This is a genomic window from Hymenobacter tenuis (assembly GCF_054780495.1).
On record NZ_BAAGWF010000001.1, the window covers coordinates 797338 to 1028023 of the forward strand.

The following is a 230686-nucleotide window of genomic DNA, read 5'->3' on the forward strand; positions in this document are numbered from 1 at the left end:
CATGATATGTGCAAAGCTGAATGTTAATGAAGAAAACTAGGACTATGAATATATAATTATATAATAATAAGTCTTTTACGAAAAAAAATAAAGCACTTAATCACGGAAAGTGCAACTTTGTATTACGGACTTTGCTTTGGTAACCCCGGAATTCGTACCAATCAGAAAAAACAGCAGCTACAAATCGTTCAGGAGAAAAGAGGGAGTGGTTGGCTAGGAGCGCAATATATTATACGATCTAGCTTGCCCCCAAACTTAAGCTTGGCATGACTTATGTTAAAAGTTCCCAAATTTAATCCGTTACGTTTTGTGTAAAAAGTACTCTTGTATATAAGAAAAATTATAGTCTGAAAAGTAAGGCTTACGTATAGGTACCGGTATTGCTGATCAGGCTATAACATTTAAAAAGACTTCATTCCGCACACTTCTTCTTTCCATAATAGCATATGAAAAACAAATACTTGCCTAGCCATGGGCGTGGCCAGTTGAGTCGTCAATGGCTCTTTGCACTGATTGCCCTATTGCTGCTGCCTTTCTTAGGAGCAGCGCAGACTCTAAGTGTTACTTCATCTGATCCTGCTAACCCGCAACGATTCGGTGATGTTGCTACTGGTACTACATCAGCAGCGAAGTCTTACCGTGTAGAAGCGAACAATCTGAATCGTGATGTTACTGTCGCAATTCCAAACGGTTTTCAAGGGAGCCTTAACGAGACTGACTACAGTGCTGACGGAGTTGATCTAACTATCTCAAGAAACGGAAACCGTGTATCAACCACAATTTATGTTCGTTTTGCTCCAACCCAGCAACGTACATATGATGAAGATCTAACCTTCACTTCAAGCGGTACTATTGCGGGATTTATCGTGTTGGGTACCGGCATCGCGGGAAGTCCAAAGATTGAGGTTAGTCCTGTTGCTCTTGGTTTCCAGTCGCAGGTTATTAACACAAGTTCAACTCCGCAAAGTGTCGTAGTAACAGGAAGCTCGCTTACTAATCCCATTGTAGTAACTGCACCAGCAGGTTTCTTAGTTAGCTATAATGGCACCACTCCAAGCTCTACTGTTTCTCTACCAGTTTCTGGTGGAACGGTAAACGTTACTTTCCGCCCGACAGTAGTAAAGGCGTATATTGCTAATATCACGTTTAGCAGCGAGGGAGAAAGCGGTTCACCGAGTGCTGAGACCAAAAATGTTCAGGTCTCTGGTGAAGGGCTTGCTGTTCCTGCTTCTGTAACTGTTAGTGGGTATAACAGCCCCTTGTCTTTTCCAGATACGCAGGAAGGCACAGCTTCAGCCTCGCAGACGTTTACTGTTAATGCTAGCGGATTAGGCAATACTCCGCTTACGGTTACTGCTCCTACAAACTTTCAGGTTCGTATTGGAACTAATCCCTTCAGCTCAACTGCGACGATTGTACCCGTTAATGGCTCAGTTGCGAACGTTGTAGTGGATGTTCGCTTTACGCCTAGCTCTACTGGTAACAAGACAGATAACGTAACTATTACTTCGCCTAACTCTCCAACCCGGACCGTAGCAGTTGAGGGAAGAGGTACAAGTGCTCCAAATGGCGCTAACATCAATGTAACCCCAACAACTCTTGCCTTTGGTAATGTAACCCAGAGTGGTTCTTCAACTGTTCTTCAACTAACAGTTAGTGGCACCAATTTAGGGTCCAATCCAATCACACTAACGCCTTCGGTATCTAATATTCAGATTCGGAATGCATCAGCTGGTAATACTGCTTTTTCAAGCGAACCGCTTGTAATTCCATCAGTAAGCGGAACTGTTACTCCGGTTACCATAGAAGTGAAATTGGTTGCTTCTATCAATACTGGCGCGTTCAACCAGAATATTGTGGTTTCTAGCCCACAGGCTGCTAATGCTGTACAGGTTACTGTAACTGCCAATTCAAATGGTAACGTATCGGATATTTCGATTACGAATCCCGCGAACAACACCTTCACGTTTGCCACTCGCCCAACAACTGTTTCAAAGTCGCAGTCGTTTTTAGTATCAGGAACCAACTTGTTGCAAGATTTGACTATTGCGCCAGTTGAAGGAACAAGCACTACTTACTTCCAGGTTTCGAAGGATAATGTAAACTTCTCTTCGTCGGTTACATTCCAGCGTGACGCAAACAACAACGTAATCCAGGCACCGGTGTATGTACGTTTCGTGCCTGGCAATGATGCCATCACGATTAATGCTCTGATAAGAGCTACTAGTGCTCCGGCTCCTCAGCGCGACGTATCTGTAACTGGTATCAGCCAACCTACCGTTCGTTTGCTCCAGCCAATTGGCTACTTTGGAGATGATATTGTAAAAAATACTACTTCAGCTTCGAAAAAGGTACGATTGGAAGCTTTCCTGCTGACGGGACCACTGAATCTAAATTTCCCCCCTGACTTGGAGGATCCAGGACGTAACAGCGCTGGTACTCCTCAGTATGAGTTCTCGACCGATGGTGGCCTGACGTATGTAAAGGCTGACACGTTACTCAACAACAATGAAGGCAACCGTATCCTAGACCTGCTTGTGCGCTATGCACCTACTCGTGTTGGTGCATCTACGCAGTCTTTGACGTTCCAGAATGCTGCTATCAGCAACGGTGCACCTACTGTGCTAACGAGCGGTAACGGAACAGCTAACGGCTTTGCAATTGCAGAAGTGCCAGGTGCTCAGTCAACGGCTAGCATCGTGCGTGGAGCAAATTCTACCACGGCTGTAATCACTTTCAATCTGTCCAACCCTCCGGCCGGCCAGAGCTACGGGCAGAACCGACTGATTATCGCTTCTTCTAAGTATAGCCAGTTGCCTATTTCTTTGTTTCCGCAGTTGAAGCAGAATTTCACTCCTGGTACTACTGTTAATGGTAACTACCAGTTTGGTTCAGGCTCTGTTATCGAGGCTGGTAATACCTACGTAGTGTTCAGTGGTGCTACCTCATCCTTCACGGTTGGTAACCTAGATCCTGCTACTAAGTATTATTTCTATGCTTTCGAGTTCAATGATGATGGCTTGCTGAATGCCGAGAACTACAAGGTTCCGAACAACCAGCCTCAAATACCTCTGCCCGTTACGTTGGTGTCCTTTGATGCTAAAGTGCGTGGTAAGCAAGTAGCACTTACTTGGGTAACAGCTACTGAACTCAACAACAAAGGGTTTGAAGTACAGCGCAGCCAGGATGGTAAGTCATTTGAAACCATTTTGACGCGTGCTGGCAAAGGCAACACCGCAACTGGTTCTACTTACGCTGGTGTTGATGAAAAGCCTCTGGCTGGACTTTCTTACTACCGCTTAAAGCAAACTGACTTGGATGGTACCATCAACTTCAGTGCGCCAGTTGTAGTAACGTTCCTCAGCTCGGGTGAAATCTCTATGTATCCGAACCCAGTTACTGACGTTCTGAATATTGAGGTTCCTGGTTCTGCTGCAGGCTTGCGTGCAACCATCACTGATATCAGCGGCCGCGTAATTCGCTCGCAGGTATTGGGTGCTGATAGCAAGCTTCAGATGAGCGACTTGCAATCGGGTACTTACCTAGTAACCGTTGGCGAAGGCACTACTAAAGTGACCCGCCGGATTGTTAGAAAGTAGCACTCCACTTGACCTACTAGCCCATTAAGAACAAAAAAGCCACTCCCAAATTTGGGAGTGGCTTTTTTGTTCTTAACACTGAGTTGCATTGCAGGAAGTACCAAATACTAAGGAAAGAAGCTCAAGTTTTGTAGCCAGCTTCTCTGAAAAAGAACGCTCAGTCTGCATAGTAGCCCTACTCTTACAGCAAGAGTTGCTGTAAGAGTAGGGCTACTATGCTTTTTTCTGGTCATTTATTCAGCCAATTTTCTATTAAAAGAGTATAAGTCCCATTGTTACCATTCTCCTAAGAAACTCCTATGAAAACCTCCTTCAAAACCCTCGCTATTCTGGCAGCTTTCACTGCCTTCGCTACTACCTCTTGTTCCGAAAAAACGCAGGACAACGCGGAAGCAACTGCTGAAAGCGCTGCCAATGATGTAGGCAACGCTACCGATGAGGCTGCCAACGCTACTAGCAACGCTGCCAATAATGTGGAGGCTGATATGGCTCCTGAAGCCGGTGATACCGCCGTAGTTCAGAATAAGGAAGCTGATAAGCTTGTAGAAGAGGTGCCCCAAAAGCAGTAAACACTGCCAAAGTATCGCCTAACTACCCAAAAGCACAAGGGCTGCCGGATACAATCCGGCAGCCCTTGTGCTTTATCTACCCCATTTATTAAGGGCAGTACTTATCAAACTGTGTCTATACTGAGAAGCTCTCGCCACAACCACAGGTGCGGGAGGCATTGGGGTTGTCGAAGTAGAAGCCTTTGCCATTCAAACCATCGGAGAAGTCAAGCTCAGTGCCGGCCAGGTAAAGGAAGCTCTTCATGTCAACTACCACGCGTACACCTTTGTCTTCGAACTCCTGATCCATAGGTTTTACCTCATTGTCGAAGTCGAGCTTGTAGCTTAAGCCCGAACATCCGCCGCCAGCCACAGAAGCACGCAGACGGTAAGTCGCATCCAACTCTGCATCGCGCATCAGATGCTCGATTTTTGCTTTGGCTTTATCAGAAACGGTAATCATGAGAATAAGGCTTGAGGTTGAGTGCCAGCAACATCCAATACTAAGCTGCTAGCAAGTAATACAACACGAATTACCGCATTTGTGTTCAGCACGTGCCTACCGAACTACAGCCGTCAGGCTGCAGTTGGCACTTGGGAGTTTAGCTTAAGCCAACTCCGACGCGGGGTAACCGGTTTGAAAGAATCTGGAGGGTAGTGCCACGCGGAGGTTGACACCTAAATTAATAATGCTAACAGCAAAGTGCCCGGGCCCAACATCAGATAGACTTCTATCGATGGCTGAATCCGGGCACCTTCTGTAAACTACCTCAACATATATTTTGTCAAGGATTGTCAGTTAGTACAGTTAAAGAGCAACACACGAAAGGTGCCGGCTTAAACTGTCAGTTGACTAGTGGTGCGACTTGGCCATTTCCAACTCAGGCAGGCCATTCTTCACGCGGTAGTCGTTGATGGCCGATTTAATGGCATCTTCAGCTAGTACCGAGCAGTGAATTTTAACGGGTGGCAAGGCCAATTCCTCCACAATCTCCATGTTGTCGATAGCCAGAGCTTCGTCAACGGTTTTGCCTTTCAGCCATTCTGTAGCCAACGATGACGAGGCAATAGCCGAGCCGCAGCCGAAGGTTTTGAATTTAGCATCGGTGATGGTGTTGGTGGTTTCATCAACCTCAATCTGCAGACGCATTACGTCGCCGCACTCAGGAGCGCCTACCAGGCCGGTACCAACGTTCTTTTTGCTTTTATCCAGCGTGCCCACGTTGCGGGGGTTGCTGTAATGGTCGATTACTTTATCGGAATAAGCCATGGCTTGTTTGAGAAGTTTAATATGAGAGTGTAAACCTTGATACGAGAACCTAACCTATTCAAGTACAGGTTGCTCGCACTAAGTTCAACAATTCTTAGTGTTCAGCCCACTCAATAGAGTTGAGGTCGATGCCTTCCTTGAACATCTCCCATAGCGGCGACATTTCACGAAGCTTGGTAACAGCTTCTTTCACGTGGTTGATGGCATAGTCGATCTGCTCATCGGTAGTGAAGCGCGACAGGCCAAAACGCAGGGAGCTGTGAGCTAGGTCGTCGCTGAGGCCTAGGGCTTTCAGCACGTACGAGGGCTCCAACGAAGCAGAAGTACAGGCCGAACCCGAAGAAACAGCGAGGTCTTTCACACCCATCATCAGGCCTTCACCTTCTACATATTTGAAGGAGATGTTAGCCACGTGGGGGAGACGGTGCTCACGCGAACCGTTCACATAGCTTTCTTCCAGCGTCAGCAGCTCGCGCTCCAGACGGTCGCGCATTTTGCTGAGGCGCTCGGTGTCGGCGGCCATTTCAAGGCGGGCCAGCTCACAAGCTTTGCCCAAGCCCACAATGCCAGGAACGTTGAGGGTGCCAGAGCGCATGCCCCGCTCGTGTCCGCCACCGTCCATCTGGGCGGTAACCTTTACGCGTGGGTTTTTGCGACGCACATACAGCGCACCCACCCCTTTAGGACCATACATTTTGTGGGCCGTGAACGCCATCAGGTCAATGCCATCAGCAATGACGTCCACTGGAATTTTGCCAACTGCCTGGGTGCCATCCGTCATGAACAAAGCGCCGTGCTTGTGTGCAATAGCAGCAATTTCGCGGATGGGTTGGATGGTACCGGTTTCGTTGTTGCCGTACATGATGGTCACCAGAATGGTTTCTGGGGTCATGGCAGCTTCCAGCTCTTCCAGGCTAATCAAACCTTCAGCGTTAACGGGCAGGTAGGTTACGCGGCCACCTAGCTTTTCAATGTGCTTGCAGGTGTCAAGCACGGCTTTGTGCTCGGTGGTAGCGGTGATGATGTGGTTGCCTTTCTGCGAGTACATCTCAAAAACACCCTTGATGCCAAGGTTGTCGGACTCGGTAGCACCCGAGGTGAAGATGATTTCTTTGGGGTCGCAGTGAATCAGGCTGGCAATCTGCTCCCGGGCGTAGTCCACGGCTTCTTCGGCGGCCCAGCCGAAGGGGTGGTTACGGGAGGCAGCGTTGCCGAAAACCTCGGTCAGGTACGGCATCATGGCCTCTAGTACCCGAGGGTCTAGGGGCGTGGTAGCGTTGTTATCGAGGTAAATAGGTAGCTTGAGCATGGCTCGGGGGTTCTGGTTTCAGCGGAGAATCATTCGCAGGTAGAACACGAAAACCGGCGAACTGGTTTTACTTTGTCTCCACAAAAGTAGAACAAATCCAAAGAAGCCGCGCTATACGGCTACCCCGCATTTTCGACCAACCTATGCTCACCAACCTCGAACACCTAGGACTTGCCGTTAAAGACCTGGAAGCAGCCACCGCACTCTACACCACACTGCTTGGTCAGGAGCCTTATAAGCGGGAGCATGTGGCCTCGGAGGCCGTTGATACGGTGTTTTTTCAGGTGGGCGGCTCCAAGATTGAGCTGCTAGCCGGCACCTCGCCGGAGAGTGCCATCACGCGTTACCTCGATAAGAAGCCTGAAGGTATTCATCACGTTGCGTTTGAAGTAGATGACATCCGGGCCGAGATGGCGCGGCTGCGGGAAGCTGGCTTCACGTTACTAAATGAGGAACCCAAGCCCGGCGCCGATAACAAGCTGGTGTGCTTTGTGCATCCGAAGTCGGCGAATGGCGTGCTGGTAGAGCTGTGCCAGACCATCCGCTAGGTACCCTTCCTCAGTAAACCTCAAGTCAATATGAACCCGAAGTTCTTTCGCGAAGAAGTAGAAGCTGCCGTTGATGCGCTACTGTTGCAGCAAGTAATTCTGTACCCAACTGATACTGTGTGGGGGCTGGGCTGTGATGCCGAGGTGCCACCGGCAGTGGATAAAGTATACCAGCTCAAGCAGCGCCCAGCCGAAAAGGCCTGCATTGTGCTTGTGGCCGATGCCGAAATGTTTGCCCGCTACGCCGAGGTAGTGCCTCCTAATCTGGCAGAGCTACTAGCTAGCCAAACGCGCCCAACCACCTATGTCGTACCGGGTAGCCGCCACCTGGCCGCCAACCTGCTTGCTCCCGATGGAACCATTGGGCTGCGCGTGGTGCAGGATGATGAGTTTTGCCAGAAGGTAGTGCGGCGCCTAGGGCATGGCTTGGTATCAACCTCAGCCAACCTGAGCGGGCAGCCCACGCCGGCTATTTATAAAGACATAGCGCCAGAACTGGTGCGCGGAGCCGACTACGTAGTGCGCTGGCGCCAGGAGGATGACGCGCCAGCCATGCCCTCCCGGGTGGTACGCGTGCTGCCCGATGGAGGCCTGGAAGTGGTGCGCGACTAGAAACGAGCAGGCCGCACTTCGCTCCCAAAGCCAGAGCCCGTACCTTTGCGGCTCAACGTACTGCGCATGAAGACCCCCCAACTGCCCGATTTGCCCCTGTTTCAAACCATTGCCAGCGCCGCCGGCGAGCTAGGTTACCCCGCCTACATAATTGGTGGCTTTGTGCGAGATTTGGCGCTAGAGCGGCCTAGTAAGGACGTGGACGTGGTATGCGTAGGTGATGGAATTAAGCTGGCGCAGGAAGTTGGCCGCAAGCTCCCGGGGCGCCCTCGGGTCACGGTGTTCAAGAACTTCGGGACGGCGATGCTGCCTACCCCCGAAATTGAGGTAGAGTTTGTAGGCGCTCGCAAAGAGAGTTACCGCGCTGAAAGCCGCAAGCCAGAAGTGGAAGCCGGTACACTAGAAGAAGACCTCGCCCGCCGCGACTTTACCATCAACGCCCTGGGCCTGAGTTTGAACCCCGAAGATTTTGGCGCCTTAGTAGATCGGTTTGATGGCATGGGCGACCTAGGTCGCCGCATCATCCGGACGCCGCTGGACCCCGATATCACCTTCTCTGATGACCCATTGCGCATGATGCGCGCCATCCGGTTTGCCACGCAGCTGAACTTCGATATTGAGCCCGAGACCTACGATGCCATTGCGCGCAACAAGGACCGGATCAAGATTGTGTCGCAGGAGCGCATTACCGTTGAGCTGAACAAGATTATCATGGCCCCGAAGCCTAGCTACGGCTTTAAGCTCTTGTTTCAGTGCGGGTTGCTGCACCTCATCTTCCCGAAAATGGCCCAACTGTATGGGGTAGAGAAGGTTGGTCAGCACGCGCACAAGGATAATTTCTACCACACGCTGCAAGTGCTCGACAACGTGGTGGCAACTGGCGGCGACTTGTGGTTGCGCTGGGCGGCCATTCTGCACGACATTGCCAAACCTGCCACTAAGCGCTACGACAAGCGGGTGGGCTGGACCTTTCACGGCCACGAAGACAAAGGCGCGCGCTGGGTACCCAACATCTTTACCGATCTGAAGCTGCCGCTAGGCGAAGAAATGCGCCAAGTACAAAAGCTCGTGCGCCTGCACCTCCGGCCCATTGCCTTGGTCAAGGAAATCGTGACGGACTCGGCGGTGCGGCGCTTGCTGTTTGAAGCCGGCGACGATATCGACCGCCTAATGCTGCTGTGCCGAGCCGATATTACCAGCAAAGACCACCAGCGCGTGGCCCGCTACCTGCGCAACTTCGATGTAGTGGAGCAAAAGCTCAAGGAAGTGGAGGAGAAGGACCACCTGCGCAACTTCAAGCCCGTGATTACCGGCGAAATCATCATGGAAACCTTCGGTCTGAAGCCTTCCCGCGAAGTGGGCGAGCTGAAAGAAGCCGTGCTGGAAGCCATCCTAGATGGCAAAGTGCGCAACGAGTACGACGAGGCCTTTCCGCTGCTGCTGGAGTTGGGCCGCCACAAAGGGCTAGTAGTGCCAGTAAAAGAGTAGGGAGCGTCGTTGGGGAGGGGCCTAAAAATAGTGAAGGAAGCTCGGGCCTTCCTGTTGCAGCAGGAGGGTAGGCCAAAGCTTCCTTCGGGTCTCACCTTTTCACTCACTAGCTTGACCCACTATCGGTATCCGAAGTCGGAAGAATGATGCGATGGAAATAGAGACGGTTACCTAAAATGAGCTAGGAATATAGCACTATTTGCTTTGTCTAGTATACAACGGCGGAAGAATCAGATTGTTGCAACTGCCACCTTGAATGTTGAGCTACTAAAAGCGAGGTTGCCCGCAGGTGTTGAGCTAGTATCCAAAGCTCAACCGTTAAGCCCTTTCTTGGGCCGACAGTACTCATCCCGCAAAGCGAAGCCCAGTAGAATCCGGGCTTCGCTTTGTTAAATGACCTAGTCCACGGAGCGTACCACGGCCGCCCCGATGGCCTCGCGGCGCACCGTTTTGGGGCTGCCGCTGTACTCAATTTCGCTGGCCCCAATGGCATCAGCTTCCAGTTCTTCCGTTACGCGCACCCGCACTTTGCTGGCCCCGATGGCATTGATATCGGCGCGGCGGGCGGTGAAGTTGGCGGCGGCTACCTCGCAGGCACCGGCGCCTTCAATGCGCAGGCGGTCTGCGCTGCCTTTTAAGCTAGTCTGGCAGCCACCGGCCAGCTCCAGCCTCAGATCATTCAGGTTACCCTGAAACCGCAGCTGGCTACCGCCGGCCTGCTTTATTTGCAACGAGCCGGAGTTAAAACCGTCCACATCAGCGCGGGTGCCGCCCACCAACTCCAGCTCATTCAATTCGGGCGTTTCAATGGTGAGCAGAATCCGGTCGGAAGAGTCGTTGCGCGAGTCGAACAGGTCGCGGTTGCGGGGACGGATGGTGAGTTCATTGCCATTGCGCTCAACTTTGATGTCGCGCAGGGCCCGGCCATTGCCAGCCGCCTGCACACTATGGCTGCCGCCTTGGCGCACAATCACCCGGAACGGGCCCACGATGCTCACGTGGTCGAAGCCATCTTCATCGAAGCGCTGGCGATCGGGGCCATACGAGTTTTCGTCGGTGCTGAACGACTCGATGCTGCCAAAGTTCAGGTCAACATCTGAATCCTCGCGGCCGGCCTCATAATCCTCGTTCTCCTCGTTGTCGGCATTAGGGCCGCCCTGTAGGTCCTCTTCCGTACAGCCGATGCACTCTACGCGGCTACCGCGCATCCGGTAAGTGCGCCGCTCGGGGTGGATGGGGGCGCGGCTATCTACGTAGTCTTCATCACTGAGCCAGTTAGCAAACTCCTCGCTCATCCGGAAAGTCCGGTCACGGGGCATCAGCAGGCGCAGGCTTACTTCCTGGTCGCGGAAGCGGGCTCCGGACTTGATGGTGAAGTGGTCATCAATGCTGAGCGTAGAGTCGTTGGGCGTCCGGATGGCGTGAACCACGGAGGTGCTGGCCGTCTGGCGGGCTTGCTCATCAGTAGCACCGCGGGCCGAGATGATACGCTCCAGACGGGGAGTTTGGGTGCTGTCTATGCCAATCAGGTCTAGGTCCAGCCACTCGCCATCGTTTTGCTGGCGGCGCTCCAGCACCAGGCTGGGTTTGGTAAGAGGAGTCAGGCTAACCGTCTGGGTAATTTCCTCTTCCCGCTGGAACTCCCGAGCCAGCCGGGTGCCGGCAATGCTGCTGCCGATGATACCTAGCAGCCACAAGCCTAGCAGGGTGAGCGAGGCAGTGCGGTGCAGTACCGTGCGGCGTAGCAGCAACCCAATACCAGCTAGCAGCAAGGCCAGGGCCGGAATGGCCGTCAGCAGGAAGAAGCTTAAGATAGCTAGGGGCGAAATATCATTGAAGAGAATGAAGGGTTGCAGGGGCCCAAGTTCAATGTTGTCAGAGGCCGGAATCATGCCCAGGCCCACGCCCAGCAGAATGGTGCAGGCCAGCAGCAGCGAGAAACCCAGCAGCACCAGCAAGCCGCCAGCAAATATCCGAATAGCCGAGCCCAGCAGATCAATCAGCGGGCGGATGTTCTGGAAGAAATTCTCCAGGAACGTACCCACCGGCCGGTTGTTTACGGGGGTGCCGTCATCCTGCAACTCATTGTTTCGTAGGTTGCTATCTAGCGCCGATAAGGTTACCGCGTCGCCGCGCATGCGGAGTTTGTCGGAGGCGGTTTTCGCCTCCGGCAGAACTATCCACAGGATGATATAGAGCGGAATGGCAAAGCCTCCGGCAAAGAACCCGATGATGAACAGAATCCGAATCAGGACAACGTCAACCTTAAAGTAGGCAGCCAGCCCGGACGATACACCCCCTACTTTGCCGGTATCCGTGTCGCGGTACAGCTTGCGGAATACGGGGTCCTCGTCGGAGGGGGGCGTGTCGTAGCGCTTGGGCAGCGCAATCCAGAGCACCACATAGGTGATGAGCGTGACAGAGGCCAGCTTCTCGCTGAACTCATCCAGCCAGGCGTTGTCGAGCAGGATGGGCAGCAGGATAAAGCAGGCCAGGAAGCCCAGCCGGATCCAGAGCGGGTTGGTGCCGAAGTAGCGGGCAATACCGGCGGCCACGCCCGCAATCTTGCGGTTGTTCATGTCGCGGTACAGGCGCTTGGTGCCGTCCTCGGGGGTAGCAGTGTACTCAGTGCCTGCGCTGGTGTAGCCAGTGTAGGCGCCCTGGGCGGTGCCATTGGCCACGGCCGAAGCGAGGATATCCTCGTCGTCCTCGGCCTCATCGGCCGACTGGAAGTCACTGACCCGACCCATTTTGGCGGTCATGGCCTGCACGTCTTCCAGCGTAATCACCTGTTTGAGAGGGGATAGGCGGGCAGCGAACAGCTCGGCAATACGGCCTTCGATATCCGCCACAATTTCCTCGTGGCCCCGGTACCCGCTGAAGTGGTTCTTCACTTCCGCCAGGTAGCGGCTGAGCACGTCGTAGCCATCTTCCTCAATATGGAAGATCATGCCCTGAAGGTTGATGCTGATGTTCTTTTTCATCTCGGTGCTGCAACAATTCAACAATAACTAGAAGCGGGCGGGCGCCTAAAGCAGCGGTTCCGCTGGGGCGCTGCCATTGGCGTGGGGCTTCTGGCGGATGATGCGGATGGAATCCTGGACCTCTTCCCACGTGAGCCGAAGCTGGTGTAGGAACTCTTGGCCTTCGGCCGTGAGGGTGTAGTACTTGCGGGGAGGGCCACTGGTAGATTCCTTCCAGGTGTAGTCCAGCAGGCCCGCGTTTTTGAGGCGTGTCAGGAGCGGGTAAAGCGTACCCTCGACCACAATCATGCGGGCTGCGGTAAGCTCTTCGAGCATGTCTGACGCATACACCTCTCCGCGGGCAATGATTTCCAGAATGCAGAACTCCAGGATGCCCTTCCGCATCTGCACTTGGGTGTTCTCGACTTTCATGGGCTGAGGCAGATATCGGTGAAGAATGAGTCAAAGATAATCAAAGGTACTATGTAACGCAAGGTACTAGTGAAAATATTTTTTTAGCGCATTCCGGCTGCTCTGAAATCTTTTCAGTTGCGGCCTCTTCCAGGCCTTCTATCAGAACTGGATATGCTTATATTGGAGGGGTTGCTACCCGCTTAGGTGCTTTGCGCCACACACGAGGGTAGGCGGTGTGTTTGGACCTGGTTATTTACCCGCTGATATTCAGCGTTTACCGAGAACCTGAATCCAAACCGCACTATAAATAAGTATCTTGCGTTGCTGCCGCGTTAATCTTTCTTTCCTGATTATCTGGTTCTACACTTCTATGCCTCACTTTTCCCGTTGTGCTGCCTTCGTGTTGGGCGTGGGCCTGAGCCTGGGCGCGTTTAGCTCCGCCCTGGCCCAGACCAAAACGCCTAAATACAGCAATGAATTTTTGAATATCGGGGTAGGAGGGCGCGCGCTTGGCATGGGCAAAGTGCAAGTTGCACTGGCCGATGACGCTACCGCTGGCTATTGGAACCCGGCCGGTCTGGTCAACCAGAAAACCAAGTACGATGCCGTGCTGATGCACAACGAGCTGTTCTCGGGTATCGTGAAAAACGACTACGCGGCCTTCTCTATGCCGCTTGATGACAAAAGCGCCCTAGGAGCCAGCATTATCCGGCTAGGCGTAGATGACATTGCCGATACCCGCGACCTAGTAAATGAGTACGGCTACATTGATTACACCCGCATCCGCTACTTCTCTGTAGCCGACTATGCGCTGTTGCTATCCTACGCCCGCAAAATAGAAAGCGTAGAGGGGCTTCAGGTGGGAGCCAATGCCAAAGTGATTTACCGCAATGTGGGCTCTTTTGCCAATGCCTGGGGCTTTGGTATTGATGCCGGCGTGCAGTACAACCGCAACAACTGGCGCCTGGGCCTGATGGCGCGCGACATTACCACTACCTACAATGCGTGGTCCATCAACAGCGACGAATTCAAGTTTACTAGCTCCCCGGAGGGCACCGACCCTATTCCTAAGAACAGCACTGAAATCACGCTTCCTCTCTTTGTGTTAGGCGTGGGCCGGCTGGTGCAGTTGCCCGGCGAGTTTACCGCCCTAGGTGCCTTCGACCTCGAAATCTCCACCGATGGGCAGCGTAACACGCTCGTATCGTCCAGCGCCGTTAGCCTTGATCCGCGGGCGGGCCTAGAACTAGGCTATAAGCAGTTGGTGTATTTGCGCGGCGGTATCGGGAATCTGCAGCAGGTGCAGTCCTTTACTGGCTCCGAGGAGTGGAAAGCGCAGCCCAGCTTAGGCGTTGGGGTGGCATTAAGCGGCTTGCGGCTGGATATGGCACTTTCCCGACTGGCCGTAGAAAAGCTAGGCCAACGCTCTCAGCCAACCTCTATTATAGTATCACTAGGCTACGGTTTCAAGTAAACCCTGCCCTGTACCAATAGCTGCAGCTCTCTGCAGCCTTTACCTTCCTCATCGGAACCCTAACGCACTACTATATGAAACAGGCTTACCCGAAGTTACGGTGGCTGGCGTTTCTGCTCTGGATTTTCAGTATTTCGGTTGCGCAGGCCCAGTCTGGGCCGTTTGGCAACGAATGGATTGTGCCAGGGCAGCAATATTACAAAGTACAGGTAGCCCAGAATGGCATCTATCGGCTCGACTATCAGTACCTGCAGCAAGCGGGCATCAGCGGCGTAAGCCCCGACCGCCTGCAGCTGTGGCGCCGCGGTAAGGAAGTGGCCATTTATGTGGGCGGCAACCAAACCGCTCTCGATGCCACTACCTACATCGAGTTCTTTGGCCAGAAGAATGATGCGGCCTTGGACCGGGGTATGTACCGGTTGGCCGCCGACCAGCCGCAGCCGTTGTACAGCATGTTCACCGACACAGCCGCGTATTTCCTGACGTGGTCGAACGCCGCTACTGGAAAGCGTATGGCGCAGTCGAATCCGGCGGCCTCGGCTCCGCACCCACACCGCCTGAACCGCGCCTATCAAGCCTACACCAATGCCTTCAACGTTATCAGCGACGAAGACAATATTTACCATCCGTGGGCAGAGGAGGGTGAGGGCTTTCTGAGTGCAGATCAAGCACTGTTTTTCACCCAGAATGGCAGTTCTACTCCTACGGTTATCAAGCTGAACGTGCGGGCTGATTCTGTGTGGTCGGTATCTACGGATGCTACTCGCATGCTGCTGGATATTCAGTTGGTAGGTTCCAGCATGGGGCAGCACATATCGGAGGTATCGGTGGTGGCCCCCGGTGGTACACGCGTGCTCGGAACCATCAACTTCTCCAACTTTGGGTCGGGCCGTGGCATGTTTCCGCTGCTACCCTCTGACCGCACGGGTAGCCGTATTCAATTGAGCATCACGCAAAAAGGCTCGGGCCTGCGTGCCGCTTGGGGCGACCGGTGTCGGGTGGCCTTCACGCGCATCATACATCCGCAAACCAACCGCTGGCTGTCCAAGCGCCGGCAGGTGTACTTCTCCAACGACTCTTCCCTAACCGGCCCGGCGTACTTCCAGCTCGATTCTATTCCGGCTACCGTCCGCGGTTTTGATATTACCGATGCCTATAATGTGCAGCGGGTTGAAGGCAATGAAGGACCTAGTGCTAGCCAGCGCGGATTTGGCTTTGCCTCTGCTACTGATGGGCGCACGCGCAATCTTCTGCTCTTCGATATCAGCCAGCCTCTGCAGCCCCGGCCCGCCAAACGGGTCCGTTTCCGGTCGATTTCGCCCGGCGCCCATAACTTCCTAATCGTGTCGCACCCCGTGCTGATGAAGCCGGTAGGCAGCGTAGCTAATCCGGTGCGGGCGTATGCTGATTATCGGGCCTCCAGCCAGGGCGGCCGCTGGGATACCCTGGTGGTTACCTCCCAGCAGCTCTACGACCAGTTTCACTACGGCGAGATGTCGGCGCTGGCGGTGCGGCAGTTTGCTCAGTTTATGCTCACCGGCTCCAACCGGCCCCAGTCGTTGCTGTTGCTAGGCAAGGGCATTGGCGTAAGCGAAAACAACTGTGGCTTTATCCGAACCAGTCCTAATACATTCGGCTGTAACAGCGCTAACCCGGTGCGTAACCTGGTGCCCGCCAGCACCCGAGGCATTTCCGATGCCTTCTTCACGGCAAACTGGCAGACCAACGATTTTGTGGCCCGCATGAACACCGGCCGCCTTTCTACCCAGACGCCTACGCAGGTGCTCAACTACCTGAACAAGCTAAAGGAACATGAAGCGCTGGGCTACGAGCCGTGGCGCCGGAATGTATTGCATATGTCGGGCGGCCGAGGTGCCGAAGAAGATGGTGTGTTTACGAGCTACGTAAACACCTATGCAGCGTACGTGCAGAAACCGCCCTTCTCAGGAAAAGTGGTAAAAACCTACCGCCGCTCCGATTACCCCGGCACTGCTCCCGGCGATACGCCTCCGCTGAACCTAGCCGCCGACTTCAATGCCGGTTTGTCGTTCATCTCCTATTTTGGTCATGGTGGTCCGCATAACCTGATGTGGAACATTGCTAACATCAACGATGCTACCACTGGGTTTGCCAACAAAGGCAAGTATCCGGTGTGGTACATCAGCGGCTGCTCGGCGGGCAACTCGTTCCGCGGGCCCACTTCATTTGGCGGCGAGGATTACCTGCTGGCTGATTCCAAAGGCCTTATTGGGTTCCTGAGCGATTCGGACCTAGGCTTTGAGACTGACTTGCACGTGATGCACACTGAAATGGCCAAACTGCTGTTTTCGGACGCTATGTGGTATGGCCGGCCGGTGGCCGAGGTGCAGCGCGAGGTAACTCGGCGTCTGCAGGGCAACAGCCCCCGCCCAACGGCCCGCACCGCTATGTTGATGAACACCATCTGGCAGGGTGACCCGGAGCTGAAATTGTTCTCGCCGGACAAGCCAGACTTCCAGACGGCTGACAACCAGTTGCAGGTTTCACCCTCACTAGTGCCCATCACGGCCCGCACGTTTGAGTTGAAAGTGGGCGTTAGTAACCCCGGCCGCAGCACGAAAGGCACGCTGGAAATTCGGGTGACGCGCACCTATACCAGCCGGCCGAACGAGATACTGCTGTTCTCGGTGCCTCAGGCCCGCCGCGATACTACGTACACTCTCACCATCACGAACCCAACTACAGGGAGCAGCATTGCGGGCCTGAATACGTTCACGGTGGAACTGGACCCAGCTAATAAGATCGACGAGCTAGATGAAACCAACAACCGCGCAACCCTGGAGTATTCGTTCCTGACGGGCGGCGTTACAGCGCTTAGCCCGCCGGAGTTTGGCATCATAGGCACCACCGTGGTGCGCTTGGTTGGCCAAAGCAACGTCATCACGACTACTGCCCGGGAATATGACATGGAAGTGGATACCGTTCAGACGTTCAACAGCCCCCTGATTCAGAAAACCAAGCTCTCGGCCGTGATGGTGCCGGAGTGGCAGGTAACGCTGCCTACGGTAGGCCGCGACAGTGTGGTGTGGTATTGGCGCTTGCGTCTGCATGCTGCCCAGGGCGATGAAAGTCCCGAGTGGGCCACTAGCTCCTTCCGAGTGATAAATGGCCGCTCGGGCGGATGGTCGCAGAGCCACCCCGGCCAGTTCCGCCGCGACGAGCTGAGCGGCATACAGGTGGCCGTGCCCGGTGGGCAATGGTCTTTCAATAATAATGGGCAGGAAGCTACTATCACCTCTACCCGCATTGGGCCGGCCCGCGAGTGGCAGTCCCTCTTCCATACCATCCGGACAACTACCTCAAACAGCTACACGCTCCGTCTTATTGGCATTGATGAATCGGGAAATGAGGTAGTACTGAATCCGAATATCACCAACCGGACCGAGTCGTTGAGCAGCGTTTCCGCCGAAAAGTATCCGTATCTGCAGTTGCAGGCTGTATTGCGCACGAATGGTGGAGGCGCTACTCCGCAGCTGGAGCAGTGGCTAGTTACTTACCAGGGTGTGCCGGAAGGGGTTGTGCGCCGCGATGTGGTGTTAGCCACTTCACCTACTGCATACGATGCCGCTACCTTCGCCCAGCAGGCCCAAACGGGTACCATCACGGTACCGGTAAGCTTCCAGAACGTATCGGACTTCGACTTTACGGATCCGCTGGTGGCTTCCATTCTCATCCGCGACAATGCCAACCGCACCGTGGAGAAGAAGGTGGAGTTTAAGGGCAATCCGCTGCTAGCGCACACCCAGCGCACCTATGAGGTGAAGTTGAACATCATTGGGCTGGGTGGAACCCTGACCGGACAAGTAGTGATGAACCCACGGGTGCAGCCCGAGTTGTACTACTTCAACAACGAGCTGGCACTGCCGCCGTTTGAGCTGAACAGCCGTGATACGCCACCCACGCTTGATGTGGCATTCGATGGCCGGCACTTACTCAACGGCGACATCGTATCGCCGACGCCTATTATTACCTTGCAGCTGCGCGATGTTGATAAGCTGCGGCCCATGCGCGATGCCTCGTCGTTTATCGTGGCCATCACACGACCGCTCAGTACCACCTCCGAACCCGTTGACCTAAATGCGGCGGGTATTACGTTCGTGGCCGACTCTGCCCAGGGAACTGCCCGACTGGAGTATCAGCCTGGCAAGAGCACGCCGCTGCCGGATGGGGTATATACCTTGGAAGTGCAGGGCCGTGACGGCTCGGGTAACCTAGCAGGCTCCGAGCCTTACCGCATCACGTTTGAGGTAATCAGCAATTCTACCATCACCAACGTATTCCCGTATCCAAACCCCGTCACGAGCAAAACCAAGTTCGTGTTCACGCTCACGGGCTCCACGTTGCCGCGCGACATGAAAATCCAGATTGTGACGCTAACCGGGCGGGTGGTGAAGGAAATCATGATGGCGGATCTGGGCCCGTTGCGCATCGGTAACAACATGACCGAGTACGCCTGGGACGGCACCGATACCTACGGCGACCGGCTGGCCAACGGCACCTATCTGTACCGGGTAATTCTCGACGACCCAGAAGGCAAATTCAAGCAGCGTACCACCGCTGGCGATAAAGCCTTCAAAAAGGATTGGGGCAAGCTGGTATTGCTCCGCTAAGCCAACCCATCTGACAAAAAGAGGCTACCGGATTCGGTAGCCTCTTTTTTATTGCATACAAGTCAGTCAGAAAGCCAGCTAGTGTGTCGTGTCTGCAGATAGTGCTGCTTTCAATCGGTTTGGGCTCTGGCAAGAGCTAGTAAAACCAGGATGCTTACCGGCGCCGCAGCGTTACGAAGCTGAACGGATAGGCGTGCTTTTCGTCGGGTTCGTGTCGCTCCCGGCTTTCCTCACGCCACTCCGTAGAGGTGAGTTCTGGGAAGGTGATGTCGCCGTCGAAGGAGTGATGCACCTCGGTTAGGTACACAGTATCGGCAGCGGGCAAGGCCTGGCGGTAAACTTCGCCGCCCCCAATGATGAAGACATTCTCATCGAGCGTGAGGGCATGTTCTAAAGCCTGCAGCACTGAGTGCGCCGTAGTGCAGCCCTCGGTCTGCCAGTCTTGCTGCTTGGTGATGACAATGTTGGTTCGGTTAGGCAACGGCCGACCGATACTCTCATAGGTGCGTCGCCCCATAACCACAGGGTGGCCCTGCGTGAGCTGCTTGAAATGTTTTAAATCCAGAGGCAAGTGCCAGAGCAGGCGGTTGTCGCCCCCAATTACACCGTTCTCGGCCACGGCTACTACTAGGGCAGTCATAGGGTTGAAGGGCTGATGCGTGATAAATTATGAATGAGTAAGCACAGTTGCTACCCCTGCGCGGCGCTCTAACCGGCAAACCGCTTGGGTAGGGTTTAGTTAGCCGGCAAGGCTAGTAGCATTGAACCCGCGCAGAAACTCCTGGACCGGCATGCGCTTTTTGCCTTCCAACTGCACATCAAGCAGGTCGAGTAGGCCATTGGCCGTTTGCACGCGCAAGTAGGTGCGGCCATCCGTAAACCACTTGCCGGGCTGGTTCGCATCGGGGCCGCTGGCTTCCTCGTCATCGAGGGGTAGTGCCTTGAATACTTTCAGGGTGCGGCCATCGGGTAGCTGCGTGAAAGCGGTAGGAACCGGCGACAGGCCCCGTACCAAGTTGGCCAGTGCCGGCGCCGACTGCTGAAAATCAAGGCGGCCGGTTTCCTTCTGGAGCTTAGGCGCCGGGCGCAGCTCAACTATTTCTGGCTGCGGAATGCTGGGTGCCGTGCCAGCGGCAATGGCCTGCACGGAGCGCAATGCTAGCGCAGCACCGGCTGCTTTCAGCTTTTCGTAGAGCGAGCCAAAGTCATCTTCCGGGGCAATGGCCACGGCATCCTGATAGATGAGGTTCCCCGTGTCAATTTCGTGGCGCAGGAAAAAGCTGGTTACGCCCGTCTGCGTATCGCCATGAATCAGGGCCCAGTTGATAGGAGCGGCCCCACGGTATTGCGGTAGCAGGGAAGCATGGACGTTAATGGAGCCTAGCCGCGGCATATTCCAGACGGCTTCGGGCAGCATCCGGAAGGCCACTACTACCTGCAAATCGGCGGACAAGGCGCGTAGCTCCTGCTGAAACTCCGGATCCTTGAGGTTGGTGGGCTGGAGCACGGGCAGCCCGTGATGCAAGGCCGCCTGCTTCACGGCAGACCCCTGTAGCTGCCGTCCGCGGCCGGCGGGCTTATCGGGCGCCGTAATGACGGCCACCACCGCAGCCCCAGACCACGAGAGCAAGGCTTCCAGGGTGGGCACGGCAAATTCCGGCGTACCCATGAAAATGATGCGAAGAGTAGATGTATCAGCCATGCAAAGAAAACAACACGCCCCGACCGGCGGGGCGTGTTACTAGGGTAGAGGTTAGTTGAAATCGGGGTAGAGCAGGTATTTCTTCCGCAGCGCTTTGTACTGGCCCAGCGCCGGCTCCCAGGATTTCCGGATTTCCTGCTCTGTTTTGCCTGCAATAATCTGCTGGCGCAATGCTGCAGTACCCACCAAGCGCTCAAATCCTTTGTTAAAGAAGTTGGCCTTGTCGGTGCTTTGCTGGTAGAAATCGAGCAGGTAGCGTAGTGTGAAGCCTACGTCGTCGCCGGTTTGGCGCAGGTCTTGGCCGTAGCAGAGCTTGCCGTTCTGTGGAGGGGTAGGGGAACCGGGGTTCGGCGTTGGGGTGAAGCTGAACGGCCGGGTTTTGGGCTGGGTGGGCGCTCCAATTACCTCAAACGGCATGGCAGTACCCCGGCCCACACTTACGTCGGTACCTTCAAACAAACACAGGCTAGCATACAGCGAGACGGAGTGCGCAGTAGGCAGGTTAGGCGAAGGCCGGTCGGGAAGATTATACCGGGTAGTGTGGGTGTAGCCCGCCACCGGAATAACCGTCAGGCGGCATTGGCGGCCACCGGCCAGCCACTTTTCGCCGTTTATCATCTGAGCCAGTTCGCCCACCGTTAGGCCGTGCACCACCGGAATGGGGTGCATGCCCACGAAGGTCTTGAACTGCGGCTCCAGCACAGGGCCATCTACATACCAGCCGTTGGGGTTGGGACGGTCGAGGATAATAACCTCCTTATTCTGCTCGGCTGCGGCCTCCATCACGTAGTGCATGGTGCTGATAAAGGTATAGAAGCGGGCTCCTACGTCCTGAATATCAAACACCAGTACGTCCACATCCTTCAGCATTTCGGGCGTAGGCTTTTTGGTGGCTCCGTACAGGCTAAGGGCGGGCAACCCACTGCGGGCATCTTTGCCGTCTTTGATGGTTGCGCCATCGGCGGCTTCGCCCCGGAAGCCATGCTCGGGCCCAAAAATAACTTTCACGCCTACCCCTTTAGCCAGCAATGTATCTACTAGGAAAGCCCGGCCTACCCGAGCGGTTTGGTTGACCACCAGGCCCACGCGCTTGCCTTTCAGCAATGGCAGATACGTGTCAAACTGCTCGGCCCCCATGCGCAACTCCGCGGCCGGCAGCACTACCTGGGGTGGCGAGGTGACCGTCTGGCGCAAAGGCGCTGGGTCAGAAGGAGGGGGAGTAGCCTGCCCAGAAGCGGTTTGGGGTGGCCGGGTGCAGTCAGCGAGGAGAAGGGCGAGGCTCAGGAGGCCCGAAGAAAGGAAAGACGGCATGGAGGAAGCGAAGGACTGGAAAACTAACAGGATTCGTCTAGCTTTACGCCAGTGAACGTCTCAAAGTACATATCTAACAAGATTGACAGCGCCGACGCAGGTTCGTTTACCTCGTCGGTGACAAAGATAGCCATCATCAGCATTGCCATGGGTTTGGCCGTGATGGTGGTGTCGTTTGCTATACTGGAGGGCTTTCGCAACGAAATTCAGAACAAGATTTTCTCGTTTGGCTCTCACCTGCAAATCAGCAAGTACGATACCAACAATTCAGTGGAGGTAGAGCCCATTAGCTCTCCTAGGCTTGTGCAGGAACTGCGCCGTAACCCGCAGGTGCAAGGCATTCAGTCGTTTGCCCGTAAAACCGCCATCATCAAAACCAAGGATGAAGTGCTGGGCGTGGTGCTAAAAGGAATTGACGAAAAGGCCGGCCGCTCCACGATGCGCCAGAATATGGTGGCCGGGCAGTTTATCACCTTCGCCGATTCGGCCGCCAGCAACGATATTCTGGTGTCGCGCAAAATTGCAGATAAGCTGAACCTGAAACCCGGCGACAAAGCGCTGTTCTATTTTATTCAGAATCCGCCGCGGGTGCGGCAGTTCACCATCAAAGGCATATACCAAACCGGCCTCGATGAGTTTGATGAAGCCTACGTTATCGGCGACATTGCCCAGATCAGGGACCTGAACGCCTGGCCCGACTCGTTGGTGGGCGGCATGGAGGTGACGCTCAAAGACTTCACTAAGCTAGACCCCATTGCCGATAATCTCTACGAAAACCTGCGCTACGACCTGAAGCTGGACAAAATCACAGACCAGTACGCGCAGCTCTTCGACTGGCTGCAGCTGCTGAACCGCAACGTGGTTATCTTTCTGATTCTGATCATTTTCGTGGCAACCTTTAATATGGTAGCGACGATTTTCATCATGATTCTTGAGCGCACCAACATGATTGGCGTACTCAAGGCTATTGGCGCGACCGATAACCAGATTCGCAGCATGTTCTTTTTCCGGGGCCTGAGCCTCACGGTACGCGGCATGCTCTATGGCAACCTCATCGGATTGGGTTTCTGTGCCATCCAGTACTTTTTTCACCCGATTCCGCTGGACCCCGAGAACTACTACATGGACCGCGTGCCAATCCATTGGGACCCTTTTATTATAGTGGTGCTGAACGCCGCCACCTTTGCTACCTCGCTGCTCGCGGTCCTGATTCCAACCTATCTAATTTCCCGCATCAAGCCAGTAGTAGCCATCAAGTTCGACTAATTGGGTTTGGGTTAGAAGCCTGGCTTTTACAAAAAATACTAGCCCTTCCAGAAGCAGAAAGCCCCGCACTAGCAGTAGTGCAGGGCTTTCTGCTTCTGGAAGGGCTAGTAGCTATGAACTCAGCCAGCGGCTCTGCAGAATAAGGTTTGGGTCGGGGCAGAGGGCGGCCCATTTCTCGCGTTCTGCTGGCAAGGCTACGCCGGGGAAGTCGCCTTCCAAGCCCAGCGTATCTGAGAGCACCTGGAAATGAAGGTGTGGGGGCCAGTCGCCGTTTTCAGGGGCAGGGCCAACTTCCGTGAAGGTTTCGCCTTTGGCGATGGACATGCCGGGACGCAGCAGCAGGGTTTCGCGGCGGCTGAGGTGGCCGTACAGCGTATAGAAAACCGTGTCTTCGAGCTGATGCTGCAGAATCACAGTGGGGCCGTAGTCGCCGAAGTTGTCGTTATCCTGAACGCTGTGCACTACGGCTTCCAGCGGGGCGAGTACGGGGGTGCCGGCGCGCAGCCACACATCCACCCCCAGGTGCAACGAGCGAGAGGGCAGGGCTTCATCACCAAAAAGCGGGCTGCGGCGGTAGATTACACGGTTTTCGAGGTAACCGCCTACTCCGATATGGGCGTCTTGGGCAGCTAGCAGCCGCCCCACCAATTCCTCAAACGCCGCGGTATCGCGCAGGTCGGCATTGGCAAGCAACGGGTTGGCGCTGGTAAAATCAAGCCGGGCCACGTCGGGCGCATTCAGGTCAACGGGTAATACGGGGCCGAATTCGTGTTGGTGTCGTTCGAGAAGTTGGGCAAGCATGCAGGAAGATAGGTTGGGTTGCAGGAGAGGGGTAGGGCCGAACAGAGGACAGTGCCCAGCGGTTACTAGGCCAGCCAAACAGGTAAGCCGGTGCGCGGTCAATATTTTATACGTGACTTCAACGAGATGCAAGCTACGGCGTACGCCACATTATCCTGTATTTTTGCCCCTTGCCTGCTGCCACTCAGCAGTTCTTCCTGATTCCAAGTTTCGCCTCCATGAGCAGCCCGTACCTTACGCTTAACGTTGTTGAGCTCACCCAAGAAACACCTGATGCCGTTACTATTCATTTTGAACGCCCTGACCGTCAGGTTATAACCAGCCAACCTGGTCAGTTCCTGACCCTGATTCTGCCCTGCGGAGCCGGGGGCAAGAAGGAGCGCCGCGCCTATTCTCTGAGCAGCACGCCCAGCGAAGCGCCCCGGCTGGCCGTAACGGTAAAGCGGGTGGCTGGTGGCCTCGTAAGCAATTATCTGCTGGATACCGTGCGGGTAGGGCAGCAAGTGGAAGTGATGGCGCCGCTCGGCAATTTTGTTCTTTCGCCGCAGCCAAACTCAGCGCGCTCCATTGTGCTGGTAGGTGCCGGCTCGGGCATTACGCCCCTGATGAGCATGCTGAAAGCGGTGCTGCGCGAAGAGCCCCAGAGCCACGTGCTGTTGGTATACGGCAACCGCAACGAGGAATCAGTAATTTTTGCTAAGCAGCTGCAGCAGCTGGAGCAGCAGTACGCCGGCCGTTTTCAGGTAGAGCACGTGTTTAGCCAACCGCTGAACCCCACTGCCGGCCACCGGCACACCGGCCGCCTCAACCGCACTATGCTGCTCCGTATTCTGGAGCAGCGCCACCAATTCCCAGCCCCACAGGCCGAATACTACCTCTGTGGGCCCGATGGCATGATGCTGGAGGCGCAGGCAGCACTAGAGCTACTAGGGGTGCCAAGTGCCCGAATCCGCCGGGAAAGCTTTGTGGCCGCAGCCGATGCTACGGAAACTGCCGCAGCGCAGCCCAACGGGCACGGCGACGTATCAGTGGCCGACGACGACAGCCAAACCCAGGCCCGCACCGTTACCATCAACTACGAAGGCTCGGAGTACCAAATTGCGGTGGCGCCGGAAGAAACCATTCTGGAAGCCGCACTAAATCAGGATATCGACCTGCCGTATTCCTGCCAAGCCGGCTTATGCACTGCTTGCCGCGGCAAGTGCCTTTCCGGAAAAGTGCATCTTGATGAGCGCGAGGGCCTTTCCGATGCTGAACTGAAACAAGGCTACGTACTGATTTGCGTTGGGCATCCGCTCACCAACGACGTCGTTATTGAAATAGACTAGGAACCACTTTCTGAGGCAAGAGGGAAGTAGCCGTACCGGAAAGCGTATCATGCAAGTGGAACTACCGCAGGCAGGAAGCTGCTTTGCTGCCCCAACTGAACAGTTGGCGAAACCTTGTACCTTGTGTGTTACTACATAATTCTAACCCACGGAGCCTGTTTGTAGTACTAGTCTTTTTGGGCCGAAGCGTGCGCGGCCTCCCTTTTTGTTGATCTGATTATGACTTACTCTGCCCCTGCCGCCGAGCTGGCAACTGAAACGCAGCGCCCGCCCCGGTACTACCTACCTGAAACCTTTACAGTTACTGACTGGTCGGCCATTGAGCCGCACTTTATTGAGCTCCGTGACCGGCCCATTCGCTCTGCCGAAGAGCTGGAGCAATGGCTGCTGAATCGGTCGGAGCTGGAGGCAGTGCTAAGCGAAGATTTGGCCTGGCGCTACATCCGCATGACGTGCGACACGCAGGATACCGCCCGCGCCGATGCTTTTCAGTATTTCGTTAGCGAGATTGAGCCCAACGTAGCTCCCTACGACCATGCGCTCAATGAGAAAATGATTGGCTCGGAATTTCTCAGCGAGCTAGATCCGGCCCGTTACCGCGTATTCACGCGCTCCGTGCGGCAGGCCCTGGAAATTTATCGGGCCGAGAATATTCCGCTCAAAACCGAAATCAGCACCAAGCAGCAGCAGTACGCCGCCATTGCCGGCGCCATGACGGTTACCCTTGATGGGGAGGAAATGACGTTGCCGCGCGCTGCCGACCGCCTAAAAAGCCCCGATCGTACCGTGCGGGAAACCGCGTGGCACGCCATTCAGGAGCGTCGTTTGCAAGATGCGAAGCCCCTGGATGCCTTGTTTACTGAACTCATTGGGCTGCGTCACCAAGTAGCGTTGAATGCTGGCTTCGCTAATTTCCGCGACTATATGTTCGCGGCGCTAGGTCGCTTCGATTACACCCCCCAGGACACCTTTGATTTTCATCGCGCCATCCGCGAAACGGTGGTGCCGCTCATCGATGACCTGGACTTGGAGCGCCGCCAGGACCTAGCCCTGCCCGAGCTGCGTCCCTGGGACCTTGATGTAGATGTATCAGGGAAGGCTCCGTTGCGCCCGTTCGAAACCGGCGAGGAGCTGCTGGAAAAGACCGTAACGGTCTTTGACCGCCTCGACCCCTTCCTGGGTCAGTGCCTGCGCACTATGCGCGAAATGGGCAACCTCGATCTGGAGTCGCGTAAAGGCAAGGCGCCGGGCGGTTATAACTACCCACTGGATGAAACGGGGGTTCCGTTCATTTTTATGAACGCCACCAGCTCCCTGCGCGATGTGGTGACCATGCTGCACGAAGGCGGCCATGCCGTGCACAGCTTCCTGACGCGCCGCTTGCCCCTCAGCGCCGATAAGCACCCGCCATCAGAAGTAGCTGAGCTGGCTTCCATGAGCATGGAGCTAATCAGCCTCGACCATTGGAATGTGTTTTTTACGGACGAGGATGAATTGCGGCGGGCCAAGAAAACCCACCTGGAAAGCGTGCTGGAAACCTTCCCGTGGGTGGCCACCATCGATAAATTCCAGCACTGGGTATATGAAAACCCAGAGCACACGGAGCAGGAGCGCCATGATTGCTGGACTCAGATTTTTGATGATTTCAACCAGCGTACCGTTAGCTGGAAAGGGCTAGAGCACATTAAGCCCTATATGTGGCAGAAGCAGTTGCACTTGTATGAAGTGCCCTTCTATTACATTGAGTACGCTATGGCGCAGCTGGGGGCCATTGCCGTATGGCGCAACTATCGCCAGAACCCCAAGGCCGCTCTGCAGGGCTATCAGCGGGCATTGGCGCTGGGCTATACGGCCCCAATTGGCGAAATCTATGCTGCTGCCGGTATCCGCTTCGATTTCAGCACGGAGTATCTGCGTACCCTCGCAGATTTTGTGCGGGATGAAATGGCCAAGCTGTAAACGCACGTTGCTCCTGAGCAAAAAATAGAAGAGGCGTCCGGAGTTATCCGGACGCCTCTTCTCATATCATAACCTAGGCGTATAAAAACCGCTGACGAAAAATGAGTTGGAAGGAATAGGCAAATAAGGTGGCGGTAACACCCACATGATCAGAACAGGGCTGCTAAGGTTGCGTCAGTAGACAATAAATAGGCAACTATCTGATTTTGAGTAGGAAAATTTTCAGATTTGGTGAACTCAAGCAAAAAAGGCTAGGCCACAACATCGGGCCTAGCCTTTTCTAAGTAGGAGCCAGTTTGGCTAGTTTTGAAGCGTGAAGAGGGGTAGGGGCTTGAGTTTGCGGTACTTGCTGCCCAACTGCTCTAGCTCAGCCGTATGGAGCTGCAAGTAGTTGTTGAAGCGGTTGGCCGCCTGATCGTAGCGCACGCGAAAATTGACCAACTCGGCATCCGCCGTCTGAATCCGGTCGGTGAGAAGTTTGACTGGAGCAAGCGGCTCACGATCAGGGGGTAATGCCACGGCATATACAGCGCGCAGCAACGAGTCCTGGGCCGCATCATAGGCATCAATCAGATTTGATGCTGCCATCGTCTGCTGATCGTAGCGGCGGCGGGGCAGCCGGTCGTTGGCATACTGAAGCTGCGCCAGCTGGGTACGGTCGGTGCCAGGTTGGGTTGTCAGTTCCCGCAGTAGGTCCCGGGTATCGCGCATTTTAGCATCATCTGAGGCCTGCATTTCGCTCCAGCGGGCTTCCACGGTATCGCGCAGAATATCCAGCTGCACCTTCACGGCCTGCGCCGAAGCCGGATCAATAGCTTTGGGTGTTCGGTTGCAGCTCACTACGGTGGCCAGCATAACTAGTAGTAGAAAATAAGAGGCAATGCGCTTCATGCAACTAAGTAGGTAAAAGGAAGTGTAGGTACGCCAACGCATTTTCTTTAAAAAACGCTCAACATCCAAGCCCCGAAACGGCCAAAGTACTGCCACTTTCGGCCGCTAGGCATCCGAGAAACACAAAGGGCCGCTAAGGCAACTTTGTTTACATGGCGGGTTTACTAGGGTGGGCTGTGCCTCAAACCTGCCTGAATACGTAATGAATTCAGCTTGCTAACCGGTTTTGAGTTGAAAAGAGCCTAGCAGCTGTACTTTCCGCTGGCCCCTTACCTTTGTAAGCTGATTGGGCGGGCGCAGCGTAACGGCACTGCCTGCTAATTAGGATACCCCCACAACTTTTTGTGATACCATGACGCCTCTCGATAAAGTAGGTGAGTTTGGACTAATCCGCCGGATTCAGGACACAGTACAGCTCCGCCAACCCAGCACTATTCTCGGCATCGGCGATGATGCCGCTATTCTGGCCCCTGAGGCCGGGCAGGAGCTGGTCATCAGCACCGATTTGCTGGTAGAAGGCGTGCATTTCGACCTCACCTTTTGCCCCCTGAAGCACCTAGGCTACAAAGCTGTGGCCGTAAACGTGTCGGACATTGCGGCCATGAACGCTTTGCCCACGCAACTAGTGGTAGCGTTGAGTATTCCGGCCCGCTTCACGGTAGAGGCTGTTGAGGAGCTATACGAAGGCATGCGCTTGGCTTGTGAAGCGTACAACGTGGATCTGGTAGGCGGCGACACGACCAACAGCCGGAGCGGCCTGACCATCGGCATCACGGCGCTGGGGCAAGTAGCGGCTGGCAAGGCCGTACGCCGCAGCGGTGCTGGCCCCAACGACCTGTTGTGCGTTACCGGCGACCTAGGCGGTGCCTTCCTCGGCCTGCAAATACTGGAGCGCGAAAAGCAAGCCTGGCAGGCCGACCCCGAAACTCAGCCTGAGTTAGGCAAATACCCTTATGTGCTCCAGCGCCAGTTGCGCCCCGAAGCCCGCATGGACGTAATTCATGAGCTGCGCGACCTGGGCGTAGTGCCCACCAGCATGATTGATATTTCCGATGGCCTAGCCTCTGAGGTGCTGCACTTGTGCCAGGCCAGCGGCACCGGCGCGCGCATTTTCTCCGAGAATCTGCCCATAGCCAACCCCACGCTGGAGGTAGCCGAAGAGTTTAACCTCGACCCCATCATGTGCATGCTCAACGGCGGCGAAGACTACGAGCTGTTGTTCACTGTGCCACTGACCGACCACGCCAAACTCAAAAACCACCCCGATATCACCATCATCGGTCACATGGTAGAGAAAAGCGAAGGCGCCAACCTCATTTCCAAATCAGGCCAGCCTATTCCGCTGCGCGCCCAGGGCTTCAACCACTTTGGGTAAATAGTAGCCCTAGTACTGCCATACGCGCCAAGCTATTCGCGGAGAAGGTGCAAAAAAGGTAAGCCCTTGCTGCTCATGGAGGCGGTAAGGGCTTACCTGATTTTAGGGGCTAGTAAAGTAAGAGGATGTTTCCAGCGCAACTTGTTACTATGGGTTTAAGCTAATCCTCGGGGTAGGGGATGTACACGAAGTTGGTGAACTCCTCATCCAGTACAAACAGGCAGCAATACTCATCGGCATCGCGGTAGGTGCTCTGAAAGGCTTCGATGCCATCCTGCCCCACAATACCCTGCTGCACAAACAGCTCCAGGTAGCTGGCAAACACGTGCCACTCCAGGTTCAACTCGTCGGCATTGATCAGCAGGCCACCCAGCGGCACCTCCTGGCGGGCAAACACGAAAATGGGGTACTTTGAAATATCCCGCTTACGGATCTGGGAGGAAGCCTCGCTTAGCGTATCAGAAACGGTAGCAAAGTCCTTGGTGATGGTGCCAAGGTATTTGCCGTTCAGTTCGGGGTCGTTGGTGTAGTCCATATATGATGAGATGAGTCTGATTATTCGTCCTGTCATTCTGAGCGCAACGAAGGATCTTATTATGTTGCAGTGCTATAGTGTAGTGCCTTATCGCTCTGTCATGATAAGGTCCTTCGTTGCGCTCAGGATGACAGAAGAGTTATTTTAACTCCAACAACACCACATTCTCTACGTGGTGCGTGTGCGGGAACATATCCACGGGCTGGACTTTCACGACCTTATACGCTTCATCCAGCAGTTCCAGATCGCGGGCCTGTGTGCCGGGGTTGCAACTGACGTACACGATGCGCGGGGCGCGCATTTCAAGCAGGCGGGACACTACATCAGGATGCATGCCAGCGCGGGGTGGGTCGGTGATGACCACGTCGGGGCGGCCGTGCTTGGCAATGAACTCGGCGTTGAGCACATCCTTCATGTCGCCGGCGTAGAACTCGGTGTTGGTGGTGCCGTTGATTTCAGAGTTGATGTACGCATCCTTCACCGCCGACTCCACATACTCTACGCCCACTACGTGCTTGGCCTGCCGGGCCACAAAATTGGCAATGGTGCCGGCCCCGGTGTAGAGGTCGTACACCAGTTCTGTGCCGGTTAGCTGAGCGAAGTCGCGGGTGATTTTATAGAGGTTGTAGGCGCCTTCGGAGTTCGTCTGGTAGAACGATTTCGGCCCAACGCGGAAGCGCAAGCCTTCCATTTCCTCGTGAATGTGCGGCTCGCCTTTATAGCACACCACCTCCAGGTCGTGGAAGGTTTCGTTGCCCTTATCGTTGAGCACGTAATTCAGGGACGTGATTTGCGGGAAGCGCTCACTGATGAAGTCCAGGAGCGGGAACAGCGCGTCGTGGGCGTAGTAGCACTGCAAAATCACCATCAGGTCGCCGGAGTTGGCCGTCCGGATGATGAGGTTGCGCAGGAAGCCCTCCTGGGTTACGAGGTTGTTGAAGGGCAGATCGTGCTCGTGCGCATAGTCGCGGATGGCCAGCCGAATCTGATTGCTCGGGTCTGGCTGCAGCCAGCAGTGGTTTACATCCAGAATTTTATCGAAGCGGCCGGGCGTATGGAAGCCCAGCACACGGCGCTCGTAATCGTGGCCACTGTTGATCTGCTCGTTCGTCAGCCAGCCGTTGTGGCTGAAGGTGTACTCCAGCTTGTTGCGGTAGTAGGTCTGGTCGGGCGAGGCCTGAATGGGCAGGATTTCAGGCAGTGCTACCTTGCCAATGCGCTGCAACGTATCGGCCACTTGCTGGTGCTTGAACTGCAGCTGGGTTTCGTAGCCCAGATGCTGCCATTTGCAGCCGCCACAGGTGCCAAAATGCTCACAGAACGGAGTTACGCGCAGGTCGGAATACTTATGGAAGCGCGTGGGCACGGCCTCCAGAAAGTTCTTCTTGGCTTTGGTCACGCGTAGGTCAACCACGTCGCCGGGAGCTACCTGCGTCACGAAGATTACTAGGTTCTCGCGGCGCACCAAGCACTTGCCCTCGGCCACCATGTCGGTGATTTCGACTTCGCGGAGCAGCTCCGCCGGAATGTTTTTTACTGATTTCCTCACAAGCGCAAAGGTAATCACGGATTCAGACGGATTTCTCGGATTTCACGGATTTGCTAGGGCAAGGCGGCGGATAAAGCCCGGACTGCATACTAAGGGTCTGGTGGCCCTGTGCAGATGATGTGTTGAGGGCTTTTTCACACAGCTGAGGCTACTGCATGGGTGAGTAAAGTCTGGCTGAAATACCTGTAGTTTTGTGGGCTGCCGGCTGCGGCAGGATGGTAGTTAATCTTCTCTCATGAAAAATAAAGTAGTACTTATTACGGGTGGTACTTCTGGCATTGGCCGGGCAACGGCCCTAGCGTTTGGACAGGCGGGTGCCCGCGTGGCCATCACGGGCCGCGACGAGGCTCGCCTACAGGAAACCGGTCAGGAACTGGCCCGGCTAGGAGTGCAGTACCTGACTATTCGGGCTGATGTGGGGGTAGAGGTCGATTCGGAGCGGGCCGTGCAGGAAACAGTGGCGGCTTTTGGCGGCCTCGATGTGCTCATCAACAACGCGGGCATTAGTATGCGCGCCTTATTTCGGGATGCTGACCTGGAGGTAATCCGGCGCCTGATGCAAACCAACTTTTTTGGTACGGTGTACGCCACCAAGTTTGCGCTACCCTACATTACGAAGGCCAAAGGCTCCATTGTAGGCATCAGCAGTATTGCCGGCTACCGCGGCTTGCCCGGCCGCACGGGCTACTCAGCCTCTAAGTTTGCGATGCACGGCTTCCTGGAGGCCTTGCGCACCGAACTCTTGCCGCAGGGCGTACACGTACTGCTGGCCTGCCCGGGCTTTACGGCTTCCAATATTCGGAATGTGGCCCTAGCTGCCGATGGATCTGCCCAAGGCGAGTCGCCGCGTAATGAGCAGAAAATGATGAGCAGCGAAGAGGTAGCTCAACACCTACTCAGCGCTATCCGGGAGCGCCGCCGCGACCTGGTACTAACCAGCCAAGGGAAATTGACGGTTTTCCTGAATAAGCTGCTGCCCAGCCTGGCCGATAAGCTGGTGCTGAATCATTTCCGGAAAGAGGAGCCTGATTTCAAGCTCTAATAGGCAATAGCCCAAGTGGAAACTAAAAGAGCGGTTCCTACCTAGGAGCCGCTCTTTTGGGTTAAGGAGAATTGAGTGCCTAGTCAACCAGCATTAGATCCGGGCGGCGGATATAGGCGTCGCGGCCTTGCCACTGCACTCGATACCAAATGTCCTGCTTGCCCCGGATTTCAAACCGGTCGCCGGCCGCAGCAGTAGTCAGCCAGGTTGCGCCCGCGCTCGGTCCGGCCATCAAGGGGGCCCGTGGCCTGGCCACCAATCCCACCTTGCTAGGGCCCAGTAGGTTGACGAAAGCGGCTACACTTACCAAATAAATCCCATAGGCCGTCCACCAGGCGCGGTCGGCGGTGCGGCGGCGCACTAATAACAAGGTGCCTGCCGCTACTGCGGCTGCCAACATACCCTGCAACAACCGATAATAGTACCGTTGCGCCGTAATGGCCAGGTGTTGCCGCCACGTATCAGGGTAGCCTGTAAGCCGGTGCTCCTGAGCTAATACCACCATTTTACGCCACGTATCCTGGCGTGGCTGCCACGCGTGGGCTACACTCAGGTAGTAAAGCGCCGCTGGGTAATGCCCTAGTCCTTCCTGTATGTAGGCCATGCGCAAGAGCTGTTGCACCGATTGAATTCCGGCCCTTTCGCGCACCTGGCGGTACAACGGGTAGGCTTCCTCTACCTGTCCGGCGACAAACAAGGAATCGGCTTTCGCAAGCTGTGGAGTAACTTTTTGGGCCTGAATGGGTTGGCCGACAACCAGCAGAAGCAGAAAAAAAAGGTGGGCTTTTTTTAACAAAACAGTTGCACGGTTAGATTTGGGCCTCTACTTTTGTGCCACAATCAGCGAAAAAAGTTCGCCGTTGCAAAGAAAACGATTCTGTAGCTCAGCTGGTAGAGCAATACACTTTTAATGTATGGGTCCTGGGTTCGAATCCCAGCGGGATCACCAAAAGCCTCGCCTCACCGGCGGGGCTTTTTTGTTGCCCTACAGGCAGATACGTCATCTGGTTAACTCAACACTTTTCTGCGGAAAGTAACCTGGCGCTAGCTTACTGGAGTATTGGGCACCAAGTTTAGTCCGAGACGGCTTATGATGCTAAAGAAGCTAGTAACTGTAAAAATATTGTCTTTGAAAGTGAGCGAGTTACCGTAAATAGATGAGCCAAACCGGGTAAAACCGTTGAGGTGAGTTGCAATTATAGACTTCGCCTTCTACTTTTGCACTCCCTTCTGAAAAGCATCACGCTTCTGGTCGGGACCTGATTCTGTAGCTCAGCTGGTAGAGCAATACACTTTTAATGTATGGGTCCTGGGTTCGAATCCCAGCGGGATCACCAAAAGCCTCGCCTCACCGGCGGGGCTTTTTTGTTGCCCTACAAGCTAGGAGCGAGGGTAAGTAGCCGAATAGCGAGGGGGTAGGAGTAGATAGCAAGCAATGCTTTTGTAACCAAAGGGAGGGTTTACCAGTCTAGAAAGGCAGCGTCTTGTCCATTATACTTCCTGCTTCTATGGCTAACTCCCCAACTACTTCCCAACGTCTGTTAAACCAAATTGCCCTTATCACGGGTGGTAGCTCCGGTATTGGGGCCGGCGTAGCGAAAGCCATGGCGGCAGAAGGCGCTACGGTGGTAGTCAATTATGCTAGCAGCGCTGATGAAGCAGAAGCAGTAGTTGCCGAAATCAAGCAGGCCGGAGGGAAAGCCATCCATATTCAGGCTGATGTAAGCAAGGAGCAGGATGTACTGCGCATGTTCGACCAGATTCGCCAGGAGTTCGGGACGTTACATATCCTAGTCAATAACTCTGGCATTCAGCAGGACGCGGAATTCCTGGATATGACATTAGAGCAGTGGCAGCGGGTGATTGACGTTAACCTGACCGGGCAGTTTCTCTGCGCCCGGGAGGCCGCGCGCGAGTTTGTGCGGCGCGGCCCACAGCCGGAAATTTCAAAGGCTACGGGTAAAATACTGTGCATGAGTTCTGTGCACGAAGTAATTCCGTGGGCTGGGCACGTTAATTATGCCACGAGCAAGGGCGGCATCATGCAGCTAATGAAGAGTATGGCTCAGGAACTGGCCCCGCATAAAATCCGAGTGAACAGCATCGGGCCAGGGGCCATCAAAACGCCCATTAACGAGGAAGCCTGGGCTACGCCAGACGCCGCCAAGAAGCTCCTGACATTGATTCCGTACAACCGCATCGGCGAGCCGTCGGATATTGGGCAGGTGGCCGTGTGGCTGGCCTCCGATGAAGCCGATTATGTAACAGGTACCACCATTTTCGCTGATGGCGGCATGACCCTGTATCCGGGTTTTGCTGATAATGGTTAGGTTGAAAGCGGCTGACAACCTCATTTGTCCGGTATCGAAGCCAACTAGTGGCACTTCTTACCGGTTTAGCCACTGATGCTACCTAGTAACTGCAAATCTCAGAAGGCTGCAGGATTGTCGAGCGGAAGAATATGAGATGACCTGGGATTACCAGCAAAAACCGAACAGGGGCCTGCCAGTCAGCGGTAAGCCGGGCTGCCGGTGCTGCCTTTTTGCTAGCTATTGCCTTCCAGCGAAACCGTGGGGTAGGAGCATTCTGTAAAAATGCGTATACTCCCTCATTCAAACTTCTGCTTTGTATTTTCCGGAGCTTTTTACCAAGCTCCGCTGTTCTTTCTTTGTGACTGATTCCATTGCTACTGCCCCGCGTCCTGATCTGCTGCGCATCGCGTACGACGATTACCGCGCCCTGCCCGCTATTGCCAATTCCGACCTTTCTCGCCTGCGCGATGCCTTGAATGGCCGCCCTCCGCGGCCGCATAACAGCATAGGTGGCGCCTTAGGTTTAGGCACTGCCTTCCATACTGCCTTGCTGGAGCCTGACCTCTACGAAGCCGGCCAGCCCGGCATCAACGACACCCTGATCTGGTGGATGGTGGATGGTGTGAAGCTTAACCCGGAGGTAAACGCGCTGCTGGAGCAGGGCACTCCGGAGCCTAGTTGTGTTTTCACGGAGCCTATTACCAATACGCTGTGCAAGCTGCGCGCCGATCTGGTCATTGATCAGCCTGGGCAACCTTATACCATTGTGGATTTCAAGACCACTATGGCCCGCGACCATAACCACTTTGTGGAGCAGTGCACCCAGTATGATTACGACCGCCAAGCTGCCTTTTATGCCGATGCGCTGCACGCCGACCGTTTCCTGCTGATTGGGGTACAGAAGACAGAGCCCTTCAAGGTGTTCGTGTATGAGGTGCCGCCGTTTATGCGCAATGAGGGCCGCGCCAAATATCTGCGCCTGCTCAAGCTGCTACAGCCAGAGTCGGCCGTGCCGCACTCCGTATTGCAAGCCGTGCGTGAAGTGCGTGAGGCATTAAATGGCAGTGAAGAATAAAATCAGCCCCAGCGCCCCAATACTGCCGATTGATAAATTAATTACCGATTTTAATTGGATAACTAATTATCGTCGTTTATACTTGCATAAATCTGACGCACATCTGACTTCGCAAATGCGTATTTTTCGCAATAATCTTCTGAATAATAACTCGAATAATAATCTTATTCGAGGCAGGAAGGCTATTGCTCCTTAGGAGAAACGGAAAATCACTACTTGATATTCCTTTTGAAAGCCTTCCGTAGTTCGGAAGGCTTTTTTTGTGCCTACACAGCTGGGTTGCCCACTTCGAAACCCTAGCGACTTTGTAATTCTCACGACACAAATTGATTTCCTAAAATTCAAAAACTCCCGACGGGGAGAGGGGAATTTGTGTGCCTTTTTGAAAATAAAATCTTTCTACAAACAGTAAATACTAATTGCCATGAGCGCGCAGGAATTATTAAAAACAGAGGAAGCAATCAGTTTTGTAAAAGAGGTTTTTACGAAAGAACTGACCATGGAATTGCACCTCAGCAAAGTCTCGTCGCCGATTGCCGTGCTAGATGGCACGGGTATCAACGACGACCTGAACGGCATTGAGCGTCCGGTTGCTTTTCCAATTAAATCCCTGGATGAGCGCCGGGCCGTGGTGGTGCACTCCCTGGCCAAATGGAAGCGGGTGCGCCTACAGGAGCTGGGCATTGAGGCCGGCCGCGGGCTGCTGACGGACATGCGCGCCCTGCGCCCCGATGAGGACTATTCACCCATTCACTCCATTTATGTAGATCAGTGGGATTGGGAAAAGCACATCAGTGCCGAACAGCGTACCACCGAGTTTCTGAAGGCCACCGTTGAGCGCATTTATGATGCTTTGCGCACCACAGAAGCCCGCGTAGTGGCGGAGTACCCGGAAATCACGCCGGTTTTGCCGGGTAAAATCACGTTTCTGCACGCTGAGGATTTGCTCCGACAATATCCCACGCTTACCGCCAAGGAGCGGGAGCACGAGGCTGTTAAGACCTATGGTGCCGTATTCCTGATCGGGATTGGGGGAGAGCTGAGCCATGGGGAGCCGCACGATGGCCGCGCCCCTGACTACGACGACTGGAGCACCGAAACGGCCCAGGGCTACCGCGGCCTCAACGGCGACATTCTGTTGTGGCATCCGGTGCTGCAAACTTCATTCGAGGTGTCTTCAATGGGTATTCGGGTAGATAAGCACGCACTGGTACGCCAGCTTGCCTTGCGGGGCTGCGAGGACCGGCAGGAGCTTTCATTTCATGCACGGTTGCTGAAAGATGAACTGCCCCAGAGCATTGGCGGTGGCATTGGGCAAAGCCGGGTGTGCATGTTTATGCTGCGCAAAGGGCATATTGGCGAGGTGCAGGTAAGCATCTGGCCCGATGCAGTGCGCACAGAATTGGCTGAAAGTGGCGTAGCGTTGCTGTAAGCACTCAATTTGCTGCTGCAAACAGCACGGGCGGGGGAGCAGGTTTGGCGGCCGTAGCTTCTCCGCCTGCATTTTTGGTGGCCCACTGGGAAACAGTGCCGCACATCAACCGGAACTACCACAAGCTGGCCTAGGTCCTCAGTAGGCACCAACCCTGGCATCGTAGTAGGTGCTGGGGTTGGTGCCTACTGAGGACCTAGGAAGAGGAAGTTAATGCTAGAAGTTGCCGGGCTACGTCGGCGCCGCTGGCCAGTGCTGCTTCTACGGTACCGGTATAGGGGCCGTCGTACACGCCTTCGCCCGCAATAAACAGGGTGTCGGCCACGGAAGTAGCCAAGGCCGCGCGGGCTCCAGCAGCCCCAACGGTTGAGTAGGCATAGGCACCTAGCGCCAGCGGATCGGCGGCCCAGTTCACGATGCGCTGTCCCCGCAAATGCTGTCTTAAATAAGCTGAGGTTGAACCCAATACGTAAGCTAGGGAAGCCAGCGCTTCCGTGAGTAGTTCATCGTCAGAAGCGTGCTGGCGTTGCTGCGCATCGGGGCCGGCCAACCAGCCCGTCAGTACCGGCCGGCCGTCAGGCAGCTGACTCCACCAAGTAGGTATCGGCGCATCGGAAAACAGAAATGCCAGCTCCGGCAGGGGCTGGGCTACCTCTGCTGCTGCCTGCTCCCAAACGGGCGCATCAAATTCCAGCAACACCTTCAGCACAGGCCCGAACCCTAGGGCGCGCGCCGCAGCGCGGTGGGCCGGAAGCTCGGGCACCAGATGTAGGTAGCCGGGTTGGTTGGGTTGGGCTTGCCAGATGCCTAGCGGCACGGTGAGCACCACGTGCGCCGCCTGATACGTGCTGCCATCGGTAGTGTGCACCGTAACCAGTCCTGGCTGCCACCGGATTTCGCGCACCACCGTGCCTAACTGAATGTCACCTCCAGCCGCCTGGGTTTCCTGGGCCAGGCGCTCCATGAGGAGCCCGTAGCCGCCCTCAGGCCGCGGCGAGTCTTCGGCGCCACCCGCGCTCCACTCGTCGCGCAGGGCAAATGCGCTCACTCGGTCTGAATCGGCGGCATCATAGCCTTCCGCTAAGCGGCGCACTTGCTCTCGTAAGGCCTGGTGTTGGTCGCCGGGTAGGTGCTGAGCTAAGAACTCCGTAAGTGGCTGGTCGTGCTCGAGGGCGTACAGCTTCTCGAGTAACAGGGGCATATCATCCAGGAAGCTTTCCGAAATACGCGCTTGGCCGCGGCTAACCTCATAGTTGGTGCCCGTGGTGTCTTGCAGCTCGGTGTTGGCCTCCCGGAGCAGTTGCCGGGTCAGGGGCACTTCGCCATGCAGAAACTCAGCCCCACTTTCCACAGGCTTTGAAAAGCCTCCCTCTGATGAAGTATGAATGCGGCCGCCAACACGGTTGCGGCCTTCCAGCACGCGTACGCGGCGCCCGGCGCGGGCTAGGGTGCGGGCTGCCAGTAACCCGGCGGCACCCGCGCCTATAATAAGAATGTCTGATTCGGGCATAAAAAAATTACTACCCCCGACTAACGCCTCAACCAGTAAAATGTTAGGCAAGCGGGCACCAGCAGAACCGATTTACCGGCTCTACTAGCGCCTAGGCATGAAACTGATTTAAACCGCCAGCGCTTAATTTTTGCTTACCAAGTTTGCATTAAACCAGTTGCCCGTGGTGAGGAGCGGACGGCTTTTGTTCTGAGCGTCATCTGCAAACACGACTGCTTTTACCTCGGGGTATTGCTGGGTAAGCAGCTCCTTTTTTTGTGCGTTTGTACAACGGCTATCGGCTCCCAGCAGCATGACGGGCTTGTCGTGCAATGCTAAGTTCAGGGCAAACTCATGCCGGTACAGCTGGTAAGCAGCCAGAAAGTTAGGGGCCAAAGGCGACGCCTTTTCATAGTCTACAGCTACCCAATCGGTATAGTCTTTACCGGGGTAATGAGTCTGCACGGCATCGGGGCGAGGCGGAGTCCACACCCACACCACTTTAGTGATTTTGGCGGCCCGAAACTGTTTTACCAACCCGTGCCACGCCCTGCGGTATGCTTCTGCGGGCATGTCGGGCAGAAGTGGGCGCAATAGAATAGGGCGGTTTAGAGCACGAAGGGCTTGCGCTGTTTGCTGCCAGGCCAGCTTAGAGGCCGGAGTTACAGTCCAGTTGAGCAACGGCGTAATTTCCTGCTGTTGTAATGCGACTATCTCTCTGGTCGGGAGTTGATCCGTCATAGTAAGCCCCACAACATCTGGGGCGGTTTCTGAAGCGGACGACCCTAGTAAACGCTCCACTGAAAACGACGAAACCTGAACCGGGAATGCGTTCTGTTCAACGCCAGTATGCAATTTGTCGCCGCCATGCAGAACCCAAGCCGCCGACCCCAGGCTATTTGCCCGCTGGTCAGCATAATGTGCGGCGTCGATGCCGCTTACCAATACCAGGCTACTTGCCGCCAAGGAAACACCTAGCGTTTGGGTGCGCTGCGTCAGGGTATGCGTGATGCGGTGGCCTAGCTGCACCAACCAGTTCAAGGGCTTGTTTTTGAAGTCGTCTAGCACGGTTTGTACCCAGGTATGCTGGCCCATGCCAACCGCGGCCAGCAGAATGCCAGCATTGCAGGTAGCCAAGAAGGCCATCAGGCGGGAGTAGGGGCTCCAGTCAACCCGCCCAGCATATTTAACTGCCACAGCGCACAGCACAATGGCCAGAATATTAGGCAAGGAAATACGCAGTTCATTGCGCGTGTTGCCTTCTTTGGGCGTTGGGATGTAGGGCACGCGTACCCGCAGAAAGGTGTATACCAGCCCCAGCAGATACACCCACCAGGTGCCTACGCGCAGAATGCCGCCGGCCAAGTGCAGACCGGCTTCCTGTGGCTCGCGCAACCAGCGTTGTGCTTTGTAGCGAATCAGCAGGCTAATTACTAGCAGTGGAGCCAGATGCAGGGCAAAAGCATCGAGGGCTATGTGCCAAGGATATACTGAGAAAGCCAACGAAGCAATCGGAACACCTAGGTCAATAAGCGTAACCAAGCCCGATAGAAAGTACAGCGGGAGCGTGGCGTAATGTAGCCGCTGACGCCAGGAAAATCGGCCTATTAAGCGCGGGTACACCGTAAACAGCAGCTCAAAAGCACCACGTGCCCATTTCAGTTGCTGAGCATAAAACGCCCCCAACGTAGAGGGTACTAAGCCCCGGCTCAGCACCCGCGGCACGTACACCGATTGCCAGCCCTCAGCATGCAGCAGCATAGCCGTGTGCATATCTTCGGTCAGGCCGGCGGCGTGACCCCCAATGCTATCAAGGGCAGCCCGGCGGAAGGTACAGTTTGCCCCAATGGCCTGGGTGGTGTTATAGCTGTTCATCCCCATCATCAGGGGACCATAGAAATGGTAAGTCTGCTCGGCCGCACCCAACGCAACCAGGCTTTCGTCCTGATTACCGTAGGCTTGTACTACCTGCACGTAGCCCACTTTCGAGTTCGTGAAATAGGGTACCACATGATCCAGGAAATCTGGCGCCGGTACGTGGTCGGGGTCGAGGACCACGCACAACTCTCCGGTTGCCTGCTGCAAGGCATTATTGATATTACCGGCTTTGGCTTTGACCTTGTGCTGCCGTGTAACGTGTACCACGCCCAAGCGCTGGCAGACGGCCCGCAAATACGGGTCGTCGGCCTCGTCGCAGAGGTAACTGGTGTGCGGATAAGTAATGGCCTGCATGGCCTCCAGGGTCTCCACTATCATGGCATGAGGCTCCCCGGCGCAAAACGTAGTAAGCACATCTACCGAAAAAACAGGTAGTGGTCCGGCTGGCACTACGGGCTCCGTTACGTTCACATAGTGATACCATTCGTGCAACGTGCGCAGCAGCTTGAATCCCAACGAAACGGCCAGCAGCCAAAACAAAGGAGCATACCCAATGGGGTTTGAGGTAGCGAACCACACCACAAAATACAGCAGGCTTGCCAGCCCTAGGCCTACCAAAACCCGCATCTGCCGTACACCCACAGCATCACGTACTACAACACCTGCTGCCGTACTCCGATTAGCTTCTTGTGTCAAATGAAGTTTCTTTTCATAAGGCAAGCAGTGCTCGTTGCTCTCCAAAACATTTCTCCGCATACAACTTCAACTTGGCTTCTTGCCTAACGGGGACTATAAGGGTTTGCGTACGCTCAAAGTTCTAAGTTTTAATAATTTCTATTAAAACTTATATTTTTAACTACTGCATACTCCAATGCAAAAACCAACACTGCTTTTGTCAGGCATTTGCAAACGCCTAATACGGAATGCCTTACTTTCAGTTCTGACTATTTATCTGGCAGTAGGTTGCAACCCAAGAGAAGAACCTGAAAGCCAGTCGCCACCTGAAGGAGTTGTGCCTGTAAAACTGGTGCATACACCCCAAGGGTACCAACTCCTACGTGGAGGAAAGCCTTACTTTATTAAGGGAGGTGCCGGGTTGCAACGCTATGAACAGCTAAAAGCGGCCGGCGGAAACTCTGTCCGGTTATGGTCTGCTGACTATGCCGACGACCGAATGGCAGAAGCGCACCACCAAGGTTTAACTGTTATGCTGGGACTCTGGATGGAGCACGAGTCGAAGCATTTCGATTACTATAACAAAGAGCAAGTAGCCCAGCAGAAGGAGAAACTACGGCAGCAGGTGCTCAAATATCGGTACCACCCTGCGTTGCTTGCCTGGGATGTGGGCAATGAGATTAACCTGGAGTCCGCTAATCCTCATCTATATAAGGCAATAAATGATGTTGCCAGGATGCTCCATGAGCTAGACCCTTATCATCCTGTAACTACATCTCTTACTAGTACACTTGAAAATCTTGAGCGGGTAAAGCGCCTGTGTCCTGACCTAGATTTTGTGAGCATCAATGCCTTTGGAAACCTGACTGGCCTGCAACAAAGGCTACAGGCAAAGGCCTGGACCGGACCATATGCAGTAACGGAATTCGGGGCCAGAGGCTACTGGGAGTCGCGCAAAACGGGCTGGAAGGCGGCGTTCGAACAAAGCAGTACGGAAAAAGCATCGTTCACTCGTGAGCGGTATACTCAGGCCGTGCTGGGTAACCCAGCGACGTGTTTAGGTGCGTATGTCTTCTTCTGGGGCAATAAATATGAGTACACTTCAACCTGGTTTAGTTTGTTTGCCCCTACTGGCGAAAAAACAGAAACTGTGGATGTGATGCAGGAACTGTGGTCTGGGAAGGCACCGGGTAACTTGGCTCCTCGGATATCGGGTTTGTTGTTTGCGGAAGCTAGTGTGCGCAATGGCCGGCGTCTGGTACGTAATTCAGAGCATGAGGCTATGGTTTTGGTTTCTGACCCCGAAAATGACTCGCTCACAGTAGTTTGGGAAGTGTTTCCTGATATGAGGCAGAATACGGCTCCCGATGCGGTTGAGAACTGTGTGCAGGCTAGTGGTGTACAGGCCGTTATTAAGGCACCTCAGCAGCCAGGACCGTACCGGTTGGCAGTAACTGTATCAGATGGGAAGGGAAGTATAGCTACTGCCAACGTACCTTTTTACGTGCAATAGGCCTAGCCGCCCAAGGGCGGCCTATGTGCCCATGTGCGGCTGGCAAGCATACAAGCCGAGACGTTATTGCCAGATTAACTAATTAAGTGCCGTAACAGCATCTACCTTTATGTTAAATACAGTGTCTGAGGCAAAAATCATCACTCTTGTTAAAAGCATACTTCCTTTCTACCGTCGTGTTATGTAGGAAGTGTAACTTTTCTGATGATTAAATATTAAAAATAGATACTTAATCTCTTGGTTATATTGTAATTACTTATTTGGATAATTTGACTCTAGTAAGCCTTAATTGCGTTATAAATCTTTGAAAAACATTCATATTTTTATACTTCATCTCTTTTCATAGTATTGCAACTGTGTTCCAGACAGCTTCGTGATGCGTATGAGAATTGTACTTTTACTACTAGTATTTGTTTCTTGTTTAGTTAGTTCGTCCGTGGCACTGGCTACGACATATTACATTAGTCCGGTCGGAAATGATGCTGCCTCGGGAGTATCAGCTGCCACTGCCTGGCAAACAATTAGCCGAGTGAATGCAGCTCAGTTTCAGCCCGGCGACCGGATATTGTTTCAAGGGGGCGAAACCTTCACCGGGTCCCTTTGGCTCCAAAGCGGTGGTAGTGAAACAGCTCCCATCATCATTGGGTCATATGGTACCGGCTCGGCTACCATCAGCAGTGGCAACAGCCATGGCTTCTATGCTCCAGAAGTAGGTGGCATTGAGTTGCGTAGGTTGAAGTTTGTAGGATCCGGCCGCCTGACAAATGGTAACTCTGGGGTGATCTTTACTACTGACATAGCCGACAAGCGGTTGCGGCACATTGTGCTGGATAGCCTAGATGTGAGCGGCTACCTTCGGTCAGGCATTATTCTAGGCAGCTCTAAAGCCACCAGCGGCTACGATGAAGTGCTGATTACCAATTGCCAAGCCCATGCAAACGGGGAGGCTGGCATTTCCTCTTACAGCGCCTACCCCAAAATGAGCCACAAAGGCTGGTATGTGGGCAATTGCAAAGCCTATGACAATTCTGGCCGCAAAGACGTCACGAACACCCATACGGGAAGTGGAATTTTGCTGGCAGGTATCGATGGCGTATTGGTTGAGCAGTGTGAGGCATATAACAACGGCTGGCTCAACAGCAACCCAAGCGGTGGTCCAGTGGGTATCTGGGGCTGGCTGTGCAACAACCTTGTGATTCAGGACTGCGAATCGCACCACAACCGGTCGGGGCTGGCGCATGATGGCGGCGGATTTGACCTGGACGGTGGCTGCACCAACTCGGTGATGCAATACAACTACTCCCACGACAACGATGGCGCTGGGTATCTGTTGGCGCAATTCGGCGGGGCTCCGGCCATGCACGACCTTACCATCCGCTACAATATCAGCGAGAACGATGCCCGCCGCTATGGCCAAGGAGCCATTATGCTATGGTCATCGGGGGCAAACGGCGGTATCCAGCGGGCGTCCATTCACAACAACACGGTGTACCTGACGCCCGCCACCGATAACACGAAAGCCAAAGCGTTTTACCTTTCCAGCGGCGGCGTAAGTAACATTACTGTTCGCAACAACATTTTTCAAACCACCGGCGGTATTCCGCAGGTGCAAGCGTTGTCTACCAGCAACATTCAGTTCCAGGGTAATTGCTACTGGGGTACAGAGACGCCTTTAAACATTGAATGGGGCGGAACCATGTTTACTAGCCTCAGCGCTTGGCAAAGCGCTACCAGCCAGGAAAAAGTAGGCACGCGGGCAGTAGGAGTAAACCAAGATCCCGGCTTCATTAGCCCTGGTAGTGGCGGCACGCTCAGCGGTGCGCAAAACCGCTCCTTGCAAACCTCCTGGGATGCGTATAAGCTGCAGTCGGGCTCCACGGTTATTGGCAAGGGGCTAAACCTGCAGAGTGAGTTCAATACCTCGCCCGGCCCGCGTGACTTCTTTGGGACTGCTACGCCGGCTTCGGGGGTACTAGGGAATATTGGGGCGGTAGAACTGAGCTCGAGCACGGCGCCGCTGCCTGTTGGGCTACTTAGCTTTACCGCTGCTAGTCAGCAGAACGGTATTCTGCTGCGGTGGGCAACGGCCACTGAGTTTCAGAATGCCTACTTCGAGGTGCAGGTGAGCACTGACGGGCGCACGTTTCGGGCAGTGGGCAAGGTAGCCGGCCAGGGTAATGCAAATCAGCGCACTACCTACTCCTGGCTCGATAACCAGTCTGACTTTTCGGGCAACCTACTATACTACCGCCTAAAGCAGGCAGACGCGGATGAAACGGCCCACTATTCCTCCGTGCTAGCCGTGAACACCACCGGAACAGCAGCAAAGCTAGCCGTGCAGGCGTGGCCCAATCCGTTTCTGGAGGAAGTAAATCTGCAAATCAATTCTCAGGAAGGCGGTGCCGCCATCATCACCTGCACCAATGGCCTGGGGCGGATTGTACTGAACCGCTCAGTACAGGTGGAAAAAGGCGTTTCGGTTGTCTCGCTGCCGGAAGTAAGCCAGCTGCCGCTCGGGGTGTATGGCCTTTCGGTGCAGCAGGGTACGCAGCGCACCACCACCAAGCTAACTCGTCAGTAGAAAGTAGCAAGCCACCTAACTAATAACGGCCCCATTGCCGGCAACTACTAGGTAGCTGCTGTTAGCAATGGGGCCGTTGTCTGTTAGGTCGGGGAACCTAGTGAACTTACGGGCGAGGTATGCAGGGTTAATGCAAGGTTACCCAATTCGGGCCAGCCGGCAGTCCCATCGGATGAGCCTGCACAACCCGAGATGAAATCGTGGACAGGTCCTGGCAGTTGCGGAAGCGCACCATGTACTCTGGGGCCGCATCCGTTGGGAGCCGTTCCTGATCCAGGAACGGGCTACGGGCATCCTGCGCCACGCATTCCCAGCCCTGACACTGGCAACGACGGTAAATGGAAGCGGAACAACCCGGAACCAGCGCAAAATCCAAGCGACGGCCAGTAGGTACTAGAAGTAGGTGTAAAGGAGAAGTAGCCAGTGTTAGCATAGCAGGTGGTACAGGAGCGAGAGAAAAATTAGTTGCTGGTAGCTAACTAACTGGTGCTTAAACGCAAAGCCCGTTTCTTAGGATCCGGTATTTCTACTGATTTATGGCCCAGCTTCTACTGATTTACCTTATTATTTCTGGCTATTTATACTGAGTTGATTGTGTAATGCACTGTTAGATAAGGAGCTAACAGGTTCACGCTGAGGTAGTATAAAATCGCGCACTGCTCTTCGCCAACCCAGGATAATGAAGAGGATAAAGCAATAGGCCATAGCTCCTGCAGCTTCGCCTGTTCTGCTGACCTGGGTGCTGGCCATCTGGCGTGAGTACTAAGCCTTGGCTATGTTCTAAGTGCCAGAACAGTAGTTGCCCTACTTCAATTTTTTGCCTCCAGGCCAGCCAGTTGCCGAAACTATGGAACGTGGCCAGTAGCTTTCATCCAGCAGCACAACACCTGCAGCCACTAGGCCTCAGAAAGGCGCAAACCCACCTGATGGCCCGAATTGGGTACCGGTGGGTTTGCGCTTTTCTGAGGCCTAGTGGCTATGCTTTTTCTGCTACCGGAAATGTGAGCAGAATAGCGGTGCCTTTACCGGGGCGCGACGTAACCTCAATGGTGCCGCCCAGCAGATGCACGCGCGTGCGGATGCCGGCCAGCCCAATGCCGTGTCCCTGACTTTGGCGGTTGGTGGTATCGGGGTCAAACCCAATTCCATCGTCCTTTACCTGCACCTTCAGCGTGTCATCGGAGCGGGTTATCCTGATGTTAACTTTGTGGGCTTTAGCGTGCTTCATCACGTTGTTGAGCAGCTCCTGCACGGCCCGGTATACCACCGTTTCCATGGCCGGACTAAGACGCTCGCGCAGGCCCGGCATGCTCAGGGTAGTAGCCAAAACCTGCGGCGGTATCCGTTTTACCAGCTCCTGTAGCGCCGAGCTCAAGCCAAAGTCTTCCAGGATGCTGGGCGTCAGCTCAAAGGAGATTTTCCGGGTGGCCTGAATAGCTTCCTTGAGCAACTTTTTGCTGGTTTTTGCTTCCTCGGAAGGGGGCAGGCTGTCGAGGTGGAGGCTGGTGGCGTACAGCAGCTGCCCAACGCCGTTGTGCAACCCTTCCGCAATGCGGCGGCGCTCTTCTTCCTGCGTAGTCAAAATAGCTGAAAGTACTTCTTGCTGCCGCCGCAGCTTCAGGCTGGTGGCCTGGGCTTGCAGGGCATTGCGCTCTGTTACGTCCCGGGCCATCAGCAACACACCGCTCAGGGCGCCTTGCGTGTACAGGGGCACAAAGTTCAGGTCCATGATCATGGGCCGGTGGCGGCCGGGCCAGTTGGGGTACTCCGTGGCCTGCCCCTGCAGGGCCAGCTGCAACAGCTCCATGGCCTTGGGGTCGTCGGCTATGCCGGGCAGTACTTCCGCAAACGGACGGCCGAGGGCGTCGGCTTCGGTGCGGCTAAGGATATCGGCTACGGTAGTGTTCCAGGCGGTCGTCCGGAGGTTGGTGTCTAAGGCCGCTACGGCATCAATGGTGCTGTTGAGCAGGCTTTTCGTGAATTCCTTTTCTACCTCCAGCTGGGCCCGGCGCTGCTCAGCTTCCGTTACGTCAATCGAGAAGATAACGCCCTGCTGGCGCTGCGTGTCAAAGAACCCGTATTTCTGGAACGATACCCGTTCTCCGTTGTACACCTGCTCATCCAGAAAGGAAATTTGCTGGCCGGAGAGCAGATGCCGAATGGGCTCCGCAATGGTAGGGAATACCTCAAAAATGTTTTTCCCTACCACAGCATTATCAGGCAGGCCAATACGGCGCAGGCCCTTGCCGGCCATTTCCAGGTACTTGCCTTGGGTAGTGAAACGCGAAAGAATAACGGGCAGGTTGGCCAGAATGTGCTCCAGCAATCGGTTTTTGTAGTGTAGCTCTTCTTCATCCTTCCGGCGGGCCGTGATGTCGCGCATCAGCCCCACAAAACGCTGCGCTTCCCCGCCCGGGCCGGTCTCTACCTTGCCAAACGCCGAGATGTAGCGCACCGAGCCATCGGGCCACAGAATGCGGTACTTCAGGTCGAGGGGCAGGTGGTCGTCAGCTGACTGCTGCAGGGCCATGGTAATGTCGGCGGCGTCATCGGGGTGATAGGCGGCCTGCAATAGCTCATACGGCGCCGGATTGGGCCCCTCTGGGTGGCCAAAAATAGTTCGACTGCGAGCATCCCAGTACACCGTACTCGTGGCGTATTCTATCGTCCAGACGCCGGTTTCAGAAGCTGCTAAGGCCATTTGGAGCCGTTCTTCGCTTTCCTGAATGCGCCTAGCCGCTTCCTTTTCCTTGGTGATGTCGCGCCAGGCGGCGTGCACCAAAAAACCATCAGTTTCTGGAATGGCGGTCAGCAGCACGTCTTCCCAGAACTGCTCCCCGGAGCTCCGGTTGCGGCACCACTCAAAGCGGCAATGCCCGTTCCGGATGGCCTCATCCCAGTACTGCTGAGCCTGGGTAAAGGAAAGCCGGCCATTGGGCTGCCGCTCTGGCGAAAACGCCGATGCGTGCTGACCGAGCAGCTGGCTGCGGTCATAAATGCCCAGCATCCGCAGCACTGCGCCATTGCAATCTACAAACCGGTTGTCGCGCATGAGCAGCATGCCATCCTGGTTTTGGTTGAACAGCAACCGGAAGCGCCGCTCACTCATTTCCAGCTCCCGGCGTGCCTGGTACTGCTCCGTTATATCAATAAGGGCAAGGTTGCATACCTGCTGGCCCTCCCGGTTGGTGGCAGCGCTACCTTCCAGCCGGGCGTAAAACGACGTGCCGTCCTCGCGGTGCATTTCGGTGGCCAGCATCTGGCGCTCTTGCCGCTCCAGAATGGTGGCCAGAAAATCAGCAAAGGCGTTGCGCTTGTTTGGGGCCACAAACACGGCCAGACGGCGGCCTAGCAGCTGTTGGCGGACCATCCCGAACAACTGACTGGTGCGCAGGTTGAGCTGCAGAAGGGTGCCATCGGGGCCAATGGTGCAGTACCCTACCGGTGCAAAGTCGTAGAGCTCCATGTACTGGGTACTGGCGGCTTGAGCTTCCGACTGGGCTAGCAGCAGCTCCTCATACTGCATTTCCAGCTCAATCTGATGCACCTGCAAGTCCTGCACTAGCCGCTGAATATCCGGCGAGGCATCGGGTGGCAGGCTATGGGTAACCAACTGGCGTCGCTCGGCCCGGTTTCGTAGGTCGCGCAAGGCGGCCTGCAAGTCCAGGGGCTGATGCTGGTGGTATAACCCGGGTTCGAGTTCAGACATAGCGGTGGAAGGTGGAGAAGGAGTAAGGGCTAGGCTAGTACGTAAGGATGCTACGCTAGCGTAGGTACGGCGTTACACATCAATCGGTCAGCTTCGGCTACTAGGGCAGAAAGTGAGCGTAATGCCGGCCAGGCTAGGGGAGGGTTTCCACCGATTCGATGCCTAGTAGCACCCGGTCGGTTTGGTGGCCGCCGCGCAGAATGGCGCGCCCGTACAGCAGCACCCGCCGGCGCCCCAGGTGTGGGAAGTTGGCCTCTATGGTCAGCTTCTCAATACGGGTGGTTTCGGAGGCTGGGTTGAGCAGGTCGGTTAGCTGCTGCCGTAGCGCTGGCGTATCCCAGGCGCCGTTGCAAAGCGAGGTAAAGGGCTGGCCCTGCACTTTCTCTGGCACTACCTGAAAAGTATCGGCAAAGGCCTTGCTAACGGTGAGCACGCGCAGCTCCCGATCAAGGGCGAGCAGGGGCTCGCGTACGGTTTCCACTATGCTTTCCGCCGAGCGAGCCGCTTCCTGCAATTGCTCTTCTAGCTTCTTAAGCCCTGTTACATCCGTAAACGTAATGACGGCGCCACTGATGTAGTTATCGAGGGTGCGGTAGGGCAGAATGCGCATGGTGTACCACTCGCCGCTCGTCGTCTGGATATTGGTAGAAATGCTCGTGAGGCGGTCCAGCACCTGGCGTACGTCGCGCAGCAAATGCTCGTAGCGCAGGTTGGAGGCAAAGTGCAGCAAGGGGCGGCCCACATCGGTGGGCATGAGGTGAATAATGCGCTCTACGGGCGGCGTAAACCGCTTAATGGCCATGTCATTGTCGAGGAAAATGATGGCAATTTCGGTGGCGTCCAACAGGTTTTTCATGTCGTTGGCCGTTTCTGAGAGCTCCTCCGTTTTGGAGAGGTACTGCATGTTCATGGTCATCAGCTCCTCATTAAGGCTCTGCATTTCCTCCTTGTTGGTCATGGCCTCCTCATTGGTGCTTTGCAGCTCCTCGTTGGCCGATTGCAGCTCCTCGTTGATACTTTTCATTTCCTCCAGAGAGCTTTCCATTTCTTCCAGGGAGGTTTGCAGGCGGTACTTAGTGTAGTGCAGCTCTTTCTCCAGGGCCGCTACCACCTCGTCGCGGCTCAGGTCGGGGGTGTAGCGGCTGCCTGCGGCCTTGCGCAGCCGGCGAGGGGTAGGCTGGTCCTCGAACACCACCATCAGGAGGCTGGAAAGGGCATTGGGCTCATCTAGAAACTTTACAGAAAGGCGTACCAGCTGCTGGCCGCTTTCCGTTTTCAGCCGCACGTTCTCCACCATCACATCCTGGCGGGTTTCAGTGGCGCGGTGCACGGCTTCGCCCAGCTCAAAGGTGAGCTCTTCGCGGGCCATATCGAAGAGGTTCATGCCGCTGAGGCCAGGCGCCGGCTCCAGGTACTTGCCCGTACGCCCATTTACGTACAGTATTTCGCCTTTGCTGTTGATAACCACGGCCGGTGGGGCATACGCGCGCAACAACGTCTTCTGCACTAACGCGGCGAATGCACCGCCCTCGGGGCGGCTTGATACGGATGATGACATAAGCGCACTAGGGGCCGAGGGCAAGCTGGGGTGCCGGGCCAGAGAAGATGGAAAATTGGCCAGCCTGGGCAAAGGCGTAGCGGAGTCAGAGCGGCGCGAAATCTTCCACTTCAGGTCCAGGGGCTGAAACAAGTCCTGGAAGCCGGTTATGTTTTCGCTGGGGCCTAGGAACAAGATGCCGCCGGGGTTAAGGGCATAGTGAAATACCGGCAGTAAGTTGCGCTGCAGCTCAGCACTCAGGTAAATAAGCAGGTTGCGGCAGGTGAGTAAGTCCAGCTTCGTGAAAGGCGCATCCTTATGAATGTTGTGCAGGGCAAACACCACCATGTCGCGCACATCCTTCCGAATTTGGTAGCGCCCTTCCTGCTTCGTGAAAAAGCGTTGCAGCCGTTCGGGGCTTACATCGGCCGCAATGTTTTCGGGGTAGGAGCCTTGGCGGGCAAACTCAACTCCTTCGGGCGAGATGTCGGAGGCAAACAGCTGAATTTTCAGGTAGCGGTTGGCTGCCAGCTCATCCAGGCACTCTTGCAAGGTCATGACCAAGGAATAGGCTTCTTCGCCGGTAGAGCAGCCGGGCGCCCACACCCGAATGGTGCTGCCGGTTTCCTTTTCGCGTAGCATGGGCAGCAGGTGGCGCTTCAGGCTGTCGAAGGCTTCCGGGTCGCGGAAAAACTTGGTTACGCCAATCAGCAGCTCCTTAAACAGGTGCTCTACCTCCTGGGGGCTTTCCTGCAGAAAGCGCACGTAGTGCGAAAACTCCTTGATTTGGTGCGATGCCATGCGGCGCTCAATGCGCCGAAACATGGTGTTGCGCTTGTAAAAACTGAAGTCGTGGCCGGTTTGCGCCCGAATGAGCAGAAATATCTTTTGAAGGGCCTGAGCGGGCATGGTGCCGTCTGCTAGGTTGCGGGCAGGGCGCAGGTGCAGCGGGCTCTCGGCGTACTCCAGCAGCTTAGCTGGCATCAGTTCAGGAGGCAGTACAAAGTCTACAAACTCCGTGGCCATGGCCGAGCGCGGCATGGAGTCGAAGGCCGCCGTTTCGGGATCCTGCACCATCACCATGCCGTAGTTTTCCATGATGAGCTTCAGGCCTAGGGTGCCATCAGAGCCCAACCCCGAGAAGATGATGCAGATGGCCCGGTCGCGGACATCTTTGGCCAGCGTTTGCAGAAAGAAGTCGATGGGCAAGTGGTGCCCTTGCGGCATCGTGGGAGTCAGCAGCACAAACCGGCCCTGGAGCAGGCTCAGGTCGTAGTTCGGCGGAATGACGTACACATGGTTGGGCACCGGGCGGGTTCCTTCCTGTACCTCCTCCACGGGCATAGCAGTAAAGCGCTGCAGTACCTCCGGCAAGTGGCCGTTGGCCGTTGGCAGCAGATGCATCACTACCACAAAAGCCATTCCGTTGGTAGCCGGCAGATGTTTGAAAAACCGCTCAAGCGCCTCAATGCCACCCGCCGAGCCACCCAGCGCTACAATCGGAAATTTATCAATGGCAAGCGGTACCGCTTTGGGTTTGGCTAAAGCGCCGGCAGGTGCCAGGTTCGCCTCCTCAACGGAGCTAGTAGCAAGCAGCCCGTCTTCAGCCGGGCTCTGGGGAGCATCTGAGTTCATGTGCAAAGAAATTCGGCCCGACGAGCATGCTTCGGGTAGCTGGCCAAAGAAGGGGGGCAGCCTTAGGTCAAAGCTATCTATTTACTAGTCGGACTTTGGTAAGTAGGCATTTTTTCCGTGGAAATAGAAGCTCAACCAAAGCCTCAGTGATCGAATACACGTAGTATATGGCTGACTTCCAGACTCCGGCTTCAGCGTAGTTTTTCATTCTCTCTAGCTCTGTTTTTTGTGTCCGGCACTCCTTCTTTCCTAATTGTCATTGGAACCTCGGCGGGCGGCATGCCAGCCCTGACGCGGTTAGTAGCTCAGCTTGATGCCTCCTTGCCCGCAGCGGTGTTGGTTGTACAGCACCTCTCGCCCGATTCTACCGGCGAACCGCTGGTGAACCGGCTTAATTTTCATACCTCTATGCCGTGCCAACTGGCTCGGCACCACGTGCACATTAAGGCCGGGCACCTGTACTTAGCCCCTCCTGACCGGCACTTGCTCATCAAAGACAACCATCTGCTGGTTACGAAAGGTCCGCGTGAGAACAATTATCGCCCGGCCGCCGACGCCTTGTTTCGGTCCGCCGCCGTTGCCTACGGCCCCAACGCCATAGGAGTAGTCCTGACGGGCATGCTGCACGATGGCACCGCCGGGCTTGAGTTTATTAAGCGCTGCGGTGGTACGGCCGTGGTGCAAGACCCTGCCGATGCCGAGTTCCCGAGCATGCCGGAAACTGCGCTGCGCGGAGTAGCCGTTGACTTCGTAGAGCCCCTGGACTCAATGGGCAGTTTGCTGGCTGAGTTAGTGACAAGGCCGATAGCTGAGCCAGGTGCCGTATCGATACCGCAGGATTTGATAATTGAAGCCTCAATTGCCGAGCGTGTTATGGGAACTACGGAGGAAGTAACCAAAATCGGGCACCAGATTCCGCTTACCTGCCCTGATTGCGGCGGGGCGCTCTGGGAGCTGAACCAAGGCAAAATGCTACGCTACCGCTGCCATACCGGCCACTCCTTTACGGCGGATAGCCTGCTGAAAGAGTCGCAGCAGTCATTGGAGGAAACCTTGTGGGTGGCGCTGCGCATGATGGAAGAGCGCAAAATCCTGCTAACCAGCATGGCAGTGCGCGGCGAAGGCTACTGGAGCGTGCAGCAGGAAGAAAAGCTAGAAGAAGTAAAGAAGCACATCAACCGTCTGCGCGAGTTCTTGGTGAACGGCCAGAAATACGAGAACCTGAACCGGACTGATGGTATGCGCGGGACAGTATCCTGAAGACTAGGTGGGTTGCTGGCGCCAACCGCCCAATTGGCAGGATGGTGCAACTAGCCAAAGCGGCTTGGCAAGCAACCGTGCAGGGAAGGTTACCGTTGAGAAGCAAATGGCGCCCTTGTGGCGCGCTGCCTTTTCCTAGCCCTTACCTTTCCGCCAATGGCAACCAAACGCACCGCTTCCGATGACATCTACGCCGACTTCAAGCGCGATGTTAATATGACTACTGCTGAGCTGGAAAAGTGGCTGAAAACTCCCGATTCTAAGGCAGTGGGGCAGGACAGCGGCGACGGTACCAGCATTGGGCATCATTCGGGCGAGGAGATTGTGCGGATTCTGCGCAAAAAGAAAGCCGATTTCACGGAGGCCGACGAGCAGCACATGCACAAAGTACACAGCTACATCAGCCGCCACCTAGCCCAAGGTCCGCACGACAAGTCTGACGTGGAAACGTCGCGCTGGCGCTATTCACTTATGAACTGGGGCCACGACCCCATGAAAGACCGGTAGGTACTAGGCTGTTGCAGAGCCGAAACCGGTTTGCCACAGCCAGGACCCTAGTACCTTAGCCGGGCAGCAAGGCAGCCGGCAAATGAATCCGGAAAGTGGTGCCGCTGCCCAGGGTGCTGCTCACCTCAATGTGGCCGCCGGCCTGCTGCACAATGCGGTTTACGAGGTAGAGGCCAAGTCCTGAACCGGGCACATGGTCGTGGAAGCGCCGGAACATCTGGAACAGGTCAGGCCCGAATCGGCTTAAATCAAGGCCTAGGCCATTATCCTGCACCAGCAGCAAGGGGCTGCCAGCCGCAGTGAGGCGGGTGGTTACGCTCACTACCGGCGGCCGATCGGGGTGGCAATACTTCAGGGCATTGCTGATTAGGTTGTACAGAATGCTTTGCAGATTGAGACGGGCAAACAACAAGGCGGGTACTACCTTAAAGTCAAGCTTAAACTCAGCTTTTCGCTCCGTAGCCTGGGTGCCGATGCTCTGAATAATGCTTTCGGTGAGCTTTTGTAAATCAACGGCTTCAATGGGGAATTCCTGATTCTGGCGTTCGGCCTGCACTACCTGCGCCAGCCCCTGAATGGTGCCCTGAATCTGGTGCAACGCCTCCTCAAACATGGTCATCAACCGCTCCGCATCGGGGTCGTGGAAGGTAGCAGTGCGCTTGAGCTCCTCGAACACGCCGGCCATATTGTGCACCGGTTGCTGCAAATCATGCGAGGCGGTGTACACAAAATTGTCCAGGTCTTGGTTGATGCGCGTCAGGTGCTCGTTGGTAAGGCCCAACTGGGCATTGGCGGCTTGGGCTTTGTCGTTGGCTAGGCGTAGCTCCTTGTTAGAGGTGGCCAGCTTCTGGCTTGCTAGCTGCAAGGCCTCCGTCAACTCTTTCTGCTGATGAATATCGGTGTTGGTGCCAAACCACTTCAGCGGGGTGCCTTGCTCATCGCGCAGGGGTAGGGCCCGTACCAGAAACCAGCGGTACCGGCCATCGGTGCGGCGTAGGCGGGCTTCTACCTGGTAAGGCTGCCCGGTTTGCAGAGACACGTTCCAGAGCCGACGCATAGTGGGCAAATCCTGCGGATGAAAGAAGTCCATCCAGCCCGTGCCAATGCCTTGTTCTGGTTGGCTGCCCGTGAACGAGATCCACTGCTCGTTATGGTACTCTACCTCACCGGTAGAGCTGGCCGTCCAGACCTGGTTGGAAATGGCATTGGTGAGCGTGCGGAACTCCATTTCGCGTTGCTCCACCTGCCGGCGCGCCAGCACCAAGTCGGTTACCTCGTAGGCAAACACCAGCACCCCATCAATCCGCTCCTGCTCATCATAGCGGGCCTGAATGATGTAGTTGAAATACAGCTCTTCAATAGGGCCCTCTTCGTAGCGGGCTACCGGCACAAGTAGAGCTTGATCTTCGTGGGTTTCGCCCGTTTCGTACACGTGGCGCAGGTTCCGGTATATGGCCTGGTCTTTCAGCTCGGGCAGTGCCTCCAAGGTAGGCAACCCCGCTAGCCGCCGCCCCGGAAACAGCTGCTGGTAGCCCGGGTTTACCAGCTCAAACACGAAGTTCGGACCATCGAGCACGCAAATGGCCGCCGGCGCCTGCATGAAAAACCGCTCTAGCCGGGCCCGTTGCCGCTCGGCCTCGGCGTGGGCCGCCAGGCTTTCCTTGGTGCGGGCTGCTACCCGGTTTTCAAGCTCAACGTTGTTATTCAGAATTTCGGAGTTGGCCGATAGTAGCTCCTCATTGGCAGCCGCCAGCTCCTCGTTGGTAGCGGCCAGCTGCTGCTCACTTTCCTCTACGCGGCGCCGGGACAATACCTGCACAGTTACCTCGTAGGCAAATACCAGAATGCCGTCAATGGCACCTTCCAGATTGCGCGTTGCCTGGTAAATAAAGTTGTAGTACCGCTTTTCCAGCTCCTGCACCCCGGAGTTGTTGTGGTCGAGCTGAACCAGCATCTCGGTAGCGAAGTACGTTTCGCCGGTGCGGTACACCTCATCCAGCAGCTCAAATATAGGCTGGCCGGCCAGCTCGGGCATGGCTTCCCGAATGGGCTTGCCTAGCAACGGCCGGGTGCCTACCAGCTGCTGATACAGCGGATTAACAAGCGTGAAAACGTGCTCCGGGCCCTCGAAAATGGTAATCATGGCCGGGGCCTGCATAAACAGGTGGTGCAGACGGTTGCGCTGCGCTTCGGCTTCGGCACGGGCCGCTTTTTCGCGGCGCTGACTTTCGCGCAGGGCCAGCTCCACGGAGGTGCGCGTCTGCTCGGCCGTATCGGTAAAGCTCACTACCAGCCCTTCGCCCACGCGCCGCGCGGCCAAATGGAAGTAGTTATCTAGGTTGTCGCCTTGGTAGTTAATCTGATAATACTCCGGCTTGCCCGAGCGGAACGCTTGGCAGTGAAACTCGAAAACGCCGGTAGGCTGGGTGTGCGGAAACAGCTCCAGATACGTTTGGGCCGGCTGGGCCGGCAACTGCAGCATCTGCTGAGCTTTCGGGTTGAGGTGCACAATCCGGAAGTCCACAATCTCGCCGGTACCAGCCGCCGCATACAGCGGATGATAGAGGGCTATTCCGGTGAGGGAAATATCCAGAATGCCTTGTAACAGGTCGTTCGCCGCGAAAATATCCTCTGCATCCGGGATACTAAAGGCAGAAGCAGGAGTAGGTTCAGGCACAATAACACGCAGCAAAAAGCCAGAAGATCAACTCACTAAAGGTGGCTCTGAGCACAACTTAAGTACCAAATACTGCTCTTGTACTTTAAATGTTGTGTTGTAGCCTGCCTGGGCCCTGCCAGCACGAGGCTGGAGGGGCGCTTACGTAATGCGGCGAGGCTAGTAACCTAGGCGCCTAGCTGCTTTCGGCGGTGATATCCGCCACGGTAAATCCGGCGGCGGTAAGTGCCTTAACAATAGCTTCTTTGCCGGGGTCGATGGCTGCCACGGCTACTTCCGCCTCGCCAGCTTCCAGCAGGTCAACCACCAGGCCCAGGCCAGTGAGTACCTGCCGAGCCTGGCCAATGTTTTCCTGGCTGGATAAGGGCGAAATCTGTAACCGGTACCGGATCAGTTGGGTAGGGTTCGAATCGGGAGGGGTGCTGTGCATGGCGTGAGTAATGATAGGGGTGGAAAGCGAAACCAGGGCCAAGCCCACTTCTATGTACTCTAATGGGCGAGCGAAGTTATGTTGAGTCGGCTCTAAGGCGGTTGCCATGCAATCCTGTAGCTTCGTGCTTTCCGGCGCAACCGGCCTTGGCTTTGCGCGTCAGTAGCCCATCCTCACTTTTCATGCTTTCCTCCCGAATGACTTCTTTTTTCCGCCCGGCCGCTGTGGCCGCGCTTCTGGCCCTGGCGGCCCCGGTACTGGCCAAGGCCCCGCGTGAACTGACCTACACCGTGAGCATGGACCCGGCCACCAACAGCAACGCCTTTCAGGTGAAGCTGCAACTGCCCAAGCTCAAGAAAAACCAGGCCGTGTATCAGTTTGCAGCCACCGCGCCCGGCACCTACCAGGTAATGGACATGGGCCGCTTCGTGAGCAACTTCCAAGCCTTCGACGACAAAGGCAAACCGCTGGAAGCCAAGCAAATTTCCACGAACCAGTGGCAGCTGAGCAAGCCCGAGAAAACCCGCGAAATCCGGTACACTATTGCCGAAACCTGGGATACGGAAGTAAAGGAGCACAACATCTACCGCATGTGCGGCTCTTCGCTGGAAACCGACCATGCCTTGCTCAACGGGCAAACCTTGTTGGGCTACCCCCAGGGCATGCAGGATAAGCCCCTGCGCCTGAAGCTGGAATACCCCAGCGGCTGGAAAGCGGGCTCGGTGCTGGTAACCGATAAAGATGGCTACTACAACCTCCAGAACTACGACCACGCCGTTGACTCGCCGATTTTACTAGGCCGTCTGACGGAGGCAAGCACCAAGCTAGGCAACGCCGATGTGGCCCTGTACTGCTACTCCGCTACCGACAAGGTGCAGGCCGAGCCGCTGCTGGGCTACATGCAAAAAATGCTGAGCGCCGCCCAAAGCTTTTTTGGGGGCCAGCTGCCCGTGCAGCGCTATGCTTTCCTGTACCACTTCGCCGACCGCTCGGCAGGAGCTTGGGAACATTCCTATAGCTCTGAGTATGTGCTGCGCGAAACGCCGCTCACGCCGGAGTCGGCGCAGGGGGTAGTGGATATTGCCGCCCACGAGTTTTTTCACGTGATGACGCCGCTCAACATCCACTCTGAGGTAATTGAGCGCTTCAATTTTGTGGAGCCCACGGGCTCGGAGCACCTCTGGCTGTATGAAGGCACCACGGAGTGGGCCTCGCACATGATGCAGCTGCGCGGCGGCTTGGTGCCTCTGGATGACTACCTGAGCATGCTGCACGACAAAGTGCAGTACGACCGAACCCGCACCGATACCACCTACAGCCTGAGCCGCCTGGGCCTGAACTCTTTCAGCGACGAAGGCCAGCAGCAGTACGGCAACATCTACCAGCGGGGCGCCCTCACGGCCGGCCTCCTAGATTTGCGCCTCCTGGAGCTAAGCGGTGGCAAGCGCGGCCTGCGCGACGTACTGGTAGAGCTTGCCAAGCAATATGGCCCTAGCAAACCCATCAGTGAGAAGAATTTCTTCCAGGATTTCACCAAAATGACCTACCCCGAAATCGGGGACTTCTTTAAGCGCTACATCCAGAACGCGGAGCCGCTGCCCTTACAGGAGTACTACGCCAAAGTGGGCATTCGTTACGAGCCCATTCAGCACACGGGTAAGCAGGTGGCCACGCTAGGGCCACTAGGCCTCGCGCCCCGCGAAACCAGCGTGTACTTCACTAAAGTAGGCGGGCCAACGCAAGCGGCCGGCATTCAGGTTGGCGACCAGCTAGTGGCTGTGGATGGCGTGCGCAACGACTTTACGGCCCTGCGCCGCGTTTCTAGCCGTCAGCCGGGCTCTGAGCTGCCTATCACCATCAGCCGTAACGGGCAAGAGCAAACCGTGCGCGTAAAGCTGGGCAGCACTGAGGAGGTGAAGCGCTACGTGTTTACGCAGGACGCTGCCGCTACGCCAGCCCAACTGGCTCTGCGGGAGGTATGGCTTAAAAACCTGTAAGCTGCTGCCTAGGTAGCGCTAGGGCTTAAACCGCCTGAAATCAAAAAGCCCCGGCAAGAGTTGCCGGGGCTTTTTGCGTAGGGGCCTAGGGGCACAGAAGCTAGGTCAGTGCGGAGCGGCCAGGCACTTCAGAAAAGGCGGCTGAGGCAATGCGGGTAGCCGCCTTAATGTCGCCGGCGGCATCACAGTAGCAGACGACGTATTCGGGGATGGTGTACGATGGCAGGGGAGTGCGGTCGATGTGGGGACTGCAGGCGTTGCGGGCAATGCATTGCCAGGGTTGCTGGCCATAACGCCGATAGAGGTAGGCAAACAAGCCGCGCGGCGTATCAAAATCCAGGCGCCGGCCGGCCGGAACCTCGTGGAGCTGCAACGCTACCGAAGGACGAATTGTGGACTGGGTACGCATTGGGGTTGATTGTTAGGAGAAAAATGCCGCCCAAGCCTGCTTACATCGTGGCGGCTTCATAACAATCAAGTTAGCATAATAAAGTTGTTAACTGCTAGGTAGTTAGCGGCGAAATAAAACTGATTTTGGGTGCGTGAAATACGGAAGCTGAACCGAGCGCACGGGGACAATGCCGCAACCCACTAGGTAGTGCCACCCATACCCCTAGGTACTTCAGAGAGCCCAACCCCGGCTACTGCTCAGCGGCCACCACATACAGCGGGTCTTCCACAATATTAACTTCAATGAGGGCGTCGGCATTGCGTAGCAGCTGGCGGCAATCGGGGCTGAGGTGGCGCAGGTGCAGCGTTTTGCCGGCCTTGTGGTAGCGCTCCGTGAGTTTGTGTAGGGCCTCGATGCCTGACATATCGGCCACCCGGCTTTCGCGAAAGTCAATTACTACCTCAGCCGGATCGGTGGCAACCTCGAACTTATCGGTGAAGGCCTGCACCGAGCCAAAGAAAAGCGGGCCGTAGATTTCATAGTATTTCACGCCGGCCTCATCCAGGTACTTGCGGGCCCGAATGCGTTTGGCGTTTTCCCAGGCAAAAGCCAGCGCCGAAATCACTACCCCCAGCAATACGGCCAAGGCCAGGTTCTGGGAAACGGCCGTCACGAGGGTAACCAGCACCATCACAAGCACATCGGTGAGCGGCATGCGGCGCAGAATCCGGAGGCTGGCCCACTCGAAGGTGCCAATCACCACCATAAACATGACGCCCACCAGCGCCGCCAGCGGCAGCCGCTCAATTAGCGAAGAGCCCACCACCACAAACAACGCCAGCGCCACGGCCGCCACTACCCCCGAGAGTCGCCCACGGCCTCTGGACTCCAGGTTTACCATGGTTTGCCCAATCATGGCGCAGCCGCCCATGCCGCCGCAAAAGCCCGATACGATATTGGCCACGCCTTGCGCCACGCAATCTTGGTTGCCGCGGCCGCGGGTGTCGGTTATTTCATCCACCACCGTTAGCGTCAGCAGGCTTTCCGTAAGTCCCACCAGCGCCATGATGATGGAGTAAGGAAAAATGATGCGCAGCGTTTCCCAGGTTAGAGGCACCAGGGGCAGATGAAACTGGGGCAAGCCGCCCGCAATGGACGCAATATCACCCACTGACTTGGTTTCCAGCCCGCCCAAAAGTACGAGAGCCGACACCACAATAATGGCCGTGAGGGAGGCCGGCACAGCCTTCGTGAGCTTGGGCAGAAAATACACAATAGCCATGGTAAGGGCTACTAGGCCCATCATGAGCAGCAACGGGGTGCCCGTAAGCCAGTGCTCGGTGCCGGCGGCATCTTGGGTTTTAAACTGCTCTAGCTGAGCCATGAAAATGATTATGGCCAGCCCGTTCACAAAGCCAAACACCACCGGCTGCGGCACTAGCCTGATAAACTTGCCAAACCGCAGCACGCCCACGCCAATCTGAATCAGGCCCATCAGGGCTACGGCGGCAAACAGGTACTCTGCGCCGTGCTCCGCTACTAGGCTCACAATCACTACCGCCACTGAGCCGGCGGCTCCGGAAATCATGCCCGGCCGTCCGCCCAGCAAGCTGGTAAGCAGGCAAATGATAAAGGCCGAGCCAATGCCCACCAACGGGCTAATATGCGCCAGCAAGGCAAACGCTACTACCTCGGGTACTAGGGCTAACGCCGTTGTGAGGCCGGCCAGGATTTCGTTTTTAGGATTGACTTTATATTGTGCCAGATAAGGCAGGAACGTGGGCATACGGAAGGCAAGACAAGACAAAAGAAAAGCCGCACGCTCCCGGCTAGGAAGCGGCGGCGCAGAGCAAGTCAGCCAGCGCTCAGGGTGGTGTGAGCGGCAAGAAAAGCAAAGAATAAGCTGACATGCGCAGCCGCAAAGATAGATGGCGGCGAGCGTAGGGGGGAACTACTAGGGTGGTATCGACTTAAAACTGGTTCATAAAAAAGCCCCACCTAGTACCTGTTCGGCAGAGGGGAGAGGCTCCTGCCGTTAGGTACCAAGTGAGGCAAGCGGTTTTAGCAGGCCTAGTGGGCGTGGAAGGTAAGTACCGGCTGCGCCGCGTTCAGGGCTACACTTTCCGAAACACTACCCTGCAACAAGTGGCTAAGCCCCGTGCGGCCATGCGTCAGCATCACCACTAGGTCGGCGTGGGCCTGCTCCGCAAAGCGAGGAATGCCAGTGGTGGCGCGGGGCGCATCAAATACATCGGGTTCGTAGCGCTTGAGCTGGTGCCGCTGCGCAAAGGAGTGTATGCTTTCCAGGGCGGCTTCGTGGCGGTCGGCAGAGGGCACCACGTCCAGTAGGTGCAGCAGGGCGTCGGGGAATATCTCCTGCAGCTGCCGCAGGCTAGGAATGGCGCTATCGGCTTCAGGCGAGAAATCTGAGGCAAACACAATGTGCCGAACCTCGAAATGCGGCGCCGGATGTTTTACCGTGAGCACGGGGCAGGGTGCGCGTCGCACAATATGCTCGGTATCAGTGCCCAGGAAATACTCCTGCCAGGAATTGTGCTTCTGAGCGCCCATCACCACCAAATCGATATCCAGCTCCTGAATCGTGTCCAGTACCGCCGACTCGAACTCCGTAGTATGCGTGGTGTGCACCAACTCCTGCACTTTTACCCCGGGGGCCAGGTGGTGCGCTTCATCTATCAGCTCGTGCATGCGGTGCTTTACTACCTGCAGCATTTTCAGGGTAAATACATTGTTGAGGCCGCCGCCGCCCGCTAGCCCCCCGGTGGAGGCAAACCGGGCGGTTTCGGGCAGTTCCACTACGTGCAGGAGCGTAACCCGCCCGGCCGTCCGGTGCGCCAGCTGCATGGCTACTTCGAAGGCGTTGTGCGCTTCGGCAGAAAAATCGGTGGGGACCAGGATATTTTTCATGGGAGTAGCGGAAGGGTAGGGAGAACAGGAGTGCAGGCCAGGTACAGACGAGTTGTATATACTGCATAATTTAAATATAATTTTGTCTGGTGTCAAGGAAAGAGCCAGCTATATTTTACGGTGTCAAGGATATATTTATGCAGGTAGCCAGAGAGTTATGAAGGAGTTTAGACGTTTATCTGAGGTTGGCTGCTGTACAAGAGCTAGTACAGCAAGCTTGGGCTAAACCCACCAATGCCCGGACCCAAAGCATAACATCACTTCGGGCCCGGGCATTGGTGGGGAACTGCTCACAAAGTCTTTTTCAGAGCAGCCTACCTGAAAAGCAGCTATTCGCCGCCGTAGCGGCTTTTACCTCCGCCGCCGGCATCCATGCGCACGATGCGGGGCAGGAAGGAGCCTAGTACATCTACTAGGTCCTGCTGGTGCGCCATAACTTGATGAATGTCTTTGTAGGCCATCGGGGCCTCGTCTAGTCCGCCCCCGATGAGCTCAATACCATGGTCGCGGAGGTGGCGGCGTACGTCGCCTTCGGAAAGGTTTTTCTTGGCCTCCGTGCGCGACATGCGGCGGCCCGCGCCGTGCGAGGCCGATTGGATGGAGTCTCGCTCGCCGCGGCCCCGTACAATAAAGCCGGGCGCCGTCATGGAGCCCGGAATGACGCCCAGTACCCCTTTGCCAGCGGGCGTTGCGCCCTTGCGGTGCACTATAGCTTCGCGGCCATCGGGCAGGGTTTCTTTCCAGGCAAAGTTGTGGTGGTTTTCCACTTTTGCCAGCGGCTTCTCACCCAGGGCCTGGCTAAGGCGGCGGTGAATGTCGCGGTGGCAGGCCGAGGCGTAGTCGCCGGCCAGGTTCATGGCGCGCCAGTACTCCTGGCCTTCCTGGGTGTCGAGGTCGAGCCAGGCGAGGTAGCGCGCCTCGGGCGGCAGCGGGCACTTGCTCATGGCCACCTTGGTGTAGTGCTGCGCAATGGCGGCGCCCAGCCCCCGCGAGCCGCTATGCGACAACAACCCCAGGTACTGCCCCACGGGCACGTCCAGCTCATTATCAGGGCTAGTAATATCTACAATGCCCCACTCCACAAAGTGGTTGCCGGAGCCGGAAGACCCGAGCTGGTTGATAGCAGCTTCACGCTTGCCCCGCACCACGGCAATTTCCTTGAACTCCGGCCGGTCCAGAATCGGGTCGTCGGTCGGGTTCTTAAACACTTCTTTGCCCCCAAAACGGGTATGGTTGTGCAGCAGCTTCTTGAGTTCCTGGGTGCGCTGCTCCAAGTAGTGCGGGGGCAAGGGGAATACCGACAGCGCCATGCGGCAGCCAATATCCATGCCCACGCCGTACGGAATCACGGCATTATCCACGGCCAGCACCCCGCCAATAGGCAGGCCGTAGCCTTGGTGGGCATCGGGCATCAGGGCCCCATCAAGCGTAACGGGCAATTTCATAGCTGTGTCCATCTGCTTGCGGGCGCCATCCTCAATAAAGGCTTCGCCGTAGCGGCGGTAGTCCTTTATCTCAGGGTTGAGGCCTACGTCGCGCTTAGGGTCGGGCACGAATTCCTTGGCCAGTTCCCGCCACAACGAGTCGCGGAGGTAGGCGTAGGGGTCTTCCTTGATTTTCTGCAACAACGCCAGGGCGCTGCCTTTATCCATTTTTTTTAGCTGCCGGTCTTCCAGAATATCAAGCGCCAGCGTGGTGGCGCGGCCTTCGGGGTAGCCTATTTTGCGCAGATCGTTGCCGCGCAGTTTGTTGGTTGCCATAGGGTAGGAGAGAAGGGTGGTACTAGGTTGTAGCGGGCAGATGGCGTACTAGGTTATGGTTGAGCTTGAACCAAGAGCCGCCTTCCTGCTAGCCCGCCGTTAGGGCTCAACCCATGCTAGCTCGTCCGAAACATGGCCCGTGGTTTCGCGTTGGCGAACTTGCAGGCCACGTGGCTCTCACTGGGGAACTACTCCGCGCGTTGTTGCTTTATACCTCTCTGGGAAGAAAATTTCCTAGCCTTCTTATGTCCATGAACCCACTCGAACTAGATAAAGCCACGTTTCAGAACTCCTTTGTGGAAGAGCTGCGCGGCGAAGACTCCGGCGACAATCGCCCCCGGCAGGTGCCCGGCTACACCTACTCCCGCGTAACGCCCACTCCCGTGCAGGACCCGCGGTTGCTGGCCTGGTCCGAGGACTTGGCGGCTTACCTTGGCCTAGTGCGCCCATCCGAGCGTGGCCAGGCCGTAGATGCGCTGGCGGGCAACCTCGTGACCTCCAGCATGAAGCCCTTTGCGGCCCGCTACGGCGGCCACCAGTTTGGTAACTGGGCCGGGCAGCTCGGCGACGGCCGCGCCATTTCGCTGGGTGAGCTGACAGCTACTGATAATACCATCTGGGAAGTGCAGCTGAAAGGCGCCGGCCCCACGCCCTACTCTCGCCGCGCCGATGGCCGGGCGGTGCTGCGCTCCTCGGTGCGGGAGTTTCTGTGCTCCGAGGCCATGTACTACCTCGGCGTGCCCACCACCCGCGCGCTCAGCCTGGTAGCCACCGGCGACCAGGTAGTGCGCGACATGTTTTACAATGGCAACGCCCGCCCCGAGCCCGGTGCTATTGTGGCCCGCGTGGCGCCTACCTTCATTCGGTTCGGCAACTTCCAGATTATGCTGGCCCACGGCGAGATGGACAACCTGCGCGCCCTCGCCGACTACGTGATCCGGCGCCACTACCCCGAATTGGGGGAGCCCTCGCCGGCGGTGTATGTGCGCTGGTTTGAGGAAGTGTGCCGCCGCACCGCCGTCATGATTGCGCACTGGATGTCGGTGGGCTTTGTGCACGGCGTAATGAACACCGACAACATGTCCATCCTGGGCCTCACCATCGACTACGGCCCCTACGGCTGGCTGGAGCCCTACGACCCCGACTGGACGCCCAACACCACCGACTTTGGCGGGCGGCGCTACGCCTTCGGGCAGCAGCCGCGGGTAGCACTCTGGAACCTGATGCAGCTGGGGCAGGCCATTTCGCCGCTGGTAGAGGACGTGCAGCAGTTAAATCCGGCCCTTGATGTGTACATCCAAACCCTGGAAAACACGCGCCACGACATGATGCTGCGCAAGCTGGGCCTTACCTCCCTAGCCCGCACCGAGGACCAAACCCTCTTCGATGACTTGCACGAAGTATTAGCCGCTTCGGAAGTGGATATGACGCGCTTCTTCCGCCAGTTGTCTCACACGGCCCCAGCTGTACTGACGGCCCCGGAAACCGAGGAGGCTGCCTTGCGCCTACTGCTACAAGATGCGGCGTACTCCATGGCTCCCGCCGAAGAGCAAGCCTTGCTGGCGTGGCTGCAACGCTACCTGCAACGCCTGCGGCAAGAGCAAGCTAGCCCGGAAGCCATTCGGGAAAGCATGCTGCAAGCCAACCCCAAGTATGTGCTGCGCAACTACCTGGCCCAGCAAGCCATTGAAGCCGCCGAAACTGGCGACCTGTCGTTGCTCAACCGCCTGATGGAAGTGCTTAAAACTCCGTTCGCGGAGCAGCCCGAGCACGATGACCTGGCCGCCAAGCGCCCCGATTGGGCCCGCGAAAAACCAGGTTCCGCCACGCTCTCTTGCAGCTCCTAAGCCCAGCTTTAATTAAGTAAACCCAGAAAGCCTTGGCAGTTGCCGGGGCTTTCTGGGTTTACAGGGGCTAGCAGTTACATATCCAGCACCAATACCAGGGCATTTTCACTGAGGGCTTCCAGTTCTATTTCGCTCGTTTTCCACAGCGCCAGGCCGTCTTTTTCGTGTAGCAACCGGCCTGCTACCTCGAAGGCCCCGGCCAATACAAATACAAAAAGCTGCCGGTTGGAGCCTCTAAGCGTATGAATGGCCTCGTGCCGGCCGGCAAACCGGCCTAGGCTTAGTGAGAAGGGCAAGGCCGCTCCCACCTCGGCAGCCACCACTTCCGTGAGTGTGTTGGCTATTTCCGGCGCCTCGAAGGTGTATATGTGGTCGGAGAAGGAAGCTGCAGGTTCGGCGGTTAGCCAGAGGTGCAGAAAGCTGATCAGCTCTGTATCATAAGGGTTGGTGAACTGTACGGTGCTTTGGGCCGGCAGCGTCAGGAGTTGGATTTCCTCCACGTGCACCAGAGCCGCGTAGCCGGGCGAGGCCGCCACTTTCACGCCACCGGTGATGGGGATAACCAGCAGATGAGAAGCCTGCTCGGCCACCAATTCCAGGCTGTGCGAGGCGGCCAGTGTTTCTTCATTCAGCCCAAAAAGGCCACCGAATGCGCCCTTGTGCTCATGCTGGAAGCTGCCGAAGCTAAAGGTGCTGTAGCGCCGGTGCTGTGCCGATTCTGCTTGCCCCCGTTGCTCGGCCAAGTACATCTTTCCGGGTGTGTGCCGCATCATGGTACTAGGCAGGTTGCAAGGAGTGGATAGATAGGTAAGGCTGCAGCTGAATCAGGTGCGTCAGGGTTTCAGCGCTAGGCTCTTGCGGCGCCGAAACCAACAGGTACGTCCCGATGGTGTCGTGCCACATGAGCGGCTCCGAGTAGAAGTTGATGGCTACCTGGTGCCGGGCTTTATCGAGCAGGTCGGAATTGATGATTTCAAATTGAAACTGGCTGAACGGCAGGAAGTGCCGGCCTAGGTTGTTGAGCACTTCCGGCACTAGGCCGCCCAACTGCTGCAAGTACCCGCGCACGGCCGCACTCACCAGAAAATGTAGCTGCCCGGCGCCGGGCGCGTGCTGAACTAGCTCCCCAAACGTCCGAAACCGCCGCTCCTGATTGAAATACTGTGCCTGCAGCCGAAACTCCGCGTACGTATCCTCGAACACTAGCTTATCCCAGGGCTGAGCGGAGCTGGCATCCATAATTTTTCGGTAGCACAATGTGATGCGGCGGTCGGCCATAATGCAAAAGGAAATTTAGGCGGGAGGTTGGGGAGCAAAAGAGGGCTAGGCGGCCACGGCAAAGGCAATGGAAAGCTCAAAACCGGCCGTAGTGCTGCCCGTTACGGTAGCCAGCTGCTGCGAAACTCCGTCGCTGAACACGTTGTCGTTGGCATTGGAAGTGTAGCCGCTCATGCCTTTGGTGTAGCCGTTCACAGCCGCCACCGCCGAGCCGGTACCTTCCGGAAATGCAATCTGGGTTACTTTAAGCGAGGTGCCACTTGCAGAATAGATATGCACATGAATGTGGGTGGCGCGGCCCGAATACCAGCCCGGAAAAATGGTCGTGAACGTGACCTGCCCGTTGGCGTTGGTGGTTTGGCGGCCGCGCAGAAAATGCACCGCCTGGTAATTAGTTGACTGCATGCCTGAGCCGCCGTACTCTGAGTAGTTGCCTTGCGCATCGCAGTGCCAGATATCGACTAGGGCGCCAGCCAACGCTGCGCACCCCGCGTTGCTGTTGGTTACCGTAATGGTGGCCGTCAGTTGGTAGCCCGAACGGCCATCCGTGATGTCGCTGCGCACATAAGAGGCCGGCACTTTGGTTGGGAAGGGCCCTTGGGTTTCGGTGGGCGCCACGGCACAATTGCTGGTGCTGCCCGTGCCGCCAGTTGCCCCGCCGGTGCTGGTGTCGGGCACAACGGTTTCGGCGTCTTTGCTGCAAGCGGCCAGCAGGGCGGGCGTCGAGATGGCGCCTACCAACAGGCTTTTAAGGAAGTGCTTTCTTTCCATGGGGTAGTGAGAATGATAGGTGAGGTAGTGCAGCGGATTTATGTCTCGAAGGTGGGCACCTGAGCCGCACTAGGTCGCCTGCAATCGACAACCCCGCCGGTATTCCCGACGAACTCCGACTTTCTTTCGCGTGGTAACTGCCTTGTTTTCTGCGGCCAAAGCAGAAGGCCGCGGCTTGGCTGGTGCGCATCAGGCCCTCGTTCCCGACCTTTGCCCGCATGCACACCCTAGCACAGCTGCGCGCCGGAGAGCTGGCCGGCACCCACCGCCTAGACCTATCAGCCGGCCTCACCGAGTTTCCGCGCGAAATCTTTGACCTGACCGACACGCTGGAGATCCTGAACCTCTCGGGCAACCAGCTCTCCTCACTGCCCGATGACCTGGGCCGGCTGCGGAAGCTGCGCATCCTGTTCTGCTCTGATAATCTGTTCACGGAAGTGCCCGCTGTACTTGGGCAGCTGCCGGCGCTAAGCATGGTGGGCTTCAAGGCCAATCAGATTCAGACGCTGCCCGCAGCAGCCCTCTCACCCAACTTGCGCTGGCTGATTCTCACCGATAACCAACTCCGGGAGCTTCCCCCAGAAATTGGAAACTGCACGCGGTTGCAGAAGCTGATGCTGGCCGGCAACCAGCTGCGGGAGCTGCCCACTACCCTGGCCGCCTGCACCAACCTGGAGCTGCTGCGCATTGCCGCCAACCGCCTCACGGAGTTGCCCGCGTGGTTGCTTACCCTGCCGCGCCTCACGTGGCTGGCCTACGCCGGCAACCCATTCAGCGAGGCGCCCGAAGCCGCGGCCTTGGCTAAGCATCCTATTCAAGCAATTCACTGGCAGGAGTTAACGGTGCAGCAGCAGCTAGGCGAAGGTGCTTCGGGCAACATCTACCGCGCTCAGTGGATTGCCCCGGCCGCTGTGCCGCAGGACGTAGCCGTGAAAGTATTTAAAGGCGCCGTAACCAGCGACGGACTGCCGCACAGCGAAATGGTGGCCTGCATTAGTGCCGGCGCGCACCCACACCTGACCACAGTAGAAGGCAAGCTCATCGGGCATCCAACCGGCGCCGAAGGCCTCGTGCTTAAGCTCATTGACCCAGGGTTTCGAATTCTGGCCGGGCCGCCTAGCTGGGCTTCCTGTACGCGCGATGTATACGGGCCGGAGGCTCAGTTCAGCCCTGCAACGGCCCTGCGCATTGCCCGCGGCATTGCCAGCGCCGCCCAGCACCTGCACGCCCAGGGCATTCTGCACGGCGACCTATATGCCCACAACATCCTCACCGATGCCCACGGCCACGCCCTGCTTAGCGACTTTGGCGCCGCTTGTTTTTTTAATCCTGCTGATGCCGAAACGGCCCAGGCCTTGCAGCGCTTAGAGGTGCGTGCCTTTGGCTGTTTGCTAGAGGAGTTGCTGGACCGATGTCACTTCTTGCCCACGGACTTGGGAGCCCATCAAAGCCTAGCAGAATTACAGCGCCGCTGCCTGTTGCCGGCGGCAGCAGAGCGTCCCTTACTGGCCGAGGTGGTGCAGGCACTTGCCGAGGTTGAGCTGGCGGAAGAGCCTAGCCGCTAGATCTGCCTGGCAAGCCACGTGTAGGCTGAAGCTACGTCATCAAACAGCACCACCATGGGGCGGGTTACAAACTGCATGGCCGTATCCATAGACTTGCGTGCCGACCAGTGCGGCGGGTACACCCAGGCCACAAAGCACATGCCCTGCTCCGCTAATTGGCTGTAGTAGCTGCCGCCCACCCAGCGGGCGCCGTCTTCCCAGTCGCTGGTTACCTGGCTGTTGTCGTTGAGCATTTTGCGGCATGGGCGCTGCGCCAGCAGCTGTAGTATCAGCTCGCCGCCGGTCCTAGCCGATTCGGCATTGTGCGTGCCTTTCCATTCCACGTACAACCAGCGGTTGTTGAGGTCATAGCAGATAGAAAGGGAAGGGGTATCGTAGAGTTGCTCCATACGTACGGCCAGCGAAAAGACGGAAGCATCCAAGTCAGGTTCTGGAAGATAAGCGTTTCATTTCAACCTCGAGAGTAAAATATCAATGCTGCGTTGGATTGACATCCTGACCTTCGCCAAATACAGCAACCCCGAGCCGCCCCATCGGGTGCAATGGCCGGAGGCGGTATGGCAAACCAAGCTCACGCCCGCGCAATTTCAGGTGCTGCGCCTGAAAGCCACTGAGCCACCCTACCGCAACGCTTTCTGTCGCTCGTATGAGCCGGGCCTGTACGCCTGTGCCGGCTGCGGCAACCTGCTTTTCAACTCCGTGACTAAGTACCACGCCATTTCCGGCTGGCCGAGTTTTACGCAGCCGGCAGCCAAAAACGCCATCCGCTATGCCTTTGATGACAGCCACGGGATGCAGCGAATAGAAGCGCTGTGCAACGTGTGCGGCGGGCACCTCGGGCACGTGTTTCCCGATGGGCCAGCGCCAGCAGGAGTGCGCTACTGCATTAATTCGGAAAGCCTGGTGCGGTTGGAGCCCAATGAAGACCTAGCAAAACCCTGATCTGAAACATTCAGTATTGTCATTCCACCTGTGCGGCGCCTCTACCGGCCAGCAGGAATCCTTCTAACTGCCGATAGTTTTTATGCCCAAGTCACCCGATCCGGCTTCCAGCCCTGCTTTTACTGGTTTCGTGCACGTGCGCGGCGCCCGAGAACACAACCTCAAAAACGTCGATCTGGAAATTCCGCGCGATGCCTTGGTGGTATTTACGGGTGTGTCGGGTTCCGGCAAATCGAGCTTGGCATTCGGGACCCTGTACGCCGAGGCCCAGCGGCGCTACCTGGAGTCGGTGTCGCCGTATGCGCGGCGCCTGTTCCACCAAATGGCCGTACCGGAGGTTGATGCCATTGAAGGGCTGCCGCCTGCGGTGGCCTTGCAGCAGCAGCGCGGCACGCCCACCACGCGCTCCTCGGTGGGCAGCGTTACTACGCTTTCCAATCTGGTGCGCATGCTCTACTCCCGGGCCGGCGACTATCCCGCCGGGCAGCCTATTGTGTACGCCGAGGGCTTTTCGCCGAATACGCCCGAAGGCGCTTGCCCCACCTGCCATGGACTAGGTCGCGTGTATGAGGTAACCGAACAAAGCATGGTGCCTGACCCCTCGTTGACCATACGGGAGCGGGCTATTGCGGCTTGGCCCCAGGCCTGGGGCGGTCAAAACCAGCGCGACATTCTGGTAACCATGGGCTTTGATGTAGACCGGCCCTGGCGCGAACTGCCCCAGAAGGACCGGGACTGGATTCTGTTCACGGAAGAGCAGCCCGTGGTGCCGGTGTACCCCGGCTACTCGCCCCAGGAAACCCAGCGGGCGCTGCGGCGCAAGGAGCCACCCAACTATATGGGCACCTTCACGAGCGCCAAGCGGCATGTGCTGCACACCTTCGCCACCACGCACAGCCCCCTCATGAAACGGCGGGCCCTGCAGTACATGCTCAGCACCGAGTGCCCGCTCTGCCACGGCAAGCGCCTGCGGCCCGAGTCATTAGCCGTAACATTTGCCGGGCTGGATATTGCTGAGCTGTCAGGGTTGCCGCTAAAGCGCGTGGCCAACTTGCTGCGGCCCTTTGCCGATGGCACGGCGCACGGTCGCAAAAAGCACGATGCCGCCCACCCCGAGCAGGTAATTGTGGCCCAACGCATTGCTGCCGACTTGGTGGCCCGGTTGGCCGTGCTACTGGACCTAGGGCTGGGCTACCTTTCGTTGGAGCGCAGTACACCCACATTGTCGCCGGGGGAGCTGCAGCGGTTGCGGCTGGCTACTCAGTTGTATTCCAATCTGTTTGGGGTAGTGTATGTGCTTGATGAACCGTCGGCCGGACTGCATCCTTCTGATACCGAAGCTCTGCTCAACGCCCTGGCCGGCCTGAAAAGCGCGGGCAATTCGCTGTTCGTGGTCGAGCACAACCTCGACGTTATCCGGAAGGCGGATTGGCTGGTAGATGTCGGCCCAGCAGCCGGCGAGCAGGGGGGCGAGGTGCTCTACAGCGGTCCGCCCGCGGGGCTGGAACACGTACCTGCCTCTCAAACCCGGCGCTACCTCTTCGGGGAAGGCAAACCAGCCAGCCAGCCGCCGCGCACACCCTCGGGTTGGCTGAAGCTGGCCGGCGTGCGACGCAACAACCTAGTAGGGCTGGAGGTGGCGTTTCCGCTAGGAGTATTTACCACCGTAACCGGCGTGTCAGGCTCGGGCAAATCCAGTTTGGTTAGCCAGGTGCTGGTAGAGCTGGTAGCTGCACATCTGGGCCATGAGCTAGCCCCCGAGGAAGAGGAAACCGACCCGTTGGAGCGCACCACCCCGCTTGAAACGGGCGGCCATATCGTGAGTGGCATGGAGCACATCAAGCGCTTGGTGCGCGTCGATCAGAAGCCTATTGGCCGTACGCCGCGCTCCAACATGGCTACCTACACGGGCCTCTTCGACCACGTGCGCAAGCTGTTTGCTGCCACACCCGCTGCCCGCAAGCGCCGCTACGATGCCGGCCGGTTTTCCTTTAACGTAGCTAAAGGCCGCTGCGAAAATTGCCAGGGCGAAGGCTTCGTGATGGTTGAGCTCTTGTTCTTGCCTAGTGTGTACGCGCCCTGCCCGGTATGCCACGGCGCCCGTTACAACGCCAAAACCCTGGAAATCACCTACCGCGACAAGAACATTGCCGAGGTATTGGGCCTGACCGTGGATGCTGCCTGGGAGTTTTTCTCAGAAGAGCCCGCAGTGCAGCGCGCCCTCACGGTATTGCGCGAAGTAGGGCTGGGCTATCTGCGCTTGGGCCAACCGGCCACCGAGCTTTCGGGCGGTGAGGCCCAGCGCATCAAGCTGGCTACGGAGCTGCAGCGCGCCCAGCGCGGCAACTCGCTATACATCCTCGATGAACCAACCACCGGCCTGCACCCCTCAGACGTAGAAAAGCTGCTGGCCCAACTGAACGGCCTCGTGGAGGCTGGCAATACGGTACTAGTAGTAGAGCACGACATGCGCGTAGTAGCCAGCAGCGACTGGGTGCTGGACATTGGGCCCGGCGCCGGCGACGAAGGCGGCCGCGTGGTGGTGGCCGGTACGCCGGCGGAGGTGGCCCGCGCCAAGGAGAGCCGAACGGCGCCGTATCTGGCTCGTTTTCAGAAGTAATCAGTTCACTTTTACGCAGTAGGGTATGTCTTCTTTCCTGGAGGAATTTCTGCGCAATCCGGCGGTAGTAGGCTCCATGGTGCCTAGTTCGCGCGAACTCACCGATAAGGTGATGGAGCCCATTGACTTCGCCAGCGCCACGTGCATAGTAGAGTACGGGCCCGGAACCGGTGTTTTTACCGATGTGCTGCTGCAACGGCGGCGGGCCGAAACCGTACTTGTACTGGTAGAGGTAAACCGCCGGTTTTGCAAGTTGCTGCAGGAGCGATACGCGGGCCAGCCCAACGTGCACGTGGTGCACGGCTCCGCCGATAAAACCAGCCAGTATCTGCAGCGCTTTGGCGTTGAGCAGGTTGATTATGTAGTGTGCGGGTTGCCGTTTTCCTCGTTGCCCCGGCGCCTGGGCTGGCGCATTCTGGAGCACACACGCAGTATTCTGCTGCCCAATGGCAAGCTGGTGTTGTTTCAATACTCCTTGCGCAATGAGCGGCTGTTTGGCAAATTCTTCCGCCAGATCAACCAGGAGCATGTGCTCCTAAATCTGCCCCCTGCCTACGTCCTAACGTATATTCCGGAGCCCGCTACAGCAGAGCGCACGCCTGCGTCGGCTACTAGGCAGCAAGCACCTGCAACAGTGCCGGGAGCGGCGCACCCGTAGCAGCAAGGCCCCAGGGCGTACCTTCGTGCATCAGCGGAAGCAGGAGCGCAAACTCCAGGCGGTACGCCCGGGCATTGGCTTCCAGGAGGAGGCCCGTTTTCTTTATTTGTTTTGGCTGGTATGAGTTTGTTACGCGTTGCGGGAATTGGGTTGCAGGAGAGGGAGAACCTAGTGTTGCACGACATCACATTTACGCAACAAGAGTTTCAGAAAGTAGCTATTGCGGGCGAAACCGGTTCCGGGAAAAGCACCTTGCTGCAAATCATAGCCGGCCTAGTACAACCTACCATCGGCGACGTGTGGGTGGATGGCACGCGCGTAAAAGGCCCGCTCGATAGGCTGGTGCCCGGCACGCCCGGTGTGGCGTACCTTTCGCAGCAATTTGAGCTGCCCAAGTTTTTGCGCGTAGAGCAGGTGCTGCGCTACGCCAACAAGCTCTCGGTCCCGGCCCTGGATAATCTGTATGATGTGTGCCGCATCCGGCACCTGGCCCAGCGCCGTACCGATCAGCTTTCGGGCGGCGAGCGGCAACGCATTGCCCTGGCCCGGCTGCTGCTTTCCTCGCCTCGCCTGCTGCTGCTCGATGAGCCCTTCTCCAACCTCGACCTGGGGCACAAGCAGATTCTGAAAGCCGTGATTCAGGATATTGGCGAGCAGCTGCATATTACGTGCACGCTCATTTCCCACGACCCCCTCGATACCCTTTCCTGGGCCGATGAGCTGCTGGTAATGCAACGCGGCCAGATTATTCAGCGCGGTACGCCCCGCCACATCTACACGCAGCCCGTGAGCCCCTACGCTGCCGCCCTGTTCGGCGACTATAACCTGGTAGAGCCTGGTCCGCTGCTAGGTGCCCTTACGGCCCAAGCCGGCCTGAAGCCCAAGCGTGGCAAGCGCCTACTCATCCGGCCCGAAATGCTAACACTAGCCCCCGCCGGAGCCGGAACCCTGACCGGTACGGTGGAGCGCATCCGGTTTTTCGGAAGCTACACTGAGGTGGAGGTGAACCTAGCCGGCGGGAAACTGAAGCTACGAACCACTGCTGCTGGCCTGCACCCGGGGGGCGATGTTTCCCTAGCCGTGCCTGCCAACGGTATATGGTATGTGTAGCCATCAGTAAGAGAGTAGACTAGGGTGCTACTTGCCGCCAACCCCACGGCGCAAAAAAATAAACAACAGCTTAAACCAGCCACGCAGATTTTGTCGTACGGGGTAGTCTATCTATACCTATAAGCTGTTTTTATGAACGATGACGTTCGCTTACTGGAAGGTGACCGGCGTTTTAGGGCCCTGTTCGAGCACAACCCCGATTTCGTGCTGTTCCAGAATGATGCGGGAATTATTCTAGATGCCAATCCGGCATTTCTGGCGCTGGTGCATCAGGAGAAGGAGGCTGTGCTGAACCGCCCATTTGCCGATTTTTTGCCGCCCGAGGCGCGCCCCTTGTTTCATGAGAAGCTGATGGAAGCTTTCCAGGGCCATCCGGTGCAGTTTGAAACGGGTGTGCAGCTGCTCGGAGCTGAATTCAAAGTGCTGAATGTGACGAAAGTGCCGCTCTGGATGGGAGGCAAAATTGTGGGCGTGCACGTGGTCAGCAAAGACATTACGTCTGCCGCCATTGCCCAGCAAGTCATTCAGGACCAAGCAAAGAAGCTCAACACCATCTTCGAGAGCATTACCGACGCTTTCTTTCTGCTCGACACGCAGGGTACGTTCACCTACGTGAACGGGGAAGTAGAGCGCCTGTTGGGCATTGCGCGTGGGCAGCTGCTAGGCAAACGAATCAAAGAAACCTTCTCCGGCGACTTCATGATTCCGTTTTACAAGCACTTTGATCAGGCCATTGACACAGGCACTGCCGTGCACTTCGAGGAGTTTTTCGAGCCCCGGCAGCTGTGGCTAGAAGTGAAGGCGTTTCCCTCTGAGGAAGGCCTGTCGGTGTACTTTTCCAATGCCACGGAAAAGATAAAGGCGCACCAGCAGCTATACCGCCACAACCAAGACCTACAGCAGTTTGCCTACATCGTATCGCACAACCTGCGCGCGCCGCTTACTAACATGCTGGGGTTAGTTGATTTGCTGATTGACTTGGCCAAAGACGCGCCCGAATACGATAACCTGCTGGCGCACTTGCGCTCCAGCACCGAGCAGCTCGATACAGTGCTGCGCGATATGAACACCATTCTGACCATCCGCGACAAGCAAGAAACTACGGAGCCGGAGTTGGTGCCTTTGAAGGAGGTAGTAGAGCAAGCCACGCAAAGTCTGCACGATGCCCTACAGGAGGCCGGGGCCGAAGTGCACTGCACCATTCCGGATACCGTGAGGGTACGCGGTAACCGCGCTTACCTCTACAGTATCTTCTTCAATTTGCTTTCCAACTCCCTGAAGTACCGCATTAAAACGCGGCCGTTGCGCATTAATATTTCGGCGGCCGACGCTCATACGGAGCCCGGCGTGCAGGTAATTGTGGCAGATAACGGGTCTGGTTTTGATATGCAGCGCGCTGGAAATGAAGTGTTTAAGCTCTATAAGCGGTTCCATGATCATCCGTCTGGCCGGGGTATGGGTCTCTATCTGGTAAAAAACCACGTAGAAGCTATGGGAGGCCATATTGAGGTGTACAGCGAAGTAAACCACGGCACCCGTTTCACAGTACAACTAGCCTGATTTTACGATATGCGCATTGTTCTCATCGACGACGACTCCACCAGCATTTTTCTGATGCGCATGTTGCTGCAACTGGAAGAGCTTGCTGATAGCGTTACCTCGTTTCAGTCGGGACAGGAGGCGCTGGAGTATTTGCGCCAAAGCCCACCGGAGCAGCGCCCCGAAATTATCCTGCTCGATTTGAACATGCCCGTTATGAGTGGCTGGGATTTTCTGGAGGCCGTTTCAGCCGAAGCTTCGGACCTGCTAAGCGGCTGCCGCATCTATATTTTAACGTCCTCACTGGCCCAAACCGATTCCTTGCGGGCGGCAGATAACCCCTTGGTTACGCGCCTGATACATAAACCCCTAGATAAGGCCGAGCTAAAGCTTATTAAGGCAGAAGTGGGCGTAAACAGCCACTAGCTTAGGTAAAAGCGTGAAGTGGCTAAGCCACAGCGCAGTATTGAATACCGAAGAATAAACCAGAACTTGCCTACTGCAGCCAGCAGGCGCTAGCCGCCTTAGCTCAACAATGCGGTACGTTTGTTGTTAGGCTTATATGAACTTAACCTGGCTGCCCGCTCTTTACTGAAGCAGTGGCCGGAAGGAGTAGCCCGATCGAAAACGGTTCGGGCCTCCGCTGCACCTAGTAGCCTACCGCATAGCCAGCTGGTTGCGCGTCCCTTTTAGGGTTTCCCTTTCTATGTCTGCTACTTATCAGCCCTCTGCCGAGCTTCTGCAGACATTTGGCTTTTCCCGCCACAACGCTCCGCCTGGGCAGGTCCGCTTTAGCCGGCCTACCGACTGTGGCCAGGAAACCATTGTGCTGTATCCTGATGATGAGCTAACCCTGCTCGAGGCTATAAATGGCCAGATGCTGTACAGCTTCCAGGGTAGAGTGGCCTCCGAAGCCGAATTTCGGGTATTGCTGCGCCAGGTAAACTGGTCGGCCGAGTTGCCATCTTCCTCCTGATTTTTTTCTGCTGTATACATGACCGATACGTACCTGCAAAGCCTGGGCTTTAGCGCCACCGACCAAACTCAGAATGCCAACCGTCCGGCCTTCAGCCACGCCTGGCGCTACCAACACGAGTGTCCAGCTCAGGATGGGGCTACTCTTTTCATTGAGCATCCGCTCGGGATTGATAGCTGCCGCTTAAGCACACTGGCTGCCCCGCTGGCTGCCCAGGATGTGTTTGCCACTGTGGCGCTTCATGACCTGCCTGGCCTGGAAACTGCCATTAGTGCCTTTTATGCTGCCCATGGCGGCAAGGGCCCGGTAGCGTCCCGCTTTACGCCCCACGTGTACCTGCCGTATCGCCGGTCGCGCTAACTTCAAACCCCGACTCTTTTTTATATTTTCCGTGGATCAAGATCTTCAACTTAGCCTGGCCAACAACGCCAAAGAATGGCTGGCCCTCTCGCTTACCATCTCCTCCGCTGAGAAGGTAGCCTTCAGCAAAATCCACGACGGTTTCTTTACTACCTACGGTGCCGATTTTATGGCCCATGTGTACCGGACAACCTTCGAGCACGTGCTGCAAAACATGCCCGACACCGAGCGTAGCAAGCTTATGGTAGCCTTCCAGCACGCCATGGATCAAGCCATCGACGAGCACTACTCCTCACGGCAGTCCTAGCGCACTTGGGTTGCGCCTGTAGCCTTGCTAGGGTGCATGCTGTCCGCCCGAAAACGAAGACGCCGCTGTTGCCATATGCAACAGCGGCGTCTTCGTTTTCGGGCGGACAGCACGTACTAGGGTGCCGGTATTCTCAAACCTGCTTTGCTGTACTGCGGCGGTTAGGTTGTCCGCTTAGCCTAGTCCAGAATCTGATACCCGATGGGCTTGAAGGAGTAGTTATTCGACATTTCGGCGGAGCAGGCCGTCATGCCAATCAGCAAGTCGGTTTTGGCTTCCAGTATCACGTAGTCGCCGGCTTTGCTTTTGGGCGGCAGCACGTCTACTTTGCCGGTGGTGCCGTCCACCGTTACGTGCATAAAAATGTTGAAGCAAATAGGAATAGCATCGGGGCTGATACCGTACTGCTCCAGCGCTTCGCAGAGGTTGCCAAAGCAGCCCCGGTGCGGATGCTGATGCCCATAGATAATCCGGAACGTATCGGCGCTGCACGGCGTCAGCAGGAAATCGTGGCGGCCTACGGTGTCCTCCACCAGCTCAAACATGATGTTGCTGCGGTTCGAGTAGAAGGGGTGGCCTTTCGTGAGGAAGATAGTTTCGGCGTAGTCGATGGTACGGCCCGAGGAAAGGTATTCAGCCCGGTCCTCGAGGTTGTAGCATATAAAATCCGAAACCTGCTCCCCCTCGATATCGACTACTTTGAGCTTTTGGCCTTTGCGCAAAACAAAGGCAGTACCGCTACGCGGCGGAATGATGGTTAGCTGCGTCATGTTGACTTAAAAAAGGACATTTCCAGGCCTGGTCGTAGGCTTTGCCGCTGTACTGATACGCTTCGGAGGCTTCGCCGAAATCCTGCAGCATAGGGTTAATGGAACCTGCATAGGCTACGTCGCGGGTACGGATGGTGTTGCGGAGCTTGTCGTAGCTACCGTTGCTACGGATCTGCTCAAACTGGGCGTGGGCATTAAACACCAGGGTAGGGTAGGCAAAGCGCCGGGCCGGCCGCGAGCTGCCAGGGTGCAGTCCAATCACGAAAAAAGCTTCTTCCTTGAGGCTAAAGCTAAAGTCCGGCGATGTAGGGTCCGAGACCACACGCCGGTCGTAGCCGTAGCGCTGAGCGTCGAGGTTGGAAAGGGCCTGCAGGCGCTGCCAAAACAGCTCCTCAAACAACGCTTCATTCGGCGTTTCAGGCCCTTTAAAGATGACGGCCGCGCTGTGGTACAACTTATCTGACTGGCGGTACGTGTCCACAAAATCGTAGATAAACTCCAGAATGGCCGCATCATCTTTCGGGCAAGCCAAATGGTCGACTACATGGCAATGGAGCTGCTGCCAGGTTAGCGCAGTCTTGGCAGCTACACAAGGGAATTCTTTCTTATTTATAAAAGAAAGATATTCATTAGTATATATATTGTGTTGTGAGTCAAGCATGTGTACTGTATAGTTTTGTCAGGAAAACTGGAATAGTCAAATTCCTCCTGTAAAACTTTACGCAACAAGTAGCTCCTATGTTGATACAGAAAAATAATGGCACTTATCAGTAAGCTGAACCATAATCCAATTCCTACGCTTCAGCTTGGCGCTACTAAGCTCATCAGCAAAAAAAGCCAACCGCTTAGCTGAGCGGTATTTACTCCGAAGCTGGACTCTAGCACACTTCCTATCTGAAGTGGTACTAGGTAAACAAGGCTGAGCTGTTTTGGGTGACAATTAGCTTAAAATCATGTACGAAATAAATGGATGCACCTTGGGCCTAGGTACCCAAAAGGCCCCAACTACTGCTGGGGCCTAAGGAAGATTTCATACTGAAAACCGTTGCTTGCCGGCGCGGTGTCAGGGCTAGCTGCGGTTTATGCCGCTTTGTGAGGTAGGCTTTTCACGAAGCTACGTACGGCTTTGCGGAAGGCTTCGGGTTCTTCCACGAAGGGTACATGGCCGGTTTGCAGCTGAACTACCCGCTGGTTGGGAAAGCGAAACAGCTTGTAGTGTTCCGGGCCCACGCAATAATCCGTTTTGCCGGTTATTACGAGCACGGGCGCCTTGATCTGGGGCGTGAGCAGGGTGAAGTCTTTGCGGTAGTCGGGTAGGCGGAAGCCGTAGCCGCCAAACTCGCCGGTGCCGGGGTTGCCCTGGTCGGCGGCGGTTACTTTCTGGTGGCCCGCTTCGGTGGTGTATTGCAGCTTAAACCAAGCGTTCTGGGCGCTGAGCTCGGGCATCAGCAGTTGAAAGCGCTCATCCAAGGGCTTGCTCTCATCCAGGAACGGGGCTTTATCGGGCACGTTCACGAAGTTGAGGCCGTGGTGCAGGGTGCTTTTCATAGCTTCTGTTATGCTGAGTGTGCAGTTGAGCAGCACCAGGCCCCGCACGCGTTGGGGGTAGCGCGCGGCGTACTCCGTGGCGATGGTGCCCCCAAACGAGTGCGCCATCACTACCCACGTTTCGAGGCCCAACTGCTGGCGTAGTTCCTCCAGATCTTGCACCATGCGCGCCAACGAGTAGTCGTGGTTGGGGTCGTTCTGGGACCGGCCGCTTCCCCGCTGGTCGTACCAAATCATCTGCAGCTTGTCTTCCAGGCTGGGGCCGGCCAATGCCTCCGGCATGCCGCTCCAAGCGCCGGGCCCGCCGTGCACAAACACGCAAGGCAGTCCCTGCCCAGAAATTTTGGTGAAAAGCGTTACTCCATCAGAGGTGGTAATGCGCGGGGTGCCGTTAGAAAGCGGCTTGCGCCCGGGAGAAGCAACCAGAAGCGAGGGCAATAGCAACCCCAACAGCAGCGCGAGGGAAAAGCTGAGGCGAAGAAAGCGGAACATGATGAGGCAAATAGGGTGGAAGAACAGTAGCGTGGTTACTCTTCTCCAGACACCTGGCCAGCCTAGTTCCGTTGCCTGAACTCAAGCATTTGTTGCCGTTTTTACTAGGTGGTTCGGTGCCTTAAACCCCACCGGTTGCCTGTGTAAGGGTCTATTTTGCTGAATTACAGAACTGTGTGGAGCTTGTGGCCGCTGCTGGCGCTATTCCCAGTCGTGCAGCAACCGCCTGACCAAAATAATCTGGCCGGTGTGGTACGCGGTGTGGTCGGCAATAAGTAGGGCCTCTCGCAGCAGGGTTTGGCCAGTGCCATGGGGTAGGGGCCTGAGCAAATCACGGGTGGGGTCTTCGAGCAACTCCAGAAACCGGTTGCGGTCGTGCTCAATTTGCGCAAGCGTGGCCTGCCAGCGGGCGGTATCTGCCTTGGCGGCGGGCGCAGGCCAGTACCCCTCGGGCCACGGCGGCGACACATGCTCGGCGCTAAGGCAGAACTCCACAATATCCCACTGCGCAATCCGGATATGCTCGGCCAGTTGCCACACCGTGTAGGGCAAGCCGGGCGCCGACTGGTTCAGCAGCGTTTCGGAAACATCGGCACAGGCCGCTTCCAGCGTAACGTGGGCATTGCCTTGGGTCAGCAGCTCAGTTAGCTCTTGCACAAGGTCGTGGCGGGTGGTGGGGTCCATAGGATACTCGTATAGATGAGAAGCGTAACCGGTTTAAGAACAATGAAGGGCTAGTGATTAAGGCCCCAACGGGCTGCATGGCTATCCGCGTTGGTAAGGTAAGCGAAAGGCTAAGGCTTCGGAAGGTAGTTAGTAGCCAACGTGTTTCGATAAAGCGCTCTGGTATTCCCGCAACAAGTCCAGACGAGGAGCCGGCAAGCTACACGACACCCAGAGCCTGCTGCATATGGCCCCGCTCTGGCCGCACCGCCTCAACATACTAGCCCCGGAAACAGGTCGAACCCTTACGCGCTTCGCCAGTAAATGCAGCTGCCCGATAAAGCAAACCTGAACGTCTTCGGTTGGGCGGCGTACAGCAGTACGTAAGGCCTGCGGGCATTGCCGTATTGCTTCTTGCCCAACTACCTCTCCATACTACCCTCTATGAAAAAGCAAACCACCACTGCCGCCTGGCTGGGCGGACTGGCTGCCGCTGCGGCCGCTGTTTTCTTCTGGAAGAAGAAAGACAAATCGGCTTCCCAAGGCCGTAAGCAGCCAAAGCTAAAACTGCGCACCCCCCGGCCCGAGCTATTCCCTATTTACAAGCCTTCTCCCAACGCTGGCTCCACCACACCCACACCCGAAAACGGCCATGTTCGGGAGGTGCCCGCCACCAACCCACCCGCCGATGATGCCGGCAGCAACTTCAGCCTGCAGGGCGATGTGCACCAGCCCAGCACTACCACCAACAACCGCTAGCCCCCGCCACGCCTCAAACTGGCAGGGTTAGAGAATAAAATAAATGGCGTCATGCGTTTACTGCTAAACGATGCCTGGCGCTGAGTGAAATAAACCACCCTTTTCTCCGCGGGCTTCCCTGTAAAGGGTAGCCTGCCCGAAAAAGCCTCGCGCAATATTTAGTGCCTGCTCATGCAACCGCCGCACTACTTCCCGACTCTTCCAACCGGGGCCGCGTTCCACTACGCGGCCCCGGTTTGGTTACATCACAGCTGGTATTATCTAAAACTATTACCTACGCCATGAAACTCTCACAAGCAGTACTCGGAGCCGTTCTGGTTGGGCTAACTGTGCAAACCACGAGCTGTGTCAAAAAGGGCGACCCCACCCCCAAGGAGGAAAGCAAAACCGGCTCGAAAACGCCCAAAGTGCCCGATAACTGCCCGGCTTGCGGCATGGGCTAAGCCATAGTATGCCTGCTGCTCTTTCCCTCGAAGTCGTGCCGCCCGGCCCCTTTTCCGCTGTAGCCTGTAACCTCGATGCCGATATCCTGTCGGCGGCATTTCCGTTGCTGGCCGAAGGGCGGGTGGAGGCGCTGGAGTGGTCGTTCGATACGCTGTTCTGGGCCGAGCAAATACCGGAGTGGTTTACCGAATTACTGCAGGCTTATGCTTCCCAAAACCGGCTAGTAGGGCACGGCGTGTATTTTTCCTTGCTCTCGGGCCGCTGGACGCCGGAGCAGCAGCAGTGGCTGCAGCACCTACAGGAGCTATCCAAGCAGTTTACCTTCGACCACATTACCGAGCACTTTGGCTTTTTCACGGGCCAGAATTTTCATTCCGGCGCTCCGCTCCCCATTCCCTACACTAGCACCGCCCTCCGCCTAGGCCAAGACCGCCTGCGCCGCCTGCAAGAGGCTTGCGCGTGCCCGGTGGGGCTAGAGAACTTGGCCTTCGCCTACTCCCTAGAGGAAGTAAAGCGCCACGGCGAGTTTCTGGAAAAGCTGGTGGAGCCCGTGAATGGCTTCCTGATTCTGGATTTGCACAACCTATACTGTCAGCTCCACAACTTCTCTGTTCCCTACGAAGACCTCATTGCCCTCTACCCTCTGGAACGGGTGCGGGAAATCCACATTTCGGGTGGCAGCTGGGAATCCTCGGGGCTGATGCCGGGTCGGCAAATTCGGCGCGACACGCACGATGATTCCGTGCCGGAAGAAGTGTTCCGGTTGCTAGAAATGACCTTGCCTCGGTGCCCAAACCTAAAATATGTGGTGCTGGAGCAACTAGGCAATGCGCTTAAAACTGAGCCCAGTCGCGCCCAATTCCGCAACGACTTTGGCCGCATGGAAACCCTAGTAACTCGCTTCCGCCGCCAAGGGAATAGGCAGGCCAGTACGTCGTTTTTGCCTTTGCAGTCTGGGGTGGCTAGTCAGGTAGTAGAAGATGAGCAGCTCCACGCGCAACAGCAGCAGCTTTCCCGCATTCTGGAAACAGCTCCTTCCTATGAGGATGCTCGGCTCCAGCTCCATGCCTCATCCCTGGCCCATACCGACTGGCAGATAGAGGTGTGGGAGCCACACATGCTGGAAACGGCCCTCAGCATTGCTCAGAAGTGGAAGTAGGTGGCCTACGGTAGGCCATCCGCTTAGCTCTCAATAGGTAAACAGGGCAAAATTGCTAAGCTAAAGGGGCGGCCAGGAGGAGAAACAGAAGGCTCAACGGTAATGCAATGTGGAGCGACGAGGCGCTGAGTGCGATTGGCTACATTTCCGCTAGCTACGTTAAACTTCCTTTTCGGTCTTCTATTCCGTTGTTATGGACCTTAGTGCGGCCCCGCCTCAGCACTTGCAGGCCTTGGAAACAGTGCCCGATTCTTACTTGGTTGTGTCGCCGGAGTTGTTCATTCTTACGGCCAGCAATGCCTATCTGGTCAATACCCTCACGCGCCGCGAGCAACTGGTAGGCCGGTACATCTTCGATGCCTTTCCCGACAACCCCGCCGTGCCCGAGGCGAATGCCGTGCGCAACCTGCGGGCCTCTTTGGAGCAGGTTCTGGCTACGGGCCAGCCGCATCAGATGCCCCTGCAGCACTACGATGTGCCCGACCGCGAGCAGCCTGGCCGCTTTGTAGAACGCTACTGGCAAGTGCTGAATACGCCCGTATTTACTGCCGATAACCGCCTACAGTACATCATCCATAGCATTGTTAACGTGACGGAGGCGGTGCACACGCGCAAGGCCCTTCACCTAAGCCAACATCGGGAACACGATGCGCTGGCCGAAGCCGAGCGGGAGCGGCAGCGTCTAAGCCACTTGGTGCTGCAGGCCCCAGCCGCCATCTGCATTCTGCAGGGTCCCGACATGGTTTTTGAGCTGGTAAACCCGGGGTATCAGCAGCTATTTCCCGACCGGAAGTTGCTAGGCAAGCCTCTGCTAGAAGCCGTGCCTGAGTTTCGGGATACGCGTGTGTGGGAGCAGCTGCAGGAGGTTTTCCGCACGGGCCAGACCCATGAGGAGCAAGGCCTGTGCATCCCGTTGGTGCGTACGGCCAAGGCGGGGCTGGAAGACTCGTATTTCAACTATACGTTTCAGGCCCGCTACAACGACTCCCGGCAGGTAGATGCCGTGTATGTATTTGCCTTCGAGGTGACGGAGCAAGTGCGCGACCGGCAGCAGGTGCTGGCGCTCAACCGGGAGCTAGACCAGGCCAACCAGCAGCTTACCCGCGTCAATGCTGACCTGGATAGCTTCGTGTACATGGCCGCCCACGATCTGAAAGGACCCATTAACAACCTGGAGGGCCTAGTAGAAGCCTTGCGCGACACGCTGCCAGGCCAGCAGCTCGCCGAAACAGGAACGCTGCTGAACATGATGGAAGATGCCGTAAAGCGCTTTCAGCGGACGCTAGTCCAGCTCAATGATGTGCTGCAGCTACACCATGCCTACGACCCCACTGCTCCGCCAGTAGAACTGGCTACTATAGTAGATGACCTCCGCCAGGATCTGCTTCCGGCCCTGCAGCAAACCGGCGGCACCTTGGAGGTAGATGCTGCTGCCTGCCCCTTGGTAGCAATGCCAGCCAAAAGCCTGCGCTCCTTGCTGTACAATCTGCTCAGCAACGCCATCAAGTACCGCCACCCCGACCGGCCTCCCCATGTGCGCCTCAACTGCCACACCCAAGATGGGTTTTGGCACCTCACCGTGCAAGACAATGGCCTAGGCCTAACTGCCAGCCAACAGGCCTCCTTGTTTGCGTTGTTTCGCCGCTTCCACAACCACGGGGAGGGCTCTGGCCTAGGCCTCTATACCGTCAAGAAAATAGTGGAAAACCTGGGTGGCCGAGTGGAGGTGCAAAGTGAGCTGGGAGTAGGCTCCACGTTCTCAGTATACGTTCCGAGCTAAAATCATTCTCTAAAAGGCAGTAGGGCCTACTCCTAGGGCTAGGGGCAAGTTGTTACAAGAGGGTTCAGGAGAAATAGACGTACGTCCCACCTATTAAGAAACCAGCTCCTCCTACCAGGAAAATATACGGTATAAGCCACTGCTGGAAGGTGTTCAAAACGAAGTCCTCAGGGTCGGCTGGGTTGTAGTATAAACTAACCTGTTCGCCTATTTTATTGAACTGACGGTAAGCACTGATTGGCGGCTTTACGATAACCGTAGTAGTATCCCGGGTTGTGTATTCCACAATAGGCCCATAGTCATGTCCCACTACCACGCCGGTGGTCAGCAACCCCGTTTTCTCCAGCCGCCGCCGTTGGCGCCACAGGTGCTGGCCCCACCAGAACAGCGCCACCCCTCCGACAAGCGTAATCAGGTATTCAACCGGTGATTTCATGGTAGAGTAATGTACCAATTACACCTTGTTTTTTACTCGTAGCAGGAAAACAAAGTGCCCTGGAAGCTGACAGGGTGGGTTATTTTATCTGAAATGAGCAAGGGAGTGGCCGCTAGCCATATACCGCAGCCGATTACCTTAGGGCAGGTTTTACCCTATCAACTATTGAAATATGCGCAGTAAAAGCATCCTTGTTCTGCTAGTAGCTACAGCAGCCAGCCTGAATGCCTGCTCGTCGGGCGAGAGCCGCTCCGAGGTATCTGATACCGTTCCGCCTAGCACCGGAAACGCTTCACAGCCTATCAACACTGCTGCAGAAACCAACCATGCTACCACTGCGCCGTCCGCCGAGGATGTGGTCATGAACGGCAGCAGCCTGGTGCAAACTCAGGCCCTACGTGGCCAGAATGTTGAGGTAACCGGCGACGGTAATACGGCCACGTTCACGGGCCACAGCCAGGAGTTCAGCATCACAGGCAGCGACAATGTAGTCGTGCTGGAAAACGTGAAAGCCATTGAAGTAACTGGCGACAACAACAGCGTAACCTGGCGCGGCAGCACACCTACGGTTACCAACCTGGGTCAGCATAACGTAATCGAGCGGGCCAAATGAGTAGGGCGCTTTGTAGCCTGGGTTAGCACTGGCCTAGCGTAGAGTAGCGCCGACACTTTCGTGGCTGTTTGCGTAAGCTGGTTTGCTGAAGTTGCTTTTCATCCCTGCTTCCCCGCCATGGTTATCACCCGCATCTGGCACGGCATCACGACCGCCCACCAAGCCGATACGTATTTGCAGTACCTGCAGGAATCGGGTATTGCCGACTATAAAAATACGCCGGGTAATCTGGGCGTGCAGGTGTTGCGGCGGGTAGAGGGCGAGTTCTGCCACTTCTGGACGGTAACGCGCTGGGACAGCTACGAGAGCATCAAGCGCTTTGCCGGCGAGCAGTACGAGCAGGCTCGCTACTACCCCGAGGATGCGCACTACCTAGTAGAGTTCGAGCCCACCGTGCTGCACTGCGAAACCTTCGAGTTCTAGGCCAGGGATGAACCCCTTAGCGCCTTGCTTCACCGGGTTTCCGCCGAGGCGCACAGAGGTGGCCTAGCCTAGATACCGGTGGGCTTGCCGTCGATGCTGCGGGCGTTGCGGTTGTGCCAGTACTGCTCCACCTGGTCGGGACCGCGCTGTTCCATGTAATCGTTTAGCTCGTCGCGCTCGGCCCGGTAGTCGAAAAAGGGCACGGCCATACTACAGGAGGTTTGCACCAGATCTACATCAACCACCACTATCTGCCGGGAGCCGGGCAACGGTGGGAACAGCGGCAGCAGTTCGGCCCACTCCGCGTCGCGGGGGTGGTACACGGTAGCGGTGCCGTAGAGGCGCAGGATGTTGGGCTTGCCCTCGAAGGCGCACCACATCAGGGTAATGCGGTTTACCTCCAGTAGGTGGGCAGCAGTTTCGTTGCCGCTGCCGGTCAGGTTCAACCAGGCAACGCGGTTGGCATCGAGCACGCGCAGGGTATCCTGGCCCTTGGGCGAGATATTGACGCGCCCATCCGCGGCGGCCGTACCCACGAAGAACACATGCTGCTGCTCGATAAAGGCCTGGATGTCGACGCTGATGGCGGGGTATTGCTTGCCCATGTGGAAAGTGGAATTTAGCAGGTGAGCAAGGTAGACGTTACCTTAATGGAAAGTCCTCGCCTTCATTGACCCACCCATTCATGTTTACACGCAGGCGGTATTTACCAGTATAGCCAAACCAACCTAATAGCACCAGTTCTAAATGCCATAGGCCTAACTGCGATACTTCATACATGACTAGCGCGTTGCTCAATAATGCCTTCTCCGCAGAATCATTAGTGCTATGCGCAATCTTGTTACGCACGCTCACCAATACAGAGGGGCCATCAACTACTCCACTAGGCCCCTTATTCCAATTTGTAAAAGGTGGTTCAGTTAGCAGCGCAGTTAACCGAGCTAGTTCTGCTGGTACCGCTGAGCTAACGGTTGGAACCGTCAATGCCAGCAAATTTCGTACACGATGTTCTGCTTTACCCTTGACTTTGTGCCCTAGCAAGGGAGGCAATGCGCCTCCTAATAGTTCTAGTGCTACCTGAGTAAGAACAATGCGGCTATCCGATACGAGCTTATCTGACAAGGCTTCAACATACCAAGAAATTGATAATCTTAATAAGTCAGGTGCCGTGCTGTAACGCGCAATAAACAGAGGAAAAAGTAAGCTAATATGGTCGGCACTCTTACGGCCTTTGGGGTTAGCCCAAGAATGCACCTGCGTCCAGCTATCCAAACGACTGTGGGTAGGAGTCAACATCTGTGGCTGATCACCCTCACTTCCTAGAACCCACCATAGTATTGGCTGACTCCAGCGTCCAGCAACAAATGTTAAGAAAAAGCTGAGGCGTTCCATGAAGGCTTGCGCTTCCTCAAGACTGAAAACCTCGCCAGAAGTCCGACAGAGCCGACCAACATGTGTTATAGCGTACCCTCCAACTGCATCAAGTTTCTTAATCATTGCAGTTGTTTCTGGCAAGCTGTCTAACGTGACCTGCCACCCATCAGCAACCATTTCCATGCGGCCAGAATACCAACCATCCTGACTTGGGCGAGCAATAACGCTTCCATGATAATCAGGGAAATTTGGGACGTGGAAATAAAGCTCCTTTAATTGGCACAAGAATGAGGGGCGAAACATGCCGCTTGTGCGTCCTTCAATAATTACCCTGTTGTCAGTTTTAAAACCTGTTGGTAGAAAATTTATAGGCTCAAATTCTTGAATTTGTAGACGTATATCTGATGACAAGAACGCGTCGTGCGCATCATGAAAATTAGTCAGTTGTACTTCCGCGAAAACAACAGGCGAGATTCGCCAACGCCACTGAACAATTCCTTGTCCAATCATTGGCTCCTTGTCAGCTTGGGTTATTTTCATATCCCCTTGGTATAATGTAATTGGGGAGTTAGGTTCTGGCGTCCGGAATAATGGTTGCAGTCCTATCGGAGCCGAGGCGGGAGCCATGAGTTGTGGTTTAGGTGCGCGTAGAATGGTAATATCTTACCGATAGAAGGAATTCATGAGGTCAGTTAAGAAGAACGTTTCAACACCTCCCGAATCCCACTTAAGCCACCGGCAATGTTTTCCAGCTTGTCCAGCATCTGCAGGAGCTGGCCGGCGCCGGAGTTGCGGAGGTTGTCAAGGTAGGTTTGCTTGATTTGCTGCCAGCGGGCGGCTTGCTCGGGCGTGAGCCAGTCGAGCAGTTCGCGCAGCTTGAGCAGGTTGGCTTCGGTGGCGCTGGTCAGGGTTTGGGCTTCGCTTTCGTAGTGGGCGGCCAGGAGCTGCTCTATTTCCTGGTCGTTCATCACGGGGCGCACTTTCTCGGCCAGCTTGTTCATGTTGCGGTAGGAGCCCTGCAGCTTGAACGGCGGCTCGGTGCGGTAGGCGTCGGCCTGGGCGGCGCTGGCAATGTAGGCCGCATTCACGCGGGCCACCACGTCGCGCAGGCGCAGCAGCTTTTGCAGCACGGCCACGTACTCGTTCAGCTCCTCGGGCGTGTGGTTGCCTTCGAAGCTGAGGCCGTCCTGCTGCCCGGTTTCGGCGAGGCGGATGAGGGCGGGCACGTCCTGGGGGCTTTGGGTGGCGAGGCGGCCTAGGGCCGAGTTGCTGGTGAGGGCGTTTTCGAGGTAGGAAAGGCGGAAGGCTTCCTCGGAGCCGGCCGTGAGAATGTCGCCGAGGTTGTAGATGTCGGCGCGGTTGGCCAGCATGTCGGGCAGCTGGAACACGTCGCCGCTTTCGGTGTAGGGGTTGCCGGCCATCACCACCGCCACCTTGCGGCCGCGGAAGTCGTAGGTGCGGGCGCGGCCCTCGTACACGCCCTCAATCTTGCGCTGGGCGTCGCAGAGCGAGATAAACTTCTGCAGAAACTCGGGGTTGCAGTGCTGGATGTCGTCCACGTAAATCATCACGTTGTCGCCCATCTCGAAGGCCAGGTTCAGCTTCTCCAGCTCCTGCCGCGCCCCGGCGTTGGGGGCCTGGGCGGGGTCGACGCTGGTGACGGCGTGCCCGATGGCCGGCCCGTTGATCTTCATGAAGATGAGGCCCAGTCGGTTGGCCACGTACTCCATGAGCGTGGTTTTGCCGTAGCCGGGCGGCGAGATGAGCAGGAGCAGACCCATCAGGTCGGTGCGCTTGCCCTCGCCCGCCGTCCCGATCTGCTTGGCCAGGTTGGCCCCGATGATGGGCAAATACACCTGGTCGATGAGGCGGTTTCGCACGAAGGACGTGAGTACGCGGGGGCGGAAATCTTCCAGGCGCATATCCTCGGCGGCCCGGGCCAGCAGCTGCTTCTTTACCTCCTGAAACGCCTCGTACTGGGCCACCGTGGCGCGGTCGTAGTGCAGCAGGCGGCGGCGGAAGTCGGGGAAATTGAGCTGGTAGGTACGGTCGTCGGCTAAGCGCGAGTGAGTGCCCTGGAAGTCGGCCAGCGTTTCGCGCAAAGGCGTGTGCACCACGCGCGCCGAATCGTAGGAGCCAGTGAGCAGGAGCACAGCGCACTCGTTGCAGAAATCGGAGAGGGTAGCCGCGGCTGGCGATTGGCGCAGGTAGGCCTGCAGCCACTGCCGAATCAGGGGGAGCTGGGCGGCGGGCTGGTCCTGTAGGCCAGTCACCGACTGCTGAAACAATTCCGTGGCCTGGCGCTCCTGCAGCTGCTTCTGGAACTGCTGGTACAGCTCGGCGGCTTCGGCAGCAATGATGAAGGTGCCGGTGTGGGTTAGCTCGTGGAAGAGATATTCGCCGGCTTCCGCTACCTGGCCTAGGGTGAACAAGCCGGTCTGCTCGGCGAAGTGGTTTACGGCCGTTTGCAGCTCGGTTTTGAGCTTGTCGAACTCCTGCGAATCGGGGAAGACCTGGAGCAGCACCCCGATGCCCAGCAGCTGCCGCTCCCAGTGAGCGCGCTGGTCGGGGTCGGCGAAGCGCATCCAGTAAAGGGCCGCGGCGGCGCGGGTATCGGCGGGGTAGCGAAGCAGGTCGGCGGTGCGGGTGAGGCGCACCAGGGCCGTGAGCAGCAAGGCCGCGTCGTGGTCGTGCACGCCTTTGAGGTAGCCTTCCTGGTAGCGCGCCGCCATAAACTGCTGCACGTAGGCCAGTAGCTCGGCAGAGCTGAAGTGGCCTAGCTCGGTTACCGACAGCACGGCTGCGCGGCCAGCTTCGGGGTTGGCCGGCGCGGGGTGCTGAGCCGCCTGCAGAATGCGCCAGGCCAGAAATTCGGCCCGGTACACGTCCTGGTTTTCCGACAGCACGGTCTGCTCCCAGACTGGCCTAGAAGCCAGCAGGGCGGGGTCAGTTATCTTCTGGAAGAAGTTGGTGCCGGTGAGGTGGTAGTGCAGGTCACTGTCGCGCAGCACCACGGTCAGCTCCAGGGGCTGGGTGTTGACGGTGAAAGCATGGGGGCCGAACTTGAGGGTCTGGCCGCCATCAGCGAAGAGGTCGGCCCTGTCGCGGAGCTGTCGCACGGCGTCTTCGCGCAGAGTTTTCAGCCGGCTCTGCACATCATCTGATTTCACCGAGTCGCCGAGGTTGAGCAGCTCCTGGGCCGTCTGGCGCACCTTCTCTACCATCACGTCGGCGGCAAAGTACCCGTTGATATCGGCCACCGATTCTAGGCGGGTGAGGCGGCTTTGCACCGCTTTCAGCAGCCGCTCGGCGCTTTGTAGCAGGGCCGTGGCGCGCTGGTTGCGGGCGGCTACCAGGGCTACTTTCTTGGCCTCGAAGGCTTCCACCACCTGCTCGCGGCGGCTGGTGAGCTGCTCGATAAACTGGTCGAAGTCGGGAAACTTGCCTTCCAGCTCTTCGAGCTGCACCATGAGCTTGGTCAGGTACTCGTCGCACTTGGCGGGGGTGTCGGCCAGATCGAGGTAGTTGGTGAGAGCCTGTTCCAGCAGCTTGAGCTGGGCGGTAAATTCGGCCTGGGCCTCAGTGCCGGCCAGGGCCTGCCGCCGCCGCTTCAGGGCCGCCCGAATCTGGTTGAAGCGGGCGTACACCGTCGAGATGTTGTCGATGATGGCCGTGGTCTGGGTGGGGTCGGGGATGGGCAGGTTGCTCACTACCTCAATCAGTAGCTCCAGCTCCTGAGCTACGGCGGTGGCTTCCTGCTCGCGCTGGTCGGCCTCCACGGTTTTCTGCACCAGCTCTACGCCGTCGGCAATGGCCTGCACGCGCTGGGAGTAGGGCGCCAGGGCATCGGGCCGGAGCAGGAAGTCCACGGTTTGCAGGGCCACTTCCTTGCTCAGCTCCTCTAGTCCAGTGGCATACTGCTCCACCGCTGGCAGCTCCACGTAGCGCAGCTCATTCAGCGAAATGACCTCGCCCCGCACCCCGCGCAACTCACCCAGCAGCTGGACAAACTCCGTAACGGTATCGGGGGCCGAGCGGCGGATGCGGCCGGTCAGCTCGTCGGCTTTCTGGAACACGGCTGCCGTTTGCTGGGCGGTATTCTTGCGGATGCTCTGCACCTTCTCAAATTCCTCCACGGCCGCCGTGGCCGTCTGCCGGATTTCGCCCAGGGGCTCGGCTAGGGTCTGAGCAGCCGGCTCGCGTAGCCAGTGATAAGCGTCGGTGAGGGCGGTGGTCTGGCGGATCAGGTCGAGGTAGAGGCCGGCGTAGGAGTCGTCCTTGCTGGTCAGCGTCAGGACTTCCTGCACCTCGCTCATGGCCCGCACAATCTCCTTGTTGCCCAGCTTGTAGAGGTAGGAATCGGAGGTGACAGGTAGCTGGAAATCGGGCGCAGTGTAGGGCGTCTGCCAGATCTGCACGGCGTGGTGCTTCTTGGGCTCGTCGTCGGCCCGGAAGTAGCACAGCTCCCCGTTGGTAAATAGGGCGTAGCCGTGGCACACAATAGGGTTGTCGACGCGCTGGGCAATGCGGTTGTAGCTCAGCAGCAGGTAGGTGCCGTGGTCCTTGTTGAAGAACACATACAGAAAATCCTCCCCGTTCGGCGACACCACGCGCTTTTCAAACAGCATCTCGCGCAGGCCGTTATCGAAGAGCTTGTTGTCGCCGGTTTGCAGGTAGAAGCCGTGTGGAAAAATCAGACCTTGCCCGTCGGGTAGCAGCACGCAGGCATCGGCCAGAGCATCGAGGCGCTGGGCAGTTTTGAGCTTGTGGTTGAAGATGAAGTAGCGGTAGGTTTGTTCCTGGTAGGGCCTGATCTTGAGCAGAATCAGGTTGCCGACCATCGCGTAATAGATTTCCGAGTCGTCCAGGGTCTGGTCCTTGTCGTCGACCGGCTCGCTCAGAATGCCCTGCCCGGTGCTAGTGTTGTCCTCAACTTTGATGGTCAGATCCCCGCCCACCGTTTCCACGAACACCTTGTCCTCGATGCTGATGTGGGGGTGCTTGCCGCCGCGCTGCATGTCGCGGGTGGCGCGCTTCCACTGGAACTCGTGCTGGGGCGGGAAGGTGTACTCATGGTCGGAGCGGTTGTCAATGTAGGCCAGTGCTTCGCCTTGGATGAGCCACTTAAACGTCTTCACATCCGAAGCACTCTTGCCCACCCGAAACACCATAAACAAGTGGTGCCCAATAACGGCGAACTTCACGAACTGAGTGTTCTTATAGTAGCGGTACAAGTTGCGGAACTCCTCCAGAAACTGCGGGCGCTCCAGCAGCTCCAGCCCCAACGGCCGGAAGTCATGCTCAGCGTACTCGTACACCCCAAACACGTCGGCCAAATCCGGCTCCGCCTTGAGCCCCAGTACCACGTTGTATCCAAAAATAAACCGCTGCCCCACCGGCACCATGTCCCAGGGCACGCAGTTGTTTTCGGTGGTAATGCGGCCAGTGCCCAGCAAGCGGGTATCCACGGCCCCAAACACCTGCTTACGCTCAGTATTCAGCTTGTCGAGGCGCTGGCGCAAGTCAGTGCTGCTCTTGAGCAGGCGGTTGCGCAGGATTTCGTAGGTGCCGGTTTCGAGTTGGGTAATTTGCTCCATAAGAGTAGCGCTTGCCAGAGCTAGCGCTAAGGCTAGAAACTAGTTTCCCTCCTCAGATGAGGAGGGGCTAGGGGTGGTTGATGATGATAGAACGGTACTCTGAAAAGCAGCTTCAATAGCAGCTAATACACTCTCTATATGTTGCACAACTAACTTATTCTCAAACCGCAGCACTTTCAGACCTAGACCACCTACGTAAGCATCCCGCTCCACATCCTGCGCCTCACCGCTAGCCGTGAAGTGCCCGGCTCCATCTAGTTCTACCACCAGCTTTTCAGCCGAGCAGTAGAAATCCACGATGTATGGGCCAATGCCATGCTGGCGGCGAAACTTGCGGCCGGCTAGCTGGCTACGCTGGAGGGCTTTCCAGAGGAGAGCTTCGGCAGGCGTGAGGTTGCTGCGTAAAGTGCGGCGAATAGGTTTCTGATAGCCTAGATTATGGATATGCTTAGTATCGGGCATAGATATAGGGTCATAAGTCTAGTTCCCCTCCTCAGATGAGGAGGGGCTAGGGGTGGTTGACTAATCGTTGAACAGGTAGTAGAACCTAGTTCTAATAGTTGTTCTGGTGTTTCAACCACCCCCAACCCCTCCTCATCTGAGGAGTGGAGCTAGTATTTAACTCTATCTAGGGAGACTTACCTTACTTCAGCTCTAGCATCTTCGCCGGCTTATCCCCGATACCCAGGGCTGTGGCCGTGCTGGCCAGCTCCGTGATGGTGTTGCGGGTGGTTTCGTCGCCTGCTTTGTGCATCATCTTCAGCAGCAGGGCCGAGACGCTGAGGTTTTTCACTTCTTCAGCTGAGAAACCGAACTGGTCCACGAAGCGGCGCAGGTTGGTTTTGAAGTCGCCACCGCCATTGCCGTCTATAGAGAAGAAGGCGTCTTTCACGGTGCCTAGCACTTCGCTGTTGTGCACGGTGCGGTCTACCATTTTGCCTTTGGTGATAGAGCCAATGATCTGGTCGAAGAACATCGTTTCGCCGCCCACGATGTCGATTTTGGCGGCTTTGAGGGCCTCGCCGATAACCTCGGCCTGCGAGGCGGCAATATCCTTCTGGATGTTGATCTGAGCCAGCTCCACCGACTTGTCCTTGTCGAGGCGCAGCTTGAACTCCTCATGGTCTTTACCTACGCCGTCGAGCTTCTTCATGGCGTCGGCCTTGGCTTCGATGCCCTTGGCTTCTACCGCAAACTTCTGCTCCGATACGGCGGCTTCGGATAGGCCTTTCTTCTGGTCGGCGTCGGCGCGGGCCTCGATAATGGAGGCATCGGCGAGGCCTTTTTCGCGGCTGATTTTGGCAGCTACTAGGCCTAGCTTCTCGTCGGCTTCGGCTTGGGCGCCGGCTTTCGACTGGATGGCCTGGGCCTCGGCGGCGGCAGTGAGCTGGAGCACGTTGGCCTCGGTTTCGCCTTCTTTCTGGCGGGCAGTGGCTTTGGCCTGCATCACTTGTGCTTCGGCCAGGCCTACTGCGGTGGCTTTGCTGGCTTCGGCTTCGGCCAGAATTCGGATAGCCTGACCTTTGAACTCGGCGCTGGCTTTTTCAGCTTCGGCATCAATGAGGGCTTGCTTGGCGCGGTATTCAGCCCCTTGTTTCTCCATTTCGGCGGTGCCCACGAAGTTGATTGTGGCTGTGTCGTTTTGCTGCTGAGCGGCCGTTACGGCTACTAGCTTTTCACGGTCGGCTTGGGCTTGGGCGCGGGTGTCCTTGATTTTTTCTTCTTCCTGAACGGTGGCTTTTTCGACCACAATTCGCTCGCGGATGATGGTCTGGATGTTCTTCTTCTCTTCTTCCAGGGCCTTTTCCTTCTCAATCTGGGCTAGCGCCACAATCCGCTCCCGCTCGTTGGCTTCCAGGGCTTTGGCCTGGGCCACGCGCTCGGTCTCCACGGCGTCGGTACGCTGCTTGTTGCGCTCGGCAACTAGTACCTGCCGGTCGCGGTTCTGCTCGGCAATGCCAACTTCTTCCTCGGTAGTAATGCGGGCTTTTTCGCCTTTCAGACGCTCTTCCTGCAATACCTTCTCGGTTTCAGCTTGCTCGCGGGCTTTGATGTTGGCGATTTCGCGCTTCTGCTTTTCCTGGTTTTCGATGAGCTGCTTATCGAGCTGCAGAATAGTTTCCTGAGCTTCCACGTCCTGCTTCTTGATGGTTTTCTGCATCTCGCGGGCAATGGAGTTGGCCTGAATCTTCTGCTCCGAGGTCAGGGCCACAATCTTCTTGATGCCCTCGGCGTCGAGGATATTATCCTGGTTGAGTGAGGTAAGCGGAGTTTGCTCGAGGTAGTCAATGGCGCAGTCATCGAGGACGTAGCCGTTGAGGTCGGTGCCGATGATGCGCAGAATTTCCTGCTTGAACTGCTCGCGGGAGTTGTAGAGCTCAATGAAATCAAACTGCTTGCCTACGGTTTTCAGGGCTTCCGAGAACTTAGCGTCGAAGAGGTTTTCGAGAGCCGTAGGGTCGGAGGCACGGCGGCAGCCGATGCTCTGGGCTACCTGCACCACGTCGTCGTGGGTTTTATTGACGCGCACAAAGAAGTTCACCTTCACATCGGCGCGCAGGTTGTCTTTGCAGACCAAGCCCTCGGAGCCAGCCCGCGAAATCACCATGTTTTTAAGGGTGATGTCCATGACCTCCAGCTTGTGCAGCACAGGCACCACAAAAATACCGCTGAACGACACCTTCGTGTCGCCGAGGCCGGTGCGCACGAGGGCTTCGCCTTGCACGGCTTTCTGGTACATTCTGACCACTATGGCAATAAAGCCCAGCAGCAGCACGGCAATGACGATAATCACCGCCAAGGAAAGTTGTTCCAACATGGAAGTAGGGAGTAGGAGTAGGGAAATAGTTTCAGGAGTAGGGCGCCCATTTGGGCGCCGGTTGATGCAATAGGGTATGCCGGGGCCTGTCTGCGCCGGGTTTCAGCCACGGGCAGGGGTAGTAAGAGGGTAGCGAGTTAGAAAGTGTAAGCAGGCCGCGGGCAGATTGCTCACGGAAACAGCCATTCGGCCAGCCAGGCGAAAAAGTCAGCCAGCAGGCCATCCATCAGTAGGCTGCCTAACCAGTGCCAGAAGGTTTTGAGGGTACCCAGCAAATCAATCATGACGAATAACAGGATTAAGCTGTAGCAGCGCGGCCAGGAACCCCGCTTTGTCGGCGGGCGAAACCAATACAGAATCAGAGTTGCCGTAGCGAATTTCCAGTCGGTCGAGCGACAGGGCCGGGGAACTGAGGGGGTTGTGGGTTGGATAGATGCTAGTGATATGGTGCACTGGCAGGCGCTTGCGTAGCGGGCCAGATGTAATCAGCAATTCATCGGCGGTAATAGTATAAGCGGTAGTCACCAGTAGATAGATGATAAAGCAGGCTGTCAGGAGCACCACTAGGCTTGCCGTCCAGCGCTGCTGAACCAAAGATAGAAGTAAAAAGAACCCGATGGTACCTAAAACTGGTCCAAACATCCACCAGCTGATTTTCGACTTAAATACCTGATTCATAACGGTAGGCTTGAGCGTAATAGTGGGGCTAGGACGCGTCGTAAGGTTCAATTAAATAACAGCGGCGTTGCTCATCGTAATCAATCACGAGGGCCGAATCGCCTTTGCGCAGCTGCGTGGCAGCGGAGGCAGCCCGTACATTCAGGACCAGCGGCGAACCACTACGCATGGGCACGCTGGCCTGGCCGAGGCGGTCTTGGGTGGTGGGCAAGAGCACGGTGCACACTTTGCCAACTGGTCGGCCGCCGGCATCGTGGTTTTTCTCCATGGCGGCAAACAGGTGCAGGAAGGGAGTGGTCAGGAGCTTGGCCAGCAGCAGGCTTGCCAGCAGCAGCGGGGCTAGTAACCCCAGGCCCAACAAAAAGCTTGCGTTGCCGAGGTAGTAGTTGAGCAGGATACTGGCCACCCAGAGGGGTAGTACTACCAGACTCAGGAACACCATCAGGGGCACGCGTCCCAGGTTGAAAAACGCCAGGGCATGGTTAAGCCAGCTTACGTTGAAGGCACTGGGCTCAGAGGCGAGGTGCCCGCCGTGGTGCACGTCGGCGGGGTGGCTGGTGTCCAGATCAAGCGACTTAAAATCGAGGAGCCCAACAATTACGGTGAGCCAGTACAGCAGCACAAATACCAGCAGAGCCGTGGGCAGCAGATTGGGCGGCAGCAGCGCCGCGTGCAGCAATTCGGACATAGTGGTAATGGCAGGCAGAGCTTTGCTCCGGAAAGTTGAGAAAAAGTCAGGTAAGCTGCACTATAGTCTTAGGCATGAGGTACCAAAATTTGCTCCCGAAGTGCTTTGTTTTCAGCTTTCAGCCGCTGAGTGTAGCGGCTCAGGGCCACGGCATAAAAAGTGATGCCGGTGGTCATCATCCGAATCACGGAGGGCGCTTCCATCTGCTCGAAAGAGTGTAGCAGGATAGCCGTGATAAGCAGGGCCACGCCGCCCCAATGGAATAGTTTTTCAATGGTATTCATAGTTGGGCTTGTAACCAGGGGTAGGAAATAGACTAAACGGCCGGCGTAGTTGGCGTTGCTAACAAGGCCTCCAACTCCTCGTTGCGAAGCTGTAGGCGCTTGGCGTATTGCTGGTAAGCGCGAACAATAATTACCCACGCGAACATGCTAATAGAACTCATATCCTTCAACTCAATGTAGTGCAGAACGCGTGCAATAAGCAGAACAATAAGAGCTGTAAAGCCTAGGTATAGGAGTGCTTTTTCGCTTGTATTCATCGTTAATCGATTCGACTTGTAGTGTAGCGGTTACAGCCCTAGCTTGGCCTTGAGGGCTTGTAGATCAGAGGAGGCTTGGCTGCTGCCATCTTTGCCCAAGGCCTTCTCAATTTCCTGATCCACGGACCTGCTCTCGTGCGCAATTTGGCCGTACGATTCGGCTAGGGCTTCTTCGGTGGCAATCTTCTCCTTCATGCGCTCCAGCAGCGCCACCGTACCCGACGAGTCGAGCTGGGCCATTTGCTGGTTGATGGTTTTGGTAGCCGTGCTCACCGTAACGCGGGCCTTGAGCGTGCGCAACTCGTTGTCCCACTGTGAAATGGTTTGCTTGAGCTGCTGCACATTCTGGCTGAGCTGCTGCGCCGAGGCCTCAAACTTTTCCTGCTCCTGAGCGGCGCGGGCGGCGTGGGCTTCGTGCTGGGTTTTTTTGGTTAGGGCTTCGGTGGCAAGGCGGTCGGCTTCGGTGGTATCCAGCTCCTGGCGGCTGGCTTTCTGAAGCAAAAGCACGGCTTTGTTTTCGTAGTCGAGGGCGCGGCTGCGTTCCGTTTCGCTGTCGTTGCGGCTCCGGATGGCCAGGGCTTTCACTTCAGCCAGGGCGTGCAGGGCTTTATCTAGGTCCAGGCGCAGGTCGCGTAGGCCCTGCTCCGTCATCTTAATAGGGTCTTCGAACTGATTGACGGCCGAATGGGCTTCGGCCTGTCCGATTTTGAAAATGCGGTTGAAGAGGTTCATGGGTTCGAGGAGGCTAGGGGGCTAGTGGATAAATGGCCTTGAATACAAACGGGCGCTGAATATGAAGCTGCCGACGCATCAGCTATGCCCCGGATTTTGCTAGCTCCGGAGCCTTTGAAAACTCAATTAGCTCGTCGCTGAACTCGCTGAGCAGCAGCGCCAGGGAGTTAAACACGGCCTCTAGGTGGGCGCGCGTAAGGTTTTCAAGCTGGAGCGTATCGCGAAAGATGACTTTGCGGCCCGACTCATCGAGCACGAACGCGCCGTGGATAATGTCCCGGTTCTTTTGCAGCAGCTGCTGATATACCTCGCAGCTGGGAGCAGGCAAATCCAGTAGGTATTGCTCCAGAATCAGGAGCGGGTCGCAGCAGCCCATCACTAGGTTGTCAATGCCCAGCTCCGGCTTACTGACTACCAGCAGGCTATTGGCCTGGTCCTGATGCTTGAGCTCGAAGCCCAGCTCCAGCAGGTAGGTTTGCACTAACGGAAAGTAATGATTGGCCATAGAAGGTAGTTGGAGGTGAGCAGGAGGGTAGTAAGGTAAGGTTGAGCTTTGAGAGTTTGCCTAGCCCTGAAAAGTAGCCATGCTCAAAAAAATAGAATGACGGGAGAGGTGGTTCAGATGTTTGTGGTAAGTTTACGATGCAATCATACTCAAAGTTTTAGATGTGCTCAAACTTTGAGCTAAATATATTTTTGCTGCATGTCACAGGTAGGAAAGAACATTCGCAAAATAAGAACCGTTAAAAAGCTGAGTCAGGCGGCATTTGCTGAGCTTTTTGGCTTGGCAAGACCTAGTGTTGGTGCGTACGAAGAGGGGAGGTCGGAGCCAAAAATGGAGACACTGATTCAGATTGCTCAGCATTTTGGCTTATCCGTTGACCTGCTACTTACGAAAGAGCTTACGGTAAATGAGCTTTACAATTTTGATATTTTTCAGCAGCAGGCTCAATCAGATCCGGCTCCCGATCTGCAGGCAGCGGCTGATCAGCAAAACGACCTGACGCCGTACGTACCCACGGCGCGGCTGCTGGAGTACATTGTGCAGCACCACGATATCAGCTTCATCGATAGTCTGCAAACGCTCACGTTTCCGCATAGCCTGGGGCCGTCTACGCGTGCCTTCGAAATTAACGGGGCCGACATGCAGCCAACCCTGCGCCACCAGGATATTGTGCTGTGCTGCCGCATTGATAAAGCAGCTCCGCGCCTGTACCCCGGCCGGGTGTATGCCCTGCTCACGCAAAGCCGCCTGCTGGTGCGCCGCCTCAGCGAGCAGCTGCCCAACAAAATGCTCAAGCTCCGAGCCGACAACCCCGACTATCCGCCGCAGGAGTTTTACTACCCCGATGCCCTGGAGCTGTGGGAGGTGCATGGCAGCTTCAGCACTCACTTGCGCCCACCCGCTTTAGTAGAAGAGCGCCTGGCGCGCCTAGAGCAACAGGTAGAGGAATTACTAGGCCGGCAAGGGTAAGGAAGGCATGCGGGTGTCTACACGTGTTGCCGCAGGAATAGGCTTCGGGCTGATGGTAGTGGCTTTTGCCTTTGCCAGCAGGCAGCCTTTCCGGTCACCGCAGCCCCAGGAAGTACGCCTCCGGCTCAACTACCTGGAGCGGGTACTACGGGAGGGTGGAGGGCCTGACACAGAGCTGGGGAAGCTGACTGCCCAAAACCCCGAGTGGGGCCTGTTTACCCTGGCCTTCACTGGTTACGCCCTTCAAAACCTGGCCCAGCAGGATAGTAGCTGGCGAGAGGAAGCAGCCCACTACACGGAGCTGGCTATTGAGCAGGCACTAAGCCTGCCCATTCGGGGAACCTTTGAAAACGGAGAGTTCTCGGCCCAAGCAATTGATACTACTGGGTCGGTATTGTACTTGGGCCACCTGAATCTGCTGCTGGGTTGCCACCGACAATTACGGCCGGCTTCTGCTTACATACCGCTGCACAACTCCATTTCCAGAGCCCTGGCCCGGCGGTATGCCCAGGACCCCAGCGGTTGTTTGGAGTCGTACACCGGTATGCGTTGGGTTCCAGACAATACGGTGGCCATTGCCTCACTGGCGCTGCACAGTCGCCTGACGGGCAGCAGCTATAAGCAGGTAGTGCAACGCTGGGTTGCCCGGGCCAGGCGCCAGTACGTACTAGCCCCTACTCAGCTGTTAGCCTCCAGAGTTGATTCGTTGGGCAACCCCGAAGAGGCCCCCCGAGGCTCAATGGTGGGTTGGAGCATCTGGTTTCTAACCCAAACCGACAGTACGTTTGCTAGCCAGCAGTATGAGCGCTACCGGGACGCGCACAGCACCAACCTGGGGCTGATGCAGCCATTTCGGGAACAGGCCGGCCGCTGGGAAACCAGCATAGGGGATGTAGATAGTGGCCCATTAGTACTAGGCTATGGCATACCCGCAACTACGTTTGCGTTGGCTGATGCCGTGGCGATGCGCGACTGGCGCACTGCCCGCCGAATACAGCGAATAATTGGGCTGGGCAGCCGCGAAGTAACAAGCACTAGCGAAACCCGCTACGGTGTGCGGTTAGTAGAGCTTGACGTAAGCCCGTTGGCAGAGGCACTTTTGCTGTGGGCCGAAACCGCTCAGCCATAGCAACAGCCGGTTTGCGGCGTTTTCGGGCCTAGTATCTACGACATAAAAATAGCGCTCAACATAACGTCGGCGCTATTACAACAACTCAGGAAAACGCCATCCGGATGGCAGCAACAGGACTGGGTTACTAGCTGTTGTTGGAAGGCGAAACCCGCTGGAAGAAAGAGGAAATTTCTTCGGAAAGGGACAGCTGCGGAAGCGTACGCTGCCGGTTAACAGCACCTAGCACAAGCAGCAAAAACAAAACTAGAAAACGGAAGAGGGTAGAAAAACGGTTCATAACAAAAGACTGTGTGCATACTGTCAATTCGGGACAGCGAGGGTACATACGGGAAAAGTTTCCGCTAGTCTATCAATCCCGGATTATTATTAGATGAACACCCCTTGTTGACAGGTCGAACACGAATATTTATATAATATTCGCTTTGATAAATATAGTTAAGTTAATTCTCGGGTCAAAGGAATATGCTACTGATTGTCAATATTTTGTAAATGATGAAAATATATCCCACTATAAGCTTAACCTTAGTAATAAAGCATTTAACTCGAGGGTAGATAATTAAAAGTTTATTGAAAAATACAAGATTCAAGTAAGGGTACAACTTGATTTAGTGTGCCATGTACTAGGGCGGTTTTCTGCTTAAACCACCTCTAATAGTGAAAGGGGCTAGTAGCCACATCAGCTAGTCTGGATAGCCTAATAATTACCTCCAGAGAAGTCGAGTGTGAAGCTGTTAGAGCAAAAAAAGCTCCTCAACTAGTGAGGAGCTTTTGCCTTATCAGCACACGCCAGGGGTTACTGCCCGGTGGTAGTGCCTGTAGTGGTGGTGCCTGCCGTAGTGCCCGTGGTAGTAGCCCCCGATGTAGTGCTACCCGTGGTGGAAGCACCGGTAGTACCCGCCGTGGTGCCGGTGGTGCCCGTGCCGGCGGTGGTGCCCGTGCCGCTGGTCATGGAGCCGTCCGTAGATGCTCCACCGGAAGTGGTGGTGGAGCCGGTAGTAGAAGCGGCGCCAGCGCCCGTATCCGTGATGGTGGAGTCAGTGGTAATGGTCGTCGTTTCGGAAGTGCTTGATTGGGTGCTGGTGCCTTCGCTACCCGAGCCGCCACACGAAGCCAACGAGAGGGAAGCGGCCGACAAGGCTAAAAACAGAACTTTTTTCATGGTGATGGTTGGTTAGAGTGATAAATAACTAGTTGAAAGACAAACAGCTGCGGCGTATAGCCCTGCATCTGAAGGTTAATACCACTGCCGGACGGAGGTAACCTTATCAGGCTAAAAAATCATGATTTTATTATAGCGCATCACATGGTCAGCCTCACTACCCATTTACTAGGTTAGCGTAGCGCTGAAACTGCTGCCTTCTGCTTATAAAACTTGGTGCCTAACAACAAAAAAAAGCTCCTCAACCAGTGAGGAGCTTTTTGAGAGTTGGCTGAGTTGGATTAACGACCCGTGGTGGAACCGCTGCCGCCCGTGGTAGTAGAGCCGCCGGCGGTGCTGCCACCAGTAGTGGAGCCAGTTGCGCCCGTGGTGCTGCCACTGGTAGTGCCGCTAGTGGTACCGCCCGTGCCGCTGGTAGAGCCGCCAGCCGTAGAGCCACCGCCTGTGGTTGTGCCACCCGTGGAGGTACCACTGGTAGTAGAGCCCGCGCTTTGGTCGCCGTTGCTGGTAGTGCCACCACCACCCGAGCCAGTGCCCATGGCGCTGGTGTCGCTGCCCATACCCGCTTCACTGTTCATGCCAGCATCCGTAGAGGCATCGCCGGAGCCAGTGCTTCCGTCGCCGCTGCCTGTCGATTCAGTACCAGTGCCACCGGCACCGCCTTCGTTACCGGATCCACCGCATGAGGCAAAGGAAAGTGAGGCTGCAGCCAGGGCTAAAAAAAGGACCTTCTTCATAAAAACTAGATGTTTGGTGATGGTATAATAGATTTCGACTACTGCTTGAATACTAGCGGGTAGTAGTCTTTATACTCTCAGGGAAAAATTAGTAACCCACTTACTATGAAAAAATTATGACCAATTTGTGTTAAGCTCATCTTTAGCCATGTTTAATATAGTTTTTTAAATATTTAATTCAATGTCATAAAACCTGCGCAGAAGCATCAAAACATGCATTTTGCTGCCAGAAATGAAGCCAAAACAGTCAGAGGTTTTAGTGACGTTTTGCTACCACATGGTAGGGCGCTTACTACCTCGTCCCGCGCCGAAAACCTATATTCGCCCTTCTGCCTCCCACTCAACTTCTGCCATCCGCTATGTCCCGCTCTGCCCTCGATACCCCTGAGCTTAACCTTGAAGCTACTAGCCAGTCTAGCAGTCAGTTACCGGCTTCTGTCACTGCTTCTTCTGAAGGAGCAGGCCAGGCTCGCCCTATGTACTACGAGTTCAAGCCCACCGAAACGGTAAAAGCCCAGCACGGCACCACGTTGCGCTGCAAAACCTGGGAAGCCGAAGCGGCCCTGCGCATGCTCGAAAACAACCTGGACCCCGCCGTGAGCCTAGTATATGATGAGCTGATTGTGTACGGCGGCGCCGGCCGCGCTGCCCGCAACTGGAAAGAGTACCAGACCATTGTGCGCACGCTCAAAAACCTGGAACCCGACGAAACCATGCTCGTGCAGTCAGGCAAAGCAGTGGGTGTAATCCGGACCTGGGCCCACGCGCCGCGGGTGCTTATTGCTAATAGCAACCTAGTACCTGCCTGGAGCACCCAAGAGTACTTTGATGAGCTGGATAAACTAGGGCTGATGATGTACGGGCAGATGACGGCCGGCTCCTGGATTTATATCGCCACGCAGGGAATCTTGCAGGGCACCTACGAGACCTTTGCGGCAGTAGGGGATAAGCATTTCTCAGGTACACTGGCTGGCACCGTTACCGTTACGGCGGGCCTGGGCGGCATGAGCGGCGCCCAACCCTTGGCCGTAACCATGAACGACGGCGTGTGCCTCGTCATTGAGCCCATTGATGCCCGCGTGAAGCAGAAGGTGCAGGAGGGCTACCTCGATGAGCAGGCCCGCGACCTAAATCACGCCCTGGAGCTGTGCGAGCAGTATAAAGCGGCCCGCAAAGGCTGGAGCATTGGCCTCACCGGCAACGCTGCCACCGTGCTGCCCGAGTTGCTGCAACGCGGCTACCCCGTCGACATCGTGACAGACCAGACCTCGGCCCACGACCTGATGGACTACATTCCGGAAGGCGACATTGATGCCGTATTGCAGCTGCGCAAAGACCAGCCCGAAGAGTTCAAGCGCCAGGCGCTGCAATCCATTGTGAAGCACTGCCAAGCCATCATCGACATGCAGGCCGCTGGGGCTGTGGCTCTCGACTACGGCAACAACCTGCGCGGGCAGGCCGAGAAAGGCGGCTTGAAAGTGCGCGATGAAAACGGCCAGTTTCTCTACCCTGGCTTCGTGCCCGGCTATATTAGGCCCTTGTTCTGTGAGGGCAAAGGCCCGTTCCGCTGGGCGGCCCTTTCCGGCGACCCGCAGGACATCCTGCGCATCGACCGCGCCCTGCTCGAAACCTTCCCCGAGAACAAGATGCTGGCCCGTTGGATTGAAAAGGCCCAGGCCAAAGTGCCCTTCATTGGGTTGCCGGCCCGCGTGTGCTGGCTGGGCTATGGCGAGCGGGAGAAGTTCGGCCTGGTCATCAACGACCTCGTGGCCCGCGGCGAAGTATCGGCCCCCATCGTCATCGGCCGCGACCACCTCGACTGCGGCTCCGTGGCCTCGCCCAACCGCGAAACCGAAGGCATGAAGGACGGCTCCGACGCCGTAGCCGACTGGCCCCTACTCAACGCCCTGGCCAATACAGCCTCCGGCGCCGACTGGGTATCCATCCATAACGGCGGCGGCGTGGGCATCGGGAACAGCACCCACGCCGGTATGGTGATAGTAGCCACTGGTACCCCCGAAAAAGCCGAGCGCCTGCGCCGCGTGCTCACCACCGACCCTAGCATGGGCGTCTTCCGCCACGCTGATGCCGGCTACGAGCTAGCTCAGCAGGTAGCCGAGGAGCGCGGCGTGAAAATTCCGGGGCAGGAGTAAGGTTCAGAGGCGGCAACCTGGCCTTTCTGGCTGGTTGCCGCCCTAGTGTATCAAATAGTAGTGGTAGTTAGCCATGCAATAGTTCTAAGTCCCGCCCCCTCACCTGGAGTCGGGTTGACAGCGTTTAGTTGCTGCCAAGCCCAGGCTAGCGCTTTTGCAACAATTGTTGCCTAGCCTGGGGTGGAGAGGGTCGCCAGATTAGCCAGCGTTTACACTGGTTGCAGCAAGCGTGATATAGGACATGGTCTAAGTCAGCTATGCCGCAGAATTTCGTTGCGTGTCCTGTTGCGGTTGAAAGGTTCTCGCGTCAGCGGGTGCACAATTCTTGACTTTTGTTTTGTTTATTATCTACTATAAAATGTAAATTAGGCAAGACATAAAACAGGAATTCTATGAATGCACGTGCCAAAATTCTGGAAGCGGAAGCAGGTGTTCAGCTGGTTGTAATCGGGGACCATCAACGCATTCTGCTCACTGGTAAGGACACCAACCAGCAGTTTACGCTGGTTGAGCAACTGAATCAGCCTGGCACGGGCGTCCCGCGGCATGTGCACTCGCGGGAAGACGAGGTATTTCATGTGCAGGAGGGGGAGGTGGAATTTGAAGTGGACGGCAACGTGCAAGTGTTGCAGGCCGGCGAACTGGCGTATGTGCCCAGAGGCGTGCCGCATAGCTTTAAAGTAGTGGGGCATGCCCCGGCCCGGGTGCTGCTCTCCATTTTTCCTGCCGGAATCGAGGACATGTTTCAAGAGTTGGCCCAGCTGCCGCCCGGCCCGCCGGAATTTGCCCAGGTAGCTGAAATTTGCGCCCGGTACGGCATTCATTTTCTGTAAAATCACGAGCCTGACGTTTTGAAAGGCATCCTGCCAACACCAACCGCTCCCGCTATACTACGCCCTCCTTCGTAGTTCCTACTATCGATACGCTGCAGGACTTTACCCACACGCCGGACGGGCCAAACGCAGAACTGGCTCCGGCGTAGGCAATTGAGTTCGCCGCCGCGCTTCAGTTATTTGGAGGATATGCCAGCCGCCGCGCCGGACCATAAACGGGTTTTCCGCACTCACCAACGCCGCTCGAGCCCAGCTCCGGCGGCGTTGATCATTCTAACGCTCGTTTTAAGAAAAAAAGCAAAACGCCTGCCTCCGTTGTTTACCTCCCTGCGGCAGCACTTCGCCACCGCGCAAACCTGCAAACTCTCTCAACTATGAACATTGGAATTATTGGCGCCGGTCACATCGGTAGCGCTCTTGCCGTGCGGCTCACCAGCCTCGGCCATACGGTGTACATTGCCAACTCCCGCGGACCCGAAACGCTGAAGGACGTGGCCCAGAAAACCGGCGCTACCCCCGTTACGGCTGAGGAAGCGGCCCTGCGCGGCACCGACCTCATCGTAGTGACTATCCCGCTGAAAAACATTCCGGACCTGCCCAAGGATCTGCTGGCGGGCGTACCGGCTGAGGTGCCTATCATCGACACGAGCAATTACTACCCCATGCTACGCGATGGCAAGATGCCTGAGCTGGAAACCGGCGACCTAACCGAGAGCGAGTGGGTGCAGCAGCACCTGGGCCGCCCGGTAGTGAAGGTGTTCAATAACATCTATGCTCACCACATTGTGGAGAAGGGGCAGCCTGCTGGCACGCCAGGCCGCATTGCCCTGCCCGTAGCCTCTGATGATGCCGTGGCCAAGCAGAAGGTTATGGCCTTGGTAGAAGAGCTGGGCTTCGACGCCGTGGACGACGGCACCCTGCATGAGTCATGGCGGCAGCAGCCGGGTACGCCCTCGTACGGCGCTGATATGCCAGCCGACAAGCTGCGCGAGCACCTAGCAAGCCTCGGCACCAAGCGCACTGAAGCGCAACACGCCGAGTTCCTGGCCAACCATGCCAAGCAGGAGCAGGCTATGGCTGCGCAAGGCATCAAGCTATAATAGCCACCACCACTGCGCGTCCTGGGCGCCCAGCACACGGGCTAATTTCAACGGCCCCTACCGTATGTACTACCATCAAACAGCGCCGCTCCAGGAAACTGGGGCGGCGCTGTTTATTTGAGCTGGAGGAACTGCCATATGCAAACGAACTGCCCTAAGCTTCCCTAGCCTAAGCTTGCTACGCAGCCCGGTTCAACCCTAATGAGACGCGTGGCGTAGGTTGGGGCATGCATTCGATTGTGCCTTGGTTACCTGTGTTATTTATTCCGGTGTTCGTGGCCTTTTTTGGCCTCATCAGTTTTCTGGTGGCCCAGATGGGTTGGAGCCGCCTGGCCAGGGTGTATGCCGTGGCCGAGGTGCCGGCCACCGTGGAGCGGACGTTGCTGACGTACCTGCGCATTGGGATGGCCAACTACAAAAACTCCGTGCGGGCCGGTAGTACTCCGGAGGGCGTGTGGCTTACTACCTGGAAAATCTTTTACCTGGGCCACCCGCCGCTGTTTATTCCGTGGTCGGCGTTTGGGCCGGTGCAGGAGCAAAAGTTTCTCTGGGCCACTAGCTATGTTACGGTCGTCAACTGTGGCCAGGACTCTGTGAAGCTCACTTTCAGCAGCGAGCAGCTGCGGCAGGCACTATCGGCTAATAGGCCAGTGCACTAACCGAACGGGGTAGGGGAGCCCCAGCGGGTAAGGTTGCGCCACTACACTTGCTTCGGAAAACTGCCCTAGCCGGCTGTAGCTTCAGTAAGCAGCCAAGAATGCTTTGTGGGTACTCCTGACGTGCGCTTTGCCTATCATTGCGCTGCTTACACGGCAATTTTTCCTCCCCTCATGAAACGGTTGCTGACCGAACGCTTCGCCGCCCGGGCCTTGCTCTGCATAATCGCGCTGACGTTGGGCTTCCACGCGCTTGTTATGAGCGGGGTAATTCCCTACACAATTGTGTGGGGAGGCCGATTGCAAAACCAGAGCCAGATGATGGCTTTCGAGCTGGTATCCATAGCTATCAATCTGCTGATGCTGGGCGTAGTGGCCGCGCGTGCCGGCCTGCTGAAAGCCGTGCCCGTGCCCCCGGTCGTGCTAACGGAATGCTCTGGTTGATGGCCGCCCTGTTTCTGCTGAATACCCTAGGCAATCTGGCATCGGAAAGCACGGTTGAGAGAGTGGTTTTTACTCCCGTTACGCTAGTATTGGCCGTTTGTAGCCTGCGTTTGGCCCTCGGCAAGAGCTGCGCGCCCCATCAAACCCGCGTATAATTTACCCCATTGATATGAAGCAATTTTTACCCCTAGTACTTGGGCTATGCGGCCTGGCAGCCTGCCAACACAGCCCTTCTGCCCCCAAGACCGAGCCCGCCGCACCTGAGCTCGTACAGCAGCAGCAACCTGCCGTCGTGCCCGCTAAGCAAGAGTTTGTTGAGGACGCTATGCTCACAGTGAACGGGAAGCCACACCAGGAGCTTTCGACTACGGTGTTGCAGAAGCAGTTGGGTCGCCCCGACAGCATTGCCAAAGGAGCTATAGAGTGCGGCGGCGTGCTGGAAAGCCTGAGCCAACCCGATAGCCCGAACGGCGACTGGTGGTACTATGGCAAATCGATGTATGAAGTAGATGGCAGCCAGGCCATTCTGCACAGCTTCGACGTGACGACGGGCAAGTTTCAGGGCAAAATAGGTGGGCTTGTACTCAACCAGCATACTACCCTCGAGGACGTGCGCCGCATCTACCCGGCAGCGGTTAAGGCCGCTGGCGCACCTAGCACCGTCACCCAGGAGCAGACGATGAGCTTACCCTTTTTCTATGAAGGCACGCCGACAGATGCTTCTTTGAGCTTGAAATTCAAAGAAGGACGCCTGCAGGAAGTGGAGTTTTTCTTTCCGTGCTAGCCCATTTTTAAGTTGAAACCTCCCTTCCCAAAACGCAAAACCGGATGTGTCCGGAAAGCTTTCGGGAAGGGAGGTTTTGCGTAAGCTACAGCTAAAATAGCACCTTTGGAGCTGCCAGATACGAAGGCCAGGGCAGATGTTAGAGCTTTTTTGCTGCCACGCCTTCGTTGGTGATTTTCACCGGTTGAATGCGACCCTGGCTATCAAAGTACATCCGCTCGATGCATGTGACGCGGTGATTCTGGTCGGTTTCGGTGAGGGGGCGGCGGTGGTACACAATGTACCACTCATCAGTGCCCGGCACCTGTAACACGGAGTGGTGGCCGGCGCCGGTAGCCACGGTAGGGTCTTGCTGCAGAATTTTGCCTACCCGCTGGAAAGGGCCAAGCGGCGAATCGGCCACGGCGTACGCCACGGAGTAGTCGGGCCCGGTCCATCCGCCCTCCGACCACATAAAGTAGTATTTGCCGGCCCGCCGGAACATAATCGGCCCTTCTACATAGCTCTGAGGCGTGATTTCCTTGTAAATGGAGCCATCGGGGAAGGGCAGAAAGCCGGTGAAATCGGGCTTGAGGCGCGTGATGTTGCAGTGCGACCAGCCGCCGTAAATCATGTAGTACTGCCCGTCCTGGTCCTGAAACACAAACTGGTCGATGGGTTGGGCGCCGTTGTGAATGTTGCCGACCAGGGGTTTGCCCAGGTAATCTTTAAACGGGCCTTCCGGCCGGTCGGCCACGGCTACCCCAATGCCGCCTATTTCGCCCTCGTGCACATCATTCGCCCCGAAAAAAAGGAAATACTTGCCGTCCTTCTGCACCACGGCAGGCGCCCACATGGCCCGCCGTGCCCACTTTACGCTGGTAGTGTCAATGATGCGCGGGTGCTTGATCCAGTGCACCAAGTCAGATGACGAAAACGCATCCAGGAACACCTGCTGATTATAGGGCGCCGAGTAGGTAGGATATACCCAGTATTGCTTACCGAAAATGGTGGCTTCGGGGTCGGCGTACCAACCTGGGAACACGGGGTTTCCGCCTCGTACGGGGGTAGTAGCCGGCTTGGCCGCGCGGGCCGCAGGCGCGGTCGATTGAGAAAACGCAGCTGAGGAGAGGAGCAGGCTGAGCCCCGCGCCCAGCAAGAGTTGTTTTTTCATGGGGGCATAATACATTTAATATTCAGGAATGCCGCACGCAAGCGGTTGACGGGCGTGGCAGGGGTAGTGCCAGCAGGCTATTGTTGGCTTTGAGCTTGCTAGCCAAGCGTTTATCTTCGCCCATGCTCGCTACCCCCGCCACCGCCCCAAACCCCTCCATGCCCGAGTCTGGCCTTATCCGCACGCCACGGGTGCAGGCAGTGGATATAGTGCGCGGCCTAGTGATGGTGATTATGGCCCTCGACCACGTGCGAGAGCTCTGGAGCCCCACGGCCATCCGGCCCGAAGATATGGCGCACACCACCGCGCTCTTGTTCTTTTCGCGCTGGATTACGCATTTCTGCGCGCCCACTTTTGTGTTTCTTTCCGGCGTAAGCATTTGGCTGCAACAGCAGAAAAAGGCGAGCAAAGGTGCTGCCAGTCGGTTTTTACTTACGCGTGGGCTATGGTTGCTGCTGATGGAAGTAGGACTCATTACCTGGCTGTTGCAGTGGAGCTATGACCTGATTCTGCTACAGGTGATCTGGGTAATTGGGGGTGGAATGGTGGTGTTGGCCGGGTTGCTCTGGCTGCCTCGTTCTGTGCTGATAGGGCTGGCCGCGCTTATTCTGCTGGGCCACGATGCGCTGCCATTTACGCAGCCCGTAACCACGGCAAATGCCGGTTGGGCCATGGTGTACAACAGCCCGTTTGTGCTGACGCTGGAGGCTTTGCCGCCACTATTGGTGGCCTATTCCATAGGGCCTTGGCTAGGAGTACTGTTGGCCGGATACGCCCTAGGGCCGTGGTTTGCGCAACCGCTGTCCGAACGAAGGAAACTGCTACGTAGGGCTGGCGCGGGCCTACTGGGGCTATTTGTGGTATTGCGCTTCACTAATTGGTACGGCGACCCCTCGCCCTGGAGCGTGCAGTCTCGGGGCTGGGGTTACACAGTGCTGTCGTTTCTGAATGTGAGCAAGTACCCGCCATCCTTGCTGTTTGTGTCATTGATGCTGGGCGTATCGTTGCTACTGCTGAGCCAACTGGAAACAGCAGACAACCGCGTGGCCCGCTGGCTCCGAACCTTTGGGCAAGTGCCGTTTTTCTACTACCTGCTGCATCTAGTGCTCATCAGTGGCGGAGCCTGGCTCTGGACGCGCTGGGCGTTTGGGCACCCTATCAACCTAGGGTTTACGCCATCGGCTTCCTGGCCCAAGGAGTACGAGCCCAGCTTGCTGCGCGCCTACGTGGTGTGGGCGGTAGTGGTGGCCTTGTTGTATGGGCCCTGCAGCTGGTATCGGCGCTTCAAGCAGCGGCACACGTATTGGTGGCTTTCTTACCTGTAAGCAAGGTTTGCGGCCAAACAGGGGCTAGTGTATAACGTATATTTTTTAATTGCACTCTGAATCAGAGCTTCTCGCCGCAGCGCCAGCAAAACTCGGCATCGGGACGGTGGTTTTGGGCCTGACAGACGTGGCACACTACCTGTTTGAAAGCGGGCGGTTCGGTGGGCCGGCCACCAACGGGTTGCGCCATCTGGGCCGAGACGATGCCAGTGGGCACGGCAATGATGGCGTAGCCCATAATCATCAGCACCGAGGCCAGGCTTTGGCCCAGCACAGTGGCAGGCGAAATATCGCCGTAGCCCACGGTAGTCATCGTCACGATGGCCCAGTAAATGCTTTTTGGGATGCTGGTGAAGCCGTTTTGGCCGCCTTCCACCACATACATAAGCGTGCCTACCACCACCGCCAGAGTTACTACGGAGCTCAGAAATACCAGAATCTTGAAGCGGCTGGCCCGCAGCGCCGACAGGATAAACTCGCCCTCGCCAATAAATTGCCCTAGCTTAAAAATGCGGAACACCCGAAGCAGCCGTAGCGTCCGGATCACGAGCAGGTAGCGGCTGCCTGTCATGATCAGTGCCGCCAGCGCAGGAACGGTGGAAAGAAAGTCGATGATGCCCAGTACACTAAAGGCGTACGCCAGAGGCCGCCGCACTACTACCAGCCGCATTATATACTCTATCAGAAACAGGCCCGTAAATACCCATTCCACCATCCGCAGCAGCGTCCCATACCGGGCATTAATGCTTTGGACACTTTCCAGCATCACGGCCAGCACGCTCAGTACAATGGCCACCAGCAGCACAATATCAAAGAGCTGTCCCGCCCGGGTGTCCGACTCGAAAATGATGCTGTAAGCCCTTTGTTTCCAGTGAGAAGCAGTGGCGCGAGGGCGTATATCCATAGAGAGGGAGGTGATAGTTGTATATGTCGGGCTTACGCAAATAGGCCCTGACAAGATGAATTCGGAGTGTATACTGCCTTAATTGAGCCACAGCACTGCCGTACTGAACCTAGCCAGCGGCTGCTGGCCAATATTTTAGTCAGGGGCGTTCCGCTACACTTCTTTTTTCTGAGTAGGGGTAGCACGTCTTGTTATATGATGTGCCATCATTCTGCCCCTATATTGCTGTAGCAATTGTATATACATGTTCTTTTATATCAGCCATAATCATGCATAAAATCATTGTCCTGTGGGGGATTCTATTGGGTGGGCTTTTGCACCCGGCCGTGGCGCAAAAGCCGTTGGAAGTGGTTATCGTAGGCACCTCCCACTACAACGGTGACCCAGATGCCAGCTACCGTCCTATTATCAATAAGCTAAAAGCTTACCGTCCGGAACTGGTTTTTGGCGAATATCTTGCCCCCAGCGATGCCCGGCAGCTACCGGCCAACCAGTACGAGGCCACGCCCTACCAGCGGCGTTTGCTGTATCTGAAGCGACGCGAACTGCAGACGCCGCCTCTAAGTGACAAGGCTGCTACAGCTGTGCGCCGCCAGTTGCGCAAGAATCCGCAGTTACACCAGCAGCGCGTAAATCTGGCCCGTTACTACGCCTATACCTACGACCGGGGCAATACAGAATATCAGCTTTATCAGCTGGAGCAAGCCTCTAAAAGCAGCTTTAGCCCCGCCGATAAGGCCTATTACACCCAGGCTTTCGGGTCCGCTGACTCCTTGTATAAAGCGGCCAAACTGGTGCGCCCGCTCACGGAGTATCACCGAATCTTCTTCCCGCTGCTGCAGGAGTTGGGCCAGGACCAGATTTATGCCATGGACTGCCAGCGGTACGGCGGGGCTTTTGATGAGGCTTCTGGGGAAGCCTATGGCCAATACTTAGCTCTTCAAACCGCCTTCAAGGCCGATTCAACGACGCCGCAGGCGGCCACTTTTCGGCAGATAGCCAAAGCCAAGCCCGCCTTTTTTGCCTACCTGAACGCGCCCACAACCACGGAGGGAGTGTACAAGGTCATGAACGACCCCGCCTTTGGTAAATTCAACGATGATCTGAACTTCTTCGGCGATGAACCGCTGTATGGGGCTCCGGGCTTCCCAACGGAAGCCGTGAAAAAGATGAAAGCCCAGTGGGCACTCCGCAACCAAGGTATGTGCGAGAACATCGTGCGCCAGGCCCGGGAGCAGGGAGCCCGCCGAGTAATGGTGGCTGTTGGCTCGGCTCATGGCCTAGTGATGCAGCGCATGCTTGAAGCCATGCCCAACGTGCGGGTGCTAACCTATAATGACCTTCCTTAATCTGAGGCAGTTACCTACTCTAGAAACGCTCCCCCCAACAGCAGCGCAGGCCGCCCAGAATATTTTGGGCGGCCTGCGCTGTTGTTGGGGGGAGCAAGGGTACTACTTACTGACGGCTAGCACTTCCCGCACGCTCGTCCATCGGATGTCGGGGTAGCGGGCATTATCCAGCGGGTCTAGCTTGGGTAGGCCGCTGAACATGTTGTGCAGGTACTGCATACCCTGCCACGGCGGAAATACGTCATTGGAGGCTGGCATCAGGGCTTTCGTGACCTTGATGACGGTAGCAAAGGCGCCTAGGCTCCCAACCCGAAACAACTTAAACGGCTGCCCGGTAGCGGCCGTTGCGGCTGCCTGCAGCCCGCGGATGCTGGCCACTTCGCCGGCTATGCGCAGGTAGCGGGGAGTAGTGGCATCGAGGGCGGCGGCGGCCGTGAATTCAGCGGTGTTAACCATTGTGGTGAAATCGAGCGGCTGATCGGCATCGCCCCAGTACACTACCCGTCGTGGGCCCTGCAACACTACTGGCGCCTGCCCGGTCAGCAAATCTGTGAACATTCCATTGAGGATGGAGGTAGCCTGAATGGGAGCCTGGTCGAGGTGGCGCTGAAACTCCCGGCGCAAATCCAGGTTGCGGTTTGAGCCCTCAGGCAGCCTAGTAAAATCGATGGAGAAATCGGAAGGGATGAAGCGGGGCACACCCGCTGCTACAGCCGCGGCCAGTAGGCGCGTTTGCAGGTCTACAATCACCTCGCGCAGCCCCGATACGGCCGAAACCACGCAGCTTGCGCCGGTGCAGGCCGTGGTGAGCGCCGCGACATCGGAGTAGTTTACTTCCACTACCGTTACTCCCTGCAGCCGCAACGAGGTAGCCTCGGCTTTGGTGCTGGCGCCAGGCCGCACCAAAGCCCGCACCGTGGCGCCGCGCTGGCGCAGGTGGTGGGCAATAAGCAACCCGAGGGCTCCGGTAGCGCCCGCCAGGACAACGGTGGCTGGCTCGCTAGGGGTGTTGGGGGAGGAAACAGGCGTATGTGCTGCCATCATCAGGAGTGGGTTGTAGGGCATCAATATGTAACTGGCCGGGCAACTTGGCGGCGCAACCGGCCCTAGGGGCTTGGCCAAGCTCAACCAAGAGTTGGTAATACCGTGGGCCTAGCCGGAAGGTTGTGAAGGTAGCGCTGGCCGGAAGGCTAGCGGGTGTAGTAAAACTGCCGGATAAGCGAATCCTGTAGGGCTATGCCGCTGCGCTGCGCCGTACGTAGCATCAGGGTATGATCGGTAAGCTCTTCTATAGTCTCAATTCGGCTGTTTAGGGTACCAGCGGCAATAAATAGCTTTTTGCCTTGGCGCGTGTACGGCTGATTGAGCGGCCCCGAGAGCCGGGGGCTGCGATACGCAATGTCTTGGGCTGAAATATCAATGAAGTTATCAGGCTCCGATTGATAGGAGGTGGGTTGTGTAGGGCCGAGATACGAGGTTTGCAGGATAGTATAGGATTTCTGGGTCCAGCGGCCTTCCAGCTGCGCCGGCTCATCCTTCTGACAGCCAAGGCAAAAAGCCGATAGCACCACTACTGTTGCAACGAAAGCCTGTTTCATATGCGAAAGGTAGGCTATTTGGCAGGTGGAAAGTGTCTGGTTTTCTGTTGCTGTAAACTTTATTCGCTGGCCTCGCAAGTCGCTAGGGTAGCTGCGAAGCCGAACCGTTGGTACGGCCATATGGAGGAGCTTGATAGTTCGCTGCTGAATCGTTAGCTTACTTAAGAAGATGTATTCTTAGCGCCGCTGCTTGTTAAGTTGGGGCATGCATATCCGGATATATCGTGTTGGCTGTGCACCATATTGTCTACCAGAGCAATGCCGTGGGCCTGCCCACCCCTGCAGAACTGAAGTTTCTGTTGCAACAGTCACGCGCTAACAACAGCCGGCTGGGCATTTCAGGTGTACTGCTGTACGGCAACGGCGACTTCTTGCAGGTGCTGGAAGGGGAGAAGGAAGTGGTGCACGAGATGTACGCCACTATTCAGGCCGATTACCGACATACCAACGTCCTGACCCTTTCAGACGGGCCCATCACAAAGCGGGTTTTTCAGGAGTGGTCCATGGGGTTTCAGGTGTTGACGGAAGATGATTTCAGTCGGCTCAAGGGCTATTTCAACCCGTACCGGTCCAACTTTCTGAATGCCCTGCTACCCGATATTGGGGAAGGAATGCTGATTCTGCTCAAGTCGTTTGTGGTCAATGCTGAGTCGCAGTACTAGGTATTAGCGCTGCCCAAACGGCGCGCATCGGCCGTATGCCCTAGCAGGTCACGGAGCCTGAGAGTGGGCTTATCATTGTGGGGCTGGGCGGAATTTTGAGGCTTGGTGGGTGTAGGGAAGCGCCACAGTAAGCTACCCGGGGCCTGAACCTACGTACGCCAAGGAAAGTAACCGCTGCTACCCAACCCCACGTGCCCATGAGCCAGCTTCCCTTCGCTGCAGACCACACCTTCGGGTTTGGCTACCTCTCTTCAAAGGCCAAACCTACTGCCCGCACACTGGTACACGTCCTTCTGCTGGGGGCCGCGCTGCTGACTTCCTGCTCCGATGAGAAAGCCAGCCGCAGCTCCGAGCTTCGGACCGATACAGCCACTACCCCTCGGGAAGACCAGAACGCTACTACTGCTAACACCCCAGATCCCGATGATAGAGCCGATGTCGGCCAACCGATGCGTGCGGAAAACCGCTACCGCGTGGTAGTGGAAACGGCCTACTTCTACGACTCGCCGAAGCATACCAAGCCCAACGGCAGATACCTACTCCGGGGCGACGTGCTGTATGGCGAGGAGCAGCAAGATGGTTTCGTCAGGACGCGATTCAAAACGCCGAACGGCGCTACGGTTACGGGGTGGCTGAAGGCTGCTGAGCTTGGACGCCTGGCCGCCAGCCCCAGCACCATGGAAGCGCAAAACCGCACCCGCCCAGCTGCCCGAAAGCCCGCTGCAAGCACTGAGCCCACTGAGTTCAGCTATGAAATGGAACCGCCCAAAGAAGCAGCGCCTGCTCCGGCCCCCAGAGCTAGCATGGCCAATGCCAAAACAGCGGTAGTGCAGGCGGCCAAGTCATACTTCTACAATTCCGCTGACCTAAGTCAGCCCCGCAAAGCCCATTGCGTGCGCGGCGATAAAGTAAGGCTGGGAGAGGAGCGTGGCGAGGCGGTATACGTGACGTTCACGAACTGGGAGAACGTGACCAGCACCGGCTGGATGCGCAAAGACGCCCTGCGCCCGGTTCGGTAAGTGCGCAGGGGTAGCAATGGTGCCCGCCCGCTACTTTGGGTCGGCCTGGGCCAGCCGCGCCACCCAGTCTGCTTCCGTGGCCGGCTTGGCTCCCTTCAGGGCAGGGGCCAGTGCGGGGGCAGCGGCCGTAAGGCTTTTCATGTTCAGCTTCACCGGAACCACCTCGGCATTGGGCCGGCGCACATAGTACACCGATACGTCCTCTACCTGCGCCGACTGGACATCAACGCCGTAGCCGGAACGTACGGGAGCCTTGCGCACGGCCTTCAGGTGTTGCTTAAGCAGTACGTACTTGCCCTCGTGCAGCACTTCCACAAACTGGGTGCGGTGCTGCTGCACGGGGGCCTCAGTAAAGCGCCGAAACACCCGGCTGCGCGCTGGGCTGGTAGCCGTAGCGGGTTCCTGCAGCACAAAGCTGAGCAGCAGCCTATCATCCAGTTGAATGGAGTCAGTAGAAGTGCCCTGCTTGCGCATGATGAGGCGCTGATTCAGTACATCGTACTTAAGTGGTACCGGCGCCAGTGGCACCTGGCTGCTCATCGTCAGGTTGGCCTGGAGCCAGCGCTTATCTGCGTACGGCGAGCCCTCAACACCATCGGTACGCCCCATATAGATAGGGGCTGCCGCACCAGTACCCAATGCGTTAAGGTTCGATTGCCCTGCAGCGCCTACCTGCTCAATATTAGCCTGTTGTGCCTGCGCAAGTGCGCTCGATAAAACCAAAGGAAGTAGGATAAACCACCGCATAGTACTTGATAAAAAAGGCGCGTTTCAATAGAGTGCTCAGCTAATTTAGCACTATTTGCGCACTGTAGAACTGCTTTTTACTAGGCCACCGGCACACCTGAACCCTAATCAATATGTCTTCACTCTCCAGTTGATAGGTTTAAGGCAACCCCTTGGCTAGTAGACCGGGAATTGATAGGGTGAGAGCAGGCCGGGTAAATTACTTGCTACGTTACGTCAATTGTAATGCAAGGGCGGTGAACTGATTGATAATGAAGTAAATGGAATGCGGTTGGTGCCTATTTGGCCACGTGCTTACACTAGTGGAAGCAGTGGGGTAGAGCGGCTATACTGAGAGTAGGGGAGGGCGTTTGAAAAATAAAGCCTATCTTTACATCGTTAAAGGCAAATCGCCTCGTGTCACTATCATTAATTCGCGTATTGAATTAACAATAGGGTTTCGCTGCTGGTTGCTTCATCATCATTCACTCCTAGCATCATGCAGACAGGAACCGTAAAATTTTTCAATGAAACCAAAGGCTTTGGTTTCATCAACAACGCCGCAACTGGCGAAGACATTTTTGTACACGTAACCGGCCTCGTTGACGAAATTCGCGACAACGACAAGGTTGAGTTCGAAGTAGAGCAAGGCCGTAAAGGGCTGAACGCTGTTAAAGTGCGTCGCGCTTAACTGACCTTCTCCTTCGTAGAAGATAAGAAGCATGCCTTAGGGCATGCTTCTTTTTTTATGCCAATATCTGGTGCGCGAAGCAGCCTATGGGCCTTTCACTAGGCCTAAACTAGAGTAAAAGTGGCTTTGGTAGCAGCCTTACGCAGCAGATGCTAGCCCGCCAAAACCTTTTTAACGCGTGATGCTTGCTAACATCATGGCTGGTTGTGTGATGCCAGGTAGTGCGGAGCAACAAACAAGCAGTCAAGTATAAGGAAATGGTTTTTCAGGCTTTGTAAACGCTTTTTCATGCACGACGAGCACCAATCTGCTTTTCCCGCTCATACCTTCCGCCGGGCCGATGAAACGCCGGACGCTCTGTTTTACCAGCAGCCGCGCTTCGTAACGCACCTTGATGCTGCCGCAATTGAGGCCGTGACCCAACTGTACCGCGAATATTTCCCGGCGGGTAGCGAGCTACTGGACTTAATGAGCAGCTGGATCAGCCATTTGCCAGTCGAGGTACCCTTTAAGCAAGTAGTAGGGCTAGGCATGAACGCCGAAGAGCTGGCCGCCAATCCAAGGCTGACTTCTGCCGTTGTGCAAGACCTTAACCAGCAACCTGCTTTGCCCTTCAGCACTAATAGCTTTGACGGGGCCGCCATTTGCGTTTCCATTGATTACCTCACGCAGCCGGTGCAAGTGCTACAGGAGCTGGCGCGAGTGCTGCGACCACAAGCGCCGCTGGTCATTACGTTTTCCAACCGCTGCTTTCCCACCAAAGCAATTGCCGCCTGGCACACCCTCGATAGCCAAGGCCACCTGGCACTAGTGAGGCGATACCTGGAAGCGGCCGGAAATTGGAATCCCATCAAGCTACTCGACCGCAGCCCCAGACCACATGGCGCCTCCGACCCATTATATGCCGTAATAGGCAGGATTGCCAAGCCCTGAGGCCCTAGTCTGAAAAACACTATCTCATAGGGAATATTATTTTAATAAATACTGGTATAATTCAAAATTTATGAAATGACATACCCCATCAAAATATGGTTTCTTCACTCATAAGCCCTTTGTTTAGGTGAATAGAGTAAATAGCTGATTAAGTGCGATATAAACCATGAATGAAGATTTGACTTGCATACTATTTTGCTTAAAACGGCATTAGCAGACATTAACACAAAACCAATGAATAGTGGGTTTTAAGGCCATATTTGTAAAATAGTATTCGTAAAAATATTATACTTAGAGGAAACGTGAGGTAAATGCTAGATATTTGAGCTTCTATACCGCGCACCCACCTCATGCAATCTACCAATACGGTCTTTCTGGTTCGGCCCACTCGCTTTGCGTTCAACGTTGAAACAGCTTGGTCCAATCATTTTCAGCGGTTTTTGGCTGGCTTGGATGATGAAGCAATACAGACGCGGGCTTTTGCCGAGTTTGATGCGGTAGTGGCTACGTTGCGGGGGCGGGGCATCCAGACCCTCGTGTTCGACGATACGCCGGAGCCGCACACCCCGGATGCCGTCTTCCCTAACAACTGGGGTACCTTTCACCCCGATGGCCGGGTGCTGCTGTACCCTATGTGTGCCCCCAACCGCCGACCCGAGCGCCGCCCCGATATTCTGGAGGCACTGGGCGAGCAATTTGCTATCCGTGAGGTGCTTGATTTATCCGATTTCGAGCAGCAAGGCAAGTTTCTGGAAGGCACAGGCAGCATTATATTCGACCATGTGCACCGCGTTGCGTACGCTGGGTTGTCGGCCCGGACGGAGCTAGGCTTGTTTGAGCAGGTGTGTGAAACGCTAGGATATCGGCCGGTCCCTTTTCGCTCTTGCGATGCACTGGGTCAGGAAATCTACCACACCAATGTTATGATGTGCGTAGGAGCCCAGTTTGCAGTTATTTGCCTGGAGAGCATCCGGGATGCGAAAGAGCGCGCCGCCGTGGAAGCTTCCCTCACAGAAACCGGGCACCACATTATTGATATCACGCTGCAACAGGTACTGGCCTTTGCGGGCAATATGCTTACGCTGCAACCCTCTACTGGTCCCGAACTGCTGGCTATGTCGCAGAGCGCCTACAATGCCCTTACGTATACGCAGCGCCAGCAACTCTCCCGCTACGCCGAGCTGCTGCCCTTGTCCATCCCAACCATTGAAAGCATTGGGGGTGGTAGCGCGCGGTGTATGTTAGCCGAAATTTTTCTGCCGGCGCGAGCTTCGTAGTACATCTAGCGTAGCTGGCAAAAGGCAACTGTGCTACCCCATAAAAGCGCAGTAATTACTGCCGGAATTTAGGTTTTACGGGAGCTATAAAGGCGGTTTGGGTGTTATAACTAGCTATGACCAAACCTCAGCTGTTTCCTTCTCTTGACCTAATTTCTGCGGCGCCTCAGCCGCGTACGCATTCCGCCAAAGTATGGCTGCCCAAACGCGTGGTGTTTACTCCCGATGCCCTTGAGCAGCCGTTTGGGCAACAGATTTTAGAACGCGTTACGGTCCACGGGCTGGAAGTGGAGCTGCTGAAAAGCAACCGCCTAACCGGCGTGCGCGGCGACGATGCCCGGGATACGTACCGCCGCGCCAAGAGCACGCTGGCGGTGGTGTGCGCCCCGCCCAGTGCCTTGCGGCTGCAGCCCACACCACCCTCCGCCGATTGGCAGATGAACCTGGCAGAAGGCTGCCCGGCCCACTGTCAGTACTGCTACCTGGCCGGCAGCTTATCGGGGCCGCCGGTGGTCAAGGTATTCGCTAACCTGCCCCAGCTTTTGCAGAACACGGCCGCCTATGAGCAGCCCAACCGACTGACCAGCTTTGAAGTGAGCTGCTATACCGATGTGCTTGGCATTGAGCATCTGACGGGCAGCTTAGCCGAGTGCATCCGGTATTACGGCGAGCGGGAAGGGGCTAGGCTCCGTTTTGTAAGCAAGTTCGATCAGGTAGATTCCTTGCTGCAGCTTCCGCACCACGGGCACACAAGGGCCCGCATCAGCCTGAACGCCGAGTCGGCGGTGCGGCGGCTGGAAGGAGGTACAGCCTCGGTGGCAGCGCGACTGAAGGCATTGCGCCAGCTAGCCCTACCCCCTGAGCAGGGCGGTGGGGGCTACCCGGTAGGCGTGGTGCTAGCCCCCATTATGCCGGTGCCGGGCTGGCAGCAGGAGTACCGCGACCTTCTCGACCGCTTGGCCGAAACCCTGGACTTTCCCTGCGACCTTACCGCTGAATGCATAACCCACCGCTTTACGCCCGGCTCGAAAGATGTGCTGATGCAGTGGTACCCCAACACTACCCTTGATTTGGAGGAGGCCACTCGCGCCGTGAAGCGCAACAAGTTTGGGGGCACTAAATTCGTGTACCAGCCCGATGATATGCGGACGCTCAAGCAATTTTTTGCTGAGGAATGGCAACTGCGCTTTCCACATGCTCCGCTCTTGTACTGGACGTAAAGCGCAGAGAATCCTTAATTCAGAATATGCAAAAAAGCCCGCCAGAATTAGTTCCGGCGGGCTTTTTTAGTTGCGATATTACTTTACTAGGCTTGGGTTGGGGTTGGAACCTCCGTGAGACCTAGTACCACATTGGTTCGGGCGCGAAGCTCTTCTACTAGCTGTGGTTCTTGATTCAGGTCTTTGCCAAAGGAAGGAATCATTTCCTGGAACTTGGCTTGCCACTCGCGGGTGCGGGCGCGCTCCGGGAAGCACCGCTGAATAAGGCCCACCATAATGCTAACCGCCGTAGAAGCACCCGGCGAGGCGCCCAACAGCGCCGCAATGGAACCATCAGACGCGGCTACTACCTCCGTGCCGAACTCCAACACGCCGCCTTCCTTCGCGTCTTTTTTGATTACCTGTACGCGCTGGCCGGCCGTTTCCAACTGCCAGTCTTCGCCGCGGGCTTCGGGCAGATACTCGCGCAAAGCTGCCAGCCGGTCCTCCGGCGACTGCCGGACTTGGTTGATGAGGTATTTGGTGAGCGGCATGTTTTTGAGGCCCGCAATAATCATGGGGCGCATGTTGCTCAGCTTCACCGAAAGGGGCAAATCGAGGTAAGAGCCTTTCTTGAGGAATTTGGTGCTGAAGCCCGCATAGGGGCCAAACAGCAGTTCCTGCTTGCCATTAATCATGCGGGTATCCAGGTGGGGCACCGACATGGGCGGCGAACCCACGGAGGCCTTACCGTACACTTTCGTGTGGTGGCGGGCAATGACTTCAGGGTTTATGCACTTCAGCCACTGGCCGCTCACGGGGAAGCCGCCAAAGCCGCTACCTTCCGGAATACCCGACTTAATGAGCAGGGGCAGGGAGCCGCCGCCCGCGCCAATAAACACGAAGGGCGCTCGGATTTTGACGGTGGTATCGTCGGTGAGGCTTTGGGCTTTCACGCGCCAGAGGCCGTCTTCTTTGCGGCGGAGCTTATCTACGTCGTGGTGGAAGTAGAACGATACGCCGGGCTTCTGCTGGAGCAGGTTAAACATGCCGCGGGTAAGGGAGCCAAAGTTGACGTCGGTACCCAAATCCATGCGGGTGGCGGCTACGGTTTGCTGCGGGTCGCGGCCTTCCATTACCAGCGGCATCCAGTCGTAGAGCTCGGCGCGGTCCTGGCTGAACTTCATGCCCTCAAACAGCGGCGACTGCGTAAGGGCGGCGTGGCGCTTGCGCAGGAATTCCACGTTTTTGGGTCCCCACACAAAGCTTAGGTGCGGAATGTGGTTAATAAAACGCGTTACGCCCGTCACCTGATATTTCTCTACCAGATACGACCAGAACTGCTTGGACTGCTCAAACTGCTCGGCAATTTTAATGGCCTTGCTGATATCAATGCTTCCATCAGCCTTTTCGGGCGTGTAGTTTAGCTCGCAAAAAGCCGAGTGGCCGGTGCCGGCGTTGTTCCAGGCATCAGAGCTTTCGGCGGCGGCTACATCGAGCCGCTCAAAAATGGCAATGGTGAGGTCGGGTTGCAACTCCTTGAGCATCAGGCCCAGAGTTGCACTCATGATTCCGGCTCCAATCAGCACCACATCGGCGGTGAGAGGAGCAGCGCTATCGGTCGTGCTCATGCGTATTTCAGAAATAGGACTTACGAAGTACGGGTAAAGTCAGAAAAAGTAGCCTTTGTTTGAAAAGAAACTACTGCTGACTTTCCATCAACCACCTTGGTAGTGCTGATTGATTGGCGGTTACAACAGCCAGCTGAGCAACTCTGTTCCGTTGTATTTCACTAGTGCTAGGTGTACTGTTCTGCTGTCATGCCACCTCATTGGCCAAACTGCCACAAACAAAAACGCCCGGCGTGGCGCCAGGCGAAGTAGTGAGGTTGCAAGGTGAGCAGGGGCTAGGGATGGAGCGCCCGGAACCATAGGGCAAACCCAAGCGCGGCTGCGGCTATAACCACCATAAAAGTATAAATCACCCGGTTTTGCCGGTCTTCAAGTTCATCGTGTTTCATGTTCTGAGGAGAAAAAATGTGCAACGCTCCCAGAACAACTACCCGGCGCACTAGCTAGTGCGCTAGGCGGCTTCGTTGCTGGCAGCTTGGCGTTCGGCCTGATACTGGGCTACCAGCGGTGTGCTAGCTACTACAATCGTAGCAAAGCCCTTCGGCATTTCAGTGTACACCAGCCGTACTTGCGGGTTAACCCACTGCTGGCTAGGAGTGGCAGCCAGTTGGCTTGGCCCGTAGGTGCGGGCAAGCAGCGTCTGGATGCCTTGGCAATTGGTAGCGCCCAACACGCGCAGCTCAATGCAGCACAACAGCCCTTTGTAAAAGCCATAGCTGATGCCCGTCACCTGAAAACCACCCACATTGAGGGTTTCATCGGGGCGGGAGTAGTACGTGATGGAGGAGGGGGTAGCGCGCCGCTCAGGCACTAGGTGCTGAAAACGCCGCAAGGGCGTGCCCAGCCATGCAGAGCGCAAATCCATGGCCAGCTCCTTTTCCCGCTCCAGCGCCGCCGCCGATTTAGGAGGTACGCCCGTACCAGCCAGCACCGTAGCCGGAGCAGCACTCAACAGGAGCAAAAGAAAGACAAGGCAGTGCTTCATGCGCGGACACCTAAGCCAAAGCAGGTCAGTGACCTGAATTAGAAAGTGGGAAGGTACAGAAAAGCACGGGGCAATACGAGTAAAATATTGGCTTTTGTGCCACACTACCCTCCACAAGAGGCTGAACCGTAGAAATAGCGTACCTGCGAGGCTATTCGCGGCGGTAAAATTCGGGCCTTAGCTGCTGAAAGGTTTTACTGCTCTACTCGGCTCAACCAAAAAGACTAGGCCCCGTTTGCCATCCAAGCTATTGCTGTTCGGGTAGGTGCTGCGCTGCGTGGCAGGACCGCTACGAAGCATATTTAACGGTTTGGTGTATGCATCTGGAAGGAAATACGGTTTTGATTACGGGCGGTGCCTCGGGCATTGGGCTAGCCTTGGCGGAGCGGTTTATGCGGGCGGGCAGCACCGTGCTGGCTGTAGGAAGGCGCGAGGATAAGCTGCAGGAAGCCCGGCAGCAGCTCCCGGGCTTGCATACGCGGGTCTGTGATGTGGCGGAGGCTGCCGAACGGGTGGCCTTGCTGGCGTGGGCGCAGCAGGAGTTTCCGCGTCTGAACGTGCTAGTAAATAACGCCGGCATCCAGCGCCGCTTGCAACTCACCGAGGAAGAAGAGTGGGAAACTCGCCGGCAGGAGCTGGTAATAAACGTGGAAGCGCCTATTCACCTGACCACGCTGTTTATTCCTCATTTGCTGCAGCAGGAGCGCCCGGTACTTATTAACGTTACCTCGGGGTTGGCATTTGCCCCCATGGCTTCGGCCCCGATTTACAGCGCTACGAAGGCGGCGCTGCATTCCTTCACGCTTTCACTGCGCCATCAGCTGGCTGCTACGGCCATTAAAGTGCTGGAAATAGTGCCGCCCGCCGTGAACACCGACTTGGGCGGGGCCGGACTGCACACGTTTGGCGTGCCCGTACATGACTTTGCCGACTCTGTGATGCAGCGCCTGGCCGCCGGCGAGGAGGAAGTGGGCTACGGAACCTCCGAAGAAATCCGGCAGGCTTCCCGCCAGCAAATGGATGCCCGCTTTCAGCTGATCAACAACCGCTAATAGCCACCACAGCAAAAGGCCGACCCAGCATGCGCTTCGTCGGCCTTTTGGTGTAGGTGCAGCCTAGGAAAATGTAACCGGGTGCTTCTGGTTTACTAGGTGGTTACTTGAGCTGAACCGGCCAGTGTTTGGCTGACGGGATGCAAGGCGCGCCACTCGTGCTGCAGCATGCTCATTTCAATGAGGCTCCAGTATTCGCCTTCGTACTTTAGAATGTCGCGCGAGCGGCCTTCAGCGTGCATGCCGGCCCGGGTGTACGCCCGGATGGCGGCTTCGTTGAAATCGTACACACCTAAGTCAATGCGGTGCAAACTGAGCTGCTCAAAGCCAAACCGCAGCGTTTCGGTGAGCATGCGGCTGGCTAGGCCGCGGCCCCGCTCAGCAGGGGCAATAAACACCCGACTGATGCGCGCCGAGGAGTTTTTCTGGCTGATGCTGCCCAGCGAAATATGGCCCACTACGCGGCTAGTGGTAGTGTCAATGGCCTTGAAAATGAATACATCCGAAGCAGCCACATCGTTGGTATCCTGGATGTACCACTCCAGTTTATCCGCCGTGAGGGGGTAGTTGAACATCGGGCCCGACCAGTTCATGAGTAGGTGCGGGGAGTCAATCCAGGTAATGAGTTGGGAAAAATCGGCAGGGGTGAAGTATTCGAGCTGAATCATGAAGCAAAAAACGAAGAGCCATCAAACCAAAAGCGGCGTATGCACCGCTCCTTGATGGGCTCCCAATCTGCTAAGGTAGAGCTTAACCAATGAGTTCCCGCATCCGAATTTCCTATTCTATGGTTGAGCTGCTGGCGGCGGTAAACGGCTGGTCGGTGGCCTCGGTGAGGGCCCGGGTTTTGGGCAGCGCGTGGGGGTAGTGCGCCTGAATAAAGTGCACCATTTTCTCGCGCACATCACAGCGCAAATCAAAGGCGCGGCTGGAGTTGGAGGCACTCACCAGGCACCGCAACTCCAGAGTGCGCTCCTTGGAATCCGTGACCTGCAGCACGCACACCCGCTGGTCCCAGAGCGGATTATCGCCTACAATTCGTTTCAGCTCTTCCCGAAGCGCGTCTACCGGAATGGTGTAATCGGTATACAGAAATACGGTGCCTAGCAGCTGCGAGGCCGTGCGGGTCCAGTTCTGGAAGGGTTTCTCAATGAAGTAGTTAAGCGGAAGCACCAGCCGCCGTTCGTCCCAGATGCGCAGCACCACATAGGTAAACGTAATTTCCTCAACCCGGCCCCACTCGCCCTCCACCACCAGCACATCATCCAGCCGAATGGGCTGCGTGAAGGCAATCTGGAAGCCGGCCAGCAGGTTGCTGATGGAGCGTTGGGCCGCAAACCCCACGATAACCGACGCAATGCCCGCCGAGGTGAGCAAGCCCGTCCCGATTTTGCGCACCGTGGCAAAGCTCATTAGTACCAGCGCAATGGCCACAAACACAATAAGCGAAACCACCAGCTTCCGGACAAACTGCAGCTGCGTGAACAGCTTGCGTACCTGCAGGTTATCGTCATCGGTGAGGCGGTAATGGTGCAGCACCAAGTCTTCCACCACGTCCACGGTTTTCACCAGGCCCCAGGCAAACGTGGTCAGCAGGGCCGTTTCCACTAGGCGCCGGGCTACTTCCAGGGGGCGCGCTTCTAGGGCGGTAAGCGGCAGCAGAAACGAAAGCACCAGCACCGGAAAAAACCAGTTACTAGGCTGGCTCAGGTGCCGAAGTACGGAGGTTGCCAGCAGTATAGGCTCCCGCCGATTGTAGGCTGCCAGTAGCCAGAAACATACTTTTTTCAGAAACCAGCCCGCAAGTAAACTTCCCACCACCACGCCTCCGGTGTGCAGAATCCGGCGTAGGGTTTCCAGGTCAGTAAAGAAATCAGTCATAGGTGCAGCTGCCCCGCGCAGAAGTAGACGCGGCGGCCAACGAAGCCTTTTCTACCTGAAAGCTACCGGAAAGGTTAGCACACCTGCGCGCCCCGCGCCAGCAGCTCCTGTCGGGCGCGGGCGTACCCTTCAACGGAAATAGCGCGGGTAGCCGCCTCCAGAACCGTAACCTCGAAGCCTTCGCGCAGCGCATCCAGCGCCGAGAAATTCACGCAAAAGTCGGCGGCGAGGCCACAGAGGTGCACCTCCCGGATGCCCCGCCCGCGGAGGTAGTCGGCCAGGCCAGTGCTTTTGCGGCGGCCGTTGTCAAAGAAGCCGCTGTACGAGTCGATTTCCGGTGAAGTGCCCTTGCGGAAGATGGCCTCAATCCGGTTCTGTTCCAGCTGTGCGCTGAACTCAGCTCCGGGAGTGCCCTGCACGCAGTGGTCGGGCCACAGGGTTTGGGGCAGGCCGTGCAGGTCAATCTGGTCGAAGGGCTGGTGGCCCGGATGCTGGCTCGCAAAGCTTTCGTGCCGGGCCGGGTGCCAGTCCTGAGTGGCTACTACTAGGTCGTAGGTGGGCTGCAACTGGTTAACCAGGGGCAGAATGGCGTCGCCGTCGGGAACGGCCAGCGAGCCGCCGGGCAGAAAATCGTTCTGAATATCAATCAGCAGGAGCGCTTTCATAAGGAACAGGGATTGGGGCTTCAATAATAAGAAAGCCACCGTTTATACGAGCTTAGGCGCTAACGTTGGACGCCAGTGTAAGGCTTCCCCCTTATTCATGCCTACCTTGCACCCGCTGAGCGGCAGCATGGCCGCTCCTATTGGTTTTGCATTTCTGATGGCAGGTTACATTACTCCGCGGGTTTTCGGGTTGATTGGGTTGCTGGCATTGCCCTTCAGCACCTTGGCGCAGGCGCCAGCAGGAGCCCGGGCCGTGGGCGGTACGCAGGTGTGGCTGGTGCCGCCCGCCGGATTCAGTGCCACGCCCGGCCTCACCGGATTCCGAAAAGGCGAAGCCGCGGTGCAAGTCTATGACCTGAAAGGCGGCAACTACCACCGGCAGGCAGCAGGGTTCAATCAGGCCCGGTTTGAGGCGAGGGGTAGTAAAGTGCTTGATTTCAAGGAAATAAGTGGAGCCGCCTATCCAGCCCGGATGGCGCGGGTGCGGCTTTCGCCCACGCAGGAGTCGATGCAGCTCCTGTTCGGCGACTCTACTTTTGCCGTGCTGCTCGATGCCCGCTACCCCGCCGCCGATACGGCCACGGCCACGGCACTGCGCCGCAGTCTGCTTTCGGCTACCTACCAGAAAGCAGGAGCTGGAGAAGTAGCTTCGGCAGCCACGGCTGTGTTTGCGCTGGATGAGAAAAAGTCGCCGTTTGCGTTGGCCGAGGCCAGCTATGGCACTTATACTTACACGCTGAGCGGGCAGCGCAAGCCCGATTACGGTACGGAGCCCGTACTGGTAGTAACCACCCACGCCTACAATCCGTCGCTTACGGCCGCCTATATCAGCCAGCAGGCCATGAGCCGCCGCGCCGGCCTTACGGGGTATACGGCCCGCAAAATGTCGTCGTCGAAAGTAAACGACCTAGTAACCTACGAAACCGAAGGATATGCCCAATTGCAGGGGCAGCGGGTGATGGTGTATCAGCAGGTGAGCATTATCGGTAGCACGGCCGTGGCCCTACAAGGGGTAGCCCGCCAGGATTTCGAGACGGCGCTTACCAACTTCAAAAGCCTGACGCACACCATCACGCCCCGCAAAAAGTAAGCGCTACGCAGCGCCCGTGAACGCAAACTGCCGTAGCAGTTCCCACGGCCCGCCCCGGTAGGCCCACAACCCGAGCCCCGTCCCTAGCCCCGCAAACGGAGCAAACCGGTTTGAAAGCTCCTGGTGCAAAGCGCGGGCTACCTCGGGCGCTACTTTGTTCTGCACCGTAATGTGGGGGCGCAGTGGCTGCTTATCCTGGGGTGTAAGCCAGCTAGCCCATTCCTGCTGCAGCTGCTTGTGCAGGGGGCGCAGCCGCGGGTTTTCCAGATCATAGGCCACGCCCCTTCCCAGAAACCGTAGGCCCGTAACGGCAAGTGGCAGCGGTGGTATGTTGGCGGTAACCTGTTGAAGGTGAGATTCAATGGCTGTTTGCTCGGGCCCAGGCAAATGATGAAACAGCGTCACGTGGGCTTGCAAGTAGTTGCGCTCCGGCGGAAAATGCTGCTGCCGCAAGGCATTGAACAGCTGTTGCGTGGGTTCGTCGAGCGTAAGCGTCAGGATAAGGGGCGCGTCAGTGGGGGCAGGCAAGGGCATACGACTTTGGATAAGACTCCAGACACGTACGGGAAACCCGGGCATTAGGCTTGTATGTGCTTGGTTGATATATTTCGGAATGCCCGATGAGCCCGACTACCTCGATCTGAACCGCACCCTGTGGAACGCCAAAACGGAATATCATCTGAACTCTGCATTCTATGATGTGGCCAGCTTCCGGGCGGGCCGTTCTTCGCTGAACCCGATCGAGCTGGCGCTGCTGGGAGATGTCAGGGGGCAGCGCATCCTGCACTTGCAGTGTCATTTCGGGCAGGACTCGCTTTCCCTGGCGCGGCTGGGCGCGGCCGTAACCGGCGTCGATTTAGCAGACCAAGCCATTGCCGCCGCCCGGCAGCTGGCTACGGAGCTGCACCTGCCGGCCGAGTTTATTTGCTCCGATGTGTACGAATTGCCTCGCGTGCTGCCCGCTGAGCCCGGCTTTGATGTGGTATTTACCACGTACGGCGTGTTGGGCTGGCTACCCGACCTAGACAAGTGGGCCGCGGTGGTGAAACACTACCTGCGCCCTGGTGGCAAACTGGTGCTGGTGGAGTTTCATCCCGTCGTCTGGATGTTTGATGAGCAGTTCAGCCGTGTGCAGTACAACTACTTCAACCGCGAAACGATTGAGGAGGAAACCACCGGAACCTACGCCGACCAGGCGGCGCCCATTACCAACCGTTCCGTCTCCTGGAACCACGACCTAGGTGAAGTGCTAGGCAGCCTGCTGCGGCAAGGCCTGCTGCTGCGCGACTTTCAGGAGTACGATTACTCGCCCTATAATTGCTTTGTGGGGCTGGAGGAGGTAGCGCCCGGCCGCTTTCAACTACCACAGCACGCTGGCCGCCTCCCGATGGTGTACTCCGTGGTGATGGAAAGGCCGCTGCACTAGCCCCTCTGTAACGCCAAACCGGCCGCCACTCGCAAGGAGTAGCGGCCGGTTTGATTTAAGGCCGTTGGCGGGCTAGTGACCTGCCAGCACCACCCGGCTGGTGTGCGTGGCGCCGGCTTGCCGCACGCGCAACAGGTAAAAACCCGCGGGGAACTCAGTGGTACGGAGCTGCGCCGCGCCGGCCTCACTTTGTCCCTGCCACACCCGTTGTCCTTGCGCATTCAGCAGTTCCAGTTGGGCCGTGGCGTTGGGGTCTGGGAGCTGCACGTTAAGTTGCTCATGCGCGGGGTTGGGGTACGCTACCACCCTAGCATCTCGGGTCCGGGTTATCGTTTGAATCTGGGAGTACGCAACCCGCCCATCAAGGTCATGCATGGCGAGGCGGTAGTACGATTGGCCCGGCAGGGGCGTGAGGTCCTGTGCCTGGTAGGTGCTGCCATCCCGACGGTTGCTGGCAGCTACGCGGGCGGCGGGCTCCCAGGTATGGCCGTCGGCGCTCCGTTCGGCTTCAAAATACGCCGCGGCCTGCTCCGTAGCCGTTGCCCAAGTCAGGCGCACGGTTTCGCCGGTGGCGGTGGCCGCAAAACGGGTTAGGGTTACGGGCAGGGGTAGGGCATCGGCAAAGCTTACAGCATCGCCGCGGTTGCACCCCAGGGCCGCCCCAAACGACTTGTTTACATAGTTACCAGTGGTAGCATCAATCTTGTGAATTTCGCCGGTAGCGGCGCGCACCACATATACCTGGTTAAAAACATCTGAGAACATGGAGCCGATGTTTTTGTCGGTGCTGCCGTTCGAGACGGCCGGCAGTGGAATTGTGGGCGTGGTAGTGACTCCAACTGGTGCCGATGCCGGGTTGCTGATGGTCAGGTACTGGCCGCTCTGCCCCAGGTAGCTGACCAGCCGGCCGCTTGCTTTTTCATATACCCAGTCCTGAATACCGCCATCGGGCACCGTGCCGGTAAAGCCACTGCGGATATACGCCTGCGTCCGGACTCGAAAATCCTCGACAACCGCGGCTGTAGCAGGGTCAGAGATATCGAGGCGGTTCCAGGTGGGAGGAGCTATGCTGGTCAGATTTAAGGTGCCTACATACAGGCGCACATCCGTTACGCGGGCCGTACTGAAGTTTGGAAACCCAAAAAAACTCTGCGCCAGCACCCGAAACGTAACCCCGCCAACGTAATACCGGGAATTAGGGTCGCTGTCGGCCACAAAGGTCAGGGTCTGGCGCAGATCCAAGGACGTCTCGCCCGATGCCCGGGGGGTGAGCTCGCTTTCAGGAGGAGTATCGGGCGAGGTGAGCGGCGTTTCGAAGGTAGCCTGCGCCGTGCTCAGGTTGATGCGGTACAGGTCGGGCGGAGTGTTGCTAAGAATAGAGGCAACGGTAGGCGTTACCACCCGGATGCCGTACAACACGCTCCGGTCGGCTGCATTATAGCCCAGGCCGTTGATTACCAGCTCTGTGCCAGCTGCCGTCCGGATGGTGCCCACGCGGGTCATGCTTCCATCCGTATTGATTTTCTGCAAAGACGATGCAGTTGCAGTGCTTCCCGGGCAAGGCGAGGTTACGGCAAAGCTGTTCGTTTCTTTCGGAAACTGCGCCCACAGCGCCCGGCTACCCAGTAAGAGAACAAAAAGTAATGTCTTTTTCATAGCGGCAGGTAAAGGCGGAACGGCAAATTGACTTAAGCGTGTTTCATTACGGATAAATCCTAAAACAATATACAAAACTTGAGCAGTAAACCCTGCTTACTTCTAAATAGATAGAAGAATATGGATGTTAGCTTTGTCTTTTGTAATTGCTTAATGGTCTAGTAATTATTTCCTTAAGTCTGATAAAGCAGGTAGCAGCGAAATCCGCCACGACAAGGCTTGGCGGGTGCATCGAGGCTTCTTGGTGCAAGAAGAAAAACGGTCGGTTTGAGCTTGGACCCTAGGGTACCAACGGTCCCAAACCGGGGGCTACTTTCCAGCTTCTGCGCATATTTGAGGGCACTTCTTTTTCATTTGCCTGCGCATGGCCTACTCGCTACTAATCCAAAATTGTGGACAGCTCCTGACCCTGGCCGGGCCGGTTCCCAGCCGGCCATTGGCGGGCCCGGCTCAGCGCAGCTGGGCCATCATTTCCAACGGCTACATTGCGTGCCAGCAAGACCGCATTGTGGCCCTAGGGACTATGCAAGAGCTGGATGCCACCCAGATTTCGGCCACCACTACCGTGTTGGATGCCGGGGGCAGGGTAGTGATGCCAGGCCTAGTGGAGTGCCATACGCACCTGGTGTTTGGCGGCAACCGGGCCCACGAGTTTCAGCGCAAGCTTCAGGGCGAGTCATACCTCGATATTCTGGCTAGCGGCGGCGGTATTCTGAGCACGGTGCGCGCCACCCGCGCCGCCTCCGATGCGGAGCTGCTTGAAAATGCGCTGCATCACCTGGCCGGCTTCCGGCGCTACGGCATCACTACTCTGGAAGCGAAAAGTGGCTACGGCCTCGACCGGGAAACGGAACAGCGGTTGCTGCACCTAACCCAGGAAGCGGGCCGCCGCCAGCCGGTGCGGGTAGTGCCTACCTTTCTGGGTGCCCACGTGCCCGGCCCCGAGTACAAAGGCCGCCCCGCTGATTACCTCTCGATGTTGGCCGAAGAGGTGCTGCCGGCCCTGGACCCAGCGGCCGTGCCCTTCGTGGATATCTTCTGCGAAGAAGGCGCGTTTTCAGTGGCAGAGGCGCGGCAGTACTTGGTGCGGGCGCGGAAAATGGGCTTCAAGCTGAAAATTCATGCCGAGCAGCTCCACGACCTTGGCGGCTGTGAAATGGCCGCCGAGCTAGGCGCCATCAGCATCGACCACGCCGACTACCTCACGCCGGAAGCCGCCGCCCGCATTGCTCACGTTACCGAAGGCCAAACGGTGGGCGTGCTACTGCCCTTAGTGCCGCTTTTTCTGCGGCAGGAGCGCTATGCTCCGGGCCGCGCCTTTGTTGATGCTGGTTTGCCCGTTGCAATCAGCACCGACTTTAACCCTGGTTCCTGCCCTAGTAAAAACCTGTGGCTGGCCTTATCGATGGCGTGCCTGAAAATGGGCCTGACGCCGATGGAAGCCGTTGCGGGCGTTACCCTTAATGCTGCCTGGGCCATGGGTCAGGAACAGGAATGCGGCAGCCTGGAAGTGGGGAAGCGCGCCGATATCCTGATGCTGCAGGTGCCCACTCTGGAGGAAATACCGTACTGGCTCGGCGAAAATCCTGTGCAAGAAGTAATCATAGGTGGCCAGCTGCAAGCGAAGTAAAAGGGTTCGAGTCGGCGCCATTCCTTTGCGTTACTACGCACAAACGCCCGGCTACTGCAGTAGTAGCCGGGCGTTCGGGTTAGGGCGGTTTGAGGTTATAGGGTAGCTAGTACCGTTTGCAGATCCGCTTTGGTGATTTCGCTGAGAGCGGGGGAGAAGCGGAAGCCGGCGGCAATGGTGCCATCTTGGCGGCCGTAGTACAGCTTTCCGTTCAGGGTCTGGATGACGATTACGCTGATGGCAGTGCCACCCGGTGCCCGTTTGGCTTCGAAGGTGCCGGGAGCCGTGAAGTCGCAGATGCGAAGCGTGCCATTCATGTTTTTAAATACCGCAAACACCATGGTGTTCTTCACCGGATCCACGCCGGTGCCGGGCACATCTACCAGAATAGGCTGCGGATCAGCAATATCATAGAACCGGTCGCAGTTAAACCAGCCGTAACCAGCGTCGTAGAGCACGCTGCTTACGTTCACTACGTAGCCCGTGCTGGTAGGCTGCAGGCTGGAAGCGGGGTCGAAATTAATTTGCCAGTTGAAGCACGAAGGGGAGCTAGGGCCCGTGGGCGGCGCCACAAAAAGCCGCATGCTGTCTAGGCTAGCAACGTTGGGTGGGTTTTGGGTGCGCAGCTGAATCACGGCGCCGGGTACCAGCCGGATACTATCAAGGCGCTGATTTTGGGCCGGCCGCAGGTATACCTCGCCCGCCGACTCCAACAGACGGCCATTAGACACCGTGGGCATATTGCTCAGCACCATATCGGCTTTGCCGAAAATCTCCCGCAGCTCCATCTTGAAAGGCGTGGTAATGGGCACACCATTAGCCCTTATAAATGCGTTGGCCGGAATGGTTACTACCGTGCCTTTTGCGCCCGCGAACTGGTTTTGGCGAGTTGGGTCGTAGCTGAACGTCTGGACCGGGGCGCCCAGCTGGGTTTGCAGCTCGGCTATAGAATACACCGGCGCATCGGGGGGCGTAGGAGTGGGCGTGCTGCCATCCTCACAAATAACCAAATCGGAGCCCTGCTGGCACCCGGGCAACAGCGGCAAGGCGAGCAAGCCGGCCATGAAAAAGGAACGTTTCAGAAAAAGCATAGGGGTAGCGCTAAGAATAGAAAGGATTAGTGTTTGCGTGGGTCAAGATCCCAGGAGTAGCCAGCCTGAAAGCCCAGGCTCCAGGGGCGGCGCGGCGCTTTGCCTGAGGCCTGCGTGGTCAGGGAGTTGAGGAAAATCTGGCCTTGCGGGCGCAGCGTAAGCCACTGGCCCGGCGCAAACTGGTAGTTCGCAAAAGCCCCCACATTCAGCAGCACATTGGTGGCTTGGAACGGAATGCTGGTGCCGCTGCTGGGCTGCCACTGGCGCTGTGAGCAGTTGCAGGCATTGCCTTCGGTGGTGCGGGCACTGGTCAGAAAGGCCACGGTGGCCCCGCCCAACACCCCGGTGCGCCAGCGGTGGTTGCCTTGCAGCGTGTACTGCAGCTGCAGGGGCACCGTCAGGAAGCGGTACACGTCGCGGAACTCTACTTGGAGCGTTTTATCCAAGGAGTCCTTTTTCAGCCGATAGTTCAGGTTGCTGGCATACTCGGCGTAGCCTAGGCCTGCCGAAACGGTAAGCTGCTTGGTGAGAGCATAGGCGCCGCTGACCTGCCCAGAAAAGCCCACGCCAGGCCGCTCCAGCTGCTGAAGTTGGCTAGGCGTGCCGCCCAGGGCCCGGTACGTGAGGCCCGAGCCAAGCAGGGCCTGAGCGCTCCAGCCACGCAACCGCAACTCGCGTTTGGTGGGCCGGGTGCGGGAGCGGCGCTTGGCGCGCACTTCGGGCTCTTCGGTTTCCAGCACCGGTGGCTTCACGACAAGCAGAGCCAACGGAGCATTACTAAACCGAGTGCGGCCTGCTTTCTTGTTGACACCTGAATTAGATGGGTTCTGAGCGTCCGTGAGGCTAGTAGCTTCATCCGGGCCTATACCCGTAGCCGTCTTCGCTCCGGAGGCTGCGCTGTGCCGGACCGTGCCCAGCCGGCGGGAAACATAGCGGGAGGCTGTTGTGCTGGCTGAACTAGTGGCGGCAGTTTCAGAGCGGCCCGCCACGCTACGCTGCCCGAGGCGGCGGGTGGTGCGCGTTGGGGCTACGGCGGCAGCTCCGGGCAGTAGTGTGTTGCTTTTTTTCCGGGTTCGACTGGCGGTTGCGGAACCTGAAGCAGCTAGTGCGTTTGAAGCGTCACTGGTTTCCGTCAAGTCCCTTTCCGGCTGGCGCGTCGGGCTGATGGCGACCCCACCGGGTAGGGTTGGGCGAGATGCAGCGGTGGGAGACGTGACGGAAATAGCATTACCTGCCTTAGGAGCTGGGTTTGCCTTCGCGGCAGGGGTAGTATTTTCAGCAGATGTTACCGAGCCAGCTTCCGCCAGTGCGTCAGACTTTGAGGCCACAGAGGGGCTAGTAAAGCGGGAGCCGGAGCGTGCGGCATCGGCCGCTGATAGCCGGGCTGCTGTGGTTTCCGCAGAGCCAGCTGCCAGGCTACCAGGGGTAGCTTGCTGCCGCCACGGACGGGTGCCAATGGTCAGGCAGGTGAGGGCCGTGCCAATCAGCAAGAACAGCAAAAGTGGCCGCCAGCGGCGCTTGGGCTCAGCGGGCACCTGCTCCCGAATGCCGGCCCATACCGACTCGGGCGGCGCGCTGCCGTAGCCTTCCAGTTTGCGCCGCAGGTCGTGGTAGAATTGTTCCGATTCGCGTTCAGTCATTGTAGTGAGGAGTGTGAGCCTGAAGTAGGAGCCGCTCTTCCAGCAGCCGACGGGCCCGGGAAAGCTGCGACTTGCTGGTGCTTTCCGAGATGCCTAGTAATTCGCCAATCTCGGCGTGTGAGTAGCCTTCAATAGCGTAGAGGTTGAGCACAGTGCGGTAGCCCGGAGGTAGTTTGTTCATCAGCCCCACTACATCCTCGGCGGAAAGCTGATCGAAGGGCGTACCATCAGGATGGTGCAGGTCCGTGGCCTCTTCGTAGTCTACTTGGGGGCCTCGCTGCTGGTGTTGGTGCCACAGATTGAGCGAGGTAGTGACGGCAATGCGCCGCGCCCAGGCCTCGAAAGGTCCCTGCCCCCGAAACTGATCGAGGCGGGTGAAGATCTTGACGAAGGTGAGCTGCAGGGCATCCTCCGCTTCGGCCTGCGAGGGGCAGTAGCGCAGGCAAACGCCCATCAGTTGGTAACTAAGTCGTTCGTAGAGTGCCCGTTGCGCCGCCGGGCGTCCTCGTCGGCAACCATCCAGAAGGTCAGTAAGTGAATCGGGCATAAGTAGCCGCAGATAAGGGTATAGGATGTCGTACGCTAGCGTTCTGCACCCATGACCGGAGCCAGGTTGAGCAGGTTGCGTGGGGTAGTAACTATTTTTATATTCCGATACTAAGATGAGGTAAGGGTGCTGATAAGGCCGCAAATGGCCACCTACATTTGCGCCGAAGTTGTAGCTTCGCCACACCACCCAGCCCCGGTGGTTTTCCACCGACTTCTTCCTTGTTATGCTGCTACCCCTTTATCAGGTTGACGCCTTTACTAGCCGGCCATTTGCCGGCAACCCGGCCGCCGTATGCCCGCTCACGGAGTGGCTGCCCGCCGAAACCATGCAGGCCATTGCCGCCGAAAATAACCTGGCCGAAACGGCCTTTTTCGTGCCCCGCAGCGGCCATGAGTTTGATATCCGGTGGTTTACGCCGGCCGTAGAGGTAGAGCTGTGCGGCCATGCCACGCTGGCCTCCGCGCACGTGCTGTACCGTCATCTCAATTTCAAGTTGCCCGAAATCGTGTTTCATTCGCAGAGTGGGCCGCTGCGCGTAAGCCAGGGCATAGAAGGCCTCCTGACGCTTGATTTTCCGGCGCGCCCGCCTAAGCCAATCAGCATTCATCCCGATGGCTTGCTAGATGGCCTGCGCGCCACTCCACTCAGCATTCTGGCTGGCCCCGACCTAGTGTGCTTGTTTGCCACGGAAGCCGAAGTGCGCGCCCTGCACCCCGACATGGGCCACCTAAGCAAAGTTGAATACCGCGCCGTTATTGCCACCGCCCCGGGCACCAGTGTCGACTTTGTTTCGCGGTTTTTCGGACCTAGGGTTGGCGTTCCGGAGGATCCGGTAACCGGCTCGGCCCACACCACGCTGGTACCCTATTGGGCCGAGCGCCTGGGCAAAAACACCCTGCATGCCCGCCAGGTGTCGGCCCGCGGCGGCGACCTGTGGTGCGAGCTGCGCGGCGACCGGGTATTGATGAGTGGCCACGCCGTCACGTACCTGAAAGGCGAAATCGAGCTAGGATAACGTGACGCGTGTTCCTCTGGAGAGGGTGCTGCGCTACAGCATAGCGGTGGTGTGGCTAGCTAATGGGCTCATGTGCAAATTGCTGCACCTTGTGCCGCGGCACGAGGCCATTGTGGCCCGCATTCTGGGTCCAACGTATGCTGCCCCGCTTACCCGTCTCATTGGCCTGGCAGAAATTGGAGTAGCGCTATGGGTACTAAGCAGGCGCTGGGTACGGCTCAATGCCGGGCTGCAGATTGCAGTGGTGGCTACCATGAACATCATAGAGTATTTCCTGGCCCCTGAATTATTGCTTTGGCATCAGTTTAATAGTGTATTTGCGGGGTTGTTTATGCTAGTGGTGTACTACTACGGGTTCGTGCTGACGCCAGCTGATGGCCAGACTGTGTAATGGCGGCCCGGCTTGCTTCACATCCGTTTGCCGTGGAGGCAGTTTTGGCCCGCACCACGGTGCTCACCTTTGCTGCGCCAGTTGCCAGCCTGCAACCACTCATTCCGGAAAGCCTAACCCTCGACACTCTGGATAATACCTGGGGGTTTGTGGCCGTAGCGCTCGTCCAGACGAATTCACTTCGTCCTCAGGGCCTACCCACCTGGATGGGCCGTAATTTCTTTCTAATTGGTTACCGCGTATTTGTTCGTTACACCACCCAGCGGGGCAAGCGGCTCAGGGGGCTGTATATCATGAAATCGGAAACCGATAAGCAGCAAATGCAGTGGCTTGGTAACCTGTTCACTAGCTACCATTACGCTACTGTAGACATTCAGCAAACATCAACTGAGAAGGGCTGGGCAATCAATTCCCAAAAAGCAAAGCTGGCTATTGAGGTGAGCAGCATGATGCCGGAGCCGCCGTTGCCCGATGGCTCGCCCTTCAGTAGCAGGCAACAGGCGCGCCGTTTTGCCGGTCCGCTGCCGTTTACTTTTTCCTATGATGCCGCAAGCCAGTACGTAACTATTGTGGAAGGCACCCGCGAAGATTGGCACCCTCGGCCGTTGCAGGTGCAGCAAGCGCAGGTAGGATTTCTGGATGAGTTGAACCTAGCAGGCCTGCAACTCGCCAGTGCTTTTGCTACGGAGAATGTGCCCTATTGCTGGAAGAAAGGCCGCGCCGAACGATGGATCAGGTAAGAAAGCCATTCCAGGGTGTCTGGAATATTGTGCGGTTTAACTGGCATTTTTATGTGGCCGCCGCCTGCGCTATGCTGGGGTTTTGGGCGTTGGCAGGGGCTAGCGAGGCCCCACTGGCATACGGGGCGCAGGCACTCGCGCTGCTGATTGGCGGCACCACGCTCGTTTCGCTATTGGTTTCCTGGTATGTGTATGATGTGTCGGGGTTGTACTCGCTGGAGTGGCTAGGAAATCAACCGTTTTCCGGAAGCAAGCGAGTAGTAAACATTCATGCCGGATTTGATGAAAGCAGTGCGTTGCTCAGTCGCCACTTTCCGGGTGCTGAGCTGGCCGTCTTCGACTTCTACAATCCAGCGCACCACACCGAGGTATCTATCCGGCGGGCACGGGCCGCTTACCCTGCGTTCCTAGGTACACAATCTGTGCAAACCCACCACTTGCCGCTGCCAGATAACAGCGCCGACTGGGTGTTCATCAGCCTGGCGGCGCATGAGGTGCGGCAGCCAGCAGAGAGAGTTGCGTTTTTCCAGGAAGTGCGCCGCATAGTGCAGCCTTACGGCCGCGTAGTGGTAGTGGAGCACCTGCGCGACGCGGCTAATTTCATGGCGTACACTATTGGCTTTTTTCACTTCTATTCCCGCCGCAGCTGGCTGAAAGTATTCAATGCAGCTGAGCTGCATCTTACGCAGGAAAAAAAGATAACACCTTTTGTTTCAGCCTTTATTCTTCGCCGTGGAAGCGCAGCTTGAGTTCATAGGCGCTCTGTTGATACTGCTGGCGCTGCTGCACATTGGCTTTCCGCGCTATTTCAACTGGGCCACGGAGCTGACACCGCTACGCCTGATAAACCGGCAGATGGTGTACGTGCACACCCTTTTTGTTGCGCTGGTGGTGTTGCTAATGGGCATACTGTGCCTGACGTCCGCTCCTGAGTTGGTTGGCACCGGCCTCGGCCGAAAAGTATCCTTAGGGCTGGGGGTATTCTGGCTGCTGCGGCTGCTGGTGCAGTTCTTCGGTTACTCAGCTGAGCTGTGGCGCGGTAAGCGCTTTGAAACGTCCGTGCACATCGTTTTTTCAGTGCTCTGGAGTTATTTGAGCTACGTTTTTCTGGCTGTGTACTGGAACTAACACTCAGCCATGCCATAAGCGCCATGACGTGGCGGCGCTATAGCCTGCGCCTGGTTGAAGATGCAATGCCTTCGGGTGCCCTAGCCCTCACCGCAGGGCAAAGCCCAGCTTAACTCCGGCCGGAAAGTACAGCCCTCCATGACCATAGTCGGAGGAGCCGGCCTGGTAATGACTCCTGACACGGGCGCCCTCAGCACGGCTTTGGCTTTCCCGCCACCCTAGCCCCACATACAGATCCAGAAAGAACCTGCCAGGGGCCAGCGGTGCCTGGTACCCAAGTTGGGCACTGGCGCCGTAACGACTGATGGTTTCGGTATGGCGGCCCTGCCGATACTCGTAACGGGGTAGGCCCGTGGGATCGATAATTTTCACCCATTCTTGTCCTTGGCGCGAGACGGAAAAGTGCTGAAAATGCGGTCCGTAGCTAGCATACAGGCCCGCGGGGTAACTGGCTTTCGATTCGCCGAGGTACCAACGGTGCATGGCTTGCAGCCCGCCGCCGCGTACTTTCTCGTCTGATTCGAGCAGGGTAACGGTTGAGCGGGCCGCGTCGGGGCGGCCAGTGGGGCCGGCGTAGAGTTGTGGCGTCAGGCTGAAGCTGTGGCGCGGGTGCTTGCGCCATAGCTGCTCCAACTCCAGCCAGTAGCCACCAACCACCACGTATTGCGGCGTTGCTTTCACCAGCAGGGTGCGGCTCGGCGTCTGGGCCTGCGCTGATGCGCTCAGGCCCAGTGTCAGCAACGGTAGCCACCCCAAACCATACAGGCCAAGGGAAGCGCTCATTGGGCCGCCGGCGTGATGGGCAAAAAGCTCAGCTGCTCCAGCTGGGTGCCGGTATAGCTGTACTGATACAACCCATTGGCGCCAATGGCCAGCAGCGTACCGCCGTTCGGAATTACATCAACCACCTTCACCGGAAACGCCTGGATTTGGGTTAGCTGAGGAGCCTGGCTGGTGTCGAACACCTTCAGGCCGTCGTTGTCGCAGACGAAGAGCTGGGTGCCATCAACGCCTAGGCCCTGCGGCCCCGTCATGGCGTACGTTTGGGCCAGGCGCGGCTGGCTGAGGGTGGTCAGGTCAATAACCTGAAGCTGGTTGGGCCCGCCGCCGCACGTACGACCGCTCCGCAGCGTCACGTACGCATATCGGTCATCCACTACCACGGGGTCGCAGCTCATCACGTGCTGGTAGTAAGCTACCTGCTGGGGTACTTGTGGCACGGCCACATCAAAGATGTACATGCCGCGTTGCGTGCCCAGGAAAAGGTAGTGGTCTTTGGGGAAGATGGTTTCAATGCCGAACTGCAGGGGCAGTTGCTGGCCTGGAACCGGGTAAGTAGCGTTGGTCAGGTCAAATAACTTCAAGCTCTGCTCATCCACTGTATACAGCGTCTGATCCAGGATGGCAAACCGTGCCAGCGAGCCACCTTTGCCTACCAGGGCCGGCGCTGGGGCCGACGCTCCTCCACTCGTTGACCAAAAAACGACTCCTCCGTTGTTCCAAGTTCGGTTATAGGTATAGGCGATTTTGGTTTTGTTCCAGCCGACCACCACCGTGTTGGCCGGGCGATGGTCGGGGGCACATTCCTGGGGCATACCAGCCATTTCGGGCATAGGCAGCTCGCGCAAGGCATTGCGCACCCGGCTTTTTACCTGCACGGCGGCGGGGTTGCTGATATCGATGGTTATCAGGTCAGGTCCGTTGTCGGCGTAGAGCAGGTCGCCTTTTACGGCTATATCAACGTTGCCTGGAATGCGCAGGAAGCTGATAGGGCGCGGGTGTTTTGGGTCCTGATTATCGATGATGTGCAGGCCTTCGTAGCGCTCATTAATAAAGAGGTAGCGCCCCTGCAAGTAAATCTTGCCAGTCGTGCGCATGGGGCGAGCTGGTAAGGCTTCCACCGATTTTTCCAGTACGGCCCGCTCCATGAGCTGCGGGCAATAGCCATCGTAGTAGCCCACCAAAGGCTGCGGGTTATCGTCATCGGTGGGGGCTGCGCAGGAAATCATTCCTAGCAGCAAAATCCAGGTAAACAGATACGTAGCAATTCGGGTCATAACACACAACTATGCTGGGTGGGAGGAAACACTAAAGCGAGCTAGCCCAGGGTAATTCCCTGGCTTGTTCACTTCTGAGCCCATCACCCGGCAAAAAGTTGCATGCCGATTATGCTATATAGCAACTACAAGGGCAGCTCCCCTCCATGCCGTTTACCGAACAGCTGCCGTTACCCGCGTACCTGCTCGCGTTGGTAGTCGTTGCGCTCGATCACCTGCTCAATAAACATGGCCTTGCCCGGCACATTCAGCAACGCCTCATAAATGGTAGCGGGCACGCCCGTGTAGCGCACCACCCCGCCGTGGCGGTACTCAATTTCCAGCGTAAGCGTGTCGGCATCGTAACCAACAGCTTTAACAGATGTAGAACGAACAGGACGACGTAGCATAGAAAGTTTAAATATGCTGTCAAAAAAGCGTTAAGTCAGTATCTTGTACTAACAATCAAATTTAAGCTTACTTAAGTTTTAATGAGAAATTATTCTTGGTAAGGTTGTAATTAAATAAAATATATATATTAACAATATGTTTTATGCTACATATTTAGGGATGAACAAATTGGAAATTTTATTGGCGTTGATGCCTCTTTTGATGACGTATTTTATAGTGTATTCCAGGTCTCACGGTTTAAGAAGACGGATGCGCCACTTGATAATGCTTATTTCTTTATTAGGTGTACTATATCTACTTATTTTTGAGCGGAGTTTATCTTTAGGCCATATACTCTATGGGGTATTTTCCTGGCCTGCTATTGCTGGTGTTTTTTATGATTTGTTTGATTGTATATCTTTAAAAGCTCACAAAAGGCCTTTCTATCTGTATGCAAAAGGCTCGGATGATGTTGTAGGCTTAGGGTTTAAAAAGAATAATCCACATTTTAAATTTAGCGACAGGTTATTCTCACTTATATTAATCTTTATATGGCTATCATGGCCAATTATTTACATTGTGATATATAAATTATTTTCAACATAATAGCACTCAATTTATTAAGCTGAATAGTTAATTACGCAGCCGGCTTTTTCTTGGCGGCGGTGGCTTTTTTGCCGGCTACGGGCGCGGCCAGCTTGCCGGGGTTATCGGCTAGAAACTTGCCCCAGCTCTTGCCGCCGGCCTTTACGTTGTTGCCTTTCTGGTAATGGTGGCAGAGGGCCACGGCCAGTGCATCGGTAGCATCGAGGAATTTTGGGGCTTCCTCGATAGGGGGGAGTTGTAGCGTCTGGCGCAGCATGTGGGCCACCTGCTCTTTGGTTGCGTTGCCGGAGCCCGTTACCGATTGCTTTACTTTGGTGGGCGCGTACTCCACGTACGGAATCTGGCGAGAGAGGCAGGCCGCAATGGCTACCCCCTGGGCGCGGCCCAACTTCAGCATACTCTGCACGTTCACCCCGAAAAACGGCGCTTCAATGGCCAGCTCGTCGGGCAGAAATTCGTCAATCAGCTCCAGCATCCGCTCGAAAATGCGCTTCAGCTTCAGGGCGTGGTTGGTGCCCAGCTTCTTCATGTCGATGACGTCGTACTGCAGTACCGTTACCCGCTGGCCCTGCACCTCAATCACGGCGTAGCCCATAATCTGGGTGCCCGGGTCGACGCCCATGATGATTTTGGGAAGCAGATCGGTAGAGGTTAGAGGCAAAATCATGGCTAGTACTGGCGAAGAGAATAAGGTAGGTAGAGTTCCGTTGATTTTCGTCGGTAACTTGCCAAGGCAAATCAACACGCCCGCATCTTGCCCCCGCACCATTTACAAAACTACGCCCAAAAGCCCGAAGAAACCGCACCGCGGCGGCGTGGCCTGGTAGTAGCGGGCAAGCTGCTCATCACGCTGCTCACGCTGGGGCTGCTCTGGAACTCGGTGGTAGCCGATGACGCCACAGCGGCGGCTTGGCGCGGCTTGCTCACGCGCAGCCTCGGGGGCGAAGGACGAGTACCTGTGCTGCTGGCTCTGGCTCTTATGCCTCTGAACTGGGGCCTAGAAGCCTGGAAGTGGTGGCGCTTGGCCCGGCACCTGGAGCCGGTTTCGTTTCGGCGCAGCTTTCGGGCGGTGCTGGTGGGCCTTACGCTGGGGTTTGTAACGCCGAACAGGGTAGGCGACTATGCCGGCCGCATCATTGAGCTGAAAAGCCGCCGGCTTGATGCGCTGGGTGCCGTGTTTTTGGGGCGTTATTGCCAGTTGGTAGCTACTGTAATGGCCGGCACGGCTGGCCTGCTGTATTTCCTGCTGCAGTTCTACTTAGTAGGATACCCGGCAACTAGCGTCGGCTTGGTCATCGGGACAGTGCTAGTAAATGGGGCCGTGCTGTTGCCGCTTTATTATTCGCAGGTGCTGGTGTCGGCAGTGCAGGCGGTGCCGCAGTTGAGGCGCTTTAGCCGGTTTCTGGCCGTCATGCCAACGTATCGGGCCCGGGCACTTACGGCGGTGCTGCTCATTTCCAGCCTGCGTTACCTGGTGTTTTGTGCGCAGTTTGGCCTGCTGCTGGTAGCGTATGGCGTAGATGCACCCGTTGGGCCGGCAGCGGCGGCTGTTGCCGGTACGTTTCTGCTGAAGTCATTGGTGCCCTCCCTGAATGCGCTGGCTGATGTGGGGGTGCGGGAGCTTTCGGCCACGCACTTGTTCGGGCTGCTGGGTCAGCCGGTGCTGCCGGTGCTAAGTGCTAGCCTGAGTTTATGGGTTCTCAATATTGCGGTGCCTAGTGCCATCGGACTCATTTTTGTGCTCCGCATGAAAGTGTTGCGCAAGCGGAAGAAGGGCCAAACGCAGCCTCACGCATCGGTATGAGCAGCATGTGGCTTGCAGCAGCTTTAGCCGGCCTGAACGCAGCTTACTTGTGGCAAATGCTGCAGTACCGTCGCAGCTGGCAGCAACTGGTTTCAGGGCAGCAAAGGCCTAGTGCGGCAAGCTCATCAGAAGCAGCCGTACGGTTTACCGTCATAATAGCAGCCCGCAACGAAGCCGAAAACCTGCCGCATTTGTTGCAGGACCTGGCAAACCAAGACGCAGTTCCCGGCGGTTTCGAGCTACTACTTGTAGATGACCACTCCACTGATGCAACGGCGGTGGTGGTAGAGGAGGCAGCAGGCCGAATGCCGTTTCCTGTACAGCTGGTTCAACTAGCGCAGCAACCTAGTACGCTAACCGGCAAAAAAGCTGCGGTGCAGGTTGCGCTTGCGCACGCCACTACGCCCTGGGTCTTGCTTACAGATGCTGATTGCCGGGTGCCGAACGGGTGGGTGCGGGCGTATGCTGAGTTGGTTGCACAAGATGCCGACGCACGGTTTATCAGCGGGCCCGTGTTGCTTACCGGGCGCGGCTGGCTGGCCACGCTGCAAGGCCTGGAGTTGGCCGGGCTGGTGGGGGTAGGGGCGGCTTCCATCGGGCGGCAGGCGCCTACCATGTGCAACGGCGCCAACCTCGCCTACCGCCGCGCCGATTTTTATGCTGTTGATGGGTTCCGAGGCAACGAGAACGTACCTAGCGGCGACGACGAATTCCTGTTGCATAAGCTGCACGCTGCCTTTCCGGGTAGTATTCGGTTTCTGGCAGATGCTGCTGCCCTTGTGCGCACGGAAGCTCAGCCCACCGTGCGCCTGCTGCTGCGCCAGCGAGTACGGTGGGCCAGCAAGTGGCGGCATTACCAGGCGGCAGCCCCGCGCCGCTTGGCGGTGTTGGTGCTGCTGAGCAACCTCACCTTCCCAGTAGGATTAGGGCTATGGCTGGCCGGAGCCGTGCCAGGCTGGGCAGTACTAAGCATATGGAGTCTTAAATTACTTGCCGATGCCCTGTTTCTACGGCCGGTACTGCGCTTTCTGGGGCGGCCGCGGTGGCTGTGGTGGGTGCCGGTGCTGCAAGTCGCCTATGGCCCCTATGCCTTGGCAACCGGATTGCTGGGCCTGCGCGGTGGCTATGAGTGGAAGGGCCGCAAGGCTACCAGAGGGTAACTTCAAGGGTATCAGAGGCCTAGTAAAAGGAGCCGTAAAAAGCGTGATTTTGCTTGTTTTTGCGGCCTTTAGGGGTGTACTTATTCTATTCTTATTTCTCATCTACTAGCTCCTATCTGTATGAGTAAGTCGTGGTTGGAGATAGTGCTGCCGGCCGGCTTGGCCGTGGTAGCGCTGGCTATTATGGCCGTATTGTTTAGCGCCGGCAATTTGTTGTTGCAGCCACCGCGTGCTGCGCCAGAAGTTGTGGCGGCCGTTCCCGATTCGGTGGTGATTACCGAGTTCGGTGTTATGCGTGTCACGGAAAGCGGCATGGAGCGTCTGCCTGACTCCGTAGCGGCTCGCTATCTGCCCGCACCTGATTCGGCGCTGCTCAACCTGAACCCGGCAGATGTGGCGGCCGGCGCTGCCTTATTTAAAAGCAATTGCGCCCAATGTCATGCCATGCAGGATGTGGTAGTGGGCCCTGCCTTGGCCGGGCTGCACAAGCGTCGTTCCGACAGCTGGTTATTGCCCTGGATTCGGAACTCCAGCAAAGTAGTGGCCAGTGGCGATGAGTACGCCGTTAAGATCTTCAATCAATATGGCAAGCAACAAATGCCAAGCTTTCAGATTACGGATAAAGAAATCCAGCAGATCTTAGTATATATTAAATCAGAGCATAACTATGCTTCTGCGGTGGCCCGCGCAAACTAAGCTGCCCAAAACCACTTGTATCGCGCTACCTTTGTTTTGAACCTCGCTCATCCCACTTTCCTGTGACCGACGCCGAATTTGACATCCTAGACGAACTGTACTTCGTTACGCCTTTCGCCGAGCTAGCCCAAAAAACCCGCCAAACTCCCGCCGAGCTGGAGCGCCACTTGCGCGGCATGCTGGAGCAGGGCTTGGTGCGCAGCTTCTGGCCCGACCCCGATACGGAGCAGGCCTTCGAGGAAAGCTCTTTTGGAGCCATCGTGCGCGACTGTTTTTTTCTGGCCTCGAAAGAAGGGCTGCTCCAACATAACACCCGCTAGCGTTGGCCGCAACTGCTACCCAAGCTGCCCCGGCGGCCCGGCCGCCGGGCTATTACGTTCGTCAGCGCCTGTTGCGCAACACGCCGGCCATGCTGGGCCTAGGCTTTATTGTATTGTGTACCCTAGTGGCGGTGCTGGGCTATTGGGTGCTGCCCGATAACTCGCCGTACGCCAACAACGGCCTGGTGCAGCTGCAAAAAGAAGCGCCCGGCTTCCGGGCCACCGTGCTGCGGCTGGCCCGACCCGACTCGGCGCGCGCTACCTCCGACAATGTGTTCCGGACGTGGTGGCAGGGGCGCGAGCCACGCTACTCTGAAGTGCCCATCGGGAGTTACCGCTTCCAAGGCGACTCGCTATTTACAGCGCCTTACCAGAATCACTCGGCCCTGGCCGATAAGCCCCAACGCTACGCCCTAACCGCCATTACTGGTCATACGGGCTCGGCTGCGGAGCTTCGGCAGGAGGTAGAAAATACCCACCTGCTCACGCGCACCTACTGGCTGGGAACTGATAAATCGGGTCGCGACGAGCTGAGCCGGCTGTTGCTGGGCACGCGCATCAGCCTCGGCATTGGCCTCGTAGCCGTCCTGATTTCCGTGGCGCTGGGTATGCTGATTGGGGCCGTAGCCGGCTACGTGGGCGGCTGGGTAGATAGCCTCCTGCTGGGTTTGATGACGGTGGTGTGGAGCATTCCGGGCATCATGCTGGTAATTGCCATTTCCCTGGCCCTCGACAGCAAAGGCGTTTGGACGTCTTTTGTGGCCGTGGGCCTCACCATGTGGGTTGATGTGGCGCGTGTTGTGCGTGGTCAGATGCTGAGCCTGCGCGAAAAAACGTTTGTCGAAGCCGGGCGTGTATTGGGTTTGCCCCAGAGCCGCCTGATCTGGCGCCATTTGCTGCCCAACATGACCGGCCCCCTGATTGTGCTGGCGACTAGTAACTTTGCGGCTGCCATTCTGCTGGAAGCGGGCCTAAGCTTTCTGGGCCTGGGCGTGCAGCCCCCCGCGCCTTCGTGGGGCCTGATGGTGAACGAAGGCTTCCAGTTGCTGGGCACTGAGGCCGGCCTGTGGCTTACGTTGCTGCCAGGCCTAGCCATTAGCTTACTGGTGCTAAGTTTTAACTTGTTGGGCAACGGCCTGCGCGACGCATACGACCCCAAAACTCCGCTGGGCTAACGGCATGCGGCAACGGCATAACGTAGCTGCTGGCCTGCTTCTTCCCCTAATTTCTACTTCCCGAACTTCTGAGTATGAATACTATTACTTCCGAAAAGCGTTTGTTTCTCAAAGAGCGGGAACTGGGTGCGCTACTGGAGATTACGCAGGCCATCAACCAAGACCCCACGGAGGCTTCGCTCTACAAGATCTTCCAGTTTACGCTGCTGGGCCAGCTCAATATTCGGCGGCTGGTGCTGTATGTAAAGGAAGAAGGTGAGTGGCTGTGTATGGTTTCATATGGGCCGGGGTTAGTCGATTTTCGGAAGGTAGCACTGCCCGAGGTTATCCGCGAAAACTGCACCCAGCTGCCATGCCCGCTCGATAGTTTCGCGGGCCTAGGCGCTGAGTGGGAGTACTTGGAAATTGTGATTCCGGTAGTGCAGAACGGCAACGTCCTCGCTTACGTGATGGTGGGCGACGTGCACGACGACTACGCCAGCGAGGAAGCCACCAAGTTTCTGCAAACGCTTAGCAACATCCTGATTGGGGCCATCGAAAACCGGCGCTTAGCCCGGCAACGGGTAGCTGCCGCCGCCATGCGCAAGGAAATTGAAATTGCGCAGGAAGTGCAAACCATGCTGTTTCCGCGCACCTTGCCCAATGATGCCGCCGTGGCCGTGCACGCCAGCTACGTGCCCCACAGCGCCGTAGGCGGCGACTACTACGATGTGGTGCCCCTAGATGCGGACCGGTTTCTGTTCTGCGTGGCTGATGTGTCGGGGAAAGGCGTAGCGGCTTCATTGCTCATGTCAAACTTCCAGGCCGGGCTGCGTACCCTGCTGCGCCAAAAAGTTGATTTAGCCACGGTAGTGCAGGAGCTTAATAACCTAATTTTCCGTAACGCCGGCGGCGACAAGTTTATCACTGTGTTCTTCGGCCTCTACAATAAGCGCACCCGCGTGCTGCAATACGTAAATGCCGGCCACAACGACCCCTTGCTGATTCCGGATTCCGGCCCCGTACAGCTGCTCAAGTCTGGCTCCATTATGTTGGGCGTGATGGATGAACTGCCCGTGCTGCAGGTAGGAGAGGTGGTAGTGGAACCCCGAACGACGCTGCTCACCTACACCGATGGCCTCACGGAAGTGTTTGATAGCAACCATGATGAGTTTGGCGAAGAAGGCGTGCTGCGCGTGATGTACCACAACCGCTACGCCCCCCTCACCACCGTGCACAAAGAGCTGCTTCGCGAAATCAACACCTTCAACCAGAGCGGTTCCGGCTTCGCCGATGATATTACCATTCTGAGCTGCCGGTTTAAGTAAGCCACAGGCCTAGTAAAGTTGCTGGCCTCCGGGTTAGTTACTAGGCCCTTATTACGCTTGAACTCCCCCGCGTACTACAGCGTAAGCGCCGTGGTATGCGGGGGAGTTCAAGCGTAATAAGGGCCTAGGGATTGACGTCTGCACGACAAGGCTCAGGGTGATTACGTGCAGCTCAGGCCTCGCTTATCAGTGTTAGGAGGTTACCAGCGTAGTCTGCTCATGGCGTATCCAGGTGCCTATCCGGATAAACATGGCCAGGTTCAGGAAGAAAAACGAGCCTATTTTGTCTACCTCAACCAGCTCGTTTAGCAGCAGGTGAAACACGATGATGATAAAGCTCAGACTGCAGGCTAGTAGCAAATTGCGCAGGGCGGTGCCACGCACCGTTCGGACGTACAGCTGCTGAATGGTAAGCAGGGCCGTAGTCAGTAAGCCAATAAACAGAATAACGCCCGGAAACCCCTGCTCAGCCATCAGGAGCAGAAAGTAATTGTGCGTTGTCGATTTCTCGGGGTTGTCGCTGACGTAGGTCCGGAAGCTGCGGACGGTGTAGCGCTTATACTCGGGGTAAAACGTGTTGGGTCCGCTGCCTGTCATCGGCTTATCGGCTACCATGCGTGCGGCTGCTACCCAGCGGTACACCCGCTCCATCCCCGACATATCCTGAAGCTTGTAGGTAGCTTCTAAGTGCTTGCCGAAATTGTCGCCATTGAACACGGTTTTCTCGAAATCAGGCGCGTACAGCATGTAGTTGTTGGCACTGAGAAAGTACCCGGCTCCGGCCAGCACGGCCGCTAGGCTCCCGATGAGCAGCAACCGGGTTTGGCGCAACCGCACAACCAGATAATAGATACCGGCCACCGGCACGGCCAGCAACGAGGCGCGCGTATACGCCGTGAGTAACCCAAATAGCATCAGGCCAGTAGCAATACGCCAGCCCAGCCGGGGTAGGCCCTTTGAGTCGCGGGCACCATACCAGGCAAAGGGCAGTAGCATAGCCAGCACCGTGGCATACGTCACGTGGTTGCGGTAAAACAAACTTACCGCCGGGTTAATGGCATCGAAGGCAAAGCCATCGGCGGCGTGCCGCACAATTACTACCAGCACGGTAAAGCAAGTGGCCCCAGTGTACAGGCCCGCCACTTTCCAGGCCTCCTTCGGGTCCTGAACCAGCAGCAACGTACCCAGGATAAACGGCACTAGGTACCACACCTTGGCCAACAGGTACTTTACTGATTTGGTGGTATCAACGGAAAAGAACGTGGAGATAAACGACCAAAACAGCAACAGGCACACCATCACAATGATGGGGTGGAGCACCTCCCGCGCCGAGAGCTGCACGCGGCGCATGAGCAAGGTGGCGGCCACGCAGCCGGTTAGCACCAGCATTAGCGGCTCCGAGGGCATATCCATGCTCAGGCCGCCGGGCAACTGAATTTCGCGGGCAAACGCCAGCGTCAGGAACAGCAGGTAGTAGAACAGCGTCCAGTCAGTGAATACAACCAGCAAGCCCAGGCCAATGCCAACGGGGAGTAATGCCAGCGGCGTTTGCAGCAAAACTGCGGTTGCCCCACCCAGGATCAGCAGGAGCATGAGCCCCACAAACAAGCGCTGGATGGGGTCGGCGGGACGAAGCCGGTTCAGCAGCTCACTCACAGCGCAGGTGCCGATGGGCGCTGGCTGCGCCGATATAGCTCCAGCAGCGTAATCAGTACAATAGAGAAAGCCAGCGTGAGGAATACCGAGCCTACCACAATCAGCCAACGTACGGGCTTGCTTTTCTTGGTAGCGGGGTAGGCTTTCTGCACGACATACAAGGACGAAATCCGGGCTTTAATTGACAGCTCCGCCGTTTCGTACTCGCCTTGGGCTTTCACGAGGCGGTCCTGCAAATCGGTAACTCGGGCCGTTAATAAGCTCAGCGAGTCGATGCCGTTGATGTAGTTTTCCATGTTGATGGCACTGCCGCCGTCAGCGCGGGTAAGGGCCCGGAGGGCGCGCTTAAGGCTGGCGGTTTTGGGTCCATCGTTTCTGTTGGCTTGCTGCAGCGCGCTTTCCGTTTCAATAATTTCGCGCGACAGGTAGCTTTCGGCATTGGTGGTGTGCTCCAGCTCATCTTGCTTGATGCCCTGCAGGGCGCGCCGTAGGCCTCGGGTTTCAGTGGTATAGCCCAGGTTTTTCTCCAGTTGAATAATCTCGCGGGCAAGGTAGCGCGACTGTTGCTCGGGCCCGAAAATGCCGTACTGCCGACGGGCGCGCACTACCTGCCGCCGAGAGTGCTCGTATTCTTTGTTCAGAAACTCATAGCGCTGCTTGTACAGCCCCAGCACGTTGCGGCGGTTTTCCAGGGTCAGCTGCTGGTTGATGGAGTCGATGACGGCCACCATAGCATTGGTAATGCGCGCGGCCAGCACTTTGTCTTCATCCTCGAACGTCAACTCAATCACGTCGCGCTCATTGCGCACAATGCTCAGATTATCCGCGAACAGCCGGAGCGCTTCGCTTTCGGCCTTGTCATCGCCGGGGCTGCCTACTTTATAGTGCTCATACAGGTTGAAGCGCTTCAGCATCAGCTCCGCCACCGGCTGCGATTCGCCTACGGTGATGACGCGGTCCAGGTCTTCGGTGCGGCCGCCGAGCTCCAGCTTGCCGCCTTCCACAATGCGGTCGGGGTCAGAGTTTTGTGGGTTGGTAGGAAAGAAAATAGCCGTGGATTTGTAAATATTAGGCAGCAGCAATGCCACCCCCAAACTGATAACGAAGGCCAGCACCAGCGCGGCCAGTACCAGGTTTTTCCAACGGTTAATAATAGGCCACAGGCCTAACAATGAATAGGAACGCTCAGACATACGGTAGGATAACCACGGGCCTCGGAATGGAAAGGTGCTGAGGCCGTGGAGCGCAAAGATATTGGAAAAATGCCCTCAGCCGCGCCAAAACCCGTTATCCGGCCCGGCTGGTTTTTATGTAGTTTTGCCCGTCGCCTACCCCCAGCTGCTGGCTGAACCGGGCTCAGGCAAGGCAGAAACACAAGTAAAGCACGCACGGCATCAAACGATTTTTTGGAAATATTAGTCTGGTGGTGCTGCTAAACCTGCTGGTGAAGCCCGGCTGGGTGGTGCTTGAAAACGTGGTGCAAGACCGCCTGGGCCACGCGGCGTTCGGGCTTTTCACGGCTCTTTCAGCCCTCACCATGGTGCTCACCACGGTTTCCGACCTGGGCCTGACGCACTACAGTGTGAAGCGGGTGGCCGCAGAGCCCTCGTTTCTTACGGAATACTTCCCCACCATACTACCCCTGCGTGGCGCCCTAACCGTGGTGGCGCTGGGCGCTATGCTGGTCGTGGGCTGGATTATAGGGTACAGGGGGTACGAGCTGGCGTTGCTAGGGGCCATTGGGTGTAGCCTGTTGCTGGTGCAGTACGGGCAGTTTCTGCGGGGCACCCTGCAGGCCCATCAACATTTCAACACCGATGCGGTACTGTCTGTATTTGAAAAGTTTCTGCTGCTGGGCCTGGTGCTGGTATTGCTCCCGATTGGCCTGACGCTGGAGCGCTACGTGAGCGTGCGGATAGTAGCGGCCGTGTTCAGTACGGTAGTACTGTACGGCCTGATGACGCGCCTGTTTGGGCGGGTGCGCTACCGCTGGCAGTGGGCGCAGGCCCGCACCATTCTGCGCGAAACGGCTCCTTTCGCCGTCATCACCTTGCTGTATGGTATCAATGAGCGGGTTGATATGGTGATGCTGGAGCGCTTAGCTTCCCCTACCGAAGCCGGCTACTATGCCGGTGCCTACCGTTGGGTCGATGCCGTGATGATGTACATCTGGACGGTGCTGCCCCTGTTCTTTGCCAAGTTTTCGGGGGCTGTGCACAACCGCCAGGAGCAGCGCAACTTGCTATGGTTTGGCCAGCGCGTGGTAACGGCGCCCATGCTGCTGCTCTGCGCCTTCGTGTTGTTTCGGGGAGAAGTACTGTTCTGGCAATTCACGCACAGCTCTGCGGCCGAGCTAGCCCGCATGACCTGGTGTTTGAAAGTGCTGTTTATCAATGTGCTGGTGCATTCCTTTTTTGCGCTGTATGCCTCGCTGCTCAATAGTACTAGGCTGGTGAACAGCGTCAGCTGGCTAGTAGCGGTAAGCGTAACGCTCAATATCGGCCTGAATATCATTTTCCTGCCTCGTTTCGGAGCCATTGCCGCGGCCTGGAATACACTGTTCTGCGCCGTGCTGGTGTCGGGGGTATATCTGTGGCTGGTGCAGCACCGGGCCGGCGTGCCCGTGCCGTGGGCCCTGCTGGCGCGGCTGGGAGCTGTATTTGGGCTCTTGTGCGCGGGTTGGTATGGCATGCAGCAGCTCTGGCAACTTCCGTGGTTGTTGGAATCGGTAATAGCTGGCGTTCTGTTTGTTGGCCTTGTGTTTGGGCTGGGGGTAGTCCGGGTAGCTGAACTTAAACAGCTGCTCAATCGCCGAACGGAAGCGTAATCTCCGATATTTGCCCGCTCGGTTGCCTTTTTGGCTCCTGAGACTGTTTTGCTGAATCTATTATTAGTGCATGAAGTATCTCCTGAAGCAGCTTGATAAAGTAGAAGCCCTGGCCCAGGCCACCAAATGGCACCGCTTACTGCATGCTCCCGGGAAATATCTGTACGCCATCGGGTTTCGGCGGCTGGTGTACGCCCGCTCCAAAAAAGGCCTAGTAAAGCAGGTGAATACGTTTTTTGGGGTGCCCATGCAGGTGGTGCTACCCGCTGGAACCGATATTTATCTGACCGGTGGCAAATCGCACAGCTCCGAAATCCGCCTAGCCCGTTTCCTGATCCAAACCCTGCAGCCCGGCGACGCCTTCCTAGATGTGGGCGGGCACTTCGGGTATTTTTCGCTGCTGGCCTCGAAGTTAGTAGGCCCCACGGGCAAGGTGCTGGCCTATGAGGCGTCGCGGAGTACCTACGCGGTGCTGACCGAAAATGTCAAGAGCCAAGCCAACATTAAGGCGGTAAACCAGGCCGTTTCTGACAAGCAGGAAACCATATCCTTTTATGAGTTTCCGGTGCTCTATAATGAGTTCAACTCCATGGATGTGTCGCAGTTTGCCGACGAGAAGTGGTATCAGGAGTTTAAACCCACTCGTATTGATGTTCCTGCTAAGCGGCTGGATGACACCCTATCGGCTCTCGATTATCAGCCGGCTGTTATTAAAATTGACGTGGAAGGGGCGGAGCTCAAGGTAATTGCGGGTGCCAAAGAAAGCCTGCGCCGCCTGCGCCCTTACGTGGTGATAGAGTACCTGGAGCCCAAGCGCCATAACACGGAGCATCAAAAGGCTGCGGCGCTGCTACGGGAGCTAGGCTATAGTTCCTTTTCCCTGAATGCTGCCGGCCAGCCCGTGCCATGCCCCAATCTGAACGCGTTTCTGGAGGAGCATGGCTACGACTCTGATAATTTCGTATTCATCAAGCAATAGTTGCCGCGCGGGTTGGAAAGCAATTGAGGCCTAGTAACTTATAGTCGCGGCTCTGCTTATGCAGTATAGTTTACAGTAACTCAGATACAGTAGAGCTGAAGCAGCTGCAACTGCTGTTGCCAGCTCGCTGAGTTTGCCCCGGATTTTTTTGCTTCTTCGAATAGCTACTCCCTTGAACATTGCGGTAAACGTGCGCTTTCTGCTGCCCGGCGACAAGCTCGAGGGGATTGGGCGTTTCACGTTCGAGACGCTCAGCCACCTAGTGCGGCAGCATCCGGAGCACACGTTTCATTTTCTGTTTGATCGGGCGTTTGATGAGCGGTACGTGTTCGGGCCGAACGTGGTGCCGCATGTGCTTTCCCCGCCTGCGCGCCATCCGTTACTGTGGCTGGCGTGGTTTGAAGGGGCCGTGGCGCGCTGGTTGCGTCGGCAGCGGCCCGATGTATTCCTCAGTACCGACGGCTACACTACCCTGCGCACCCGCGTTCCTCGCGTAACGGTGCTGCATGATCTGGCTTTTGAGCATTTCCCGCAGGATATCGACCGCCTCACGCTGCGGTATTATAAGTACTTCACGCCGCGCTTTGCCCGCGCGTCACGGCGTATAATTGCGGTTTCAGAGGCCACCAAGCAGGATATTGTGCATACGTATGGCGTGCCGGCCTCCAAAGTGAGCGTGGTGTACAACGCCGCCGACGCGCATTTTCGGCCCCAACCAGCCGAGGCCCAGCAGGAAACCCGCGACCGGTACAGCGCCGGCAAACCCTACTTTCTGTTTGTGGGAGCCTTGCAGCCGCGCAAGAACCTAGTGAACCTGCTGCGGGCCTTCGATGCGTTTAAGCAGCAGAGCGGCACTAACTGCAAGCTGCTGGTAGTAGGCCGCACCGCCTGGAAAGCGGGCCCCATTTTCGATGTGTACCAGCACATGCAGTACCGCCAGGATGTGCACCTAACTGGTCGCGTGACGGAAAACGAGCTGGCCGACTTGTATGCGGCAGCCCTGGCCACGTGCTATGTTCCTTACTTCGAAGGATTCGGGATTCCTATCATTGAAGCCCAAGCGTGCGCTTCACCAGTTATTACCTCCAACTGCAGCTCCATGCCCGAGGTGGCCGGCAATGCCGCTCGGCTCGTAGATCCGCTTTCCGTAGAATCTATTGCCGAAGGCCTGGCGCACGTGTATGCCTCAGAAAGCTACCGCAGTGAGCTGATGATGCGGGGTTTGCACAACGTGAAGCGGTTTTCGTGGGCCGAAAGTGCCCAGCGCCTATGGCAGGAAATTGAAGCATGTGTGCGCTAAGCCGTAGCTTGCAGTCGGGGTTGATGCAGAAAACCGCCGCCACGTGACTAGGTGCTGTGGGCACACAAACCCGGTAACTGCCACTGTCCAGAAGCCGCAAGCAACTGCCAACCTGTACCTTTTCACTCGCAATTAACACCGCATGCATCTGTTCCGAATGCCGGCTTTGGTACAACGCCTGCTGCCTGAATGCCTCTGGCAGATGCCTGCTACCGATCCGCCGACGCTCTACCTCACCTTCGACGACGGACCTATTCCGGAGGAAACGCCCTTCGTGCTGGAAACGCTGGCCCACTACCACGCTAAGGGCACTTTTTTCTGTGTGGGCGACAACCTTCGCCGATACCCGGAGGTGGCCCAAGAAGTACTAGCGCAGGGGCACCGCTTGGCTAACCACACCTACCACCACATCAACGGCTGGAGCCACTCGCGCCGCCACTACCTGCAAGATGTAGCCGAATGCCAGCAACTGTTGCAGCAGTTGCAGCCCGAGTCGCGGCCCCTGCTTCGGCCCCCATATGGCCGCATTACCATTCCGCTTTCCCGGGCGTTGCAGGCTACGCATCAAGTGGTCATGTGGGACGTACTTACCTGCGACTACGACCGGGACTTTGCGCCCGAAGCGTGCCTAGCAGCAGCCATTGCGCACTCACGGCCAGGCTCCATTGTGGTATTTCATGACAGCCTAAAGGCCAGCCCCAACCTGCGCTACGTGCTGCCGCGGTATCTGGCGCACTTTGCGGCGCGTGGGTACCAGTTTGCTAGCCTCTAACCTGGCGGAAAGTGCGTACTTGCAGCCAATAGCCTCTCTGGTATTTATTTGTGCGGTATGCTGTTGCTGATTCTTTACTTCACGGCGTGGTTTCTGTTGCTGACGGCCTCAACGGTGCTGTTTTACCAGCGGGAGGGAAGCCAGCCGGAGCCGCTGCCCGAGCCGTTGCCCCGCGTTAGTATTCTGATTGCTGCCCGCAACGAAGCCCAGGCCATCACGCGCTGCCTCCAATCCATCCGGGCTCTCGACTACCCCCCGAACCTAGTGGAAGTGCTGCTCGGCGACGACGGCTCCGTGGATGCTACCGCGGCCGTGGCGCACGCTGCCATGCACGGGTACGCTGGCTCGTTTCAGGTGGTGCCTATTCACGATACGCTGGGTACGGCCCACGGCAAAGCCAACGTGCTGGCCCACCTGGCTCGTGCTGCTACTACTGAGTACTTCTTCATCACCGACGCCGATATTGCCGTGCCCCCCACTTGGCTGCAGGGGCTACTAGCACACGCCCAACCCGGCGTGGGCATTGTGACGGGCCTGACGCTGGTGACGGGGCCGCGCCTGTTTCACCGGTTACAAGGTCTCGATTGGCTGATGTCGCTAGGCTTGGTGCAGGTGGTAACCGACCTGGGGCGGCCCGTTACGGCTATGGGCAACAACATGCTGGTAACCCGCGCTGCCTATGAGGCAACGGGCGGCTATGAGCAGCTGCCCTTTTCCGTCACCGAAGATTTTGAGCTGTTCAAGGCTGTACTGCGAAAGGACTTCACTTCCCGCAACCTGTTCCGCCCCGAAATTCTGGCTGAGTCGTTGCCGATGTACACGTGGAGCGGTTTGCTGCACCAGCGGCGGCGGTGGTTACGCGGCGTGGAGGCACTACCTACGTGGCTGAAAGTGTGTCTGGCGTTGTACGGCTCTTTTTATCTGGCGCTGTTCATATTGGCCTTCGTGGGAGGGCTTGGCGCAGTTCTGCGCATTTGGTTGGTGAAGATGCTCCTGCAAGGGGGCCTAGCATGGGTGTGCTTCCGAAGGGTAGGACGTCGGCCCCCGTTGGAGTTGCTACCCCTGTTTGAAGGGTACACCGTAGCCCTTACCGTAGGCCTGGTAATCTTCCGGCTCCTGCCGGTTGCGTTTTCCTGGAAGGGTAGGCAATACCGATAAAAACTGGTTGTTTTTTATCTGATTTCGTAGAGTTGCCAAATGCCGTTCAGGGGCGGTTGATGCCCGTTGCTGCGTGTGTAGTAAGTGTATTGGGAAAATAAAAAACGCCCTGTAGCAGCATTAGCAGGCGTTTTTTAGGTGTGTTTTCCTCTCTCCAGAGAATATCTTTGGCTTAGCCAGCGGCTGTTTGCTAGCCCTCTGTTGCCGCAACAAGCTCCGCTGTCCGCCCCGATGCACAATCGGTTGTTGCCCCTTGCTTTACTATCTCCCCGCCCATTCTGCTACGCTGTATGCTCTTGTTCCCACCCTCTAGCCGCGCCCTTTTGCTGGCGGCGTTATTCTGTGCCAGCACCCAGCTGGCCTCGGCCCAAACCAAACCCGCGCCTGCTCGCCCCCAAACCACTAGGTCGGCCACGGGCACCAACCGGCAGCAAGAGCTGCTGAAGAACGAAGCCAAAATCGACCAGTTGCTGAAAAAGCTCACGCTGGAAGAAAAGATTGCCATGATCCACGCCAACTCCTCTTTCACCTCGGGCGGAGTGAAACGGCTGGGCATCCCGGAAATAACCACTTCCGACGGCCCGCACGGGGTGCGCCCTGAACACGGCCGCGACTGGACTCTGGACGAAGGCGTGAACGACTCGGGCACCTACCTGCCCACCGGCAATACCCTAGCTTCTACCTGGAACCCAGCCCTAGGCTATGCCTTTGGTTCGGTGCTGGGCAGTGAGGCCAACTTCCGGGGCAAAGACATTATTCTGGGTCCTGGCATTAACATCATCCGCACGCCCCTGAACGGCCGCAACTTCGAATACCTGAGCGAAGACCCGTATCTGGTATCGAAGATGGTGGTAGGCTACATTCGGGGCGTGCAGGACCAAGGCGTATCGGCCTGCGTAAAGCACTACGCGGCCAACAACCAGGAAGAGCACCGCAACGACGTTGATGTAAACATGAGCGAGCGGGCCCTGCGCGAGATTTACCTGCCGGGCTTTCAGGCCGCCGTGCAGGAAGGCGGCGTGAATACACTCATGGGCTCCTACAACAAATTCCGGGGCCAGTACGCTACCCACAACGCCTACCTGATGAACGACGTCCTGAAAGGGGAGTGGGGTTTTAAAGGCTTGGTAATTAGCGACTGGGGCTCGGTGCACAACACCATGGAAGGCTTGCGCAACGGCACCGACCTAGAAATGGGTACCGACCTGTCCTTGATGTATAACAGCGTCGACCAGACGGCCAGCGCCGGAATGCCCAAGCTTACCCCCGCGCTTTACGACAAATTCTTCTTCGGTACGGCGGCGCTGGATGCGGTGAAAAAAGACAAGTCGCTGGAGCCACTGCTGGATGATAAAGTGCGCCGCATTCTGCGCGTAATGTACCGCACTAACATGCTGGACGGCGCCAAGCGCAAGGCCGGCGCTTACAACACCCCCGAGCACCAAGCCACGGCCCTGAAGGTGGCCGAAGAGGGGATAGTGTTGCTTAAGAACGAAGGTGGCCTGCTGCCCCTCAAGAAAACGGCCAAAACCTACGCGGTAATTGGGGCCAACGCTACCCGCGAAAACTCTATGGGCGGCGGCAGCTCGCAAGTGAAGGCTAAGTATGAAATAACTCCGCTGAAGGGAATGCAGAAGGCCCTAGGTACCCAGGTCAAGGTCACCTACGCCCAAGGCTACACCATTGCCCGCGACCAGAAAGCCGACCCCAAACTGATTGCCGAAGCCGTAGCTGCTGCAAAAGCCGCCGAGGTAGCTATTATTGTGGGCGGTGCCACTCACGGCTACGACTACAAAGTATGGTCAGACAATGCCTACGATGCCGAGGGCTACGATAAGCCAGACATGAAGCTGCCGTTCGGGCAGGATGAGCTGATTAAGGCCGTGCTAGCTGCCAACCCCAATACCGTAGTGGTGCTAATGAATGGCGGCATGCTCGATGTGTCGGAATGGGCAGGGCAGGCCAAGGGCATTGTGGAGGCCTGGTACCCCGGCATGGAAGGCGGCAACGCCCTGGCGCACGTGCTGTTCGGCGATGTGAACCCCTCCGGCAAGCTGCCGATGACCTGGCCCGTGAAGCTCGAAGACTCGCCCGCCCACAAGCTAGGCGAATACCCTAGCACTCCTGGCGACCCTCTGAAACAGACCTACAAAGAAGACGTTTTCGTGGGCTACCGCTACTTCGATACGTATAAGGTGGCCCCGCAATTTGCCTTCGGCCACGGCCTGAGCTACACCTCCTTCGACTACGGCAAGCTGACGGTAAAACCCGGCACCCAAAGCGCCACCGTTACCCTCACGGTGCGCAACTCCGGCAAAGTAGCCGGCGCTGAGGTAGTGCAGCTGTATGTGCAGGATGAGCAAGCCAGCGTGAAGCGCCCGGAAAAAGAGCTGAAAGCTTTCGAGAAAGTATTCCTGAAGCCGGGCGAGTCGAAAACTGTAACCCTGAACCTCGGAGCCGATGCCTTCCGCTTCTACGATGAAGGCAAAAAGCAGTGGGTGCTGGAGCCTGGCCAGTTCAAGGTGCTGGTAGGTAGTTCCTCCCGCGATATTCGCCAAACCGGCGACTTGAAGCTGTAAGCACCTTTTCTCTTACAAAAGGCCCCTGCCATGGCAAAAGCGCCGCGGCAGGGGCCTTTTGTTTTCACCGGTTTCCCTACTTCCGCACCCTAGGCGTACCTTCGCGGTATGCAACTCTCTGATTCGCACGCTCACGTTTACTCCGAGCAATTCAAACCCGACCAGGACGACATGCTGCGCCGTGCTTTCGAGGCCGGGGTCCGCACCATCTTCATGCCCAACATCGACCACACCAGCATTGATGCTATGCTGGAGGTGGAAGCCAAGTTCCCGAGCCATTGCTTTGCCCAGATGGGCCTGCATCCCTGCCACGTTACCCGTCATTTCGAGAAGGAACTGTACGAGGTAGAAACCTGGCTGAACCGTCGGCCTTTTGCGGCAGTAGGGGAGTGCGGCATTGACTTGTACTGGGACAAAACGCACCTACCGGAGCAGCAGGAAGCCCTCCGGATTCAGGTAGAGTTGGCCCGCAAGTTCAACCTGCCCCTGGTGCTGCACACCCGCGACGCCTTCCGCGAAACTGCCGACATCATAACCAAGGCGCAGGACGGCACGCTGCGCGGGGTGTTCCACTGCTTTTCCGGCACCCGCGACGAAGCCGACGAAGCCATCCGGCTAGGCTTTAAGCTAGGCATCGGGGGCGTGGCAACCTTCAAAAACGGTGGCCTTGATAAAGTACTGCCGGGCATCGAGCTGGAGCATTTGCTGCTGGAAACCGACTGCCCGTATCTGGCGCCGGCCCCGCACCGCGGCAAGCGCAATGAGCCTGCGTATTTGCCGCTGGTAGCCCGCCGCGTGGCCGAAATACTAGGCAAGGAAGTAGAGGAAGTGGCAGCAGCTACTACCCGCAACACCCTGGCCCTGTTCGGCGAAACGGTAGCCTAGGGTGCCTTGGCTGGCTAAGTGTTGCTCCACGGTTGAGTGCGTTTGCCTTTCCCAGATTACCGATACCTTCGCTACCCCTTCCCACCCAACCTCCCTGCCTGTTGGCTACCGAAATCCTTCCTCCCAAGGCCGAGTCGGCCATTCTGGTCATTTATACCGGCGGCACGGCCGGCATGGCCTACAATAAGCGCGGCGAGTTGGTGCCGATGGATTTTGAGCAGATACGCCGCAAAATCCCTGAGCTGCGCCAGCTGAAAATGCAGGTCCATGTTGTAAACCTGGGCGAGCCCATCGACTCCAGCAACGTAACCGTGGATGACTGGCTGCGGCTGGCGGCGTTGATTCAGGAAAACTACGCCCTCTACGACGGCTTCGTGGTGCTCCACGGCACCGATACCATGGCCTACTCAGCGGCGGCGCTCAGCTTCTTGCTCGAAAACCTGGGCAAGACGGTGGTGTTTACCGGAGCACAGGTGCCCGTAGGCCGCATCCGGACGGATGCGCGCCGCAACCTGGTTACGGCGCTAGAAATGGCGGCCGCCCGCCACCCTGTGGCTGGTACCGTGCGCGTGCCTGAGGTATGCCTGTTTTTCAATGAGCAATTGATTCGGGGCAACCGGGCCAAAAAGGTGGAAAGCCAGCAGTACAACGCCTTCCGCAGCGAAAACTACCCGCCGCTGGCCCGCGCTGGCATCGAGCTGGAATTCAACGACAAGCAGATTCGGATGCTGCCCGCGGCCCCGTTGCATGTTCACCAGCGCCTCGATGACCGGGTCACTATCATGCGCCTGTTTCCGGGCATTTCGGAGCCGATGATGCGGGCGCAACTGGAGGCCGATGGCCTACGCGGCTGCGTACTCGAAACCTACGGCTCGGGCAACGCGCCTACCGCCCCCTGGTTTCTCAAGTGCCTGCGCGACGCGGCTGATAGGGGCGTGTTTCTGCTGAATGTAAGCCAGTGCGAGGAAGGCCGCGTGATGCAGGGCCGCTACGAAACCAGCGCTTACCTCACCGAGTTGGGCATTATCGGCGGCGACGACATCACGGTGGAGGCCGCTATTACCAAGCTCATGTTTGTGCTAGGCCTACAGCAGGACCAAGCCACCACGCGCCGCCTCCTAGCTCAGGACTTGCGCGGCGAAATCACGCTAATGTGAGCCGAAGCTGGCTTGGGGCTTGCGTATCCCGAAAATAGGGTGTTATTTTGCGCCACTTCCCCGCATCCTAGAGAGGTGTCCGAGTGGTTGAAGGAGCACGCCTGGAAAGTGTGTATGGGTCTAAAGCTCATCGTGGGTTCGAATCCCATCCTCTCTGCACAAAACTAAAAGCCCGCTGGTGTCCTCGCCAGCGGGCTTTTGCTTGCCCGGCACCCTAGTAGGCTGGGGGTGTTGTAACCTCATTTCAGGTAAAAGCCCGTCCTGCCGAAAAACAGCAGTCATGCTGAGCCAGTCGAAGCGTCGCGCGTGATGATTCTGCCAAAGTAACTGTCATGCTGAGTTGAGCCGAAGCATCCCTACCGCTTCGTCATCACGACAGGAATTACCCAGCGGTAGAGATGCTTCGGCTCCGCTCAGCATGACGGGGTATAGCATTTCTATGGCAGCCAGACCAGGTGCTTCGGCCCCGGGCTTTATGCGCCACCTGCTCAGCAGGATAGTTCTTTTTCAGTACGCCAGTTTCTCTGGCAACTCAGCCTAGTATCCTGATGAGTAGCCGACAGGCAGCGGTACGAACACCATATTCTGGTGTTTGCCGTTAACAGGGCTCGACTATACTTATTATGCCCTTTACGTTTTCGCATCCGGCGGCTGTATTACCGCTTATGGCCCTGCCCAAACACTGGCGCTCCGCAACGGGCCTGATTATCGGGAGCATGGCTCCGGACTTCGAGAAATTTCTGCGCATGAGTGCCCATGACCCCTACAGTCATACGTGGCGCAGTATTTTTTACTTTAACCTACCCCTAGGTATTCTGCTGGCCCTGGCGTTTCATCTGCTCCTGCGCGATGCCCTGATTCTACATTTGCCCCAGTTTCTGCGGGAGCGGTTTGCCGGGTTTATGGGGCTAGACTGGCTGGGCTACCTGCGCAAAAACTACTTTACGTTCTTGGTTTCTCTGCTAATCGGTATTGTGTCGCATCTGGCCTGGGACAGCTTCACGCATGTGGAAGGGCGCGGGGTGCAGCTGTTTCCATTGCTGAAGGCCCACGTGCTGGAAGGCCCGTTCCGCACGAGGTTGTATTCGCTGCTGCAAAAGCTAACTTCTGTAGTAGGCGCGGCCGCTATGGTGGTGTATATCTGGCGCCTACCCACTACCAAGCTGGCTCCGCCCAAAACCAGCCTCCGGCTATTCTGGGGGTTGGTGCTGCTTCTGAGCCTAGTGGTTATCGGGGTGAGGTCGGTGGTGGGGCGTGGAATAGAGCTCCACAATATCTACTTGCTCTCTATTGTCCTCATTTCTGCCGGCCTTACCAGCCTGCTGCTTGCGCCCATGCTGCTTCCGGCCTTGACTAGGCTGCTCACGCGGCCCAAGTAGCGCCAGCTACAGGCGGCAGCGGACTCTGCTGTTTCCCTAGGCCTAGTAAACCGCTAAGCCGGCACGAACGTGCTGGAGGGCCTGTTCAAACGGCGTGATTTTACTAGCTCCTGGGCCGCTGGCAACCTGAGCAATTGCCGTTTAAATTTACTATATTAGAGTATAGCATTGCCGATATAGTTGATGCATGCGGGCATGTGCTCGGTTGGCTGGGGTTGGGCCTGAGGAAAGATACACTTGCTGTCCGGAGCAGGAGAATCGGGTTCTTATGCGGCGCAGTGCCCCAGCAAAGCCGGGCAGGTGAAGCTACCCAGTGAGAGGCTCTTTCTCAGCCGGATGTACTTTCAGTTTTCTGCCATGAAAACGGTGTGTGTGCTCATATTGTGGTGGCTGAGCCCGGTACTCAATACGCGCGCCACTGCCCAGGTCGGGGCCCACATCGACAGCCTGAAGCACCTGCTGACCCAAACGCACCCCGATACCACCCGCGCCCTGTTGTTGTCGCAGCTGGCATACGAGCACACCCAGAGCAATCCGCTGGCTACCATTGCCTATGGCAAGCAGGCCCTGCAGCTGGCCCAGCAAATCAACTTTCCGAAAGGCACCACGTGGGCCCTCATCCGGATGGGGGCCGGGTTTCGGGAGGCCGGCAACTACCCGGCCGCGCTACAAGTAGGCCTGCAGGGGTTGCACCGCGCCGAGGACCTAGGCGACCCCGAGCTAATTGGGCGGGCCTACAACGCACTGGGCTACCTGTATTGGGAGCAGCAGAACAGCCGGCCAGCCTTGGTGTATCTGTTTAAAGCCAAGGCCGTGGCCGAAACCATCAGCAACCAGAAGCTGCTCACACGGGTGCTGGGCAACATGGGCAACGTATACTACCAGCTCAACCGTCTCGATTCAGCCTTACTGTACTTAAAGCAAGGCTATGCCCTTGATTTGATTAATAAAGACCTGATTAGTGAGGTAGGCGACGCGGCCATGATGGGCAACGTGTACGCCAAGCTCGGCAACCCCCGGCTGGCCCAGTACTACTACCGGCGCAGCATCCGGCGGGCGCGGCCCCAGCGCATTACGTTTGCCTTGTGCCGGGCGTACCTGGGGCGGGCCCGGCTATTTGAGCAGGCCGGCAGCCAGTACGCCGACTCGGCCATTTACAACGGAAAGCAGGCCCTGTTGGCCGGCCAGCAGGGCCACTACCCCAAAGGCGTGCTCGAAGCCAGCCAGTTTCTGGCCGCGGCCTGGGCAGCCCGCCAGGATAGTGCCCTGGCATTCCGCTACCTGATGCTAGCCAGTGCCACCCGCGACAACCTGTTTAGCCTCAGTAAAATGGCGCAGGTGCAGGCCCTCGATGTAAGTGAGCGGCTGCGCCAGCAGGAGCAAACCGACCGGGAAGAGCAGGCCGCCGCCGAGCGCCGACAGCTGTGGCTGATTACGGCGCTGGCTGGGGCCTTGCCAGCCCTCTGGCTGCTGTGGCGTAACAACCGCCTGAAACAGTACACTAACCTTCAGCTCAACCGCCGCAACGCCCAGATTGGTGCCCAGCGCGACCGGCTGCGCGAAGCCCTGGCCGAGCTGAAAGCAACCCAAAACCAACTGATGCAGCGCGAGAAAATGGCCTTCCTGGGCGAGCTCACGGCCGGTATTGCCCACGAGCTGCAAAACCCGCTCAACTTCGTCAAAAACTTTGCCGATGTCAGTACTGAGCTGGTGGAGGAAATGACGGGCCCGGAGCGCGACCTGGCCCGCACCAACGGCGTAGATCAGGAGTTTCTGGCCGGGCTGAAGGTGAATCTGCAGAAAATCAGTCTGCACGGGCAACGGGCGTCGTCCATAATCCGGGATATGCTGGAGCACTCCCGCTCCGGACCTGGCCAGCGCGAGCCTACTGATCTGAACGCCCTGGCCGATGAAGCCCTGACCCTGGCGTACCAGAGTTTCTGCGTCAGCAACCCCGCGTTTCAGGCCACCATCACCCGCGACTTCGATGCGCAGCTATGCTTGGTGCCGGTTATCCGCTCCGATATGGTTCGGGTGCTGCTAAACCTGTGTGCCAACGCGTTTTATGCTGTGTACCAGCGCCAGCAGCAAACTCCTGTCGGCACGCGCTATGAGCCCGCCGTAACGATAAGCACTCGCCGCACCAACGGCCAGGACGTGGAAATCCGGGTGCTCGACAACGGAACCGGCATGCCCGAGAAAATCCGCTCGAAGGTGTTTCAGCCCTTTTTTACTACCAAGCCGCCCGGCGAAGGCACCGGCCTAGGCCTTTCGCTGTGCTTTGATATTGTGGTGCAAAGCCACGGCGGCACGCTAGGGGTAAAATCGAGAGAAGGCGAGTTCACGGAGTTCACCATTCGCCTGCCGTACCGCTGATGCACTTTTCTCCTGACGGGGCCAGATCAAGCAAGACTGTGGCTGGGCTCTTAAGCTACAGTGTAGTAGCACACGGGTGTGCGTAGCGGGCTAGGTCAGGTCGATAAAGAACGTGGTGCCTTCTTGCTCTTTGCTTTCCAGCCAGATTTTCCCTTCGTGCATTTCCACAATCTGCTTCGTGATGAACAGGCCCAGGCCGGTGGTGGTGTCGCCGTAGAGGCCGGGCCGGGAAGCTGCCGTAAACTTATCGAACACGTGGGGCTGCAGCTCCTCCGGAATGCCCAGGCCCGTGTCCTGCACCATCAGGCGCACATTGCCCTCGTGCTTTTGCAGCCGCACATAAATCTGGCCGCCGGCGGGCGTGAACTTAAACGCGTTGGTGAGCAGGTTATCGAGAATGCGGCCAAACCTGTCGGCATGGATGTTGGCGTGAATAGCATTTTGGGGCAGATCCAGCAATAGGTTGATGTTTTTTTCCTGCGCTGCCTTGCGGTAAACAACCAGCCGATCATCCAGGAAGGCCCCCAGGTCGGTGCGGTGCATTTCTAAGTGGCTGGCTTCCAGCTGGCCCAAATAAAGCACATCTTTCAGGATGACGCTGGCCTCCTGGCACGCGCGCTCCATTAGGGTATACAGCTCCTCAACACTCACTAGCTCCGGGGCGGGAATAGCCTTAATAGCGGGCTCCAACCGCAGCAGCTCCACCAGCATTTGCAGGTTGTTGATGGGGTTTTGCAGATCGTGGGCGGCTAGGTGCAGAATAGTTTCCTGGGCGTCGTAGAGGCGCTTGTGGGAAATTTCCAGCTTTTTGCGCTCCGCTATATCCTCTAGGGTAGTGTAGCCCAGCTCGCCGCCATCGTCGGGGAAAAGGACGGACGTTACGCGGCACCAGAATGAGGTGCCATCTTGGCGCTTCAGGCACGTTTCCAGCTGAAAGCTACTCTTGCGGTGGGCCCAGAGGCTTTCCTGTAGTTTAGTCCAGTCAGCTAGGTGGTCGGGGTGCGCGAACTCCAGAATGCGCCGCCCCACTAGGTCTTCGGCCGTGCTAAACCCCAACATGTCGGCCAGCGCCTGGTTGGCTTGGCAAATGGTCAGATCGGGGTCAATAATTTTTTGGCCCAGCGGTGAGTTTTCGAACACCGTGCGGAAGCGTTCCTGACTTTGATCAAAAGCAGAGGCCAGCAGAACCTGCTCTTTGAGCTGCCTGATTTCCTCCCGCAACAAGTGGTTTTCGGCTTCCAGCAAGCTAGAAGCGGGGGTAACAGGGGTAGGGGCTGATGACATGATGAAACGTGGCGTGAGAGCTGGCTTGTTTATCCGGACTGCCCAACGGCAAGATGCAAAAAAGCAAACGGTTGGGCCCCGTTAATGCGAAAGCCAGCTCTCGCATGATGTGGGCAGCGCGGCGGGCAGAGCGCGCGTAGCCGAGGACTTGCTAGCGGGCGTGTGTCCTCCTTTCGATTAATTTGGCGGAGCCCCGCACGGCGTGGCCCTTGTGGCACTTCTTACTGGCAAGGCCCAACTCGATGCGGTTCAGCTTCCGCTATGGTCGGGTGAGTCGATAGTAGGGTTGGGGCGCGGTACGCCGAGTAGGTTGTAGAGGTCTTTTAGAAACAGGCCATTATTGGCCCGCTTCGCGCAGCCGGTCGGGTGCCAGTGGGCTTCAAATTTGGGGTATTTCACACAAACAGTGAGAAGAAGTATAAATCGGGTTGGGAGGATACTAGGCCGTGGCAACAATCTGGTAAACAAAGGCGGCTAAAATGCGTCTGGCGGGGCTTACGGGGGGCTCGGGCTAGGGTGTGGTGCCGAGCAGAGGGGAAGCAAGTAGAGGCGGTTTAAGCAGGACACTAGGCTAGTGAAAATCAGAACTGGCTAAGCATCAGTCTAGTATTTCTCGAAAAAGGCCAACCGCTCACCCCATATCTGCGTATGGCTAAGTCCTGCCAGCGGTAAGGTTACTGCTTGTTATGTACTCTTCACCCTTCACTATCAACTTTATGAAACTGATTCAAAAAGCAACCTGGTCTGTTCGGGTACTGGCTGTGCTGTTCAGCGCTGGCGCTGCCCTCTCATCGTGCTCTTCTACCAGCACCACTCCTTCGGGCTCGGGTACCACTAGCGGCACCGATATGAGCACTACTAGCGGCTCTACTACTTCGGGCACTACTAGCGGCTCCACCACGTATGGTACCACCAGCGGCTCTACTACGGGCACTACCACCAGTGGCACTACCTCGGGTAGCACCACAATGGGTACCAGCACCTCGGGTAGCACTACCATGGGGTCCACTACCGGCACCACCACAGGTACCACTACCGGCACTACCACGGGTACCACCAGCGGTACTACTTCGGGTAGCACCACCAGCGGCACCACCACTTCCGGCAGCACCACGGGTACCACCCGCTAGGTTCTGCTAGGTAAGTAAGCCACCCCAGGGCTATGCAGGCAGTTTGCAGGCCTTCGGCGTTGGTTACTCATTCGTCATGCTGAGTTGAGTTCACGCAACTCTACCATAGGCTACCTCTTTTGAGAAGTCATGCGGTAGCGTCGCTAGAGCTTAACTCAGCATGACGCGTTTTTGTGGGCTTAGTGCAGTAACTGCTTCTGTGTTTAAAAGAACTCACTGCTCAGCAGCACGCTCTTCAAACCACGATGTCATTCGAACCAAATTGTCACGTTAGACATAGCCTACGAACTAGAAGGTCATACAAACCAGAACGTCCTACCCTGCAGAACGTCATGCTGAGCTGGTCGAAGCATCTCTACCGCTGGCTAATCAACTGATGTAGTAACGGCTCAACGAAGCGGTAGAGATGCTTCAACTCCGTTCAGCATGACGGTTTCTTTGGCAACATCAGCATGTGTCCCTTGGCTTGATGCGACACCTGTTAAGCGCCATAATATGCTATAAATGAGGGTATTGTGTCTGGATTTCGGTCGATAACCATCAGGCGTGCTAGCCCAGGAACAGCTGCAAACCTTTAGCCCTACTAGCCTAGGTAGAACCCCAAACCCAACACGGTGGCAGTGTTGGGTTTGGGGTTTTTATTGACCTAGGAAGATGCACATAGGCCGGCCCGGTGGCGGCGTAGGTAGGGCAGGGGGTACTGCCCACCGGCAGCTGAACAATAGACTGCCGCCCGCCGTAGTACATATCACGGGCGCTGGCTGGCGCCGAACCCCAAATTTTATAGACTGCACCAGGCAACCACTTAGGGTTGTGCGAGTTTTTCAGGGTGTGGTTGGTACGCGCCGGGGCAGGTTTTTTCATTTCGATATACAATGGCAACATTTCCTACTGATACTCCGGACGGCGAGCAGCCGCTGGAGCCGCGTCCCGAGGACGGCACGCGCCGCTCGTTTATGAAGCAGGCCGGCGGCATCCTGGGCTTGGCGTTGGCTCCACCTTTCGTGAGTCAGGCCGAGCGCCTGGGCGCTTTCTCCAAGACGGTAGAAGGGGTGTCGGCCATGCAGCTGAAGGTAAATGGCACCGTGCGCACCATCCAGGCCGAACCCCGCGTAAGCCTGCTCGATGCCCTGCGCGAATACCTGGACCTGACCGGCACCAAAAAAGGCTGTGACCATGGCCAGTGCGGCGCCTGCACCGTGCACGTAGATGGCCGGCGCGTGAATAGCTGCCTGACCCTGGCCGTGATGAACCAGGGCAAGGAAATAACCACCATCGAGGGGCTGGCCCAGGGCGAGCAGCTGCACCCCATGCAGGAAGCCTTTATTAAGCACGACGGCTTCCAGTGCGGGTACTGCACGCCGGGCCAGATTATGAGCGGCATTGCGTGTGTGCGCGAAGGCAAGGCCGGTACCGATGCTGAAATTCGGGAGTATATGAGCGGCAACCTGTGCCGCTGCGGGGCTTATCCCAACATTGTAGCCGCCGTGCGCGAGGTGCAGCAAAAAGGAGGAAAAGTTTAGATGAACAACTTCAGCTACACCCAGGCCAATTCGGCAAAGGAAGCCACCGGCCTCCGCAAAGACACGCCACAGGCCGCTTACATTGCCGGTGGTACTACCCTCCTGGATCTGATGAAGGCCCACCTGGAGGAGCACCCACAGCTCATCGATATTAACCTGCTGCCCTTCAAAGGCATTGAGCAGACCAAGGACGGACTGCGCATTGGGGCCATGGAGCGCATGAGCGACGTGGGAGAGCATCCACTGGTGAAGGAGCAGTACCCGGCCGTGTCGGAATCGTTGCTGCTGGCGGCCTCGCCGCAGTTGCGCAACATGGCCAGCATTGGGGGCAACATTCTGCAGCGCACCCGCTGCGGCTACTTCCGCGACCCCGCGTTTCCGTGCAATAAGCGCGTACCGGGCTCGGGCTGCCCCGCCTTACAAGGCGACAACCATAACCTGGCTATACTAGGCACCTCCGAAGCCTGCATTGCCACTAGCTACCCCGGCGACTTATCAGTAGCCTTGGCCGCGCTGGATGCGGTGCTCACCCTGGAAAACCAGAAAGGCAAGCAGCGCCGCGTACCCGTTACGGAATTTTACTTGCTGCCCGGCACCACGCCTCAGCGGGAAACAGTACTGGAGCCCGGCGAGCTGATTGTAGCCGTCACCATTCCCAACACTGTCCACGCCCGGCGCTCTACCTACCTGAAAGTGCGCGAGCGAGCCAGCTACGCCTACGCCCTGGCCTCAGCCGCGGTGGGCCTCGATGTGCAAGGTGGCACTATCCGCTCGGCCCGCGTGGCCTTGGGCGGGGTAGGAACTCAACCCTGGCGCTCCCGCGAAGCCGAGAAAGTGCTAACCGGCGCCCCCGCTACCGAAGCCACATTCCGGGCCGCGGCGGCGGCAGCCCTGCAAGGTGCCCAACCCCGGGAGCACAACCGCTTCAAGGTAGAGCTGGCTCAGAACACGCTGGTGCAGGCCCTGATGAAAGTAGCCGGGTAGCAGCCTATCAATCTGGTGCACTCCAGACAGTTGTTTGCCCGGCGCTTTGCCCTTTGTTGACTGCCTACCAGGCAGCTAGAATTTAGCTCTACTACCCTATGGATACCGCAGAACCAACCTTTTTTGAAACGAACCCCAAAGCCGGCTCGGTGGGCCAGCCCATGGACCGGGTAGATGGCCGGGCCAAGGTGATGGGCCAAGCCAAGTATTCGGCGGAGTTCAACGGCCTGCCGGGGCTAGTGCATGCGGTGCTCAAAACCAGCGACGTGGCCAAGGGACGCATCCAGAGCATCGACGCCAGCGCCGCCCTAAAACAGCCGGGGGTATTAGCCATTCTTACCCACCAAAACCTGCCCAAGCTGGCCAAAACTCCCAACGACCCTGATGGCAAAAAAGCCATTGGTGCCCCCATGGGTTTCCTACCCCTCACTTCTGACCAAATTCATTATGCCGGGCAGGCGGTAGTAGTGGTAGTGGCCGATACGCTGGAGCGCGCTCAATATGCGGCCGCCCTGTTGCGGGTAAATATAGTAGCCGAAAAGCCGCTGGCTTCCTATGAAGACCCGCGTGCCGAGCTCTTCGACCCCCAGAAAGTGCAGGATGGCAAAACGCCCGGCCATACCGTGCGTGGCAACCCTAAAGAGGCGTTTGCGGCGGCTCCGGTGCAGCTCACGCACACCTACGTGCATGCCATTAACCACCACAACCCCATGGAGCCCGGCGCTACCACCGCGCACTGGGAAGCCCCCGACCGCTTGACCGTATACGAGTCGACGCAGGGTGTAACCCGCACCCAGAAAGCGCTGAGTACCATGCTGGGCTTGCCCACGGAACAGGTGCGCGTGGTAACGAAATACCTCGGCGGCGGTTTTGGCTGCAAAGGCTCCTGCTGGCCCCATACCATCCTGACGGTGCAGGCGGCTAAAGCGGTAGGTCGGCCAGTAAAACTTTCCCTGAGCCGCCCACAAATGTTTACCAGCATGGGCCACCGCGAAGACCAGACCCAGACGCTGAAGGTAGGAGCCACCAAGGAAGGCAAATTACTAGCCCTCATTCACGAGAAAACCTCCACTACCTCGCCCTGGGACAACTACGCCGAGCCCAACAGTCGCATTATCAACCTGCTGTATGCCTGCCCCAACTTCGAGGCGACATATCAGCTGGCCCGGGCCAACGTGATGACCTCTACCTTTACGCGTGCCCCTGGTGAGGCGCCCGGTTCGTTCGCTATAGAGTGCTCCCTGGATGATCTGGCGTATCAGCTGGGTATTGACCCCTTGGAAATCAGGCTGCGCAACTACGCCGAGAAAGACCACAGCACGGGCAAGCCCTGGAGCAGTAAAAGCCTGAAGCAATGCTACGCCCGCGGTGCCGAGCTATTTGGCTGGAGCAAGCGTAACCCCAAAGCTGGCGCCACCCGCGACGGCCGCCTGCTGGTGGGCTGGGGCATGGCCACGGCCAGCTACCCCGTACACAACAACCAGGGCACGGCCCGCGTCCGCCTCTATGCCGATGGCCACGCCCTGGTGCAAACCGGCGCCACCGACCTGGGCACCGGCACCTACACCGTCATGACGCAGGTAGCTGCCGATGCCTTGTTTATAGCCCCCGACAAAGTGCGATTCGAACTGGGGGATACCAAGCTGCCAACCGCCCCCAACTCGGGTGGCTCGGTGGCGGCGGGCACGGTGTCGTCGTCCATCTATATGGCGGCGCAGGAGGTATGGCAGAAGCTGATTAAGCTGGCGACCCAAGATAAAAAATCGCCGCTGTACCGGGCGAAGGCAGCTGATGTAGTCGTGGAAAATGGCCGCATGGTGCTGAAAGCAAACAAAAGCAAGGGCGAGGACTTCATGGCGCTCATGAAGCGCAACGAAACCGCCGACATAGAGGGCACCGGCAACGGAAAGTACGGCGCCGGCTACGAGTCGGGCCTGGCGGCTGGCCCCGCTGATTCGGGCCATCAGGATGACATGGCGGGCCACTCCATGCATTCGTTCGGTGCGCATTTCTGCGAGGTGAAAGTCGACCCTGATTTGGGCACGGTGCGCGTAACGCGCTGGGTTAGTGTGCACGGAGCCGGCCGCATTCTGAACGCCAAAACCGCCCGCTCCCAAATCATTGGGGGCAGCATCTTCGGCATCGGCTCGGCCCTGATGGAAAGCACCCACCGCGACCAGAATTTCTCACGCTACACCAACGCCAGCCTCGCCGACTACCATATCCCAGTCAACGCTGATATTCCGGACATGACGGTGGAGTTTGTGGAGGAGCACGACCCCTACATCAACGCCATGGGCGTGAAGGGCATCGGAGAAATATCTATGGTAGGTGTGGCGGCGGCCGTGGCCAATGCCGTGTTCCATGCCACCGGCAAGCGCATCCGCAGCCTACCCATCACGCCCGATAAAGTACTAGAAACAAAGATAGTACAAGCCTAGCAGTTTGCGGCCAGAATGAGCCTAGTAGATTTTACTAGCCCTTAAACAAGCAAAAAGCCCGTTTCCGCAGTGGAAACGGGCTTTTTGCTTGTTTAAGGGCTAGTAACTACCAGGTGCTATTGCGCCTAAAAGCCGGAGGTTACGGCTCGGTAGGCATTCACGCGGCCATAGCCATAGAATGCGTCGCGGCCGGCTTTGCCCAGGTCGTCGGCGGAAGCGCGCATGATGGCTTGCACGCGAGATGGCGCCATCTGGCCGCCGTTTTTACCGATGATAAGTGCAGCTACGCCAGCGGCATGCGGGCCGGCCATGCTGGTGCCTGCTGACCAGGTATAGCCGTTTTTAGTGGTGCTGAACACCATATCGAATACCCATGCTGGGCGCGCTATGCCGGCTACTGTGGCCACATCATTGCCGGGTAGGGCAGCATCGCCACCCGGAGCAGCAAAGGTTACATCTGAAATACCGTAGTTGGTGTAAGATGCTACCCCGTCGAGGTTAGTGCCCTGTGGGTTCAGCGCCCAGCCGGTAGGAGCCGTAGCCGAAATTGAAATAACGTTGGTTGCTCCGGACGGGAGGTGCACCAAGTCCTGGTCGCGTTGGCCGTTGTTGGCGTCGTTGCCGGAGGAGGCAATGACCGTCACGCCTTGCTGTGTGGCGTAGGTAGTGGCCTTACTGATGGCCACCAGCAACTCCTGAATTTCCTTGGTTTCGTTTACCACCTTGTCATCGGAGGTATCGTTGGGCGTACCGTTGTCATCGAGGTACTTGCTGTTGCGCGGAATAGCAGCGCCCAAGCTCATATTGATAACGTTGGCCTTCTGCTGCACGGCGTAGTAAATGCCGTTAATCATCCAGGAGAAGGAGCCGGAGCCGCCATCAGCCAACACTTTCACTAGCAGTAGTTTTGCCTCCGGGGCTACCCCAATAACGCCCACGTTGTTATCAACGGCGGCAATGGTACCGGCCGTGTGGGTGCCGTGGCTGAAGGAGGCGAGCCCAAACTCGGCTGGCTCATTGGGTACAAATGACTTGCTGCCGATAATGTTGGCTTTCAGGTCAGGATGCGAAAGATCAAAGCCGCCATCTAGCACGGCTACCACTGCGCCTTTACCGCGGGCACCGGCCTGCCAGGCCTGCGGGGCCTGAATAGCGGTGTGGCCCCACTGCATCGGGAAGAATCGGTTGCTATTGACGGCGGTGGCTGCGATAGTGGTGACTTCTTCCGTAAGAACCGGCGTTTGGCGGGCCGTTACGGGGTTATAGCCCTGGTAGCTGAAGTCATGAATCACGGAGCGTACGCCACTGATTTTAGCGGCCTTGGCGGCAAAATCAGGGTCAGCGGAAGTAGCCATAGCTAGGCCCGCGCCGGGTAGCTGATCGGTGAGGGTGCCGTTGGCAGCTTTGGTTTGGCCAGCCAAATCGGCGGGCAACTCATTCGTAGAGGACAGGATAATGTAGTGCTGGCTGCGCCGCAGAATTGAGCTAGTAGAGGCCGCCGTTGCGTTGCTGCTGGCACTGGCCTGAGGTGCAGAATCTGCTACCTGAATATCCTCTTTGCTGCAACCGGCCAGCAGGCCAAGGCCCAATGTCAATAAGGAAAACGAACGACGAGTAAAAGATGCTTTTATCATGAAATAATGGGTAAAAATGATGTCGGATGAAGGTGTAAGTTCTTTAAGTTGATTGGATAAAGCATTGAGCTAATTGACAATGCATAAATTATGCACATAGAATATCCAGTATTCTTTACATATTTAAAATAGGACATAAATAATGTTGAACTGGTAGTAACAGCTAAAGGGTTGAGACGTAATAGGATGCTGCCACAGCTCTACCGTAGTGTACAGTTCAGTTAACCTCCTGTGGAGCTACTGCGTACCAAGTATTAGCTGTAGCAGACATTTGAGCTTCCGAGCGAGAATTCCCCGCATTAGAGGAGGCATGTTACAGGTGTGAAAAAGATGCTTCGCTAGCTTTGTATTATGACTGAACTTCACCGACTTCTGCGCGCTTACGATGAGCACCGAGCCGCGGGCCGGGCCTGTGCATTGGCATCTGTGGTTGATGTGGCAGGCTCCGCGTATCGGCGCCCCGGTGCGCGCATGCTCGTGACGGATGAAGGCCAGCTTACGGGTGCCATCAGTGGTGGCTGCCTAGAAGGGGATGCGCGGCAACGGGCCCGGCGCACCATTCAGCAAGGCAAGCCCAGCCTCGTTACCTACGACTCCACGGACCCCGACGACGACCTGCAATTTGGGGCCGCCCTAGGCTGCCAAGGCGTCGTGCAGATTCTGCTGGAGCCTCTGAATTTTCAGGACCCCAACAACCCGGTAGAGCTACTGCGCCGCTGGTCTGACGGCAAAGAGGAGGTAGCGGTAGTAGCCACCATATTTAGTGTGCCCGGCCCCAGTGCCGAAGTGCGGGTAGGAGAGCGGCTTTTGCTCACTGGAAATGATGCCGCCCTAGGTACACTTCCGGTCCAAACCGCCCTGTATCCATTGATTTTGGCCGATGCTCGTGCCGCGCTAGCCGCCCGCCAGCCCGCTACCCGGCGCTATGCCACGGCCACCGGCACGGTGCACGTAAGCCTCGAAATATTACGGCCACCTGTGCGCCTGACGGTATATGGAGCCGGCAACGATGTACAGCCGCTGGTGCGAGCAGCAGCAGGATTGGGTTGGCGCGTGCAGGTAGTAGATGGCCGGCCCGCCCAAGCCCAGTCCGCTCGCTTTCCGGAGGCAGATGTTGTGCGTGTGCTATCCCTGGCTCAAGTTCCCGATGAACCCTATGACGGCAGCTTTGCGCTGCTCATGACACATAATTATTACTACGACCTGGCGGTGTTGCGCCACTTGTTGCCAGATGCCACCACTACCTATATAGGTCTGCTCGGCCCGCGCAAAAAGTATGAACGCCTCCTCGACGACCTGCACCAGCACACGCCCAATGCGGCCGAGCAACTGAAAGGCCGAATCCATAGCCCCGTGGGCCTGAACCTGGGTGCCGAAACGCCCGAAGAAATTGCGCTGTCCATCGTAGCCGAAATTCAGGCCGTGCTCACAGGCCGTCCCGCGGGCTTCCTACGCGATTCTCCTCATCCCATTCATCCGCCCCTGCACGCCAATGGCCCGCTGGCCCCGGAAGGCCGGGTAGATGCCGTCTGCGGGTTGTAATGCCTGCGCTATTGCTTCTGGCTGCCGGGGCTTCTAGCCGCCTAGGCCGGCCCAAACAGCTGTTGCCATACCAAGGAAAAACGCTGCTGCGCCGGGCTGCTGAAACCGCCGTGGCGGCCGCTGCCGGCGGGCCGGTGGTAGTGGTAACGGGGGCCTTACATGAGGAATTGCTGCCGGAGCTACAGGGCCTACAGGTTCAGGTAATACGGTGCCCTAGTTGGCAGGCCGGCATGGGAGCCTCGCTGAAAACGGGGCTGCGCCACCTGCAGGAAATAATGCCCGGGCTGGCAGCCGTAACGGTGCTACTCTGCGACCAGCCCCACGTAACTCCTGCGCTGCTCCGGCAGCTTGCCGAAACGCACACGGCTACTCAACTCCCAATTGTAGCCAGCGAATATGGTAACGTGCGCGGCGTACCAGTACTTTTTGGGTCTGATGCGCTGCGGTTGCTCCACCAACTGTCCGATGCCGCTGGCGCGGCCCAACTCCTCAAGCAGCATCCTGAGCTAGTAGCCACGGTATCGTTTCCGGAGGGCGCCATTGATGTGGATACAGAAGCGCAGTACGCCGCTTTACTAGCCCGCCAGTAAGCCTTAACCGTTCCGAACTGCCGGACCAATGTCGTGCTGGCAACTGCAACCGGTAATTCCCGTTATCTTGGCTGGTGCCATAATATCATCCTGTTTGTATGACAACTACTCAGGCCGCTGTAGCGGCCCCTTCCTTCGAGGATATTCCCAAAGATGATAAGCGCATCACCCGCGCCTGGACGTTCTATGACTGGGCCAACTCGGTGTACCCGCTCGTAATCACGAGCTCCATCTTTCCTATTTATTGGGGCGCCATCACCAAACAACTCAGTCCTCAAACGGATATAGTTAACTTCTTAGGCTTCAAGGTGCCAGGGTCTTCGTTGCTGACGTATGCCATTTCAGCAGCGTTTCTGCTGATTGCCATTGTAAGTCCGTTTCTGACATCACTAGCTGACTTTTCGGGGCGGAAGAAGCTGTTCATGCAGATTTTCTGCTACCTGGGTGCTGCCTCCTGTGCCGCGCTGTTCTTCTTTACCCCCGATACGCTGACGGCCAGCACCTTCATCTTTATTTCAGCTACGGTGGGCTTTTCCGGCTCCATTGTGTTCTATAACTCGTATTTGCCCCTGATTTCCAGCGAGGAGAAGTACGATTCGCTGTCGGCGCGCGGGTTTTCCATGGGCTACATTGGCTCAGTGCTGCTCCTGGTTATCTGCCTGGGCCTGATTATGGGGCACGAGAAGCTCGGGCTGGAAGAAGGATTTGCTACCCGGCTCGCCTTTCTGCTCACGGGCGTCTGGTGGGCTGGTTTTGCCCAGATTCCCTTTTTCACCCTGCCCGCCGACCCTGGCCGGCCAGCCGGGGCCGTCTCCGATTCGGGCTGGCTCCTGAATGGGTTTCATGAGCTAGGCAAGGTAGTAGACCAGCTGAAGCATTTGCCCAACCTAAAGCGGTTTCTGTTGGCTTATTTCACCTACAACATGGGCGTACAGACGGTAATGTACGTGGCAACCATCTTCGGCGACAAAGAACTGCATCTGGAAAGTACCGCCCTGATTGTAACGATTCTGTTGCTCCAGATTGTAGGCATTTTGGGGGCTTACCTGTTTGCCAAGCTCTCAGAGCGCATCGGTAACACCCGGGCCCTAAGCTGGTCGGTGTTTATCTGGATGTGCATTTGCGTGGCAGGCTATTTCGTGCAGGCGGGCTGGTCATTCTATGCGTTGGCGGCCGTAATCGGCCTAACAATGGGAGCTATTCAAAGCCTTTCGCGCAGTACGTACTCGAAGATAATTCCGGAAAACACCCCCAACACGGCGGCCTTCTTCAGCTTTTTTGATGTAACTGAAAAGCTGAGTATTGTTATCGGAACGGCCGTTTTTGGTGTCATTGCCCAGCTAACTGGCTCTATGCGCAACAGCATCCTGTCTCTGATTGTCTTCTTCGTACTAGGGCTGGTATTTCTGCTAACCCTGCGCGGCAAGAAGCTGCGCGACGAGCCCGCTGCTTCTGATGCTGCCATCACGGGTCCGCCACCGGCTACGCCCAATGTAGGCATGCCAGCTTCGGCCCGCTAACGAGTGTATTTCGTAAGGTGAAAGCCCCGCTAGGTTACCTGGCGGGGCTTTCTGTTTTATCCGGACCTAGTAACCATCCGAGCCGTTAGTGGTTACCTTGGCACCGTTTCTCTCACCCTTCATAGTACATACGCATGACCGACACCCAACCCACCCTACAAGCCGCCCTTAGCCAGGAGTTACGCCAAGAGCTAAAGCTTACCCGCCGCCTGCTGGAGCGCGTACCTACGGAGCAGTTCGGCTGGAAACCCCATGCCAAATCCATGTCGATTGGGGCGCTAGCTTCGCATATGGCCAATCTGGTAGGCTTCCTGGAACTGTCCTTGACGGGCCCCGATACGGACGTGACCACCGTGCAAATGCCCCAAGCTGAGGATACCGATGCCGTACTGCGCCGCTTCGATGTGAACGGTGAAAATATTCACAAAGCCCTGGAGCAGGTAGATGATGCTACTTTCCACGGGCTGTGGTCGTTACGCCGGGGTGAGCAGGCGCTCATGACGCTGCCACGCGCCGCCGTGGCCCGGACCATGGTCCTCAACCACCTCATTCATCACCGTGGACAGCTTTCGGTGTACTTGCGCCTACTCGATATTCCGGTGCCCGCCATCTATGGCGGATCCGCCGACGAGGCCCCGCAACGCTAGGCTTGGTTTCTGCTTAAACCGCCATAGAAAAGCGCGGCATCCTACTGAAAGGATGCCGCGCTTTTTGATTTCAGGTCTTTACTTCCCGCCGAATACTTTTTCGCCGGCAATCCAGGTTTGCTGCACTTTCGCGCCGCGCAGCTTTTCCTTAGGCGCTTCCAGCAAGTCGGTGTTGAGGATAACGAAGTCGGCGGCCATGCCGGGCTTAATGCTGCCTTTCTGCTTGTCCTCGAAGGCGGCGTGGGCGGCCCAAGTGGTCATGCCGCGTAGGGCATCGGGGCGGCTCAGGGCGTTTTCTATCTGGAAGCCGCCCGCAGGGTAGTTCTTGGCATCCTGGCGCGCCACGGCCGAGTGAAAGCCGAACAGCGGGTTGATATCTTCCACCGGAAAGTCGGAGCCGAGGGCTACCTGGCCGTATTGTTTGCGCAAATCGTTGAAGGCATAGGCGGTTTTGAGGCGCTCGGCACCTAGGCGCTCACCAGCCCAATACATATCGGAGGTAGCGTGGGTAGGTTGCACCGAAGGCACAATACCGTACTGCCCAAACTTGGCGACATCGGCCTTACTTACCACCTGCGCGTGCTCAATGCGCCAGCGCCGGTCTTTCTGGCCTTTCAGCGCTTCACCATAAATATCCAGCAACAAGCGGTTAGAGGAGTCGCCTATGGCGTGAGTGTTCATCTGGAATTTGCTGGCGGCCAGCTCCTTCGCCAGGTTGCGGAAATCAGCCACCGAGGAAAGCAGGAAACCCGTCTCCTTGGGCCGGTCGGAGTAGGGGTGTATCAGGCAGGCACCGCGGGAGCCCAGGGCGCCATCGGCATACACTTTAAACGAGCACACCGTGAGGCGGTCCTTAAACACCGGGCCGTTTTTGAGGTAGTAGTCTTTGTTTTCCTGGGTAGGAGCCAGCATGGCGTAGAGGCGCACCTTGAGCTTGCCTTGTTGCTGTAGGGCATCTAGGCGCTCTATGTTAGCTTTTTCCAGACCCGCGTCGGCCATGCTGGTGAGGCCCACGGCCACGCAGCGCTGCTGCGCATCGAGCAAGGCGGCATCTGCTTCGGCGGCAGTCGGCTCCGGAATTTTGGCGCTTACCAAACGCACGGCGTTATCAACCAAAAGCCCGGTTAGCTTGCCACTGGCGTCTTTGGTGATGGTGCCGCCACTGATGGGGGTGCGCGCCGTGATACCGGCCAGGTCCAGGGCCTTTTGGTTTACTAGGGCCGCGTGACCGTCAACCCGCGTGATGAACACCGGCGTGTTGGGAAACAGGGCATCGAGGGTGTCTTTGGTGGGGAACTGCTTGTTGGGCCAGTCGTTTTGGTCCCAGCCGCGGCCGGTAAGCCACGCCGCCTGTGGGTATTGCTGGCGCTGCTGCTGCAGCTTCTGGATAACCGCCTGCCACGATGCAGTACCTACCAAATCGGCATCGCGCAGGCCCAAGGCGTAGCGGTAGAAATGGCAGTGCGCATCATAAAAACCGGGGTAGATGAATTGGCCCTGGGCATCTACCTCCTGCGTGGCCTGAAACTTTCCGCGTAGCTCTTCTGCCGTGCCTACGGCCACAAACTTGCCATCTTTAACGGCAAACGCCTGCGCCTTGCTAAACGCCGAATCGACGGTGTACACGGTAGCATTGTACACGAGCAAGTCGGCGGCCTGGCGGGAGGTTGTTTGGCAGGCCGTGAACCCTGAGAGCAGCAGAGGCAGCGCAAGTAGCGAGCGGAAACGTGGGGGCATAGAGTTGGGAGTGGTTGTAATGAGGCAGAGTCGGGGTTTGCTGCCCGCAGGCTGCAAGTTGAGGTAGAAAATCGAAAGGATGATGAATAGCGGTGGTTGCTAGGTGTGTTTGGTGTTTAAGACTGTAATGTTAGACAGATAACTCATCACGCCCGGATCCCACGCATTTGGCGTGCTGAGGTTGGGCAAGTACGTTTCCTTAGTATTCACACCAGAACGTCATGCTGAGCGCAGTCGAAGCATCTCGCGTGCTGACGTTGCCATGCTATTCAACGATTCGAGCGAGATGCTTCAGCAAGCTCAGCATGACGTTTTTTTGGCCTACTGTCCGCACACCCTAGGGTGGTTAACCAATGCAACCTCAGCACGCGAGAAACTTCAAATTCTCTTAGAATGACGACCTTTTAAAAGCATCTACCGCTCTACCACACCTCAGCTCGTATCTAAAAGACACAAAAAAGCCCCAACACCAGAGCAGGGGTTGGGGCTTTCTGTGGGGTAGCAATGGGCTATTCGAAGCGCATGTGCTTTACCGATTCACCGGAGTTCTTCAGCTCCAGCAACGAATCAATGCCGATTTGCAGGTGCGAGGTCACGAAGTCGGCGGTGACTTTCTTGTCGCTTTCCGAGGTTTTCACGCCTTCCGGCGTCATGGGGTTGTCAGATACCAGCAGCAGAGCGCCGTGCGGAATCTCGTTCACGAACCCTACGGTGAAGATGGTAGCCGTCTCCATATCCACGGCCATGGCCCGGATCTGGCGCAAGTACTCCTTGAAGTTCTCGTCGTGCTCCCATACGCGGCGGTTGGTGGTGTATACGGTGCCGGTCCAGTAGTCTTTCTCGTGCTTCTTGATCATCGAAGACACGGCGCGCTGCAACCGGAAAGAGGGAAGGGCCGGAATTTCGGCAGGCAAGTAGTCATCGGAAGTACCCTCGCCGCGAATGGCCGCGATGGGCAGAATCAGGTCGCCGAGCTTGGTTTTGTTTTTCAGGCCCCCGCATTTGCCTAAAAATAGCGCTGCTTTCGGCTTCACGGCCGAAATCAGGTCCATAACGGTGGCTGCCATCGGGGAGCCCATGCCGAAGTTGATGATGGTGATGCCGTTGGCCGTAGCCGTTTGCATGGGCTTGTCCAGGCCACGTACCTCCACGCCAAACTGCTCAGCGAACATGTGTACGTAGTTAATAAAGTTGGTCAGCAGAATGTACTGGCCAAAGTCATTGAGGGGCACGCCGGTGTAGCGGGGCAACCAGTTTTCAACAATGTCGGCTTTCGTCTTCATAGGGTATGGAAATGATGAGTTACTTGGCAAACGGCTGCGTCGGTATCGGCCGCGGCTGTTTGCCGCCACCAGCTACGTACAGCCGGAAAATTTAGGTACAAAAAAACCGTCGGAACCCAAGGGAAGTGGGTGCGACGGTACGGGAAGAAAAGCGGGAGTTGCGTGCCCTGGGCCGTACCTTTGGAGGTGATGCAAGAGTTGAACCTGCCGCCTTTCGAGTACAAAGTTACACAATCCAGCGAAAATTTGCTAATCTGGGACGTTCTGCGCCGCCGCAACGTGGTGCTCACGCCCGAGGAATGGGTGCGCCAGCACGTAGTGCATTACCTCATGCATCATCGGGGCTACCCCAAAGGCCTGCTGAGCTTGGAGCGCGGACACCGCTATAACCAGCGCCAGAAACGCACCGACCTAGTGGCCATGGATGCGACCGGTAAACCACTGTTGCTGGTAGAATGTAAAGCGCACACCGTGCCCATTACGGCTGCCGTGGCCCTGCAAGCGGCTACCTACAACCAAACCATTGGGGCCCCGCTGCTTTTGCTCACCAATGGCCTCAGCCACTTCTGCTGGCGCGTTGACTTCGAGCAGCGTACCAATGAGCGCCTGCTAGAAGTGCCCGCATTCGGCGACCTAGTGCGCTAGACTAGGTCCTGAAGGCCGGTAAAGCCTTATTTGTAAAAACTGTTATCGGCCAGCCCGTTCAGCATAAACTGCACGCAGGCTTTGAGCTCATCGCCGTATTGGCGCAGCTTTTCGGGGTTGGGGTTGGCCAGTGGGGTAGCAGCCAGCTGGTGCCGGCGGTAGGGGTACAGCTTCACCTGGTTGTCCACGGTCAGCTCCGTTACGAAGTCAGTGTGCACGAGAAAGTAGCTGCCGCCGCTCAGGAACAGAGCCCGCCCCGTGTTCGTGGAATCGAATACGGAATAGCCGAAGGGCAAAAGACGGTGCTCCGGCGGCACACCAAGGTAGTCGAGGACAGTGGCGGGTACGTCGGCATGCTGCGTGATGCGCTCCACGTTGGCTGCGGGTAGCTTCCGGGTTGGGTGGAACAGCAGCAACGGTGTTTTGTAGCTGCCCAGCGTGTTTTGGTAGTCGGCCCGCAGGGTTTGCGAGGTGTGGTCGGCTAGCAGGATAAACAGGGTATTGGAGTACCAGGGCTGAGTGGCGGCGGTTTTAAAGAACTGCCGCAGGGCAAAATCGGTATAGCGGATGGAGGCATGAATGGGCAGCCGACCGGGCGCAAACCGGCCTTTGTACTGGGCCGGCACCGGAAATGGCTCATGCGAGGTAAGCGTAAATACCGTGGAGAAAAACGGGGGCTTTTGCTGCGTGAGCTGCCGAGCAAAGTATTGCAGATACGGCTCATCATAAATGCCCCAGTTGCCATCGTAGTCGGGGCTGCGGGCGCCCTGGGGGTATTCGTTCAGGCCGTAATACTGCTGCATGCCCGTGATGCCAGCAAATGTGTTGAAGCCCATGGTGCCGTTTTCGGCCCCATGAAAAACGGAGGTTGCGTAGCCGGCTCGGCCTAGCAATTCACCTAGTCCGTGCAACTCGTTGGTCTGGAAATTGGAGGTGATAAACGCACTTTCCGTCAGGGCCGGCAGGCCCGCCAGCACGGCCGGTAAGGCCTCTATGGAGCGGCGGCCATTGGCATAGTGGTGTCGGAAAAACAGACCCTGGGCCGCCAGCGAGTCAAAAAAAGGCGTGTACCCTTTACCCCCGTTTTCGATGCCGTTGTACTCTGAAGCAAAACTTTCTACCAGCAGCACCACCACATTATCGCGCGGCGGCTTTGGGCGCGGGGCCGGGAAATGCGCGGCCAGCGCGGGTTGCAGGGCGGCCATAGATGGGAAATACTCGCGCCGCTCCGGGGGCTGGTAGCCTAGGCTTTTAAGGAAGGTAAAGGTGCTGTTGAGCGTAACGTGGCCCAAGATGGGCGGCGTCTGGACAAAGGCGTGGCCGGTGCGCAAGGGCTTCAGCTGCAACCCGCCCCGGATGCCGAGCACCGTAAGCCCCGCCACCAGTACAAACTCCAGCCCCGGCCGCAACCACCGCTTGGGTGAAGTAGAAGTGAAGGGCGCTTCTACCGGTTCAGGCTTTGGAAGGGGGTAGTAATACCACAGCAGCCCGAACAGCAGCGCGAAAGGAATCAGTAAAAACCAGTAGTGCCCGGCCAACTGGCCAGCTTGCCGCTGAATATCATCGGTGATGGTGAACAGCTCATTGCTAGTGCGCCGTCCAATAAACTTGAAATACTGTGTGTCAATTAGATTAACGGCTATGCCTGTGGCGTTCAGGGTCAGGTACACGCCCCGCACCGTCCCTTGCCACCGCCGCCCCCGCGAAGGAACCAGGGAAAGCAACAAAAAGGGCACATTCAGGAGCAGCAGCCCCGCTATATCAAACCGAAACCCGTGCCAAAACGCCAGCACTACCTGGGCTGCAGTGGCCTCGCGGAACACATCGTGGTTGGCCCAGTAAAAGCCCAGGCGCAACAGCACATAAATGCCCAGCAGTAAAGCAAACCGCCGAATCAGCAGGCGCAGGAATTCAGATGGCATAGCAGAGAACAGCAAAGGCGGCTTCGGGGCTTTCGGGGCCTAGTAAGCCGGCCACAAGCACTACAATGGTTTCAGGCGAACCTGCTGCCCATCGGGCAGATTTTTGATCTGGCGGTAGAAATCAGCCAGCCAGGTGAGGCGCGCGGCCGCGGGTACGGCCTTTGAGCTAGACTTTGTGGTGGTAGCAATGCAAACAGGTGGGTGCAAGCTCAGCAGCTCGCCGGGGCGCAACACACCGCCACCTTGCTGGAAGGTTCGGAGCGGTTGCATACCTAGGGCGTCGAGCGGAAACTTCTCGGCCCCGAACTGAAAGTGCTTAAAATCAACTTCTAGGTCGGCTAGCTCACCCGTTTCGGTGTCCAGGAACAGCACCGCGTCGCCACGAAGCAAGAACTGGTTGCCCACGCAATCCTGCGCAAACGGGATGTCGGTTTCTACTACCGTATCATAGGTGCGCCAGAACGCGTTTTCGCCTTGCCAGGCTTCGGCCAGTGAGTGCCACGTGGGCTCAGTTACGCAGCCCCGAATGTGCAGTCCGCCAAAGTAAGCCACTACGCCGTTTTGCTCGCGCAGAAAAGCCTGCAAGTAGGAGGGAAGACGCGCAAAGCTGACCAAGTCCGTCAGCTCGCCGCCCGTGTATAGAATGCCTTTCATAGGAATAGCAGCGTGAAGCTCCAGCTTCGGGTTTAAGTGAACCATGGCCCTAGGGAGCCAGTTCAACAGCAGAAAGCAAGCACAAAGCTGGAGCTGCGTGCTACAGAAAAAGCCTTTCCGACCACGCGGCCGGAAAGGCTTTTCCGTTAAGCTTAAGAGGGCCAGAAGTTACGCTACGGCTTCTTCCATTACCGACTCCACCGACTCCAGGGGCAGGCCCCATGCATCAGCAACGCCTTTGTACACCACTTTGCCGTGCACCACGTTCAGGCCGAGGCGCAGGGCCTCGTCGCGGCGGCACGCTTCCTGCCAGCCCAGGTTCGCTAGCTTCACGGCGTAGGGCAAGGTAGCGTTGGTGAGCGCCAGCGTAGAGGTGTAGGGTACGGCACCCGGCATGTTGGCCACGCAGTAGTGCACGATATCGTCGATGATGAAGGTTGGGTCTTCGTGGGTAGTGGGGCGGCAGGTTTCGATGCAGCCACCCTGGTCCACGGCTACGTCAACGAGTACAGTGCCGGGGCGCATGGTCTTCAGCATGTCGCGCGTGATGAGGTGAGGAGCCTTCGCGCCAGGAATCAGAACGGCGCCGATGATGAGGTCGGCGGTTTTGATGGCTTCGCGAATGTTGTACTCGTTAGAGTACTGGGTTACCACGTTCTTCGGCATGAAGTCGTCAAGCTCGCGCAGGCGGTTCAGGCTGATGTCCATCACGGTTACTTTGGCACCGAGGCCAGCGGCAATTTTAGCGGCTTGGGTTCCTACAATACCAGCACCTAGTACCAGTACTTCGGCAGGCTTCACGCCGGGTACGCCACCTAGCAGAATGCCCCGGCCCTTCAGGGGTTTCTCCAGGTATTTAGCGCCTTCCTGCGGAGCCATGCGGCCAGCTACTTCGCTCATGGGGATGAGCAAGGGCAGCGCACGCGAAGGCAACTCTACGGTTTCGTAGGCCAGGCACACGGCTTTGCGCTCAATCATGGCGTGGGTCAGTTCCTCGCCCGAGGCAAAGTGGAAGTACGTGAACAGCAGCTGGTTTTCCTTGATGAGAGGATATTCCGAGGCAATCGGCTCCTTCACCTTCACAATCATTTCGGCCTTGCCATACACATCAGCAATGGTAGGCAGAATGGTAGCGCCTGCCTGCTCGTACTCCGCATCAGAGAAGCCGCTGCCGTTGCCGGCGGTTGACTGCACGTACACATCGTGGCCATGCTTACGGAATTCAGCTACGCCGGCGGGGGTCAGGCCCACGCGGTTTTCGTTGTTCTTAATTTCTTTCGGTACGCCGATAATCATGGCTCGAAGCAAAGAGTGAAGGTGGGGTGGATGAGGATTGCCGGGAAAGGCGGGGCAAAGATAAGGCATACCGCTGGCATTGCGAGGGTACGCTGGTTCAATCCTTAGGCCAGAAGTACTACCCCCTAAAACGCAACAAGCCTCCGCTAGCAGCAGAGGCTTGTTGGGAAGTGCGCAGGCCCAAAAGTTGAACAACTTTCCGCCTAGGCCTACTTTCTATTTAAAGGGTACCGAAGAGCCGCTTTCCTTTACCATGCTGCCCGAGTTCAGGTCCTGCACCACATTGGCTTTCAGGGTCAGCTTGGCGTCGCCGGTGAGGTCGTTGCTGGTAATAACCACGGGCTCATTTTGCACGCCCAACTTGCGCTGGCCATACACGAGTTCAATGGTAGCGCTCTGACCGGGCTTGATGGGGGCAGGGGCATTTTTGTAACCTACGCAGTAGCATTGCGAGGTAATGGAACCTAGTACCAGATCTTGCTTGCCGGTATTTTTCACGGTGAAGCGCGCTACGGGAGCCTGGCCAGCCTCCATTTTACCAAAGTCATGCGTGGTGCGGTCCAGCGTCAGGCGCGGCGACTGCGCCAGCTGGGCCGGCGTCAGCGTCGATTTTATCTGCTCTTTGTTCAGCACGTTGCCTTTAATGGTCAGCACCGAACTGGGCGTGCTGGCATTACTGGTAACCGTTACCGTTTTGTTGAAAATGCCAGGCCGGCCCGAGCTGTTGTACACTGCTTTTACCATACCGGTTTTGCCGGGCAGTACGGGCGTCTTAGTCCAGTCGGGGGTGGTGCAGCCGCAGCTGGCCTGCACATTGGCAATGATAACGGGTTGGTTACCGGTGTTCTTGAACCGGAACTCGTGGGTGGCCATGGTGCCTTCCGGTACATTGCCAAAATCGTGAAGCTCCTTATCGAAGGTGAGCACGCCCTGAGCCTGGGCAGCAACGGACCCCAACAAGGCCAGCAGCAACGTGAAAACGTGTTTCATTGTGCTTAGAAGCTAAAGTGAAAAGCTAAGAAGTTAGAAAGAAAACAGCTGCCGTGCGCAAAAAGAGCAAAAACCGGGTTGGCTGCCCACCCACGTTGTGCTGTTCGCTTCCTAATCCAAAGATAACAGCAAAAACGCCTATCACCGCATCTAGCGTAAATCCGTACTTTTGGGGGCCTGCTTTCCGGGAAGCAGAATCCCACCCGCCTTAGTTCCCGGTTCCCAACCACCCGCCTGCCTCCCTTATGTCCACTGCCGAAACCGCCGCCGACGTGCAGATTAGCATCGCCTCCCTCACCAAAGAAGACCTGCTCCATGATTACCGCCTAGGCTGGGAAAGCCGTCAAGCCTCCCTGGCCGGCCGTAAGGAAGTATTCATGGGCAAAGCCAAGTTCGGAATTTTCGGCGACGGCAAGGAAGTGCCCCAACTGGCCATGGCCCGCGCTTTCCGGGCCGGCGACTGGCGCTCGGGCTACTACCGCGACCAGACGTTTATGCTCGCCATCGGGGAGCTGACTTTGCAGCAGTACTTCGCCCAGCTCTATGCCCACGCCGATGTAGAGGCCGAGCCTTCCACCGCTGGCCGGGCCATGAACGGCCACTTCGGTACCCGCCACCTCGACGAGGACGGCAACTTCAAAAACCTGGCGGAAAGCAAAAACTCCTCCGCTGATATTTCCCCGACCGGTGGCCAAATGCCCCGTTTGGTAGGTCTAGCGTACGCCTCCAAACTCTACCGCCAAAACCCCGAGCTGCACCAGTTTTCGCAGTTTTCGGTGAATGGCAACGAGGTAGCATTTGGCACCATCGGCAATGCTAGTACGTCCGAGGGTATGTTCTTCGAGGCCATTAACGCGGCCGGCGTGCTGCAAATCCCGATGCTGATCAGCGTGTGGGACGACCATTACGGCATTTCAGTGCCCGCCGAGTACCAGACCACCAAGCAGAACATCAGCGAGATTCTAAAAGGATTCCAGCGCGAAGGTGAAGGCCAGGAAGGCTTCGAGATTTTCCGGGTGAAAGGCTGGGATTACGCTGGCCTCGTGGATACGTATCAGCGCGCCGCCGAGGTGTGCCGCACCCAGCACGTGCCCGTGCTCATTCACGTGCAGGAAGTAACCCAACCGCAAGGCCACAGCACCTCGGGCTCGCATGAGCGCTACAAAAGCAAAACGCGCCTTTCGTGGGAAGAGGAGCACGACTGCCTGCGCAAAATGCGCGAGTGGATGCTAGCCGAAGGCCACGCCTCGGAGCAGGAGCTGGACCAGATTGAAAACGACGCCAAAGAAACCGTGAAAGTGGCCCGCACAGCCGCTTGGAGCGAATTCTTTAACCCCATTAAGCAAGAGCGCGACGAGGTAGTGGTGCTGCTGAACAAGCTGGTGGCTGAAACCGGTACCGAAAACAAGTTGCATGAGCTGGTAGAAGGCCTCGAGCACAACTCCGCACCCATCCGTGCCGATCTGGTGCGCACGGTGCGCCGGGCTTTGCGGCAGGTACGCGGCCAGCGCAGCGGTGCCCGCCGCGAGTTGCAGAACTGGCTGGAGCAGGCCCTGGCCGAAAACGCCGACCGCTACAACTCCTACCTGTTCAGCCAGAGCGAAGAAGCCGTGCTGAATATTGAGGAAGTGAAAGCCGAGTTTGCGGCCGACGCTCACCTAGTAGATGCCCGCGAGGTGCTGCAAGCCTGCTTCGATGCCAACTTCCAGCGCGACCCGCGCATCTTCGCCATTGGTGAGGATGTGGGCCGCATCGGCGACGTAAATCAGGCCTTTGCTGGCTTGCAGGAGAAATTCGGCGAGTTGCGCGTGACGGATACGGGCATTCGGGAGTGCACCATCGTAGGACAGGGCATTGGCGCTGCCATGCGCGGCCTGCGTCCCATCACCGAAATCCAGTACCTCGACTACCTGCTCTACGCCATCCAGATCCTGAGTGATGACGTGGCGTGCTTGCAGTACCGCACCAAAGGCGGCCAGAAGGCTCCGCTGATTGTACGTACCCGCGGACATCGTTTGGAAGGCATCTGGCACAGCGGCTCGCCAATTCAAATGATTTTAGGCGCCATCCGGGGTATGCACTTGTGCGTACCGCGCAACATGACGCAGGCAGCCGGCTTCTACAACACGCTGCTGCGCTCCGATGAGCCGGCAATCGTGATTGAGTGCCTCAACGGCTACCGCCTCAAGGAGCGCATACCCTCCAATGTGGGCGAGTTCACGCTACCCCTCGGTCAGCCCGAAACCCTGCTGAAAGGTGACGACTTGACCATTGTAACCTACGGCTCGATGTGCCGCATTGTGCTGGATGCCGCCAAGCAATTGGCCGAAGAAGGCATTTCGGTGGAGGTAATTGACGTGCAGACCTTGCTGCCCTTCGACGTAGACCACGTTATTGCCGACAGCATCCGGCGTACCAACCGCGTGCTGTTTGCCGACGAAGACGTGCCCGGCGGTGCTACGGCCTACATGATGCAGCAAGTGCTGGATGAGCAGCAAGTATTCCGCTTCCTCGACTCGCAGCCGCGCTGCCTTTCGGCACAGGCCCACCGCCCACCCTACGGCTCCGATGGTGACTACTTCAGCAAGCCCAACGTGGAAGACGTGTTTGATGCCGTGTATGAGCTGATGCAGGAAGCCGACCCCAAGCGGTTTCCCCAGATTTACTAGCTAGTAACACAACAGCGGGCTCCCGCGCTTGCCTGAACACCTCAGGCAGCGCGGGAGCCCGCTGTTGTAAGCTCAACTGCTTATGGAAGAATAACCGGACTAGTGGTTATCTCGTTGCTTTCGTGCAGGGCACGGTCGGCGATGTACACTTTAAACCGCACGGCGGTATTAGGGGCAAAGCTACCTTGGCCGAAGATCAAGCCGAAGGTCAGGTCGCCACGGAGCGGCGCTTTACGGTCGCCTTGGGTATCCGGCTCCAGCCGTGGGTAACGGCTGTTGTAGTTGAACCCGCCCAGGTCAAGGTCGCTGAAGTTGCCGTTATCGTCCCGAATCTGGGGGGTTATGAAGTAGTTGTTATAGTACTTGTTGGGCTGGCCATTTGCATCCACCTCATTAAAAGGCGGATCGGTGTCCTCGTTGCTGAGCCCCAGGTCGCCGTCGCCGTCCTTGAACGAGACGGTTATTGAAATGGTATCGTAGGTGCCTTCCCGTTTTTCGATGCGGCGGCTCTCAATTTTGCTGAAGCTGATTTCCGGCGTATCGGAATACTCGGGGGCATTCAGGCAGGAGGCAACGCCTAAACCGGTGAAGGCCAATAAGGCCGTATAGCTGAGAGTACGAAGTATGGCCATAGCAAGTAGAAATGACTGCCGGGAGGCGCGGCCTCCATCGGCTGGAAGGTACAACATCTAAACGAACGAAGTGCCGCCCGCATTGTTCTGTAATTTCGCTAACCCTATCACCCGCGAATGAGTTTCCGCGAAGACTACCTGGCCGCCTTACCCTTGCTTACCTACCAAACGGCGGAAGCCGCTGCGCTTCAGCTGTTCCGCTACCAGGCCCAGCACTGCCCACCCTACGCCGCCTATCTGGCAGCGCTGGGCCGCGACCTGAGCCACGTGAGTAGGGTAGAAGATATTCCGTTCCTACCTATCGAGTTCTTTAAAACCCATGAGGTGCGCACCGATGCCGCCGGCTGGGAACCGCAGGAAACTTTCCTGAGCAGTGGTACCACCCAACAGCAGCGCAGCCACCACTACGTCCGAGACCCGCACCTATACCGTCAGCATGCAGCCCGTATTTTTGAGCACTACTACGGCCCGCTGTCTGGCTGGACGGTGCTGGCGCTGTTGCCCTCATATCTGGAGCAAGGCAACTCCTCGTTGGTGGCCATGGTGGAGTATTTCGCCCAGCAAACGGGCCAGCAGCAACCCGCCTTTTTCCTGCACGATCATGCGGCGCTGGTTCAGGCCTTGGGTGAGGTTAAACAAGATGCTTCGCGTAAAGTGCTGCTGATTGGTGTGAGCTATGCCTTGCTGGATTTTGCCGATGCCTACGCTGGCCGCCCCGAGTTACTAGGCCTCACGGTGCTCGAAACCGGCGGTATGAAAGGCCGTCGCCGCGAAATGATACGCCAAGAGCTGCACGCCGAACTTAAGCAGGCTTTCGGGCCCGACGGAATTCACTCCGAGTATGGCATGACGGAACTGCTGGGCCAAGCCTATAGCTTCGGCGACGGCCGCTTTCACGCGCCACCCCAGCTACGGGTGCTGCTGCGTGAGCCCTCCGACCCGTTCTCTGTTTCGGCCACTAGGTCGTCGGGGGCCATCAACGTCATCGACTTGGCCAACGTCGATTCCTGTGCCTTTATCGAAACCAAAGACCTAGCCCGCATGCACCCCGATGGCTCGTTTGAAGTTCTCGGCCGCCTCGACAACTCCGATATCCGAGGGTGTAATCAGATGGTGTAATGACTAACTCAACTTTATTGATGGGGCCAGGATACCACTTTATAAATGTGAACTTCTGTTAAACGAATTTAGGAATTAGGAAATAATGACGAAATACAAACAAACGAAAGGCAATGAAATCGAAGGACTTCTGGACATATTCATTGCTCGATATGAAGACGACGAGGACGGAGAAATAATAAAAGGAACGGAAATATTAATCCATGGGAATCCAGAAGGACTTAAATCCCTTGCGAAACTGCTCTTAGAAATTGCCGAACTCGATCAGGAAAAAGTAAACAATAACTACTTGCCAGTAGGAGCACGAGAACATTACCAGCTAAGGCCAGGCATTGAATTATCGAATAGTTCTGATCAAGTAATTGTTGGAAGGCTCGATGCAAAAGGTACAGGCGCTTTTTACGAAAGGTTTATACCAAAAGAGAAGGGAAAATGAAAGGATAGCTTTACTTCCTTGATCATCCTACTGCAGAATAATAATGAATCGAGCTACAACAAAAAGCGGCGTCAGAATCAATTGATTCTGACGCCGCTTTTTGTTGCCAAAACGTCAATTTTACTTCCCAGCAAAAGCTCGGGCGTCGGCTTCCGAGATGGTGTCGTCGCTCATGATGACGAGTCGCTCCACCACGTTGCGCAGCTCCCGGATATTGCCGCGCCAGTCGAGGCCTTGCAGGTAGGCCAGGGCGGCGTCTTCAATTCGCTTGGGCTTAGTGCCGTAATCAGCGGCAATATCTTTCAGGAACTTCTCAATGAGAGCCGGAATATCGTCGCGACGGTCGTTGAGGGAAGGAACCTGGATGAGGATAACGGACAAGCGGTGGTAGAGGTCTTCGCGGAAGTTGCGGTCGGCAATTTCCTGGAGCAGGTCCTTGTTGGTAGCGGCCAGCACGCGCACATTCACCGAAATTTCTTTCTCGCCGCCTACCCGCGTGATTTTGCTTTCCTGCAAAGCGCGCAGCACTTTAGCTTGAGCCGAAAGGCTCATGTCGCCGATTTCGTCCAGAAACAGCGTGCCGCCATCGGCCTGCTCAAACTTACCAATGCGCTGCTTTACGGCCGAGGTAAACGAGCCTTTTTCGTGTCCAAATAGCTCGGATTCGATCAGCTCAGAAGGAATAGCGGCGCAGTTTACCTCAATCATGGGGCCGCTGCTGCGGTTGCTGAGCTCGTGCAGTTGGCGGGCTACCATTTCCTTGCCGGCGCCGTTCGGGCCCGTAATGAGTACGCGGGCATCAGTGGGAGCAACCTTCTCAATGGCTTTGCGCACGGCCGTGAGGGCTGCCGAGTCGCCAATCATTTCGGAGTTCTTGGCCAGCTTCTTCTTAAGGGTCTTGTTTTCAGAGGCCAGCTTGGTGGTTTCGGCCGTGAGCTTGGTGCGGTCGAGGGCGTTGCGCACGGTTACCAGCAGGCGGTTCAGATCTGGTGGCTTCTGCAGGAAATCGAACGCGCCTTTCTTGGTAGCGTCCACGGCCATTTCCACGTTGCCGTGGGCTGATACCATGATGAAGGCCGCGTTGGGCGCCAGAATACTAGCCCGTTCCAGCACCTCAATGCCATCCATCTTGGGCATTTTTACGTCGCAGAGCACCACGTCGTATTTATCGCGGATAAGCATGTCGAGGCCAGTAGGGCCATCTTCGGCTTGGTCAACCTGGTAGCTTTCGTATTCGAGAATTTCTTTCAGCGTGTGCCGAATGGCTTTTTCGTCGTCAATTATTAAAATCCGGGGCATGGGCTAGGAAAGGCAAATGAAGGAAACCAAAGTAACGAAAACCCGACCGTAAAAGGATTCATCGAGCCGGAAACCTTACCAATGGGTACGTGCGCACTAGATACGTACGTGCCCGACAAGGTTTGCTGCCGGTTTGGGGCTAGCGGGGTTTCACACTAGGTATCGTGAGAGTGGCAACCGGCAGGCCATCGGCGTTGGCCGTGAGGCGCACCGTGCCGGGCGTAATGCCAGCCCGCAATAGTACCGTAGCGATGCCCGCTTCGGCTGGCACAGGATTGTCACCTAGTAGTTCCGCGTCGCCGGTTGCGGTGAAACGGATGGAGGTAGTGGCATCGGGAACCGGCGTGCCCTGGGCATCGACGACAGTGGCGTACACAAACACGGCGTCCTGCCTTCCAGTGGTCAAGTCGCGCCCGCTCTTGTCGAAAGTAAGCTGAATGTGGTGGGCAGCACCTGGCGTGCGGCGCGTGTGCTCCGCGGCGGCTTTACCGTTCTGGTAGGCCACGGCTTTTAAGGTGCCGCTCGTGAAGCTAGGTAGCGTGAACGTGAACGACGGATGCGCTAGGTGGTTGGAATACTGATCCTGGTCGGGCTTCTGGCGGGCCAGCGGGCGCCCATCAAGTTGCAGCTCTACTTCCTGGCAGTTGCTGTACACGCGCACCTGCCGCGCGGAGGTGGGCTGGGCGTAGCTGGCAATGAACACCATCGGCTTGCCAAACCCCAGGGCATCGGGCGCGGGACCGTACTGGCTTTGATAGAAGTAGAACGCGAACTTCGGCAAGCGGTATATGTCCATCACGCCAGACGATTCGATATCGGGGGCATAGCCGCGCTTGTAGTCAAACATCAGCCAATTGGCGTCACCGATGGCGGGCCCCACGAAGTTGTCGTTGTGGGCTTCCTGGAAGTTGAGCGCCTGCTGCACCAGCGCCCGCTCGCCTTGGCCCCGCAACTGGCGCGAGGTACGTTCCGACTCTTTCAGGCCCGCGTAGGCAGTTTGGTTAAAGCCAGCGTTCTGGGCATAATACTCCCAGTCGCCGTACTCGCAGAGCAGGATGGGCTTTTGCTTGTTGTATTTGTGCCAATAATCGGGGGCTTTGGCGTGCTGGCGGGCCGGTATGAACACGTCGTAGGCGTAATCCAGCCAACCGCAGGTGTACACGTCGGATGGGAAGGGCAACTCCTCATGCACGGCCTGGTGGGCTTGGTCCATGAACGATTTGCTCATGTCCGTTTCATTGAGGGCTGCTTCCCAGAGCACAATGCTGGGGTGGTTTCGGTCGCGGCGCACCATGTCGCGCACGTTCTGGAGGCTGTTGCGCTGGAAGGCCGCGTCGCCAAAGAACTGCCAGCCCGGAATAGAGTTCATCACCAACAGCCCCAGTTCGTCACAGGCCTGCAGGAAAGCTGGCGAAGGCGGGTAGTGAGAGCAGCGCACGAAGTTGAAGCCCGCCTCCTTGATTTTCCAGGCGTCGCGGTACTGCATCTCATCCGATAGCGCGTAGCCCAGATACGGGTATTCCTGGTGGCGGTTAGTGCCGCGCAATCGGGTTCTTTGGCCGTTGAGGTAGAAGCCATCGGGTGCGAAGCGGATGGTGCGCACGCCGGTAGTCAGCTCCTGCTGGTCCACGGGTTTGCCCTTCTCATCCAGCACCTCCACTTTCAGGCGGTAGAGGTAGGGCTGGGTTGGGGTCCAGAGGGTGGGCGAGGAGAGGGAAAAAGTTTGCTTAACGGAGGTAGCACCGCCTGGTGTCAGCAGCGGCGCATCAGTTAGGGTACTGGCCACTTCCTTGCCTTCGGCACTCAGCACCGTGGTGCGCAGCTTGGCAGGGCGCGCGGCCTTATAATCGTTGCGGATTTCCGTCTGGACGTGGAGGGTGGCCTGCTGCGGGCTCACGTTTTCGTAGTGCACCAAAATGCCGCCACCAGCTGGGCGGGCCGCTTCCACAGCATCAGTAATGTGCAACCGGTCCTGTAGTACTAGGTGCACGGGGCGGTACAAGCCGCCGTAGAAGTTAAAGTCGAGGTCTTTAAGGGGCTTGCCGGGCGGAATGGCCTGGTTGTCCTGGTTATTAAGCTTGACCAGCAGGCAGTTTTCAGCATCGACTTTCAGATACGGCGTCAGGTCGACGGTGAAGGGCAGGTATCCGCCTTGGTGGCGCATGAGGCGGCGGCCATTCAGAAACACATCGGCCTCACTCATGGCGCCCTCAAACTGCACTGCTACCCGCCGGCTGGTATCTGCAGCGGAAACCCGGAAAAAGCGGCGGTAGAAGCTGGTGCCTTGCCACTGCTTGTTCGGCGTCACGACGGGCTCCAGGCGCGGCGTGTGGGGCAGCTTTACCGTAGCCCACGGCTTGGCATTATCGGCTCGTGCAAAGAACGTAGGGCCCACGGCGGTGTCCACGTCCCGCACAAATTCCCAGTCGGCAGTAAAGGTGCTTTGGAGTGAGGTGACTTCCGGACTAGTGGTGCTGCCCGTGCGGGTGCAGGCGCCTAGGCCTAACAGGGCGGCCAACAGCAGCAGCTGGCTTTGGGATAATAAACGGCGATACAGCATTAGCGCAGGTATATCGATTCAATATCAAGGAAGGGGCGGGCTTCAGCGGTTGCCGTAGCGGCCGGGCCTAGCAATACTTGCAGCACTTCGGCCTGGGCCAGCGGTAAGGTGGCGGGGCCGTTGGTCTGGAAGGTGAGTGGCAAGAAGCTGGGGTAGGGGCGCGGCAACAGCAGTTGAGCACCCGGGCGGAAGGCCGAGAGGGGCACGCGTACTTCCTGCATGTCGGCTCCCAACTCAACGTCGGCTACGTAAGCTGCCGCGTCGCGGGTAGTAAGTACCAGCCGAACGACGCCAGCACCTGCACCCCGGCGGCCACGCACCACAACCTCCTTAAAATTGCTGGCATCGGCAGCACGCGTGACTAGGCGGTCGCCGAAGTAAGCGCGCAAGAACGCTACTGGAGCCGTGGGGTCGGAGAAGGGAATGGGGCTAGTAGGCGGGGGACTTTGCAGCAAACGCAGGGCTAGCAAGCCATTATTGGAGGTAACGTAATCCGACCAGCCACCGCCGTTGATGCCGCCGGTTTCGGTGCGCTGTTGGTCCTGGCTGGCTACATACAGCGGCAAGGCTGTGCCCGGCGCTACAATAGACGCTTCCCAGTACTCTCGTGCCGTGTAGTCCCAGTCGCGCGGGGTGCCGGGGTGGTTGCCGGGGAAGGTAATGGAGGTGTTGGCTTGTTTTACGACCACCCAGTAGCGGAGCAAGCCCGGATACAGCAGATCCGCCGGCACGGTAGCCTCGGCAGTAGTGAGCGTAACGCGGCGCATAGGCAGCGTGCGCGTGCGGCCATAATAATGCTGCGCTACCAGAAATACTGAGTCGGTGGCTGCGGCGCCGGCTATGGTAGCGTGCAAGGTAGCAGGCTGGCCGGCGGGTAGTTGAGTAGGAGCCGTATGGAATACCTGCGTGGGCAAGTTGGTAGCGGCCGGCGCCACAAACTCGCCAAGCCGGATAGCGCCTAGCTTCGATTGCGCCGTAAAGCCCGCTGCATTTTTGCCTTTCGCCGACACTAGGTACACGCCTGGCTGCAACCGCACGGTGCCGTTGCTGGCCTGCCCCTGAAACGCGTTGCCCTCATTCAGGCCGCGCACTGAGAAATCGGATCCAACACCTGGCAACGCGAGGCGCATGGGCTGGGTATTCCAGACAATGCGCGTAACGGGCTGACGCAAGGATGTAGTAGCAAACGGGTCACTGACCTGCACGGCATCGGGCATTACCTCCAGCCGCCACACGCCATTCGCCAGCTTATCCAGAAAATAGGCGCCGGTACCTTCGTAGGTAACTATTGAGGAGGAGCCAGTTCCGGCTAGGTGGCGCAAGGAAGCTGGTTTGCGGGGCTGCGTGGAGGTAGTGCTGGTGTAGTAGAACTCCTCAGGTGTATTCAGCTCGCTCACGCCGGAGCGGTAGCTAATCCGGAAGTTGTTGAACGTAGAGTCGGCGGGGTAGGAGGAAAACTGCTGGCCGAGCTTGGTCTGGCGGAACACCTTGCCCGCAATCAGCAAACTCACCGCTTTAGCGGGCGTGTAGGCCAGGTTCAGGTAATGGGTCTGGTATTCGGTATTAGCAAAGGCAATGTTGAGCGGATCGTAGGCAAACTGCGTGGCCCACTGCATGCCGGCGCTCCGGAAGCTGCGCGCCATCATCGGGTACATCACTGGCTGCAAAATATCCGCCGACTCAAACTCATACACCATCCGGGGCTTGCTCGCGAAGCGCGGGTCTTTGGCGTACGGAATTGGGTACTGGTTCACGAGGGGCAACATATTGCCGCGCAACGTATGCCCGCCCACCAGCGCCGAGGGGTACCACTGAAACGTAAAGCCCTGCACCGGGCTGCTCAGGATGGCGTTCGATACCGTAGGGCTTTCAGCAATGTTATAGAAGATAGGCTTCTTATAACCCGTTGCCCGCATAGCCTGCACCATGCGCTTTACAAAGCTTGTTACTTCTGACTCCGGCTGGCGGTAATGCGGCTCGTTACACACCTCGTAGGCAATGATATCGGGGTCTTCGCGGTTGAGCTGGCCAGTGTACTGGTTGCGGTGGTTTAGGAACTGAGTGAGGTAGTTTTCCTGGGCCTTCACGGCGCGCTCGGTATTGTAGGCGCGGCCCTTGGGGTAGATGCTGGAAAAGCCGGTTTGCGCGGTATCCTTCTCGGGGTAGCCATTGCCCCAATACGCAATCGGCGTGAGAATAATCTTGATCTGGCGGGCTTTCAGCTGCTGCACTAGGTAGTCAAGCAGGCGCAAGTGCTCGTTCTGGAGCAGATTGCCCACTGTGTCCGTCACTTCTACATCCCATACGTGCACCCGAAAGGCGTCAACCCCCAGGCGCGAAAGATGATATACATCCTGATCAATGGCCTTTTCCAGATTTACACCCAGCTTCTGGTGGGCGCGGTAGGAATAGGCAAAGGGGGTAGTATAATTTACCCCAAACAAAGCCACTTCCTGCTTGCTGCCCTGCCAGCGCATAATGCCTTTGCCATCAATGTACACATCGGCCTTGGCGGGAGGAGTTCGTTGGGCTAGGGTTGAGGTGTGTCCTAGACCTAGTAAAAGCAATAGAGTGCCGGCGCGAAGGCCGGTTCGGGCTGGAAAGGAGGGTAGCAAAGCAGGCATAGAAAAAACGTATACGCGAAATAACACTACGCAGAATCAAAAACGGCCGCTGCACCGGAAGTTGCAGCGGCCGTTTGATGGCGGTGATGAGTCTGTAAGCCGGGTTTTGTCCGCCCTTGCAAGCAAAAGCGGCCCCACCATTTATCTAGGCCAGTCCTCGCGGAAAGGCTCCATCAACCTACCCGCTGGCGCCGAACGAGCCGCCCGGTGCCGGCCCCGAAAGGCCTGCATACCAGCTTATTTGGTCTTTCAACCCCTGAGGTTTACCCAGCCGACACGGTTGCCCGGCCGCTGGTGCGCTCTTACCGCACCTTTTCACCCTTACCAGAAGTGAAATTGTGAAGTGGTGAGTTTGTGAATTTCACACCTTCACCTCTCTCAACTTCACTGCCTGGCGGTAATTTTCTGTGGCACTGGCTGTCCTGAGAAGCTTTACGCCGCCCAGTCCTTCCCGTTAGGAAGCAGGGTGCTCTGTGTTGCCCGGACTTTCCTCGTTGCCTTGCAGCACCGCGGTGGGGCGACCCATCACTAGGGCAAAGGTACGGCCTAATCGGGCAGAAAGCAGCAGACAGAGCTTACATGCCTGCACTAAGTGCTTTGTATATGGCAAGGAACAGAATGATAATATATAATGTATTTAAGATATGCGTGCCGAGAAAGTCTTTGTTTGGTTTAATTAAAATATATGATTTATATAATTAACAAAATTATATTAATAACAAATTAAACCGTTGTTAATCACTACTAAAAGCGGTTTTTAATGATGAATTTGCTAATAAATTGGCTCAACAGTAATGATATTTTCAATCGATTTGTCGGTTTGTTGAAATGAGTTTCTACTTTGCATCCAACAAAAGCGCTACAAACCGACGATGGCTCAAAGTTGAACTTCCCTGAGAAGGCCTCTTTTTAGCTTCTTCCGAATGTGTACTGTTCGCTCTCTTTCTTTCCACTTTTTACCCTAGTAGAATGCAGAAGAAACAACGCAATGCTCGCCTCGCTTGGCTCCTGAGTGCCTCGGCTATTGCCGCCAGTGCTTCGTTTACCGCTTGCTCGCAGGAAGATGCCGTAGCACCTTCGCAAGCCAGTGCATCGCAAAGCAGCGACGCTAAAAGCGAGGGCGACGTTATATCGGGTCAGTACATTGTGGTACTGAAAGATGGTGCAGTTGAAGTGAGCGGAAGTGACTCGTACACGCAGAAAGTAAACAAAGTAAAAGCAGTAGGTCAGGGCATCCTGAAAGCCCGCGGCGCCAGCGCCGATGCGCTGGGGTTTGCCTACGGCCATGCCCTGAAAGGCTTCTCGGCCCGCCTGAGCGCTCAGGAAGCTAAGGCCCTCCGCGAAGATGCTCGGGTGGCCTATGTAGAAGCCGACCGTGTAATCTCGTTGGGTAAGCCTGCCGGTGGCGGCACTACGCAGCCTGCACAGGTTACGCCTTACGGTATTGCCCGCGTGGGTACGGCCGATGGCACCGGCAAAACGGCCTGGGTTATCGATACCGGCATTGACCTAACGCACCCCGACCTGAACGTAGATGCTGGTCGTAGCAAGTCGTTCCTGACCAGCGGCGCCAACTATGCATCTCCTAATGATGGCAATGGCCACGGCACGCACGTAGCGGGTACCATTGGTGCCAAAAACAACACCATTGGTGTAGTTGGTGTAGCCGCCAATGCTACGGTAGTTGCAGTTCGCGTACTTGATTCCCGCGGCAGCGGCTCCAACTCCGGCGTTATTGCCGGCGTTGACTATGTAGGTGCCAACGGCAAAGCCGGTGATGTAGCGAACATGAGCCTCGGTGGCGGCGTTTCGCAAGCACTTGATGATGCTGTTCTGCGTGCTTCGGCCGGTGGCGTGCTGTTCGCCCTTGCCGCTGGCAACGAAACGGATGATGCCAACAACCACTCGCCAGCGCGTGTGAATGGTGCTAACATCTTCACCATCTCGGCCATGAACAACACCGACAGCTGGGCCTCGTTCTCTAACTACGGCACTCCCGTTGACTACTGCATGCCCGGCGTAAGCATCCAGTCGACTTGGTTGAGCGGTGGCTACAACACTATCAGCGGCACCTCTATGGCAACCCCGCACATGGCGGGCGTCCTGCTCCTGAAGGGCAAGAGCTTCACCCTCAGCGGCACCGTGAAAAACGACCCCGACGGCAGCGCCGACCCAATTGCTCACCTGTAAGCTGAGAAGCTTCTAATTATAGAAAAGGCCAGCCTGTAATGGGCTGGCCTTTTTTTATTGATGATTTAACTCACTAGCTACTTCAAATGCTACACTGGGGTTTACTTTCTAGCTGGTTCGTTAATATTAGGATCTGGAATATAATAGCGGACAGCAAGTGTGTCACCTGGCTTTTTACTAGGATCACGACTGTCGCCAAAGTATTTAATACCATCTATTTTGAAGTAGTAACGATAATAATATTGCCAGCTAACAGGGCTATTACCAAAGAACTCTTTGTCATTATTAATATGCCCAACAATGATAGATGTTCGCTCGCTATCAAGCCGTTTACTCATCTGAGACCCTATGATAAGTCGACTGACAAATAAATACAGAACACCTGCCATGACGGCTAAACCGATGTAATCAGTTAAACCAAAGCCATTACGGTCATGAGCAGTCTTCTTTCTCATACACTGCTTTTTGCTACAAGCAATAACCTACTTTACTACCCATACATTATCCTTCGGGTAGCTGTCGGGTACTAGGGTAGCGCCTAGCTTTAACTGCTTCACGACTTTAGTGGAGGCAATGGGCACCGTGACGGTGCGGGTGCCGGATTCCCAAACGGCAATGGTGCGGTGGATTTTCTCAGTGGAGTTATCGGCGTACGTAACCGTCAAGTCAACGGGGACGGGCTTGGTGCCTTTGGATTCCACTACCACATCGTAGCCAGCGCCGGTTTTCGTGACGGTTTGGATGGCCAGATCGGGGTAGCCGCTATCGAAAAACCAGCGCTGCCAGAACCAGTTGAGGTTGCGTCCCGCCCCGGCGTTCATCGAGTTGAAGAAGTCGTAGGGCATGGGGTGCTTGCCGTTCCAGTTGCGGATGTAGGTATGCAGCGCCTTCGTGAACAACTCGTCACCGAGCATATCCTTCACGTAGAGGTAGCCCAAGCCCGGCTTAGGGTAGGAGTTGAGGAAGAAGGCGGTTCCGGTTTGCTGGGTGCTAAGCGTGGTAATGGGCACATCTACCTCCGTAGCCGCAGCAGCAGCGTAAGGTGCTATGCCATAGTCGTCGTCGAGTTTGGGGTCGATTATGCCGGAAATCAACCACTCGCCGATGGTGGCCCAGCCCTCGTCCATCCAGCCGTACTTGGTTTCGTTGATGCCCATATAGAATGGGAACATCGTATGGAAAATCTCGTGGTCGGTGAGCGTAATAGCGTCCTCGCGGGTGCTGGTGGGGTTATCGTTCACCATCATGGGGTACTCCATCTGGTCGAGGCCATCGAAGATGGTTTCGTGGGAGTAGGGGAAGGGCCACTTCGGGAAGGTATACGACATAGCCTCCACCGTTTTGCGGGCGAAGTGAATCACCTCCTCGTAGTCTTTGTGCTTGGTGTTGTACACGGCATCTACGCGGGTGCGGCGCTTGGTTGCGGGGTCCACCACAAGGCTGCTGGCCTGCCATACGTAGTGGTCGGTGGTAGCAAACACAAAGTCTGTAACGTTCTTGGCTTCGAAGTGCCAGGTGTTTTGGGCATTCGGGGCGGTGATACCGCCCGCCTTTAGGTCGGCTTCCGTAATGATGCTGGTAATGCCGTCCTTTTTCTCGGCTTCCTGCAGCCTTTGGGCGTATTTCTTACCTAGTACTTTGTCGGCATTGGTGAGGTCGCCGGTGGCCCACACCACAAAGTTCTTGGGCACGGTAATGTCGGCCGAGAAGTTGGCGAAGTCGTTGTAGAACTCCTGGGAGCCGTTGTAGGGGTTGCGGTTCCAGCCGTCGATATCATCGTACACCGCAATGCGCGGAAAGAAGTAGGCTATAAAATTCGCGTTAGGCTCTACCTCGCCGGTGCGCGTGTGGGAGCCTTTGTTGAGAATGTAGGAGTAGGTGATGGAAACTTGCGCAGTTTGCTTGGGGCCAATGGCCTGCCGTACCGGTACCGTCAGGTTGGTAAAGTCGGCGCGGAGTTGTGCCACATCTACGGGCTGGCCATTGATGGTCAATTTGGTAATCTTCACGCCCTCGCTCACATCTGCCGCACTGATGCCGGAAGCCCGCGGTGCTCCTTTCTGGTACAGGTTGGGGTAGAGCTTCAGCAAAAGCTGGCGCAACGAGTCGGGGCTTTGGTTATGATAGGCAATCGTTACGGTGCCCGCCACTAGCCGCGAAGTTGGGTTAAAGCTGACGTTGAGCTTATAGTCGGCGGAGTTCTGCCAGTAATTGGGACCCGGTAGGCCTGACTCGGCGCGGGTGCCTTTGGCGTAGGTAGCCTGCAGATTGCGCGGAACCGGCAGTTGCTGAGCCGCAGCAGTGAAAGCGAGGAGAGAGGCAGCGAGAAGCGCGGGAAGTTTCATGCGGGAAAAATAGGTCTGCCGCAAAGTAACCAGATGCCGCCCACGGTTGCGCAGGTTTCAGCCTAGGCAACATGGATTGAAATAAAAAAAACGTCATTCTGAGAGAAGCGAAGAATCTTGCCTGCTCCGTTGAGAATAGCTCTGCAACGATTCAAGCGAGGTTCTTCGCTTCTCTCAGAATGACGTTTTAAGTAAGTTAACTGGTTACTTCAACCGCACTAGGGTAGCGCCGTAGCCGAACTTCTCCTTCTGCGAGTCCTCGAAGAACTTGATGTCGCGGTTGCGGCTCAGTAGCTTGTGCAGCTCTTTGCGCAGCGTGCCATTACCGGAGCCGTGGATAAACACGATTTCGTGCATATTGGTGGCTAGGGCGCGGCTGAGCGTATCCTCAAAGGCTTCGAGCTGGAGCTTCAGGATGGCGGTATTGCTCATGCCTTCTGTGCCGCCTTCTGGCATGAGAGCTTCCAAGTGCAGGTCTACCTCGTGGGGTGGTGCTACCAGGGCTTTAGCAGGCTCGGGAGCTGGTGCCACGGCAGCCGGCTTAGCGGGCGCGTTGCCACTGAGTTGGGCCTTAAGGGTTTCGGCCAGCTTTTCGGGCGCAATGGCTACCGGCGCAGCCGGCTTCTCATCCAGCTGGAAGATGTAGGCCTCGCGCTGCAGTACGGGCACGTTGGGCTGACGGCTGGTATAGAAGCTGGACGCCTTGAACTGCAAGCGCTTGGTGAGTAGCTCGTAGGCCGTGGTTCCGTTCAGCTGGTAGGGTAGTAATTGCACTACGGCGGCGGGCCATTGGTCGAAGTCCTTCAGGTGCCAGTGCCCCAGCGGCTTGCTCGCCGACTTAGCTGCCAGCTTCTCGGCCGATAACGCGCGGTACTGGCCGTTGCGCTCCTCCCCGAAAGTGTACAGCACTTCCCGGTCAGTATGGTTCACGATTTGTAGGGCCAGCAGCTCCGGCGACTGGTGTGTCAGGGCCAGATACAAGCCTTTCTGAACGGGTGGGGCCAGGTCTTTATCGGCCTTGATGGGGGCCGGGCCTTCCGTTTTACTAGGTGCCGGCGCGGCCGGAACCCCGGCGGCTTTGGCAGCACGGTTGGCGCCGGTGGTGGCGGCTTTCTTTTCAGCAGCGACGGAGGCAGCGCTCTGGCCAAACGCTTTGGTTTCTTCAGCAGCTACTACCACCACTTCGCGGCGCAGCACCGGAATAGTGAAATCATTATCAATGGCTACCTCAACCAGCTCGTCGCTGAGCAGGCGGGTGATGATGCCTTCTTCGCGGCCGGTAAGCAGGCGGACTCTGTCTCCTACGTTCATATCAACTAAAACAAAAAAATCGGGTGGAATGGAGTAAACAAAGGTAACGGGCAAATCGGCCCGCATCGTTTGGCTTAGTACGGCGCGGACCGGCTAATCGGTTTGATAGGGTTGCAGTCGGTGCGAGGCCTAGTAATACAGCCCGTGCATGACCAGGCCCCGCCGCGAGTTCCACTCCAGCGCTGGCGCGGGCAGGTGGAAGATGCTGGCCACGTAAAACACGCGCTTCAGAAGCTTGGAGCGGGTAGGAATGTGGCGCAAATCAACATCCAGCGAGAGGTAGTACTGGCGGTAGGGGTAGAGGCCAAGGGCCGCATTGGCATCAGGGTCGTTATAGACCATTTGTTGCGCGCCGTAGCCCACGGCCGGCTGCAGCCAGCGGGGCCAGCGTGAGGCAGCCGGCATCCAGGCACCTACATCCACACACAGCCAGTAGGTTTGGCCATTGTAATCTTTCAGGTGCTTTTCGGCCAGGCTTCGGCCTAGTACGTTGGGGCGCAGGCCGGAGTAGCGGGTAGTATGAAACGAGTATTTGGGCATGATGCGGACCTCGTTCCAGGCCAGCTGCTGCCCAATTAGGCCCACCGAGCCCAGCAAGTTGGCTCCCAAATCAGTAGCTGAAGCCCCATAGAGTGGGTCACGGCCATCCAGCAGTTCAATGGGGCTTTGCAGCATAAAACCTACGAAACCACCATACCAGAGCGCCCGCCGGTCGGGCACGCCGGCCCATCGGAGCATATCCACGGCGCCGCGGCTCTCATGAAAAGCCCCCCAGAAGTGGCCGGCCTTGTCCATCTGCTTCCATTCGGGCCAATCATTAAACCAATGCAGGGGGCTCCGCTCGCCGGTGTACCAGCCCTTGCTTAGCAGATAGAGGGTAGCAGAGTACGACACCACCAAGCCGCCCGCCAGCACTGGCAGGCGCCGGCTCAATAGGTTTGGGTTGGAAGCAGGGCTAGTAGAGGCGAGGGTTGAGTCAGGGAAAGCATGGTTACTAGACAACTGGCCGGCCTCAATCGGTTGGTTTGCTGTCAGTGCCATAGCTCTGGCTACGGTTGGCGCCTGCCCGTGGGCGGCTCCCGTAACTAGCAGGCTGGCTGCCAGTAACCTCCACCGTAGCAGGCTCTGGGCTAGCCAGAAACGAAGGTGAGCAGTAGGCATGAATCTGCAGGAAGCACAAAAAGATTAAAAGGTGCTTAAAGCTACGATAAAACCCACTAGCGCCTTGGTTGAATAGCCTGCTTTCGCCTATCTTTAATGCCCCCTTGCGCTAAGTTGCCGGGTGTGTACCGCTGGCAAGTCAATACAGCATTGTACTCAAGCTGCACTTTCTAAAATTCCCAACCTTACTTTTTCATGAAAACACTTCGACTTTTATTCACCCTAGTCGCTCTATTGGCCGGAATTCCGGTTTCCTGGGCTCAGGTGGTAACGGCCCAGCCCACGTTCTTCCGCGATACGGATGCCGTCACGCTGACGTATGATACCAAGCAGGGCAATAAAGCATTAGCCAATTACACCGGCGACGTGTTTATCTGGACGGGTGTCATCACCAACCAGAGCACTTCCAACTCCGACTGGAAACACGTAAAAGGCACCAGCTTTTCGGCTCCTACGGCCGCCGAAAAAATGACCCCGCTAGGCAATGGTAAGTATAGCATCACGTTTACACCGCGCACGTACTACCCCGGCCTGACTAGCGCCGAAACCATCCTGAAGCTGGCCATGGTATTCCGTGGCACCGGCGGAACTCCAGAAGGCAAAGGAGAAGGCAACACCGATATTCTGATTGATGTAGCCCAGGGCGCTTTCTCGGTTGGGTTCACCAGCCCGGTGGCTCAGAATGGCAACCCTATCTTTAGAAACAGCGGCGAAACCGTGGCGGTAACCGGTGTGGCTTCTACTGCCTCTACACTTACGCTCACACTGAACGGCACCCAGGTAGCTCAGCAAACCAACGCTACTACGCTCACGGCTAACGTGCCCGTTACGCAAGCCGGTACCAACGTACTACGCCTAACGGCTACAAGCGGCGCCAACACGGTATCCAGTACACTCAATGTGCTGGTGCGCGTAGCCACCGCAACCGCTGAGCTGCCAACCGGCGCTCGCAAAGACGGTGTGACGTATCTGAACAACGGCACCTCGGCCGTTATTGCGCTTACCGCTCCTGGCAAACAGTCCGTGTATGTAATCGGTGATTTCAACGATTGGCAGCCGTCCGCCACGTATCAGCTTAAGAAAACCAGCGCTACTGATGCTGCTAATGGCCGCTGGTGGGTACAAATTGATGGCCTTACGGCCGGCCAAGAGTACGCGTACCAGTTTCTGATAGATGAGAATCTGCGCGTAGCCGACCCCTACACCGAAAAGGTACTGGACCCCAACAACGACCAGTATATTCCGGCCATTACGTATCCTAATCTGAAGCCTTACCCAGTGGGCAAAACCACCGGTATTGTATCAGTATTGCAAAGCAATGCCCCTACATATGCTTGGCAGGTGACCAATTTTGCGCGCCCGAAGCGCACCGATATGGTGATTTACGAGTTATTGGTGCGCGACTTTGTGGCTCGCCACGATTACAAAACCGTAACCGACTCGCTTGACTACCTCAAGCGCCTAGGCGTGAACGTACTGGAGCTGATGCCGGTAAATGAGTTTGAAGGCAACGAAAGCTGGGGATACAACCCATCGTTCTTCTTCGCTCCGGACAAATACTACGGTACTAAAAACGACCTGAAAAAGCTGGTAGATGAGGCGCACAAGCGCGGCATTGCCGTGGTGTTGGATATGGTTCTGAACCATTCCTTTGGCCAAGGTCCCATGGTGCAGATGTACTTCGAGAATGGCAATCCGTCGGCTACTAGCCCGTGGTTCAACACCTCTGCCAAGCACCCCTACAACGTAGGTTACGACTTCAACCACGAAAGCGCCTACACCAAGTACTTCACCAAGCAGGTAATTAAGCACTGGCTAACAGAGTACCACATTGATGGCTACCGCTACGATTTGGCTGGTGGTTTCAGCCAGGTGCAGAAAACCGAAGCCACATACGATGCCGTTTACGACCAGTCGCGCGTTGATATCTGGAAAGACTATTACAACTACCAGATCAGCGTTGACGCTACGTCATACCCCATACTGGAGTCATTTGCTGCCAACACGGAAGGCAAAGTGCTGGCCGACTATGGCATGATGCTGTGGGGCAACCTGAACAGCAACTACAACGAGGCCACCATGGGCTACCACGAGAATGGTAAGTCAAACTTCAACTGGGGATACTACAAGGAGCGTACCTGGACTATGCCCAACCTCGTGACCTACATGGAAAGCCACGACGAGCAGCGCCTGATGTACAAAAACCTGCGTTTCGGTAACAGCTCCGGCAGCTACTCCGTGAAAGACCTGAACACGGCACTGGCTCGTCAGGAAGCAGCCGCTGCTTTCTTCTTCACGGTGCCCGGTCCTCGTATGATCTGGCAGTTTGGCGAAGTAGGCTACGATAAGTCGATCTTCATGTGCACCGATGGCACACTGCCCGGTGACAACGGTTCGGCCGACCAGTATGGCAAAGACCAGAGCTGCAAACTCAGCAACAAACCGGCCCTGTGGGATTACTACAGAAACGCCAACCGTCGTCGGCTCTACGATGTATACCGCAGCCTGATTCAGTTGAAGAAGGACGAGCCGGTATTTGAGAACTTCACCGCCTTCACGCAGGATGTGAGTGGTGCCGTAAAGACCATCCACCTCAACAACGCCGACCAGAACGTGACGGTACTCGGCAACTTCGATGTGAAGTCGGCTACGGTAAACCCCAAGTTCCAGAAAACCGGTACGTGGTACAACTACCTCGATGGTACCAGCCTCAAAATCAACAAGACAGATAGCACCTTCACGCTGGCTCCCGGCCAGTACATTGTATACCTGTCGAAGAAAGTGGCCAAGCCACTTGGCACGGTGCTTTCCACCAAGAGCCAGCGCGATGCTGCTGTGCTGCAATTGGTAGCTTTGCCTAACCCGGCTGGTGCCGTTGCACAGCTGCGCTACGAACTGCCCCGCACGGCTAACGTCCAGATTACGGTATCCAACCTACTGGGCGCCACTGTTCAGACGCTGCCAGCCACTCGGCAGGCTGCTGGCGCGCATGAGGTGGAGCTGCCCACGGGTACGTTGGCCAATGGCGTGTACCTAGTGCGCCTGACCACCGGCGAGCAGCAGCAATCCATCCGGTTAGTAGTTCAGAAGTAAGCTGCCTTACCAGCCGGCAAACCAGTTGCCGGCTGGTAAGCACCTAGTAAACAGAAGAGGCCTCCCTGCACAAGCAGGGAGGCCTCTTCTGTTTACTAGGTGCTTACGTAACACAAAGTGCACCAACTGCCGAAGCAGATACTCCAGACTTATTTGTTGCGAAGCTCTTCTTCGTGGAAGGCAACCAGATCATCGATAGGGGAGCGGATGATTTTACCGACTTCCATGCCATGGTCACGAGCCACTTGGCTGAGTGCGTCGCGGAAATTATACCCCACCGAGCCGATGCAGTTGAAGGTATACTCCTGGTAGCGGGGGTAGTGGCGCACGATGTTGGCAAAGAAGGTTTCGAAACCTTGCAGCACAATTTCGCGGCAATAGCTGATGTTGTTATGGTCGTAGGTGAACTTGGCAAAGCTGGCCAAGAAACGGTTGGGCAGCGGCTGGTTGTATAGCCGGTCCAGAATGTCCTCGCGGGTAAGCTTGAACTCCTCCTGAAAAATATCCTGCAACCCATCGGGCAGCAACCCGCGCAGGTAGTCGCGGAGCAGGCGTTTGCCAATAAACGAACCGCTTCCTTCATCCCCCAGGAAGTAGCCTAGCGAATCCACGTTGTACGTGATTTTGGTGCCGTCGTAGAGGCAGGAGTTGGTACCAGTACCCAAGATGGCTGCAAAGCCGGCCTTGCGGCCCAGCAGGGCCCTAGCAGATGCCAGCAGGTCATGGTCAACTACAACGTTGGCATTCGGGAACACCTGACGCATGGCTTTGGCTAGCACTTCGGCCTTCTTGGCTGACGATACTCCTGCTCCGTAGTAAAACACTTCCGTTACTTCCGGGCGCGGCAGTGTATCCGGCAGATTCTTCTCGAGTGAAGTCACCACATCGGCTGTGCTCACAAAATCAGGGTTGTAGCCCTCCGTATTGAAGTATACACGGTTGCCAGCTTCGCTAAGCTGACACCAACTGCTCTTGGTCGAGCCACCGTCGGCAATAAGAATCATATCCGGTTGGAAAGGTGAAGAAAAATGGAAAGCTAGCTAAGGTAGCTCTAAACCCATAATTCGCGTATCGAAACGACAAAACATGGAAAAGATTCTGGCAGAAAAAAATGCAAAGCCAATTCCAAAAGCCCTTTTCCTCAACAGTGCTATCCAACGCCGTACTTAAGTGCGCCCTTCCTAGCTTGGAAATGGCTATAAAAACAAAAGAGCTGTCTCTCGACAGCTCTTTTGTTTTGCATACGAAGCGTGTTAAGCTTACTTCTCGATGGAGTAGCTATAGTTACCAGCTCCTTTGCTCAAGTCGAGGGTAACGGTATATGTACCAGCGGCACCTACTTTGATGTTGTCGCCATCGTAATCAGGCATGCCGTCAGCACCCTTATCACCCATGTTGATAGCCCAGTCGTTGTTGGCACGGAATTTCAACTCATCCGCTTTCAGCGGCAGGGTTACGGTCCAAACCTGCTTGGCAGCATCATAAGTCATTTTGGTTTCAGAATCCCAGCCGCCTGGAGTTGCAGCTCCAATAACCGCCCACGAGGTCTTAACCGCCGTATACTTCAACGTGTTCAGGTCAACGTTGAGGCGATAATATCCAGGAACAGCAGCCTTAATATTGTCGCCGTTTTGCTTAAGTGCGCTTGTCGCCGTAGGTCCATCAAGACCATAGTTCAAATCCCAGGTACGAGCAGCGGTAAACTTGAACTCCGTGTTGGCATCAGCAAAATTCACGTAGCCTTCGTACTTCTTGTCGTTATTAACAGAAGCCAGGAATGGAGCCTTATCAGGAGACCAGCCCTGGTGGCTGCCGGGTACGTAAATAGAAGGGTACTCGATGAACACCAAGTAGGGCGTTCCTGACAAGGAGGTAACCGATGACATCATTGGAGCAGTGCTAGCACCTACGCTAGCTACTACACGCACATCAACATTACCTACGGCGCCAGGAGCCATTTTCAGGCGGATAAGCACACTATTCAGCTCAGCAACCGTCAGAGCACGCGTAGTGGCATTGCCAGCCTCGATTTCGATTGGTGCTGTGAAGTTGCCACCTTTCTTATCGAACTGCAGAATGTATTTTACAGCAGCCTGATATCCGAAAGAAGCAGGAGTCCAAGTATAAGTTACAGCAGTTGCAGAAGCCTTATCCTGCATCAAAACTGCTGTAGTAGCCGACGAAGTCAAGGCTACAGGGGTTCCCGTCTGCAGAACCACACGGTCTTCGTCCTTCTCGCAGGAAGCCAGAAACAAGGTAGCAACTAAGCCAAGCCCTGCTAGTTTGGTAAAATGATTCATATTGAAACTGATGAAAGTGGGAATTTATTGGGTATGTACCGGCTAAACCGGGAACCAGCCATTGCTGGTTCCCGATTAAGGACAAACCGGAATTAATACCCAGTGTTCTGCTTCAGATTTTGGTTTACAGCCAGATCAGCAGCCGGAATGGGGAACAGAACCCGGAAAGGTTCCACAGCACGCCCGTTGGCTACACCACCCTTGAAGGGCCACAGGTAAGAACCCTCTACGAACCGGCCGAAGCGGATGAGGTCGGTGCGGCGGTAGCCTTCCCAGAACAGCTCACGGCCCCGCTCATCGATCAGGAAGTTGAGGTTAAGCTGCGAGTCATTGATAGCGCTGCCAGGCTGATTGTTGAAGGCCCGTGCCCGGATATCGTTCACGTATTTCAAGGCCAAAGCCCGGTCGCCGGTGCCGCCGCGCACTACTGCTTCAGCATAGGTAAGCATCACTTCAGACAGACGAATCATGGGAAAATCAACGCCCGAGAAGTTTTGAGCACCACCCTGCCCCTGACCGGCCGAGTTTACGTTGCGGTACTTAATTACACCAAAGCCTTCTTCGAAATTGTAGAGGTCGGTGATTTCTAACGGACGGGCACTGCCGTCTACTTTCTTCACCCAGAAACGACCACGCGTATCTTTGGTCGTGTCAGAGGTAATGCCGCCGCTTGGGTTCTGGAACAGATCAAACAGGGATTTGGTGGTGCGAATACCGCCCCAACCAGTACCCATGCCCACCCGAGCCTGCCATCCAGCGTTCTGGCCAGTAGCACCGTTCACCAGGAAGGTAGTACCGCCGTAGCTCTGCGTGCTGTTCACGTCGAAGGCAACAGGCCAGATGATTTCATTGCGAGCCGGAGCCGTGTTGTTGTCGGCCAGGAAGAGGCGAGCGTAAGGCGAGGCCACAGTACCGGCTCCAGTAGTTGACAGCGTATAGCCAGCGTCAATTACTTTCTTAGCCTGAGCAGCCGCATCGTTCCAGCGCTGGGTGCCGGTGTATACCTGAGCATTCAGGTACAGACGCGCCAACATGGCCCAAGCTGCCGACTTGTCTACGCGGGCATACTCATTAGAGCGAGGCTCCGCGAAGTCAGGATCAGCTGCCAGTGCAGTTAGTTCCTTCTCAACATACGTGAACAGCTCTTGGCGAGTCGCATACTTAGGTTTAGCAAAGCCAACGGCATCGCTTTCCGTTACAAACGGACCGTTACCGAACAAGTCGATTACGTGCATGTACGCCACAGCGCGCAGGAAGCGGGCTTCGGCGCGGAAACGCTTAGCCGATGTGGCATCAGCACCTTGCAGACGCGAAGAGAGCTTATCGTCTGATGCTTCGCGGATGAACTCGTTGCAGGCAGCTATTTCGAAATAGATGCGGCTATACAAACCACGGATCAGCGGGTTGCTGGAATCCCAGTTCATGTTGTGCCAATCCCGAAGGCCCAAGTCGTTCCACACGATAGTCGCCTCGTCGGTGGTAAGCTCTTGTGCGCTCCACAGCTGACGAATGTAGTCGGAAGTACCCTCGTCAATGCCACCAATATCACCAGCGCCTGCAGGGCCTTGCTGGCCGGTCAGGGCGAAGCCGGCGTACAGCTTAGCCAGTACCTGACGATAGCCGTTCAGGTCTACGTATACTTTATCAGGAGTAAGCTCATATTTAGGCGTCTGATCAAGCTCGCTAGTGCAAGAGGTGCTGCCCGCAGATAGCGCCAAGCCGGTCGCCGCAACGACGAAGCCACGGATTACATGTTTATTCATGGGTGGGAATATTAGAAGCCTACGTTTAAGCCAAAGGTGAACGTGCGGGCGCGGGGGTAAAAGTTGTTGTCGATGCCGCCAGCTATCTCAGGATCAAGTCCATTGTACTTGGTAATGAGGAATGCATTCTGAACAGCACCAGTTAAACGAAGGTTTGCTTTCTCGCTGAAAACTTTGCCCACGTTGTAGCCCAGCGTGATGTTCTCACACCGAACAAATGAGCCGTTCTCCAGATAGTAGTCAGAGAACAGTTGCTGCGTGTTGAAACCCGTGTTGCGGATATCAGTTGGCAAGTTGAGCAGGTAGTTGGTAGAGCCCTGCGCGTTGGAGAAGTTGCCGAGGTTAGCAGCAATAGAGTTGTACACGTAGTTGCCTACGTTGCCACGCAACAGGAACGACAGGTTTACCTTTTTATAGGCTACGTTGGAAGAGAAGCCTAGTACAGCCAGCGGAGCAGGCTGCTTGTAGCGGTAGTTGTCACGCTCGTTGATAGTGCCATCGCCGTTGCGGTCAACATAGATGCCTTCAAGCGGCCGGCCATCGGCGCCATATACCTGCTGACGCACGTAGAAGGCGTTGTTGGGAGAGCCTACGGAGTTCACCTGAATAGTGCTGCCGGTACCACCGGGTATACCACCGGTCAGATAACCTTCGAACCCTTCTTGCTGGTCACCTAGCTCAGTGATTTCGTTTTTATTGTAGGCGACGTTGAAGTTAACATCCCAGTTCCAGCTCTCGGAGCGAACTGGAATCACGTTGAGGTTCAGTTCAACACCACGGTTGCGCAGCGAGCCAATGTTAGCGTTCAGCTGGTTAGTCAGGTTAGAGCCAGCAGCTACGTTTACCAGAGAAAGCAGGTCGCTGGAAGTGCGCTCGTAGGCATCGATAGAGCCCGAAACACGGTTTTCCAGGAAGCCGTAGTCCAAACCAACGTTCCAGGTAGTAGTGGTTTCCCAACGCAGACCTTGGTTGTAGCCTGATGGACGTAATGTTCCAACGCCATTATACTGAGCGGCAGCATTGCCTACCCGGTAGCGGGGGAGGTAGTCGTATACACCCCCAATGTCCTGCTGGCCGGTGCGGCCCCAGCCGGCACGCAGCTTCAGCTCCGAAATGGTGTTGTTATTGGAGAGGAATTCTTCTCCTTTCAGGCGCCAGCCCAAGCCAACTGCTGGGAAAATACCGCTCCGCTCGCCATCGGCGAAGCGTGAAGTGTTATCGTTCCGAACAGTAGCCGTGAGCAGGTAGCGGTCCTTGATGTTGAAAGTGGTCCGGCCAAAGTAAGAGAGCAGAACGAGCTTAGAATAGTAGCCCGGCACAGTCAGCTCATCGGCGGGGTTAACCAGGGTAGTCCGGTCAAAGCGGTAGTCGAGGAAGTTGTCGCCTTTGTTGACAAAATCCTGATAGGAGTGACCTGCCTGAATATCGAAGCGGGTGCCACCAAACTGCTTACCGTACGCCAGGTAGCCTTCCAGCAGGCGCATGTCCTTCTTCTGGTTGTACTGCGTGAAGCGGCCTTGGTTGAGGAAGTTGCCGAAATCTGCCAGGCTAGTAGTAGCTGAACCTTCGCCGCGCGCAATGTCGGTAGCCAAGTTCAGGTTAGCACGCAGGCCCTCGATACCGTGAATTTTATAGTCGAACTGCACATTGCCAATCAGACGCTTTACATCACTAACGTTGTTCACGTTGTTCAGTGCTGCTACCGGGTTACCAATGGCCAGGCCCAGGGGGTTGCCATTGCTTTGCAGAAACTGGAAGTAGCCACCATAGGGAGCATAGCGGGCTTCATCGCTACGTACGGGCTGCGTTGGGTCAAACAGAACGGCGTTGCCAATCTGGCCTGCATCAATGAAGCGGTTATCAACCTGAGTTCCTTTCGCATTAATGTCAATGCGCAGGCGGTCATTAAACAGCATTGGCGAGAGGCTAATGGAGCCTGAATTACGCTTCAGCTTGTTTGTGATGACAATACCTTCCTGCTGCAGGTTGCCATAGGATATCCGGAAAGGAATTTTGGCCGCGCTGCCCGTCAGGCTTACGTTGTTGTCGAAAGTAGTAGCAGTGCGGAAAATTTCTTCCTGCCAATCGGTTGAGGCTGCGCCGAGCGTAGCAATTTGGCTCGTGGAGCCATTCTCGCGTATGATGTCAGCAAACTCCTGCGCGTTAAGAACGTCGTAGGTTTTGGTGCGCTTAGAAACCGAGGTTTGTGAGGAAAGATTAACCGTTAGTTTTTCGCCCTGCAGACCCTTCTTAGTAGTAACCAGAATAACACCGTTAGAGGCGCGGTTACCATAGATGGCCGTGGCCGAAGCGTCTTTCAGTACAGTTACGCTCTCAATATCGTTGGGGTTAATAAGGCTAAGCGGGTTAGAAGCACCCGAAATACCTTCTTTATCAACCGGAACGCCATCAATTACATACAACGGGTCGTTGTTGGCGTTCAGGGAAGAGTTACCACGAATACGGACCGTAGAAGCAGCACCAGGAGCACCGCCGCCAGTGGTAATGCTTACGCCGGCAATTTTACCCTGCACCAGTTGCTCGGGGTTGGTTACCTGGCCCTGTACAAAGTCCTTGGCCTGTACCGTAGATACGGCACCGGTAACGTCTTGCTTACGCTGGGTACCGTAACCAATTACAACTGCTTCGTTGAGTAGGGTAGTGTTTTCCGACAGCGTTACGGCTGCTACTGCCGTGTTCTGACCGGCCGTAACGTTGATTGACTGACGCTGCGTAGTGTAGCTCACGAACGACATCACCAGCGTGTGGGGGCCGGAGGGAACGTTCTGAATCGAGAAGGTACCGTCGGAGTTAGTGGAGCCACCGAGGTTGGTGCCTTCCACGATTACCGTTACTCCGGGCATGCCTTCGCCCTTTTCGTCCAGCACACGGCCGCTTACCGTCCCGATTCCCTGCGCGTATGCGCTGCTAACGCTCACACCTGCGCACAGGAGAGGCAGCGCCAGTTTCGCTAGATAGGGGTGTTTCATTGAAAAAAAGTTAGGGGTTGAAATGGATTTTTCCGGACTGACCGGAGTGGGAATTTAGTGGTCCTAATTAGGGCTGCTGCAGTGATTAATGCGACGAGTATTGCCGGCTTCATCTCTGCGTTTGCCCACGTTCAACATCACCAAATCAGTTGAGAAACAACGCAAGTTAAAGTGTTGGTGCCAACAAAAACAATGGCCTTATGGGGCGAAGCAGGTATAGTGATAATTGGACTTAGTGCCTGTTGGTCTTCATTTATGCAGGGGACAGGGAGAGCCGTAGCTGTCTGAGCCTCTAAAACACTAGGTTGACTAGATGAATAAACCAGTGCTTTTAAACAAAAAAGCAACCCCTACATGGTTTTAGCGGCATAAGTAGTTTACTAAAACGCTTGTTCTCTGTTGACTTTAAGTAGTGCTGTATTGCTTGATGTTGTTAAAACGTTTTGCTTCCTTATAGCCCTAGCGAAAGTGGGTATTTAGATTATAAGTGGTGCTGAATTGATACGATTTTCTCCTGATTGGCAGTTATGGTGGTGATGAGGCCTTTATTTCAGAGGTGTAGATGAAATAAACTACTAGCTAACGGAGGATAATGATAAAATCTGACTCATTGTATATTGTCAATTTAGCAACAGTGCGAAGTCGATATTTTGCCACTTTCACGGAAAATAATTTGCATAAAATCTAGGCTATTCCTGAACGGCTTTTAGTAGGTAAACTACATGGGAATTCGGAGATAGTATGCCGATTAATTTTTAATTCTGGTAAGGGCTTACTTACTGGTGATAGTGCTTAAAAAAGTAAGATATAAAAGTGATTTTCATGGAAAAGTGCAGATTGTCTTTAATCGATAATTAGGGGATTACTGCTCCATGGCTTTACTAATGATGAGAATGTAAGTACTCGCTTTCAGTTGAGTAGCTAGTAGCCGTAGCTTGCAGCCTGTAACATATTGCTCGTTGTATGAAAACTTCCCTCTGTGGTGTCTTTCTGGTTCTGTTTACTTTCCTGACCGCGAGAGCACAGACCGTTTTTCGAATAACAGGCTTACCTGCCCAAACTCCTGCTGGCTCAGTACTTTACATGGCTGGTAGTAGCAATGGTTGGCAACCGGCTGATAAGGCCTATGCCTTCACCCGCCAGCCGAATGGTACTTATGAGTTGTTGCTACCAGCAGCTGCCACAGGTGCGCTGGAGTTTAAAATTACGAGAGGCTCATGGGCTGCTGTAGAAACGGACAAGCAAGGAGCAGACGTGAGCAACCGTCGCTACAGCGTAGGCCGGGAGCCGGCTACGGTGGAGTTGCAGGTGGCCAACTGGAAAGACCAGGGCAGTCCGGCGCCCGCTTGTGTAAGCACGGCGCTTCGGCCCAACGTCCAAATCATTAGTGCGGAATTTGCGATGCCGCAACTAGGGCGTACACGCCGAGTATGGGTGTATCTGCCCAACGACTATGCTGCTGCGCCGGCCAAGCGCTATCCGGTAGTGTACATGCACGACGGCCAGAACGTATTCGATGCCTGTACCAGCTTCTCGGGCGAATGGGGCGTAGATGAAACCCTAGCTCAGCTGCAACAGCAAGGCTTTAATGTGACGGGCAGCATTGTGGTGGCCGTAGACAATGGGGGAGGCGAGCGGCTGAATGAACTCTCTCCCTGGAAAAACCCAGAATACGGCGGCGGGCAAGGACAGCAGTACGTTGACTTCATGGTTCAGACGCTGAAGCCGTATGTGGATGCTACCTTCCGCACCCTGACAGGGCGGGAATATACGGGCATAGCTGGCAGCAGCATGGGCGGGCTTATATCTACATACGCGGCACTTCGCTACCCCCAGGTATATAGTAAAGTAGGCGTGTTTTCGCCGGCGTTTTGGTTTGCCAAAGACTCTTTGTTCCAGTACCTGCGCCAGCATCGGCCGCAGCCCGATACCCGCTTTTACTTTGTGAGTGGCACCACAGAAAGCGAAACCATGGTGCCCCTTATGCAGGCCATACGTGATTCGCTAGGCCGCGCGGGGGTGCCAACTGCCAATTTGTATTTCACTACGCCCCCCGATGGCAAGCACGCTGAATGGTTCTGGAAGCGGGAGTTTTCGGCGGCGTACACGTGGCTGATGAAACCGGCCGTGCGCACAGGCAACCGCACCGAAGCGGAGTTGGCATTCAGTGCGTTTCCGAATCCAGCCACCAACCGCTTAACTTTTCAGTTGCCCGCTGGCATCAGGGCGGCGCATCTCGAAATTCGGGATATGACGGGCCGTGCGGTACTAAAAGAGAAAGTAAAATCAGGAGAGAGCCTGGCGTTGGATCGGTTGACAAAAGGAAGCTACCTGTTACGGTTGCGGGCCGGAGCAGCCCTAGGAAGCCAGCTGCTGGTGAAAGAGTAAGCTGAGCAGTACTCGGGATAAAAAATTCGGGCTTCTTCTTGCAGGAAAACAAACTGAACTTACCTTTGCCCCCGTTCAACGCCTCAACTTAATTCTGGCAATGACTTTCTCAATGACTCAGCAAGCGTGGTGGTGGCCTTACGGAAATTCCGGACGGGACATCCTGTGCGTGCGCTAAGGTCATCTGAATAACCTCTTCGCATCTGCTCAAAAGCCCGGCCGCTCAGCCGGGCTTTTTTTATTCCCGGCACTGGTCAACCTCAACCATCAACACCAGCTTGCCCTATGCACCACTTCCAGCTCAACACCCGTTACCTGCGCGTTCTGGCCGATACCGTTACGCCGGTAGGTCTTTATTTGCGGCTGCGCGACCGGTACGCCAACTGCATTCTGCTGGAAAGCTCCGATTACCACGGCCAACAGAACGCCTTCAGCTACCTGGCCTTCGACCCCCTGGCCCGGTTTGAGCTCAACGACCGTGAACTGACCCTCACGTTCCCCGACGACACTACCGAAACCGAAACCCTGGCCGAGCCCCGGCAGGCGCTGGAACGGCTGCAGGAGTTTGCTAGCTGCTTTCAGACCGAGGATACGGGCCACGATTTTATTACGGGCGGGCTGTTTGGCTACCTGGGCTACGAGGCGGTACAGTACTTCGAGGATCTGGAGCTGAACACGGGTAAGCAGCCGGCCGGCAACACGCCGGATATCCTGTACAGCACCTACCGCTACGTTATTGCCGTCAACCACTTCCGCAACGAGCTGTATGTGTTTGAGCACACGCTGGCCGGACAGCACGTAGATGAAGATGGCCTGACGCGCCTAGTAAACCTGATTCGGAACCCTTCCTTGCCCGATTTCAAGTTCAAGGCAACCGGCGAGGAACTCACCAACCAGACCGATGAGGAGTTTCTGAAGGTGTTGGCGCAGGGCCAGCAGCACTGCCAGCGCGGCGACGTGTTTCAGATTGTGCTCTCGCGGCGGTTTCAGCAGGGTTTTACCGGCGACGAGTTCAACGTGTACCGGGCCCTACGCTCCATCAATCCGTCGCCGTACCTGTTCTACTTTGACTACGGCTCCTTTAAAATATTCGGCTCTTCGCCCGAAACGCAATTGCTCATCAAAGGCCGTACCGCCAGCCTCTACCCAATTGCTGGCACGTTCCGGCGCACTGGCCACGATGCTGAGGATGCCGCGCTAGCCCAAAAGCTGGCCGATGACCCCAAGGAAAACGCCGAGCACGTGATGCTAGTGGACCTGGCTCGTAACGACCTGGCCCGCCACGGCGACGAGGTGAAAGTGAAGGTGTTCCGCGAAATTCAATTTTACTCGCACGTTATCCATCTGGTAAGCGAAGTGACGGCTCAGCTGGCGCCAACGGCTAGTCCGCTGCAGGTAGTGGCCGATACGTTTCCGGCCGGTACGCTGTCGGGGGCGCCAAAGCACCGGGCCATGCAGCTCATTGATGGGCTGGAGCCCACGGCCCGAGGCTACTACGGTGGTGCCATCGGCTATCTTGGCTTTAACGGCGACTTCAACCACGCCATCATGATTAGGTCGTTTCTGAGCACGGCGGGCCAGCTGTACTTCCAGGCTGGGGCGGGGGTAGTAGCCGCTTCTGATATTCATTCGGAACTCAATGAAGTGCACCACAAGTTGGCTGCGTTGCGCAAAGCATTGAAAGAAGCTGAATCGGTTTAAGTGAAAGCGCATCCTAGTAACCACAAGCGCCTGACCACTAGCCCTACCATTTCAAGCAACCCTAACCTAGGCTTCTGGCCATCCCCTCCGTTTAGATCATGAAAATCCTTGTTCTTGATAATTACGACTCCTTTACCTACAACCTAGTGCAGGTACTGCGGGAGTTGGGTCACACGGATAACGTTACCGTGGTTCGCAATGACAAACTAGCGGTAGAAGAGGTGGCGCAGTATGATGCCTTACTACTTTCTCCCGGCCCGGGCGTGCCTTCTGATGCGGGCCTGATGCCGGAAATCATTAAGCAGTATGCCTCCACGAAGCGGATTTTGGGCGTGTGCCTGGGCCATCAGGGGCTGGCCGAAAGTTTTGGCGGCGAGCTGTATAACCTGGATACGGTGGTGCATGGGTTGGCCACTGAGGCCGAGGTAGTAGCCCCGGATCGGTTGTTTGAGGGCTTGCCAACTTCTTTTAAAGTAGGGCGCTACCATTCCTGGAGCGTGCGACCCGAGTCGGTGCCAGCGGCGCTGGAAGTCACGGCCGTAGATGCCGAGGGCGAGGTAATGGCGTTCCGGCACCGGGAGTATGATGTGCGGGGCGTGCAGTTTCACCCAGAGTCTATTCTGACGGAGCACGGACACCAGATGCTGCGCAACTGGCTGGCCTAATACGCACGCGCTTATCTCGCTCTTTCCCTACTTCTCCCCACCACCCAACTGCTGAAAGCTACTGCTGCCAGCTCCCGCACATCGTGAAACAGATTCTAAACCAACTATTCGACCAGCAACTGCTGACCCACGCCGAGGCCCGCGAGGCCATGCTGCGCATTGCGCAGGGCGAGGCTAACACGTCGGAAATGGCGGCATTCATGGCCGTGTACCGCATGCGGCTGATTTCGGTGCCGGAGCTGGCGGGCTTCCGCGACGCCCTGCTGAGCTTAAGCCGCGACCCAGAGCTGGGCACCCACGATACCGTGGATATTGTAGGCACCGGCGGCGACGGTAAGGATACCTTGAACATCAGTACGTTGGCGTGCTTTGTAGTGGCCGGAGCAGGCTACAAAGTGACCAAGCATGGTAACATCGGGGTGTCATCGGTGTGTGGCTCCTCGGATGTGCTGGCCCAGTTAGGGGTAGATTTTGGCGTAACCAACGATATGCTCAAGCGGCAGCTGGAGCGCGCTAACATCTGCTTTCTGCACGCACCATCCTTTCATCCGGCTATGCGCCACGCCGGGCCAGTGCGCCGGGAGTTGGGCGTGCGCACCTTCTTTAATATACTAGGCCCACTCATCAACCCAGCCCGGCCCAACTACCAGGTGGCCGGCACCTTCAGCCTGGAGCTGCTGCGCCTGTATCACTACTTGCTCCAGCAAACCGACATTCGATACGCCGTGGTGCACGCCCTGGATGGCTACGATGAACTCTCATTGACGGGCGCTGCCAAGCTGGCCTCGCCGGAAGGGGAGCGGTTGGTGTCGGCGCAGGACCTAGGGCTGCTGGCCACAAAACCCGAAGAGCTGGCCGGCGGCCGCACCGCGCAGGAATCGGCGAAGATGTTTGTGGATGTGCTGGAAGGCCGCGGCACCCGCCCTCAGCGCGACGTGGTGACGGCCAACGCCGCCCTGGCCATCAGCTGTCTGGAACCCGGGTTCAGCTTTCCTGATTGCCTAGCCACGGCGCAGGAATCGTTGGAGTCGGGGCGGGCGCGGCAGGCGCTGCGGGAGCTGGTTGCCGTTACGCACAGCCACGCCACTACCCTCTAACCAGGCGCCAACCGCATTATTACGCTTCCGGTCGGCTCTTTTTCCGGAAACGTTGTTCTACTGTTCCTCACCCCTAGGGTGAGACTTCACTTAAACTCCCGCCGAGGGAAACCGGGCGGTACCACAATGCCTACCATTCTCGATACAATCATTGCCCACAAGCGCCAGGAAGTAGCCAATCGCCAAGCCCTCGTGCCCGTGAAGCTCCTGGAGCAAAGCCTGTATATGCCGGCCCAACCCCTGAGCCTGCGCCATTACCTGCTGCGCGACGACCTGAGCGGCATCATCGCCGAGTTCAAGCGTAAGTCGCCGAGCAAGGGCTTCATCAACCCCCACGCCCCAGTGGAGCGCACCACGCTCGGCTACATGCAGGCCGGCGCGTCAGCACTGTCGGTGCTGACGGATACGGAGTTCTTTGGCGGCAAAAACGAGGACCTGACAACGGCGCGCCGCTACAATTTCTGCCCCATTCTGCGTAAAGATTTTGTGGTGGATGAGTACCAGATTCTGGAAGCCAAAAGCATTGGGGCCGATGCTGTGCTGCTGATTGCAGCGGTGCTGAGCGGCGAGGAAGTGCTGCGTCTGGGCCGCTTGGCCAAAAGCCTGGGCCTGGAAGTACTGCTCGAAATTCATGATGCTGAAGAGCTGGAGAAAACCCTGCACCCCGACGCCGTGAGCTTGGTAGGCGTAAACAACCGCAACCTCCACGACTTCTCCCTGACCCTGGATACCTCTGGCGAGCTGGCCCAGCGCATTCCGGCTGAGTACGTGAAAGTGACGGAGAGCGGCCTCAGTTCAGCCGCTGAAATTGAAGCGCTGCGGACCGTCGGGTATCGGGGCTTCCTGATCGGGGAAACCTTCATGCGCCATAGCCGGCCCGAAAAAGCCTGCGCCGCCCTGGTGCAGCAGCTCCGCGCCACCGAAGCCATTACCTTACTATAATGTCGGTGCGCCTGAAAGTCTGCGGGATGGCCCAGCCCGAGAACTTGCGGGCGGTAGCGGCCCTGCGGCCCGACTTTCTGGGTTTCATCTTCTACCCGAAGTCTAAGCGCTACATGGTGCCCACGCTCACGCCCGCCGAGGCGGCCGCGGTTCCGGCCAGCATTCAGAAAGTAGGCGTGTTTGTGGATGGTGACCTCGAAACGGTTCAGGCGCGGGCTTCAGAATACCAGTTGCAAGCGGTGCAGCTGCACGGCCACGAAACACCGGAACTGTGCGGGACATTGCGAGCGGCGGGCCTAACGGTAATTAAGGCGTTTGCGGTAGGAGAGGAGTTCGAGTTTACTAGCCTGCTTCCGTACGTAAACCAGGTCGACTACTTTCTCTTCGATACGGCGGGCGCGCAACCTGGTGGCAATGGCACTGCCTTCAATTGGCAACTGTTAGCAGAATACATGCTGCCGGTGCCATACTTCCTGGCCGGCGGACTAGCCCTTGAACATGCCCAAACCCTCCGAAACTTGCAGCTGCCTGGCTTGTTTGCCTTGGACCTGAACAGCAAGTTCGAAACGGAGCCCGGCGTGAAGGATGCCGTCCAGCTCCAGCACATGTTCGCCGCCTTGCGCAATTCAGACGGCCAGCACTCCTAGTACCCTCAGACTCTTCATTTCATTCGCTAGGCCGCCCACACCTGTGAAGCCTAGCTGTCAGAACGAAAGCAGCATATGTCCATGAAACCAACCTACCAGCAACCCACGGAGCGCGGCTACTACGGCCAGTTTGGCGGTGCCTTCATTCCGGAAATGCTTTATCCCAATGTGGAAGAGCTGCGCCAGCAATACCTGAGCATCATGGCCGAGCCGGAGTTTCAGGAGGAATACCAGCAGCTCCTGCGCGACTACGTGGGCCGGCCTACCCCCTTGTTTGAAGCCAAGCGCCTGTCGGCCAAGTACAACACCCGCATTTACCTGAAGCGCGAGGATTTGTGCCACACCGGCGCCCACAAGGTAAATAACACCGTCGGCCAGATTTTGCTAGCCAAGCGTTTGGGCAAAACCCGCATCATCGCCGAAACCGGCGCTGGTCAGCATGGCGTGGCTACGGCCACGGTGTGTGCCCTGATGGGTATGGAGTGCATTGTGTACATGGGCGAAATCGACATGGAGCGCCAGAAGCCCAACGTGTACCGCATGCGCCTGCTCGGAGCCGAGGTACGCGCGGCCATGAGCGGCAGCCGTACCCTTAAAGACGCCACCAACGAAGCCATCCGCGACTGGATTTCCAACCCCGTGGACACGCACTACATCATCGGCTCGGTAGTAGGTCCGCACCCGTACCCCGACCTGGTGGCCCGGTTGCAGTCGGTTATCAGTGAAGAAATGCGCAAGCAGCTCCTGGAGAAAACCGGTTCCGAACTGCCTCATTATGTGGTGGCTTGTGTGGGCGGTGGCTCCAATGCAGCGGGCGCTTTCTATCATTTCCTAGAAGAGCCTTCCGTGAAACTGGTAGCTGTAGAGGCCGCCGGACACGGTATCCACTCGGGGCACTCGGCGGCTACGTCGGTGCTGGGTAAGCCAGGTATTATTCATGGCTCGCGCACCTTGCTCATGCAGGACGAAGACGGCCAGATTACCGAGCCGTATTCTATTTCGGCAGGCCTTGATTATCCCGGCATTGGGCCGCTGCATGCTTTCCTGGCTGATGCCGGCCGGGCACAGTTTATCAGCATTGAGGATGAGGATGCCCTGCGTGCCGTATCGGAATGCAGCCGCCTGGAAGGTATCATTCCGGCCCTCGAAACCGCACACGCCATAGCCGCCCTAGGCCAGCTGGGCGCCGGCCCCGACGATGTGGTAGTTATCAACCTCTCCGGCCGCGGCGACAAGGACCTGGAAACTTATCTAAAATACGCCGACACGATTCTCTAGCTCTCCCATGACCAACCGAATAGCGCAGGCTTTTCAGAAGAAAGGCAAAAACCTGCTCAACGTATACTTCACGGCTGGCTACCCCACGCTTCACGCCACGGTGCCGCTCATTAAGTCCCTTTCTGCAGCCGGCGCCGACCTTATCGAAATCGGGATGCCATTCTCGGACCCCCTGGCCGATGGTCCGGTAATTCAGGCGAGCAGCACCGCTGCCCTCAACAACGGCATGAACATGCGCGTGCTGTTCGAGCAGCTCGATGGAATCCGAAAGGAAGTGCCCGAAACACCTATTCTGCTGATGGGCTACCTCAATCCGGTGATGCAGTTCGGGGTAGAGAATTTCTGCCGCGAGGCCGCCGCTGCCGGTGTTGATGGTATTATCCTGCCTGATTTGCCCCTGGATGACTACGTAGCCGAATACCAGGAGATTTTCCAGCGCCACAACCTGCGGCCGGTGTTCCTCATCACGCCCCAAACCGCTCCGGAGCGCATTCGCCGCATCGATGATCTGACGGACTCCTTCCTCTACCTGGTGTCGGGCCCAGGTACTACGGGCGGCGCTAACACCCAGGCCGAAGGGGTGCAGGAGGCCTACTTTCAGCGCATCGAGGACATGAAGCTGCGCAACCCGCGCCTCATTGGCTTCGGTATCGGCGACAAAGCCTCTTTCCAAAACGCCTGCCGCTACGCGGAGGGAGCCATCATCGGCTCGGCCCTGATCCGCGCCCTCGACGACACCGACGATGCGCCTGCCGCCGCCGCGCGCTTTGTTTCCTCTGTTCTTCATTAACTAGCTAGTAAGAAGCCGTCATCTGTTGCTGCACGCAGCACGAAAAGAGCTTCTCCCATTCCATGATTATCCAACTCGACCCTCATATCACCGAAGCAAATAAGGCCGCTATTGAAGCCCGAATTCAGGAGCTTAAATACAAGGTCACGGAGGTGAAAACGCAGCGGGCTCACTACCTCGTTGCCATCGGCAAAGCCGACATCGACCTGCGCGCCATTGGGCAACTGCCCGGCATTCTGGACATTCATCGGGTTTCCGACGAATACAAGCTAGTAAGCCGGAAGTGGCGCGTGCGGCCCACCGTGCTGGACCTAGGCGACGGTGTGCGGATCGGAGAGGGGAGCCTGACGCTGGCGGCCGGCCCCTGCAGTATTGAGAGCGAGAAGCAGATGGAAAGCATCATGCAGCACCTCTTGGACAACGACGTGCGCATTATGCGGGGCGGCGTGTTCAAGCCGCGTTCTTCGCCCTACTCATTTCGGGGGCTGGGCATGGAAGGCCTGAAGCAGTTCCACCAGATGGCCCGGGCCCGCGGCATCAAAATCGTGACGGAAGTGATGCAGGTGTCGCAGGTAGAGGAAATGCACGATTACGTGGACGTGTTTCAGGTAGGTGCCCGCAACACTCAGAACTTTAACCTGCTCGATGCCCTAGGCGGTGTAGATAAGCCCGTGATGATTAAGCGCGGCATCTCGGGTACTATTGAAGAACTGCTGTCGTCGGCGGAGTACGTGTTTTCGGGCGGCAACGAGAAGCTGATTCTTTGCGAGCGGGGCATCCGGACCTTCGAAATAGCCTCGCGCAATACCTTGGACCTGAACGCGGTGCCCATCCTGAAGGAGAAGACGCACCTGCCCGTCATCGTCGACCCGTCGCACGGCATCGGCATCCGTGACTATGTGCCCGCTATGGCCCTAGCCGGCGTGATGGCCGGAGCGGATGGCATCATCTACGAAGCCCACGAAAAGCCCGAAGAAGCCGCTTCTGATGGGGCTCAAACTCTGAACTTCCAGGAGTCGGAGCGCCTGATCCGGAACCTGCGCAAGGTATATGCCCTCCGGCAGGAGTTGGAGTAAGTAGAGCAGCTAGTGCAGTGCACCCTACCACAGCCCGCCGCGGTGGAACGGCTGCCGGCGCATTGTTGTACTGAGTAGTGTAACTTGTTCCCGCAATTTCACTTTCAGGTCATCAATCTATTAGTATGAAACATTTGTTTGCGCTCCTTTTATCTGCCGGAGTTTTACTATCTGGCTGCGATAAAGAGTCAGAAAACGTAACAACCACCCCTGGCCCAAAGGAGTACACAACGGCTATTTCGGTAAGTGAAGCGGGCGCGCCGCCGTACGTGTTACCTGAAGCACAGGTAGGATCGGCTACGTATCAGGGACCAACTGCTACTTTCACGGTTAGCGGCAAGCTGCTCAGCGGCACTGTTGTTCGAATTACCTTTGAGCAAAGCAGCCCTACCGCTACTGGTGCCAACGTAACCGATGTGGTAGAGGTGTACTCCGAAAAACTGGGAAACGCCACACAGGCTAGCGGCCGGACTACCCGGGACGCCACGCGCAGAACGGTGAATGGAAGCTTCACCAGCCGATTTGCGGATGGCACTACGCTGGATGGAAACCTGAAGGACTTAGTGGTGCAGTAACCACTGGCAGTGTTCAGTTTAGGAAAAGGCCATGGGTTTAGCTTAGCTTTAACCCATGGCCTTTTCGTTTAACGTTTACAGTGGGTTGCTGCTGCCGTTTTTCGTGCAGGGAGTAGTGGTAAGTGCCATATTGCTGGCCCGTCGGGAGCGGGAGGAAGTAGCTGCGGATGGCTGGCTGGCGCTGCTGCTGGCATTGCAGACGTTGCGGCTGGCCCAGTGGATGCTTGGCTTTGCCGGCTGGTACGACGCGCACACGGCGGCTACCACCTTTATGTTTTACTTCCCCTTCAGCAACTGGTTGGCCATAGGGCCCGTGCTCTATTTCTATTTCCGAAGCCTGACAAACCAGGAGTTCCGGTTCACCCGCCGCATGCTCTGGCATTTTGTTCCCGCGCTGGTGTACGTTGGCTGGCACATAGCCCTAGTTGTGGTGGATGTGGTGGGGCTACACTGGCTGATGGGCCAGCCCCTGCCCGGCCACTATGGCACAAAAGGCGTGGTAGCGGTTTGGGCCGATAGGGTGGGGTTTCTGAGTTGGATTGATGCCTTGGGCTACGTGTCGGTGGCGGTATATGCGTGGCGTGCCCTGCGCGAGTTTCGGGCCTACGCTCAGTACCTTAACAATAACTTCTCCGATACGGAGCGAATCAGGTTTAGCTGGTTGCGCCATGTGCTGGTAGCCGTTTTGGTGAGCACTGCCGTTACGTTAGGGTTTGGCATTACCAACCTGCTAGTAACTCCTCTCAGCTATTACCAAGCCTGGTACGATTACTTGTTTACAGGCTTTCTGATTTATTACCTGAGCATTGCCGGGCTGCTGACGCATCATCGGCTGTTGGCACTACGCTTCTCGCCGAACCTAGCC

At 56.7% G+C, this 230686-nt stretch carries 189 protein-coding genes, 3 tRNA genes, 1 other RNA gene and 1 pseudogene (1 of these 194 cut by a window edge); 106 read left to right on the forward strand and 88 right to left on the reverse strand.

The features are described from left to right. Positions 1–446 precede the first annotated feature (446 nt). Both ACYVGU_RS03495 and ACYVGU_RS03500 read left to right on the forward strand, forming a co-directional pair. On the forward strand, positions 447–3599 hold the full coding sequence (locus tag ACYVGU_RS03495) for a T9SS type A sorting domain-containing protein (protein WP_460620921.1): 3153 nt from the start codon (positions 447–449) through the stop codon (positions 3597–3599). A gap of 299 nt (positions 3600–3898) precedes the next feature. Further along, on the forward strand, positions 3899–4168 hold the full coding sequence (locus ACYVGU_RS03500; RefSeq protein ID WP_460620922.1) for a hypothetical protein: 270 nt from the start codon (positions 3899–3901) through the stop codon (positions 4166–4168). Between the two features lie 115 nt (positions 4169–4283). Here ACYVGU_RS03500 and ACYVGU_RS03505 read toward each other — a convergent pair whose 3' ends face one another. From ACYVGU_RS03505 to ACYVGU_RS03515, 3 genes are all read right to left on the reverse strand, one after another. Beyond that, positions 4284–4610 (reverse strand): HesB/IscA family protein, encoded by a 327-nt coding sequence (locus ACYVGU_RS03505; protein ID WP_460612446.1) that lies wholly within the window; start codon positions 4608–4610, stop codon positions 4284–4286. Between the two features lie 390 nt (positions 4611–5000). Continuing rightward, positions 5001–5417 carry a Fe-S cluster assembly scaffold IscU gene (gene iscU / locus ACYVGU_RS03510; protein WP_044001465.1) on the reverse strand — a complete coding sequence of 139 codons (417 nt, stop codon included), beginning with the start codon at positions 5415–5417 and terminating at the stop codon, positions 5001–5003. Positions 5418–5511: 94 nt separating this feature from the next. Further along, positions 5512–6726 carry a PLP-dependent aminotransferase family protein gene (locus ACYVGU_RS03515; protein WP_460612445.1) on the reverse strand — a complete coding sequence of 405 codons (1215 nt, stop codon included), beginning with the start codon at positions 6724–6726 and terminating at the stop codon, positions 5512–5514. A gap of 143 nt (positions 6727–6869) precedes the next feature. Between ACYVGU_RS03515 and mce the strand changes: the two genes are divergently transcribed. The 3 genes from mce to ACYVGU_RS03530 all read left to right on the forward strand — a co-directional run bounded on the left by mce (position 6870) and on the right by ACYVGU_RS03530 (position 9374). After that, positions 6870–7274 (forward strand): VOC family protein, encoded by a 405-nt coding sequence (gene mce, locus ACYVGU_RS03520; RefSeq protein WP_460612444.1) that lies wholly within the window; start codon positions 6870–6872, stop codon positions 7272–7274. A gap of 30 nt (positions 7275–7304) precedes the next feature. After that, positions 7305–7886 (forward strand): L-threonylcarbamoyladenylate synthase, encoded by a 582-nt coding sequence (locus ACYVGU_RS03525; RefSeq protein WP_460620923.1) that lies wholly within the window; start codon positions 7305–7307, stop codon positions 7884–7886. Between the two features lie 66 nt (positions 7887–7952). Then, positions 7953–9374, forward strand: coding sequence for a CCA tRNA nucleotidyltransferase (locus ACYVGU_RS03530; RefSeq protein ID WP_460620924.1), 1422 nt, complete (start codon positions 7953–7955; stop codon positions 9372–9374). Positions 9375–9772: 398 nt separating this feature from the next. Here the strand turns inward: ACYVGU_RS03530 and ACYVGU_RS03535 are convergent, their stop codons facing one another. After that, positions 9773–12358, reverse strand: coding sequence for a PspC domain-containing protein (locus ACYVGU_RS03535; RefSeq protein ID WP_460620925.1), 2586 nt, complete (start codon positions 12356–12358; stop codon positions 9773–9775). Positions 12359–12403: 45 nt separating this feature from the next. After that, positions 12404–12769 (reverse strand): PadR family transcriptional regulator, encoded by a 366-nt coding sequence (locus ACYVGU_RS03540; protein WP_460612440.1) that lies wholly within the window; start codon positions 12767–12769, stop codon positions 12404–12406. Positions 12770–13121: 352 nt separating this feature from the next. Between ACYVGU_RS03540 and ACYVGU_RS03545 the strand changes: the two genes are divergently transcribed. Continuing rightward, on the forward strand, positions 13122–14225 hold the full coding sequence (locus ACYVGU_RS03545) for a putative type IX sorting system protein PorV2 (RefSeq protein WP_460620926.1): 1104 nt from the start codon (positions 13122–13124) through the stop codon (positions 14223–14225). 74 nt (positions 14226–14299) lie between these two features. After that, positions 14300–18874: a putative type IX secretion system sortase PorU2 gene (gene porU2 / locus ACYVGU_RS03550; protein ID WP_460620927.1), complete on the forward strand. Its 4575-nt coding sequence runs from the start codon at positions 14300–14302 to the stop codon at positions 18872–18874. 154 nt (positions 18875–19028) lie between these two features. Here porU2 and ACYVGU_RS03555 read toward each other — a convergent pair whose 3' ends face one another. From ACYVGU_RS03555 to ACYVGU_RS03565, 3 genes are all read right to left on the reverse strand, one after another. Continuing rightward, the gene (locus tag ACYVGU_RS03555) at positions 19029–19514 is read right to left on the reverse strand and encodes a dihydrofolate reductase (protein ID WP_460612437.1); all 486 of its coding nucleotides are present in this window, start codon (positions 19512–19514) and stop codon (positions 19029–19031) included. Positions 19515–19613: 99 nt separating this feature from the next. After that, positions 19614–20576, reverse strand: a complete 963-nt coding sequence (gene fmt / locus ACYVGU_RS03560; RefSeq protein ID WP_460620928.1) for a methionyl-tRNA formyltransferase — start codon at positions 20574–20576, stop codon at positions 19614–19616. 51 nt (positions 20577–20627) lie between these two features. Continuing rightward, entirely contained in the window at positions 20628–21887 is a 1260-nt protein-coding gene (locus ACYVGU_RS03565; protein ID WP_460620929.1) for an exo-beta-N-acetylmuramidase NamZ family protein, read from the reverse strand. A gap of 51 nt (positions 21888–21938) precedes the next feature. Here ACYVGU_RS03565 and ACYVGU_RS03570 point away from each other — a divergent pair, with 51 nt between their 5' ends. Next, complete coding sequence (locus tag ACYVGU_RS03570) at positions 21939–23153, forward strand: ABC transporter permease (protein WP_460620930.1); 1215 nt, start codon at positions 21939–21941, stop codon at positions 23151–23153. A gap of 111 nt (positions 23154–23264) precedes the next feature. On the opposite strand, the gene ACYVGU_RS03575 is transcribed toward ACYVGU_RS03570, so the two are convergent. Continuing rightward, entirely contained in the window at positions 23265–23954 is a 690-nt protein-coding gene (locus tag ACYVGU_RS03575) for an aminotransferase class III-fold pyridoxal phosphate-dependent enzyme (protein WP_460620931.1), read from the reverse strand. Positions 23955–24172: 218 nt separating this feature from the next. Between ACYVGU_RS03575 and ACYVGU_RS03580 the strand changes: the two genes are divergently transcribed. Together ACYVGU_RS03580 and ACYVGU_RS03585 are read left to right on the forward strand one after the other, a co-directional pair. Beyond that, positions 24173–25282, forward strand: coding sequence for a 2Fe-2S iron-sulfur cluster-binding protein (locus tag ACYVGU_RS03580; RefSeq protein WP_460621991.1), 1110 nt, complete (start codon positions 24173–24175; stop codon positions 25280–25282). A gap of 219 nt (positions 25283–25501) precedes the next feature. Continuing rightward, the gene (locus ACYVGU_RS03585; RefSeq protein WP_460620932.1) at positions 25502–27241 is read left to right on the forward strand and encodes a M3 family oligoendopeptidase; all 1740 of its coding nucleotides are present in this window, start codon (positions 25502–25504) and stop codon (positions 27239–27241) included. A gap of 300 nt (positions 27242–27541) precedes the next feature. Here the strand turns inward: ACYVGU_RS03585 and ACYVGU_RS03590 are convergent, their stop codons facing one another. Next, complete coding sequence (locus tag ACYVGU_RS03590) at positions 27542–28132, reverse strand: hypothetical protein (RefSeq protein WP_460612430.1); 591 nt, start codon at positions 28130–28132, stop codon at positions 27542–27544. Between the two features lie 352 nt (positions 28133–28484). On the opposite strand from ACYVGU_RS03590, the gene thiL reads away from it, so the two are divergent. Then, entirely contained in the window at positions 28485–29507 is a 1023-nt protein-coding gene (gene thiL, locus ACYVGU_RS03595; RefSeq protein ID WP_460620933.1) for a thiamine-phosphate kinase, read from the forward strand. Positions 29508–29667: 160 nt separating this feature from the next. On the opposite strand, the gene ACYVGU_RS03600 is transcribed toward thiL, so the two are convergent. Then, on the reverse strand, positions 29668–30042 hold the full coding sequence (locus ACYVGU_RS03600; protein ID WP_044002587.1) for a hypothetical protein: 375 nt from the start codon (positions 30040–30042) through the stop codon (positions 29668–29670). A gap of 139 nt (positions 30043–30181) precedes the next feature. Continuing rightward, positions 30182–31591 carry a 23S rRNA (uracil(1939)-C(5))-methyltransferase RlmD gene (gene rlmD, locus ACYVGU_RS03605; protein ID WP_460620934.1) on the reverse strand — a complete coding sequence of 470 codons (1410 nt, stop codon included), beginning with the start codon at positions 31589–31591 and terminating at the stop codon, positions 30182–30184. A gap of 235 nt (positions 31592–31826) precedes the next feature. Here rlmD and ACYVGU_RS03610 point away from each other — a divergent pair, with 235 nt between their 5' ends. After that, positions 31827–32633 carry an SDR family oxidoreductase gene (locus ACYVGU_RS03610; RefSeq protein WP_460620935.1) on the forward strand — a complete coding sequence of 269 codons (807 nt, stop codon included), beginning with the start codon at positions 31827–31829 and terminating at the stop codon, positions 32631–32633. A gap of 79 nt (positions 32634–32712) precedes the next feature. On the opposite strand, the gene ACYVGU_RS03615 is transcribed toward ACYVGU_RS03610, so the two are convergent. After that, positions 32713–33429 carry an SH3 domain-containing protein gene (locus ACYVGU_RS03615; protein ID WP_460620936.1) on the reverse strand — a complete coding sequence of 239 codons (717 nt, stop codon included), beginning with the start codon at positions 33427–33429 and terminating at the stop codon, positions 32713–32715. A 77-nt stretch (positions 33430–33506) separates the two neighbouring features. On the opposite strand from ACYVGU_RS03615, the gene ACYVGU_RS03620 reads away from it, so the two are divergent. From ACYVGU_RS03620 to asnA, 5 genes are all read left to right on the forward strand, one after another. After that, a tRNA-Lys gene (locus ACYVGU_RS03620) sits at positions 33507–33582 on the forward strand. 312 nt (positions 33583–33894) lie between these two features. Continuing rightward, positions 33895–33970 (forward strand) — tRNA-Lys (locus ACYVGU_RS03625). 171 nt (positions 33971–34141) lie between these two features. Beyond that, the gene (locus tag ACYVGU_RS03630) at positions 34142–34963 is read left to right on the forward strand and encodes an SDR family oxidoreductase (RefSeq protein WP_460612425.1); all 822 of its coding nucleotides are present in this window, start codon (positions 34142–34144) and stop codon (positions 34961–34963) included. Between the two features lie 340 nt (positions 34964–35303). Next, the gene (locus ACYVGU_RS03635) at positions 35304–36020 is read left to right on the forward strand and encodes a PD-(D/E)XK nuclease-like domain-containing protein (protein WP_460620937.1); all 717 of its coding nucleotides are present in this window, start codon (positions 35304–35306) and stop codon (positions 36018–36020) included. Positions 36021–36444: 424 nt separating this feature from the next. Then, entirely contained in the window at positions 36445–37452 is a 1008-nt protein-coding gene (gene asnA / locus ACYVGU_RS03640) for an aspartate--ammonia ligase (RefSeq protein ID WP_460620938.1), read from the forward strand. Positions 37453–37648: 196 nt separating this feature from the next. Here the strand turns inward: asnA and ACYVGU_RS03645 are convergent, their stop codons facing one another. Together ACYVGU_RS03645 and ACYVGU_RS03650 are read right to left on the reverse strand one after the other, a co-directional pair. Further along, positions 37649–38962, reverse strand: coding sequence for a flavin monoamine oxidase family protein (locus tag ACYVGU_RS03645; protein ID WP_460620939.1), 1314 nt, complete (start codon positions 38960–38962; stop codon positions 37649–37651). A 123-nt stretch (positions 38963–39085) separates the two neighbouring features. Continuing rightward, positions 39086–41446 carry a glycosyltransferase gene (locus tag ACYVGU_RS03650; RefSeq protein WP_460620940.1) on the reverse strand — a complete coding sequence of 787 codons (2361 nt, stop codon included), beginning with the start codon at positions 41444–41446 and terminating at the stop codon, positions 39086–39088. A 244-nt stretch (positions 41447–41690) separates the two neighbouring features. Here ACYVGU_RS03650 and ACYVGU_RS03655 point away from each other — a divergent pair, with 244 nt between their 5' ends. Next, positions 41691–43007 (forward strand): glycoside hydrolase family 2 TIM barrel-domain containing protein, encoded by a 1317-nt coding sequence (locus ACYVGU_RS03655; protein ID WP_460620941.1) that lies wholly within the window; start codon positions 41691–41693, stop codon positions 43005–43007. Positions 43008–43536: 529 nt separating this feature from the next. Beyond that, the gene (locus tag ACYVGU_RS03660) at positions 43537–45588 is read left to right on the forward strand and encodes a hypothetical protein (protein ID WP_460620942.1); all 2052 of its coding nucleotides are present in this window, start codon (positions 43537–43539) and stop codon (positions 45586–45588) included. A 976-nt stretch (positions 45589–46564) separates the two neighbouring features. On the opposite strand, the gene ACYVGU_RS03665 is transcribed toward ACYVGU_RS03660, so the two are convergent. Both ACYVGU_RS03665 and ACYVGU_RS03670 read right to left on the reverse strand, forming a co-directional pair. Next, positions 46565–49297: a sensor histidine kinase gene (locus tag ACYVGU_RS03665; protein WP_460620943.1), complete on the reverse strand. Its 2733-nt coding sequence runs from the start codon at positions 49295–49297 to the stop codon at positions 46565–46567. A 133-nt stretch (positions 49298–49430) separates the two neighbouring features. Further along, positions 49431–52469, reverse strand: coding sequence for a CheR family methyltransferase (locus ACYVGU_RS03670; protein ID WP_460620944.1), 3039 nt, complete (start codon positions 52467–52469; stop codon positions 49431–49433). A gap of 228 nt (positions 52470–52697) precedes the next feature. Between ACYVGU_RS03670 and ACYVGU_RS03675 the strand changes: the two genes are divergently transcribed. Together ACYVGU_RS03675 and ACYVGU_RS03680 are read left to right on the forward strand one after the other, a co-directional pair. Beyond that, positions 52698–53729 carry a chemotaxis protein CheB gene (locus ACYVGU_RS03675; protein ID WP_460620945.1) on the forward strand — a complete coding sequence of 344 codons (1032 nt, stop codon included), beginning with the start codon at positions 52698–52700 and terminating at the stop codon, positions 53727–53729. A gap of 156 nt (positions 53730–53885) precedes the next feature. After that, entirely contained in the window at positions 53886–54236 is a 351-nt protein-coding gene (locus tag ACYVGU_RS03680) for a DUF3140 domain-containing protein (RefSeq protein ID WP_460612415.1), read from the forward strand. 55 nt (positions 54237–54291) lie between these two features. Here the strand turns inward: ACYVGU_RS03680 and ACYVGU_RS03685 are convergent, their stop codons facing one another. Then, positions 54292–56913 (reverse strand): PAS domain-containing sensor histidine kinase, encoded by a 2622-nt coding sequence (locus ACYVGU_RS03685; protein ID WP_460620946.1) that lies wholly within the window; start codon positions 56911–56913, stop codon positions 54292–54294. Positions 56914–57088: 175 nt separating this feature from the next. Beyond that, a complete protein-coding gene (locus tag ACYVGU_RS03690; protein WP_460620947.1) occupies positions 57089–57451 on the reverse strand; it encodes a hypothetical protein in 363 nt (120 codons plus the stop codon). 89 nt (positions 57452–57540) lie between these two features. Here ACYVGU_RS03690 and ACYVGU_RS03695 point away from each other — a divergent pair, with 89 nt between their 5' ends. Continuing rightward, positions 57541–59340: a M61 metallopeptidase family protein gene (locus ACYVGU_RS03695; RefSeq protein WP_460620948.1), complete on the forward strand. Its 1800-nt coding sequence runs from the start codon at positions 57541–57543 to the stop codon at positions 59338–59340. A 100-nt stretch (positions 59341–59440) separates the two neighbouring features. Here the strand turns inward: ACYVGU_RS03695 and ACYVGU_RS03700 are convergent, their stop codons facing one another. From ACYVGU_RS03700 to ACYVGU_RS03715, 4 genes are all read right to left on the reverse strand, one after another. Beyond that, positions 59441–59749, reverse strand: a complete 309-nt coding sequence (locus tag ACYVGU_RS03700; protein ID WP_460620949.1) for a hypothetical protein — start codon at positions 59747–59749, stop codon at positions 59441–59443. A 232-nt stretch (positions 59750–59981) separates the two neighbouring features. Beyond that, positions 59982–61517 (reverse strand): SulP family inorganic anion transporter, encoded by a 1536-nt coding sequence (locus tag ACYVGU_RS03705; RefSeq protein WP_460620950.1) that lies wholly within the window; start codon positions 61515–61517, stop codon positions 59982–59984. Between the two features lie 284 nt (positions 61518–61801). Continuing rightward, the gene (locus tag ACYVGU_RS03710) at positions 61802–62659 is read right to left on the reverse strand and encodes a universal stress protein (protein ID WP_460612409.1); all 858 of its coding nucleotides are present in this window, start codon (positions 62657–62659) and stop codon (positions 61802–61804) included. A 329-nt stretch (positions 62660–62988) separates the two neighbouring features. Beyond that, positions 62989–64419 (reverse strand): RtcB family protein, encoded by a 1431-nt coding sequence (locus tag ACYVGU_RS03715; protein ID WP_460612408.1) that lies wholly within the window; start codon positions 64417–64419, stop codon positions 62989–62991. Between the two features lie 251 nt (positions 64420–64670). Between ACYVGU_RS03715 and ACYVGU_RS03720 the strand changes: the two genes are divergently transcribed. After that, the gene (locus tag ACYVGU_RS03720) at positions 64671–66266 is read left to right on the forward strand and encodes a protein adenylyltransferase SelO (protein WP_460620951.1); all 1596 of its coding nucleotides are present in this window, start codon (positions 64671–64673) and stop codon (positions 66264–66266) included. A 74-nt stretch (positions 66267–66340) separates the two neighbouring features. Here the strand turns inward: ACYVGU_RS03720 and ACYVGU_RS03725 are convergent, their stop codons facing one another. The 3 genes from ACYVGU_RS03725 to ACYVGU_RS03735 are packed head-to-tail and all read right to left on the reverse strand — an operon-like array spanning position 66341 to position 68315. Continuing rightward, positions 66341–67039 (reverse strand): pirin family protein, encoded by a 699-nt coding sequence (locus ACYVGU_RS03725; protein WP_460620952.1) that lies wholly within the window; start codon positions 67037–67039, stop codon positions 66341–66343. Positions 67040–67043: 4 nt separating this feature from the next. Continuing rightward, positions 67044–67544: a hypothetical protein gene (locus ACYVGU_RS03730; protein ID WP_460620953.1), complete on the reverse strand. Its 501-nt coding sequence runs from the start codon at positions 67542–67544 to the stop codon at positions 67044–67046. Positions 67545–67589: 45 nt separating this feature from the next. Then, positions 67590–68315 (reverse strand): peptidase associated/transthyretin-like domain-containing protein, encoded by a 726-nt coding sequence (locus tag ACYVGU_RS03735; RefSeq protein WP_460620954.1) that lies wholly within the window; start codon positions 68313–68315, stop codon positions 67590–67592. A gap of 218 nt (positions 68316–68533) precedes the next feature. Between ACYVGU_RS03735 and ACYVGU_RS03740 the strand changes: the two genes are divergently transcribed. Further along, positions 68534–69880, forward strand: a complete 1347-nt coding sequence (locus ACYVGU_RS03740; RefSeq protein WP_460620955.1) for a leucine-rich repeat-containing protein kinase family protein — start codon at positions 68534–68536, stop codon at positions 69878–69880. Here the strand turns inward: ACYVGU_RS03740 and ACYVGU_RS03745 are convergent. Next, a complete protein-coding gene (locus ACYVGU_RS03745; RefSeq protein ID WP_460620956.1) occupies positions 69877–70302 on the reverse strand; it encodes a hypothetical protein in 426 nt (141 codons plus the stop codon). The two genes, ACYVGU_RS03740 and ACYVGU_RS03745, sit on opposite strands and share 4 nt — an antisense overlap. A gap of 52 nt (positions 70303–70354) precedes the next feature. Here ACYVGU_RS03745 and msrB point away from each other — a divergent pair, with 52 nt between their 5' ends. The 9 genes from msrB to ACYVGU_RS03790 all read left to right on the forward strand — a co-directional run bounded on the left by msrB (position 70355) and on the right by ACYVGU_RS03790 (position 78392). After that, positions 70355–70822 carry a peptide-methionine (R)-S-oxide reductase gene (msrB, locus tag ACYVGU_RS03750; protein ID WP_460620957.1) on the forward strand — a complete coding sequence of 156 codons (468 nt, stop codon included), beginning with the start codon at positions 70355–70357 and terminating at the stop codon, positions 70820–70822. 82 nt (positions 70823–70904) lie between these two features. Continuing rightward, entirely contained in the window at positions 70905–73442 is a 2538-nt protein-coding gene (gene uvrA / locus ACYVGU_RS03755; protein ID WP_460620958.1) for an excinuclease ABC subunit UvrA, read from the forward strand. A 25-nt stretch (positions 73443–73467) separates the two neighbouring features. Continuing rightward, positions 73468–74100 (forward strand): class I SAM-dependent methyltransferase, encoded by a 633-nt coding sequence (locus ACYVGU_RS03760; protein ID WP_460620959.1) that lies wholly within the window; start codon positions 73468–73470, stop codon positions 74098–74100. A gap of 120 nt (positions 74101–74220) precedes the next feature. After that, a complete protein-coding gene (locus ACYVGU_RS03765) occupies positions 74221–75210 on the forward strand; it encodes an ABC transporter ATP-binding protein (RefSeq protein WP_460620960.1) in 990 nt (329 codons plus the stop codon). 132 nt (positions 75211–75342) lie between these two features. Continuing rightward, positions 75343–76770 carry a PAS domain-containing sensor histidine kinase gene (locus tag ACYVGU_RS03770; RefSeq protein ID WP_460620961.1) on the forward strand — a complete coding sequence of 476 codons (1428 nt, stop codon included), beginning with the start codon at positions 75343–75345 and terminating at the stop codon, positions 76768–76770. Between the two features lie 9 nt (positions 76771–76779). Next, on the forward strand, positions 76780–77175 hold the full coding sequence (locus tag ACYVGU_RS03775) for a response regulator (RefSeq protein WP_460620962.1): 396 nt from the start codon (positions 76780–76782) through the stop codon (positions 77173–77175). Between the two features lie 280 nt (positions 77176–77455). Beyond that, positions 77456–77725 (forward strand): hypothetical protein, encoded by a 270-nt coding sequence (locus ACYVGU_RS03780; RefSeq protein WP_460620963.1) that lies wholly within the window; start codon positions 77456–77458, stop codon positions 77723–77725. A gap of 18 nt (positions 77726–77743) precedes the next feature. Next, positions 77744–78085 carry a hypothetical protein gene (locus tag ACYVGU_RS03785; RefSeq protein WP_460620964.1) on the forward strand — a complete coding sequence of 114 codons (342 nt, stop codon included), beginning with the start codon at positions 77744–77746 and terminating at the stop codon, positions 78083–78085. A 31-nt stretch (positions 78086–78116) separates the two neighbouring features. Beyond that, positions 78117–78392, forward strand: coding sequence for a hypothetical protein (locus ACYVGU_RS03790; RefSeq protein WP_460612393.1), 276 nt, complete (start codon positions 78117–78119; stop codon positions 78390–78392). 179 nt (positions 78393–78571) lie between these two features. On the opposite strand, the gene ACYVGU_RS03795 is transcribed toward ACYVGU_RS03790, so the two are convergent. The 4 genes from ACYVGU_RS03795 to ACYVGU_RS03810 form a co-directional block, all read right to left on the reverse strand. Next, entirely contained in the window at positions 78572–79162 is a 591-nt protein-coding gene (locus ACYVGU_RS03795; RefSeq protein ID WP_460612392.1) for a DUF1989 domain-containing protein, read from the reverse strand. Next, a complete protein-coding gene (gene gntA, locus ACYVGU_RS03800; protein WP_460612391.1) occupies positions 79131–79823 on the reverse strand; it encodes a guanitoxin biosynthesis heme-dependent pre-guanitoxin N-hydroxylase GntA in 693 nt (230 codons plus the stop codon). Before gntA ends, ACYVGU_RS03795 begins: the two co-directional genes overlap by 32 nt. Positions 79824–80242: 419 nt before the next feature. Further along, complete coding sequence (locus ACYVGU_RS03805) at positions 80243–81202, reverse strand: alpha/beta fold hydrolase (protein ID WP_460620965.1); 960 nt, start codon at positions 81200–81202, stop codon at positions 80243–80245. 201 nt (positions 81203–81403) lie between these two features. Continuing rightward, on the reverse strand, positions 81404–81886 hold the full coding sequence (locus ACYVGU_RS03810; protein ID WP_460620966.1) for a DinB family protein: 483 nt from the start codon (positions 81884–81886) through the stop codon (positions 81404–81406). Positions 81887–82309: 423 nt separating this feature from the next. On the opposite strand from ACYVGU_RS03810, the gene ACYVGU_RS03815 reads away from it, so the two are divergent. The 4 genes from ACYVGU_RS03815 to ACYVGU_RS03830 all read left to right on the forward strand — a co-directional run bounded on the left by ACYVGU_RS03815 (position 82310) and on the right by ACYVGU_RS03830 (position 86007). Beyond that, entirely contained in the window at positions 82310–82624 is a 315-nt protein-coding gene (locus tag ACYVGU_RS03815) for an LPXTG cell wall anchor domain-containing protein (protein ID WP_460620967.1), read from the forward strand. A 281-nt stretch (positions 82625–82905) separates the two neighbouring features. Further along, positions 82906–83067, forward strand: coding sequence for a chryseobasin-related MNIO class RiPP peptide (locus ACYVGU_RS03820; RefSeq protein ID WP_460620968.1), 162 nt, complete (start codon positions 82906–82908; stop codon positions 83065–83067). Between the two features lie 8 nt (positions 83068–83075). Continuing rightward, positions 83076–84227, forward strand: coding sequence for a multinuclear nonheme iron-dependent oxidase (locus ACYVGU_RS03825; protein WP_460620969.1), 1152 nt, complete (start codon positions 83076–83078; stop codon positions 84225–84227). A gap of 193 nt (positions 84228–84420) precedes the next feature. After that, complete coding sequence (locus ACYVGU_RS03830; RefSeq protein ID WP_460620970.1) at positions 84421–86007, forward strand: sensor histidine kinase; 1587 nt, start codon at positions 84421–84423, stop codon at positions 86005–86007. A gap of 64 nt (positions 86008–86071) precedes the next feature. On the opposite strand, the gene ACYVGU_RS03835 is transcribed toward ACYVGU_RS03830, so the two are convergent. Beyond that, positions 86072–86443: a DUF3592 domain-containing protein gene (locus ACYVGU_RS03835; protein WP_460620971.1), complete on the reverse strand. Its 372-nt coding sequence runs from the start codon at positions 86441–86443 to the stop codon at positions 86072–86074. Positions 86444–86615: 172 nt separating this feature from the next. On the opposite strand from ACYVGU_RS03835, the gene ACYVGU_RS03840 reads away from it, so the two are divergent. Then, positions 86616–87056, forward strand: a complete 441-nt coding sequence (locus tag ACYVGU_RS03840) for a DUF3060 domain-containing protein (protein WP_460620972.1) — start codon at positions 86616–86618, stop codon at positions 87054–87056. 117 nt (positions 87057–87173) lie between these two features. Then, the gene (locus tag ACYVGU_RS03845; protein ID WP_460620973.1) at positions 87174–87479 is read left to right on the forward strand and encodes an antibiotic biosynthesis monooxygenase; all 306 of its coding nucleotides are present in this window, start codon (positions 87174–87176) and stop codon (positions 87477–87479) included. 68 nt (positions 87480–87547) lie between these two features. Here ACYVGU_RS03845 and ACYVGU_RS03850 read toward each other — a convergent pair whose 3' ends face one another. The 11 genes from ACYVGU_RS03850 to ACYVGU_RS03900 all read right to left on the reverse strand — a co-directional run bounded on the left by ACYVGU_RS03850 (position 87548) and on the right by ACYVGU_RS03900 (position 100412). Further along, positions 87548–88084 (reverse strand): pyridoxamine 5'-phosphate oxidase family protein, encoded by a 537-nt coding sequence (locus ACYVGU_RS03850; RefSeq protein ID WP_460620974.1) that lies wholly within the window; start codon positions 88082–88084, stop codon positions 87548–87550. Between the two features lie 37 nt (positions 88085–88121). Continuing rightward, the gene (locus tag ACYVGU_RS03855; protein WP_460620975.1) at positions 88122–89393 is read right to left on the reverse strand and encodes a hypothetical protein; all 1272 of its coding nucleotides are present in this window, start codon (positions 89391–89393) and stop codon (positions 88122–88124) included. A 152-nt stretch (positions 89394–89545) separates the two neighbouring features. Beyond that, positions 89546–94450 (reverse strand): DNA repair ATPase, encoded by a 4905-nt coding sequence (locus tag ACYVGU_RS03860; RefSeq protein WP_460620976.1) that lies wholly within the window; start codon positions 94448–94450, stop codon positions 89546–89548. Positions 94451–94489: 39 nt separating this feature from the next. Beyond that, positions 94490–94912, reverse strand: a complete 423-nt coding sequence (locus ACYVGU_RS03865; RefSeq protein WP_460620977.1) for an endonuclease domain-containing protein — start codon at positions 94910–94912, stop codon at positions 94490–94492. 181 nt (positions 94913–95093) lie between these two features. After that, positions 95094–97268 (reverse strand): flotillin family protein, encoded by a 2175-nt coding sequence (locus ACYVGU_RS03870; protein ID WP_460620978.1) that lies wholly within the window; start codon positions 97266–97268, stop codon positions 95094–95096. 276 nt (positions 97269–97544) lie between these two features. Next, positions 97545–97946: a PH domain-containing protein gene (locus ACYVGU_RS03875; RefSeq protein WP_460620979.1), complete on the reverse strand. Its 402-nt coding sequence runs from the start codon at positions 97944–97946 to the stop codon at positions 97545–97547. 28 nt (positions 97947–97974) lie between these two features. Beyond that, on the reverse strand, positions 97975–98634 hold the full coding sequence (locus ACYVGU_RS03880) for a hypothetical protein (protein WP_460620980.1): 660 nt from the start codon (positions 98632–98634) through the stop codon (positions 97975–97977). Positions 98635–98702: 68 nt separating this feature from the next. Beyond that, a complete protein-coding gene (locus tag ACYVGU_RS03885; protein ID WP_460620981.1) occupies positions 98703–98918 on the reverse strand; it encodes a hypothetical protein in 216 nt (71 codons plus the stop codon). Positions 98919–98950: 32 nt separating this feature from the next. Next, entirely contained in the window at positions 98951–99079 is a 129-nt protein-coding gene (locus ACYVGU_RS03890; RefSeq protein WP_460620982.1) for a hypothetical protein, read from the reverse strand. Positions 99080–99205: 126 nt separating this feature from the next. Further along, positions 99206–99907: a PspA/IM30 family protein gene (locus ACYVGU_RS03895; RefSeq protein ID WP_460620983.1), complete on the reverse strand. Its 702-nt coding sequence runs from the start codon at positions 99905–99907 to the stop codon at positions 99206–99208. Positions 99908–99989: 82 nt separating this feature from the next. Next, entirely contained in the window at positions 99990–100412 is a 423-nt protein-coding gene (locus ACYVGU_RS03900) for a type III secretion system chaperone family protein (RefSeq protein ID WP_460620984.1), read from the reverse strand. A 198-nt stretch (positions 100413–100610) separates the two neighbouring features. On the opposite strand from ACYVGU_RS03900, the gene ACYVGU_RS03905 reads away from it, so the two are divergent. Continuing rightward, on the forward strand, positions 100611–101381 hold the full coding sequence (locus ACYVGU_RS03905) for an XRE family transcriptional regulator (protein WP_460620985.1): 771 nt from the start codon (positions 100611–100613) through the stop codon (positions 101379–101381). 13 nt (positions 101382–101394) lie between these two features. Then, a complete protein-coding gene (locus ACYVGU_RS03910; RefSeq protein WP_460620986.1) occupies positions 101395–102510 on the forward strand; it encodes a hypothetical protein in 1116 nt (371 codons plus the stop codon). A 796-nt stretch (positions 102511–103306) separates the two neighbouring features. Here ACYVGU_RS03910 and ACYVGU_RS03915 read toward each other — a convergent pair. Together ACYVGU_RS03915 and ACYVGU_RS03920 are read right to left on the reverse strand one after the other, a co-directional pair. Continuing rightward, positions 103307–103672, reverse strand: coding sequence for a hypothetical protein (locus ACYVGU_RS03915; RefSeq protein WP_460612371.1), 366 nt, complete (start codon positions 103670–103672; stop codon positions 103307–103309). A gap of 281 nt (positions 103673–103953) precedes the next feature. Next, positions 103954–104409 (reverse strand): hypothetical protein, encoded by a 456-nt coding sequence (locus tag ACYVGU_RS03920; RefSeq protein ID WP_460612370.1) that lies wholly within the window; start codon positions 104407–104409, stop codon positions 103954–103956. A 359-nt stretch (positions 104410–104768) separates the two neighbouring features. Here ACYVGU_RS03920 and hutU point away from each other — a divergent pair, with 359 nt between their 5' ends. The 6 genes from hutU to ACYVGU_RS03950 all read left to right on the forward strand — a co-directional run bounded on the left by hutU (position 104769) and on the right by ACYVGU_RS03950 (position 110379). Then, complete coding sequence (gene hutU / locus ACYVGU_RS03925; protein WP_460620987.1) at positions 104769–106562, forward strand: urocanate hydratase; 1794 nt, start codon at positions 104769–104771, stop codon at positions 106560–106562. 392 nt (positions 106563–106954) lie between these two features. Beyond that, positions 106955–107395: a cupin domain-containing protein gene (locus ACYVGU_RS03930; protein WP_460620988.1), complete on the forward strand. Its 441-nt coding sequence runs from the start codon at positions 106955–106957 to the stop codon at positions 107393–107395. Positions 107396–107751: 356 nt separating this feature from the next. After that, positions 107752–108495 (forward strand): NADPH-dependent F420 reductase, encoded by a 744-nt coding sequence (locus tag ACYVGU_RS03935; RefSeq protein ID WP_460621992.1) that lies wholly within the window; start codon positions 107752–107754, stop codon positions 108493–108495. A gap of 254 nt (positions 108496–108749) precedes the next feature. Further along, entirely contained in the window at positions 108750–109154 is a 405-nt protein-coding gene (locus ACYVGU_RS03940; RefSeq protein ID WP_460620989.1) for a hypothetical protein, read from the forward strand. Positions 109155–109325: 171 nt separating this feature from the next. Continuing rightward, positions 109326–109595, forward strand: coding sequence for a hypothetical protein (locus ACYVGU_RS03945; RefSeq protein WP_460620990.1), 270 nt, complete (start codon positions 109326–109328; stop codon positions 109593–109595). 169 nt (positions 109596–109764) lie between these two features. Then, entirely contained in the window at positions 109765–110379 is a 615-nt protein-coding gene (locus ACYVGU_RS03950) for a hypothetical protein (protein ID WP_460620991.1), read from the forward strand. Positions 110380–110518: 139 nt separating this feature from the next. On the opposite strand, the gene ACYVGU_RS03955 is transcribed toward ACYVGU_RS03950, so the two are convergent. Then, positions 110519–111532, reverse strand: coding sequence for a glycoside hydrolase family 43 protein (locus tag ACYVGU_RS03955; RefSeq protein ID WP_460620992.1), 1014 nt, complete (start codon positions 111530–111532; stop codon positions 110519–110521). A gap of 122 nt (positions 111533–111654) precedes the next feature. Here ACYVGU_RS03955 and ACYVGU_RS03960 point away from each other — a divergent pair, with 122 nt between their 5' ends. Then, positions 111655–112857, forward strand: coding sequence for a DUF1624 domain-containing protein (locus ACYVGU_RS03960; RefSeq protein ID WP_460620993.1), 1203 nt, complete (start codon positions 111655–111657; stop codon positions 112855–112857). A gap of 61 nt (positions 112858–112918) precedes the next feature. On the opposite strand, the gene ACYVGU_RS03965 is transcribed toward ACYVGU_RS03960, so the two are convergent. Further along, entirely contained in the window at positions 112919–113761 is an 843-nt protein-coding gene (locus ACYVGU_RS03965; RefSeq protein ID WP_460620994.1) for an ion transporter, read from the reverse strand. Positions 113762–114030: 269 nt separating this feature from the next. Here ACYVGU_RS03965 and ACYVGU_RS03970 point away from each other — a divergent pair, with 269 nt between their 5' ends. Further along, positions 114031–115110 (forward strand): DUF5694 domain-containing protein, encoded by a 1080-nt coding sequence (locus ACYVGU_RS03970; RefSeq protein ID WP_460620995.1) that lies wholly within the window; start codon positions 114031–114033, stop codon positions 115108–115110. Positions 115111–115212: 102 nt separating this feature from the next. Here ACYVGU_RS03970 and ACYVGU_RS03975 read toward each other — a convergent pair whose 3' ends face one another. Together ACYVGU_RS03975 and ACYVGU_RS03980 are read right to left on the reverse strand one after the other, a co-directional pair. Beyond that, a complete protein-coding gene (locus tag ACYVGU_RS03975; protein WP_460620996.1) occupies positions 115213–116175 on the reverse strand; it encodes a Rossmann-fold NAD(P)-binding domain-containing protein in 963 nt (320 codons plus the stop codon). A gap of 125 nt (positions 116176–116300) precedes the next feature. Continuing rightward, positions 116301–116708: a hypothetical protein gene (locus ACYVGU_RS03980; protein ID WP_460620997.1), complete on the reverse strand. Its 408-nt coding sequence runs from the start codon at positions 116706–116708 to the stop codon at positions 116301–116303. Positions 116709–116941: 233 nt separating this feature from the next. Here ACYVGU_RS03980 and ACYVGU_RS03985 point away from each other — a divergent pair, with 233 nt between their 5' ends. Next, the gene (locus ACYVGU_RS03985) at positions 116942–117370 is read left to right on the forward strand and encodes a BLUF domain-containing protein (RefSeq protein ID WP_460620998.1); all 429 of its coding nucleotides are present in this window, start codon (positions 116942–116944) and stop codon (positions 117368–117370) included. A gap of 197 nt (positions 117371–117567) precedes the next feature. Then, the gene (locus ACYVGU_RS03990) at positions 117568–118389 is read left to right on the forward strand and encodes a hypothetical protein (protein WP_460620999.1); all 822 of its coding nucleotides are present in this window, start codon (positions 117568–117570) and stop codon (positions 118387–118389) included. A 30-nt stretch (positions 118390–118419) separates the two neighbouring features. On the opposite strand, the gene ACYVGU_RS03995 is transcribed toward ACYVGU_RS03990, so the two are convergent. Then, entirely contained in the window at positions 118420–118998 is a 579-nt protein-coding gene (locus ACYVGU_RS03995) for a hypothetical protein (protein WP_460621000.1), read from the reverse strand. Between the two features lie 616 nt (positions 118999–119614). Here ACYVGU_RS03995 and ACYVGU_RS04000 point away from each other — a divergent pair. From ACYVGU_RS04000 to ACYVGU_RS04015, 4 genes are all read left to right on the forward strand, one after another. Beyond that, entirely contained in the window at positions 119615–119806 is a 192-nt protein-coding gene (locus tag ACYVGU_RS04000; protein WP_460612356.1) for a cold-shock protein, read from the forward strand. A 288-nt stretch (positions 119807–120094) separates the two neighbouring features. Then, positions 120095–120739 (forward strand): class I SAM-dependent methyltransferase, encoded by a 645-nt coding sequence (locus ACYVGU_RS04005; RefSeq protein WP_460621001.1) that lies wholly within the window; start codon positions 120095–120097, stop codon positions 120737–120739. A 350-nt stretch (positions 120740–121089) separates the two neighbouring features. Continuing rightward, positions 121090–122016: a citrulline utilization hydrolase CtlX gene (ctlX, locus tag ACYVGU_RS04010; protein WP_460621002.1), complete on the forward strand. Its 927-nt coding sequence runs from the start codon at positions 121090–121092 to the stop codon at positions 122014–122016. Positions 122017–122132: 116 nt separating this feature from the next. Beyond that, positions 122133–123236, forward strand: a complete 1104-nt coding sequence (locus ACYVGU_RS04015; RefSeq protein ID WP_460621003.1) for an SPL family radical SAM protein — start codon at positions 122133–122135, stop codon at positions 123234–123236. Between the two features lie 86 nt (positions 123237–123322). Here ACYVGU_RS04015 and ACYVGU_RS04020 read toward each other — a convergent pair whose 3' ends face one another. Further along, positions 123323–124846, reverse strand: a complete 1524-nt coding sequence (locus ACYVGU_RS04020; RefSeq protein WP_460621004.1) for a malate:quinone oxidoreductase — start codon at positions 124844–124846, stop codon at positions 123323–123325. A gap of 451 nt (positions 124847–125297) precedes the next feature. Further along, positions 125298–125807, reverse strand: a complete 510-nt coding sequence (locus tag ACYVGU_RS04025) for a hypothetical protein (protein ID WP_460621005.1) — start codon at positions 125805–125807, stop codon at positions 125298–125300. Between the two features lie 341 nt (positions 125808–126148). Between ACYVGU_RS04025 and ACYVGU_RS04030 the strand changes: the two genes are divergently transcribed. Next, positions 126149–126883 carry an SDR family oxidoreductase gene (locus ACYVGU_RS04030; protein ID WP_460621006.1) on the forward strand — a complete coding sequence of 245 codons (735 nt, stop codon included), beginning with the start codon at positions 126149–126151 and terminating at the stop codon, positions 126881–126883. Positions 126884–126978: 95 nt separating this feature from the next. Here the strand turns inward: ACYVGU_RS04030 and ACYVGU_RS04035 are convergent, their stop codons facing one another. From ACYVGU_RS04035 to pncA, 3 genes are all read right to left on the reverse strand, one after another. Continuing rightward, the gene (locus tag ACYVGU_RS04035; RefSeq protein ID WP_460621007.1) at positions 126979–127551 is read right to left on the reverse strand and encodes a GNAT family N-acetyltransferase; all 573 of its coding nucleotides are present in this window, start codon (positions 127549–127551) and stop codon (positions 126979–126981) included. Between the two features lie 112 nt (positions 127552–127663). Then, on the reverse strand, positions 127664–128764 hold the full coding sequence (locus ACYVGU_RS04040) for a mechanosensitive ion channel family protein (RefSeq protein WP_460621008.1): 1101 nt from the start codon (positions 128762–128764) through the stop codon (positions 127664–127666). A 74-nt stretch (positions 128765–128838) separates the two neighbouring features. After that, positions 128839–129429 (reverse strand): nicotinamidase, encoded by a 591-nt coding sequence (pncA, locus tag ACYVGU_RS04045; RefSeq protein WP_460621009.1) that lies wholly within the window; start codon positions 129427–129429, stop codon positions 128839–128841. A gap of 97 nt (positions 129430–129526) precedes the next feature. Between pncA and ACYVGU_RS04050 the strand changes: the two genes are divergently transcribed. Further along, on the forward strand, positions 129527–130519 hold the full coding sequence (locus ACYVGU_RS04050; protein WP_460621010.1) for a hypothetical protein: 993 nt from the start codon (positions 129527–129529) through the stop codon (positions 130517–130519). Positions 130520–130522: 3 nt separating this feature from the next. On the opposite strand, the gene ACYVGU_RS04055 is transcribed toward ACYVGU_RS04050, so the two are convergent. Then, entirely contained in the window at positions 130523–131053 is a 531-nt protein-coding gene (locus ACYVGU_RS04055) for a 2'-5' RNA ligase family protein (RefSeq protein WP_460621011.1), read from the reverse strand. Between the two features lie 79 nt (positions 131054–131132). On the opposite strand from ACYVGU_RS04055, the gene ACYVGU_RS04060 reads away from it, so the two are divergent. Next, positions 131133–131945 carry a class I SAM-dependent methyltransferase gene (locus tag ACYVGU_RS04060; RefSeq protein ID WP_460621012.1) on the forward strand — a complete coding sequence of 271 codons (813 nt, stop codon included), beginning with the start codon at positions 131133–131135 and terminating at the stop codon, positions 131943–131945. Positions 131946–132017: 72 nt separating this feature from the next. Here ACYVGU_RS04060 and ACYVGU_RS04065 read toward each other — a convergent pair whose 3' ends face one another. Beyond that, positions 132018–133601 (reverse strand): T9SS type A sorting domain-containing protein, encoded by a 1584-nt coding sequence (locus ACYVGU_RS04065; RefSeq protein WP_460621013.1) that lies wholly within the window; start codon positions 133599–133601, stop codon positions 132018–132020. A gap of 364 nt (positions 133602–133965) precedes the next feature. Here ACYVGU_RS04065 and hutI point away from each other — a divergent pair, with 364 nt between their 5' ends. Next, positions 133966–135231 (forward strand): imidazolonepropionase, encoded by a 1266-nt coding sequence (hutI, locus tag ACYVGU_RS04070; RefSeq protein ID WP_460621014.1) that lies wholly within the window; start codon positions 133966–133968, stop codon positions 135229–135231. 95 nt (positions 135232–135326) lie between these two features. Here hutI and ACYVGU_RS04075 read toward each other — a convergent pair whose 3' ends face one another. The 3 genes from ACYVGU_RS04075 to ACYVGU_RS04085 are packed head-to-tail and all read right to left on the reverse strand — an operon-like array spanning position 135327 to position 138509. After that, the gene (locus ACYVGU_RS04075; RefSeq protein WP_460621015.1) at positions 135327–136295 is read right to left on the reverse strand and encodes a hypothetical protein; all 969 of its coding nucleotides are present in this window, start codon (positions 136293–136295) and stop codon (positions 135327–135329) included. A 53-nt stretch (positions 136296–136348) separates the two neighbouring features. After that, entirely contained in the window at positions 136349–137962 is a 1614-nt protein-coding gene (locus tag ACYVGU_RS04080; protein ID WP_460621016.1) for a porin family protein, read from the reverse strand. Then, positions 137955–138509, reverse strand: coding sequence for an RNA polymerase sigma factor (locus tag ACYVGU_RS04085; RefSeq protein ID WP_460621017.1), 555 nt, complete (start codon positions 138507–138509; stop codon positions 137955–137957). The genes ACYVGU_RS04080 and ACYVGU_RS04085 overlap by 8 nt, the downstream gene beginning before the upstream one ends. A gap of 226 nt (positions 138510–138735) precedes the next feature. On the opposite strand from ACYVGU_RS04085, the gene ACYVGU_RS04090 reads away from it, so the two are divergent. The 5 genes from ACYVGU_RS04090 to ACYVGU_RS04110 are packed head-to-tail and all read left to right on the forward strand — an operon-like array spanning position 138736 to position 141786. Further along, positions 138736–139527, forward strand: a complete 792-nt coding sequence (locus ACYVGU_RS04090; RefSeq protein WP_460621018.1) for a PhzF family phenazine biosynthesis protein — start codon at positions 138736–138738, stop codon at positions 139525–139527. Positions 139528–139576: 49 nt separating this feature from the next. Continuing rightward, entirely contained in the window at positions 139577–139918 is a 342-nt protein-coding gene (locus tag ACYVGU_RS04095; protein WP_460621993.1) for a DoxX-like family protein, read from the forward strand. A 32-nt stretch (positions 139919–139950) separates the two neighbouring features. After that, positions 139951–140658, forward strand: coding sequence for a DUF2071 domain-containing protein (locus ACYVGU_RS04100; RefSeq protein WP_460621019.1), 708 nt, complete (start codon positions 139951–139953; stop codon positions 140656–140658). Further along, the gene (locus ACYVGU_RS04105) at positions 140646–141407 is read left to right on the forward strand and encodes a class I SAM-dependent methyltransferase (RefSeq protein WP_460621020.1); all 762 of its coding nucleotides are present in this window, start codon (positions 140646–140648) and stop codon (positions 141405–141407) included. The genes ACYVGU_RS04100 and ACYVGU_RS04105 overlap by 13 nt, the downstream gene beginning before the upstream one ends. After that, positions 141391–141786, forward strand: coding sequence for a hypothetical protein (locus ACYVGU_RS04110; RefSeq protein WP_460621021.1), 396 nt, complete (start codon positions 141391–141393; stop codon positions 141784–141786). The genes ACYVGU_RS04105 and ACYVGU_RS04110 overlap by 17 nt, the downstream gene beginning before the upstream one ends. Before the next feature lie 87 nt (positions 141787–141873). On the opposite strand, the gene ACYVGU_RS04115 is transcribed toward ACYVGU_RS04110, so the two are convergent. The 4 genes from ACYVGU_RS04115 to ruvC all read right to left on the reverse strand — a co-directional run bounded on the left by ACYVGU_RS04115 (position 141874) and on the right by ruvC (position 145485). Continuing rightward, positions 141874–142569 (reverse strand): hypothetical protein, encoded by a 696-nt coding sequence (locus tag ACYVGU_RS04115; protein WP_460621022.1) that lies wholly within the window; start codon positions 142567–142569, stop codon positions 141874–141876. Continuing rightward, positions 142566–143843 (reverse strand): LVIVD repeat-containing protein, encoded by a 1278-nt coding sequence (locus ACYVGU_RS04120; protein WP_460621023.1) that lies wholly within the window; start codon positions 143841–143843, stop codon positions 142566–142568. The genes ACYVGU_RS04115 and ACYVGU_RS04120 overlap by 4 nt, the downstream gene beginning before the upstream one ends. A 170-nt stretch (positions 143844–144013) precedes the next feature. Further along, positions 144014–144232, reverse strand: a complete 219-nt coding sequence (locus tag ACYVGU_RS04125; protein WP_460621024.1) for a KTSC domain-containing protein — start codon at positions 144230–144232, stop codon at positions 144014–144016. A 617-nt stretch (positions 144233–144849) separates the two neighbouring features. Next, entirely contained in the window at positions 144850–145485 is a 636-nt protein-coding gene (gene ruvC, locus ACYVGU_RS04130) for a crossover junction endodeoxyribonuclease RuvC (RefSeq protein WP_460621025.1), read from the reverse strand. An 87-nt stretch (positions 145486–145572) separates the two neighbouring features. Here ruvC and ACYVGU_RS04135 point away from each other — a divergent pair, with 87 nt between their 5' ends. From ACYVGU_RS04135 to ACYVGU_RS04160, 6 genes are all read left to right on the forward strand, one after another. Beyond that, positions 145573–146622: a lysylphosphatidylglycerol synthase transmembrane domain-containing protein gene (locus tag ACYVGU_RS04135; protein WP_460621026.1), complete on the forward strand. Its 1050-nt coding sequence runs from the start codon at positions 145573–145575 to the stop codon at positions 146620–146622. A gap of 56 nt (positions 146623–146678) precedes the next feature. Then, a complete protein-coding gene (locus tag ACYVGU_RS04140) occupies positions 146679–147782 on the forward strand; it encodes a glycosyltransferase (RefSeq protein WP_460621027.1) in 1104 nt (367 codons plus the stop codon). A gap of 120 nt (positions 147783–147902) precedes the next feature. Continuing rightward, positions 147903–148478 carry a c-type cytochrome gene (locus tag ACYVGU_RS04145; RefSeq protein ID WP_460621028.1) on the forward strand — a complete coding sequence of 192 codons (576 nt, stop codon included), beginning with the start codon at positions 147903–147905 and terminating at the stop codon, positions 148476–148478. Positions 148479–148540: 62 nt separating this feature from the next. Beyond that, the gene (locus ACYVGU_RS04150; protein WP_460612324.1) at positions 148541–148798 is read left to right on the forward strand and encodes a MarR family transcriptional regulator; all 258 of its coding nucleotides are present in this window, start codon (positions 148541–148543) and stop codon (positions 148796–148798) included. A 2-nt stretch (positions 148799–148800) separates the two neighbouring features. After that, a complete protein-coding gene (locus ACYVGU_RS04155) occupies positions 148801–149973 on the forward strand; it encodes an ABC transporter permease (protein WP_460621029.1) in 1173 nt (390 codons plus the stop codon). 74 nt (positions 149974–150047) lie between these two features. Continuing rightward, entirely contained in the window at positions 150048–151280 is a 1233-nt protein-coding gene (locus ACYVGU_RS04160; RefSeq protein WP_460621030.1) for a PP2C family protein-serine/threonine phosphatase, read from the forward strand. A gap of 192 nt (positions 151281–151472) precedes the next feature. Here the strand turns inward: ACYVGU_RS04160 and ACYVGU_RS04165 are convergent, their stop codons facing one another. Next, positions 151473–152936: an O-antigen ligase family protein gene (locus ACYVGU_RS04165; protein ID WP_460621031.1), complete on the reverse strand. Its 1464-nt coding sequence runs from the start codon at positions 152934–152936 to the stop codon at positions 151473–151475. Next, positions 152933–154129 (reverse strand): GumC domain-containing protein, encoded by a 1197-nt coding sequence (locus ACYVGU_RS04170; RefSeq protein WP_460621032.1) that lies wholly within the window; start codon positions 154127–154129, stop codon positions 152933–152935. The genes ACYVGU_RS04165 and ACYVGU_RS04170 overlap by 4 nt, the downstream gene beginning before the upstream one ends. A 230-nt stretch (positions 154130–154359) precedes the next feature. On the opposite strand from ACYVGU_RS04170, the gene ACYVGU_RS04175 reads away from it, so the two are divergent. The 11 genes from ACYVGU_RS04175 to ACYVGU_RS04225 all read left to right on the forward strand — a co-directional run bounded on the left by ACYVGU_RS04175 (position 154360) and on the right by ACYVGU_RS04225 (position 168348). After that, positions 154360–155763 (forward strand): MATE family efflux transporter, encoded by a 1404-nt coding sequence (locus ACYVGU_RS04175; RefSeq protein ID WP_460621033.1) that lies wholly within the window; start codon positions 154360–154362, stop codon positions 155761–155763. A 70-nt stretch (positions 155764–155833) separates the two neighbouring features. Next, positions 155834–156742: a class I SAM-dependent methyltransferase gene (locus tag ACYVGU_RS04180; protein ID WP_460621034.1), complete on the forward strand. Its 909-nt coding sequence runs from the start codon at positions 155834–155836 to the stop codon at positions 156740–156742. 148 nt (positions 156743–156890) lie between these two features. Continuing rightward, the gene (locus tag ACYVGU_RS04185; RefSeq protein ID WP_460621035.1) at positions 156891–158042 is read left to right on the forward strand and encodes a glycosyltransferase family 4 protein; all 1152 of its coding nucleotides are present in this window, start codon (positions 156891–156893) and stop codon (positions 158040–158042) included. Between the two features lie 142 nt (positions 158043–158184). Next, complete coding sequence (locus ACYVGU_RS04190) at positions 158185–158814, forward strand: polysaccharide deacetylase family protein (RefSeq protein ID WP_460621036.1); 630 nt, start codon at positions 158185–158187, stop codon at positions 158812–158814. Between the two features lie 57 nt (positions 158815–158871). Then, complete coding sequence (locus ACYVGU_RS04195; RefSeq protein ID WP_460621037.1) at positions 158872–159972, forward strand: glycosyltransferase family protein; 1101 nt, start codon at positions 158872–158874, stop codon at positions 159970–159972. 290 nt (positions 159973–160262) lie between these two features. After that, positions 160263–162551, forward strand: coding sequence for a glycoside hydrolase family 3 C-terminal domain-containing protein (locus ACYVGU_RS04200; protein WP_460621038.1), 2289 nt, complete (start codon positions 160263–160265; stop codon positions 162549–162551). A 108-nt stretch (positions 162552–162659) separates the two neighbouring features. After that, positions 162660–163436 (forward strand): TatD family hydrolase, encoded by a 777-nt coding sequence (locus ACYVGU_RS04205; RefSeq protein ID WP_460621039.1) that lies wholly within the window; start codon positions 162660–162662, stop codon positions 163434–163436. 101 nt (positions 163437–163537) lie between these two features. After that, on the forward strand, positions 163538–164593 hold the full coding sequence (locus ACYVGU_RS04210) for an asparaginase (protein ID WP_460621040.1): 1056 nt from the start codon (positions 163538–163540) through the stop codon (positions 164591–164593). Between the two features lie 69 nt (positions 164594–164662). Next, positions 164663–164750 (forward strand) — tRNA-Ser (locus tag ACYVGU_RS04215). A gap of 466 nt (positions 164751–165216) precedes the next feature. Beyond that, a complete protein-coding gene (locus ACYVGU_RS04220) occupies positions 165217–165972 on the forward strand; it encodes a DUF4184 family protein (protein ID WP_460621041.1) in 756 nt (251 codons plus the stop codon). A gap of 357 nt (positions 165973–166329) precedes the next feature. Next, the gene (locus ACYVGU_RS04225) at positions 166330–168348 is read left to right on the forward strand and encodes a tetratricopeptide repeat-containing sensor histidine kinase (RefSeq protein WP_460621042.1); all 2019 of its coding nucleotides are present in this window, start codon (positions 166330–166332) and stop codon (positions 168346–168348) included. 90 nt (positions 168349–168438) lie between these two features. Here the strand turns inward: ACYVGU_RS04225 and ACYVGU_RS04230 are convergent, their stop codons facing one another. Beyond that, positions 168439–169632: a PAS domain-containing sensor histidine kinase gene (locus ACYVGU_RS04230; RefSeq protein ID WP_460621043.1), complete on the reverse strand. Its 1194-nt coding sequence runs from the start codon at positions 169630–169632 to the stop codon at positions 168439–168441. 249 nt (positions 169633–169881) lie between these two features. Further along, complete coding sequence (locus ACYVGU_RS04235; RefSeq protein WP_460621044.1) at positions 169882–170031, reverse strand: hypothetical protein; 150 nt, start codon at positions 170029–170031, stop codon at positions 169882–169884. A 317-nt stretch (positions 170032–170348) separates the two neighbouring features. On the opposite strand from ACYVGU_RS04235, the gene ACYVGU_RS04240 reads away from it, so the two are divergent. From ACYVGU_RS04240 to ACYVGU_RS04255, 4 genes are all read left to right on the forward strand, one after another. Then, entirely contained in the window at positions 170349–170762 is a 414-nt protein-coding gene (locus ACYVGU_RS04240) for a hypothetical protein (RefSeq protein WP_460612306.1), read from the forward strand. 875 nt (positions 170763–171637) lie between these two features. Beyond that, positions 171638–172285: a (2Fe-2S)-binding protein gene (locus tag ACYVGU_RS04245; protein WP_460612305.1), complete on the forward strand. Its 648-nt coding sequence runs from the start codon at positions 171638–171640 to the stop codon at positions 172283–172285. Then, entirely contained in the window at positions 172286–173269 is a 984-nt protein-coding gene (locus tag ACYVGU_RS04250; protein ID WP_460621045.1) for an FAD binding domain-containing protein, read from the forward strand. 98 nt (positions 173270–173367) lie between these two features. Beyond that, positions 173368–175710, forward strand: a complete 2343-nt coding sequence (locus ACYVGU_RS04255) for a xanthine dehydrogenase family protein molybdopterin-binding subunit (protein ID WP_460621046.1) — start codon at positions 173368–173370, stop codon at positions 175708–175710. A 125-nt stretch (positions 175711–175835) separates the two neighbouring features. Here the strand turns inward: ACYVGU_RS04255 and ACYVGU_RS04260 are convergent, their stop codons facing one another. Continuing rightward, positions 175836–177344 carry a S8 family peptidase gene (locus tag ACYVGU_RS04260; protein WP_460621047.1) on the reverse strand — a complete coding sequence of 503 codons (1509 nt, stop codon included), beginning with the start codon at positions 177342–177344 and terminating at the stop codon, positions 175836–175838. 351 nt (positions 177345–177695) lie between these two features. Between ACYVGU_RS04260 and ACYVGU_RS04265 the strand changes: the two genes are divergently transcribed. From ACYVGU_RS04265 to ACYVGU_RS04280, 4 genes are all read left to right on the forward strand, one after another. After that, positions 177696–178886, forward strand: a complete 1191-nt coding sequence (locus ACYVGU_RS04265) for an XdhC family protein (protein WP_460621048.1) — start codon at positions 177696–177698, stop codon at positions 178884–178886. After that, on the forward strand, positions 178886–179476 hold the full coding sequence (locus tag ACYVGU_RS04270) for a nucleotidyltransferase family protein (protein WP_460621049.1): 591 nt from the start codon (positions 178886–178888) through the stop codon (positions 179474–179476). Before ACYVGU_RS04265 ends, ACYVGU_RS04270 begins: the two co-directional genes overlap by 1 nt. A gap of 98 nt (positions 179477–179574) precedes the next feature. Continuing rightward, positions 179575–180996 carry an MFS transporter gene (locus ACYVGU_RS04275; protein ID WP_460621050.1) on the forward strand — a complete coding sequence of 474 codons (1422 nt, stop codon included), beginning with the start codon at positions 179575–179577 and terminating at the stop codon, positions 180994–180996. Between the two features lie 134 nt (positions 180997–181130). Next, the gene (locus ACYVGU_RS04280) at positions 181131–181643 is read left to right on the forward strand and encodes a DinB family protein (protein ID WP_460621051.1); all 513 of its coding nucleotides are present in this window, start codon (positions 181131–181133) and stop codon (positions 181641–181643) included. Positions 181644–181721: 78 nt separating this feature from the next. On the opposite strand, the gene ACYVGU_RS04285 is transcribed toward ACYVGU_RS04280, so the two are convergent. Both ACYVGU_RS04285 and ACYVGU_RS04290 read right to left on the reverse strand, forming a co-directional pair. Beyond that, positions 181722–183380, reverse strand: coding sequence for an amidohydrolase (locus ACYVGU_RS04285; protein WP_460621052.1), 1659 nt, complete (start codon positions 183378–183380; stop codon positions 181722–181724). Between the two features lie 509 nt (positions 183381–183889). After that, positions 183890–184663 (reverse strand): AMP nucleosidase, encoded by a 774-nt coding sequence (locus ACYVGU_RS04290; protein ID WP_460612296.1) that lies wholly within the window; start codon positions 184661–184663, stop codon positions 183890–183892. A 189-nt stretch (positions 184664–184852) separates the two neighbouring features. Between ACYVGU_RS04290 and ACYVGU_RS04295 the strand changes: the two genes are divergently transcribed. Beyond that, on the forward strand, positions 184853–185308 hold the full coding sequence (locus ACYVGU_RS04295; RefSeq protein ID WP_460621053.1) for a type I restriction enzyme HsdR N-terminal domain-containing protein: 456 nt from the start codon (positions 184853–184855) through the stop codon (positions 185306–185308). Between the two features lie 26 nt (positions 185309–185334). Here the strand turns inward: ACYVGU_RS04295 and ACYVGU_RS04300 are convergent, their stop codons facing one another. The 4 genes from ACYVGU_RS04300 to ACYVGU_RS04315 all read right to left on the reverse strand — a co-directional run bounded on the left by ACYVGU_RS04300 (position 185335) and on the right by ACYVGU_RS04315 (position 190170). Then, positions 185335–187230 carry an LTA synthase family protein gene (locus ACYVGU_RS04300; protein ID WP_460621054.1) on the reverse strand — a complete coding sequence of 632 codons (1896 nt, stop codon included), beginning with the start codon at positions 187228–187230 and terminating at the stop codon, positions 185335–185337. A gap of 60 nt (positions 187231–187290) precedes the next feature. Continuing rightward, positions 187291–187884, reverse strand: a complete 594-nt coding sequence (locus tag ACYVGU_RS04305) for an SMI1/KNR4 family protein (protein WP_460621055.1) — start codon at positions 187882–187884, stop codon at positions 187291–187293. A gap of 168 nt (positions 187885–188052) precedes the next feature. Beyond that, entirely contained in the window at positions 188053–189180 is a 1128-nt protein-coding gene (ald, locus tag ACYVGU_RS04310) for an alanine dehydrogenase (protein WP_460612292.1), read from the reverse strand. A 216-nt stretch (positions 189181–189396) separates the two neighbouring features. Further along, on the reverse strand, positions 189397–190170 hold the full coding sequence (locus ACYVGU_RS04315) for a DUF1573 domain-containing protein (RefSeq protein WP_460621056.1): 774 nt from the start codon (positions 190168–190170) through the stop codon (positions 189397–189399). A gap of 245 nt (positions 190171–190415) precedes the next feature. On the opposite strand from ACYVGU_RS04315, the gene ACYVGU_RS04320 reads away from it, so the two are divergent. Continuing rightward, on the forward strand, positions 190416–192839 hold the full coding sequence (locus tag ACYVGU_RS04320) for an alpha-ketoacid dehydrogenase subunit alpha/beta (RefSeq protein WP_460621057.1): 2424 nt from the start codon (positions 190416–190418) through the stop codon (positions 192837–192839). An 80-nt stretch (positions 192840–192919) separates the two neighbouring features. On the opposite strand, the gene ACYVGU_RS04325 is transcribed toward ACYVGU_RS04320, so the two are convergent. Further along, positions 192920–193471 carry a hypothetical protein gene (locus tag ACYVGU_RS04325; protein WP_460621058.1) on the reverse strand — a complete coding sequence of 184 codons (552 nt, stop codon included), beginning with the start codon at positions 193469–193471 and terminating at the stop codon, positions 192920–192922. Between the two features lie 117 nt (positions 193472–193588). On the opposite strand from ACYVGU_RS04325, the gene ACYVGU_RS04330 reads away from it, so the two are divergent. Together ACYVGU_RS04330 and ACYVGU_RS04335 are read left to right on the forward strand one after the other, a co-directional pair. After that, on the forward strand, positions 193589–194590 hold the full coding sequence (locus ACYVGU_RS04330) for a long-chain-fatty-acid--protein ligase (RefSeq protein WP_460621059.1): 1002 nt from the start codon (positions 193589–193591) through the stop codon (positions 194588–194590). An 85-nt stretch (positions 194591–194675) separates the two neighbouring features. Next, complete coding sequence (locus tag ACYVGU_RS04335) at positions 194676–195026, forward strand: Imm32 family immunity protein (protein WP_460621060.1); 351 nt, start codon at positions 194676–194678, stop codon at positions 195024–195026. 120 nt (positions 195027–195146) lie between these two features. Here ACYVGU_RS04335 and ACYVGU_RS04340 read toward each other — a convergent pair whose 3' ends face one another. The 4 genes from ACYVGU_RS04340 to rnpB all read right to left on the reverse strand — a co-directional run bounded on the left by ACYVGU_RS04340 (position 195147) and on the right by rnpB (position 202038). Beyond that, the gene (locus ACYVGU_RS04340; RefSeq protein ID WP_460612287.1) at positions 195147–196325 is read right to left on the reverse strand and encodes a sigma-54-dependent transcriptional regulator; all 1179 of its coding nucleotides are present in this window, start codon (positions 196323–196325) and stop codon (positions 195147–195149) included. Between the two features lie 139 nt (positions 196326–196464). Further along, positions 196465–198885, reverse strand: a complete 2421-nt coding sequence (locus ACYVGU_RS04345; RefSeq protein WP_460621061.1) for a glycoside hydrolase family 2 protein — start codon at positions 198883–198885, stop codon at positions 196465–196467. Next, entirely contained in the window at positions 198885–201509 is a 2625-nt protein-coding gene (locus ACYVGU_RS04350; RefSeq protein ID WP_460621062.1) for a cellulase family glycosylhydrolase, read from the reverse strand. The genes ACYVGU_RS04345 and ACYVGU_RS04350 overlap by 1 nt, the downstream gene beginning before the upstream one ends. A gap of 79 nt (positions 201510–201588) precedes the next feature. Beyond that, positions 201589–202038: RNase P RNA component class A (rnpB, locus tag ACYVGU_RS04355), an RNA gene on the reverse strand. 440 nt (positions 202039–202478) lie between these two features. On the opposite strand from rnpB, the gene ACYVGU_RS04360 reads away from it, so the two are divergent. Then, on the forward strand, positions 202479–203699 hold the full coding sequence (locus tag ACYVGU_RS04360) for a S8 family serine peptidase (protein ID WP_460621063.1): 1221 nt from the start codon (positions 202479–202481) through the stop codon (positions 203697–203699). Positions 203700–203800: 101 nt separating this feature from the next. Here the strand turns inward: ACYVGU_RS04360 and ACYVGU_RS04365 are convergent, their stop codons facing one another. The 4 genes from ACYVGU_RS04365 to ACYVGU_RS04380 form a co-directional block, all read right to left on the reverse strand. Then, positions 203801–204154 (reverse strand): hypothetical protein, encoded by a 354-nt coding sequence (locus tag ACYVGU_RS04365; protein ID WP_460621064.1) that lies wholly within the window; start codon positions 204152–204154, stop codon positions 203801–203803. A gap of 27 nt (positions 204155–204181) precedes the next feature. Beyond that, positions 204182–206044 carry a M1 family metallopeptidase gene (locus tag ACYVGU_RS04370; RefSeq protein ID WP_460621065.1) on the reverse strand — a complete coding sequence of 621 codons (1863 nt, stop codon included), beginning with the start codon at positions 206042–206044 and terminating at the stop codon, positions 204182–204184. A 204-nt stretch (positions 206045–206248) separates the two neighbouring features. Continuing rightward, the gene (locus tag ACYVGU_RS04375; RefSeq protein WP_460612281.1) at positions 206249–207355 is read right to left on the reverse strand and encodes a Smr/MutS family protein; all 1107 of its coding nucleotides are present in this window, start codon (positions 207353–207355) and stop codon (positions 206249–206251) included. Between the two features lie 129 nt (positions 207356–207484). After that, positions 207485–208396 carry a DUF2279 domain-containing protein gene (locus ACYVGU_RS04380; RefSeq protein WP_460621066.1) on the reverse strand — a complete coding sequence of 304 codons (912 nt, stop codon included), beginning with the start codon at positions 208394–208396 and terminating at the stop codon, positions 207485–207487. A 315-nt stretch (positions 208397–208711) separates the two neighbouring features. Between ACYVGU_RS04380 and ACYVGU_RS04385 the strand changes: the two genes are divergently transcribed. After that, entirely contained in the window at positions 208712–211609 is a 2898-nt protein-coding gene (locus tag ACYVGU_RS04385) for a DUF4961 domain-containing protein (RefSeq protein WP_460621067.1), read from the forward strand. A gap of 149 nt (positions 211610–211758) precedes the next feature. Here the strand turns inward: ACYVGU_RS04385 and ACYVGU_RS04390 are convergent, their stop codons facing one another. The 4 genes from ACYVGU_RS04390 to ACYVGU_RS04405 form a co-directional block, all read right to left on the reverse strand. After that, positions 211759–212613, reverse strand: coding sequence for an N-acetylglucosamine kinase (locus tag ACYVGU_RS04390; protein WP_460621068.1), 855 nt, complete (start codon positions 212611–212613; stop codon positions 211759–211761). Between the two features lie 255 nt (positions 212614–212868). Next, the gene (locus ACYVGU_RS04395) at positions 212869–213909 is read right to left on the reverse strand and encodes a SusE domain-containing protein (protein ID WP_460621069.1); all 1041 of its coding nucleotides are present in this window, start codon (positions 213907–213909) and stop codon (positions 212869–212871) included. Between the two features lie 92 nt (positions 213910–214001). Beyond that, positions 214002–215672, reverse strand: a complete 1671-nt coding sequence (locus ACYVGU_RS04400) for a RagB/SusD family nutrient uptake outer membrane protein (protein ID WP_460612276.1) — start codon at positions 215670–215672, stop codon at positions 214002–214004. A gap of 11 nt (positions 215673–215683) precedes the next feature. Further along, entirely contained in the window at positions 215684–218662 is a 2979-nt protein-coding gene (locus ACYVGU_RS04405) for a SusC/RagA family TonB-linked outer membrane protein (RefSeq protein ID WP_460621070.1), read from the reverse strand. A gap of 963 nt (positions 218663–219625) precedes the next feature. On the opposite strand from ACYVGU_RS04405, the gene ACYVGU_RS04410 reads away from it, so the two are divergent. From ACYVGU_RS04410 to ACYVGU_RS04460, 11 genes and pseudogenes are all read left to right on the forward strand, one after another. Next, on the forward strand, positions 219626–221050 hold the full coding sequence (locus tag ACYVGU_RS04410; RefSeq protein ID WP_460621071.1) for an alpha/beta hydrolase-fold protein: 1425 nt from the start codon (positions 219626–219628) through the stop codon (positions 221048–221050). A 278-nt stretch (positions 221051–221328) separates the two neighbouring features. After that, positions 221329–222751, forward strand: a pseudogene (locus ACYVGU_RS04415) (anthranilate synthase component I family protein). Positions 222752–222849: 98 nt separating this feature from the next. Then, a complete protein-coding gene (locus tag ACYVGU_RS04420) occupies positions 222850–223416 on the forward strand; it encodes an anthranilate synthase component II (RefSeq protein WP_460612273.1) in 567 nt (188 codons plus the stop codon). An 83-nt stretch (positions 223417–223499) separates the two neighbouring features. Continuing rightward, a complete protein-coding gene (gene trpD / locus ACYVGU_RS04425) occupies positions 223500–224513 on the forward strand; it encodes an anthranilate phosphoribosyltransferase (protein ID WP_460621072.1) in 1014 nt (337 codons plus the stop codon). Between the two features lie 126 nt (positions 224514–224639). Then, entirely contained in the window at positions 224640–225455 is an 816-nt protein-coding gene (gene trpC / locus ACYVGU_RS04430; RefSeq protein WP_460621073.1) for an indole-3-glycerol phosphate synthase TrpC, read from the forward strand. Beyond that, the gene (locus ACYVGU_RS04435; RefSeq protein ID WP_460621074.1) at positions 225455–226102 is read left to right on the forward strand and encodes a phosphoribosylanthranilate isomerase; all 648 of its coding nucleotides are present in this window, start codon (positions 225455–225457) and stop codon (positions 226100–226102) included. The genes trpC and ACYVGU_RS04435 overlap by 1 nt, the downstream gene beginning before the upstream one ends. An 81-nt stretch (positions 226103–226183) precedes the next feature. Beyond that, positions 226184–227380, forward strand: coding sequence for a tryptophan synthase subunit beta (trpB, locus tag ACYVGU_RS04440; RefSeq protein WP_460621075.1), 1197 nt, complete (start codon positions 226184–226186; stop codon positions 227378–227380). Between the two features lie 7 nt (positions 227381–227387). Beyond that, a complete protein-coding gene (gene trpA / locus ACYVGU_RS04445; protein ID WP_460621076.1) occupies positions 227388–228170 on the forward strand; it encodes a tryptophan synthase subunit alpha in 783 nt (260 codons plus the stop codon). Between the two features lie 62 nt (positions 228171–228232). Continuing rightward, positions 228233–229246, forward strand: a complete 1014-nt coding sequence (gene aroF, locus ACYVGU_RS04450) for a 3-deoxy-7-phosphoheptulonate synthase (protein WP_460621077.1) — start codon at positions 228233–228235, stop codon at positions 229244–229246. A 125-nt stretch (positions 229247–229371) separates the two neighbouring features. Then, positions 229372–229821 carry a hypothetical protein gene (locus ACYVGU_RS04455; protein WP_460612266.1) on the forward strand — a complete coding sequence of 150 codons (450 nt, stop codon included), beginning with the start codon at positions 229372–229374 and terminating at the stop codon, positions 229819–229821. Positions 229822–229876: 55 nt separating this feature from the next. Further along, a protein-coding gene (locus ACYVGU_RS04460) for a helix-turn-helix domain-containing protein (protein ID WP_460621078.1) crosses the window boundary here: on the forward strand, positions 229877–230686 show its 5' portion. 489 nt of this gene lie beyond the right edge of the window; the window shows 810 of its 1299 coding nt (coding positions 1–810); its start codon is at positions 229877–229879; the stop codon falls past the right edge of the window.

What these genes read in the sequence shown, in the direction of transcription:
- ACYVGU_RS03495 (WP_460620921.1), top strand. Translation starts at nt 447, where the DNA reads ATGAAAAACAAATACTTGCCTAGCCATGGGCGTGGCCAGTTGAGTCGT.
- ACYVGU_RS03500 (WP_460620922.1), top strand. Translation starts at nt 3,899, where the DNA reads ATGAAAACCTCCTTCAAAACCCTCGCTATTCTGGCAGCTTTCACTGCC.
- ACYVGU_RS03505 (WP_460612446.1), bottom strand. Translation starts at nt 4,610, where the DNA reads ATGATTACCGTTTCTGATAAAGCCAAAGCAAAAATCGAGCATCTGATG.
- iscU (WP_044001465.1), bottom strand. Translation starts at nt 5,417, where the DNA reads ATGGCTTATTCCGATAAAGTAATCGACCATTACAGCAACCCCCGCAAC.
- ACYVGU_RS03515 (WP_460612445.1), bottom strand. Translation starts at nt 6,726, where the DNA reads ATGCTCAAGCTACCTATTTACCTCGATAACAACGCTACCACGCCCCTA.
- mce (WP_460612444.1), top strand. Translation starts at nt 6,870, where the DNA reads ATGCTCACCAACCTCGAACACCTAGGACTTGCCGTTAAAGACCTGGAA.
- ACYVGU_RS03525 (WP_460620923.1), top strand. Translation starts at nt 7,305, where the DNA reads ATGAACCCGAAGTTCTTTCGCGAAGAAGTAGAAGCTGCCGTTGATGCG.
- ACYVGU_RS03530 (WP_460620924.1), top strand. Translation starts at nt 7,953, where the DNA reads ATGAAGACCCCCCAACTGCCCGATTTGCCCCTGTTTCAAACCATTGCC.
- ACYVGU_RS03535 (WP_460620925.1), bottom strand. Translation starts at nt 12,358, where the DNA reads ATGAAAAAGAACATCAGCATCAACCTTCAGGGCATGATCTTCCATATT.
- ACYVGU_RS03540 (WP_460612440.1), bottom strand. Translation starts at nt 12,769, where the DNA reads ATGAAAGTCGAGAACACCCAAGTGCAGATGCGGAAGGGCATCCTGGAG.
- ACYVGU_RS03545 (WP_460620926.1), top strand. Translation starts at nt 13,122, where the DNA reads ATGCCTCACTTTTCCCGTTGTGCTGCCTTCGTGTTGGGCGTGGGCCTG.
- porU2 (WP_460620927.1), top strand. Translation starts at nt 14,300, where the DNA reads ATGAAACAGGCTTACCCGAAGTTACGGTGGCTGGCGTTTCTGCTCTGG.
- ACYVGU_RS03555 (WP_460612437.1), bottom strand. Translation starts at nt 19,514, where the DNA reads ATGACTGCCCTAGTAGTAGCCGTGGCCGAGAACGGTGTAATTGGGGGC.
- fmt (WP_460620928.1), bottom strand. Translation starts at nt 20,576, where the DNA reads ATGGCTGATACATCTACTCTTCGCATCATTTTCATGGGTACGCCGGAA.
- ACYVGU_RS03565 (WP_460620929.1), bottom strand. Translation starts at nt 21,887, where the DNA reads ATGCCGTCTTTCCTTTCTTCGGGCCTCCTGAGCCTCGCCCTTCTCCTC.
- ACYVGU_RS03575 (WP_460620931.1), bottom strand. Translation starts at nt 23,954, where the DNA reads ATGCTTGCCCAACTTCTCGAACGACACCAACACGAATTCGGCCCCGTA.
- ACYVGU_RS03580 (WP_460621991.1), top strand. Translation starts at nt 24,173, where the DNA reads ATGAGCAGCCCGTACCTTACGCTTAACGTTGTTGAGCTCACCCAAGAA.
- ACYVGU_RS03585 (WP_460620932.1), top strand. Translation starts at nt 25,502, where the DNA reads ATGACTTACTCTGCCCCTGCCGCCGAGCTGGCAACTGAAACGCAGCGC.
- ACYVGU_RS03590 (WP_460612430.1), bottom strand. Translation starts at nt 28,132, where the DNA reads ATGAAGCGCATTGCCTCTTATTTTCTACTACTAGTTATGCTGGCCACC.
- thiL (WP_460620933.1), top strand. Translation starts at nt 28,485, where the DNA reads ATGACGCCTCTCGATAAAGTAGGTGAGTTTGGACTAATCCGCCGGATT.
- ACYVGU_RS03600 (WP_044002587.1), bottom strand. Translation starts at nt 30,042, where the DNA reads ATGGACTACACCAACGACCCCGAACTGAACGGCAAATACCTTGGCACC.
- ACYVGU_RS03610 (WP_460620935.1), top strand. Translation starts at nt 31,827, where the DNA reads ATGAAAAATAAAGTAGTACTTATTACGGGTGGTACTTCTGGCATTGGC.
- ACYVGU_RS03630 (WP_460612425.1), top strand. Translation starts at nt 34,142, where the DNA reads ATGGCTAACTCCCCAACTACTTCCCAACGTCTGTTAAACCAAATTGCC.
- asnA (WP_460620938.1), top strand. Translation starts at nt 36,445, where the DNA reads ATGAGCGCGCAGGAATTATTAAAAACAGAGGAAGCAATCAGTTTTGTA.
- ACYVGU_RS03645 (WP_460620939.1), bottom strand. Translation starts at nt 38,962, where the DNA reads ATGCCCGAATCAGACATTCTTATTATAGGCGCGGGTGCCGCCGGGTTA.
- ACYVGU_RS03650 (WP_460620940.1), bottom strand. Translation starts at nt 41,446, where the DNA reads ATGCGGGTTTTGGTAGGCCTAGGGCTGGCAAGCCTGCTGTATTTTGTG.
- ACYVGU_RS03655 (WP_460620941.1), top strand. Translation starts at nt 41,691, where the DNA reads ATGCAAAAACCAACACTGCTTTTGTCAGGCATTTGCAAACGCCTAATA.
- ACYVGU_RS03665 (WP_460620943.1), bottom strand. Translation starts at nt 49,297, where the DNA reads ATGTCTGAACTCGAACCCGGGTTATACCACCAGCATCAGCCCCTGGAC.
- ACYVGU_RS03670 (WP_460620944.1), bottom strand. Translation starts at nt 52,469, where the DNA reads ATGAACTCAGATGCTCCCCAGAGCCCGGCTGAAGACGGGCTGCTTGCT.
- ACYVGU_RS03680 (WP_460612415.1), top strand. Translation starts at nt 53,886, where the DNA reads ATGGCAACCAAACGCACCGCTTCCGATGACATCTACGCCGACTTCAAG.
- ACYVGU_RS03690 (WP_460620947.1), bottom strand. Translation starts at nt 57,451, where the DNA reads ATGGCAACCGCCTTAGAGCCGACTCAACATAACTTCGCTCGCCCATTA.
- ACYVGU_RS03695 (WP_460620948.1), top strand. Translation starts at nt 57,541, where the DNA reads ATGACTTCTTTTTTCCGCCCGGCCGCTGTGGCCGCGCTTCTGGCCCTG.
- ACYVGU_RS03700 (WP_460620949.1), bottom strand. Translation starts at nt 59,749, where the DNA reads ATGCGTACCCAGTCCACAATTCGTCCTTCGGTAGCGTTGCAGCTCCAC.
- ACYVGU_RS03705 (WP_460620950.1), bottom strand. Translation starts at nt 61,517, where the DNA reads ATGCCCACGTTCCTGCCTTATCTGGCACAATATAAAGTCAATCCTAAA.
- ACYVGU_RS03710 (WP_460612409.1), bottom strand. Translation starts at nt 62,659, where the DNA reads ATGAAAAATATCCTGGTCCCCACCGATTTTTCTGCCGAAGCGCACAAC.
- ACYVGU_RS03715 (WP_460612408.1), bottom strand. Translation starts at nt 64,419, where the DNA reads ATGGCAACCAACAAACTGCGCGGCAACGATCTGCGCAAAATAGGCTAC.
- ACYVGU_RS03720 (WP_460620951.1), top strand. Translation starts at nt 64,671, where the DNA reads ATGAACCCACTCGAACTAGATAAAGCCACGTTTCAGAACTCCTTTGTG.
- ACYVGU_RS03725 (WP_460620952.1), bottom strand. Translation starts at nt 67,039, where the DNA reads ATGATGCGGCACACACCCGGAAAGATGTACTTGGCCGAGCAACGGGGG.
- ACYVGU_RS03730 (WP_460620953.1), bottom strand. Translation starts at nt 67,544, where the DNA reads ATGGCCGACCGCCGCATCACATTGTGCTACCGAAAAATTATGGATGCC.
- ACYVGU_RS03735 (WP_460620954.1), bottom strand. Translation starts at nt 68,315, where the DNA reads ATGGAAAGAAAGCACTTCCTTAAAAGCCTGTTGGTAGGCGCCATCTCG.
- ACYVGU_RS03740 (WP_460620955.1), top strand. Translation starts at nt 68,534, where the DNA reads ATGCACACCCTAGCACAGCTGCGCGCCGGAGAGCTGGCCGGCACCCAC.
- msrB (WP_460620957.1), top strand. Translation starts at nt 70,355, where the DNA reads ATGCTGCGTTGGATTGACATCCTGACCTTCGCCAAATACAGCAACCCC.
- uvrA (WP_460620958.1), top strand. Translation starts at nt 70,905, where the DNA reads ATGCCCAAGTCACCCGATCCGGCTTCCAGCCCTGCTTTTACTGGTTTC.
- ACYVGU_RS03760 (WP_460620959.1), top strand. Translation starts at nt 73,468, where the DNA reads ATGTCTTCTTTCCTGGAGGAATTTCTGCGCAATCCGGCGGTAGTAGGC.
- ACYVGU_RS03765 (WP_460620960.1), top strand. Translation starts at nt 74,221, where the DNA reads ATGAGTTTGTTACGCGTTGCGGGAATTGGGTTGCAGGAGAGGGAGAAC.
- ACYVGU_RS03770 (WP_460620961.1), top strand. Translation starts at nt 75,343, where the DNA reads ATGAACGATGACGTTCGCTTACTGGAAGGTGACCGGCGTTTTAGGGCC.
- ACYVGU_RS03775 (WP_460620962.1), top strand. Translation starts at nt 76,780, where the DNA reads ATGCGCATTGTTCTCATCGACGACGACTCCACCAGCATTTTTCTGATG.
- ACYVGU_RS03780 (WP_460620963.1), top strand. Translation starts at nt 77,456, where the DNA reads ATGTCTGCTACTTATCAGCCCTCTGCCGAGCTTCTGCAGACATTTGGC.
- ACYVGU_RS03785 (WP_460620964.1), top strand. Translation starts at nt 77,744, where the DNA reads ATGACCGATACGTACCTGCAAAGCCTGGGCTTTAGCGCCACCGACCAA.
- ACYVGU_RS03795 (WP_460612392.1), bottom strand. Translation starts at nt 79,162, where the DNA reads ATGACGCAGCTAACCATCATTCCGCCGCGTAGCGGTACTGCCTTTGTT.
- gntA (WP_460612391.1), bottom strand. Translation starts at nt 79,823, where the DNA reads ATGCTTGACTCACAACACAATATATATACTAATGAATATCTTTCTTTT.
- ACYVGU_RS03805 (WP_460620965.1), bottom strand. Translation starts at nt 81,202, where the DNA reads ATGTTCCGCTTTCTTCGCCTCAGCTTTTCCCTCGCGCTGCTGTTGGGG.
- ACYVGU_RS03810 (WP_460620966.1), bottom strand. Translation starts at nt 81,886, where the DNA reads ATGGACCCCACCACCCGCCACGACCTTGTGCAAGAGCTAACTGAGCTG.
- ACYVGU_RS03815 (WP_460620967.1), top strand. Translation starts at nt 82,310, where the DNA reads ATGAAAAAGCAAACCACCACTGCCGCCTGGCTGGGCGGACTGGCTGCC.
- ACYVGU_RS03820 (WP_460620968.1), top strand. Translation starts at nt 82,906, where the DNA reads ATGAAACTCTCACAAGCAGTACTCGGAGCCGTTCTGGTTGGGCTAACT.
- ACYVGU_RS03825 (WP_460620969.1), top strand. Translation starts at nt 83,076, where the DNA reads ATGCCTGCTGCTCTTTCCCTCGAAGTCGTGCCGCCCGGCCCCTTTTCC.
- ACYVGU_RS03830 (WP_460620970.1), top strand. Translation starts at nt 84,421, where the DNA reads ATGGACCTTAGTGCGGCCCCGCCTCAGCACTTGCAGGCCTTGGAAACA.
- ACYVGU_RS03835 (WP_460620971.1), bottom strand. Translation starts at nt 86,443, where the DNA reads ATGAAATCACCGGTTGAATACCTGATTACGCTTGTCGGAGGGGTGGCG.
- ACYVGU_RS03840 (WP_460620972.1), top strand. Translation starts at nt 86,616, where the DNA reads ATGCGCAGTAAAAGCATCCTTGTTCTGCTAGTAGCTACAGCAGCCAGC.
- ACYVGU_RS03845 (WP_460620973.1), top strand. Translation starts at nt 87,174, where the DNA reads ATGGTTATCACCCGCATCTGGCACGGCATCACGACCGCCCACCAAGCC.
- ACYVGU_RS03850 (WP_460620974.1), bottom strand. Translation starts at nt 88,084, where the DNA reads ATGGGCAAGCAATACCCCGCCATCAGCGTCGACATCCAGGCCTTTATC.
- ACYVGU_RS03855 (WP_460620975.1), bottom strand. Translation starts at nt 89,393, where the DNA reads ATGAAAATAACCCAAGCTGACAAGGAGCCAATGATTGGACAAGGAATT.
- ACYVGU_RS03860 (WP_460620976.1), bottom strand. Translation starts at nt 94,450, where the DNA reads ATGGAGCAAATTACCCAACTCGAAACCGGCACCTACGAAATCCTGCGC.
- ACYVGU_RS03865 (WP_460620977.1), bottom strand. Translation starts at nt 94,912, where the DNA reads ATGCCCGATACTAAGCATATCCATAATCTAGGCTATCAGAAACCTATT.
- ACYVGU_RS03870 (WP_460620978.1), bottom strand. Translation starts at nt 97,268, where the DNA reads ATGTTGGAACAACTTTCCTTGGCGGTGATTATCGTCATTGCCGTGCTG.
- ACYVGU_RS03875 (WP_460620979.1), bottom strand. Translation starts at nt 97,946, where the DNA reads ATGAATCAGGTATTTAAGTCGAAAATCAGCTGGTGGATGTTTGGACCA.
- ACYVGU_RS03880 (WP_460620980.1), bottom strand. Translation starts at nt 98,634, where the DNA reads ATGTCCGAATTGCTGCACGCGGCGCTGCTGCCGCCCAATCTGCTGCCC.
- ACYVGU_RS03885 (WP_460620981.1), bottom strand. Translation starts at nt 98,918, where the DNA reads ATGAATACCATTGAAAAACTATTCCATTGGGGCGGCGTGGCCCTGCTT.
- ACYVGU_RS03890 (WP_460620982.1), bottom strand. Translation starts at nt 99,079, where the DNA reads ATGAGTTCTATTAGCATGTTCGCGTGGGTAATTATTGTTCGCGCTTAC.
- ACYVGU_RS03895 (WP_460620983.1), bottom strand. Translation starts at nt 99,907, where the DNA reads ATGAACCTCTTCAACCGCATTTTCAAAATCGGACAGGCCGAAGCCCAT.
- ACYVGU_RS03900 (WP_460620984.1), bottom strand. Translation starts at nt 100,412, where the DNA reads ATGGCCAATCATTACTTTCCGTTAGTGCAAACCTACCTGCTGGAGCTG.
- ACYVGU_RS03905 (WP_460620985.1), top strand. Translation starts at nt 100,611, where the DNA reads ATGTCACAGGTAGGAAAGAACATTCGCAAAATAAGAACCGTTAAAAAG.
- ACYVGU_RS03915 (WP_460612371.1), bottom strand. Translation starts at nt 103,672, where the DNA reads ATGAAAAAAGTTCTGTTTTTAGCCTTGTCGGCCGCTTCCCTCTCGTTG.
- ACYVGU_RS03920 (WP_460612370.1), bottom strand. Translation starts at nt 104,409, where the DNA reads ATGAAGAAGGTCCTTTTTTTAGCCCTGGCTGCAGCCTCACTTTCCTTT.
- hutU (WP_460620987.1), top strand. Translation starts at nt 104,769, where the DNA reads ATGTCCCGCTCTGCCCTCGATACCCCTGAGCTTAACCTTGAAGCTACT.
- ACYVGU_RS03930 (WP_460620988.1), top strand. Translation starts at nt 106,955, where the DNA reads ATGAATGCACGTGCCAAAATTCTGGAAGCGGAAGCAGGTGTTCAGCTG.
- ACYVGU_RS03945 (WP_460620990.1), top strand. Translation starts at nt 109,326, where the DNA reads ATGAAACGGTTGCTGACCGAACGCTTCGCCGCCCGGGCCTTGCTCTGC.
- ACYVGU_RS03950 (WP_460620991.1), top strand. Translation starts at nt 109,765, where the DNA reads ATGAAGCAATTTTTACCCCTAGTACTTGGGCTATGCGGCCTGGCAGCC.
- ACYVGU_RS03955 (WP_460620992.1), bottom strand. Translation starts at nt 111,532, where the DNA reads ATGAAAAAACAACTCTTGCTGGGCGCGGGGCTCAGCCTGCTCCTCTCC.
- ACYVGU_RS03960 (WP_460620993.1), top strand. Translation starts at nt 111,655, where the DNA reads ATGCTCGCTACCCCCGCCACCGCCCCAAACCCCTCCATGCCCGAGTCT.
- ACYVGU_RS03965 (WP_460620994.1), bottom strand. Translation starts at nt 113,761, where the DNA reads ATGGATATACGCCCTCGCGCCACTGCTTCTCACTGGAAACAAAGGGCT.
- ACYVGU_RS03970 (WP_460620995.1), top strand. Translation starts at nt 114,031, where the DNA reads ATGCATAAAATCATTGTCCTGTGGGGGATTCTATTGGGTGGGCTTTTG.
- ACYVGU_RS03975 (WP_460620996.1), bottom strand. Translation starts at nt 116,175, where the DNA reads ATGCCCTACAACCCACTCCTGATGATGGCAGCACATACGCCTGTTTCC.
- ACYVGU_RS03980 (WP_460620997.1), bottom strand. Translation starts at nt 116,708, where the DNA reads ATGAAACAGGCTTTCGTTGCAACAGTAGTGGTGCTATCGGCTTTTTGC.
- ACYVGU_RS03990 (WP_460620999.1), top strand. Translation starts at nt 117,568, where the DNA reads ATGAGCCAGCTTCCCTTCGCTGCAGACCACACCTTCGGGTTTGGCTAC.
- ACYVGU_RS03995 (WP_460621000.1), bottom strand. Translation starts at nt 118,998, where the DNA reads ATGGGGCGTACCGATGGTGTTGAGGGCTCGCCGTACGCAGATAAGCGC.
- ACYVGU_RS04000 (WP_460612356.1), top strand. Translation starts at nt 119,615, where the DNA reads ATGCAGACAGGAACCGTAAAATTTTTCAATGAAACCAAAGGCTTTGGT.
- ACYVGU_RS04005 (WP_460621001.1), top strand. Translation starts at nt 120,095, where the DNA reads ATGCACGACGAGCACCAATCTGCTTTTCCCGCTCATACCTTCCGCCGG.
- ctlX (WP_460621002.1), top strand. Translation starts at nt 121,090, where the DNA reads ATGCAATCTACCAATACGGTCTTTCTGGTTCGGCCCACTCGCTTTGCG.
- ACYVGU_RS04015 (WP_460621003.1), top strand. Translation starts at nt 122,133, where the DNA reads ATGACCAAACCTCAGCTGTTTCCTTCTCTTGACCTAATTTCTGCGGCG.
- ACYVGU_RS04020 (WP_460621004.1), bottom strand. Translation starts at nt 124,846, where the DNA reads ATGAGCACGACCGATAGCGCTGCTCCTCTCACCGCCGATGTGGTGCTG.
- ACYVGU_RS04030 (WP_460621006.1), top strand. Translation starts at nt 126,149, where the DNA reads ATGCATCTGGAAGGAAATACGGTTTTGATTACGGGCGGTGCCTCGGGC.
- ACYVGU_RS04035 (WP_460621007.1), bottom strand. Translation starts at nt 127,551, where the DNA reads ATGATTCAGCTCGAATACTTCACCCCTGCCGATTTTTCCCAACTCATT.
- ACYVGU_RS04040 (WP_460621008.1), bottom strand. Translation starts at nt 128,764, where the DNA reads ATGACTGATTTCTTTACTGACCTGGAAACCCTACGCCGGATTCTGCAC.
- pncA (WP_460621009.1), bottom strand. Translation starts at nt 129,429, where the DNA reads ATGAAAGCGCTCCTGCTGATTGATATTCAGAACGATTTTCTGCCCGGC.
- ACYVGU_RS04050 (WP_460621010.1), top strand. Translation starts at nt 129,527, where the DNA reads ATGCCTACCTTGCACCCGCTGAGCGGCAGCATGGCCGCTCCTATTGGT.
- ACYVGU_RS04055 (WP_460621011.1), bottom strand. Translation starts at nt 131,053, where the DNA reads ATGCCCTTGCCTGCCCCCACTGACGCGCCCCTTATCCTGACGCTTACG.
- ACYVGU_RS04060 (WP_460621012.1), top strand. Translation starts at nt 131,133, where the DNA reads ATGCCCGATGAGCCCGACTACCTCGATCTGAACCGCACCCTGTGGAAC.
- ACYVGU_RS04065 (WP_460621013.1), bottom strand. Translation starts at nt 133,601, where the DNA reads ATGAAAAAGACATTACTTTTTGTTCTCTTACTGGGTAGCCGGGCGCTG.
- hutI (WP_460621014.1), top strand. Translation starts at nt 133,966, where the DNA reads ATGGCCTACTCGCTACTAATCCAAAATTGTGGACAGCTCCTGACCCTG.
- ACYVGU_RS04075 (WP_460621015.1), bottom strand. Translation starts at nt 136,295, where the DNA reads ATGGCCGGCTTGCTCGCCTTGCCGCTGTTGCCCGGGTGCCAGCAGGGC.
- ACYVGU_RS04080 (WP_460621016.1), bottom strand. Translation starts at nt 137,962, where the DNA reads ATGACTGAACGCGAATCGGAACAATTCTACCACGACCTGCGGCGCAAA.
- ACYVGU_RS04085 (WP_460621017.1), bottom strand. Translation starts at nt 138,509, where the DNA reads ATGCCCGATTCACTTACTGACCTTCTGGATGGTTGCCGACGAGGACGC.
- ACYVGU_RS04090 (WP_460621018.1), top strand. Translation starts at nt 138,736, where the DNA reads ATGCTGCTACCCCTTTATCAGGTTGACGCCTTTACTAGCCGGCCATTT.
- ACYVGU_RS04105 (WP_460621020.1), top strand. Translation starts at nt 140,646, where the DNA reads ATGGATCAGGTAAGAAAGCCATTCCAGGGTGTCTGGAATATTGTGCGG.
- ACYVGU_RS04115 (WP_460621022.1), bottom strand. Translation starts at nt 142,569, where the DNA reads ATGAGCGCTTCCCTTGGCCTGTATGGTTTGGGGTGGCTACCGTTGCTG.
- ACYVGU_RS04120 (WP_460621023.1), bottom strand. Translation starts at nt 143,843, where the DNA reads ATGACCCGAATTGCTACGTATCTGTTTACCTGGATTTTGCTGCTAGGA.
- ACYVGU_RS04125 (WP_460621024.1), bottom strand. Translation starts at nt 144,232, where the DNA reads ATGCTACGTCGTCCTGTTCGTTCTACATCTGTTAAAGCTGTTGGTTAC.
- ruvC (WP_460621025.1), bottom strand. Translation starts at nt 145,485, where the DNA reads ATGATTTTGCCTCTAACCTCTACCGATCTGCTTCCCAAAATCATCATG.
- ACYVGU_RS04140 (WP_460621027.1), top strand. Translation starts at nt 146,679, where the DNA reads ATGCTGCAGTACCGTCGCAGCTGGCAGCAACTGGTTTCAGGGCAGCAA.
- ACYVGU_RS04145 (WP_460621028.1), top strand. Translation starts at nt 147,903, where the DNA reads ATGAGTAAGTCGTGGTTGGAGATAGTGCTGCCGGCCGGCTTGGCCGTG.
- ACYVGU_RS04160 (WP_460621030.1), top strand. Translation starts at nt 150,048, where the DNA reads ATGAATACTATTACTTCCGAAAAGCGTTTGTTTCTCAAAGAGCGGGAA.
- ACYVGU_RS04170 (WP_460621032.1), bottom strand. Translation starts at nt 154,129, where the DNA reads ATGTCTGAGCGTTCCTATTCATTGTTAGGCCTGTGGCCTATTATTAAC.
- ACYVGU_RS04180 (WP_460621034.1), top strand. Translation starts at nt 155,834, where the DNA reads ATGAAGTATCTCCTGAAGCAGCTTGATAAAGTAGAAGCCCTGGCCCAG.
- ACYVGU_RS04190 (WP_460621036.1), top strand. Translation starts at nt 158,185, where the DNA reads ATGCATCTGTTCCGAATGCCGGCTTTGGTACAACGCCTGCTGCCTGAA.
- ACYVGU_RS04195 (WP_460621037.1), top strand. Translation starts at nt 158,872, where the DNA reads ATGCTGTTGCTGATTCTTTACTTCACGGCGTGGTTTCTGTTGCTGACG.
- ACYVGU_RS04200 (WP_460621038.1), top strand. Translation starts at nt 160,263, where the DNA reads ATGCTCTTGTTCCCACCCTCTAGCCGCGCCCTTTTGCTGGCGGCGTTA.
- ACYVGU_RS04205 (WP_460621039.1), top strand. Translation starts at nt 162,660, where the DNA reads ATGCAACTCTCTGATTCGCACGCTCACGTTTACTCCGAGCAATTCAAA.
- ACYVGU_RS04220 (WP_460621041.1), top strand. Translation starts at nt 165,217, where the DNA reads ATGCCCTTTACGTTTTCGCATCCGGCGGCTGTATTACCGCTTATGGCC.
- ACYVGU_RS04225 (WP_460621042.1), top strand. Translation starts at nt 166,330, where the DNA reads ATGAAAACGGTGTGTGTGCTCATATTGTGGTGGCTGAGCCCGGTACTC.
- ACYVGU_RS04230 (WP_460621043.1), bottom strand. Translation starts at nt 169,632, where the DNA reads ATGTCATCAGCCCCTACCCCTGTTACCCCCGCTTCTAGCTTGCTGGAA.
- ACYVGU_RS04240 (WP_460612306.1), top strand. Translation starts at nt 170,349, where the DNA reads ATGAAACTGATTCAAAAAGCAACCTGGTCTGTTCGGGTACTGGCTGTG.
- ACYVGU_RS04245 (WP_460612305.1), top strand. Translation starts at nt 171,638, where the DNA reads ATGGCAACATTTCCTACTGATACTCCGGACGGCGAGCAGCCGCTGGAG.
- ACYVGU_RS04250 (WP_460621045.1), top strand. Translation starts at nt 172,286, where the DNA reads ATGAACAACTTCAGCTACACCCAGGCCAATTCGGCAAAGGAAGCCACC.
- ACYVGU_RS04255 (WP_460621046.1), top strand. Translation starts at nt 173,368, where the DNA reads ATGGATACCGCAGAACCAACCTTTTTTGAAACGAACCCCAAAGCCGGC.
- ACYVGU_RS04260 (WP_460621047.1), bottom strand. Translation starts at nt 177,344, where the DNA reads ATGATAAAAGCATCTTTTACTCGTCGTTCGTTTTCCTTATTGACATTG.
- ACYVGU_RS04265 (WP_460621048.1), top strand. Translation starts at nt 177,696, where the DNA reads ATGACTGAACTTCACCGACTTCTGCGCGCTTACGATGAGCACCGAGCC.
- ACYVGU_RS04270 (WP_460621049.1), top strand. Translation starts at nt 178,886, where the DNA reads ATGCCTGCGCTATTGCTTCTGGCTGCCGGGGCTTCTAGCCGCCTAGGC.
- ACYVGU_RS04275 (WP_460621050.1), top strand. Translation starts at nt 179,575, where the DNA reads ATGACAACTACTCAGGCCGCTGTAGCGGCCCCTTCCTTCGAGGATATT.
- ACYVGU_RS04280 (WP_460621051.1), top strand. Translation starts at nt 181,131, where the DNA reads ATGACCGACACCCAACCCACCCTACAAGCCGCCCTTAGCCAGGAGTTA.
- ACYVGU_RS04285 (WP_460621052.1), bottom strand. Translation starts at nt 183,380, where the DNA reads ATGCCCCCACGTTTCCGCTCGCTACTTGCGCTGCCTCTGCTGCTCTCA.
- ACYVGU_RS04290 (WP_460612296.1), bottom strand. Translation starts at nt 184,663, where the DNA reads ATGAAGACGAAAGCCGACATTGTTGAAAACTGGTTGCCCCGCTACACC.
- ACYVGU_RS04295 (WP_460621053.1), top strand. Translation starts at nt 184,853, where the DNA reads ATGCAAGAGTTGAACCTGCCGCCTTTCGAGTACAAAGTTACACAATCC.
- ACYVGU_RS04300 (WP_460621054.1), bottom strand. Translation starts at nt 187,230, where the DNA reads ATGCCATCTGAATTCCTGCGCCTGCTGATTCGGCGGTTTGCTTTACTG.
- ACYVGU_RS04305 (WP_460621055.1), bottom strand. Translation starts at nt 187,884, where the DNA reads ATGAAAGGCATTCTATACACGGGCGGCGAGCTGACGGACTTGGTCAGC.
- ald (WP_460612292.1), bottom strand. Translation starts at nt 189,180, where the DNA reads ATGATTATCGGCGTACCGAAAGAAATTAAGAACAACGAAAACCGCGTG.
- ACYVGU_RS04315 (WP_460621056.1), bottom strand. Translation starts at nt 190,170, where the DNA reads ATGAAACACGTTTTCACGTTGCTGCTGGCCTTGTTGGGGTCCGTTGCT.
- ACYVGU_RS04320 (WP_460621057.1), top strand. Translation starts at nt 190,416, where the DNA reads ATGTCCACTGCCGAAACCGCCGCCGACGTGCAGATTAGCATCGCCTCC.
- ACYVGU_RS04325 (WP_460621058.1), bottom strand. Translation starts at nt 193,471, where the DNA reads ATGGCCATACTTCGTACTCTCAGCTATACGGCCTTATTGGCCTTCACC.
- ACYVGU_RS04330 (WP_460621059.1), top strand. Translation starts at nt 193,589, where the DNA reads ATGAGTTTCCGCGAAGACTACCTGGCCGCCTTACCCTTGCTTACCTAC.
- ACYVGU_RS04335 (WP_460621060.1), top strand. Translation starts at nt 194,676, where the DNA reads ATGACGAAATACAAACAAACGAAAGGCAATGAAATCGAAGGACTTCTG.
- ACYVGU_RS04340 (WP_460612287.1), bottom strand. Translation starts at nt 196,325, where the DNA reads ATGCCCCGGATTTTAATAATTGACGACGAAAAAGCCATTCGGCACACG.
- ACYVGU_RS04345 (WP_460621061.1), bottom strand. Translation starts at nt 198,885, where the DNA reads ATGCTGTATCGCCGTTTATTATCCCAAAGCCAGCTGCTGCTGTTGGCC.
- ACYVGU_RS04350 (WP_460621062.1), bottom strand. Translation starts at nt 201,509, where the DNA reads ATGCCTGCTTTGCTACCCTCCTTTCCAGCCCGAACCGGCCTTCGCGCC.
- ACYVGU_RS04360 (WP_460621063.1), top strand. Translation starts at nt 202,479, where the DNA reads ATGCAGAAGAAACAACGCAATGCTCGCCTCGCTTGGCTCCTGAGTGCC.
- ACYVGU_RS04365 (WP_460621064.1), bottom strand. Translation starts at nt 204,154, where the DNA reads ATGAGAAAGAAGACTGCTCATGACCGTAATGGCTTTGGTTTAACTGAT.
- ACYVGU_RS04370 (WP_460621065.1), bottom strand. Translation starts at nt 206,044, where the DNA reads ATGAAACTTCCCGCGCTTCTCGCTGCCTCTCTCCTCGCTTTCACTGCT.
- ACYVGU_RS04375 (WP_460612281.1), bottom strand. Translation starts at nt 207,355, where the DNA reads ATGAACGTAGGAGACAGAGTCCGCCTGCTTACCGGCCGCGAAGAAGGC.
- ACYVGU_RS04380 (WP_460621066.1), bottom strand. Translation starts at nt 208,396, where the DNA reads ATGGCACTGACAGCAAACCAACCGATTGAGGCCGGCCAGTTGTCTAGT.
- ACYVGU_RS04385 (WP_460621067.1), top strand. Translation starts at nt 208,712, where the DNA reads ATGAAAACACTTCGACTTTTATTCACCCTAGTCGCTCTATTGGCCGGA.
- ACYVGU_RS04390 (WP_460621068.1), bottom strand. Translation starts at nt 212,613, where the DNA reads ATGATTCTTATTGCCGACGGTGGCTCGACCAAGAGCAGTTGGTGTCAG.
- ACYVGU_RS04395 (WP_460621069.1), bottom strand. Translation starts at nt 213,909, where the DNA reads ATGAATCATTTTACCAAACTAGCAGGGCTTGGCTTAGTTGCTACCTTG.
- ACYVGU_RS04400 (WP_460612276.1), bottom strand. Translation starts at nt 215,672, where the DNA reads ATGAATAAACATGTAATCCGTGGCTTCGTCGTTGCGGCGACCGGCTTG.
- ACYVGU_RS04405 (WP_460621070.1), bottom strand. Translation starts at nt 218,662, where the DNA reads ATGAAACACCCCTATCTAGCGAAACTGGCGCTGCCTCTCCTGTGCGCA.
- ACYVGU_RS04410 (WP_460621071.1), top strand. Translation starts at nt 219,626, where the DNA reads ATGAAAACTTCCCTCTGTGGTGTCTTTCTGGTTCTGTTTACTTTCCTG.
- ACYVGU_RS04420 (WP_460612273.1), top strand. Translation starts at nt 222,850, where the DNA reads ATGAAAATCCTTGTTCTTGATAATTACGACTCCTTTACCTACAACCTA.
- trpC (WP_460621073.1), top strand. Translation starts at nt 224,640, where the DNA reads ATGCCTACCATTCTCGATACAATCATTGCCCACAAGCGCCAGGAAGTA.
- ACYVGU_RS04435 (WP_460621074.1), top strand. Translation starts at nt 225,455, where the DNA reads ATGTCGGTGCGCCTGAAAGTCTGCGGGATGGCCCAGCCCGAGAACTTG.
- trpB (WP_460621075.1), top strand. Translation starts at nt 226,184, where the DNA reads ATGAAACCAACCTACCAGCAACCCACGGAGCGCGGCTACTACGGCCAG.
- trpA (WP_460621076.1), top strand. Translation starts at nt 227,388, where the DNA reads ATGACCAACCGAATAGCGCAGGCTTTTCAGAAGAAAGGCAAAAACCTG.
- aroF (WP_460621077.1), top strand. Translation starts at nt 228,233, where the DNA reads ATGATTATCCAACTCGACCCTCATATCACCGAAGCAAATAAGGCCGCT.
- ACYVGU_RS04455 (WP_460612266.1), top strand. Translation starts at nt 229,372, where the DNA reads ATGAAACATTTGTTTGCGCTCCTTTTATCTGCCGGAGTTTTACTATCT.